A 225733-nucleotide genomic window follows, 5' to 3' on the forward strand; every position below is an offset into this window, starting at 1 on the left:
GAATCGCGGTTGCGCGGGTCGCCCGGGTCGCGCTCGGCGATGTGGTCGATCCACGCGTTCGTCGATTCGCCCGCGAGGACTGCGAAGTCGCGGCCCGAGTCGGTGAGACGACGAGCGTCGTCGCGGGTGAGTCGGACCTGCAAGGTGACGTCGAGACCGACCCACCGCTGCGGTGCACCGGAGCGCAGCACGGTCGCGGCGGCCTCCGGGTCCACCCAGACGTTGAACTCGCCCGGCATGCTCCGGTGGGCCATGGTCCCGAGGAACACGCCGCCCATCATCACGATCTCCTTGACCGACGACGCCAGTCGTGGCTCCATCGTGAGGGCGAGCGCGATGTTCGTCAGCGGCCCGATCGCGCAGATCGTGATCTCGCCCGGGTTCGCCATCACGTGTTCGATGATCCGGTGCGCCGCGTGGCCTGGGTCGGGCTCCAGGCCGACCCCGTACGTGCTGACGACCTCGGGGGACGGCTCACGCCGGCGCTCCGGGTGCACGAGCGGTGTCGGGGCGCCCTTGACGACCGGGACGTCGATGCCCAGCCGACGGCGGAGTTCGAGCGTCAGGAGCGTGGCACTCTCGACGTCGGTGTTCCCGTTGACGGTGGTGACCAGTTCGAGGTCGATCTCGGGTTCGGCCACCGCGAGGGCGAGCGCGAACCCGTCATCGATGTCGCTGCCCGGGGCACCCATGGCGAGGTCGGTGTCGAGGATGAGACGAGTCATCGCGAACTCCCTTGTTCAACTCGTGTTGCGTCGCTTCCTGACTGCGAGTTAACACGAGTTGCGCGGCGCGGACAAGGGGTGATCCGGAAATGGTCGGGCGAGAGACCTCGATGGGCGTCAGCGTCCGCGCTCTGGTCGATCACCGCAGTGGCGCAGGCTCGGCCGTCCCGTCTCCTCCGGGGACCGCTTCCACACCAGCTCCGACCGAGCCCCCTCGGCACGAACTCCGAGGAGGAGCCACCCTGCCTCAGCCCGCTGGAAAGCGGACCCGTTGATCGCTCGGGTCGCCCATCAGGCCACGCCGGTCGGATCGCCCGACCGCGATCCGTCAGTGCAGACCTGATCCCCACCGGGAGCGGGCTGAGGCTCCGCGCTTCCCGGGCATCGGTGACCTCGGGTCCGGACTCGGCCACCACATGAACGGCGTCGCGACGCGCGAGAGCTGTGGTACGCGCGACAGGAGGCGGACGACCGCGATCCCCACGAGTGCCCCGACGGTGTTGCCGATCACGTCGTCGATGTCGGCGACGCGCCCCGTGCTCACGGTCATGTCGCCGACGAGCTGGACCACTTCGATCGTGACGCTCAGCAGGAACGCGATGGTCCCGAGTCGGATGACGGATCCCCGGACGAGGAACGGTAGGAGCACCCCGATCGGAACGAACAGGACGATGTTGAGGACCATGCCCGACGGGTCGCGCGGCACGGTCGCCACCGGGATGAGTTGCACGAACACCGGCCATGGCGGGAGCGTGGCTCGTTCCGCGCCGAGGACGATCGGGGCGGGGAACAGCACCGACCGGAGCAGCACGATCCCGAACAGGCAGGCGGCGCCAGCGGTGATCGTGCGCGAGAGGGTCAGGCGGTCGCGCTGCCGCAGCCGCCACAACAGCAGCACCCAGACGACGATCGCGGCAGGGATGAGGACGGGCAGCGCGGGAACCACGGACGGCAGGTTATCGGCGACGCTCGCGCTGTGCCTGCGCGGGCGGAGGTCATGACAGCTGCCGTCAGTGGTTCCTGCGGCGCTGCGCAGACAGGGCGCGAACCCCTCGGAGCCAGCCTTCGAGCTCGGCTCGTGCTGCTTCCACGCTGTGGTGACTTCCCTCGACGGTCCCGTCGATCGAACGCGCCACGAAGCCCTGCTCGTGGGTCACCGAGCCGACGAGGTGTCCTCCGAGGAACGCGTCGAGACCATCATCGGCTTCCACCCACGCCAGATCGTGGAACGCGTCGGTCCCGGCCGGCAGATCGCTCATGGCTCGTCCTCGCGATCCTCGGGGGGCGAGCGGTTCGTGCTGAGGCTGCCGCGGTGCTGCTCGGCTCGAGAAGATCCACGCGCGGATCGCGGGGTCTCGGTCGATCGCCTACCGGTGGACGTCGGCCGTGGAGCGCGATTGGGGCCGCTGCACGATGACGACCGGGCAACCGGGCTCACCCTGGTAGACGAGCGTGCCGCCCCCGTCGAGGTCGACGTGCTTCACACCAGGGTCGTTGACCAACGAGTCGAGCTGCCGGCCATCGGCCACGACGTCGAGGCGGTACTCGCGGCCGCCCACGACCGCGTACACGTCGTTCACGCTCGACCCCGGGGCGTGAAGGAGATCCGTTCCGCGGCGCGGGTCACTTCCTTCGCCCGCGCATCACGGTCCTCGGCCTCGCCCTGTGCCACATCGATCCGTCGCTGCTTCTCCACGGCCACGTTCCGGCTGATCTCATCGACCACCGTTGCGATCTCCTCCGCGAGACCCTGCTCGAGCTCGTCCAACGAGGTGTGACCGATCAGGAGGCGACGATCGGCGATCTCGAGCGTGACCTCGGGGTACCCCGCCGTCGCCATGGCGTTCCGGACACTGCTCGTGACGATCGCCTGGGCCTCCATGGGTTCGGGACGGCGGTTGAACACCGCCGGGACGGTGTACCGCGCCGACGAGGCGGGGAGCGGGTTGGGAAGGCCAGAGGCCACGACGCCGGCGAGAGCCAGGGATTGGGAATGGGTGTCGGTCATGATGTCGCCGCTTCCGTCGACGGCTCCCGCACGCTCGCGCTCGAGAGGATCCCGAGCGGATCTGTGGTGGCCGCTCCTCGAGCCTCCTCTCGCCGCCTGGAAGCGCGCCTGCGACCCATGGGCAGCGCGCGGATCAGTCGGAGAAACCGGCGGACGAGGTGTGCTGGGGTCGCTGGGGGCAGGAGGAGGGACCCACCGAGGGCGCGGCTACCGAGCTGGCTGGACCTTCGACCCCGGCACGGCGACGACGACAGTGGTGCCCCTGGGGTGTCCCGAACTTACGCACCCACCCCTGTACGCAGAACCGTCATCAGTGCCACGCTCGCATTCCGAAGCGTCGACTGAGTGGTTCAGAGCTGCTCGCGGTCGGTGAACGCCGCCGCATCCGCAGCGAACCGCTCCTGCTCGGACGGTTCTGCTCCTTCAGCCAACGCCGCTTCCTCGCCGCGCCGCACTCGGGCAGCTTGTTCGATGCTGCGAGGCTCCTGCCCCGACAGGCGGACCATCAGCGCCCCAACGACCGTGAGCATCAACCACACGTCGGCTCGGTCAGGCTCCGTCTCGTTCGTATGCGCTTCACCCCGTTGGGAGCGGTCAGCGTTCACCCAAGACAGGAGGGGTTTCAGGAGGTTCATGTCGTACCCCTCAAGCAGCCCTTGCCGTTGCAGGTAAGCCACCTGCTTCTCAGCGCTCTGAGTGTCCTTCGTCGCCCCGAGTGTGCGGAGGAAATCTTGCAGCGCACTGCTCGCAATTGTGAGCGCACGGGAGGTACGCCCGTGCGAGAGTTCAGTGATTGCGTCCGAGTACCCCTTCGAAGCACTCTGCCACCGAGGGTCGCTGTCAAGGAGCAGTGTGACCGGCTTGATAACTTCCGAGTGCAGGACAGAGTTACCCCGCTGCACGAAGTCCCGGCCATCGAACTGCCACTCGACACGCTCCTCAAGCAGCATCCGGTTCACCGTCGTTTTGAACGCCCGGTTGTCGTACCAATCAGAAGGAGGGTCGAACGGTAACGCATTCCATCCACTCGTCTCCTCCGCAACAGCGAAAGCGAGTTCATCGAAGGCATAACCTAGAGCGCCAACCACATCGAGCCTCATCATCTCCGACCCGGCTTCGCCGTGCATGACACTGAACACGTCACGCTGCTCACCGTCCTCGTTCGGTGACCCAACCTCCATCAAGTCAGTCACTGCCCGCCACAGCGCCGACTCGTTGCTTGTCAAACGGGTGGCGAGTGCGTAGATGCGGCGAGCAAGAGGGACACTGACCGTGTTCCTCCACTGAACCCCTCGGACTCGTTCCTCCTCCTCAAGCGCCTTGGCTCGGAGAATCTGCGACGGGAGAGGCTTGAAACGGTCGGCCATGAGCAGAGCCTAGGCGACACTCAGAGCCTCACTCCTGCTGCCCATCCCCCAACCGCCCGGTGCTGAGCCTGACGATGACGGCACCAACCACATGAGCCATGAGGAACACGTCCTCCTTCTCCGGCTTCCCACTAAGCGTGTGAGCTTCACCGGACTGCGAACGGTCAGCAGTCACCCAATCCGTGAACGGCTTCAAGAGTTTCCTGTCCCACTGTGTGAGCCGCCCCGCCTTCACAAGCTCATCCACTTGAGCAGATGCACTCGCAGTGTTGGTTGTGGCTCCGCTTGACCGTAGGCCCGGTTCGCATGCTCGAACGCCGGGTCGCTCTCCAACAGCTCAACGGTCGGTTCTACCACTTCAGAATGGAGCGCCCTGTTCCCACGAGGTCAGAGCTGATGGTCGAACCACTCCCACTCGACCCGGTTTTCCAACAGTAAGCCGTGCGTCGCATCGATTAACAGTGACGGCCGCAGCATCGTCGATTGGATGTAGAACGTGCCGTCCCCGCCTGAAGTGCCGTACTCCTCAGCAGTGTCGAACACAAAACCGAGAGCAGCGACAGCATCAACACGGTCCATGTCCGTCCCGGCACCGTTGAGGATGCGCAGGCTCGCCGGATCGGGCATGTCGTTGAACGCGATCGGACGGGAGATCAGGCGGGATCCGAAGACGGTGAAGGCGGCGATCGAACGACACCGGGCCTAAGGCTCGATTAGGAGCCACTTGCCGGTTTCTTGGTCGATCCGATACTGGGTACCGGAACGCTGGGACTGGTTATGAATGACTAGCTGACGATCGGTGATCGCCCAAACGAGCCATATGGATTTGGGATGCTTTCCATGACCCCTCAGCGCGACCCTCCTCGCCAGCCGCAAGTCACGCCCGTGATGCAGCAGCATCGCCAGACGGTAGGCGGCCCCCCGTCGAGCTCAAAGTTGCGGCCCTTTGCTAGCGTGCTCGCGATAGCGAAGCCGACCGCGCCGTCACGGTCGAGGCAGACGGACCCGTCGAAGCGCTGGCGCTGATCGAGCTGCAAAAGTCTCCTGACGAGACGCCGCGCCTCGGTGAGGTTCGCTTAGTCATGTATCAATTCTACGTCGCGCCGCAAGATTATCGCCATTCTCCGCGTCCTCCCCGTTTGCCTCTTTCTCACGACGGATCTCCTTCGCCAGCTCGCGGAGCGCGTAGGACAGCTTCTTGGGGTGAGGCTCGTGGCGGACGACCGCGCTGACGGAGATCCGGTGACGCTTCATGCCCTTGCCCTCTATGACCGTCCAGTCCAGGGTGGCGGCGAGGTCACGCTCGAAGAAAAAACGTATGGCCGGCCAGTTGCCCTCACCAACCGAGGCGACGTAGGAGTCGTAGAGCTTAGACATGTGGGCGACGCTCTTGCCGGTGCGCTTCGGCAGGGAGGGCCGTTCGGCGCTGACCTTCCCGATCCGTGCGAAAAGGTCCGGTCCGGTCAAGTACGGGGCGTAGAACGCATGGATGTCCCACTGGCATCAAACGGCAGGAGGCTGAAGAAGTGCGGGGCGTCGAGCCAGAGAGCGGCAAGCAGGTCGCGGCGTTGCACGTGGGTTGTCCGCGCGATTCTTGGCACGGCGTGGTCCTCCGTTCTGTGGCCAGGATAATGCCGGACGTCCGGCTTTGCAAGCATAAGCGTTCTTGCCGACTCAAGATGGCCCGCTAATGAAATGACGCGAGGGTTTCGACGGCAGTTCGCAATGTCGCAGGAAGATCATTCAAGTCCGCGTCGAGCACGGCATTGCGATAGGCAAACAGATCCTTCTTGGTTCGCGATTGCACAGACCCTCCAGCTCCCGTGAGCGACGTTACGAATGACGGCCAGCCGCTGAGCTCCTCCTCGAGGTCGTCATGCCAAATAGTGTAATCCTCAGCGACAAGGCTGGGTGCGCCGAAAACAAAAGGTGCGGTGCCGGCTACGGCCATCGACGCGGGCAGCCACGCGATAATGTCGTCGGTCGACTTCTTGTGACTGGCATGTGCGTTTGCCTCGGCGATTGAGTCAGCAGGGTACTTTCGCTTAGCCCCAAGGAAATCCCCGTCAGCAAATACAAAGACGGGAATACCTAGGTCCTTGAGGATTTCGAAGGGGATGCGGATACTTTCCTTGCTGGACATCTCAAGAACAGAGATACCGAGCGCATCAAGATCGTGACCGAGCCTGCTGGCAATAGCCTCGATAACGGCACGGTCTGTGTCACCTTCAACTAGAGCAACGGCATCCGCGAAGAATCCCTCCGCGAACTGGGTCGGAACCCGCTTGTCGACAATTTTGTCGATCTTCGCCACGTCGATGCCAGTTCGGCCGTTCAACTTGGAGGAATTCGTGTGAGCGACATTGCTTTCACCGGCAGCAAGGGTGAACCGTCGCAAGGACGAAAACTGTTCGGGTCGCACGAAGTAAGGACTATGGGTCGCGACGATGACTTGTGCGCGTGGTTGCGCACTGAGCTCTGTCAAAGTTCGAGCAAAAGAGCGTGCGCGAATCGGGTGCTGATAGATCTCAGGCTCCTCGATGCAGACGATGAGGCTCGGAAGCTCGTCGAGCTCTAGTTGCAGGCGCGCCGCGGCCGCGTCGGCATCCTCCCCCTCTTCAGCAGCGTGACCGGCGCGGGTGGACTCCGCGTCGGGCACCAATGCCTGCAGCATGGAAATCATGACGGCGCGTTGAACACCGTGCCCCTGCCTGCTGAGGTCGTTCTTGACCCCGTCGATCTCCACGTCAGTGGTCACGGATGCATCTGTCTTGGGCGCCCATTCGGGGATGGTGGGAGTCAAGGAAACGGAAGCGTTTGGAATCAGTGTCGCCAGCTTCGCGTTCACGCGAACCGCCTGCGTGCGGGTCGACTCTTCGACGTTTTCCTTCACCTTCCGACGGAGCTCCGAAAGGATGGTCTCGTTGTCAGTCAGCCACTCGGCCTGCGCCCGCGCTCCCGCTTCCGTCATGAAGGCACCGATCAACTCGTTCAACGCGGAACCCTTGCCTGCTTCACCAACCTGGCTCGACATGTCCGTAGACGCGGGGACCAGGATCAGACGCACGCAATCGCGGATGACGTTGGAACCGTTGATTCCAAACATGTGAGTGGCATCGTCGTCCGATACGGACTCTAGCAGAGCTGAATTTTTCGGGTCGTCTTCCCACGTGGCAAGGGCGGCATGAACTTCGTCGCGAGACGGAGATTTTCCGAGGTCCGGCAGGTCAGTATGCGCACCGCGAAGGGTGACATAGGCGGGCCGGAAGTCGCCTACCTTGGTGAATGCGCGCACTTCTGCGAAGTTCGGCCCTTGCATCGCGTTTCCGACGACCTTGTCCTTTTCGTCCTTTTTCCAGGTCCGCCTGAAAGTAGCCGTGGTTGCCCGCCCATACTGCTTCAAGCGGCGGCGGTCCGCAGCCGTGAGCCCCGAAAACGTCACGGCGACCTCGATCACGCAATCATCGTCGACCGTAACGCCTTCCTCGTATCCGCAGACGTCCGACACGGTAAGCGCACGCCCGTGGAAGAACCAGTCGAGTGCGTACAAAATTGACGACTTGCCTGATCCGTTAGCGCCTACGAGTGCAGCGTAATCGTCGACATCGACAGTCACGTCTCTAAGGCTTCGATAGTTCTTAATTTCGATACGGCTGATCTTCATGATTCCCCCAGCTTTCTGACCGGATTATGAACGGCGGCATCAGCCACTGACTATAGTGGAAATCACAACCTCATCGGTACTCCCCGCAGAGGGGCTCAAAACGAGAAAACGACGTACCTACGCACGCGCCCTGACGGGACAAGAACCTTTTGACAGGGGTGGCCGGAACGTCCGTTGGTTTCCGCGCAGTGAAAAAGTCCGATACGGCATAGCCGATCGGACTGCTCGGACCCCTGTCATAGAGGATACGTATTCATAGTATTGGTGCCCCTGGAGGGACTCGAACCCCCAACCCTTTCCTTAGGACGGAACTGCTCTTCCATTGAGCTACAGAGGCAGGCGTCAGCCACTCTACCGGCCCCACCACGGACGGACGGGAGGCGCGACACCAGCCGTGCCGCGCCTCCCGTCCTATCGATGTGGGGGGGGTGGGGCGGCTCCTACGCGGACGCCACCGGCTGCTCGGCCCCGGCCTCGGCCCGCGCAGCTGCGGTCGCGGGCGCAGCGCCGAGCGCCGGCTCCGCGTCCTCAGCGGCCCCGGCGGTAGACGCCACCCCGCCCCGCGCCGCCCGCCGGTGCCCCGGCAGGAACAGCACGGCGACCAGGAGCACGACGGCGATCGCGGCGATCGCGACGAACACCAGGTGCATCGCGGTCATGAGCCCGGCGCCCTCGGGGACGCCGGCGGCGTTGAGCTGCACGTGCGCGTTGACGACCGCGCCGAACACCGCGACGCCGATGGCCGAACCCATCGAGCGGGCGAACATGTTCGTGCCGGTCACGGCACCGCGCTCGCTCCAGGTGGCAGATGACTGGGCGGCGATCAGGGTCGGCACGGCGGTCAGGCCCATGCCCGCGCCGATGACGAAGCAGAACAGGGCGACGAGCCAGATCGACGAGTGCACGGCGAGCGTGATGGTGAGCACCGCACCGATGAGCACGAGCGTCGACCCGATGACCGAGGTGACGCGGAACCCGAACCGCAGGTAGAAGCGCCCGGCCTGCGACGCCGAGATCGGCCATCCGAGGGTGAGCGCCGCGAGCGCGAACCCGGCGATCAGGGCCGAGGCCCCGAGGACGTCCTGCGCGTAGATCGGCACGTAGGTGGACAGGCCCATCACGATGACGCCGATGATGAGTGACGCGATCGTGGACGCGGCGACCACGCGCCGCTTCAGCAGGCCGAGCGAGAAGATCGGCTGCGCGACGCGGAGCTCGACGACGACGAACGCGACCAGGAGGACCGCGGCGGCGATGAAGATCGCGAACGACGCGGGGGCGTCCCAGGCCCACGACGTCCCGCCCTCGAGCAGACCGAGCAGGAGCGCGGTCGTCCCGCCGCCGAGCAGGGCCGCGCCGAGGGAGTCGATGCGCTGCCGGTCCTGCGACGCGTCACGCTGCTCGTGGTAGGCGCGGATGAGCATGACGCCGGCGACGATGGCGAGCGGGATGTTGATCCAGAAGATCCACCGCCACGCGCCGATCTGGCTGAACAGGCCACCGAGGGTCGGCCCGACGACCGAGGCGATGCCCCAGACCGAAGCGAGGTAGCCCTGCGTCTTCGCGCGCTCCTCGAGCGTGTAGATGTCGCTCGTGATCGTCATCGAGATCGGCAGCACGGCGCCCGCGCCGAGGCCCTGCACGACCCGCGCCAGGATGAGGACGGGCATCGACCACGCGGCGCCACACAGCACCGAGCCGAGCAGGAACAGGCCGATCCCGACGAGCAGCAGACGCTTGCGGCCGAGCACGTCGGCGAGGCGCCCGTAGATCGGCACCGAGACCGCCTGCGCGAGCAGGTACACCGAGAACAGCCAGGGCAGCTGCTGGAAGTGCCCGAGGTCCTTGGCGATGGACGACGACGCCGTCGCGATGATCGTGGAGTCGAGGGCGACCAGTGCGGTCGCGAGCATCAGGGCCAGGAGGATCGGGCCGCGCTCGGAGCGCAGGCCCACGCCGGAGCGGGCAGGAGGTGCAGAGGGTGCAGACACCCCCGGGGCAACTCCGAGCGCTGGCTCAGCATTCCGTCGACACGCGTGACGCCGTCGAACACCCGTCGTCCTGCTGAACACCGCGATCCCGGGGCTCGACGGGACGATCGGTGTGCAACGTCGGCACGGCGATGTCGGAACGGATTGCAACGATGCAAAAACTGCCCTATGGTTGCGGCGTCGCCCCGGCTGGCACGCCCGGCGGCTCTCTGATCAACGACGATAGGAAGACCCCATGATCCTTCGAGGACAGGCAGCGCGGCGCCCGACCGCGCGTACCCGAGGTCGCGGCGCGGCGGCGATCGCGCTGGCCGCCGTCGCCGCGATCGGCCTCGCGGCCTGCTCGAGCAGCGGTAGCTCGACGGCGAGCGGAGCCGGGCACTCGTCCCCGAGCCCGTCGTCCACGACGACGGCCTCCTGCTCCTCGTCCGCCACCAAGCTGACGTTCTGGGGATGGCCGGCCGGCTACGACCTCGCCGTCGAGGAGTTCAACAAGACCCACCCCGACGTCTGCGTCGCGCTCGAGAACGCCGGTGCGTCGACGCAGGAGTACACGAAGCTCACTGACGCGATCAAGGCGGGCAACGGCGCTCCGGACGTGGCGACGATCGAGTACTTCGAGCTGCCGTCGTTCGAGGCGACCAACAGCCTCGTCGACCTGGCGGACCAGGGCATCGCCTCCGCGAAGAAGAACGAGGCGCCCGCCGCATGGTCGCAGGTGTCACAGGGGTCGCACGTCTACGCGATGCCCGTGGATCTCGGCCCGATGGCGCTGTTCTACAACCAGAAGCAGTTCGCCTCGGCGGGCCTGAGCGTCCCCACGACGTGGGAGCAGTTCGCGTCCGAGGCGGCGACGCTGCACCGCAAGGACCCGAAGGCCGCGATCACGAACTTCGACCCGGAGAGCGCGCAGGACGTCCTCGCCTTGATGCAGCAGTACGGCGCGTTCCCCTTCACCTACACGGGCGGATCGAAGCTCGGCATCCACTTCACCGGGACGAAGGAGATGCAGTTCGCCAAGTACTGGCAGGACCTCATCTCCGCGAAGGAGGCCACCACGACCGCGGACTTCTCCCCCGCTCAGTGGTCCGCCTTCGACAACGGTGCGGCCGCATCGCGCCTCAGCCCGGCGTGGGGACCGGTGGGCATGCAGCTCAGCATCAAGAACACCATCGGTGATTGGCAGACCGCACCGCTGCCGCAGGTGACGGCGGGCGGGACCGCTGCCGGCAACTGGGGCGGCTCGACCCTCGCGGTCGTCAAGGGCACCAAGCACGCCAAGGCGGCGACCGAGTTCGTCAAGTGGTTCGGCGGCTCCGACGCGTCGTGGAAGATCCTCAGCGGCGACGTCGGGGGTGCGTTCCCGGGCTACCTGCCGCTCCTCGACGACACGGCCTTCCAGCAGAAGACGCTGAAGATCACGGGCACGACGACGCCGAACACGGTGTTCGCAGCCGCGGCGAAGGACATCGACCCCGCACAGTTCCCGCCGATCATGACGGCAGCGCTGACCCAGTGGACCTCGACGTTCGCCGGCGTGACGAAGGGGACCGAGACGCTGCAGCAGGCGTTCACGAAGTTCCAGTCCCAGATGACGTCGTACGCGAAGTCGCAGGGCTTCACCGTGAACGGGTCGTGACGCTGCCGTGACCGGACTGACCGACCTGTCGGAGCGGAGCGTGCGGCAGCGCACGCCCGCTCCGGCGGGAGCCACGCCGAGCGCTCGTCGCCGCCCCCGTCGCGCCGTGCGGGAGTCGGCAGGCCTCGTGTTCATCACGCCCGGGATGCTCATGCTCGGGCTCTTCATGCTCGTACCGACCATCTACGCGCTCTGGTCGAGCCTGTACTCGACCAGGATCATCGGCGGACACCAGTTCGTCGGAGCCGCGAACTACGTCACGATCCTGCACTCGGCGGACTTCTGGTCCGGCGTCGTGCGCGTGCTCGTGTTCGGCGTCGTCCAGGTGCCGGTCACCCTCGCGCTCGCGTTCCTCTTCGCCGCCCTGTTCGACGCCGGGGTGATCCGCGCCAGCAAGTTCTTCCGCACCGTGTTCTTCATGCCCTTCGCCGTCCCCGGTGTCGTCGCGGCCGTGATGTGGTCGTTCCTGCTGTTGCCGGGCTTCGGGCCCTACGCGCAGATCCTCCGCGGTCTCGGGCTCGGCAACGTCGACTTCTTCTCGAGCGGTCTGATCCTGCCGACGATCATGCTCATCGTCGTGTGGGAGTGGACCGGCTACAACATGACGATCATCTACACGTCGCTGAAGTCGATCCCGCGCGAGGTCACCGAGGCCGCGATCATGGAGGGCGCCTCGCTCTGGCGCATCATCACGCGGATCAAACTGCCGATGGTGATGCCGTCGGTCGTGATGCTCGTGTTCCTCAACGCGGTGGGGGCATTGCAGTTGTTCACCGAACCGTCCATCCTCGCGGCGTTCCAGCCGCAGGCGGTCTCGTTCGGGTTCACCCCTTCTCTCTACGTCTACAACACGGCGGTCGGCAGCGGCCAGTACGAACTCGGCGCCGCAGCCGCGATCGTGCTCGCGGTGATCATCGGTGCCATCTCGGTGGCCGGGTTCGCGTTCCGACGTCAGAACGGAGAATTCCGATGACCACCACCCGCACGACCGGTCACGTGACCGCATCCGGCCGGGAGGCGGGGCGCACGTCGCACCCGCACCGTGCCTCCCGGCTGCCCGCCGACCAGATCGACCCGCGCCTCTACGGACTGCCGCGCGGGACGAGCGTCGTCCTGACGGCACTCGCCGGGGTCTTCGCGGTGTTCGTGCTCGCACCGCTCGTGTGGCTCCTCGTCAACGCGACGAAATCGCAGGCGGACATCTACTCGAGCTTCGGGTTCTGGTTCGCCGGCCCCTTCCGGCTCTGGGACAACCTCGCCGCACTCGGCCAGGACATCAGCGGCGCGGGCGTGTTCGTGCGATGGCTCGGCAACACCCTCGTCTACGCGATCGGCGGCGCCATCGGGGCGACGATCCTGTCCGCGCTCGCCGGGTACGGGTTCTCGCGCTACCGGTTCCGGGGTGCCAACGCCCTGTTCTTCCTGGTGATGGCGACCCTGCTGGTGCCCATCACCTCCATCGCGCTGCCGCTGTTCCTCGTGTACTCGAAGGTCGGGCTCGTCAACTCGATCTGGGGCATGATCCTGCCGAGCATGGTGTCGCCCGTCGGCATCTACCTCATGCGCACCTACATCGACTCCTCGGTGCCGAAGGACCTCATCGAGGCCGCGCGGCTCGACGGTGCGGGCGAACTGCGGATCTTCGTCCGGCTCGCGCTGCCGCTGTCGCTCCCGGGCCTGATGACGGTGCTGCTCATCTCGGTCGTGGCGATCTGGAACAACTACTTCCTGCCGCTCGTGATCTTCAGCAAGAACGGGCTCTACCCGCTGACGGTCGGGCTCTCGGCGCTGTCGCAGGCGGCCGAGACCGGGTCGAAGTCCGAGCTGGTGCCGGTGCTCATCACGGGCGGGCTCGTCACGGTCCTGCCACTGATCGTGCTGTTCCTGCTCCTCGAGCGCTACTTCCGGGGCGGCCTGCTCCAGGGCAGCACCACGGGGTGACCCTGGCGATCAGGGGACTGCGCGATACTGATCGGAGCAGCGCGCACTGGACCGAGCTGCCCAACGCGTGCCCCCGGGGCGTGATGCCGGGCGTGGGAGCACGACGACGATCGCGGAGGGAACGTGCCTGAGGGACCTCCGCGGCTGCGCGACGTGGCCGAGCGTGCCGGCGTCTCCATCCGCACGGTGTCGAACGTCGTCAACGGCTACGCGCGGGTGTCCGAGGCCAAGCGCGTCCGGGTCGAGGAGGCCGTGGCGGAGCTCGGGTACCGGCCGAACGTGCTCGCCCGGAACCTCCGGAACGGGCGGAGCGGGCTCATCGCGCTCATCGTCCCGGAGATCGACGTCCCGTACTTCGCCGAACTCGCCCGTGCGGTCGTGTCACACGCTCAGACGCTCGGCCTCACGGTGGTGGTCGACCAGACCGACGGGCAGCCGGACCGCGAGCGGGAGCTCATCCAGGGGGACGGCAACGCGGTGCTGTTCGACGGCGTGATCTTCAGCCCTCTGGCGCTGTCACGCGGCGACCTGCCGGCTCCGGATCGGGGCCGGGCACTCGTGCTGCTCGGTGAGCGGATCGCCGACAGCGGGTACGACCACGTCGCCATCGACAACGTCGCCGCGGCGCGGGCAGCGACGGAGCACCTGTTCGCGATCGGTCGCCGGCGGATCGCGGCCATCGGTGACCAGCCCTACGACACGGGAGAGACCGCGCAGCTCCGCACCCGCGGGTACGAATCGGCACACGAGGCGCGGGGCGTGCCGGTCGACCGGTCCCTCGTCGTCCCGACGGCGAACTTCCACTTCTCGGACGGGGCTCGCGCGATGACCGAGTTGCTCGAGCACCCCGACGGGCCACCGGACGCCGTGTTCTGTTACAACGACCTCGTCGCGATGGGGGCGATGCGCGTGCTCCTCTCGCAGGGTCGGCGCGTGCCCGAGGACGTCGCGCTCGTGGGCTTCGACGACATCGAGGCGGCCGCGTACCAGACGCCGTCGCTCACGACGGTCCGGCCGGACCGCGAGACCATCGCTCGGTTGGCCGTCGAGCGGCTCGTCGCGATCCTCGACGGCACCGCGGAGGGGGAACCCGGGGACCACTACGCGGGACACGAGCTCGTGGTCCGCGAGAGCACGGTCGGCCGGACCTCGTAGGTCCGGCCGACCGTCGGGCCTCCCGCTGCCGGATCGGTCCACCTGAGCGAGCCGTCCCGGCCGGGCGATCCGTGCCTCCAGACCGGTCAGGCGCGGACGACGTCCAGCGCACCGCGTCCGACGACCCGGCCGTCCTGCTCGAGCAGGACGTGCAGGCGAGCCTGCACGTGTCCCTCGGGCAGCTCGGCGTGGACCCGGACGTGCTCGGACAGGGTGAACGGCGACGCGGTGGCGGTACCGACGGCTTCCATCGACGCGGTGGGCTCCAGCCCGAAGACCGGTCCCCAGCCGACGCTGACCTGGACGTCGATGTCGTCGACCCCGTGATGCGAGACCGCGACGCCGAGGTCGACTGTGCCGTCCGTCGTGACGACGTCCCGGCCGGGTGCGATCGGCAGGATGTCGAACACCGGGACGGTCTCGCCGTTGGCGTGGGCGGGTGGCCGGCCGCCGTGGTCCTTCACGACGCGGTTCGTGTCGACGATGCCGGCGGACTCGTGCTCGATGTCGTTGAGTTCGGTCCACACCCAGCCCGAGATGCGGTCGTGCTTGCGCAACTGCTGGGTCTGCCAGTGCAGGTTCCACCCGCGGTCGATCGAGGTCCAGCCGCCGCCGAACTCGCTGTTGAGGAACGGGACGTCCCGGGGGACCGGACCGTCCACCATGAGCAGCTTCTGGACGATGGTGTCGACGGCGATCGCCACCGGGAACGACGGCGCGTCGGCGTCGACGAGGTCCTGGACCTTCCGTGCCCAGCCCGCCGGGTGCTCGTCGTACACGTGCCAGTCGACGAGGTCGGTGTCGAGGTGCGTCCAGCCGGAGTTGTCGACGACGGGACGTGATGAGTCGAGGTCCGTGAGCTCGCGGACGGCGTCGCGGACGACCTCCTGCTTGGCCGGGTCCTCGGGGAGCGCCCAGTCGAGGCCCCACTCCTCGTTGTACAACCCCCACACGACGATGCTCGGGTGGTTCCCGTCGCGCCGCACCATCGGGGCGATCTGGTCCGCGAACGCGGCCGCGCCCTCGGCGGAGAACCGACCGGTGGACGCGGGCTCGGCCCAGACGAGCATCCCCAGGCGGTCGGCGTGGTGGTGGAACCGGGGGTCCTCGAGCTTGAGGTGCTTGCGGACGAGGTTGAAGCCGGCGTCGCGCGCGATCTCGAGATCGCGGACGAAGTCCTCGTCGGTGAGCGCGGTGATGCCGCTGTCCGGCCAGTACCCCTGGTCGAGCACGCCGCGGAGCGAGATGCGGGTGCCGTTGAGGAAGATCGCGTCCCCGCGTGTCGTGATGCTGCGGAGCCCCGTGCTGCCGCCGACGACGTCGACGCCGTCCGCCGAGGTGACCTCGACCTCGACGCGGTAGCGGTTCGGCTCCGCGGGCGACCAGAGCTTCGGGGCGCTGATGTCGACCAGCACACCCTCGCTGAGTTCGCCGGCGTCGACGAGCAGGGTGCCCACCTCGACGTCGGAGCCGATCTCGGTCGTGGTGACCCGTGCGGTGGCGCCGGCGGCGTCCGGGCCCGTGATCGTTCCCGAGACGACGATCCCGTCGAGGCGGGGGTTCGGCCGGAGCACGAGCGTGCCGAGGTGGGTCGCCGGACGGGACTCGAGCCACACCGGCTGCCAGATCCCGCTCGAGGGGGTGAACGCGCAGCTGTCGTAGTCGTCGCGGGGAACGCTCCGCTGCTTGCCGTGCGCGATGCCGCGCTTGTCGATCGGCGCGGCGACCTCGACGACGAGCTCGTGCACGTCGTCGCCCACGAGCGCGTCCGTGATGTCGAACTCGAACGGGACGTACCCACCCACGTGGGTCCCGACGCGCACGCCGTCCACCGAGACGGTCGCTTCGTGGTGCACGGCGCCGAAGTGCAGCACGGTCCGCTGGCCCGCCCAGTCCGCCGGGACCGTGAAGGACCGACGGTAGCGGGCGCGGTCGAGCCAGTGCGCCTCGATGCCCGAGCGCGGGGTCTCCCAGGCGAACGGCACGAGGATCTGTTCGGTCGCCTGGGTGCTGACGCCAGCGGCGTCGTCCCCAGCGGCTCCCTCGCTGCCAGCGCGGTCGGCGGCGGCGCCGCGTCGGAACTCCCACACACCGTTCAGGGTCTGCCAGTGGTGCGACCGGTCGAAGTGGGGCCGTGGGTACTCCGCGCGCGGCACGGACTCCTCCGGGTGGGACCCGGTCGTGCTGTCGGACGGCTGGCCCGGACCGGCGGTCGTGTCGGTCGGCCGAGCCGGGCCGGTGGTCGTGGTCGTCATCGTCGATGCCCTTCGGAGTGCGGTGGTCTCCGCGCAAGCTAGCAGCGTTCTTGCATCGTTGCAATTTTCTCTCGGACTGCTCTTGCGTGGACGCACAGCGTCGTCCTAGCATCCGGTACGTCCGGTGCTGCAACGATGCAAAATCTGCATGGTCGCAGCACCCCCGCGGCCCGACGCGCGCCCACCACACCATCGCAACGAAGCGAACCCCGGAGGTCGCACCATGCACCGACACCCACGTCTGTTCGCACGGATCGGGCTGCTCGCAGCCGCCGTCGCGATCGCTGCACTCGGCGGCACCGTCCTCCCCGGCACGGCCGAGGCCGCCACCACCTCGAGCGGCACTCTCCACCACCCGAGCACGGCGAGCGGTTCCACCGAGGACGCCAGCTACCCCCGTGTCATCCGACTCCAACACAGCGGCAGCGCGAACGGCACGCTCCTGGCCACGTTCTCGCACTCCGGCACCGGCGTGACGAAGGCGAACTTCCCCATCTACCGGTCGACGAACAACGGCGTCACCTGGACCTCGTCACCGATCAGCACCGTCACCGACACCCAACACGGGTGGGACCTCGACGGGCCGACGCTGTACGAACTCCCGCAGGCCGAGGGGAACCTGCCCGCCGGCACGATCCTGGCGGCGGGGACGGCCTGGAACCACGGCGACTACACCCAGCAGGCGGTCGAGGTGTTCGCGTCGACGAACCAGGGCGCGAGCTGGAGCTACCGCAGCTCCTGCGCGAGCGAGTCCGGCACCGCGAACACCATCGGGCACGGCATCTGGGAGCCGGAGTTCGACGTCGCCGCGAACGGTGACCTCGTGTGTTACTTCTCGGACGAGCGCCCCTCGTCGAACAACTACAACCAGGTGCTCGCGCACGTCGTCTCGACGAACGGCGGCTCGACGTGGGGTGCCGAGACCTACGACGTCGCCGTGCAGAACGGTGTTGAACGCCCCGGGATGGCGACGGTGGTGAACCTCCCGAACGGCACCTACGCGATGACCTACGAGGACTGCAAGAACGGGTACGACCCGGACCAGGCGTGCGACGTGTACATCAAGACGACCTCGAACGCCGAGTCGTGGAACCCGTCCAGCCTGGGCACGCGGATACAGACGGCGGACAGCCGCTTCCTCCTCCACACGCCCTACCTGACCTGGTCACCGGCCGGTGGCAGCAACGGCACGCTCATCGCCTCGGGCCAACGCGTGGTCGCGGGCAACGACGGCGCACTCGCCGTGCAGCCCGAGAGCGGGCACGTGCTCTTCGTCAACAAGAACCTCGGCGTCGGGGCGTGGCAGGAGATCACGACCGCGGTCACGACGGACCCGACCGGGGGCTACGACAGCGGTGAGACCTCGTGTGCCGGATACAGCTCGCCGCTCCTGGCCGACCCGTCCAGCTCGAGCTTCCTGATGCTCGCCGGCGTCCACGTCAGCACCGGCAAGTGCGAGACCGACTTCGCCACCGCGACCCTGCCGACCCACCAGGGGCAGATCACCGGTCCGGGCACCACGGGCAAGTGCCTCGACGTCAACACGAACACGAACACGAACGGCAACGCGGTGCAGCTGTACACCTGCGGTACCGCGACCGGCCAGCAGTGGGCGCTCGAGACGGACGGCACGATCCGGGCCTACGACAAGTGCCTCGACATCGTCGGCAACGGCACCGCGAACTCGACCAAGGTCGAGCTGTGGGGATGTGACGCCGCCGGCGGGCAGCAATGGGTCGCACGGAGCGACGGTTCGCTCTACAACCCGCAGTCCGGACGCTGCCTCGACGACCCGCAGGCGCAGACCGCCGACGGGACACAGCTGCAGATCTACGACTGCAACGGGCTCTCGACGCAGCAGTGGCACGTGCCCACGACCTGAGTGTCGGACGGGAGGGACTGTGCGGGTCTGCATCGTCCCTCCCGTCCGACGCCCGCCGGGTCAGGCGGCAGCGAGGTACTCGTCCCAGTCCGGCTGCGGCCGCTCGATGCCGCGCACGATCCACGCCGTGCCGTGCGGAGCACGTGGGCGGAAGCGCAGCGTCCAGCCCATCTCGTGCGGCGTGCGGTCACCCTTGACGTTGTTGCAGGCCAGGCAGCACGCGACGAGGTTCTCCCACGAGTCCGCACCGCCGCGGGACTTCGGGTGCACGTGGTCGATCGTCGTGGCGTGCCGGTTGCAGTAGGCGCAGCGGTTGCCGTCGCGGCGCAGCACCCCGCGGCGGGACACGGGGACGAGTCGGCTCTGCGGGATGCGCACGTACCGGGTGAGGACGATGACCGACGGCCGGTCGTAGCTCGTGGTGGAGCCGAAGACCGGGTGGTCGGCGTCGGCGGTGATGACGGTGGCCTTCTGGTTCATGACCAGGACGAGGGCCCGTCGGAACGAGATCACCGCGAGGGGTTCGTAACCGGCGTTGAGGACGAGAGTGCGCATGGGGTCCCTTCCGACGTGCCTGGACGGCTTCCAGGCGGACGACGCTGCTCACGGTTCCCTCGGTCCTCGAGCGGGTGACCCGACCCCGGAAGCAGAAGAGCACCGCCCTGGTGGGCGGTGCTCAGTTCGCGGGCGCGTGCTGGGGCACGCGGCAGGTCGTGGTCGACCATATGTCGACGTGCGCGCGCCGACCCATGGTGCGGGTCGTGCGGCAGGCTGGCATGTGATCTCCCGTTCGAGGTCGAGTGGACCGTGTCGCCAGGTTAACCCAGAAACCGGCCCGACACGAGAGCGTGTGGACCGGTTTCCGGTGCGTTCAGCGGGCCTGGGCCCGTCCGTTCACTTGATGCCGAAGCGGACGATGTGGTAGTCGGTCGTCCAGATCGGGCGGATGCTGACCGAGCCGCCGGGCTTCGGGGCGTCCATGATCATGCCGTTGCCCATGTAGAAGCCCTCGTGCGCCTCGGTGTTGAAGATCACGACGTCACCGGGCTGGGCCTCGGAGGTCGGGATCGTCGTGCCGGCGGCGTCCTGCAGCGGCACGGAGTGCGCCAGCGAGATGCCGAACTGGGCGTAGACGTACATGACGTAGCCGGAGCAGTCGAAACCGGCCGGGGTCGCACCGCCGTAGACGTACGGCGTGCCGATGTACTGCTCTGCGACCGAGACGACCTGCGACAGGCTGAAGCTCGGGTACTTCGGGCTCGCGACGTAGTCCGCGGCGCTCGGACCGGTGTACGAGGCGTACGAGGCGGCGGTCTGCGCGCGGGCCGTGGCGAGGGCGGTGTCGCTCGTCGTGGTCGTCGTCGTCGCGGTGGACGCGGTGACCTTCGGGGCGACGACCTTCGGGGCCGTCGCGGTGTAGCCGTCGCGGACGGTGTCGGCGAGCGCCGCGGTGTTCGCGACGGTGAGCGACTGGCTGTCCGCCGAGCGGAGGTTGCCCTGGGCGACGGCCTGCTGCGAGCCGGCGGTCGGCTGCGGGGCGGTCGCGGCGATGGCGGGGAGCGCCACCGTGCCGAAGAGCCCCGCCGTGATCGTCATGACGGCGACCGGCAGGACCTTGCGCTTCCCGCGCGCGGCTGGCCGGGAGGCGCTGCTCGCGACCGCCGCGCGGCTGGCGGCGGCACGGCGGGCGGCGGTGGCGACCGGGGACTTGGCGAACGACGATGTGACCGGCGCGATGGGGGTCTCGAGCTCCGGGTCGACGGAGCGGACCACGGCGGCGCCGGCCGCGACGGCGGGCTTCGGGGCCGGCTCGGTCGCCGCCACCAGGGTGGCCTCGGCGGCGGGTGCGGCCTCGGCGATGGCCTGCTCGGACGCCGCGGCAGGCTCGGCGGCAGTCGTCGCGGCGACCGTGACCGGTGCGACGGGCGCGGTTGACCCCGTGCGGGCGGCGGCGGCCTCGGCGGCGCGGCGCTCGCGGCGACTCGCGAACTGGATGTCGGTCGAACGGGCGGCGGCACCCGTGGTGGTGTCGGCTCGCTGGGCGTCCGTGGTGGAACCGGTCTGCGTCAAGAGTGTTGTCTCCGGCGCCTCGACTGCACACGCGACCGAGGCCGTCGGGTGCAACCCCATCCGTTCGTCATCGTTTCCGATCAGGCAGGAGACGGGTTCGAGACGTCCTGCCACGGTTCCCGCCAGCTCGCTTCCAGGCTCTGCGGGACTCGTCGAGTGTACGCAACGCCTCCGACGGTGTCGAGGCCTGCGAGCAAGTTGGTAACGATTCGATCAAGAAAGCCTGGTCAGAGGCCGTTTTGACATGTTCCGACGCCGCGCGGGCGGGACCGCCGGAAGTCGTGTAGGCGCCCCGATCCGGGTACCCCGCAGCCCACCGCTCGGGGTACGCCGAGGGGGACGGCATCACCGGCCGTCAGCTGCCGATGTACACGTGCTGTGCGACCTCGACCGGCAGCTCGAGGCCCTGGTCCTCGCCCTCGACCCGCACGGCGACGTACGCTCCGGCGCGCTGCACGCTCGCGGTCCGTCCCGGCATGACCCCGGCGGCACGGAGTTGCGCGAGGAGTTCGGGCTCGAACTGCACGGGTTCGCCCAGGCGGCGGATGGTCCCCGTGCTCACCGTCGACGAGCCGTCGGTCGCGGCGACGATGCTCCGGACGCCGTCGAGGAACCGTCCGGCCGGGGCGTCGCCGAGCTCGTCGAGGCCGGGGATCGGGTTGCCGTAGGGGGACTCGGTCGGGTGGCCGAGCATCTCGATGATCCGACGCTCGACCTGCTCGCTCATGACGTGCTCCCAGCGGCAGGCCTCGTCGTGGACGAAGGCCCAGTCGAGACCGATGACGTCGGACAACAGGCGCTCGGCCAGCCGGTGCTTGCGCATGACGTGGGTGGCCCGCTGGCGACCCTCCGACGTGAGCTCGAGGTGGCGGTCCCCGGAGACGACGACCAGGCCGTCGCGCTCCATGCGGGCGATGGTCTGCGAGACCGTGGGACCCGAGTGTCCGAGTCGCTCCGAGATCCGTGCGCGCAGGGGGACGATCGCCTCCTCCTCGAGGTCGAGGATCGTGCGCAGGTACATCTCCGTGGTGTCGACGAGATCGGTCACCGGAACGCCTCCCCTGTCACGTGCACAACTCCTCCAGCCTACTTGTTCACATGCCGCGGCCCGGACAGTGCTCCACAGGGGGTCGCGCGCTCGTCGGGCGTGGGATACCAGCTCACTAGGATCGACCCATGGCAGACATCGTCATCCCCGCTGACCTCCTCCCCACCGACGGACGCTTCGGCTGCGGCCCGTCCAAGATCCGCGGTGCGCAGCTCGAGTCCCTGGTGACGGCAGGGGCGACGATCCTCGGCACGAGCCACCGTCAGGCGCCCGTCAAGAACCTCGTCGGCAGCGTTCGCGAAGGCCTCGCGACGCTGTTCGACATCCCCGACGGGTACGAGGTCGTGCTCGGCAACGGTGGCTCGACGGCGTTCTGGGACGCTGCCGCGTTCGGCCTCGTCGAGCGCCGTGCCGAGAACCTCTCGTTCGGCGAGTTCGGCTCGAAGTTCGCCAAGGCGGTCGCCGCTCCCTGGCTCGAAGCCCCGCACGTCGTCACCGCGCCCGGTGGATCCCGCTCGGAGCTCGAGATCGTCGAGGGCGTCGACGTCTACGCCTACCCGCACAACGAGACCTCCACGGGCGTGATGGCCCCCGTCGTCCGCGCGGCCGGCGATCCCGGCGCGCTGACCGTCGTCGACGCCACGAGCGCCGCCGGTGGCGTGCAGTTCGACACCGGTGCCGCCGACGTCTACTACTTCGCACCGCAGAAGAACTTCGCATCCGACGGCGGTCTGTGGCTCGCCCTGTTCTCGCCGGCCGCGATCGAGCGCGTCGAGCGCATCGCCGCGAGCGACCGCTACATCCCCGAGTTCCTCAGCCTGAAGAACGCCGTGGACAACTCGCGCCTCGACCAGACGCTGAACACCCCCGCGATCACGACCCTCCTGCTGCTCGACGACCAGATCCGGTGGATCAACGGGTCCGGCGGCCTGGCTTGGGCGGACATCCGCACCAAGGAGTCGTCGAACGCGCTCTACGAGTGGGCCGAGTCCGTCGACTACGCCACGCCGTTCGTCGCCGACCCGGCACACCGGTCGCAGGTCGTCGCCACCATCGACCTCGACGACGCGATCGACGCCAAGGCCGTCAGCGCCGCGCTCCGGCAGAACGGCATCGTCGACACGGAGCCGTACCGCAAGCTCGGCCGCAACCAGCTCCGCATCGCGACGTTCACCGCGATCGACCCCGACGACGTCCGACAGCTCATCAAGGCCATCGACTACACGGTGGCCGCGCTGCGCGGCTGACGGCCGCACGACGGACGACGACGGCCCCCGGGATCCGATCCCGGGGGCCGTCGTGCGCCTCCCGACCAGAGGTCGCCGCAGCGTCCGATCCGGCCGGGAGGCCCGGCGTCACTCCGCCTCGTCCGCCGCCTCGCCATGCCCAGCGCTGGTGCGACCTGCGTCGTCGTCGGAGTCGTCCGCGTCAGAGTCGTCGTCGTCCTCGTCGTCCCCGTCCGCGTCGTCCTCGTCCTCGTCGTCCTCGTCCGAGTCGTCCTCATCCGAGTCGTCCTCGTCCGAGTCGTCCTCGTCCGAGTCCTCGTCCTCCTCGTCACCTTCGACGACGGCGATGGCCTCCTCGACGTCCACGCCGTCGAACGCGTCGTCGCCCAGGTCGTCGTCCTCGTCGGAGTCGTCCTCGTCGTCGTCGTCGAGCAGGTCCTCGTCGTCCTCGTCCGCGTCGTCGTCGTCCTCGTCCGACTCGTCCTCGTCGTCGTCCTCGTCAGGGTCGTCGTCGGAGTCGTCCTCGTCCGAGCCCAGGTCCTCCGCGTCGCCGGCCTCGGCGTCCGCATCCCCCTCTTGCGTCGCCCGGTACTCGGCGAGCCGCTCCGACCACGGCACCCAGTCGGGCGCGAGCAGCGAGCCGTCGCCGGGCATCAGCTCGACCTCGAGCACGGTGGGGTCCTCGCCGTCGACCTGCGCCAAGCTGACGGTCCAGCGCCATCCGGGGTAGCCGGGCATCGTGTTGGCGAACAGCACGGACACCACGCCGTTGCCCTCGTCCACGGTGCCGACGACCGCTCCGACGGTGTCCTCGGGCGTGACCTCGAGCAGCGCGGTACGCGCGAGCCCAGTCGGGTCCTCGATCACGGTCAGGCGTCCAGCTGGTCGGCGACGTGACGGAGGATGGCCGCCGTCCGCGACCCGTTCTTCGGGTAGTGGCCGTGGCGCAGGTCGCCGCTGATGCGGTCGAGCTCCTTCACCAGGTCCTCCACGATGACGGCCATGTCGTCGGCCGAGCGCCGGTTGATCTTCGCGAGGCTCGGACCCTCCTCGAGCACGCGGACCGACAGCGCCTGCGAGCCACGCTTGCCCGCGACGACGCCGTACTCCAGACGCGCTCCGGCCTTGATGGTGGTGACCCCGGACGGGAGCGCCGACGCGTGCAGGAAGACCTGGTCGCCGTCATCGCCCGTGATGAAGCCGAACCCCTTCTGCTCGTCGTAGAACTTGACCTTGCCGGTCGGCATGACTGCACTCCTCGATCTGACGTCCGCGGTGTCCGCGGACGGCGTTCCTTGTCGATCATCCTGTGTCGACTATCCTGAGCCGGTGGCCAAGACCCGATCAACCGCGCGACAGCGTCCCGTTCGGACGCAGGCCACCGGCCCTGCGCAGTCGACCAGGACCCCGGAGCGCCCGCAGACGCCCGAGCCCCCGGTGGCCAATCGTATCGAACGCATTCTGATGTACATGATCGCGGGGATCATCGCGGTCGCACTCGTGTGCTTCCTCGTGCTCATCGTGGCGTGGCTCACGGTCGGGTCCATCCCCGGCACGGGCATCTGGCCGACGGTCGAGGCCTTCCCGCTCATCGGCTTCCCGATCGGGCTGCTGCTCATCATCGCGCTGCTCGCGGTCAACTGGACCAAGCGGGCACGCGAGAACCGGGACGACGCGCGCTGACCCCGCTCCGGGGCGGACGGACACGACGATGACGACGGCAGCCGCCCTCGCCGCCCGACTGCGGGCCATGCCCGACGACGACCTCGTCGCGCTCGTCGCCGCGCGGCGCCTGCCGGGCGCGGCCCTCGCCGCACACGGCCCGTCGGCCGTGGCCGACTTCTTCGACCTCGCGGACGCCCTCCGGACGCCCGACGTCATCGACCGCGCGCTGGCACGACTCCCGCGCGCGACGCTCGCCGCCCTCCAGCACCCCGCCGACGCGGACCCCGCGGCACTCGCGCCCGCCGTGGCACTCGGCCTCACCGACGGAGCAGAGCTCGACGACGCGGTCGCCGCGCGACTCGCCGAGCATCCGGAGTTGCGACCGGACGACGCTCCCCGGCCGGGAGGCCCGACCCCCGTCCCGCAGGACGTCGACCGGGTGCGCGCGGTGGCCGCCGAGACGGCGTTCGCGACGCTGACGTCACTCGCCGAACTGGTCCGCGCGGTCGCCGCGGACGAGGTGCACGAGCTCGCGAAGGGCGGGATCGGGGCGCCGCTCGCGCGGCACCTCGGCGAGCGCGCCGCGGCCGACCCGGTGCGGGTCCCGGACCTGCTGGCCCTGCTCGCCGAGACCGCGCTCGTCGATCCCACGAGCCCGACGTGGACCGTCACCGACGACGGTCGCGGCTGGCTCGTGGCGCCCTGGCCCCTCCGGTGGGTCGAGCTCGTGGTCCGGTGGCGGGCGACGCTGAGTGATCCGGTGGTCGAGGTCCTCGCCCTCGCCGCGGACGACTGGCGCGGGCTCGAGGCCCTCGGGCGCTGGGCCTACCCCGGCGGCGCGGAGTGGCTCCCCGCGGAACTCGTGCGGAGCGCCGAGACCGCGGAGGCCCTCGGCATCACGGTCGACGGCGTGGTCACCGCGACGGGGCGCGTCCTGTTCGCGGCGCGGACCACCGACGACACCGCGGCGATCGACCACGCCGGCGCCGACCTGCCGTCGACCGTGCCGGGCGTGTACCTGCAGAACGACCTCACCGTCATCGCCCCCGGCCCGCTCGAACCGGCCGACGACGCGGCACTCCGCACCGTGGCCGACGTCGAGGCACCGGGACTCGCGAGCCGCTACCGGATCTCCGAGGACAGCGTCCGCCGCGCACTGCTCGAGGGGTACGACGGAACCGCGGTCCTGGACACGCTCGGCCGACTCTCGGCGGCCGACGTGCCCCAGCCGGTCCGCTACCTGGTGGAGCAGGTCAGCGCCCGTGCCGGCAGCATCGTCGTCGACCACGCCGCTGAGCGGGGCAGCGTGGTGCGGGGTCCCGCCGAGCAGCTCGACCTGGTGTCCGTCGACGCCGAACTGCGCTCACTCGCCTGGGCCCGGCGGTCCCCGACGGTGCTCGTCAGCCCGTACCCGCCCTCGTCCGTGGTCTCCGCGCTCGAGGACCAGCGGTACCCGGCCGTGCTCGCTCCCGCCGCCCGCGTGGCGGACGCGGCTGGGCCTCCCGTTCGTCGCCGGACCGCGCGCACACCCGAGGAGCAGGCGCGCGAGCTCGTGGAGCGCCTCCGCGCCGCGACCCGACGAGGCGACCAGGAGCCCGCGCAGGAGTGGATGGGACGGCAGATCGACCTGGCCGTGCGCGGCAAGGTGGCCGTGCGCGTCGTCGTGCGGATGCCCGACGGCACCGAGGCCCCGTTCACGATCGTGCCGACGTCGGTGAGCGGTGGCCGGATCCGGGGCCGCGACACGCACGCCGACGTCGAGCGGACCCTGCCCCTGTCCCTCGTGGTCGCGGTCGAGCACGTCGCCTGACCGACCGACCCGGACGTCTCGTCCGCGGCGCGGCTAGGCTCGACGGTCATGAACGGGCCACTCATCGTCCAGAGCGACCGGACCGTGCTGCTCGAGGTGGCGCATCCCGAGGCCGAGGACGCGCGACACGAACTCGCGGTGTTCGCCGAACTCGAGCGCGCCCCCGAACACGTCCACACCTACCGCATCACCCGCCTCGGGCTGTGGAACGCCCGCGCCGCGGGCCACGACGCCGACGCGATGATCGACACGCTCGAGCGGTTCGCCAAGTTCCCGGTGCCGCAGAGCGTCGTCGTCGACATCCGTGACACCGTCAGCCGCTACGGCCGCCTCGTCATCCGCCGCGAGGACCCGGCGGACGCGCCGGCGATCGCGAACGACGCGACGGAGGAGCTGGAGCAGCAGCCGAGGCTGGTCCTCACCGCATCGGACCCGTCGATCCTCGCCGAGGTCACCCGCTCGAAGCGGATCGCCCCGCTGCTCGGCGCCCGCCGGTCGGACACCGCCGTCGAGCTCGAGCAGTGGGCGCGCGGCCAGGTCAAGCAGGAGCTCGTCAAGATCGGCTGGCCTGCCGACGACCTCGCCGGGTACACGCCCGGACAACCGCACCGGATCGACCTCGACGAGACCGAGTGGCACCTCCGCGCGTACCAGGAGGACGCGGTCAAGAGCTTCTTCGCCCAGGGGTCCGGTGTCGTCGTGCTGCCCTGTGGTGCGGGCAAGACCCTGGTCGGCGCGGGCGCGATGGCCACCGCCAAGGCGACGACGCTCATCCTCGTCACCAACACGGTCTCGGCGCGGCAGTGGCGCGACGAACTCCTCCGCCGCACGTCGCTCACCCCGGACGAGATCGGCGAGTACTCCGGGAGCGTCAAGGAGGTCCGGCCGGTCACGATCGCGACGTACCAGATCCTCACCGCACGGCGGAAGGGCGTGTACACGCACCTGTCCCTGCTCGACGCCCTCGACTGGGGCCTCATCGTCTACGACGAGGTCCACCTGCTGCCCGCGCCGGTGTTCAAGCTGACCGCGGACCTCCAGGCGCGACGGCGCCTGGGACTCACGGCGACGCTCGTGCGCGAGGACGGCCGCGAAGGCGACGTGTTCTCGCTCATCGGGCCGAAGCGGTACGACGCGCCGTGGAAGGAGATCGAGGCGCAGGGGTACATCTCCCCCGCCGAGTGCTACGAGGTGCGGATCGACCTGCCCCACGAGGACCGCCTCGAGTACGCGGCCTCCACGGACGACGACCGGTACCGGCTCGCCGCGACCTCGCCGGCCAAGACCCCGGTCGTGCGCGACCTCATCGAGAAGCACCGCGGCGAGCAGATCCTGGTGATCGGGCAGTACATCGACCAGCTCGACGAACTCGCGGCGCAGCTCGACGCGGCCGAGATCACCGGGGCGACCCCGATCGACGAGCGCGAACGGCTGTACCAGGCGTTCCGCGAGGGCACGATCGACGTGCTCGTGGTGTCCAAGGTCGCGAACTTCTCGGTCGATCTGCCGGACGCGACGGTGGCGATCCAGGTGTCGGGCTCCTTCGGCTCACGGCAGGAGGAGGCCCAGCGGCTCGGCCGGCTACTCCGCCCGAACAAGGACGGCCTCCCGGCGTCCTTCTACACACTCGTCACGCGGGACACCGTCGACCAGGACTTCGCGCAGAACCGGCAGCGGTTCCTGGCCGAGCAGGGGTACGCGTACACGATCCTCGATGCCGATTCCCTAGCAGCCGCGTGAGCAGATCCGGACGCTCGTCGCCCCCTCGACGTCTGCACCAGGAAATCCCGCCGTCCTGTCAGACAGCGTCCCATCCGTTCCCAGGCAACCCAGAGGCCACGACCAGATACTGGGTCACATGACCGACGGACCGAAGATCCTCATCGTCGACGACGAGCCGAACATCCGCGACCTCCTCACCACCTCGCTCCGGTTCGCGGGCTTCGCCGTCCGCGCGGTGGGCAACGGTGCGCAGGCGATCTCCGCCGTGCTCGAGGAAGAGCCGGACCTCATCATCCTCGACGTCATGCTCCCCGACATGAACGGGTTCGGCGTGACCAAGCGCCTCCGGTCGTCGGGCTACACGTCGCCGATCCTGTTCCTCACCGCCAAGGACGACACCGAGGACAAAATCACCGGACTCACCGTCGGCGGTGACGACTACGTGACCAAGCCGTTCTCGCTCGACGAGATCGTCGCCCGCATCAAGGCGATCCTCCGGCGCACCATGAACGACGAAGAAGACGCGATCATCCGCGCCGGTGAGCTGACGATGGACCAGGACACGCACGAGGTCAGCATCGGCGAGGCGCAGATCGAGCTCTCACCCACCGAGTTCAAGCTGCTCCGCTACCTCATGCTCAACCCGAACCGGGTGCTGTCGAAGGCCCAGATCCTCGACCACGTGTGGGAGTACGACTTCAACGGCGACGCCGGCATCGTCGAGTCCTACATCTCGTACCTGCGCCGCAAGCTCGACCAGTACTCGGCCGAGCCGGTCATCCAGACCAAGCGCGGCTTCGGGTACATGCTCAAGGCCGCCAAGGCGTCCTGATCCAGCAGGTCATCGGCGCGATCCCAGCAGCGGCTGGGTCGCGCCGATTACTGTGATCGCAGCATGCACACACGCCTCGCCCGCTGGTGGAACGAGATCTCGCTCCGGACCAAGATCACCGGGATCACCGTCCTCCTGGTGACCCTCGGGCTGCTCGTCGCGGGGCTCGGCACCATGACGGTGCTCAGCACCTACCTGATGAAGCAGCTCGACAACGACGTCCAAGCGACGAAGACCTCGCTGAACGGCCAGAAGCTGACGAGCGTCGAAGGCTACTGCCAGATCAACGTCACCCTGCAGAGCGCGGCCTACATCGCCGTGCTCAAGCCCGACGGCGGCATCGCCTGTCACACGAAGAGCGACTACACGCCGGACCTCGGCGGGGTCGTGGGCAGCTCGCACGTCGACGACGACCACCCCTTCAGCGTGGTCGACGACAAGGGCCAGCACGAGTGGCGGGCCCTCGCGATGACGTCGCCGACCACCGACGCCGCCGGCAACCACTACACGATCGTCGCGGCCGTCTCGAGCCAGGGCACCGACTCGACCATCGCGCGGTTCACGGTGATCTTCCTCGGGTTCGGCATCTCGGTCGTCCTGCTCGGCGGCATGCTCACCCAGCTGCTCGTCACCGCCACCTTCGACCCGCTGCGGGACGTCGAGGCCACGGCCGCACGCTTCGCCGCGGGGGACTTCTCGCAACGCCTCGGTGCGGACACCCCGAACACCGAGGTCGGTCGCCTCAACCACTCCCTCAACGTCATGCTCGAGCGCATCGACTCGGCGTTCGAGGACCGCCAACGCACGATCGAGCAGATGCGCCGCTTCGTCGGTGACGCATCGCACGAGCTGCGGACCCCGCTCGTGTCCCTGCGGGGGTACGCCGAGCTGTACCGGATGGGGGCCCTCCGGAAAGAAGAGGACGTCGCCCAGGCGATGGAGCGCATCGAGAAGGAGGCCCAGCGCATGGGCCTCCTCGTGCAGGACCTCCTGCAGCTCGCCCGCATCGACGAGTCGAAGCCCCTCGAGCTCGGGCCGGTCGACCTCGTCGCCATCGCGCGGGACTCGGCGCTCGACACGATGGCGTCGAACCCCGACCGCGAGATCCAGGTCCTGCTCGCCGACTCCGTCACCGGCGAGAACGTCCCGCAAGTCGTGCCGCAATGGGTCGGTCCTGCGGCACCCGGAGCGCGGGCCGGACAGTCCCCGACCTCGCCGCCGTCGAACGTCACCGGGCCGATCGCCTTCGCGGGGCAGACGCTCGCCCGGCTGCGCGCACGTCGTGGTCGTCCTGTCGGAATCGAGTCCGGCCCGGCCGCGCCGACCACGGCCCCGCTGCCGACCGTCGTCCTGCCCGTGCGACCGCCGGTCGTCCTCGCCGAGGAGAACAAGATCCGTCAGGTGGTGACGAACCTCATGGGCAACGCGATGCGGTTCACGCCGCAGGACGACCCCATCGAGATCGGGATCGGCGTGGACGAGGCCCGCGGCATGGCGCACCTCGACGTGATCGACCACGGTGAGGGCATCCCGCCGCAGATCCGCGAGAAGATCTTCCAGCGGTTCTGGCGCGCCGACACCTCGCGCGCTCGGGACACCGGCGGCTCGGGCCTCGGGCTCGCGATCGTGTCCGGCATCGTCGCGGCGCACCACGGCGAGGTCGAGGTGTTCGACACCCCGGGCGGTGGTGCGACCTTCCGCGTGTGGCTCCCCCTCCTCCCGCGCGACTACGTCGCCCCCACCCCCTGACCCCTCTGGCGAGATCGCAGTCGTTGCCGTTCTGAGGTCCATCAGAGCGGCAACGACTGCGATCTCACGGCAGCGGTGATGACGCCCGGGTGCGGAACACGTCCGACAGTCGCAGGAGGAACGCCGTCGGGTCGGCAACGTCACGTGCGGTGACGTGCAGGATCAGCCATCCGGCGGACACGAAGCCGTTCGACCGGGTCGCATCGTGCTGCCACGTGGCACGATCCGTCCGGTGGTGCTCGCCGTCGTACTCGACTCCGATCCGGAGGTCCGGGTAGGCGAGGTCGACGCGTCCGAGGAATCGACCGGCGGGGCTGTGCACGTCGATGTTGAGCTGGGGCTCCGGGAATCCCGCGTCGACGATGACGAGTCGGATGAGCGTCTCCATCGGGGACTCCGACCCGAGCCGCACGCGATGGGCCGCGGCCCGGAGCCGCCGTGCCCACCGGGACCGCCGCTCACGACTCCGGCGCTCGAGTTGCTCCGGATCGGCGAGCGCCCGCGCGACCAGGTGGTCCCCGATCACCACCAGGTCACGTTCGGCCAACAGGCCCGCACTCTCGCACCACGCCGCCACCGGGCTGCTGGCCGGGAGGCCCGCACACGTCACCACATCGGCGAACGGTGGCGAGACGCGATGGCCCACCACCCCGGTGCGGCGCATGACCGGTCCGTCCCCCACCGTGCTCACGTGCACGGTCGCGTCGGAAACGACCCAGGGCGGCAGTGGGAGCTCCCAGAGGGCGAGGGCAGTGGTGTGGCTGAAGTGATGCCGTTCACCGAGGACGAGGCCGAACGCGGCGACCCGTGCCGAGAGGTCCGCCAGGTCCAGCTCGGCAGGGACCCGCACGCCTCGGGTCGGCGCGGCGAGGTCCTCCCGACGGAGCCGACCCGGAGTGACCCCGTTCCGGACCGCATCAGCCGTGTGGAAGGCCTGACCGAGGAAAGGATCCGGGAGGCGGGCCGGCGTGCGCGTCATGCGCCGAGCCTCCCGGCCGTACCGCAACGCGGAGCACGTGCGCGCCCGACCTGTGGACGGCCGCTGCCCGGCTCCCCCGGTGGAGGACCGGACACCTGGCCCGACTCCCCCTCCGCCGAGATCGCAGTCGTTGCCGGTGTGCGGTGGGTCAAACCGGCAACAAGTGCGATCTCGGCGGAGGGAGAGGAGGGAGGAACGGCGAACGGGCCGCCCTCCCGGAGGAGAGCGGCCCGTTCGGAACCGTCAGGCGTGGATCAGAAGTCCATGCCACCCGTCGGGTCGGCCGGAACCGGCGCCGACTTCTCGGGCTTGTCGGCGACGACGGCCTCGGTCGTGAGGAAGAGGCCGGCGATCGACGCGGCGTTCTGCAGCGCCGAGCGCGTGACCTTCGCCGGGTCGATGATGCCCGCGGCGACGAGGTCGACGTACTCACCCGTCGCGGCGTTGAGGCCCCAGCCCGACTCGAGCTCGCGCACCTTCGCGGCGACGACGCCCGGCTCGAGACCGGCGTTCAGCGCGATCTGCTTGAGCGGCGCGTCGATCGCGACGCGGACGATGTTCGCGCCGGTCGCCTCGTCACCCGTGAGCTCGAGGCCCTCGAGCGCGGTCTTGCCGGCCTGGATGAGGGCGACACCACCACCGGCGACGATGCCCTCCTCGACGGCGGCCTTCGCGTTGCGGACGGCGTCCTCGATGCGGTGCTTGCGCTCCTTGAGCTCGACCTCGGTCGCGGCACCGGCCTTGATGACGGCGACGCCACCGGCGAGCTTGGCGAGGCGCTCCTGGAGCTTCTCGCGGTCGTAGTCCGAGTCGGTCGACTCGATCTCGCCGCGGATCTGGCGGACGCGGCCGGCGATCTGCTCGGAGTCCCCAGCGCCCTCGACGATCGTGGTCTCGTCCTTGGTGATGACGACCTTGCGGGCACGGCCGAGGAGGTCGAGCGTCGCGTTCTCGAGGCTGAGGCCGACCTCTTCGGAGATGACCTGGCCACCGGTGAGGATCGCGATGTCCTGCAGCATGGCCTTGCGGCGGTCACCGAAGCCCGGGGCCTTGACGGCGACGGACTTGAAGATGCCGCGGATCTTGTTCACGACGAGCGTGGCCAGGGCCTCGCCGTCGACGTCCTCGGCGATGATGAGGAGCTGCTTGCCCGACTGGATGACCTTGTCGACCACCGGGAGCAGGTCCTTGATGTTCGAGATCTTCGAGTTGACGATGAGGATGTACGGGTCCTCGAAGACGGCCTCCTGGCGCTCCGGGTCCGTGACGAAGTACTGCGACAGGTAGCCCTTGTCGAAGCGCATGCCCTCGGTCAGCTCGAGCTCGGTGCCGAAGGTGTTCGACTCCTCGACGGTGACGACGCCCTCCTTGCCGACCTTGTCGATCGCCTCGGCGATGAGCTCACCGATCGTGCTGTCGGCGGCCGAGATCGACGCCGTGGCGGCGATCTGGTCCTTGGTCTCGATCTCCTTGGCGTTCTCGAGGAGCGCGGCGGAGACGGCCGCGACGGCCTTCTCGATGCCCTTCTTGAGGCTGATCGGGTCGGCGCCGGCGGCGACGTTGCGGAGGCCCTCACGGACCAGCGCCTGCGCGAGGACCGTGGCGGTGGTGGTGCCGTCACCCGCGACGTCGTCGGTCTTCTTGGCGACCTCCTTGACCAGCTCGGCGCCGATCTTCTCGTAGGGGTCGTCGAGCTCGATCTCCTTGGCGATGGAGACACCGTCGTTGGTGATCGTGGGGGCGCCCCACTTCTTCTCGAGGACGACGTTGCGGCCGCGCGGGCCGAGCGTCACCTTCACGGCGTCGGCCAGCGTGTTGAGGCCGCGCTCGAGGCCGCGACGGGCCTCCTCGTCGAAAGCAATGATCTTAGCCATGTGTGTTCCTCGTCCCTCCCGGACGTCGCAATGGTCTTGGCACTCGGTACAACTGAGTGCCAACTGATTCTGGCACTCGCACCTGTCGAGTGCAACACAGCGACCTCACGCGGCATGCCGCGTTCCGGGGACGCGGACCGGGAGGCCCGCCATCGGACCCCACCACCGGAGTCCCGGTCGGGGCCCCACCACCGGGCCCCCTCCACACGACGACGAGCGCGCCGCCCCGTCGGGGGCGACGCGCTCGGACGCGTGGTGGTCGACGACCGTCGCCGGCGGACCGGCGACCGAGGTCAGGCCGGTCGGACGGACTCGGCCTGCGGACCCTTCGAGCCGGTGCCGACGTCGAAGGTGACCGCCTGCCCTTCTTCGAGGACCTTGTAGCCGTTCATGTCGATCGCGGAGTAGTGGACGAAGACGTCCTGCCCCCCGCCGTCGACGGTGATGAATCCGTAGCCCTTCTCGGCGTTGAACCACTTGACGGTGCCGTTGGCCATTCTCTTGCTCCCTGCGGTGTTGCATTGCCACTGACGACGGCGCGACCGGTCCGCGACCGCCGGGTCCGAGCGCATACCTGCCTCACCCGGGTCTTCGCGGTGGAGGCACCGGCACGGTGTCGCCCTCGGATCACTGGGGTGACCAATTCCAGATCGTATCGGCGGACGCGCCGCCGACAAGAGGTGCGGACCAACTTCTTCATCCCGGCCGACGGAACTCAACATGCCCGAAACAAACGTGCAACAAACGGCACGACGAGTGGGGCGGAACGCCCGTCGCGGGTCAGCCGGCGTAATCGGCGCCGAGCACCACGGTGACGGCCGCGTTCGGGAACGCCGACGACTTGGCGACGGTTCCGACGCCGAGCGTCTTGACGATCCCGCGCGCGATCGCCGCCTCGGCATCCGTCTGGTAGTAGACGATCGTCTGCGAGGCGTCCTGGGACCCGGCGTTGCCGTCGCTCGCGACCACCCAACCCGCGTTCTCGAGCGTCGCGGTGCCGGTGGCGGCGAGTCCGGCGGTGGAGGTCCCGTTGAGCACCGTGAGCGTCATGGTCTTCGGCTGGTCGCTCGGCGCGGCGGTCGCGGCCGTCGTCGACGAGGACGACGCTCCGCTCGTGGCCGACGCGGACGCGGACGACCCGGTCGTTCCGGGGTCGGTGAACTGCGTGCTGTTGTTGGCGACCTCGAGCACGACGATGCCGATCACGACGAGCACCGCGCAGGCGAGTGCGGACCAGGCCACCAGGATCCAGCCACGGCCGCGCCTCGGGAGACCGCGGTGTGCCCCGACCCTCGGGCCGTCGGCGACGTCGTCGAATCGGTCTCGGGGGTATCTCGTCATGGCTGTCCTGCGGGCCCTTCACGGTCGGCGCGAGGCGGTGCGAAGGACCGTGCGGCGCGGGCACTGGTCCGTGCCCGGCGCAGTCGCTGCAGTCGCGTCACGAGCTGCGGATCGTAGGCGAGCGCGGCCGGGGAGTCGATCACGCGGTTGAGCACCTGATAGTAGCGGGCCGGCGACATGTCGAAGCGGACGCGGATGTCGGCTTCCTTCGTCCGGTCGTGCCGCGCCCGATCGTGCTCGAACGTGAGGATGCTCCGTGCGAGCTCCGAGAGATCGGAGTCGGTCCGGGATCCGGTCACGTCGGTCCTCCTGGTCGGATGGCTCGCCGGTCGGCTGGCCTCCGGTCATGCTAGGGCGGCATCCACGCCGGACCCTGGCATGGCCCTGGCAGGTCGGAAAGACACCGATCAGGCCGTCGGTGCGCCGAGCATCCAGGACGGGTCCGCGCCGAGGGGCGTGACGGTCGTGCCGTGGGCGTCGGCGAGCGCCAGGGCGACCCCGTCGAGCGAGACCGTGGCGAAGGCCGACGGAGCAGCGAGGTCGATGCCCCGCTCGGCGAGTTCCCCCACGGGCGGCAGGGTCGCGGCGACGTCGTGGAGCGACCCCGTCCGCTCCATCGCCACCCAGCGGACCCCGCGGTCCCGGAGCCGCTCGACGACGCGCTGCCGGTCCGAGCCCGGCAGGTAGACGAGCGTGCCGAGCGTGAGCACGACGGGCGTCGCCCCGCGCGGCAGCAGGTCGATCGCGCGGTCGAGGTCGTCCGGGGCGGTCCCGCGGACGGCGGTGTACGGGTCGGCCCGCACGGCGTCGGCGGCCCGCCGCATGAGCGCGACACGGTCGGTCGCCTCGACGGGGACGGACTCGACGAGCCGGTCGAACGCCCCGGGGGACCGCAGGTCGATCGGCGCCGGATCGAGCCCGACCCGCGCCACCACGTCGAGCCGGGAAGGCCGGCGCGACCCCGTCCCGTCGGCCCGGCTCCCGGGGTCACCCGTCGACGGCCGGGAGGCACGGGACCGGCCCGCACCGCGCCTCCCGTCGGACGGAGCAGCGGGTCCCGGACGCATCTGGAACCGGAGCGGGATCTCCGGCTCGCGCGCGGCCTCGGCGACGCGGACGGTGTCGTCGAGGCGGTCGACGTCGACGGTGGCGTGGTCCGGGACGATGCAGAGGCCGGCGCTCACCCCCACCTCGAGGAGCGCGAGCGGCCCCGGGATGCCCGCGAGCACGGGGACGACCGGCGCCATGCGTCGGGGGTCGTTCGTCTGGGTCGTGGACACGGCCAGCTCGGCGAGCAGCCGGTCGGGGGCGTCGCGGACGAGCCGGAGGAGGGCCTCCCGGTCGGTCGGGTCGGCGCCCAGGCGGCGCGCGACGGCGAAGAGCAGCTCGGGCTGCCGCTTGGTCGGGGCGACACGGATCAGCAGGTCGACGGCGGCGTCGTCCTCGGCGATCGACGCCGCCCAGCGGGCGGAGGTCGGCGAGGCGGTCACCATGCGCTCGGCGTGGTGGCGGTAGCGGCGGCGGGTGGCCTCGGGGCCGTCCGGCTCCGGCTGGTGCGGAGGCTCCGCGCGGCCCGGTGCGTCAGCGGACAGCATCGTCCCCGACCGCCGCCGCGCGGTACATCCCCACGTGGCGGATGCCCGCCTCGACGTAGGGTTCGCCGAACGGCACGAACCCGGCGGCGGCGTACAGGCCGGCGACGTACTCCTGCGCGTGGAGGAGGAAGGCCTCGTCCGGGTGGGCGGCGAGCACGGCGTCGACGAGCCGACGCGCGAGCCCCTGTCCGCGGTGCTCGACGGCCGTGGCCACGCGGCCGATGACCCGGGTCGCGGGCAGGTCGACGGCCGGCTGGACCTCGTCCGCGGCGGGCCGGATGCAGCGCAGGTAGGCGCGGGCGACCCCGTCCTCGCCGGGGATCCACCAGTGTTCCGTCTCCGGTTCGCGGTCCCGGCCGTCGAAGTCCTCGGCCGTCACGCGCTGCTCGAGCGCGAACACCCGGTTGCGCAGGCGGACGACGGCGTAGAGGTCGTCCGTCGTCAGGGCGTCCCACCGGCCACGGTGGACGGAATGCTCGGTCATCGGTGCGAGTTTAATGACATGACCGCGTCACGAGTGCGGTCACGACCAGGAGGAACCCATGGCATACAACGTGGAGAAGACCGACGCCGAGTGGCGTGAGGAACTCGACCCGCAGCAGTACGCCGTGCTGCGGCAGGCCGCGACCGAGCGCCCGTGGACGGGTGAGCTGCTCGACGAGGAGCGCGCCGGCGTCTACACCTGTGCGGCGTGCGGTGCGGAGCTGTTCAAGAGCGGCACCAAGTTCGACTCGGGCTGCGGGTGGCCGTCGTTCTACGAGTCGGTGCGCCCCGAGGCCGTGCAGCTCATCGAGGACCGCACGCTCGGCATGGTGCGCACCGAGGTCCGCTGCGCGAGCTGCGGTTCGCACCTCGGGCACGTGTTCCCGGACGGTTTCGGCACCCCGACCGGCGACCGGTACTGCATGAACTCGATCTCGCTCGGGTTCTCCCCCGCGGCGGACTGACCTCCACCGCGACACCTCGGCTCGTCGGTACACTTGGCGGGCCAGCCGGCATGGCGCAATTGGTAGCGCACCGTACTTGTAATACGGGGGTTGCGGGTTCGAGTCCCGCTGCCGGCCCCGATCAGCCGCGTCCGCGGTGTCCGTCTGCCGCGGTGTCAGCGGCACGACCAGTCGAAGTCGAGTCCGCTCGCCACACCCCCGACGACGTACTGCACCATGGCCACCCCGCCGTCGACGAGGCCCGGCCCGGCGCACGCCTCCTTCGCCCGGGCGAGCGGGGTCTCACCGGTGGCGATCCAGCTCGGCGCCGAGGCCAGGGCGCTGTTCGGTGTGGTCCCGCCACTGATGATCCCCCACTGGTACCCGGTCGAGTAGAGCCCGACGGCGATCCCCCGGGCGGCGAACGCGTCGGTCATGCCGTCGAGCACCGCGACGTTCGTGGCGGGGTCCCGCCACGTGGCACCGGTCTCGACGTCGAGCCACCAGCGGTACGCCGCCGGATGGGACACGCCCCGGTCGACGACGTCGCGGACCGCGATGTCCCAGCCGTCCATGTACGAACAGGCGACGCCGTCGGAACCGGGCGTGCACACGCCGTACACGCTCGTGACCCTGGCCCCCTCGGGATCGACGTTCGACGTCGGCCAGCCACCGCCCGGCACGTGGCGGCCCGGGTTCGCCGTGTTGACGTACAGCGCGGCACGGGGCTGCCCGGCACCGCCCGCGGAGTCCCGAGCCCAGGCGAGCTGCGCGGCGAGGCACGGGTTCGTCGTGGTGCCGGACCCGTCGTTCACACCGATCACCGCGAACGCCTGTCCTGCCGGCAGGGCCCGGTGGCACTGCGGCCACGAGACGTCGTTCCCGAGGCCGGAAGGCGCCGAGCCGTCCGTGAAGTAGCCGGCGACGTCCAGGTGGAGGGTCGCCGCGCCTCCCGACGCGACGGCCTGCACCGACGCCTGTCGGAGCGCGACGGGCACGAGTCCCGCCACGGCTCGGCCCGCGGTGAACACCAGCGCGACCCCGCCGTCGTCCCGGCCGTAGGGGGCGACCCGGAGCGCACCGGCGGGGCCGGATCGTTCGAGCGATGCGGTGACGAGCACGGCGGTCGCGTCGCCCGGGACGCCCGCGCCCCCGGCGAGTTGGATCTGCGTCGCGGCGCCCGTCGTCGTGCCGGTGTACGCCCGGACGGCCGTCATCGGGGTGAACACGGCCCCGGAGTCCGAGCGCGCGTACGCGCCGAGCACGTCGAGGGTCACCGTGGCCGAGCCGGCCGACACCGCGACGGACAGGGCGCCGTCGTCGAGCTGGGCCACGACCGCGTTCGCCGCGACGGCCCCGCGCGTGAACTGCTGGACGCCGATCCGGTTCGTGCGTCCTGCCGGGCCGACCCGCAACGACCCCGGCGCGGTCGGGTGCACCACGGTGGCCTCGAGGACGACGGCGGTGGCGCCCCTGGGCACCGTGACGCCGTCCGCCACGGGGACGCGGACCGGATGCGTGCCGACCGTGCCACGGAACGCCCTGGTGGTGTCGACCGGCTGGTACGTCGATCCCTGCGCGGCGCTCGTGTAGGCCCCCGACACGATCACCGACACCGAGGCGGAGCCGTCCGACAGCGCGACCTGGAGGCGACCGTGGACGAGACGGACCGTCGCGAGCCCGGTGACGGTCGTGCCCGCCGTGACGCGCTGTGTGGCCACCGGTGCGTCCTGCCCCGCCGGCGTGACCCGAACCCAGCCGTCGTCCGTCGGAGCCGTGACGCGGACGTCGACGACGACGGCATCGGCCGCGGGGGCGACCCCCGCGCGACCAGCGACCGGCACCGCCACGGGTCGTGTGCCGACGTCGCCGCGGAACACGAGGGCGCGGGTCAGCGGCGTGAACCGGTCACCGGACGACCCGTCCGCCGCGAGGTGGGACGACCGTGCGGACCCGACGGCCACACCCGCCGCGACGGCGAGCGCGAGCACGCCGATGGCCGCCACGAGCAACGCGGTGAGCCGGGCCGGACGCCTGCGTCCGCTCCGCATGGTCCCCCTCGGTCGACGTGGACGCTGCACGGCACGAGGCCACGCACCGCCCCCGGGGAGCGCGCGTGGCCTCGTGGTGCGTCCGGTCACGGATCAGGAGAGCGACCGGCGCGACAGCGGGTAACCAGCCCACCGATGCCGAGAGCATGACAGGCGGATCGACGTCGGACAACGTCTCCGAGCCACGCCGCGCCGCTTCCTGTGAGGATTCTTGGTATCGAGGGGGACGCTCAGCGGCCCCCGGTCAGCTTCCGGTCGCGCTGCGCCACACCGGCGGTGCCGTACGGGTAGTCGTCGATGCGGGGCGTGCTCGCCTCGGAGAGCGCCGTCAGCTCCTCCGGGGTCAGCACGAGGTCCGCCGACGCCAGGTTGTCCTGCAGCTGCTCCACCGTGCGGGCACCGAGGATGACCGAGGTGACGGCCGGCTGCGCGAGCAGCCAGGCCAACGCGACCTGCGAGTACGACGTGCCGTGGGCCTCCGCGGCCGCGCCGACCGCCCCGAGGACGGCCCACGTGCGCTCGTCGGCGTTCCGCGCCTCCCACGCCTCCATGCCGCGCTTCGGGTTCTCACCCAGCCGGGTCGCACCCGTCGGGGCCTGGTCCCGCTGGTACTTGCCGGACAGCCACCCGCCGGCGAGTGGCGACCACGGCAGGAGACCGATGTTCGCGTCGAGGCACGCGGGCACGATCTCGTGCTCGATGTCGCGCACGAGCAGGTTGTACTGCGGCTGCAGGGTCACGGGCGGAGCCCAGTGGTTCGCCTTCGCCTCGTAGACCGCCTTCGTGATCTGGTAGCCGAGGTAGTTCGAGAACCCGTACGCGCCGATCTTGCCGGCGGACACGGCGTCGTCGAGGAACCGGAGGGTCTCCTCGATCGGCGTCAGGGCGTCCCACGCGTGCATCTGGTACAGGTCGATGTAGTCGACACCGAGCCGCTCGAGGGACGCGTCGAGCGCCCGCGTCAGGTGGCGGCGCGAGAGGCCGACGTCGTTCGGGCCGTCGCCCTGGGGGAACCGGCCCTTCGTGGCGATGACGACCTGCTGCGCCTCGGTCGGGTGGTCTGCGAGCCAGCGACCGATGATCCGCTCGGACTCGTTGCCCGAGTAGACGTCCGCCGTGTCGATGAAGGTACCGCCGGCCTCGACGAAGGCGTCGAGGATCGTGCGTGAGGTGGGTTCGTCGGCTTCACTGCCGAACGTCATGGTGCCGAGCGTCAACGACGACACGGCGGCACCGCTGTTACCGAGGAGTCTGTAGTCCATGTCGTGGACGCTAGCCCTGGGTGGCCTCCGCGTCCGCGCGGGTGCGCTGCAGGAACGCGATCGCGGCCTCCCGGAACGCTCGGGAGGTCGGCGCGTTGAAGTGGTTCCGGCCCGGGATCTCGACGAACTCGGCACGCGGCGCCGCGGCCGCGAGGCGCTGCGACGCCGCGAGGATGCCGTCCTCGCTCCCCGCCGCCAGGAGCAACGGCTGCGTCGGCGCGTTGTCCGGTCTGGGCTCGACGCTGTCCCGCATCCCCTCGACCATCGCGACGAGCGCACGGAGGTCGTTGCCCGGGACCCCGGAGGCCATGGTCAGGTAGGCGTTCGTCACGCGGTCCTCGACGGGCTCGCCATGCTCGATGAACGCCCGCGCCTGGTCGACCCGGACCCGTCGCATCGGGTCCGCGTCCGGGATGCCCCCGAGGACCGCTCGGCTGATCCGGTCGGGGATCCGGTCCGCGGTGTGCCATCCGACGCGTGCCCCGAGCGAGTACCCGAGGTACGCGACGTCGTCGAGCAGGTAGGCGTCGACGACCGCGGTGACGTCGGCGACGAGGAGGTCCATCGAGTACTCCTGCGGCCGGTGCGGCTTGCTGCTGCGGCCGTGCCCGCGCAGGTCGACGACGACGACGCGGTGGCCGGCGCGCGTGAGGTCACGGGTCCACCCCGACGCGTGCCAGTTGAGGAGCCCTGAGGACGCGAACCCGTGCACGGCGACCACCGCGGGGGCGTCCGGGTCGCCGTGGTCGTACGTGGCGATGTCGAGACCGTCCGGCGAGACGACGACGCGTGGACGGGGGGCTTCGGGGACGAGCGACATGGCGCGGACCAGGCTACCGACGACGTGGCATCGTGGCGGCATGGACGGCTACGGCGCAGACCAGATCCGGGCGGCCGAGGCGCCGCACCTCGCCGCGGGCGAGCTGCTCATGCAGCGGGCCGCCGCCGGACTCGCCGACGTGGTCGACGAGCTGCTCGGCGACCCCGCGGTCGTCCCCGGCGACGGCGAGCGCACCGTGCTCCTGCTCGTCGGCAGCGGCGACAACGGCGGCGACGCGTTGTTCGCCGGTGCGGCGCTCGCCGCACGCGGTCACCGCGTCGAGGTGCTGTGCCTCGGGTCGCGCGTGCACGAGGCGGGGGCGGCGGCCGCGCAGCAGGCCGGCGCGGTCCTCCTCGAGCACCCGGACGACGACGAGACGGTGCGGGCGGCGGCGCTGCGGGCCGACCTCGTGCTCGACGCCGTGCTCGGGATCGGACGGACGAGCTCGACGGCACTCCGCTCGCCCGCACGGGAGGCCGTGGGCGTCATCCGGGACCTCGCGCGGGACCAGCGCGCTCCGTCCGTCGTCGCCGTGGACGTCCCGAGCGGCATCGACCCCGACACGGGCGCGGTCGCCGACGACCACGTGCTCGAGGCCGACGTGACCGTCACGTTCGGCGGCGTCAAGGCGGGGCTGCTGCGCGGTCCGGGGCGGGCCCTCGCGGGACGCGTCGTGCTCGTCGACGTCGGCATCGTCGCGGACCTCGCCGCCGTGGAGCCGCTCGTCCGGACCTGACCCGACCGGGAGCGCACCCGCCCCGCGGGACTCAGCCCCGCGCCTCCCGGTACGCCTCGACGAACCGCAGGTACGTCACGGCGATGAGGTCCTGGGCGTCCTCCTCGGCGAGGCCGCGGTCCAGGACGTCGCCGAGCGGCTGCTCCCAGATGCTCCGGCCGATCGCGAAGCCGACGAACCCGTCGAGTGGTGCGGCCACCGAGAGCCAGTGGTCGAGCGCGTCCTCCGAGGCGTCTCGACCGAGGATGACGCACTGCACGCTGTCCCGGCCGCCCTGCTTCGTGGCGGCGACGACCCGCTCGGCGTCCTCGCGGCGGTCGAGGCCCTCGATCTTCCAGATGTCCGGCTCCACGCCGTGCTCCTGCAGGAACCCGATGAGGTCGACGGTGAGCGACGGGCGCAGGTCCCGGTCGTAGTCCTCGACCGACGCCTTCTGCTCGTCCGTGCCGGGGACGAGCAGTTCGAGCAGGAACGACCGGCCCGCGTCGCGCAGGGTGCGCGTCACGCCGGCGAGCCGTTCGGCCTGCCCGCGTCGTTCGTCGGCGTCGAGGTCCGGGTTGTCGCGGACGAGGACCTTGACGTGGTCGGGGTCGAACTCCTCGACGTGCTGCATCCACAGGCCGTCGTCCCCGTCGCCGTACTCGAACGTGAAGAAGTCGTGGCCCGACGCCTCGATCGGCATCGCGAGCTGGAGTCCCGCGGCCTTGGCCGCCCGTGCGACCTCGGCGCCGTAGCGTTCGTCGACGAGCACGCCGGTGCGCTCTCGGTCGGCTCCGCGGGTCAGGGCGTCGAGCAGCCCCCGGTAGACGAGCATCTTGCCGTCCCGGATCCGCTGGATGTCGTCCTCGTCGTCGGGCTGTCCCGACGCGATCCGGTAGGTGTGCTTGGCGAGCGAGTCCCGGTGGTCCATCGCCAGGATGAACACGGGATGCTCCGCGTCGAGCTGCGGTCGGTCGTCGAACGTGGACATGTGGCGCTCCCTCCGGGCGCGGCCCGGGAGGCCCGCCTCCACCGATCGAACGCCGTCGCCCTGGCAGCCGCCCGAGGGTCGGCGCGACCAGCCGCGAGTCGGCCCGCCCGCCCGCGGGTCGGGTCAGCCCGCCGAGGACGTCGCGGTCGGAGTCGGGGTCGGCACCGGCGTCTCGTCGCCGGACGCGTACGTGCTGCCCGCGGCGGTCACGACGAAGGTCCGGAACTCGGCGTTCGTGAACGGCAGGCTGTAGTCGTACCGCTTGCCGTTCACGAAGATCGTCGGCGTGCCGGTGAGCTGCCGGAGCCCGGTGCCGGGCACCCCGTGGGTGAGGACGTCGTTCGTCCGCGCGTCCACCCACGCGGCGTAGCGCTGGGTGTCGATGCACCGCTCGATGGCGTCGAGGTGCCGGATCCCGTGCACGCCTGCCACGAGGTGTCGGAGCTGTGCGTCGTCGAGGCCCTTCGTGTTCTCCTCGGGCTGCTCGGCGTACAACGCCTGGTTCACGGCGAAGAACTGGTCGGGCGACGAGTTCGCCACACAGGCCGCCGCGTTCGCCGCACGGAGCGAGTACTTCGTGCCCTGCGATCGGTTCGTCAGGATCGCGATGGGGTGGATCTCGACGGTCGCGGCACCGGACGTCACGAGGCCCCGGATGTACGCGTTGTTCTCGTGCTCGAACTGGCCACAGATCGGGCAGAGGTAGTCGATGTACATCGTGATGTGGACGGTGCCCGCGACGTCGACCGCACCCGAGGCGTCCCCGGTCGCCGAAGCACTCGGCGTCGCCGATGCGGTGCCGCTCGAACCGGCGGACGCCGACGCACTCGACGTGGCACGCCCCGCGCCGCCGGCGTCACCGCGCCCCGCTCCGACCGCGCGCAGCCCCTGCCCGATGGTGATGCCGCCGCCCGCCATGTGCGCGGGCCCCGGACCGGCCGGCTGCACCGAGCGGACGAGCACGATCGACACGACCGCGACGATCGCGATGAGGACGACGACGAGGCCCGCCTGCAGCCCGATGCGCACACCGCGCTGGCGTCGCTTCTGGCGGGCCCTGGCCTGTTGTGCTCGGATCCTCGCAGCCGCGCGGCGCTCGTTCCGCGTGGCGCGCTCGTCGCCCTCGGGACGATTCGTCATACCGGTCCTCCGTGATCGGGCCGGCCCCTCCGGCCCTCCTGTCGTCCGCGGTACCTCCCGCACCGCCCGGACGGACCTGGGAAGTGTACTTGCGTGGGCTGGGAGACCGTGGTCGGGAGGCCCATCGACGGCCGCGCCACTGGCGCCGACGTGCGAAACCGTGTTGTATGTCCCTCGATGGTCGATGTCGCCCATCCGGGGGCCTCAGGGTCACCGTTCCTCACTACGGATCGTCCGGCACGTACCTGCCGGTGAAGGAGCAAGAACGCATCATGGCGTCCGTCACCTACGACAAGGCAACCCGTCTCTACCCCGGAGGCAACCGCCCCGCCGTCGACGGCCTCGACCTCGACATCGCGGACGGCGAGTTCCTCGTCCTCGTCGGCCCGTCGGGCTGTGGCAAGTCGACCTCCCTCCGCATGCTCGCGGGCCTGGAAGAAGTGAACGACGGCCGGATCCTCATCGGTGACCGCGACGTCACCGACATCCCGCCGAAGGACCGCGACATCGCGATGGTCTTCCAGAACTACGCGCTGTACCCGCACATGACCGTCGCCGAGAACATGGGCTTCGCGCTCAAGATCGCCGGCGTCGGCAAGGAGGAGCGCGCGACCCGCGTCCTCGAGGCGGCCAAGCTCCTCGACCTCGAGCAGTACCTCTCGCGCAAGCCGAAGGCGCTCTCGGGTGGTCAGCGTCAGCGCGTCGCGATGGGCCGCGCGATCGTCCGTCAGCCCCAGGTGTTCCTCATGGACGAGCCGCTGTCGAACCTCGACGCCAAGCTCCGCGTCCAGACCCGCACGCAGATCGCGTCGCTCCAGCGTCGGCTCGGGGTCACGACCGTCTACGTCACGCACGACCAGACCGAGGCCCTGACCATGGGCGACCGCATCGCGGTCCTCAAGGACGGCATCCTCCAGCAGGTCGGCACCCCGCGCGACCTGTACGAGAAGCCGAACAACGTGTTCGTCGCCGGGTTCATCGGCTCGCCGGCCATGAACCTCCTGCCGGCGGACATCGCCGACGGTGGCGTGCGCTTCGGCACGTCGGTCGCCGCGGTCGACCGCGACGTCCTCAGCAACGCCAAGTCGTCGAACGTCACCATCGGGGTTCGCCCCGAGGACGTCGTCGTCTCGCAGTCGGGCGAGGGCCTGCCGGTCCAGGTCGACGTCGTCGAGGAGCTCGGCGCCGACGGCTACCTGTACGGCCACAGCGAGGCCGCCGGGAGCCGCGTCGACGTCGTCGCACGCGTCGACGGCCGTCACCACCCCTTCGCGGGCGACACCGTGTACATCACGGCCCAGCCGGGCCGCGTGCACGTGTTCGACACCGAGTCGGGCGAGCGCCTCGGCGACAAGGCCGTCGTCAGCGCCTGATCGGACCGACACCACCGGGAGCCTGCCGGACCGCCCCACGAAGGCGGGCCGGCAGGCTCCCGGCGTTCGGCCAGACCGTACCGTCCGCACCCTGCACCACCGAAAGCGACCCCCTCGTGCCCGACTCGATGTCCATCACCGCCGCCACCGTCGACCCTGGCCTGCTCGACCTGCCGTGGGACCTCCCGCTCGACGCCTGGCCCGACGACACGATCGCCGCGCTGCCGAAGGGCATCTCGCGACACCTCGTGCGGTTCGTGCACCTCAGCGGCTACGTCGTGGCGGTCAAGGAGACGAGCGAGGAGCTCGCCCGCAGTGAGTACGACATGCTCCGGACGCTCCAGCGCATGGACGTCCCGTGCGTGGACCCGGTCGCCGTCATCACGAACCGCGTGGGACGCGACGGGGAGGCCCTGCAGCCGGTCCTCGTGACCCGGCACCTCCGGTTCTCGCTCCCGTACCGCGCGCTCTACTCGCAGACGCTGCGGCCGGACACCGCGACGCGCCTCGTCGACGCCCTGGCGGTCCTCCTGGTGCGGCTGCACATCATCGGTTTCTTCTGGGGCGACGTGTCGCTCTCGAACACCCTCTTCCGCCGCGACGCCGGTGCGTTCGCCGCGTACCTCGTCGACGCCGAGACGGGCAAGCTCTACCCCGGCGGCCTGTCGAACGGGCAGCGTGAGAACGACCTCGAGATCGCGCGCGTCAACATCGCCGGCGAGCTCCTCGACCTGGAGGCCGGCGGTCGCCTCGACGAGAACGCGGACCCGGTCACGGTGTCCGACGGCATCGTGGCCCAGTACCGCACGCTGTGGAAGGAACTGACCGGGTCCGAGGAGTTCGACGCCTCGGAGCGCTGGCGCATCAACAGCCGGGTCGAGCGCCTCAACGACCTCGGGTTCGACATCGAGGAACTCGCGATCCGCACGACCGAGGGCGGCCAGCAGGTCCGTATCCAGCCGAAGGTCGTGGACGCGGGCCACCACCAGCGGCGGCTGCTCCGGCTCACCGGCATCGACGCCGGCGAGAACCAGGCACGGCGGCTCCTCAACGACCTCGACGCCTACCGTGCCCGCAACGGCCGCGACGAACTCGACGAGGAGATGGTCGCGCACGAGTGGGTGTCCCGCGTCTTCGAACCCGTGGTCCGGGCGATCCCCCGGGAGCTCCGCGGGCGGCTCGAACCCGCCGAGGTGTTCCACGAGCTCCTCGAGCACCGCTGGTACATGGCGCAGCAGGAGCAGCGGTCGGTGTCCCTGCCCGAGGCCACCACGGCCTACATGAACGACGTGCTGCGGCACCGCCGCGACGAGCGCATGCTCATCGACCCGCCGACGAACTCGATCGCGCTGCCCCTCGAGGACGAGGACGAGGACGAGGACTGGCGGGCGAACGTCTGACGGCTGCGGTGCACCGGTGACGACACCGGCTCGTGGGCGACGACACCGACGATACGGTCGGACCGTGACGTCCGAGGAACAGCGCGTGTGGGACCAGGCCCGCTGGCAGCGCATGAGCCAGTGGCCGCTCACGGTCGCCGCCGTGGCGTTCCTCGTGGCGTTCGCCGTCCAGGTGCTCGCGGACCTGCACGGCGCAGCCGCCCTGCCGTCGGATCTCGTCATCAACGCCACCTGGGTGATGTTCGCGGTCGACTACGTCGTCATGCTCGTCCTCGCGGAGCACCGCGGCCGGTGGTTCCGCCGCCACCTGCTCGACCTCGCGGCGATCGCCCTCCCGACGCTCCGCCCGCTGCGGCTCCTCCGCCTCGTGCAGCTGTTCCGGGTCCTGCAACGCACCACCGGCACGGCGGTCCGGGGCCGCGTCATCATCTACGTGACGGTGACGACCGCGCTGCTCGTGTTCGTCGCGGCACTGGCGATGCTCGACGTCGAGCGCCACGCCCCGCACGCGACGATCACGGACTTCGGCGCCGCGATCTGGTGGGCGCTCGTCACGATCACCACGGTGGGCTACGGCGACGTCGTGCCGGTGACGCCCGAGGGCCGGTTGATCGCGGCCGCCGTGATGATCGGCGGCATCGCGCTCATCGGTGTCGTCACGGCGACCCTGGCGAGCTGGATCATCGACCAGGTCGGACGGCGCGACGAGGAGAGCCAGGCGGTGACCCAGCGGCAGGTCCGCGAGCTCGCCGCCGAGATCCGCGCGCTGCGCGCCGAACTCGCGGACGCTCGGACCGCACCGACCGCGGGAGTGGCCTCCGCAGCCACACCAGCAGCAACGGCACCCGCCGCAGCCGCACCGACACCAGCAGCAACGGCACCAGCAGCAACGGCACCCGCCGCAGCCGCACCCGCACCGACCCCGCGGACGACGCCTCCAGCGCAGTCCCGGTGACGACGGATCCGAGCGTCAGGCCCGTCGACGGCGGCGGGCGACCTCCCACAGGGTGACGCTCGCGGCGATCCCGGCGTTGAGCGACTCCGTGGCGCTCGAGATCGGGATCGACACGACGGCGTCGCACGTGTCCGTGACGAGCCGCGACAGGCCCTTGCCCTCGCTCCCGACGACGATGACGATCGGCCGGTCGGCGAGTTCGAGTTCGTCGAGCTGCACGTCGCCGTCACCGTCGAGTCCGAGCACGAACAGCCCGCGCTGCTGCAGGGCCTTGAGCGTCTGCGTGAGGTTCGGCGCCATCGCCACGGGGATGCGCGCCGCGGCACCGGCCGAGGTCTTCCACGCCGAGGCCGTGACGCCGACCGAACGGCGCTGCGGCACGATGACACCGTGGCCGCCGAACGCAGCCGTGGAGCGGATGATCGCGCCGAGGTTCCGGGGGTCCGTCACGCCGTCGAGTGCCACGAGCAACGGCACCTGGTCACGACGCTCGGCCGCGTCGACGAGGTCGTCCGCGTGGGCGTACTCGTACGGCGGCACCTTGAGCGCGACACCCTGGTGCACCGCGTCGTGGCCCGAGATGCGGTCGAGCTCGGGCCGCATGACCTCGAGCACCGGCACACCGCGGTGCGTCGCGAGCGCCAGGATCTCCTTGACGCGGTCGTCGACCTCGATCCGGGCGGCGACGTAGAGGGTGCTCGCCGGGATCCGCGCGCGGAGCGCCTCGAGCACGGAGTTGCGCCCCGTCACGAGCTCCGACTCGTCACCTGACCGCCGCGGTGCCGGCCGGGAGGCGCGGGGCTGCGGCGCGCTCGACGCACCGTGCCGCTGACGGGCGGTCTCGAGCCGTTCCTGCGCGGCCTTGCGCTTGCCCGCGGGGTGGTACGGCCGGTCCTCGGCCTTCGGGGTGGGGCCACGCCCCTCGAGCGCCTGGCGCCCCTGCCCGCCCGAACCGACCTGCTTGTTGCCGGTGCGGCCGGAGCGGACGGCGCCCGGACGGCCCTTGCGCTTGCCGGAGGTGTTCTTCACGCGATGCTCCAATGGGTTCCGGAGGGGGTGTCCTCGATCGTGATGCCGGCGGCGGCGAGGTCGTCGCGCACGCGGTCCGCCGTGGCGAAGTCGCGGGCGGCACGGGCAGTGGTGCGCTCGGCGACGAGCCGCTCGACGAGTTGGGCGAGCGGACCGGCGGCGCGGTCCGAGGCCTCGGGGCCGGCGGACCAGGTGTCGGCGAGCGGGTCGATCCCGAGCACCTCGACCATGGCCGTGACCTGCTGGTGGGCGGCGCCGAGCGCGGCGATGTCGTCGGCGTCGAGCGCGGCGTTGCCGGCCCGGACCGTCTCGTGGAGCACCGCGAGGGCCTGCGGAACGGCGAGGTCGTCGTCCATCGCGGCGGCGAACGCGTCGGGGACGACGGCGGCCACGCGCACGGGCTCGTCCACGAGGCGCCGGCGGGCACGCGACAGGAACCCGGCGATGCGCTCGAACGCCGCCTCGGCCTCGGCGAGGGAGCCCTCGTGGTGGTCGATCGTCGAGCGGTAGTGCGCCGACGCCAGGAAGTACCGCACCACGACGGGGCGCGCGGCCGCGAGGAAGTCCGCCGCGAAGATCGAGTTGCCGAGCGACTTCGACATCTTCTGGCCGTCGACCGTGACGAGGCCGTTGTGCAGCCAGTGGGTCGCGAAGGCGTCACCGGCCGCCGTCGACTGCGCGAGCTCGTTCTCGTGGTGCGGGAAGCGCAGGTCGAGGCCGCCCCCGTGGATGTCGAACGCCGCACCCAGGTACCGCCGGGACATCGCGGAGCACTCGATGTGCCAACCCGGTCGCCCCGCACCCCACGGGGACGGCCAGGACGCGGATCTGGGCTCCCCCGCCTTCGTGCCCTTCCAGAGGGCGAAGTCACGCGGGTCGCGCTTGCCCCGCGGATCGGCATCGGTGGCGTCCACCATGTCGTCGCGACGCTGGTGCGTCAGCGCTCCGTAGTCCGGCCAGCTCGCCGTGTCGAAGTAGACGTCGCCCGAGTCGTCCGCCGCGGGGTAGGCGTGGCCCCGCTCGACCAGGCGGGCGATGATCGCCTGCATCTCGGACACGCTCGCGGTGGCCCGCGGTTCGTAGGTCGGGGGGAGGATCCCGAGCGCCCGGTAGCCGGCCGCGAACTCGAGCTCGAACCGGTAGGCGCGGGCCCACCACTCCTCGCCGGACCCGGCCGCGAGGTCGAGGATCTTGTCGTCGATGTCCGTGACGTTCCGGACGAGCGTGACCTCGTACCCACGGTGCACGAGCCACCGCCGCCAGAGGTCGTAGACCAGCGCCGAACGGAGGTGCCCGATGTGCGGGGAGGACTGCACCGTCGGACCGCAGACGTACATGCCCACGTGGCCGTCGGTCAGCGGCGTGAAGGGGACGACCTCCCCCACGCGGGAGTCGTACAGGCGAACGGTCACGGCCTCAAGACTATGGGGTCGTCCGTCCGCGTGACTCAGTCGGCGGCCGCCGTGTGGACGGTGTCGGCACCCGTCGCCCTGTGCACGAGCGCCGTGGCGATGGCGGCGAGCCCCTCGCCCCGGCCCGTGAACCCGAGGCCGTCGGTGGTCGTCCCGGACACCGCGACCGGCACACCGACGACCGCCGCGAGTGCGTCCTGCATCTCCTCGCGCCGGGCACCGATCCGCGGCCGGTTCCCGATGACCTGCACGCTGACGCTCGTCGGCACCCAACCGGCCTCGGCCAGGAGCGCCACCGCCCCCTGCAGGAACACGGTCCCCGACGCACCGGCGTAGCGGGGATCGTCGGTCCCGAACCGGCCGCCGATGTCCCCGAGCCCGGCGGCGGACAACAGGGCGTCGCACACCGCGTGCGCCACGGCGTCGCCGTCACTGTGACCCGCGAGCCCGGGCTCATCCGGGAACGCGAGCAGCCCGACCCGGCACGGCACCGCGGCGTCGAACGCGTGGACGTCGACACCCAGCCCGACGCGCGCTGCCACCGGCACCTCGGCCGGGAGGCCCGGACCAGGCGAACCCGACGGCCGCCGGTCCGCCCCGCGGTCGGCGACCACGGCCTCCGCGCGACGGAGGTCCCAGGCGGTCGTGATCTTGAAGGCGTCCGCGTCACCCGCCACCACGTGCACCACGCCGCCCGCGGCCTGGAACACCCCGGCGTCGTCGGTCTCGGAGCGGGCGGCGGACGCGTACGCGGCCCGGAGTGCGTCGAGCGGGAACCCCTGGGGCGTCTGCACACCGACGAGTGCGGCTCGGTCCACGGTCTCGACGACGACGGCGCTGTCATCGGGACCGAGGACGTCGACGCGCTTCACGGTGTCCGTCACCGGGAGCGCCGGGACGACCCCCGCGCCCGTGGTCCGCACGGCCTGGAACACCCGCTCGACCTGGTCGGCCGGGGTGAGGCACCGGGCGGCGTCGTGGACGAGCACCGAGGCGACGGAGTCCGGCAGGGCTGCCAGGCCGGCCTCGACGGACGCGTGGCGATCCGGGCCTCCCGGCACGACCGCCGTGTGGCCGACCGCCGGTCCGGCGACGTCGGCGACGAGGGCACGGCACTCGTCGAGCCGCTCGACGGGAGCGACGACCACGACGAACGTGGGCTCGGCGAGCGTGAACAGCGGTTCGAGCGCCCGCTCGAGCATCCGGCGGCCGGCGACCGGCACGAACGCCTTCGGGACGCCGAACCCGAGCCGGGTCCCCGAACCCGCCGCGACCACGACGACCGCGCGCACGGCGACGGCGCCGACGTCATGGGACGTCGGCGCCGTCGTGGGTGACCGGTGGGTCACGGATGCATCAGGAGGCGAGGACCTCGTCGAGGACGGTCGAGGCCTGGTCCTCGTCGGTCTTCTCGGCGAGGGCGAGCTCGGAGATCAGGATCTGACGGGCCTTGGCGAGCATGCGCTTCTCGCCGGCGGAGAGACCGCGGTCCTGGTCGCGGCGCCAGAGGTCGCGGACGACCTCGGAGACCTTGATGACGTCACCCGAGGCGAGCTTCTCGAGGTTCGCCTTGTACCGGCGCGACCAGTTCGTCGGCTCCTCGGTGAACGGGGCGCGCAGGACCTCGAACACGCGGTCCAGGCCCTCCTTGCCGATGACGTCACGGACACCGACGAGGTCGACGTTGTCCGCCGGCACCTCGATCGTCAGGTCGCCCTGGGTGACACGCAGCTTGAGGTAGACCTTCTCCTCGCCCTTGATGATCCGCGTCTTGACTTCAGAGATGGTTGCCGCCCCGTGGTGGGGGTAGACGACGGTTTCGCCGACCTCGAATTGCATGTGTTGAGCTCCGTTCCGAGACCTTCAGTTTACCACAAGCATTTGTCGAGTAATGGGCGGCCGGTGGGGCTGCGCGGGCAGTGCCTCCGCCCATCGCTAGGATGGGGCGGGTCGCCGTGGGCCCGCTGCGATCCGGTGTCGCGCGGGTCGCTGACAGCGGCCCCAGCCGCACCGCGCCAAGCTCGGATGCGTCCATGACGGCTGTCCCACCGGTCAAGCATCGTGACTCCTGGAGGAAAGTGTGAGAGCTCGGGTTCTCGTGTCCATCGCCGTGGCGGCGTCCATCGCCGTCGGGACCGCCGGCTGCGAGTTCCTCACCGAGGCCGGCACCACCAAGGGGTACAACGCGAGTGACGGCGTGAGCACCTCCGTCGGTGCCGTCGACGTGCGCAACGCCCTCCTCCTCACCAAGAACGGCAAGCGGGCACGGCTCGTCGCGTCGCTCGTGAACAACGCGGACAGCAAGCGCACCGTGACGATCGAGCCGAAGGACCACGCGGGGCAGTCCGTGACCGTCGTCATCCCGGGCAACTCCTCGGTGGACCTCGGCAGCACGAGCCCCACCGCGCAGGAGGTCGTGTTCCCGAAGCTCGACTCGAAGGCCGGCTCGCTGGCCCGCGTCTACTTCACCTACTCCGGCGCCTCGGGCAAGTCGATCTCGGTCCCCGTGCTGAACGGCGCGATGGAGGAGTACCGCACGCTCCTGCCCACCCCGCAGCAGTCGCAGACCCCCACCCTCACGCCGACGCCGACCTCGACGGCCACGCCGGTCGGCTGACGGTCCGACGTCCCGCAGCACCGACGGCGCCTCCGACCTCCGGGTCGGGGGCGCCGCGTCGTCCGCCCCGCCGAACGGGGACCGGATCGGATCGGACCGCCCGCCGCGGGCGCAGCGTCGCGCAGGCGGGGCCGCGCAGGCGGGGCCGCGCGCGGCCGGGAGGCGCGGGTCGGGCCCGCACCGTCCCTCCCGGCCGGCGACCGGCGGATCAGGCCTCGATGCGGTAGCCGAGCCCGCGCACGGTGACGAGCACCTCGGGCACGGACGGCGTCCGCTCGATCTTCGAGCGGATCCGCTTGATGTGCACGTCGAGGGTCTTCGTGTCCCCGAAGTAGTCGGACCCCCACACGCGGTCGATGAGCTGACCGCGGGTCAGGACGCGCCCGGCGTTCCGGAGGAGCAGCTCGAGGAGCTCGAACTCCTTGAGCGGCATCGGCGTCTCGGCGCCGTCCACGGTGACCGTGTGCCGCTCGACGTCCATCCGGATGGCGCCCACCTGCAGCACGCCGCTGTCCGCCTGGTCGTCGTCGACGCGGCGCCGGAGCACGGCGCGGATCCGGGCCAGGAGCTCGCGGGTCGAGTACGGCTTCGTGACGTAGTCGTCCGCACCGAGCTCGAGGCCCACGACGACGTCCACCTCGGAGTCCTTCGCCGTGAGCATGATGATCGGCACGTTCGACCGCGTCCGGATCTGTCGGCAGACCTCGGTGCCGGGCAGCCCCGGGAGCATGAGGTCGAGGAGCACGAGGTCCGGCGTCACGGCGTCGAACTGCGCGAGTGCGGCGAGGCCGTCGGCGGCCACGGTGGTCTCGTAGCCCTCGCGCTGCAGCAGGAAGCTCAGGGGGTCGCTCAGGGCGGGTTCGTCGTCGACGATGAGGATGTGGGTCACGATTGCTGCTCTTCCAGGTGCTCTTCGAGGGCTGATGTGAGTTCGGGGTCGGCTTCCGGGATCCGGATGGTGAACGTCGATCCGCGGCCGGGCTGGGACCAGACGCGGACGTCGCCGCCGTGGTTCGCGACGATGTGCTTGACGATCGCGAGCCCGAGGCCCGTGCCGCCGGTCGCCCGGGACCGCGCAGGATCGACCCGGTAGAACCGCTCGAACACGCGGTCCAGGTCGACCTCCGGGATCCCGACCCCCTGGTCGGTGACGGTGATCTCGACGAAGCCGTCCGCCCGCCGCACGCCGAGTCCGACGCGGGTGTGGTCCGGTGAGTACTTGACCGCGTTCGCGACGAGGTTCGAGACCGCGACCTGGAGCAGCGCCGCGTCGCCCATGACCCGGAGCTTCGACTTCTTGGCGCGGACGATCTGGATGTCGCGGCTCGCGGCGACGACCGAGTTCGCGTCGATCGCCGCCTGCACGATGCCGTCCACGGCGACCTCCTCGCTCGTCTCGACGACGTCGAGCGACTGCAGCCGGGACAGCTCGATGATGTCCTTCGTCAGTGCGCCGAGCCGCTCGGACTCGGTCACGAGCTGGGCGGCGAACCGGCGGACGTGCTCCGGGTCGTCCGCCGCCGCGACGAGGGTCTCGGCGAGCAGGCCGATCGCACCGATCGGGGTCTTGAGCTCGTGGGAGATGTTCGCGACGAAGTCACGACGGACCTCGTCGATCCGTCGACTCTCGGTGAGGTCGTCGGCGGTGAGCAGCACGTACCGGTTCCCGAGCAACGCCGCCCGGAACCCGAGGTACCCGACCGCGTCGCGGCTCCCCCGGGTCAGCTCGAGGTCCTCGGTCGCGTTCTCGCCACTGCGGCGCACCCGGTCCACGAGGTCGACGAGCTCGTCGTGCACGAGCCGCCGCCGCACGACGAGGCCCACGACGAGCGCCTGCGGCGAGGCCGCGACCACCGTGTTCGACGGGTCGACGACCACCGCGGGGTTGTGCATCGTCGCGATCACCGCCGCGACGCCGTCCGGCAGGTGCCGTTCGGCGACGTCGGCCGCCCGGGCGGTGCGCTCCGCCGCGATCACCAACACCACGACGCCCGCACCGAACACACCGCCGAGGAGCATCGACAGTGGCACGAGCCACGCGTTGTCCATGGACGCCAGTGTAAGGACGGACGCGCACCCCTCCAGCCCCGGTCCACGGAGGACCGGGGGTGCCGCGACGACCGTTCAGTCGGCCGTCACCGTCCGTTCACCTGGACGGCCGACACTGTTCGGGCATCCGCCGACGATGCACCAGGTGAGATGTGCCGACGGAAGGGCTCATGATGCGCGAAGTGTTCCAGCAGGAGCTCCAGGACGTCCAGGAGCGGCTCGCCGAGATCGCCGCGCTCGTGGCGACCGCGATCGACCGCGCGACCACGGCGTTCAACGACTCGGACGTCGCGCTCGCCGAGCAGGTGATCGCCGACGACGCGAAGATCGACCACGCCGCCCAGTCGCTCGACGAGCTCGCGATCGACATCCTGGCCCGCCAGGCCCCCGTCGCCCGCGACCTCCGGACCGTCGTCAGTGCGCTCCGCATCAGCGCCTCGCTCGAGCGCATGGGCGACATGGCCGAGCACATCGCGCAGCTCGCCCGCTACCGCTTCCCGGAGAAGGTCGTCCCGAAGAGCCTCCGCTCCACGTTCCGCGACATGGGCGCCCTCGACGTCGCGATGGCCGACAAGCTCGCGCGGCTGCTCCTGACCGAGGACGTCACCCTCGCCGAGGAGATCCGTGACGAGGACGACCGGGTCGACGAGCTGCACGCCAGCGTGTTCGACGCCGTGCTCGGGGAGACCTGGAAGGGCGCGACGATCGACACCGTCGACGCGACCCTCGCCAGCCGGTACCACGAGCGCTTCGCCGACCACGCCGTGTCCATCGCCAAGAAGGTGCAGTACCTGGCGACCGGCGACTGGGTGGGCGCGGCGGCCGAGTAGCCGGACCCGCCGGGTCGATGGCCGACCCGGCTCTGCGAGGATGGTCGTATGGCTGCCGTCGCGATCCTCGTCAACGGACTCCCGGGATCGGGCAAGACCACGCTCGCGGCCGGCCTGGCCGAGGTGCTCGGATGCCCGCTCCTGTCGAAGGACGCCGTCAAGGAACCGCTCGCCGACATCGCGGGCCCGATGATCACGTCGCGTGCACTGGGCGGCGTCGCGATGGACACCGTCTGGGGCATGGCCGCGGCGGTCGAAGCCGGCGTCGTGCTCGACGCGGTGTGGCTCCCGACGCGCGATCGGGAGCACCTCGTGACGGGGCTGGCGCGCGCCGGGTCCCCGCGGTTCGTCGAGGTCTGGTGCGACGTCGACCGGACGGTCGCCGAGGAACGCCTGCGCGACCGGTACGACCCCGGCTCGCCCCTGCGGCACCCCACGCACGGCGATCTGGAGGACGTGCTCGCCTTCTGGGACGAGCACGCGGCCGCCGCGGGGCCGGTCGGGCTCGGGCCCGTCGTGCGGGTCGACACCGGCGCGGCCCTCGACGTCGCGCAACTGGTGCTGGAGATCAGCCGGCACTTCGGCGCCTGAAGAGGGCGCCGAGATCGCAGAACGCGCCGCTCACCTCTGGAGGTGAGCGGCGCGTTGTGCGATCTCGGCGGGGAGGGGGAAGGCCGGGAGCTGCCCCTACTTCTTGCCCTGAGCGGCGACCGCGGCGGCACCCGCGGCGGCGGCGTCCGGGTCGAGGTACCGGCCGGGACCGGTCGGACGCTGCTCGTCGTCGAGCTCGTACACCAGGGGGATGCCCGTCGGGATGTTGAGGCCGGCGATGTCGGTGTCCGAGATGCCGTCGAGGTGCTTGACGAGCGCCCGGAGCGAGTTGCCGTGGGCGGTGATGAGCACCGTGCGGCCCGCCGAGAGGTCGGGCACGATGTCCGACTGCCAGTACGGCAGCAGGCGGTCGATCACGAGCGCGAGCGACTCCGTCCGCGGCAGGTCGTCGCCGAGGCCCGCGTACCGCCGGTCGTGGGCCTGGGACCACTCGGCGTCGTCGGCGATGGGGGGCGGCGGGACGTCGAACGACCGACGCCACTCCATGAACTGCTCCTCGCCGTACTGCTCGAGCGTCTGCGCCTTGTCCTTGCCCTGCAGGTCGCCGTAGTGCCGCTCGTTGAGACGCCAGTTCCGCTTGACCGGCAGCCACGCGAGGTCGGCTTCGAGCAGGGCGATGTCCGCCGTCTGGATCGCCCGCGTGAGCACCGAGGTGTAGAGGACGTCGGGCACGATCCCCGACTCGGCGATGAGCTGCCCCGCACGCTTCGCCTCTTGCTCGCCGAGCTCACTGAGCCGCACGTCGACCCAACCGGTGAAGAGGTTCTTCTGGTTCCAGTCGCTGTTGCCGTGCCGCAGGAGGACGAGTGTCGAGGTCATGCCCGGAGTCTACCGAGCGGCCCGGAGGCCCGATCGGACGAGCCCGCCCTGGCCCTACCCTGGGTGGATGCCGATCGGGAACGTCACGCGCGGCACCACCGGCACGAACCGGTTGCGGCGCGTGGACCGGTGGATCGCCGCACTCCCGGTGCTGCGCCGCACGGAGGATCCGCTCGTGGCCGACCTCGGCTACGGGGCGAGCCCGACGACGACGCTCGAACTCCGGGACCGCCTGGCGCGGGTCCGGCCCGACGTCGAGGTCACCGGGATCGAGATCGAGCCCGAGCGGGTCCGGATCGCACGGCTCGCCGAACGTGACGCGGTGACGTTCCGGCTCGGCGGATTCGAGACACCCACGCCCCGGGGTCGTCGCCCCGCCGTCATCCGCGCGTTCAACGTGCTCCGCCAGTACGCCGAGGACGAGGTCCCGGCCGCCTGGGCGCTCATGGCCGACTGACTCCAGCCCGACGGGGTCCTGGTCGAGGGCACGTGCAACGAGGTCGGCCGCGTCGCGAGCTGGATCGACGTCACGCGGGGCGGCCCGCAGACCCTCACGGTGTCGCTCCGCCTGGCCGGACTCGAGGCCCCCTCGATCGTGGCCGAACGGCTGCCGAAGGCACTCATCCACCGGAACGTGCCCGGGGAGCGCGTGCACGACTACCTGCGGGACCTCGACCACGCGTGGGCGGTCGCCGCGCCGCTCGGGACCTACGGGCCCCGCCAGCGGTGGATCGCCACCGTCCGGGCGATGCGCGACCGGGGGTGGCCGGTCCTCCACGGCGTCACCCGATGGCGCCTCGGCGAGGTGACCGTGCCGTGGTCAGCGGTCGCGCCGGCGTGAGCGCGGCCGGATCAGCGCGCCGCCGCCGGACCGACGTCGGCGGCACAGGGGTCAGGAGGTCGGGCGACGGACCGCGCCGAGGCGCGGCATCCGGGGCACGTCCGCGGTCGCCCCCGCGCTCGGCGGGACGATCACCTGCTGCGCTGCCGTGACCACGGTGTCCTCGGCGTCCGTGACGAGGACCGCGGTCGGGTCGACCGTGCGCTTGACCACCGCGAGCGCGATCGGACCGAGCTCGTGGTGCGTCGCCACCGCGGTGACCCGGCCGACCTCGGCGTCGTCGGACTGCGCCCGCACCACGGCGCCCGGCGCGGGCAGGACCCCCTGGGAGCCGTCGAGGTGCAGGAGCACGAGGCGGCGCGGCGGATGCCCGAGGTTGTGCACCTTCGCGACGGTCTCCTGCCCGCGGTAGCACCCCTTGTCGAGGTGGACGGCGGAACGCATCCAGTCGAGCTCGTGCGGGATCGTTCGCTCGTCGGCGTCCGCGAGACGCGGGCGCCACGCGGCGATGCGCAGGGCCTCCAGGGCGAGCGTGCCCGCGACGGGCACGTCGGACGCGGCGAGCGCGGCGGCGTCCGCGGGCGTGAGCACGGCGAGACGGAGCGACCAGTCCCGACCCGGGTGGTCGGACGGGTCGGCGTAGCTCCAGCCACCGACGGCGATCGCGGCCCAGGGGTCCGTCCAGGTGACGACGGGGGCGACCGCGGCCAGGGGCGCGTCAGCGAAGGCGCCGACGACCCGGTGCTCGGCCGACCGGTCGGCCACGTCGACGCGGAGCATGAACCGCATCGACGTCAGCCACGCCGCGAGTGGTGCGGCGTCGCCGGGGTCGGTCACGAGCCAGGTGGTGGTGCCGTCGTCGACGACGCGCGCCGCGTGCTCGAGCCGTCCGGAGGCATCGAGCACGAGGGTCTCGGTCGAGACGCCCGGAGCGAGGCCGAGCAACAGCTGCGTCGTCATCGAGTTGAGCCACGACAGCCGGTCCGGGCCCGTCACCGTGACGACGCCGTACGTGCCGAGGTCGACCACGGCGCGGCCCCGCTCGAGCAGACGCTGTTCGCCGAGCGGGTTGCCGTAGTGCGCCGCGACACCCGCGCCGTCGTCGACGTACCCGTCCCGCGTCGCGAAGGGGGTGCCCTCCTGGTCCGGCGAGGTGGTGCCGTCGGCGTTCGACATGGTCACTCGACCCGGGCGAGCTGCCCGGAGGCGTGCGAGGTGAGTTCCTGCCCGAGCGCCGCGATGTCCCACGCCCAGAACAACTTGCCCTCGACGAGGCCGTACATGCGCGTCGCCGCGGAGTACTCCTTGGCGTTCGAGGAGCGCATCACGGCGTCGGTCGACAGATCGATCCGGGGCCCGTGGATGCGCCCGACGTAGAGCTCGTTGACGCCGGTCGGGTGGATGATCGAGGCCTCGATGTCGAAGCCGTCGTCGTTGTTGCGGAGCGCCTCGACGCTCCGCGCCGTGGTGAACGGCATCGCGCCCTCGCCGAGGAGCATGGCGGGACCGCGGTCCCCCGGCTCGGACGGACGGTCGAGCCGCCAGTAGCCCATCTCGGCGGTGAGTGGCGTCTGCCGTTCGTCGAGGAGCCAGGCGGACGACGAGTAGTTGAGGTAGGGCAGGCCGTCGTGGCTGAAGCTGACCCGCTGGCCGAACTCGTGCTCACGGACGTCGTCGCCCACGGGGTAGTGCACGACGCCCGTGCCTTCCCACACGCCGATGAGCCAGGACAGCGGGACGAGCTCGGCCGGGAGGTTCGATGGGATGTCGATCATCGGGTCAGCGCTGACCCTTGAAGAGCTTGACGAGCACGACGACCGATGTGAACGCGATGGCGAGCGACGCGAGCCCGAGGAGACCCACGTAGAAGAGCTCGAGCGGGAGCAGCGAATCCATGCCCGGAGTCTACGCGGCGGCCCTGACGCTCCCGCGTCCGGCGCGGACGGCGAGCCGCAGGCCGGGCGATCCGTCAGGCCGTCGGCCCCGTCCGGCCGGAGGCGCCCGTCGCGCCCGTCGCGCCCGTCACGCTCGGACGAGCAGCAGGACGGTCCCGACGAGCACCACGACGAACGCCCCGGACGACGCCGCGCTGATGCGGAGCACGAGTCCGTCCTTGGTCTGGGTCGCGAGCTGGAGCACGAAGCCGACGAGCACGCTGCCCACGAGCACGAGGAGCATCCAGGCGAAGGGGTCCTCGTGCGCGAGCAGCAGGACGAGGACGGCCCCGACCACGGCGAGCACCCACACCGGGACGACCGACAGGGTGGTCATGCGGCTCGTCCGTGTCGTGTCGCTCATCGTCACATCATCGCACCGGTGCGGGGCGTGCGGCCGGTGCCGGGACCGGGACCGGGAGCGGGAGCGGGCGCAGGCGCAGGCGCAGGCGCAGGGTCCGTCCGGGGGCGTCACTAGGATGTGGGGGACCGCCCCGACCCGTCCTGGAGGTTCCGTGGCCCAGCTGCTGGTGCTCACCTCGACCGCGCCCGGTGAGGTGCTGCCCGCGCTCGGTCTCCTGAGCCACCGCATCCGACATGTCCCGGCCGAGGCCTCGCAGCTGGTCAACGCGCCGTCGAGCGACCTCATGTTCGTCGACGCCCGGACGGACCTCGTGAGCGCGAAGTCCCTCTGCAAGATCCTCTCGACCACCGGATCGACCACGCCGGTCGTGCTCGTCGTGACCGAGGGTGGACTCACCGCGGTGAACAGCGAGTGGAGCATCGACGACGTCGTGCTCGAGACCGCCGGCCCGGCCGAGGTCGACGCCCGCATCCGCCTCGTCGTGGGCCGGGCCTCCCAGGCGCAGTCCGGGTCGAAGATCCAGGCGTCGGGCGTCGTCATCGACGAGGCGAGCTACTCGGCCAAGGTGCGCGGCCGGCCGCTCGACCTCACCTTCAAGGAGTTCGAGCTCCTCCGCTTCTTCGCGACCCACCCCTCACGGGTGTTCACGCGCGAGCAGCTGCTCAGCGAGGTCTGGGGCTACGACTACTTCGGCGGCACGCGCACGGTCGACGTCCACGTCCGGCGCCTGCGCGCGAAGCTCGGGGACCTCGAGTCGCTCATCGGCACGGTCCGCAACGTCGGCTACCGCTTCAACGTGTACGACGACGACGCCGACCGGTTGGCCGGCGACGGTGTCTGACACCGCAGGGGGTGACCTCGTCCGGGCGCTCGCGGCCGAGGCCGCCGCCCACGGCGAGGCACCGCCGTTCTCCGACCAGACCCTCGTCGACGTCCGCGCCGGACGCGCCCGCGTCCTCAGCGACGACGACGGCCGAGGGGCCGCGGTGCTGCGCGACGGCGAACTCGAACTCGCGGTCGGCCGGGAGGCCCGGGGCCGCGGCATCGGGACCGCGCTCGTCGACCGTGCGCTCGCGGTCCGACCGGCTCCGTCGCTCGCATGGGCCCACGGCGACGCACCGGCGGCGCAGGCCCTCGCGGCCCGGGCCGGGTGGCACCCCGTCCGCCGGCTGCTCCAGCTGCGCGCCCCACTCACGGAGGGGAGCGCAGGGGCCGGGACCGCAGCGGCGGGCGGAGGCGAGGTCCGCGTCGCGGCCGACCCGGGCCTCCCGGCCGACCAGCACGTCGACGCGTTCCGCCCGGGCATCGACGAGGACGCCTGGCTCGACCTCAACGCCGCCGCGTTCGCGCACCACCCGGAGCAGGGCCGGATGACGCTCGACGACCTCCGCGACCGCGAGCGCGAGCCGTGGTTCGACGGTGCCGACCTGCTCCTCCTCCGACGCGGTGACGATCCCCGGCTGGCCGGCTCCTGCTGGCTCAAGGTCGAGGACGGCATCGGTGAGTTCTACGCCGTGGCCGTGCGCCCGGACCTGCAGGGGCAGGGGATCGGCGGCGTGCTCATGCGCGCGGGGATGGCGCGTCTGCGCGGGCGGGGACTCACCGCGGCGGCGCTCTACGTCGAGGGCGACAACGTCCCGGCGCTCGCGCTCTACCGTCGCACCGGGTTCACCGAGCACGCGGTGGACGTGCAGTACGCGGCGCCCTGACCGACGCCTCCACGTCGTCCGTTCGCCCTGGGTTCTCCACGAGGTCGTCCCACCACCACCGCGTGGGGGACCCGGATGGCAGGATGAGTCCATGGAAACCGAGCCGCAGCTGGACGGCGAATCCGTCACCCCGGATCTCGACGACTTCGACGAGATCGTCCGCGTCGAGCACGAGTCGTTGCCGACGGATCGGTACTTCGACCGCGAGCTCAGCTGGCTCCGGTTCAACCAGCGCGTGCTCGAACTCGGCGAGGACCGCGCGGTTCCCCTGCTCGAGCGTGCGAACTTCCTCGCGATCTTCGCCTCGAACCTCGACGAGTTCTTCATGGTGCGCATCGCGGGGCTCAAGCGCCGCATCGACACCGGCATCGCCGTGCCGACGAACGTGGGCCGCGCCCCGCTCGACGTGCTCGCCGACATCGCCCGCGACGCCCACGAGCTCCAGGACCGCCACGCGCACGCCTTCCGCGACTCGCTCAAGCCCGACCTCGACGCCGCGGGGATCCACGTCGAGAACTGGTCGGACCTGGCCGAGGCCGACCGCGTCCGGATGGACGAGTACTTCACCGACCAGATCTTCCCGGTGCTCATGCCCCTGGCGGTCGACCCGGCCCACCCGTTCCCCTACATCTCGGGACTCTCCCTCAACCTCGCGGTGCGGGTGCGGAACCCCAAGACGGAGCGACAGGAGTTCGCCCGGCTCAAGGTGCCGCAGAACTTCCCGCGCTTCGTGCAGCTCCCGGACGACGGGTCGGGGCGGCTGCGCTTCATCCCGCTCGAGGACCTCATCGCGAACCACCTGGACGACCTGTTCCCCGGCATGCAGGTGGTCGAGCACCACGTGTTCCGCGTCACCCGCAACGAGGACGTCGAGATCGAGGAGGACGAGGCCGAGAACCTCCTGCAGGCGCTCGAGCGCGAGCTGCTCAGACGCCGGTTCGGGCCGCCGATCCGCCTCGAGATCACCGAGGACATGGACCCGGTGACCCTCGACCTGCTCATCCGCGAGCTCGACGTCACCGAGCAAGAGGTCTTCCGTCTGCCGTCGCCGCTCGACCTCGGCGGGCTGTTCGAGATCGCCAAGATCAACCGCCCGGAGTTGCACTACCCGCGGCACGTGCCCACCACCGCGGTGCAGCTGCAGCCCGACGAGCCGAACATGAAGCCCGACCTGTTCCGTGCGATCGGACGCGAGGACGTCCTCGTCCACCACCCGTACGAGTCCTTCTCCACGAGCGTGCAGGCGTTCCTGCAGCAGGCCGCCGCCGATCCGAACGTCCTGGCCATCAAGCAGACGCTCTACCGGACGTCGGGTGACAGCCCCATCGTCGAGGCCCTGATCGACGCCGCGGAGGCCGGCAAGCAGGTGCTCGCACTCGTCGAGATCAAGGCCCGGTTCGACGAGCAGAACAACATCGGCTGGGCGCGCAAGCTCGAGCGTGCCGGGGTGCACGTCGTCTACGGACTCGTCGGGCTCAAGACACACTGCAAGATCGCCCTGGTGATCCGCCAGGAGAAGAACGGGCTGCGGCACTACACGCACATCGGCACGGGCAACTACAACCCGAAGACGAGCCGTATCTACGAGGACATGGGGCTGTTCACCACCGACGATCAGGTCGGCAAGGACGTCACCCGCCTGTTCAACGAGCTGTCCGGCTACGCGATCGAGAAGAAGTTCAAGCGGCTGCTCGTCGCCCCGCTCCACCTCCGCAAGGGCCTGCTCAAGCGGATCCACACCGAGACGGTGAACGCGCTCGCGGGCAAGCCCTCGGGCATCCGGATCAAGGTGAACTCGATGGTCGACGAGGAGATCATCGACGCCCTGTACCTCGCCAGCCAGGCGGGTGTCCCGATCGACATCTGGGTCCGTGGCATCTGCTCGCTCAAGCCCGCGATGGAGGGCTACAGCGAGACCATCCGCGTGCGCTCCATCGTCGGCCGGTACCTCGAGCACTCGCGGGTCTTCTCGTTCCACAACGACGGCGACCCGGCGGTCTACATCGGCAGTGCCGACATGATGCACCGCAACCTCGACCGCCGCGTCGAGGCCCTCGTCCGACTCACCGCGCCGCGGCACATCGACGAGATGGAGCGGCTGTTCGACCTCGCGATGGCCGACACCACGAGCTCGTGGCACCTCGAGTCCGACGGCGAGTGGACCCGGCACGCGGTGGACGACGACGGCGAACCCCTACTCGACCTGCAGGACAGCCTGATGCGCCAGATCTCAGCGCGGAAGCGTTCCTCCCGATGAGTCAGACGACACCCGACGGCCTCGTGGTCGCCGCCGGTGCCGTGTGCTGGCGACGGCACGAGGGCGGCCCCCAGGTGCTCCTGATCCACCGCGAGCACCACAAGGACGTCTCGTTCCCCAAGGGCAAGGTGGACCCGGGCGAGTCGGTGCCGCATGCAGCGGTCCGCGAGATCCGTGAGGAGACGGGCTACCGCGTGCACCTCGGTGCTCCGATCGGTACGGCCGAGTACGTGCTCCCGAACGGCCGCGACAAGGTCGTCCACTACTGGGTGGCTCAGGTCAAGGACACCGAGATCGAGCGGGCCGGGGCCTTCCACCCGAACGACGAGGTCGCCGCGCTCGAGTGGGTGGACATCGACGCCGCACGGTCGATGCTCACGTACGAGCGCGACATCGCCATCCTCGACCGCTTCGCCGAACGGGCCGCCGTGGGCCAGCACCGGACGTTCGCGATGATCGCCCTCCGGCACGGCAAGACCACGCCGCGGCACCAGTGGAGCGGACCCGACGCCACCCGGCCACTCCTGCCGGTCGGGCGGACGCAGGCCAAGCAGGTCGCGCCGGCGATCGCCGCCTTCGGCCCGCGGAAGATCGTGAGCAGCACGGCCGCGCGATGCCTGGCGACGGTCGAGCCGCTCTCGGCGCGGACGAAGATCGGCGTCACGAGCACCGCCGACATCAGCCAGGACGCCCACGAGCACGGCAAGAGCGACGTGCCGGGGGTCGTGCGCAAGCGGCTCCGGAAGGGACGCACCACCGTGCTCTGCTCGCACGGCCCGGTGCTCCCCGACATCATCGCGCACATCGCCGCTGCGACCTCGGGCGAGGACTCGCGCTTCGACCTGCACCGGGCCGCGATGCTCTCGACCGGGGACTTCGCGGTGCTGCACATCGCCGACGACGAGCTCATCGCCGTCGAGACCCACTCGTCCCGCGTCCACGACTGACGCGCCTGCGGTGCCGGAGCGGGCACACACGGATCCACGTATAGCGCGCTCGGCACTGCGCCGCACGATCCCGCGATCCCGTTCCCCGCTCGTTCACCCGTCGTTCACCGAGCGGCGTCGTCCCCGTCACCTCCCTTCCTTACTGTCACTCGCAGGTCGGCCACCCACCGGCCGCCCCTGCACCTGACATCCCCGAAGGGACCCCTGTGAACATCAAGCGAATCGGTTCGGTCGCGGCCATCGCGATCGCCGGCGCGATCGTGCTCTCCTCCTGCGCGGCGAACGAGGGCAGCGGCAGCGGCAGCTCCGCCAGCGCCTCGTCCTCCGCCTCGACGGGCGCGGACCTCTCCAGCCTCTCCGGCACCCTGAACGGCATCGGCTCGAGCGCGCAGGGGACCGCCGAGACGACCTGGATCTCGGGCTTCCAGTCGAAGGCGTCCGGCGTGACGGTCAACTACAACCCGCAGGGCTCCGGCGCGGGCCGCTCGAGCTTCATCTCGGGTGCCGCCGACTTCGCCGGCTCCGACGCAGCACTCGCCGACACCGAGCTGTCGGGCGACTTCAAGGAGTGCAAGACCGGCACCAAGGGCATCGACCTGCCGATCTACATCTCGCCGATCGCCATCGCCTACAAGGTCGACGGCGTGAAGAACCTCACGCTCGACGCCGAGACCGTCGCCGGCATCTTCAAGGGCACGATCACCAAGTGGAACGACCCGGCGATCGCCAAGCTCAACAAGAGCGCGTCGCTGCCGTCCGCCTCGATCAACGTGATCCACCGCTCGGACGACTCGGGCACGACGCAGAACTTCACCGAGTACCTCTCGGCGAACGCGTCGGACGTCTGGAACGCCGCCCCGAGCCAGACCTACCCGTACAAGGTCGGTGACGGCGCGCAGGGCACCTCGGGTGTCGCGAGCGCCATGGGTGGTGCGTCGAACTCGATCACCTACATCGACGACTCCGGCGCCGGCAGCCTCTCGAAGGCCAAGCTCATGGTCGGCGGCACCGCCACCAAGATCAGCGCCGACGGCGCCGCCAAGGTCGTCGCGGACTCCGACGTCGTGTCGGGCCGCGCGAAGAACGACCTCGCGATCGACATCAACCGCAAGGACACCGCGAAGGGCGCCTGGCCGCTCGTGCTCGTCTCGTACGCCATCGCGTGCCAGCAGTACAGCGACAGCAGCAAGGCCGACCTCGTCAAGGCGTACCTGAACTACGTCGCCTCGTCGGACGCCCAGCAGGCCGCCGCGCAGCAGGCGGGCTCTGCCCCGCTGTCCTCGGACCTCGCGAGCAAGGTCCAGAAGGCCGTCGCCACCATCAAGTGACAACGTGTCAGCCCAGACGCCCGGTCACCACCCATCCGACCGGACGTCTGGGCCGGACCCGTTCACGGGCCTGACCGCGAGCGGCTCCGACCGCGAGCGGCTCCGACCGGCGCGCGGTCCACCCGAACCGCACCGTTCCTCCCGGCCCCGCAGCCACCGCAGCCATCGCAGCCACCGAGCACACCCCACCCGACGCCTCCCCCGGCGCCCTCCCCGACAGGAGCCCCATGTCCGCAGCCCCGGCACCGCAGCCGCAGGCCGTGCAGCCCCCGAAGCCGCGTGCGACCGTCCGCATCGGCGACCGCATGTTCTCCACCGCGACCGTCCTGGCCGGCGGGCTCATCCTCCTCGTCCTCGCCCTCGTCGCCCTGTTCCTCGTCTGGCAGAGCATCCCGGCGTTCTCCGCCAAGCCCGGGGACCTGCCGAACGACGCGACGGGCTTCTGGGACTACGTCGGTCCCCTCGTCTTCGGGACCGTCTGGGCGGCGCTCCTCGCGCTCGTCATGGCGACGCCGATCTCCATCGGCATCGCCCTCTTCATCTCGCACTACGCCCCGCGACGGATGGCCGCCCTGCTCGGGTACGTGATCGACCTGCTCGCCGCCGTACCGAGCGTCGTGTTCGGGCTGTGGGGCGTCCTGGTCCTGGCTCGCTTCGTGCAGCCCTTCTACGTCTTCCTCAACCACTCCCTCGGCTGGTTCCCGCTGTTCTCCGGACAGGTGTCCGGCACGGGTCGCACGATCCTGACGGCGGCGATCGTGCTCGCGGTCATGACGATCCCGATCATGACCGCGGTCATGCGCGAGATCTTCCTGCAGGCGCCGCGCCTCAACGAGGAGGCCGCCCTGGCCCTCGGTGCCACGCGCTGGGAGATGATCCGGCTGTCGGTGTTCCCGTTCGCCCGGTCCGGCATGGTCTCGGCGATCATGCTCGGCCTCGGGCGCGCGCTGGGCGAGACACTCGCGGTCGCCATCGTGCTGTCCGTGTCGAACAGCGTCACGCCGAAGGTGCTCACCTCGCTCAACCCGAGCACCATCGCCGCGAACATCGCGCTGCAGTTCAGCGAGGCGTCCGGCGTCCGGCTCAACGCGCTCGTCGCATCGGGCCTGATCCTGTTCGCCATCACCCTCGTGATCAACATCGCCGCGCGGTTCATCGTCCGCAAGCGCGTCGCCTGACGGGAAGGCCAGAACCATGACCATCGCGCTCCGCCCCGCCCGCGGCAACGTCTACGCGTCGGGCAAGCTCCCGAAGCCGTTCCCCTGGATCCTGCTCGCCGGCAGCTGGATCGCCTTCGGCCTCGTCTTCGCCCTGCTCAACGCGGGCGGTACCGTCGCGGACTTCAACGTCGTCGGCGCACTGTTCCTCGGGACCGTCCTGTTCGACGTCCTCATCGTCGTGATCTCGCGGATCGTCGAGGGTGGCCGCAAGGCGATCGACCGGCTCGTCACCTCGCTCGTCGCGACCGCGTTCATCGTCGCGGTGCTGCCGCTCGTGTCGCTGCTCTGGACCGTCATCGCCCAGGGGCTGCACCGCTTCGACGCCGAGTTCTTCACGTACTCGATGCGCAACGTCATCACCGTGGGCGGCGGCGCACTGCACGCCATCGTCGGCACCGTCGAGATCACCCTGCTCGCGACGCTCATCAGCGTGCCGATCGGGCTCCTCACCTCGATCTACCTCGTCGAGTACGGCCGCGGCTGGCTCGCCCGCGGCATCACGTTCTTCGTCGACGTCATGACCGGGATCCCCTCGATCGTCGCCGGCCTGTTCGCCTACTCGCTGTTCGCGCTCATCGTCGGGCCGGGCACCCGCACGGGCGCGATCGGGTCGGTCGCGCTGTCGGTCCTCATGATCCCCGTCGTCGTCCGGTCGACCGAGGAGGTCCTGAAGATCGTCCCGATGGACCTCCGCGAGGCCTCGTACGCCCTCGGTGTGCCGAAGTGGCTCACCATCGTCAAGGTCGTGCTGCCCACGAGCCTCGCGGGCATCACCACCGGCGTCATGCTGGCGATCGCCCGCGTCATCGGTGAGACCGCCCCCCTGCTCGTCACCGCCGGCTTCACGACGAGCATGAACTACGACCTGTTCGGCAACCCGATGATGACGCTGCCCGTGTTCGCGTACACGCAGTACTCGCAGCAGGGCGCGAACCCCGTGCCGTTCGTCGACCGCGCCTGGACCGCAGCGCTCGTGCTCATCCTCATCGTCATGCTGCTCAACCTCATCGCCCGCTTGATCGCCCGCGTCTTCGCACCCAAGATCGGTCGGTAGCCACCTCCCCGGCCACCGGCACCCGACCACCCACCCCAGAAGGAACCAGCGTGTCCAAGCGCATCGAGGTCTCCGGCCTCAACGTCTACTACAACAAGTTCAAGGCCGTCGAGGACGTCTCGATGACGATCGAGCCGCGGACGGTCACCGCCTTCATCGGCCCGTCCGGCTGTGGCAAGTCGACGTTCCTCCGCACCCTGAACCGCATGCACGAGGTCATCCCCGGCGCGACGGTGCAGGGCGAGGTCCGCATCGACGGCGACGACCTCTATGCGCCCGGCGTCGACCCGGTGCTCGTACGTCGACAGGTCGGCATGGTCTTCCAGCGCGCCAACCCGTTCCCGACGATGTCGATCAAGGACAACGTCCTCGCCGGCGTCAAGCTCAACAACAAGCGCATCAGCCGCTCGGAGTCCGACGACATCGTCGAGAAGTCCCTGCAGGGCGCGAACCTGTGGAACGAGGTCAAGGACCGCCTCGACAAGCCCGGCATGGGCCTGTCCGGTGGGCAGCAGCAGCGCCTGTGCATCGCTCGGGCGATCGCGGTACAGCCCGACGTCCTGCTCATGGACGAACCCTGCTCGGCGCTCGACCCGATCTCGACCCTGGCGATCGAGGATCTCATCGAGGAGCTGAAGCAGGACTACACGATCGTCATCGTGACGCACAACATGCAGCAGGCGTCACGAGTCAGCGACAAGACCGCGTTCTTCAACATCGCGGGCACCGGCCAGCCCGGTCACCTCATCGAGTACGGCGAGACGGCGAACATCTTCTCGAACCCGACCGTGCAGGCCACCGAGGACTACGTCTCGGGCCGCTTCGGGTGATCCCACCGGCCACGCGCGCCGCGGGGCAGAGCGGATGACGGGAGGCGGTGCACCAGCAGGTGCACCGCCTCCCGTCCGTCCTGGACCTGGTCGTCAGGCGCTCGTGGGTACCGCCACGATCGGCTTCGTGGTCGGCTGCTTCGAGCCCCCGGCGGGTTCGACCGTGATGCCGATGGTGTCGCCCGCCGCCTTGGCGCCGGAGAGCACCGCGCTCGTCGTGCCACCGTCGACCGAGCCGACGAGTCCCGCCGGCGTGATCGAGGACCCGATGTACCAGAGTTCGTACGTCTTGCCGGCGGGCGCGGCCTTGACGCCCTTGAAGATCACGGCGGACTTGCGGAGCTGGTCGGACCACACGACCGTGGCCGTGCCTCCACCCTTGACCGTCGTCGACGCCCGCTGGAAGTCCGCGGCGGCGTAGATCTGGTCGAGCTTCGTCGAGGCCTGGACCTGCCCCTGTCCGGGTCCGGTCTCGTGCTCGGCGAGCGACTGGATCCCGAGGGTGCCGCCGGCGATCACGGCCACCGCGGCGGCGGCGGCCAGGACCACGCGAGCCGGACGCTGGAACCAGCGGACCCGCGCGGTCCCCGACGCCGTGCCGGCGGGGGCGGCGGTGACGTCCGTGACGGCCGCGTGCCGGGCCTCCCGGGCGACCGGCTGCGGCGCGACGGACTGTGCGGAGCCGGGCGCGGCGGCGGCGAGGTCACCCACGGACGAGCCGCCCTGTGCGTCCTCGACCGGCAGCGCCGGGAGCTGGGGCGTCGTGGCGATCTTCGCCATGAGCGCGGCCCGGAGGTCGCGCGGCGGCTCGACCGGCTCGACCGCGTAGGCCAGCAGCAGTGCGGTCTCATGGAGCGAGTCCACCTCGGCACGCACCGGGTCGGATGCGGCCATCGCCGCGTCGACCGCAGCGCGCTCGACGGCGTCGACCGCATCGGTCGCGTAGGAACCCGTCATGAGCGCCACGTCGTCGGGTCGGATGGTCATGACCTCACCCCCATCTCGTCGCGGAGTCGGATCATCCCGTCACGGAGACGGGTCTTCACGGTGCCGATCGGGACACCGAGGATCGCGGCCATCTCGCTGTGCGAGTAGCCGCCGTAGTAGGCCATGGTGACGGCCTGGCGTTGGAACTCGGTGAGGCGGGCGAGCGCCCGGCTCACCCGCTCGTGCTCGATGCGGATCTCGACCGACTCGGTCACCGAGTCGAAGTCCGTCTCGAAGTCGCGGATGCCCACCTTCGTGTCCCGGTCACGCGAGGCCTGTGCGGCCCGCACGCGGTCGACCGCGCGTCGGTGCGCCATCGTCAGGATCCAGCTCGGGGCCGAACCGCGCGCGGCGTCGAACCGGCTGGCGTTCTGCCAGACCTCGAGGAAGACCTCTTGCGTCACCTCTTCGGACTGGGCATGATCTCGGAGCAGCCGCGTGATGAGACCCATGACGCGGCCCGAGAGCTGGTCGTACAGGGCTCCGAACGCCTCTTGATCGCCAGCGGCGACGCGCGTGAGGAGTTCGTCAGGCGACGCAACGAGTGGGGACGAGGGGGCCTCGTAGCCGTTCGTGTCGCGTTCCACGAGAGTCAGCATCGCAGGTTTTCCTCCTCACAGGGCGTCGGAGCGCAGCCGTTGTCCACGACGCGCTGGTGGTTCCGGGTACGTCGATGACGGCTGGACGGCGACGGCACCGGACCCCGTGCGACCCGCAGGGAATGGGCCGTCGGCCCGGGTCGCACGGGGTGGTTCCGATGGTGAGCGGCCGTCCCGCCGTCACAGCAGGGATTCGGCGTCCCCCGCGGATCGGATTGGGCGGGCTTCCGGCGGGGTGCCGCGGAAGGTCCGGGGCGGCAGAAGGTCCGGGGCGGCGGACACGACAGTGCGGAGGTCGAACGACAGCGGCCCCGTCGACACCTGCGCCCGCTCCCGCATCAGGCTCCAGCGGGACCGTCGTCGGCACCGGACGCCCGATGATCCGGGTCGCGGGAACGACGACGGGCCCGGCGGAGGGAACCGCCGGGCCCGTCGTGACGTGGACGCCGGACCGCAGAAACGCCTCTCGGCGCGAGGCCGCTCGGAGCGGCGAATTTTGGAGCCCGGGGTTACTGCGGCCCGACGTGGACGAGTGTAGCGAAGGCGCCCTGGCCACCGTCGGGTGTTCACGCAGAGAGGACGTGCGCGCGCCCCGGGCGCGTCGGTGCGGTCAGTCGAGGCTGTCGCGGCGCCACAACCCGGCGGCCGCAGCGAGGTCCTCGGCGAGTTCGGACAGGCGCAACGCACGACGGGTGAGCTCGCTGGCTCGGTCCTCCGCCGTGAGGTCGGCGTCGTCCGCGACGCTCGTCGCTCCGGCGGCCGTCAGGCGGCAGAACGCCGCTCCGCGCTCGAGCGCGACCGCGAAGTCGCCGGTGTACAGGCCGCGGAGGATCTCGTCCGCCAGGGTGACGATCTCGGCCGGTCCGGTCGGTTGCTCCGCGCCCGCGACGGCCTGGTCGATCGTCGAGACCGCCTCGGTGCCGCGCTCGAAGAGGTACGCGACCTCGTCCGGGTTCTGCCGGATCAGGGTGCGGACGAGGTAGATCCGCCAGAGCGCACCGGGCAGGGTGTGTGCGCCGACCCGTGCCCAGAGCTCTGCGAGGGCGTCGATCCCGTGCACGTCCGTGTAGGTCACGAGGCGCTCGACGACGGCGGGGTCCGGATCGGTGCGGACGCGGTGCACCAGCGCCGTCGCGGTCTCGTGCGCGACACGGTTGATGAGCGCCGGGTCGTTGCCGCCCTGGATGGCCTCGAACTCGGCGGCGGTGAACTGCACGGGTCGGTGGTAGTCGCGTGGCATCGGCGTCAGTGTAGGCGGGACCGGTGACACGGTGGTCAGGTGGGACGGCGCTCCGTCGGCCGATACGCTGGAGGGCGAGGGCCTCTAGCTCAGTCGGTAGAGCACCGGACTTTTAATCCGAGGGTCGTGGGTTCGAGCCCCACGGGGCCCACCGTCGCGAACGCGATCCGGGGCGCTCCTCCGAGTGGTGGCGGCAGCGATGCGGGTCTCCGTCCGGGTGACGGGACCGTGACCCGCAGATGAAATACGCACATCCATCGGATCCACCGTCGCGTTGTCAGGCCGGATGCCGTAGGTTGGGCGGACAGTCGATGCGCAGAACAGACGCGTACCGCACCAGCAGAACAAGGAAACAACGCAGTCATGGCTACAGGCATCGTCAAGTGGTTCAACGCCGAGAAGGGTTTCGGCTTCATCGCTGCCGACGACGGCAGCGGCGACCTCTTCGCTCACTACTCCGCCATCCAGACGGGCGGCTACCGCTCGCTGGAGGAGAACCAGCGCGTCGAGTTCGACGTCGCGACCAGCCCGAAGGGGCTCCAGGCGGAGAACATCCGCGTCATCTGACCTCCCGGTCTCTGTTCGGAGCGCGGGTCCCTCATCGGGGCCCGCGCTTCGTCGTTCCCGGGGTGTCCGCTCGGGGCACGGTCGGCGTCCCCGCGCCTCGGGCGACGCGCCCGAGGTGGGCGCAGCGGGGTACACGCGCTCCTCAGCGCTGTCACGGCTGATCTTGTCCACTGTTCAGCTGCCGCTCAGTGGTTCGAGGGGGAGGCGCCGATAGCGTCGTTCGCGGATCCACCAGGTGGGTCCCGACACTGGCACCACCAGCAACGACGAACGGGGTACACCGTGACCGAACCCATCCACGACACGCACACCAGCACCACCGGCGGAGCGCGACGGGCGATGGCCCCGGCCACGGGGCGCCTCGCGCTCTCCGATGACCGCCTGCTCGACGAGCTCCGCCGCAACGCGCGGGTCTCGACGCGGCGGATCCGCGCGGACTTCGTCGAGGTGCACACGCCCACGCGCGTGCTCGGGTACGTCAAGGGGCAGCGCAAGTCCTTCGTGGCGCTCCGCGGGGACGACCCCGCCTGGGCCGAGGAGATCGGCCGCTACCCGTCCGAGTCCCTCGCGGTCGAGGCCCTCCGCATGCGCCGCGCCTGAGCCGCTCGGGCTCCCGCTCCCGCTACCGCTACCGCGACCAGACCCGGCGGATGCCCCAGCTGCCGGTCCACGCTTCATCCGGTTCGAGCCAGCGCAGCCCCTCGCCGCTGTTGAGGGCGTTCGCGGGCGCGGTCATCGGCTCGACCGCGAGCGCGAGCCCGACACCGTCGCCGCGGGGGAACTCGCGCGAGGTGAACACCTGCACGTAGGGGAACGAGGCGTCCTGCCAGAGTTCGACGCCGTCGCCGTCGGCCGCCCGGACGGTGGTCCGTCGCACGCCCTCGGCGTCGGCGGCGACGTCCGTGTACGCGGTGTCGAGGTCACTGTCGCCCACGACGCGGCCACCCCGGAGGTCGAACGGGGTCCCGTCGACCGGCTCGGAGCCGTCCGGCACCTTGTGCTCGTCGGTCGTGAACCGGGTCGCGGCGTCCAGGGTGACGGTGAGCTCCTCGACGGGGGCGTCCCCTGCCCGCAGGTACGGGTGGTTGCCGACGGCGAACGGCGCACGGCGATCGGACCGGTTGACGATCTCGTGCGTGACGCGCAGGCCGTCGTCGACGAGTTCGTGGTGCACGCGGGTCTCGAGCAGGAACGGCCACCCGTGCTGCGGGTACACCGTCGCCTCCTGCACCAGCGTCGACTCGGTCTGCTCGACGACGCGGTAGGGCGCGTAGCGCAGGAGCCCGTGGCTGGCGTTGCCGTACTTCGGCTCGGTGACGTCGAGCTGCTGGGTCGTGCCGTCGAGCTGCCACGTCGCCCCGGCGACGCGGTTCGGCCACGGGACGAGGACGATCCCGCACGCTCCCGCGGGCATCTCGTGCGGACCGAACGACTCGGTGAGCGCGAACCCGTTCACGCTGAGCTGCCGGATGCCGGCCGCGACCTGGGTGATGTCGGCCTCGACGACGCCGTCGGGCCCGGCGTGCCGCAGGTGGTACTGGCCGCCGGTGGGTGCTCCGCTCATGCGTGGTCCTCCTCGGGATCGTCCGCCACGAGCACCTGGACGCCCGCGGCACGGATGGGGGCGAGGTCGAACCCGCGCACGCCGGCGGTCACGAGGACGTCGACGCTGTCGAGGGCACCGACCACACCGATGTGGGACCGACCGAGCTTCGCCCCGTCGGCAACGACGACAGTACGCCGAGCCGCTCCGGCGAGCAGGCGCTTGACCTCGGTCTCCGGCAGGTTGACGTTCGTGACCCCGTGTTCGACGGACACGCCCGTGCAGCCGATGATCGCCAGGTCGGCGGCGATCATCGGGAGGACCGTGCCGACGAACGGGGAGACGAGCGAGTGCTGCAGGGGACGCAGCGTGCCGCCGGTCACGACGACCGTGAACCGGGGCACGGCCCGCTCGAGCACGAGCGCGTTCGTCAGGGAGTTCGTGACGACGGTGACGTCGGCGAGGTCGCGGCGGGCGACGAGTTCCTCGGCGACGGCGGCGGGCGTGGTGCCGACGTCGAGCACGACGCACTCCCCCGACCGGACGAGGGCAGCGGCGGCCCGGCCGATCGCCCGCTTCGCGGCGGCGTGCTCGACCGCGGTCTCCTCGTAGGGGCGTTCGTCGCGCCCGGGCTGCGCCGGGCGCAGGGCACCACCGTGCACACGTCGGATCCGGCCGGCGGCGTCGAGGGTCGCGAGGTCGGCGCGGACGGTCACCGCACTGGTCCCCACGGCGGCGGCGAGGTCGGCGGTCCGGACGAGGCCCGGTGCCTCCTCGATGAGTTCGACGATGCGGTCGTGGCGCAGGACGGCCGGCAGCGCGCTCGGCTCCGCCGCGTCGGGGTCCCGCTGCGACAGGTCGGTCATCGCACCAGTTTCGTCTGCTTCCGTTCCGTTTCGCAATCCTTCGTCCGGGAGTAGGGTTGCCCGGTGTCCACCGATGGGAAGGAACACCAGTGAGCGGGATCACCAAGCGGGCGACGACCCTCGCGGACGGTCGTGACCTCATCTACTTCGACGACGCGGACACGCAGCTGCCCGCCGAGCGTCGCATCGACGAGCGCGTGCTCGACCCCCGTCCCGCCACGGCGCACATGCGGCAGGACGTCCTGACGGGCGAGTGGGTGTCGATCGCCTCGGCTCGACAGAACCGCGCCTTCCTGCCGCCGGCCAACCTCGACCCGCTCGCGCCCCAGACGGACGAGAACCCGTCGGAGATCCCGAGCCGGTACGACGTCGCCGTCTTCGAGAACAAGTCACCCTCGTTCGGTCCCGACCTCGAGGCCGACGACGCACCACCGTCGGTGGCCGCGCTGTCCGAGGTCGGCCTCAACCGCACCTACCGGTCCGTCGGGCGCTGCGAGGTCGTCTGCTTCAGCCCGGAGACGAGCGGCTCGTTCGCGTCGATCACCGAGTCCCGCGCCCGGACCGTCGTCGAGGCGTGGGCCGACCGCACGGCCGCACTGTCCGCCATGCCGGGCATCGAGCAGGTGTTCCCGTTCGAGAACCGCGGCGAGGCGATCGGGGTCACGCTGCACCACCCGCACGGGCAGATCTACGCCTACCCCTACGTGACACCGCGCACGCAGCGCCTCCTGGCGTCGATCGAGCGCTTCGGACCGGACCTGTTCGAGCAGCACCTGGCGAACGAGCGGGCGTCGGACCGGGTGGTCCTCGCGGGCGAGCACTTCACGGCGTTCGTGCCCTTCGCCGCTCGATGGCCGCTCGAGATCCACATGCTGCCGCACCGGCACGTCCCCGACTTCGCCGGCCTCACCGACGCCGAGAAGGACGAGCTCGCGCACATGCACCTGCGCCTGACACGGGCCCTCGACGCCCTCTACGACTCCCCCACGCCCTACATCGCGGCGTGGCACCAGGCGCCGGTGTCGATCGGCCGCGACGCCGTCCGGTTGATGCTGCAGATCACGTCGCCCCGGCGTGCCGAGACGAAGCTCAAGTACCTGGCCGGCAGCGAGGCCGCGATGGGCGCCTGGATCGGCGACGTCGTGCCCGAGGCCCAGGCCGAGTTCATCCGAGGAGGGATCGAACGCGTATGACCACCGACTTCCAGAGCGTCTTCGGCGCGGAGCCGACCACGCGGTACTCGGCACCGGGCCGGGTGAACCTGATCGGCGAGCACACCGACTACAACGACGGGTACGTCCTGCCGTTCGCGATCGACCGCCGTACCGTCGCCGACATCCGCGTGCGCGACGACCGGCTGCTCCGCGTCGCGTCGTCGTTCGACCCGGAGGGCGGCGTGCAGGAGCGCTCACTCGACGCACTCGATCCCGCCGACATGGACGGCTGGTCGGCGTACGTGTTCGGGATCGCCTGGGCCCTGCAGGACCGGGGGGCGGACCTGTCCGGCGCGACAGGGCTCGACGTCTTCATCCACTCCGAGGTCCCGGTCGGAGCGGGGTTGTCGTCGAGCGCCGCGATCGAGTGCGGCGTCGCGCTGGCGTTCGACGAGCTGTGGGGCCTCGGCCTCGACCGGCAGGAGCTCGCGCGCGTCGGGCAGTGGGCCGAGAACAAGGCGGTCGGGGCACCCACGGGCATCATGGACCAATCGGCGTCGCTGCTCGGCCGGCAGGACGCGGCCGTGTTCCTCGACTGTCGATCGCTCGAGGCAGAGGTCGTCGACCTCGGCTTCGACGCCGCGGGGCTCGAGCTGCTCGTCATCGACACGCACGTCCAGCACGCCCACGCCACCGGGGGCTACGCCGCACGTCGGGCGTCCTGCGAGCAGGGGGCCTCGGTGATGGGCGTGTCCGCGCTCCGCGACCTGTCCGTCGACGACCTCCCCCGCGCGCAGGAGCTCCTCGACGACGAGACCTTCCGCCGCGTCCGGCACGTCGTCACCGAGGACCAGCGTGTCCTCGACACCGTCCGCACGCTGCGCGAGCAGGGTCCACGCGCGATCGGCGACCTGCTCGTCGCGTCGCACGCGTCGATGCGCGACGACTTCGAGATCTCGGTCGCCGAACTCGACCTCGCGGTGGAGACCGCGCTCGAGCACGGCGCCCTCGGCGCCCGCATGACGGGAGGCGGGTTCGGTGGCGCCGCCATCGCGCTCGTCGACCGGGAGGCCCGGGACACGATCGCGGACGCGGTCACCGCCGCCTTCGCCGCGGCCGGGCACTCCGCGCCCACCGTGTTCACCGTGCACGCCGACGAGGGTGCCCGGCACGACGCGTAGCGCCGGCGGTCGGGACGACGCTCCCACGGCGCCGACCAGCAGCGAGATCGAACCGCGCGATGCCGTTCGAACACGGGGATCCCGGTGTTCGAACGGCATCGGCGTGTTCGACGCCAACAGGGCTCAGTGTCGGTGGCGCTCGGCGGCCTCGACGACGTTCTTCATGAGCATCGCCCGGGTCATCGGCCCGACGCCGCCCGGCACCGGCGACAGGAACCCGGCCACGGACGCCACGGCGGGGTCGACGTCGCCACGGAGCTTCGCCCGACCCGTCTCGGGGTCGACGACGCGGGTGATCCCGACGTCGATGACCGCCGCACCGGGGCGCACCCAGTCGGGCTGCACCAGACCCGCAACACCAGCGGCCGCGACGACGATGTCCGCCCGTCGGGTCTCCGCCGCGACGTCGGACGTGAGCGAGTGCGTCAGTGTGGCCGTCGCCTCGAGCCGGGTGAGGAGGAGCCCGAGGGGTCGTCCGACGGTCAGCCCCTGCCCGATGATCGTGACGTGCTGTCCTCGGATCGGGACGTCGTACGCGCGGAGCATCTCGACGATGCCGCGCGGCGTGCACGGGAGCGGCGCGTCGATCGTCCCCGCGCCTCCCGGCACCGCGAGCACGAGCTCACCGAGGTTCGTCGGGTGGAGGCCGTCGGCGTCCTTGTGCGGGTCCATGAGTTCGAGCATCGGCGTCGGGTCGATGCCCTCGGGCAGCGGGAGCTGCACGATGAACGCGGTGACCGCGGGGTCGTCGTTCATCTGCAGGATCGCCGCGCGGATGTCGGCCGCCGACGCCGTCGCGGGCAGGTCGATCCGCACCGACTCGATGCCGATCTCGGCCGAGTCACGGTGCTTGCCGGCCACGTAGGACAGCGAACCGGGGTTCTCGCCCACCAGGATCGTCCCGAGTCCGGGGCGCACGCCGTGCTCGTGCAGTCGTGCCACGCGGGTCCGGAGTTCGCCCCGAACGCGAGCGGCCAACGCGGCGCCGTCGACCCGGATCGCCGTGCCGTCGGCGTCGAAGCGGTCGCGCGGGAGCGGCGGCAGCTCGTGCTCCGCCGCCGTGCCGGTGTCGCTCACGCGTACAGCGGGAACGCGGCGGTCAGGGCCTTCACCCGGGCCGAGAGCGCGGCGATGTCCGGCTCCGGCATGAGCGTGGCCGCGATGACGTCCGCGACCTCGGTGAACTCCGCGTCGCCGAACCCGCGGGTGGCGAGGGCGGGCGTGCCGATCCGGACGCCCGAGGTCACCATCGGCGGCCGCGGGTCGAACGGCACGCTGTTGCGGTTCACGGTGATGCCGACCTCGTGGAGGAGGTCCTCGGCCTGCTTGCCGTCGACCTCGGACGCGCGCAGGTCGACGAGCACGAGGTGCACGTCGGTCCCGCCGGTCAGGACGTCGATGCCCGCGGCCTTGGCGTCGGGCTGCGTCAGGCGCTCGGCGAGGATCTTGGCGCCGCGGACGGTGCGCTCCTGGCGGTCCTTGAACTCGGGCTCGGCCGCGAGCTTGAACGCCGTGGCCTTCGCCGCGATGACGTGCATGAGCGGCCCGCCCTGCTGCCCGGGGAACACGGCCGAGTTGAGCTTCTTGAAGAGCGATTCGTCGTTCGACAGGATCACGCCCGACCGCGGCCCGGCGAGGGTCTTGTGGACGGTCGAGGACACGACGTGCGCGTGCGGCAGCGGCGACGGGTGGAGGCCCGCGGCGACGAGCCCGGCGAAGTGCGCCATGTCGACCCAGAGCTTGGCATCGACCTCGTCGGCGATCGCCCGGAACGTCGCGAAGTCGAGCTGCCGCGGGTACGCCGACCACCCGGCGATGATGACCTTCGGCCGGTGCTCGAGCGCCTTCGCGCGGATGTCGTCGTAGTCGACCTCGAAGGTCTCCGGGTCGACGCCGTAGGCCACGGCGTTGTAGAGCCGCCCCGAGAAGTTGAGCTTCATGCCGTGGGTGAGGTGCCCGCCGTGCGCGAGCTCGAGCCCGAGGATGGTGTCCCCGGCGGAGGCGAGCGCGTGCAGCACGGCCGCGTTCGCCTGGGCGCCGGAGTGCGGCTGGACGTTCGCGTACGCGGCGCCGAACAGTGCCTTCGCCCGGTCGATCGCCAGCTGCTCGGCGATGTCGACGAACTCGCATCCGCCGTAGTAGCGCTTGCCCGGGTAGCCCTCGGCGTACTTGTTCGTCAGGACGGAGCCCTGCGACTCGAGCACCGCGCGGGGCACGAAGTTCTCGGACGCGATCATCTCGAGGTAATCGCGCTGGCGCCCGAGCTCGAGCTCGAGGACCCGGGCGATCTCCGGGTCGACCTCGGCGAGCGGGGCGTTGAAGGTGGACGGCAGGCGGTCGGACGTGGCGGCGCTGGGCTCGGAGATGGACACGGTGGCTCCTCGTGGTCGTTCACGGAACGGTCGGGTCTCGTGGCCCAGGCGTACGGCCGCGATCCGTGTCTGTTGCCGCTCCCCGATGGTGACCCATCCAACGCCAGTCGCGACAGCAGGGATCGTACCAAGGCAGGCCTCCCGGGCGCGAGGGCCGAGCCTGCACGAGCAGTGGGCGAAGCGACCGGGCGCGTGCGACCCTGGAGGGGTGACGATGCTCGAGCCCGACCTGGACGTCCGGGAGCGCACGCGCTCGGACGCGCCCTGGGTCGCGGTCGTGTGGGACGACCCGGTCAACCTCATGTCGTACGTGACGTTCGTGTTCCAGACCTACTTCGGCTTCCCGCGACAGAAGGCCGAACGGCTCATGCGACAGGTGAACGACGAGGGCAGGGCGGTCGTCGCGCGCGGTCTGCGCGAGGAGATGGAGCGCCACGTCGAGGCCATGCACGGGTTCGGTCTGCAGGCGACGGTCGGCAGGGACGCCACGTGATCCCGTTCGTCCGACGTCGCGACGGCGTGCACCTGACGCTGTCGCGGGGCGAGCGCAGCGTGCTCGAGAGCCTGACGGCGCAGCTCATGCAGATCCTGCAGGGGGACCTGGCCGGTGATCCGGTCGCGCTGCGGCTGTTCCCCGTCGCGTACCCGGACGACCCCGAGGCGTCCGCGGAGTTCCGCCGCTACACGATCGTCGACCTGCAGACGCAGAAGGCCGAGAACGCCCGCATCGTGCACGACTGGTTGACCGGCCGCGCGTCGGGACCCTTCGACCGGGAGGCCGAACAGGCGTGGCTCCGCTGCCTCACCGACCTGCGGCTCACCGTCGCGGAGCGGCTCGGGATCACCGACCACGACCCGGACGACCCCGACGCCGATCCGGACGGTGTCGGGAGCGAGATCGGACTCCGCGACGTCTACGACTGGCTCGGCTACGTGCAGGAACACCTCGTCGTCACCCTGCAGGGGCACGGGGACTGAGCCCCACAATGGAAGCCTGCCTTGCAAGGCTGGCTTCCCAGGCGTAGCGTCGTCGCGTGACCGAGCGCAGCGCATCCGACATCGACCTCGCCGAGGCGCTCATCGCCGTGCACGGCCGGTTCCGTCGCACGCTCCTCGTCGCCAAGACCGACGAGATCTCGCCGACCCAGTCCGCCGTGATCGGCCGCCTGCTCCGTGATGGCCCGCAGACCACCGCGGACCTCGCCCGCGCCGAGGGCGTGCGCCCGCAGTCGATGGGTGCCACGATCGCGGGTCTCGTCGAACTCGGTCTCGCCGTCCGTGAGCCGCATCCCACGGACGGCCGGCGGGCGCTCGTCCAGCTCACCACCGCCGGCCGGGAGGCCCGTGCCGGTTCCCACGCGAGCCGCACGCGTCTCGTCGCGGACCGGCTCGCGGGCCTCCCGGCCGAGGACCGCGCCGCCGTCGAGCGCGCGATCGACGTGCTCGGGTCGCTCGTCGACCCCTGACGCGGGCGCCGCACCGCGCTCCCGCCGTGGCTCCACCGCCACCCCGCCCGCTCGCTCGCCGCACCTCCAGCTCGCCGTACCTCCCACTCGCCGCACCGACCGAAAGCCGCCGTCACGTCCGCGTCCACCGCATCCGTCCCCACCACCGGCCCCGCACGGCAGCGCCACCCCGGTTTCGGCCCGAAGCTCCTCGTCCCGGTGCTCGTCGGGCCGCTCCTCAACCCGATCAACACCACGATGGTGTCCGTCGCGCTCGCGCCGATCTCCCGCGACCTGGGCATCGGGTCCGCGCAGGCGATCTGGCTCGTCGCGGCGCTGTACCTCGCGAGCGCCGTCGCCCAGCCGTCGATGGGGAAGCTCGCTGACCGGTTCGGGCCGAAGAAGGTGTTCCTCACGGGGCTCGTCATCGTCGGCGTCGCCGGGTTCGTGCCCGAGTTCCTCACCGGGTTCGGGGGCGCCGTCGCCGCTCGCGTGCTCATCGGCATCGGGACCTCGTCCGCCTACCCGGCCGCCCTGACCACACTCCGCCAGCAGTCCGAGCGCATCGGCAAGCCGACCCCGCCGCTCGTGCTCGGCGCGCTCTCGATCACGTCCCTGGTCTCCGCGGCCGCCGGGCCACCGCTCGGGGGCGCACTCATCGCCGCCTTCGGGTGGCACGCGATCTTCCTCGTCAACGTGCCCCTCGCCGCCTTCGGGTTCGTCGTCGCGGGGCTGTGGCTGCCGTCCGACGCGTCGCGGCCCCGCCACGACGACGGGGTGCCGGTGCTCACCGCGCTCGACCCCGCCGGCATGCTCCTCATGACCGGGACCGTGTCCGCGCTGCTCGTGTTCCTGCTCGACCTGTCCGACGGCCTCTGGTGGCTGCTCGGGGTCGCCGTCGCGCTGCTCGTGGCGCTCGTGCTCCGCGAGCTCCGAGCGGTCAAGCCGTTCATCGACGTACGGCTCCTCGCCACGAACCGCGCGCTGAGCCGCACCTACGTCCGGTTGTTCCTCGTGTACATGGTCGCGTACACGATGACGTACGGGTTCTCGCAGTGGGTGCAGGACGTCGCCGGCTACTCGAGCGACCAGGCCGGGTACATCCAGCTGCCCTCCGCCGTGATCGCCGGCTTCGTGTCGTTCCTCGTGGCGCGACGGACCCGCGTCCGGACGCCGCTCGTGATCGCAGCCACGGTCCCGGTCGTCGGCGGGCTGCTGCTCCTCGGCCTCCACGCCGGCAGCCCGGTCTGGCTCATCGCCCTCGTGCCGACCATGTTCGGAGTGCCGCAGGGGCTGGCGTCGGTCTCGAACCAGGCGGCGCTGTACCGGCAGGTGCCCTCGTCGTACATCGGCACCGCGGCGGGTCTGTCCCGGACGAGCGTGTACATCGGGGCGATCGCGGCGTCGTCCCTCATCGGCGGTGTCTTCGGCGAGCGCCCCACCACGCCGGACCTGCACCTGCTCGGATGGGTGATCGTCGGCGTCGCACTGCTGCTGTCCGCACTGACGATCCTCGACCGGGCACTGCGGCGAGCGGATCGCAGCGCCGCGGGCTGACGCGGGGCGGACGTGCGCCGCGCCTCCCGGGCCGTCCGCTCGCCCCGATACGCTGAGCGGGTGACCGACCCGACCCACTGGACACTCACCCTCGTCTGCCAGGACCGCCCCGGGATCGTCCACGCGGTGAGCGGCGCCGTCGTCGCGGCCGAGGGGAACATCACCGAGTCGCAGCAGTTCTCGAGCGAGGACACGAACACGTTCTTCATGCGGCTGCAGGTGCTCGCACCCGTCTCGCGCGCGGCGTTCGAGGCCGCGCTCGCCCCCGTGGTCGAGCGGTACGACATGACCGTGCAGCTCGACGTCGTCGGGCGCCCCCTGCGCACGCTCGTGCTCGTGTCGAAGGCCGGGCACTGCATGAACGACCTGCTGTACCGGCAGCGGAACGGGCAGCTCCCGATCGAGGTGCCCCTGGTGCTGTCGAACCACCCGGACCTCGGGGAGCTCGCCGCGTTCTACTCCGTGCCGTTCGAGCACCGTGCGGTCGTCGACGACGCCAGCAAGCGTGCCATGGAAGCGCGAGTCCTCCAGGCCGTCGAGGAGCACGACATCGAGCTCGTCGTGCTCGCCCGCTACATGCAGATCCTCTCGCCCGAGCTGTGCGCCGCGCTCGCCGGCCGTGCGGTCAACATCCACCACTCGTTCCTGCCCGGGTTCAAGGGCGCCAACCCGTACCGGCAGGCCCACGCGCGGGGCGTCAAGCTCATCGGGGCGACGGCGCACTTCGTGACGAGCGACCTCGACGAGGGGCCGATCATCGAGCAGAACGTCGTCCGGGTCGACCACTCCCGCACGCCGCAGCAGCTCGTGTCCATCGGACAGGACGAGGAGTCGCGCACGCTGACCCAGGCCGTCCGCTGGATCGCCGAGGACCGCGTGCTCCTCGACGGCGGCTCCCGCACGATCATCTTCCGGTGAGCGACATGTCGAACCCGCCGCAGTCCCCCGTCGACTGGGAGGACGTCCCACCGCCCGCAGCCGGCGCGGGCCACGCCGCCCCCGCTCCAGGCCGCGCCGCACCCGCCGCGGGCCGCACGTCGGCGGCCGGGGCTCCCCGAGCCTCCCGGCCGCGCCGCCGCGTCGACGTCTGGACCGTCGTCCGGGTGGTCGTCATGGTGTTCGGCCTGTTCTCGCTCGCGTACTGGGGCTACATCTCGTGGGCCTTCCCGAGCCCCGCCGTCGTGTTCATGGTCGGCGCACCGGTGTTCGCCGCACTCGTGTGGTTCTTCTTCCGCTCGCCGCGGTCCCCGATCCCGACGGACGCGGTCGGCAAGACGATCGTCGAGGTCGCGCTCATCGTCGCCGCGGGCGGCGCCTGGCTCTCCATCGGCCGGCCGTGGGTCGGACTCGTGTTCATCGTCGTCGCCGCGGTCTCGGGCATCGTCGTCGGTCGCCGGGAGACCGCACCGTGACCGGCGGGGAGGCCCGGACCACGCTCCTCCGCGCCGCTCGCGCGGTCGACGTGTCCGGGATCGTCGAGGACCCGTGGCTGCTGCTCGACGGCGACACGATCCGAGCGACGGGCAGCGGGCCGGACGCCCCCGCAGCGGAGGAGGTCGTCGACCTCGGCACGGCCACGATCACGCCCGGGTTCGTCGACCTCCACGGGCACGGTGGGGGCGGCGGCGCCTACGACCACCCGGACCAGATCCCGACGGGACTCGCCGTCCACCGTGCACACGGCACGACGCGGTCGGTGATCAGCCTCGTGGCGAACCCCGTGCCGGTGCTCGTCGACCACCTCACCGCGATCCGCGCGCTCGCCGCCCGGGACCCACTCGTGCTCGGCGCGCACCTCGAGGGACCGTTCCTGTCGCCCGACAACCGCGGCGCACACCACCCCGCGTACCTGGTCCCCCCGGAGCCGGACGCCGTCGCCGCGCTGCTCACCGCGGGCGAGGGGGTCCTGCGCCAGATCACGATCGCGCCGGAACTGCCCGGTGCCGAGCGGGCGATCCCCGCCGTCGTGGAGGCCGGGGTCGTCGCCGCGGTCGGGCACACCACGGCGGACCACGGGACCGCGCAGCGGGCCTTCGACCTCGGTGCCTCGATGCTCACCCACGCCTTCAACGCCATGCCGGGGATCCACCACCGTGCCCCCGGGCCGATCTCGGCCGCGATCGCCGACGACCGCGTGACGCTCGAGCTCATCCTCGACGGCGTCCACGTCGCGCCGGCGGTCGCGCGGATCCTGCTCCGCGCCGCCCCCGGCCGTGTCGCCCTGATCACCGACGCGATGGCGGCCGCCGGCTCCCCCGACGGCGACTACATGCTCGGCGACCTGGGGGTGCGGGTGACCGACGGCGTCGCGCACGTGGCCGGCTCGGACACCATCGCCGGCTCGACGTTGACGCAGGACGCCGCCCTCCGCATCGCCCTGACGCAGACCGACGTGTCGCTCGTCGACGCCGTCGCGGCGCTCACGGCCGTCCCCGCGGGTGCCATCGGCGAGGGGGAGCGCCTGGGCCGACTGGCACCCGGGTACGCGGCCGACGTCGTCGCGTTCCGCGGGGACTGGACCGTCGCGGGGGTGTGGGCTGCGGGGGTGCCGGTGGCCGGGGCCTCCGCCGACTGACGGTCAGCCGGCCAGGAGTGCCCGGGCGCGCGACGCCGCACCGAGCGCCACCGCGTCGCTGCCCAGCCGGGCCCGCTCGACCCGGACGACGGCGCCGCTGACGGGGGGTTCGGCCTCGAGCGCCCGGCGCATCGGCGGCTCGAGCAACGCCCACGCGGCGGACACCCCGCCGCCGATGACGACGGTCCGGACGTCGAGGATCCCCGCGGTCAGGAGGATCGCCCGCGCGAGCCCCCACCCGGCGGCGTCGAACACGGCACGGGCGTCGGCGTCGCCGGCCTCGGCAGCGGCGGCGACCTCGTGCGCGTGGCGGGTCCGGCCCGTGCGCTCGGCGTAGCGCGCGCTGATGCTCCGCGCGGACGCCAGGGTCTCGAGGTGCCCGCGCTGCCCGCAGGTGCACCGGGCGTCGCCGAACCCCGGGACGTGACCGATCTCGCCGGCGGCACCACCGGGCCCGTCGTACAGCTCGCCCGCCAGGATGAGTGCGCCGCCGACCCCGGTGCCGAGCGTCATGCCGAGCACGTCCCGCTCCCCCGCCACGGCGCCGGCCGAGACCTCGCCGCGGAGGAACGCGTTCACGTCGTTGTCGAGGGTCGCCGGGACCCCGAGCGCGGCCTCGATCGCCGCGGTCACCCCGAAACCGGCCCAGCCGGTGAACGAGTCGCCGGTCACGAGCACGGTGCCGCTCGCCGCGTCGACGACACCGGCCGCGCCCACCCCGACGCCGATGAGCGTGCCGTGCTGCCGCGAGAGCAAGGCGCCCACCGCCGCGACCGCCGCGCGGACGATCGCAGCGCCGCCGTCGTGCGCCGGTGTCGGGACGTCGGTCCGGTCGAGCACCACGAGGTCCTCGGTGCACAGCAGCACCTTCGTGTTCGTGCCGCCGACGTCGATCCCGGCGAGCAGGCGACGTGGTGCATCGGTCGGGAGGGCCGGGGCCGCGGTGTCCGTGCGGCTCACGCGCGTTCCCCCGGGACCGGTCCTCCGGAGCCGGCGGCGAGCGCCGCCTGTCGCTCCGACCGTCGGCGGCGCTGGAGCACGGGGTCCGGGACCGGCACGGCCGCGAGGAGCCGGCGCGTGTAGTCGGTCTCGGGGTGCAGCAGCGTCCGGCCGGTGGGGCCCTGCTCCTCGATCCGCCCGGCGCGCATGACGACGACCCGTGCGGCGAAGTGCTGCACGACGGCGAGGTCGTGCGACACGAACAGGCACGCGAACCCGAGGTCGTGCTGCAGGTCGGTGATGACCTCGAGCACGGCCTCCTGCACGCTGACGTCGAGGGCACTCGTCGGTTCGTCGGCCACGAGGAGCTTCGGCCCGAGCACGAGGGCCCGGGCGAGACTGACGCGTTGCCGTTGCCCTCCCGAGAGCTCGCGCGGCGCGCGTCCGGCCAGGGCACGGGGCAGCCGGACGGCGTCCAGGGCCTCGGCGACGAGGCGGTCCCGTTCGGCACCACCCATGCCCCGGCGGTGGACGCGGAGCGGCTCGGCGATGCACTCGCCGACCGCCATCCGGGCGTCGAGCGACGCGACCGGGTCCTGGAGGACCACCCCGATCCCGCCCTGGAGGGCCCGTCGTGCACGCCCTCGCGTCCGGCGGAGGTCCTGGCCGAAGAGCGCGACGGTCCCGGAGGTGGGCAGCACGAGGCCGAGCGCCACGCGCGCCGCGGTCGACTTGCCCGACCCGGACTCGCCGACGAGGCCCACGGTCTCCCCGGCGTGCACGCGGATGTCGACCCCGGCGAGGGCCTGCACGGCGCGGCGGCCACGACCGAAGGCGACCCCGACGTCCCGCAGGTCGACCACCGGAGGCGTGCCGTCCCTCCCGACCGTCGACGGGTCGTCGGGGACGGGCGCGGGTCGGTCCGGATCCGCCACGAGGAGCCGCGGCACGGCGGCGAGGAGCCGCTTCGTGTACTCGTGCTCCGGTCGGAGGAGGACGTCCTCGACGCTGCCGGTCTCGACGATCTCGCCGTGGAGCATGACGGCGACGCGGTCGGCGAAGTCGGCGACGACACCCATGTTGTGTGTGACGAGCAGCACCCCGGTGCCGGTGTCGACGGCGAGGCGGCGGAGCAGTTCCAGGATCTCGGCCTGGACGGTCACGTCGAGTGCGGTGGTCGGTTCGTCGGCGATGAGGAGCCGCGGTTCGTTCGCGATGGCCATCGCGATGACGACGCGCTGCCGCTGGCCGCCCGACAGCTGGAACGGGAACGCGGAGGCGCGCTGCTCGGGGTCGGGGATGCCGACGCGGCGGAGCAGGTCGACGGCCTCGCGAGCGGCGTCGGCCGCCGTGACCTGCCGGTGGTTGCGGATCACCTCGGCGATCTGGGCGCCGATCCGGGTGAGCGGGTCGAGTGCGGTCGCGGGTTCCTGGAAGACCATCGACACCGTCCGGCCACGGAGTGCCGCGAGCGACGGCTCGGACGCGCCGACGACGTCGGTCCCGCCGACCGCGGCTCGGCCGCTCGGCGTGGCGTTCGGGGCGAGCAGGCCCATCGCGGCGAGCGCGATCGTGGACTTGCCCGATCCGGACTCGCCGACGAGAGCGAGCGTCTCGCCCGGCCGGACCTGGAGGGACACCCCGCGCACCGCGGGCACGGCGCCGGTCTCGGTGGCGAAGGTGACGTTGAGGTCCTCGACGTCGAGGATCGGCACGGTCGTCTGGGTGGTCGTCGGCATCAGCCGCGTCCTCTCGCGTCGAAGGCGTCCCGGAGCCCGTCGCCGATCGCGTTGAACGCGCAGACGACGAGGATCACGGCGAGGCCGGGCGGCAGGATGAGCCACCACCGCCCCGAGTACGCGGCGGTGAGGCCCGCCGAGAGCATGCCACCCCAGTCGGTCGCGGGTGGCTGCACGCCGAGGCCGAGGTAGGACACGTAGGCGACGAGGAGGATCGCGTCGGCCACCTGGAACGTCGCGGCGACGACGATCGTCGACACGGAGTTCGGGAGCACGTGACGCATGACGGCGCGGGCGTGCGTGCCGCCGATCGCCCGGAGTGTCAGGACGTAGTCGCGGTTCTTGAGCGTCAGGGTCTCGGCTCGGATGAGGCGCGACGGCACGAGCCACGACACGAGGCCGAGGATCACGATGAGCCCGAGGACGTCCGGCGTCGAGATCGCCGAGATGACGAGCAGGATGAACAGTGCGGGGATGGCGATGCCGGCGTCGACGACGCGCATCATGACCGCGTCGACCCATCCGCCCGCGTACCCGGCGATCGCACCCCAGAGCGTGCCGATGACCGTGGCGAGCAGCCCCGCGGCGAGACCGACGAGGAGCGACACGGTCCCGCCGTACATCAGGCGACCGAGCTCGTCGTGGCCGACGGCGTCGGTGCCGAGCAGGTGTGCGCCGCCAGGCCGGAGGTTCGCCTGCGACAGCGTGGTGTGCGTCTGGTCGGTCGGGTACACGAGTGGGCCCACGAAGCAGAACAGCACGAACAGGACGACCACGACGAGGCCGACGACCGCGAGCCGGTTGCGGAGGAACCGGCGCAGCGCGATCCGGAAGCCGGTGGCACCGACGACCTCGACGGCGGGCCCGGCGGCGGAGTCCGGGCTCAGTGGCGTCTGCCCGGGTTGGAGGACGGCGCTCATGCGGGACCTGCCTTGCTTCGGGGGTTCGGGGACCGGTCGCCGGTCATGCCGTCGCCGCCCTGACGCGGGGGTCGACGATCGACTGGATGACGTCGGCCAGGAGCGTGCCGACGACGGTGGCCACGGAGATGACGAGGACGCAGCCGAGGAGCACCGGGTAGTCGGACGACTGCGCGGCACTCCAGAACAGCAGGCCCATGCCCGGGTAGTTGAAGAGCTGCTCGACGACGAGCGATCCGCCGAAGAGCACCGGGACGTAGTACCCGAGCATCGCGATCACCGGCGTGAGCGAGTTGCGGAGGACGTGCCGTCGGAGGATCGCACCCTGTCGTGCGCCGCCGGCCCGCGCGGTGCGCACGTAGTCCTCCTGGAGGTTCTCGAGCGTCGACGACCGCATGTACCGACTGAACACGGCGACCATGGCGGCGGCACCGGTCACCACCGGGAGGACGAGACCGGCCGGGTCGGCGAAGACCTCGGCGAGCGTGTTGCCGTTCGGGGCCTGCGAGGGGAACCACGGCAGGACCTGGCTGAACACCACGATGACGACGAGCCCGAGGAAGAACACGGGGGTGGAGTACGCCACGAACGCGAGGGTCGTGACGACGTAGTCGACCGGCTTGTTCCGCCGGACGGCCTGCCACATGCCGAGCGGGATCGCCACGGCGAGCGCCACGACGGCCGACAGGATCGTCAGCACCAGGGTCTTCGGCAGTCGCTCGACGATGAGCTGCGTGACCGGCTCGTTCAGCGTGTACGAGGAGCCGAGGTCGCCGCGGAGCAAGGTACCGAGGTAGTAGACGTACTGCACGACGAGGGGCTTGTCGAGGCCCTGCTCGCGGTTGAACTGCGCGATCTGCAGGCTCGTGGCCTTCGCCCCGAGGATCCCGCGAGCGGGACCCCCGGGGAGCGTGTGCAGCAGGCAGAACACGATCACGGTGACGATGAACACCACGATCACGGCCTGCAGCACACGCCGGGCGATGTAGAGCGCAGTGGTCACTTGCTCCACTTCCACTGCGCGGGGTGGAAGTTCGCCAGGGAGTCCTGGTCGAACCCGGTCAGGCCCTTCTTGACGACCGAGATCTGGTAGTCGGGGCTCGGCAGCCAGATCACCGGCAGGTCCTTCGCGACCGTCGCGCTGTAGTCCTGCACCGCGCTCGAGTCGGTCGACGTGGTGCTGGCCGAGATGAGCTGGTCGACCTGCTTGTTCGAGTAGTTCCCGAAGTTCGCGCTGCCGGCGGTCTGGAACAGCGAGTCACCGGTCGGGTACGCGTTGAAGTACCAGCTCCCGGCGGTCCCGAAGAACGACAGCTGCCACTTGCAGATGTCCTGGTCGGCGGTGCACTGCGGCGTCTGCGACAGGACCGTGTTGACCGGAGCGGTCTTGATCGAGAACCCGATGCCGGTCTTGGCGAGCGAGGACTGGATCGCGCTCATCATGTTGTCCGTCACGGTCGAGCCGGACTGCGACAGCACCTGCATCTGGAACTTCGTGCCCTTGGCGACGCCGGCACCGCACTGCGAGCTCCCGGACCCGGCGTCGGTGCAGACCATCGTGCCGTTCTGCTCGGTCCAGCCGTGGCTCGTGAGCAGGGCCTTCGCCTTGCTGCTGGAGTACGGATACGGGTTGTCCGTCTGGGTCGACGAGACGAAGTCGGACTTCTGCGCCTGCGGGACCGGCCCGTAGCCCGGCGTCGCCGTGCCGTTGAACACGACCTTGGACAGCTGCGGCTGGTTGATCGACATCTGCACGGCCTGACGGGCGTACAGCTGCTGGAACACCGGACCCATGGTCGGGTTGTGGAAGTTGTACGGCATGTACGTGATCGCCCATCCGTTCCACGGCTCGACCGAGTAGCCCTTGGACGTGAACGAGGCCTTCTGGTCGATGTCCGAGGGACTGATGTAGCCGTAGTCGACGGAGCCCGAGCGGAGCGCGTTCGTCTCGGCGTCGCTCGTGGTGAACGGCAGCAGGTCGACCGTCGTGATCGAGGGCTTCTCGCCGCCGTCGTACTTCTTGTTCGCGGTCAGGACGACCTTGCCCGAGGTCGAGAACGAGTCGATCGCGTACGGGCCGGAGATCGTGGTCCAGAGCTTGTTCGAGTCGTACCCGGAGATGTCCTTCGCCGCGGCGTTGAGGAACTTCCACACCTGCTTCGCACCCGCGGTCGTGCGGTCGGCGTCACCCACCGAGCCGTTCGCGCTCGTCTTGTCCCAGGCGTGCTGCGGGAGCGGGGTGATGAGGCTCAGCTCGTTCGCGAGCATCCACTGCTCGTTGTAGGCCTTGTCGAACGTGATGGTGAAGTGTCGGTCGTCGATCGTCTTCAGGGACGTCCAGTTGTCGGGCGCCTTGCCCTCGTTGTAGCTCGCCCAGTCGGCCTTGTTCGCCTTGATCACGTTGAACCAGAACTCGACGTCGCGCGACGTGATCGCCTTGCCGTCGCTCCAGTGGCGGTCGCCGAGGGTGATCGTGACGCTCTTGCCGTCCGAGGCGAAGTCCGCGGCCGTGGCGATCGAGCCGGCCTTGTTCCAGGCGATCTTGCCCGTCGAGCCGTCGTACGCGATGAGGGGCTCCCAGAGCGACGACGCGATCGACCCGTTGTTCGTGTTGAGGTGCGCCGCGGTCCCGATCGGCAGGATCCAGTTCGGCGTGAAGTTCGCGGGCAGGGCGTAGTCGATGGTGTCGGAACCCGACGACGCGCTCGATCCGCCGGAACCGGCGCAGCCGGCGAGCAGTGCGGACGCGGCGACTGCCACTCCCGCGACGAGCGCCCAGGGGCGGCGGGACCGCCCTGTGCGTGCTGTGGACATGGTGTTCTCCTTCGAACGGGGCCGGTCGGCACCAGGGGTGGAAGGCGGAGCGGAGGGGTGGCGTCGTGCTGGTGGACAGTCAATGGGCAAACCTCGTGGAGAAAGAAGTACCTCTGTGTAAAAACTGCGTTTCTGCGGAACTGGGGAAAGCCGAGAGCCTCGACGTGCGCCATACACTCGCAGCACTCGCCCTCGATGGAGATAGTTCAGCCATGTCTGTAGAAAGTCCCCGGGACCGGTCCCGTGGCTGAGCTCAGTGCCCGCGTGCTCGAGCTCATCGCCTCGGGACAGGCGACCAGCCGCACCGAGATCGCCACGCACCTCGGCGCCGCGCCGTCGACCGTGTCGCTCACGGTCGGGCAGCTCATCGCGAACGGCCTCGTGGCCGAGGAGGGCACCCGCTCGTCGACCGGCGGACGCCCGCGGAAGGTGCTCCGCCTCGGGGGCGTCGACGAGTACGCGCTCGCGGCGGACCTCGGCGGCACGCACGCCCGGGTCGGCGTCGTCCTGCCGGGCGGTGGCCTCAGCGACGTCCGCACGATCCCCTTCGCCATGGTCGACGGGCCGCGCCCCGGGCTCGAACGCCTGGCGGAGGTGCTCGAGGAACTGGCCACACGCCGGGGCCGGAGCGCGCTCCGCGGCGTCGGGCTGAGCCTCCCGGGCCCCGTCGACGTCGAGGCGGGCGTCGTCGACCTGCCGAGCCGCATGCCGGGCTGGAACGGGTTCCCCGTCGCCGCCTGGCTGGCCGAGCGGTTCGGGGTCACGGCGGCCGTCGACAACGACGCGAACTGCATGGCCGTCGGCGAGCACGCGGTGCAGCCGCCGGAGCGTCGCCAGGCGATCATGGTGAAGGCGGGCTCGGCCATCGGTGCGGGGATCATCGCCGACGGCCGGCTCTACCGGGGCGCGACCGGCGCGGCCGGGGACATCACGCACGTGCGCATCGACGCGGCCGGCGACACCCCGTGCTCGTGCGGCAACACCGGGTGTCTCGAGACGGTGGCGTCGGGCGCGGCCCTCGTGCGCATCCTGCAGGAGTCCGACGTCGACGTGGCCACCACGCAGGACGTCGTCGCGCTCGCGACCGACGCCCACCCGGCCGCGACCCGAGCCGTCCGCCGTGCGGGCAAGTACCTCGGCGAGGTGCTCTCCGCCAACGTCAACTTCTTCAACCCCGACGCGGTGTACCTCGGTGGCATCCTCTCGACCGTCGAACCCTTCGTCGCGGCCGTGCGCAGCCAGCTGTACGAGGGGTGTCACCCGCTCGTCACCCAGCACCTCACCATCGAGCGGGCATCGCTCGGGGCCGACGCCGGCCTCGTCGGCGCCGGGCAGTTCGCCCTGCAACGCGCCCTCACCGCCACCCTCGACGCCGTCGCCGGCGCATCCACCACCAACCACCACCGGAGGATCCGTGTCCCCTGAACCCAGCCCGTCCCTCCCGGTCATCGCCGTCGCCGGACTCGGCATCGAGTCGTCGACGTTCTCACCGGCCCGGACGCTGGCCCCGGCGTTCCACCCGCTCCGCGGCGACGAGGTCATGGACCGGTACCCGTTCCTCCGCGCCGGGCAGCCGCTCCGCGAGGCCGCCCGGTGGCGCGGTGCGCTCGTCGGCAAGGCACTGCCCGGCGGGATCGTCACGCGGGACGCGTTCGAGGAGCTCGCCGGCGAGATCACCACCCGGCTCGACGCCATCGTCGGCAGCGGGGCGATCGACGGCCTCTGGTACGACATCCACGGCGCGATGACCGTCGAGGGCCTCGACGACGCCGAGGCGGTGCTGCTCGCACGGATCCGCGAGGTCGTGGGCCCGGACGTGATCGTGTCGACGTCGATGGACCTGCACGGCAACGTGTCGCGGGAGCTGGCCCACGCCTCCGACCTCACCACGTGCTACCGGATGGCACCGCACGAGGACGCCCTCGACACGAAGGAGCGGGCGGTCCGCAACCTGGTCGACCTGCTGGCCGCGCAGCCGACCCTGCCGTCCGCCACCGACGCCGCCGACGGCGGGGCCGCCCCGCGCGTCCGTCCCGTGAAGGCGTGGGTGCCGGTGCCGGTGCTGCTCCCCGGCGAGCAGACCTCGACGAGGATCGAGCCCGCCGCGCACATCTACGCCGGAGTGCCGGAGGTCGAGGCCACCGACGGCGTCGTCGACGCCGCGATCTGGGTCGGGTACGCGTGGGCCGACGAGCCACGGAACCGCGCCGTCGTCGTGGTCACCGGATCGGACGAGGACGCCGTCACCGCCGGCGCCGAACGCCTGGCCCGGAGCTTCTGGGAGGCCCGCGAGGACTTCGCGTTCGTCGCGCCCACCGGCTCCTTCGCCGAGTGCCTCGACGCCGCGCTGGCCTCCGACGCCCGCCCGTACTTCATCTCCGACTCGGGCGACAACCCGACCGCCGGTGGCGCGGGCGACATGACGTGGGGCCTCACCGAGCTGCTCGCCCGGCCCGAGTTCGCCGAACCGAGCGGTCCGACCGTCATCTACGCCAGCGTCCCCGGACCGGAGGCGATCCGTACCGCCGTGGGAGCCGGCGTCGGCGCCACCGTGACCGTCACGGCCGGAGCCGAGGTCGACGACCGGCACGCCGGACCCCTGACCATGACCGGGCGGGTGCACGCCGTCCGACACGGCGATCCGGACGCCGTCACCGAGGTCGTCCTGCAGGTGGGCAGCGTGTTCGCGATCCTCACGGAGCTCCGGAAGCCGTACCACCACGAGCACGACTTCACCGACCTCGACCTCGACCCGCGGTCGGCTGACGTCGTCATCGTCAAGATCGGGTACCTCGAGCCCGAGCTGTACGACATGGCGGCCGACTGGATGCTCGGCCTCACCCCCGGCGGCGTTGACCAGGACCTCGAGCGACTCGGCCACCGGCGCATCCGCCGCCCGATGTTTCCGTTCGACCGGGCCTTCCCCGCCGAGCCGGACCTGTCGGCGCGCATCCTGCCGGCCTCGGACGTGCCGCTCACCGGGCCGGACGAGTGAACGACCGGCAGCCGACGTCGGCAGCCGTGGTCGGGCCTCCCGGCCGGGAGGCCCGACCAGCGCTGGAGATCGCGGTCACGTCCGCCGCGGGTGCGGTCGTCGCGCGCGACGGCGGCGCGGACCGCGTCGAGCTCTGCACGGCGCTCGAGCTCGGCGGCGTCACCCCGGCGCAGGGACTCGTGGAGGCCGTGGTCACCGTCGGGATCCCCGCGCACGTGCTCGTGCGGTGTCGGCCGGGTGACTTCGTGTACGACGAGGACGAGATCGCCACGATGATCCGGGAGGTCCGGGCGGTCGTGGCCTCCGGCGCGCAGGGCGTCGTCGTCGGGGCGCTCGGGCCGGACGGGATGCTCGACATCGCGACGATCGCGCGGCTCCGGAGCGCGGCTCGGGACGTCCGGGCCGATGTCGAGGTCACGGTGCACCGCGCGATCGACCACGCCGCGGACCCGATCGCCGCCGCCGGGACCCTGCCGACGCTCGGCGTCACGCGGGTGTTGACGTCGGGTGGTGCCGCGACCGCGCCGCAGGGCCTCGCGACCATCACGCGGATGGTCGCCGCGGCCGGTCCGGTGCAGGTGATGGCGGGGAGCGGCGTGGCACCGCAGGACGTCCCCGCGTTCGCGAACGCGGGTGTGGCGGCCGTGCACCTCTCCGCGAAGCGGCTCGTGGCCGGGCGTGGGACGCGAGGGAGTCGCGTGCCCATGGGCGTCGCGGGCGAGGACACCCACCTGGCCACGGACCCGGCCGTCGTGGCGGCGGCGCGGGCCGCGGTCGACGCGGTGCGCTGACGCCGGGGTTCCTGCCAGGCTGTGGGCATGAGCCTGATGATCTCGCCCTTCGACGCGCGAGCGACCCGCACCAGTGGCAAGTACACCGACTTCCCGCCGGACGTGATCCCGATGTTCGTCGCCGAGATGGACTGCACGCTCGCCGAGCCCGTCCGCGACGCCATGATCGCGGCCGTGCAGGGTGGCGACACCGGGTACCTGGGGTCCTCTCGGGAACTGCCGGACGCGTTCGCGGACTTCGCCGAGCGGCGGTGGGGGTGGCGCGTCGAGCCGGACCTCGTGCACACGACCACCGACGTGTCCGTCGCAGCGGTCGAGGTGCTCCGGCAGGTGACGGAGCCCGGTGACGGCGTCGTCGTCATGCCGCCCGTGTACCCGCCGTTCTGGGAGTTCGTGGACGAGGCCGGATGCATCGCGGTCGAGGTCCCGCTCCTGCCGCCGTCGGACGCCGACGACGACGCGACGCCGTTCCCGACGACCGCCGGCTGGCGGATCGACCTGGACGGGGTGCGCCGCGCGTTCGCCGACGGGGCGCGCACGGTGCTGCTCTGCAATCCGCACAACCCGCTCGGTCTCGTGCACAGCCGGGAGGCCCTCGCCGCGTTGGCCGCGCTCGCCGCGGAGTGGGACGCGGTCGTGGTGAGCGACGAGATCCACGCGCCGCTCGTGCACAGCGACGCGGTCTTCACGCCGTTCCTCGCAGCCTCGGACGACGCGGCCCGGGTCGGGGTCACGGTGACCGCGGCGAGCAAGGGATGGAACATCGCGGGGACCAAGTGCGCCATGATGATCGGCGCCTCGGACCGGGCCGCTGCGTGGCTCGACGCCCTGCCGCGCGAGGTCGAGTGGCGGACGAGCATCCTCGGGTACCTCGCCAGCACGGCGGCCTACCGTGACGGCGAGCCGTGGCTCGAGACCCTGCTCGGCGAACTCGTCGCGAACCGTCGTCTGCTCGCCGAGCTCCTGCCCGAGGTGGTGCCGGGGGCGCGCTACCGGCAACCGCAGGCGTCGTACCTGGCGTGGCTGGACCTCCGCGGCACGCCGTGGGGTGACGACCCCGCGACGCCGCTCGTCGACGCAGCACGGGTCGCACTGGGCCACGGACCCGAGTTCGGCACGCCCGGCATCGGTCATGCCCGGCTCAACTTCGGGTGCTCCGAGGAGACGCTGCGCGAGGCCCTCCGCCGGATCGGCGACGCGACGACCCGCGCCGCGCGCTGACCCTCGGACACGACGACGGGCCCGGTGCGTGTGCACCGGGCCCGTCGTCGTCCATGCCCCGGAGGACCGGGAGTGTTACTTGATCTGCGCCGTGATGGTCGCGACACCCACGAGGAGGTTGCTCTTGACGGCGGTCGTGCCGAACGTCTTGTCGAGCAGCGCGGCGGCGTCCGACGACACGTGCACGGTGGTGCCGGTCAGGATCGCGTCGTCGCCCTGGAGCTTCAGCGGCTTGAGCGTCCCACCGTGCAGGGCGAACAGGTAGGCCTGCGTCGCGGCGGGCTTGCCGTTGACGAGCACGTCACCGTAGAGCTTCGAGCTGCCGGGGTTGACGGTGAAGTTCTCGAGCGTCACGGTGGTCGAGCCGCCCTTGAGGGTCAGGCCCGAGCCGTCGTGCTCGATGAGGCCCTGCACGTAGGGGCGGTAGTCGCTCTTCGGCGACCAGTAGACGACGCTGCCGCCGGTGATCGGGAAGGAGACGGTCGACCCGGACAGCTTCGCCGAGCCGCTGACGCCCGGGGTGAGCTTCAGCGAGGTCAGCGCGCTCATGAAGCCGCTGTCGAGCGCGACCGCGGTGTCGCCGCCCTTGATCTCGGGGACGGCTGCGGCCGGGGCGGGGATCTTCGACGACGACGACGCGGCGAGGTGCACGGCGGGGGCCGCGGCGTTCGCGGCGCTGACGCCGAAGCCGCCGAGCCCGGCGACGAGCGCTCCAGCGGTGGCGATGGTGACGGTGGTCTTGGTGAATCCACGCATGATGACTTCTCCCTTGCTGTGGGCACGCCGAACACACCCTGATTGAGGGTGGAGAACCAGCCGCAGGTGGCCGGTGAGCGCTTCGAGCATTTGCTCGGTCTGTGCAGGTAGTTCGGCGCCCCGACGGAGGTGGATTGGTCGGCTTCGGAGCAATCCTCCGATCGCTCGGATGGGGTTCGGCTGCTCGCAACTGTATTGCGTGCAATACTTGCTGCATGGACACGCCTGCCCCCGTCGACGAGATGGTCTGCTTCGCGATCTACGACGCCGCCCGGGCGACGACCCAGGCGTACCGCGCACTCCTCGCCCCCTGGGGCCTCACGTACCCGCAGTACCTCGTGCTCGTCCTCCTCTGGGACCGCGGCCCCCTGACGGTCGGCGCGCTCGGCGACCACCTCGACCTCGACTCGGGCACGCTCTCACCGTTGCTGCGGCGCATGGCGGACGCGGACCTCGTCACGCGTGAACGCAGCCGCGCCGACGAACGGGTCGTCGAGATCGCGCTGACCGACCACGGCCGGGCCCTGCAGTCCGACCTCGCCCACGTGCCCGGGTGCATCGCAGGCGGGATGGCGATCGACCTCGACACGGCACGTGGACTCATCGACACCCTGCACCGCGTCACGGCGGGGATGCAGGCGACCACGGTCGGCGCACGCTAGCCGCGCCTCCCGTCCGGCCCGGCCGGGAGGCCCCACCCACCCCCGTCACGCGCCGCGTGACGACCACGAACAGGAGACACCATGGACGCCCTCTACACCGCAGAAGCGCTCTCGACCGGCGAAGGCCGCAACGGCCACGTCCGGACCACCGACGGCACGCTCGACCTCGACATGGCGATCCCGAAGGAGATGGGCGGCTCGGGCGCCGGCGCGAACCCCGAGCAGCTGTTCGCCGCCGGGTACGCTGCGTGCTTCCACTCCGCGCTCCAGGGCGTCGCCCGGGCACAGAAGGTCTCCATCACCGACACCACCGTCGGCGGCCGGGTGCAGATCGGCGCGAACGGGCAGGGCGGGTTCCAGCTGGCGGTCCACCTCGAGGTCGTCATCCCCGGGATGGAGCACGACGCAGCACAGGCCCTCGCGGACGCGGCGCACCAGGTCTGCCCCTACTCGAACGCGACGCGTGGCAACATCGAGGTCACGATCAGCGTCTCGGACGACTGACCCCACCTCGACGCCGCACGGTCCACTCCCCACCGCCACGAACCGCGGTGGGGAGTGGACCGCAGCGGATCAGCGTGCTGGCGTCTCGTCGAAGCGCTGCCACGCCGGCTTGTTCGCGAACACGTGGCGGTAGTAGTCGGCGAGCTGCAGCTGTGCGGCGGCGGCCTCGTCGACGATGACCGTCGCGTGTTCGTGCAACTGCAGGGCGCTCCCCGGCACGAACGAACTGACCGGACCCTCGACCGCGCCGGCGACGGCGGCGGCCTTGCCCTCGCCCTGCGCCACGAGCACCAGCTCCCGCGCCTCGAGGATCGTGCCCAACCCCTGCGTCATGCAGTGCATCGGCACCTCCTCCACCGAGTCGAAGAACCGCGCGTTGGCCGCGCGCGTCGCCGGCGCGAGCGTCTTGATGCGCGTGCGGGACGCGAACGAGGACGTCGGCTCGTTGAACCCGATGTGCCCGTTCGCGCCGATCCCCAGGATCTGCACGTCGATGCCCCCGGCCGCGCGGATCGCGGCGTCGTACTCCTTCGCCGCGAACTCCAGGTCCGCCGCACGACCGTCGGGGACCCGGACCCGCGCGGGGTCGAACCCGAGCGGACCGACGACGTCGCGGGCGATGACACTGGCGTAGCTCTCCGGATGCTCCAGCGGGATCCCGACGTACTCGTCGAGCGCGAACCCGCGGGCCTGCGCGAACGAGATCTCCCCGCCCTGCACCCGCCGGGCGAGGTCGGCGTAGATGTCCTGCGGACTCGACCCGGTGGCCAACCCGATCACGGCGGACGGCTTGCGGGACACGACGGACGCGATCTTCGCAGCGGCCATCCGGCCGACCTCGACCGCTGTGGGCAGGATGATGATCTCCATGACGGGCCCAGCCTATGCGGCCTGATCCTCCCGTGACGCGGTCCATCGGGGAGCGTCGCCCGCGACCGAGCAGCGCTGCCCGCGGCGGGTCCTGACCCCAGAACGGGTGCATCGCTGGACGGATGTTCCGCCAGCGGCCCTATACCGCTACGCTCCGAGCACGCCCGACATTCTCGGTCGATTCACATGTCCGCATCAGCGGACCGAAAACTGGGGGAACACCCGTGCACCGCAGCACCTCCGGCACCCGACGCGCCTGCGCCGTCGGCACCACCATCGCCCTCGTGGGGCTCACCACCGGCCTCGGCGTCTTCGGCGTCCAGGCGGCCTCGGCCGACACGCTCACCGACACGACGACCGCGACCGCTGCCGCGACCGCTCCGGCCACGCCGAGCACGGACCAGCCGTCGCCGAGCAGCTCGGCGTCGCCGACGGCATCGGCCACGCCGACCGACGCCCCGACCGCGACGGCGGGGACGGCCGCTCCGGCTCCCTCGAGCACCCCGAGCCACCACCCCGCGGCCACGCCGAGCGCACCGCGCGCGACGGACCCGAGCAGCACCGCGAGCCCGGCCGTGCCGACCCCGGTCGCCGCCCCGACGGTGACGCTGAGCACCACGGCCCCCACGGTGGGGAAGCCCCTGACCGCGACCGTGACGGGCTTCACCGGCACCCCCACGTTCACGTGGACGAACAGTGCGGGTACGACGCTCCAGACCGGGACCTCGGCCTCCTTCGTGCCGTCGGCGGCCGAGAACGGCACGACGATCACCGTCACGGCAGAGGACACCGACGGGGACAGCGCGACCGTGACCTCAGCGGCGGTCACCGCCCCCGCCGAGTTCTCCGAGCACACCTCGCAGAGCGACCCGCTCGAGCTGTCCGTCGTCGCGGGCCAGAGCCTGTCCCACGTCTTCAGCGCCGCTGGCGACCCCACCCCGACCTACAGCGTCGGCTGGTTCTACCAGGACGACGCCGACGCCGCCGCTGACGACCCGACCTACACCCCGGACACGCAGCTTCCCGACCACACCACCCTGTCAGCGGACGGCACGCTCAGCGGCACGCCGGAGTTCGCCACCACCTACGACTTCACCGTCGTGGCGGACAACGGCAGCGGTACGTCGACCGAGTACGTCGAGGTCAACGTCGAGGCCGCCGCAGCGTACGGCGTCGAGGTCTACACGACCGACAAGGGGAAGATCGACGACGACACCACGACCTCGTGGATCATCGACCCGGACGGCCACATCTCGACCGAGGTCGACACGGTCGTGGAGCAGGACCCGGACGGCAGCACCTGGGCGGTCGGCACGATCACCGACGGCGGTACGCCGACGATCCACCAGGGCGGCACCCTCGTCGTCGCGGGTGGCCTCGTCGACCAGTACGGCAACGAGGTCGACGAGGCAGACGGCACCTTCGTCGAGCCGACCGTCACGTCGGACTACGCCTCCGACGTGGTCAAGGCGGACGACGGCCTCGGTGGCACTGACGTCACGTTCCCGCACGCCTCGACCCACCACCTCACCGTCTCGGCCGACGCGTTCAGCACGGCGTTCCCCGTCGAGGTCGTCCCGAACGCGGCGACCGTCGCGGCGATCACCCCCACGGCCACGACCGCCACGGGTGAGCTCGCGTTCACGGGCTCCGAGACGACCCGGGCCCTGCCGTGGGCCCTCGGTCTGCTCATGGCCGGCCTCGGCGTGACCGGTCTCCGGATCGCTCGCCGGCGCACGGAGCGCTAGTCGGTCCTCCCGTCCCGCGGTCCGCCGCAGGACGGGAGGCACGACGCGGGGCCCGTCGTCCACATCGGACGGCGGGCCCTTCGTCGTCCACAGACCGTCCGGGACGCCCGCCCGCTGCCACCCTGGTCGTTACGGTGGGGGCATGCCCACTCCCGAGTTCGTCCTGGCGCTCCGCGAGAAGGTCGGGACCGACCTGCTCTGGCTCACGGGCGTGACGGCCGTCGTGCTGCGGGGCGACGGCGACGAGCAGCAGGTCCTCGTCGTCCGCCGTGCCGACACCGGAGCCTGGACACCGGTGACCGGGATCATCGACCCTGGTGAGGAACCCGCGGTCGCCGCCGCGCGCGAGGTCCTGGAGGAAGCCGACGTCGTCGCCGTGCCGGAGCGACTGGCGATGGTGCAGACCCTCGCGCCGATGACCTACCCGAACGGCGATCGCGCGCAGTACATCGACATCGTGTTCCGGTTCCGGTGGGTGTCGGGCGTGCCGTTCCCGGCGGACGGCGAGAACACGGAAGCTGCCTGGGCGCCGGTGTCGGACCTCCCCGCCATGTCGGACGACATGCGGAGTCGGGTGGCAGCCGCGCTGCGCGACGATCCCGCCGCGGTGTTCCGGACCTGAGTCTCAGCGTCCGAGCGGCACGGCAGCGGTCACCCGGAGCTTGACGGCGGACAGGATCGTCGCAGCGGCCGCCGCCACCACGGCGACCCACAGCACGGCGCTGGCGGCGGACGACTGCGCTGCCAGCGACCCGGCTGCGGCGCCACTGACCACGAGTGCGATGCTGACGACGGCCGACCCGGCGGACTGTCCGACGGTTCGGTTCGTGTTCAGGACGGCCGATGCACTCGCGGCGTAGCGGAGGGGCGCGGCGGCCATCATGTCCCGGTTGTTCGGGCTCTGGAACGTCCCGTACCCGAGGCCGCACACGGCGGTGGACAGGAGCACGAGCCAGATCGGCGGCGCGGACCCGAGCAGCGCGAGCATGACGAGGCCGATCGTCAGGACGACGAGGCCCGTGAGGGCCAACACCGCCGGACGGACCCGGTCGGCGATCCGCCCGGACAGCGGTGCCACGACGACGATCACGAGCGGCCACGGCGTGAACAGGAGCGCCGACTCGAGCGGGCTCGCCCCGTACGCGGTCTGGAACAGGAACGGCAGGGCGACGAACGCGATGCCCTGCCCCAGGAACGACGCCCACGCGGTGCCGACCGTGAGACTGAACGGGCCGGTGAACAAGCCGAGCGGGATGAGCGGCCGGGCGGCCATCCGCTCACGACGCACGAACAGCACCGCGCACACGGCACACACGACGAGGAGCACCAGCGCGTGCCAGAGGGTCGTGACCGCGGCGAGCTGTCGGACGCCGACGAGCAGCGCGGCGATCGCTCCCGCGGCCCAGACGGCACCGGGCCAGTCGTAGTCGCCCCGCTCGGGCACGCCCTTCGGCAGGACGACGAGCGCGAGCACGAACGACGCGACACCGATCGGCACGTTGATGAGGAAGAGCCACGGCCACGGGAGTGCGGCGAGGATCAACCCTCCGAGCGTCGGTCCGGCCGACGTCCCGATGGCGACCGTCATCGCGTTGAGCCCGAGCGTCTGCCCGAGGCGCTCCGGCGGGAACAGGCGCCGGATCAGCGGGATCGCCACGGCGAGGACCACCGCGGACCCGATGCCCTGGACGACGCGGAACGCGACGAGGACCGCGAGCGTCGGCGCGAGCGCGCAGCCCAGGGACGCCAACGTGAACACGGGGACGCCGATCAGGTACAACCGGCGGCGACCGATCTGGTCGCCGAGCGCACTCGTGGCCGGGACCGAGCAGGCGACGGCCAGGAGGAACGCGGTCGCGACCCACACGGTCTCGGACGGTGCCACGTGGAGATCGCTCGCGAGCTTCGGCAGGGCGACGTTGACGATCGAGGTGTCGATGGTGCCGGTGAGCGTCGACAGGAGGATCGAGACGAGGGCCAGGGTCCGCCGCCGGGCGCTGAGGGTGGGCGCGGCAGCGGAGGAGGTCACCGTCGCTAGTTTAGCTTTGCGAACTATCTGGATCGTCAGCTACGGAAGGTCCTCACCCACCGCGGATCGCCCGGTCCTCCAGCTCGGCATGATCTCCACGCGCGGTACGACCTCCGACGTCACGCCGGGATGAGCCGTTCGACCCGGGCGAGTTCGTCGTCGTGCTCGTCGTGCTCGACTTCGATGTCGTAGTCGTTCTGGATGTTGAGCCAGAATCGCTCGGACAGCCCGAACGCCTGCGACAGCCGGAGCGCAGTGTCGGTGGTGATACGGCGCTTCCCCCGGATGACCTCGCTCAGCCGCGTCTGCGGTAGCCCGGTCGCCTGCGCGAGTCGGTACGCCGTGATGCCGAGTGGCTCGAGGAACTCGGTCCGCAGGATCTCCCCGGGTGTGATCGGGTCATGTGCTTTCGACATCAGTGTTCCTTCGCTCGTGGTAGTCGGCGATGTGGACATCGGAGGGTCCTGCGGCCGTCCGGACGAAACAGATCCGGTACTGATCGTTGACGCGGATCGAACACTGCCCCTCGCGGTCGATGACGTCCAACAGGAGCACGTGATCGCGGACTCTCTCGCCGACACAGGGCGCTCCGGCGGTACGGCGTCGATGGCCCGCAGCACAGCGGACGGGAGGCGCCGCACGCGATGACACCGCGCCTCCCGGGCGCAGGCGCAGTTCAACCGAGCGGCGCCACCGCGACCGGCGTCCCGAGCAGGCGGACGTGGACCTCGTCACCGGGAACCGGCCGCTGCGCGACGTCGTGCTGGACGACGAGCGCCGTGCCGTCGTCGAGTCGGAGGGTCGTGCGGCGGACCGAGCCGAGGAAGCTCGACGTGAGGACGGCGCCGGACAGGCCGCCGTCCGGGGCGAGCACGACGTCCTCGGGGCGGACGTAGGCGGTCACGGGCCCGTCGTCGAGGGTGCGGTCGATGCTCGGCAACGAGAACCCGTACGTGAACACGTCGCCTCCGCGGAGGTCCCCGCGGAGCCGGTTCGACTGACCCACGAAGTCCGCAGTGAACGCCGTCGCGGGCCGCATGTACAGCTGCTCCGGCGTCCCGATCTGCTCGATCCCGCCCCCGTGCATCACGGCGATCCGGTCCGAGACGGCGAGCGCCTCCTCTTGGTCGTGGGTGACGAACAGCGTCGTGATGCCGAGTTCGGTCTGGATGCGACGGATCTCGTCGCGGAGCGTCACCCGCACCTTGGCGTCGAGCGCTGACAACGGCTCGTCGAGCAGGAGCACCCGGGGCCGCGTGACGAGCGCCCGGGCGAGCGCGACGCGCTGTTGCTGCCCGCCGCTGAGCTGGTGCGGATAGCGGTCGGTGAGGTCCGCGAGGTGCACCATGTCGAGGGCCTCGACCACACGGCGGCGCCGGTCGTCCGCGGGGACCTTCCGCATCTCGAGCCCGAAGGCGACGTTCTGCCGGACGGTCATGTGCGGGAACAGCGAGTACTGCTGGAACACCATCCCGATGTCCCGTCGCTCCACCGGCACGGCCGCGACGTCCTGGCCGTCGATGCGGATGGCGCCGGCGTCGATCACCTCGAGACCCGCGAGTGCCCGGAGTGCGGTGGTCTTGCCGCACCCCGACGGTCCGAGCAGCGAGACGAACTCCCCCGGCTCGAGTCGGAGCGAGAACCCGGTGAGCGCGGTGTGGGCGCCGTAGGACTTCACGACGCCGTCGAGCTCGACGGTGGCCCCACTGCGGTTCGCCGTCGTGGGGGTGGGCTGGGCGGTGCGGGTCATGCGGGCTCCTGGGAGGTGGGGGCGGCGACGGCGACACCGTCGAGGACGTGCGAGCGCAGGGCGGCGTCGGCCGGGCCACTGGACCCGGTGCCCGTGCTCCCGGCACCGGGCGCGCCGCCTGCTCCACGACGGATGCGGCGCGCGCCAGGTCGGGCCGACCCGACGCGGCCGATCACGACGAGCAGGACGAACCCGAACACGAGCGCGGCGAGCGAGAAGATCGCCGCGACGAACGGGTCCGTCTGCTGGATGAGCACGAGCGCCGTCTGGAAGGTCGTCCGCGACAGGAACGACGCGAGCGTGTACTCGCCGAGCACGACCGTGACGGTGAGGAAGCACGCGGCGAGGATGCCGCGGCGCAGGTTCGGCAGGAGCACCCGCATGACGACCGTCGCCCAGCCTGCCCCGAGTGATCGAGCGGCCTCGGTGAGCACGACGACGTCGACCGTGGTGAGTGCGGTGGCGATGGGCCGGAACGCGAACGGCAGGCTGATCACCCCGATCGCGAAGGCGAGCGTCCACGCACCCGACCCGAGGACCTGCACGATCACCTGGTACACGGGGACGAACCCGACGACGAGCACGACGGTCGGCACGGTGATCGGCAGGATGCACACGAACTCGAGCGCGCGCCGAAGCCGGGGGTACCGGAGTGTCGTGACGATCTGGGCGGGCAGGAGCACGAACAGGACGATGCCGACGGTGATCGCCGCGATGACGAGCGAGTTCACGAGGCCGTCGAACAGGGGCTGGTACGTGGCCCGGTTGACCGGATCCGCGAGCGCCGTGTAATGCGACAGTGTCAGCCCGGCCCCCGCACCCTGCCGGAGGGTGAACTGCGCCAGCGCGACGATCGGCACCGCGAACACGAGCCCGACGACGACCAGGACGACGGTACCGACCGTCTTCGAGGGTGCGGGGCCGTACCCGCGTGCCGAGCTCATCGCTGCCACCGCGAGGCGCGACGCTCGAGCGCGGAGTACCCCGCCATCACGGCGACCATGACCACGACCATGCCGAGCGCCAGCACCCCGGCGACGTTCTGCACGCCGACGATGGTCTCGCTCGTGAGTTCCTGGCGGATCGTCAGCGGCACGATGCCGCCCTGGGCGATGAGCGCCGCGGCCGTGGCGTACGACGAGAACGCGTTGGCGAACAGGAGCAGCAGGCTGCCCCAGAACGCGGGTGCGAGCACGGGGATCGCGATCCGGCGCCAGTACACGGACCGGGAGGCCCCGAGCGTCGCCGCCGCCTCGCCCCACTGCACGCCGAGGCCCTCGAGCGCCGGCATGAACGTCAAGACCATGAGCGGCACCTGGAAGTAGAGGTACGGGACGACGAGTCCAGCCACCGTGTAGAGGAACGGGCCGTTCGCGTTGATGTCGATCCCGATGCCGCGGAGCCAGACGGTCACGATGCCCTGGACGCCGATCGTGGCGATGAACGCGAAGGCCAGCATGACCCCGCCGAACTGGGCCAGGACGCTCGACGCGGCGTCGACCATGGACCGGACGAGCCCGTCGGGGCGGAGCGTCGTCAGCGCCCAGCACACAACGGCGCCGATGGCCGTGCCGAGTACCGCCGACGCTGCGGACAGCCCGGCCGAACCGGCGAAGGCCTGCAGGACCGACGGATCGGTGAACGCCCGGAGGTTCGCGAGCGTGGGGACGCCCGCGGCGGTGGAGAACCCGCTGGCGACCGCGATGACCGCGGGAACGGCGAGGAAGAGGAGCACGTAGAGCGCGAACGGGGTGAGACCGAGCCACGCGACGCCGCGGCGCCGGGGTCCTCCCCCGGCGCCGCGGCCTGCGGTGGTCAGCCCCCGCGCGGCCCCGTGCGCCTGCACCGCACGGGGCGGCGTGGCGGTCGTGGTCGCGTCAGCGGTGGCCATGGGTCAGCGGACCGTCGAGGACCACGTGCTGGTCAGCAGGGTGGCCGCGGTCGCCGCCTCCGTGCTCGACAGCTGGACGAGGCTCTTCGGTGCGTCGCCGACCTTCGCCAGGACGGCCTTGTCGACCGTGCCGTTCTTCTCCATCGCGGCGAGCGTGGCGGGGTACGCGCCGGACGCGAGGTACAGGTTCTGCACCTTCGGGCTGTAGATGTACTCCTCCCAGAGGCGCGCGGCTGCCGGGTGCGGCGCGTCGACGTTGATCGCCTGGTTGTAGTAGCTGCCGAGCGCGGTGCCCTTCGGGATCACCGTCTTCCAGTTCGGGTTGCCGGCGGATCCGCCTGCGGCGCCCCATGCGAGGTTGTTGTACGACCACTGCACGACCACCGGGGTCTCACCCGAGTTGACGGTGGCCTGCGTCGGCAGGACGTTGAGCATGTTGCCCGCGGCCTTGAGCTTGCCGAAGTAGTCGATGCCCGGCTGGATGTCCTTCGCCGAGCCGCCGTTCTCGAGCGCGGCGAGGTAGACGGCGCTGGCGGCCTCGTTCGCCTGCGTCGGGTCGCCCTTGATCGCGACCTTGCCCTTGTAGGCGGAGCCGAGCAGCGACTTCATGCTCTTCGGGGCGGTCTTGATGACGGACGAGTCGTACCCGATCGACATGAGGCCGGTGTAGTCGTAGTACCACCCGCCGTCGGCGGCCTTGTCCGCGGTGGGGATGTCCGCCCAGTTCGCGACCTTGTACGGCGCGACGAGGTCGAGGTTCTGGCTGAGCACCGCGGTGCCGATGTCGAAGACGTCGGGGGCGGTGGACTGGCCCTTCTGCGACTTGGCGGCGGCGACCTCGTCGGCGCTCGAGCCGTTCGGGTTCGCGGAGTTGATCGTGATGCCCGGGTACTTCTTCTCGAACCCGGCGATGATCTTGCCGTAGTTGGCCCACGAGGGCGGCAGCGTGATGACGTTGAGCTGTCCCTCCTTGTCGGCCGCCGTGACGAGGGCGTCCATGCCACCGTTCGACGACGCGGACGTCGCCGTCGACCAGTCACCGGAGGCCGAGGCGGATCCGGACGAGTCGGTGGTCGCGGCGCTGCTCGTGGTGGAGCAACCGGTCAGGGCGGCGAGTGCCGCGGCGGCCAGCGCGATGCCGGCGGATGAGCGCTTGGAGAGCACGGGTGTTCCCTTCCTGGGGGCGACCGGCCGTTCACTGCGGGACGGGTGTGGGAGTCGGAACGTGGGGTACCGGCCGCTGGACGAACGTCATCGTGACCCGGGGCGGTGACGCACTCGTGCCCCGTCCGTGAACGGATGGGGAACAGCGCGTGCGTGTCGGGGACCGCGGCCGTCAGACGGGCGCGGGAAGCGCCTCCAGGCCGGCCCACGTGCGGGCCGCGAGCCCGTGCGAGATCGTCATGCCCACGCCACTCGTCACGCTGACGACCGTGAGCCCGGGCGCGGGGTGGGCGACGAGGTACGGCTCGGGCGCGTGCGCGTAGACGCCCATCCAGCGCTGCCGCACCCGGAACCCTCCGACCCCGAGCAGCGTCGCGACGTCCTGGAGCAGGGTCGCGCTGACGCCCTCGTCGAGGAACGGGTCGAGCGTGACGTCGTACCGGTGACTGTCCCCGACGACCAGGCTGCCGTCCGGCCGCTGCGTCAGCATGACGTTCGCGTCCATGGCGACGAGGTCCGGTCGTTCGCGCGTGATCTCCTGCCGGAGCACGGTCGCCGCGGCGGTCTCGGCGAACGCGGGGTAGCGGAGCATGCTCGTGCCGGTGAGCACGGCCGGGGTGATCGACAGCCCGGTGGGCGGTTCCACGAGTGCCATCTGCAGGCCGCAGCGACGGATCCCGTGCTGCTCGGCGAGGTCCGGGTACAGCTGGTCGACGTCGTGCCCCACGCAGACGATCGTGCGGTCCGCCCGGACCGTGCCGCGCGAGGTGCGGACGAGGCCGTCCTCCCATCCGAGGTAGGCGGTGCCCCACCGGAACGTGACACCGCGCGACGCGAGCAGTGCGGCGAGCCCCGCGACGGCAGCGCGCGGGTCGACGCGGACGTCGTCACGGAGGAACGCCCCGCCGACGATCGTCGGGTCGCCGACCCCACCGATCCGGTCGACGGTCTCCGGAGCGGCGAGGAGCCGGACCTGACCCGACTCGCGCGACGCGGCCAGCTCCTCCAGGACCGCGAGTTCGGCCCGGCTCCGCGCGACGGCCACCGCGCCGGATGCGACCGCGGGGAAGCGGCCGTCGTGGGCGTGCCGGAGCCACCGCTCACGGGCGGCGAGCGCCAGCTCGAGCATGTCGCCGGACTGCGCCGTCACGCACGCGTGGCCGAAGTTGCGCACCGAGGCGCCGGTGGCGCGGTGGTCGCGCTCGACGACGAGCACCCGGAGCCCCCGGTCGACGGCCTCGGCGGCGTGCGCGAGGCCGATGACCCCGGCCCCGACGACCACCACGTCGTACCGGTCGGGCCGGCCGCCCGAGGCGGTGGAGGCGGTGTCGTGCAGGTCGGGCGTCGTCGTGTCCACGGCCCGATCCTGTCCGCGAGCGCCCGCATCGCAGGACCGTCCGCGGCGGCGTTCACCGACGGTTCATCCCGGCCCCGTCGCGTTCGACTGCCGTTCACGGTCGCGACGACGCCGCGTCGCACCGCTCCCGTACGCTCTGCCCGTGATCAGCGCAGTGGTGTTCGACATGGCCGGGACGACGATCGACGACCGGGGCGCGGTGTACCGAGCCCTGCGATCCGCCGTGGAGGATGCCGGCGCGCCCGTCGCGGACGCCGACCTGCAACGGTGGATGGGCACCGACAAGGAGGAGGCGATCACGGCCCTCCTCGAGCTCGGGGGCGTGCAGCCGACGCCGTCGATCGTGTCCGCGACCTTCCGCGCCTTCCGCGCGACCCTCGACGACCTGTACCGCGCCGACCCGCCCGTACCGATGGCCGGCGTCGAGGCCGCGCTGGCGGACCTCCGGGCGCGGGGCGTCCGGGTCGCGCTCACCACGGGGTTCGACGAACCCGTCGTGGGGTCGCTCCTCGCCTCGCTCGGCTGGACCGTCGGCCGGGGCCCGGCACACACCGTCGACGCGGTCGTGACGACGTCCGACGTCCGGGCCGGCCGCCCCGCGCCGTACATGATCCACCACGCCATGGAGCTGCTCGGCGTGGAGGACGTGCGCCAGGTCCTGGCCGCCGGCGACACCGTCGTCGACGTCCGCGCTGCGCGGAACGCGGGCGTGGTCGCCGTCGGCGTGTGCACCGGCGCCCTGTCCCGCGCGGAGCTCGAGGCCGAACCCCACGACCACGTGCTCGACGGCGTCGCGGACGTGCCCGCGCTGCTCGCCGGCCGGGAGGCCCGGGTCGGCGTCGCCTGAACACCCCGGTCCCGCGGACGGAGGAATTGCGTAATACGATGACGCCATGTCGAACGAGACGGTGGACGGCGTTCCGGTCACGGATGCGATGGTCGAGGCATGGGCGACCGAGGCGGAAGCCGGGTACCCGCTGGAACAGCTCCGCCGCCGCGGGCGTCGACCGGTGGGCGACGGGCCGGGCACGGTCGTGCCAGTGCGGATGGACGCGGCACTCCTCCAGGCGTTGACCCAGCGAGCCGAGCACGATCACCTGAGCCGTTCGGAGGTCATCCGCGCCGCCGTCCACGCCTGGATCGACGCCGCCTAGTGGATGTCCACCGCTCCGCGGGGAAGCACGGCATCGATGCGACGGACGCCGTCCATGCGGCGGAGCGGTACGTCTATGCGGCACCGCTCGATGACGAGAGCCCTGCCCGCGAGTTCCGCCTGGGTTTCGACGCCGCCGCGCGACTCCTGGAGATCGTGGTGTTGCGATTCGACAGCGGCAACGAGCTGATCATCCACGCCATGCCAGCGCGGTCCCAATACCTGGACCTGGTGGACTGAAGCCGGACGGTCGGCGGGATCGAGCGACGTCCCCCGATCCGTGAGCGATCTCCCAGCCCTCCGGACGTGACGATCGGCCCGGTCGGCACGACTCCCCTGCAGCACCACGGAGTGCGGGTCCGCCCGGACCCACGACAGGGAGGAACACCATGGCCACCACTGCGAGCGCCACCACACCCGCCACGGCCGCGACGGCGACCACATTGAGCTCGACGGGCACCGGCGCGGTCGGCGGCAAGACCGACATCGACAACGCCGTCGTCGCGAAGATCGCCGGCATCGCGGCACGTGAGGTCCCGGGCGTCTTCGCGCTCGGCGGCGGCGCGGCCCGTGCCATCGGCGCGATCCGCGGCCTGGCGAACAACACCGACCTCAGCCAGGGCATCAGCGTCCAGGTCGGCGAGACCCAGGTCGCGGCCGACGTCGTCATCGTCGCGGAGTACCCGACCGACCTGCAGGCCGTCGCCGACGGTGTCCGCACCGCCGTGGCCGGGGCCATCGAGGACTACGTCGGGCTCCAGGTCACCGAGGTGAACGTCAAGGTCACCGACGTGCACATCCCGACGGCCGACGACGAGCAGCAGGCGTGACGATGACCGCAACGCGTTTCGGGATCCTCGTCGCGGCGACACTCGCGATCGTGTGGATCTGGGCCGGGTTCTGGCCCTTCATCGGTGTCGCGGCCGCGATGGCCATCGGTGCCGTCGTCGGGCGGATCACCGAGGGCAAGCTCGACGTCCGTGCCCTGAGCGACGCCGTCCGCGGGAAGCGGTCGTCCTCGTGACGACCGCCACCGCCACGGCCGCGGCGGGTCGGACCTCGACCGGGGTCCGACCCGACCGCACCGACACACCGGGACGGACCCGGGTCACCGCGCGTGCCCTGTCCCGGGTCGTCGCCGCGCTGACGGCGGAGGAGCTCGACGTGGACGCCGACCACGTCCACGTGGACCTCGAGGACCGAGAGGGCGCCCTCGCCGCGATCCTGCGGACGCCGATCGGCGTCCGCGGGCTCGACGCCGACGACGACGCCCCGAGCCTCGTCGAGCGCTGCTCCGCCGCGCAGCGCACGCTGCGCGACCGTGTCCCCGCGCTGACCGGCCGGCACCTCGCGCAGGTCACGCTCCATCTGACCGGCGCGGTCATCCGCACAGAACGGCGGGTCCGATGAGCACCGACCACCTGCTCCGACGGGTCGCCCGCCGCGAGACGCACTCGTCCAAAGCCGTCCCCGCCGTCGTCACCGCCGTGCTGGTCATCCTGGCCTGCGCGTACGCCGGCACGGAGGTCGTCCTGGCGGTGCTCGGGATGCGGCCGCTGCTCGCCGCCCCGGGTGACATGGGCGCCGCCCTCGTCGCCGCGAGCACGGTGGCCGCCGCCTGGCTCATCGTCGGCGGCGTGGTGGTGGCCCTCATCGGGGTCCTTCTCGTCGTCGTCGCGCTCCGGGCCTCCCGGCGTCCGCGACGCACGCTCCACTCCGACCGCACCGTCGTGGTCGTCGACGACCGCGTGATCGCCTCGGCGCTCGCGCGTCGCGCCGCCGACGCCGCGGGCGTCGACCCCGACGCGACCCTCGTCACCGTCGGGCGCCGGACCGCCGAGGTCCGACTCACGCCCACCAGCGGTCTGCCGGTCGACCGGGAGGCCGTGGTCACCGCCGTCGACGACGAGATCGCCCGCTCCGACGCGCGTCCGCCCCTCCGGTCGCGCACCACCATCGAACGCACCGGGAAGGTGGGCGCATGAACGCCACGAACCGCGCGGCCAACCGGCTGTTCCTCCTCGTCGTCGGCATCGTGCTCGTCGCGCTCGGGCTCGTCGGGGTCCTGCTCGGCGCGGTCCCGGCCGTCACGCACGCCTGGAGCGGTGACGCACCCGGGGTCCGGCGGGGCCTGGACCAGGCGTTCGCCGCGACGACGATCCCCGGGACCCGCGCCGACTGGATCGGGATCGCGGTGCTCGTCGCCCTCGCAGTGGTCGTCGCGCTGCTCGTCGTGTTCATCGTCCGTCAGGGCGGCGGCCACACGTCGGTGCTGCTCGAGACCCGCGGCGAGGCGGTGGCATCCGGGCAGGAGGGCGACCGGATCGTCATCGACACCGCGGTCGCTCGCGACCTGCTCGGCGACGCGCTGTCCGGACGCCCGGAACTCGTCACGAGTAGCGTCACCACGTACCGGGTCCGACGCACTCCGGTGCTGCGGATCGCGGCGACGTGCCGGCGCGGGGTCGCCCCGACCGACGCGCAGGCCGTCATCGAGTCGGCACTCCGTCGGCTCGACCGCGCGGTCGGCCACGAGGTCCCCGCGCTCATCGAACTCACCGGCGGCTTCCGCGCACGCATGGCCGCCGCGACCACACGGGTCGACTGACCCGAGGAACGAGGCCCCCGTGTTCGCATTGCTCCGGTACCTGCCGGTCATCGTCGGGATCGTCCGCCACGCGCGGCGCGACCCCCAGGTCCAGCGCGCGCTGGCGAAGGCGAAGCAGCGCCGCGCTGCGGCGTCCCGACGCCGCCGCTGACCCGCCCTGCGGGTCGTCCGTTCACCCGATCCGGCCGACCCGCACGACGATCACGGGGACCGCGAGTCCGACCTGCGTCAGATGCTCCATGACCGCGTCGTGGACCGCGTGGACGACCTCGACGGTCGGCCGGATCCCGTCGACGGCGATCGTCATGGTCACTCCGTCGCGGCTGACCTCGACCGGTGCGTCCGCGGCCGCCGCGCCCACCAGTCGGCGTGCACCGGCCGCCGCCGCACGGACGACGCCGCGACGGTAGACCTGCTCGACGCCGGGCACCGCACCCACCAGGGTCGCGAGTTCGGCTTCGAGGTCCGGTCGTCCGCTGCCGGTCATCGGTCCGCCTCCTGGCCGTCCCGAGGGACGTGGACGTCGCGCACGACGACGTCGATCCCGGCCACCCGCAGTTCGGTGTGCGCGGCGAGTTCCCGGGCGACCGCCCGGCGCAGGTCCGTCACGGCCGTGGGGACCGACCGCCCCCAGACGAGCGACGCGGTGATGCTGATCGACACCGGGGCGTCGAGTTCGGTGACGTCGCCCACGAGGGAGCACCGCCCGACGACCAGTCCGTCCACGCCGTCGCCCGCGCGACGGACGAGCGCACGGATCGCACCCTCGGTGAGCGCAGCGTGTTCGGTGGGTGCCGTGGGCGCGAGCGGCACGTCACGGCCGGCCTGGGCCTCCGTCGTGATGGCCGCGATCACGTTCCCGACCCACGAGTCGTCCCGGTCGGACGCGACCCGACCCTCCTCCTCGAGGAGCGCGGTCGACACCGCGCGGAGCCGCGCGATCGCCGCGAGCGCGTTCTGGCACGCAGGCGAGTCGTCGATGGCCGGATCCGGCGGCTCCATGCCGCGATCGAGGTAGTCGACGAGCTCGTCGACGCTGTGGCCGTCGAGCTGGTCCGGCTCGAGCGCCAGGACGGCGGGGTCGTCGGGCGACGCTGCATCGGTCATCGCCACGCCTCCATCCGGCTCATCATGGTCCTCCGTGCCCGCGAGAGTAGCCCTCGGACGGTCGACACCGGGACGCCCAGCTCCTCCGCGATCTCCTCGTACGACTCACCCACGACCTCCTTGAGGAGCCAGCACCGCTGCTGCCGTTCCGGCAGGTCGGCGAGCACCGCGGCCATCGCCTCGGTCGCCGACCGCGCCTCGACGATCCGGTGGGGGGTCGCGTGCTCCTCGACCGCGACGGCGTCGTCGAGCTCGCCGTGCGGTCGGGAGGCCCGGTGCCGGTCCGCCGCGCGGCGCGCCACGACCCGGAGCAACCACGCGCGGATCGCGGACGGGTCCGTCATCGTGGGCAGCTGCCGCCAGGCGGCCACGAAGGCGTCCTGCACGACGTCGTCCACCTCGTCCGTCCGGCCGAGCGCGCGGAACGCGACCGCCCGGAGGAGCGGACCGTGCCGACGGACCAGGACCTCGAACGCGCGGACGTCCCCGTCACCCGCACGTTCGGCGAGGAGTCCGTCGTCGACGTCCTCGAGGACCACCGGGCGGGTCACGGGTGCGACGGGATCGAGGGCGTCGGCCATGCACACCCGCTTCCGGTGGTGAGGGGGACGACGGACCGGTGCCGCGCCTCCCGGCCGATGCTGCCACCCGTCCGGCGGGTTGTCCGGGCGCCGGGAACCCCGGCGGACGTCGCGGCCTACGGTGGGACGCATGGACGTCACGGAGCTCTGGTTGGTACGGCACGGCGAGTCGACGGCGAACGTCGCGGCGGCGGAGGCCGAGCGGGCCGGGCAGGACCGCATCGTCGTGGACCACCGGGACGCCGACGTGCCGCTCAGCCCGCTCGGCGAGCGGCAGGCACGGGCGCTCGGGGCGGGGCTGACCGACCGGCAGGTCGACAGCGTTCCGTTCGCCGTCTGGGTGTCGTCGTACCACCGCGCGCAGGAGACGATCCGGATCGCCCTCGACACCGCCGAGGTGCCCGCGGTCCTGCAGGTGGACGAACGACTCCGCGACCGCGAGCTCGGCGTGCTCGACCTGCTCACGAGCACCGGCGTGCGCCATCTGTTCCCGGACGAGGCGGAGCGCCGTCGCTGGCTCGGCAAGTACTACCACCGGCCCGCGGGCGGCGAGTCCTGGGTGGACGTGATGCTCCGACTCCGCTCCGTCCTGCACGACGTCGATGCGCAGCACGACGTGCAGCGACTCGTCCTGGCCGCCCACGACGCGGTCGTCATGCTCACGGTCGCGATCTGCACGGGGATGGACGAGGCCGCCCTCCTCGACTTCGCCCGGACCCACACCGTCGCGAACGCGTCGCTCACGCGCCTGACCCGGGACCGCGTCGGCGCCCCCTGGCGGCTCGAGGAGTTCTCGGCGGTCGGTCACCTCGACGACCTGGACACGCCCGTCACCGAGCACGAGGGCTCGATCCCCAACCGCGGAAGCGAGGACGCCCATGCCGGCCGCTGACCGTTCATCGAAGGTCGTCACCCCGAACGTCCTGCGGGAGTGGCCGCTGCCCGAGCCGGGCGGGTCGAAGTACGGCCGCGGCCAGGTGGTCGTCGTCGGCGGGGCCGCGCGCACGCCCGGCGCCGCCATGCTCTCCGCGCTCGCCGCGCTCCGCGTCGGGGCCGGGAGGCTCACCCTCGCCATCGCGGAGTCGGTCGCGCCCCACGTCGCCGTCGCCATCCCGGAGTCCGGGGTGGTCCCGCTCGTCGAGGACGACGACGGCCACGTCCGCGGCGACGCGCTCGACGGCGCGGGCGAGGACCTGTCCGCCGCGGACGCCGTGCTGCTCGGGCCGGGACTCGACGAGCCGGACGGGACCCGGGAACTCGTGCGGCGCCTCCCGGGCCTGGTCGGTGACGACACGGTGGTCGTGCTCGACGCGTTCGCGCTCGGCGTCGCCCCGTCGGTCGCCGAGGACCTCGCGCCGCTCCGGGGGCGGCTCGTCATGACCCCGAACACATCGGAGGCCGGGCGCCTCCTCGGCCGCGACGTCGACAAGGACGACCTGGCCTCCGACCTCGCCGAGATCGCCGATCGGTTCGGCGCCGTCGTCTCCTGCCAGAGCGTCATCGCCGAACCGGGAGGCACGACCTGGGCCATGGGGACCGGCACCGGAGGTCTCGGCACGAGCGGGAGCGGCGACGTGCTGTCCGGCGCGATCGCGGGCCTCGCGGCACGGGGGGCGACCCCCGTCCAGGCGGCCGTGTGGGCGACCCACGTGCACGCGGCGGCCGGGGACCGGCTCGCGGTGCAGGTCGGTCCGATGGGCTACCTGGCGAGCGAACTCGTCACCGAGCTGCCGCGGGTGCTCGTGGAGCACGGGGCGTAGCAGGACCGGTCTCCACGAGCCCGGACGCCCGGAGTTCCTCGACGACCCGGGCGACGAGGAGCGACGGGTCCGCGCCCTCGGGGGTGCCGAACCGTTCGACCGCGTGCCGCACCAGGGCGTCCAGGGACCGGGGCCGGGCGAGCGCGGTCCACACCGCGGCACCGACGGCCTGCAGGACGTGGAGCCGGTCCGCGTGCAGGACGAGCACGTCGTCCCCGTCGCCGACCCAGTCCGTGACGGCGGCGCGGCGGACGGACGCCCCGGGATCGGCGAGTCCGGACGATGACGCCTCGGTGACCGCACGGACCGCCCCGAGCGTGGCCGCCGGACGCCCCGACACGCCGGCGAGGACGCCACCGACGACCGGCGCGAGGTCCCGGGCCTCCGCGTACCGGAGCACCCGCAGGCCGCCGGTCGCGTCGACGAGGCGCCGGAGCCGCGCCAGCGGACGTCCGCGGCGGGACAGGTAGCTGATCTGCCCGAACAGCGGCTCGACGACCTCGGTGACGCGCACGGGTTCGAGCAGCGCCGACGGCAGGGACGGATCGCGATCGAGCAGCAGCACGGCGGCGAGCCAGGGCGCCGGTCCCGCCGACCGGACGAGACCAGCGACGTCCGGCCCGACCTGCGCCTTCGGCGATCCGGCCCGCACCACCGACAACGGCTTGGGGTACGGCACCACCCTCCCGTCGTCCTGCACGCCGAGCGTCTCGTCCGTGACGTACGCGAAGGTGCGCCCGAGTACCTGCGCGGCCGTCGTCTTGCCGCTGCCGGAACGTCCGACGAGCGCCACCGTCGCGCCGGTCACGGGATCACACACCGCGGCGGCGTGCAGCAGCAGGAGGTCCGCGGCACGGGCGTCGATCGCGTGCAGGGTGAGGGCCCGCGCGAGGCGGTCACGGAGCGTGTCCACGTCCGCGGCCCGGACGACGATCGAGCCGGGCCCGTCCGGGGCCCCGGAGGTGCCGTCCGGGACCGCGGCGGCACCGGGGGCGGGCGCCGGTGCCGCGAGCACGGCGTGCACCGTCGTCGACGTCGCCGACGCGCGGTGCGGGGTCCGGCACCAGGACCAGTCCGCGAGGACGCGGTCGCGGCCGTCCTCGTCGAGTCCGTGCAGGCGGAGCGCCACCCGGGCGCCGAGGACGTCGAGGACGATCGGCTCGTCGACGGTCGCGACGCTGAGCGCCCCGAGGGTGGGCCCGGTCACCGCCGGTCTCCCGCCCCGGCGAGCGCGCGGTACGCGGACAGCACGGGGCCGAACACCTGCTCGGGTCGGGCGGCGGTGTCGAGATGTCGGGCCGCCGCCGCGAGGGTGCGGTGGATCTCGGCTGGGTCGTCGATCGCGGCGAGCACCCGGTGGGCGACGGTCTCGTCGTCGGCGTCATCGGGCACCACGACCGCGCGGCCGTCGTCGAGGACCCCGGGGGACCCGACCGCGGCGGTCGCGACCACGGGCCGACGGCGGGCGAAGGCCTCGAGCACGACGAGCGGCAGGCCCTCCCAAGCCGAGGTCATGAGGAGCACGTCGGATGCGTCCAGGGCCGCCGTGACGTCGTCGACCGCACCGGGGAACGCGACCGGTGCGCCGAGCACCTGCGCCAGCCACACCACGTCGTCGCGGAGCGGACCGGTGCCGAGCCACGTCGCCCGGACCGGACGGTGCCGGGCCAGGGCCGCGACCACCCGGACGAAGCGGCGGGGGCCCTTCTGCTCGGTGAGGCGACCGACGCCGAGGACCCGGAGCGGGGCGTGGACGTCCCAGGGACGCACCGGCGCGTCCACCAGCGCGGAGGGCACGTTGCCGACGATCGTGACGCGGTCCGCCGGCGTGCCGAGGTCGAGCACCATCCGGCGGACCTGCTCGCTGACGGCGAAGACCCGTTCGCTCCGGAACGAGAGGTGCCGCATCCGTGCGCGGGGCAGGCAGGTGTGCGCGTGCTCGACCACGTGCGCGCCGGTGCCGGCCACCGCGATCCGCGCGAGCAGCGCGCCCCGGCGTTGGTGCGCGTGCACGACGTCCGGTCGGACGGACGCCACCGCGCGGCGGATGTCGAGCAGTTCGGCGAGCGGGCCGGCGCCCGTCACGACGTGGACGTCGGCGCTCGGCGGAACGCGGTCGACCAGGGGCCCCGGACGGCCGACGAAGGCGCTCTCGACGCCGCGCCGTCCCGTCCAGGCGGCCAGGTCGAGCGCGACGCGCTGCGCGCCGCCCGCGGTGAAGGCGTCGAGGACGTGGAGCACGCGGAGCCGCCGGTCCGCGTCCGGGCCGTGGTGTGCGCCGGGGTCGGCGCCGAGGTCGGCGCCGGGGTCGGCGCCGCGCGGGAGCAGCCGGTGGGGAGCCGTGCCGGTGGTGGTCATGGCGGGACGGTACGACCGACGGAGTGCGCCACCGCGGCCGGACCGGACGTCGGTCGCCCGCGGGTCCCTGGCGTTCACCCCGGGCGTCGCGTTCCCGGGCTCCGCATCCCGCGTGTCGTCACCCGGGGCAGGCGTGGACGCTCCGGCGGTCGTGGCCGACGGTGAGGGCGACGACGACGCGGGGGTCTCGAGGACGCCCGCGTGCTCGAGCGCAGCGCGGATGACGGGTGTGAGGTGTTCGACGTACGCCGCGGTGGGGTGCGCCTGGTCCTTCTTGACGAGCAGGTTCCCGACGAACGCCGGGCATGCGCCGTCGTCGTCGCAGAACCACGGGCGCGTGTCGACGAACGACCCGTGCAGCGCCTTCATCAGGACGATCTGGTCCGAGGCCATGGACAACCATGAGGATGCCGACACCGAGCTCACGCAGGCGCTCGGGCCGGCGAAGTTGCTGTAGCAGTCCTCGATGTCCTTGTCGGGCGGCGGCGGGGCGAGCACGACGACGTGGTCCGCAGCGGGGAGGATCTGCTCCAACTCCGCGCGGAACGCCTCGTTCCAGGCGGCCGCGCTCGTCATCGAGCCCGTGCTGCGGTCGGCTCCGCGGACGACCGTGTTCGCGACGACGACCAGGTCCGGCTCGGTGTCCCGGACGACCTGGACCTCCTTCGCCCGTCGGTCGGCGCAGATGGCGGTCTGCTTCGCGACGTTGCCGACCTCGCGGTCGATGAACGGGCAGGCGTACATCGACGTGATCCGGAGCGACCAGTCCCCCGTCCCGAGGATCGCGGCGAGCGCCGGGACGTAGGCCTGGGCGATGGAGTCCCCCACGAGCACGGCGTGGTGCGGCGCAGCGGGGTCGCCGAACGTGCAGTCGGCGGCCGGGAGCCAAGCGGCCGAGCCGCAGCGCGCCGTGTTGCCGGGCATGGTCTCGTCGGCGGCACGGGACACCGAGGGCGTCAGGTCGGCCGGCCAGGACCGGGCCCGCAGCGCGGCGGTGATCGCGCGGCTGAGCGCGGCCTGCGCACCGGACGACCCGCCGGACGCGGTGCCGGACGATCCGCCGTCGGCCGCAGCCGCGCCCGCACCGTCCGTGCGGACGTCGACCGCACCCTGGGCGCCGTTCAGGGTCACGGCGCTGAGCACCACGGCACCGGTGATCGCGATCGCCGTCGCCGACCAGACGAGCCGGGAGGGCCGCCGCCGGCGCCGGGACGCCGCCCGGTCGGCGAGCCACGCGCTCCGGAGCACCGGCCGCTCGACCAGGTGGTACCCGAGCACCGACGTCACCGCGGTGAGCGCGAGCACACCCGCGACCCACCGGACGTCCGGCCGGTCCTCGCCGAGCACGAACAGCAGGTACGGCCCGAACACGACGACGACGGGGAAGTGCCAGAGGTAGATCGAGTACGACAGGTCGCCGAGGGACCCGGACACCCGATCGGTGAGCGGTGCCCACCGCCGACGGTCCCGCCCGATCCCGGCGGCGAGGACCGCGACGGCACCGAGCACGGGCAGGACGGCGCCGGGCATCGGGAATCCCCGGTCCGCGTCGGTGAGGGCGAGCGCGGTCGCGATCGCGGCGAGTCCGGCCCACGCCAGGACGTGCCGGACGGCCGTCGGCAGGTGCTCGAGTGCGGGCGCGACGACCGCGAGACCCGCCCCGAGGAGCAGCTCCCACGCCCGGGAGGGCGTCGAGAAGTAGGCGACCGTGGGGGACGCTGCCGTCTCGTACGCCGACCAGGCGACCGACGCGGCGCCGAGCACCGCGACCGCCACGGCCGCCGGCACCGCGGTCCGGCCGGTGCCGACGCCCCGTCGCCGACGCGCGGCGAGGGTCAGCACACCGAGGAGCACCCACGGCCACACGAGGTAGAACTGCTCCTCGACCGACAGGGACCAGAAGTGCTGCAGCGGCGAGGTCGGCCCGTCTGCCTGGAAGTAGTCGGTCCCCGTGGCGGCGAAGTGCCAGTTCGCGACGAGGACGGCCGCCGCGAGTGCGTCCCACCGCACCGCGTCCCACCGTGCCGGACCGAGGACCAGGGCCGTCGCGGCGGCGGTCACGGCGAGCACGAGGACCGCCGCCGGCAGGATGCGCCGGATGCGGTGTCGGGTGAAGCCGACGATCGAGATCGTCCCGGTCCGCCCGTGCTCACGCAGGAGCAACCCGGTGATGAGGAACCCGCTGATCACGAAGAAGACGTCGACCCCGACGAAGCCGCCGCGCGGTGCGTGGAGCGTGTGGTCCGCCACGACGGCGAGCACCGCGACCGCCCGGAGTCCCTGGACGTCGCGTCGCTTCCCTGGTCGATCCGTCACCGCGTCCCCGCCCCTCGTCCCGGGCGACCCCGCTGCCGGTCGCACCCCGCCGATGATCGGTCCCCGCGTCCGGTCCCGAGGGGCACGGCCACGGCCGCCCGGGACTCCACCGGTCCCGGTTCGCCTCCGCGGTCACCCGTCCCCGGGGCGGACTCACCTGGCGGCGCGCCGCATCACCCGGTGCGCCGCCTCGATGCCACCCGCGGCGTGCCGGTGAGGGCCCGGACCATGTCGGGGGCAGGAGGGTGGCCGGGGCGGTGATCCGGGCCTCCCGGACGGCCGCTGGCCCTCGGGAGGGCGCGAGTGCGGCGCTCCCGAGGCGATAGGAAACGGTGTGCCACCCGTCACCGTCCTCGCCCTGGCCGCGTCCGCCGGGCTCCTGGTCGTCGTCGCGTTCCTCGTGCTCGTGCCGGCGGCCACCGTGCGCGCCTGGGCACTCGTGCTCACGCTCGCGGTCACGGCCGTGGTGGGCAACAACAGTGCGCCGCGCACCGTGTGGGTGCCGGCCTTCGCGCTCTGCGCGGTCGTCCTGCTCGTCGCCGTCGCCCGGGTCGGTGCGGTGTCGGACCTGACCGCGCCGCGCTTCCTCGTCCCGACCGCCCTCTGGGTGTGGATCGGCGTCGGCGCCCTCCTCGCGGGGTCGTACTCGACCTCGCGTCTCACGGTGTACTTCGGCACCGCCGTGGTGGTCGCCCTCGTCACGGCGCACCTCGACGCCCGCGGCCTCCGCATCGTCCTCATCGCCGTGCTCGTCATCGCCGCCGTCGAGGTCGCGTGGACCGCCGTCGACCTGGTCACGGGTGCCACGCCCATCTGGGGTCAGCGTGGTGGGGTCTCCCGCCCGAACCCCCTGACGGGCGACGTATGGGAACGCGGCCAGGGGTCGATGGGGCAGCCGATCGTGTTCGGGACGTTCGAGGCGATCGCGGTCGTGGTGGCGTGGAGCAACCGCATCGGCATGTCCGGCGCCGTCCGGAGCGTCGCGCTCCTCGTCGCCGCGGTCGGCGTGTTCCTCTCCGGTACCCGCAGCGCGGTCCTCTGCGCCGTCCTCGGGGTCCTCCTGCACGCGGTCCACCGGCGCGGGATCGGCCGGTGGGCCAGGAACGTGGTCCTCACGGCGATCGTCGGGGGCATCGTGGCCGTGCTCGACTTCGGGATCTCCACGGTCACGACCGAGCTCCTGTCCTCCGGCTCCTGGATCCACCGCTCGACCTCGATCGCCGCGGTCCCCCGGTTGCTCGCCCGTCCCCTGGCCGAGTCGCTCTGGGGCACCGGGTTCGGCAGCGAGACCTGGCTGTTCGCCGACCACCTCATCGAGACGACGTACGGGCTGCAGGTGGTGGACGACCTCCCGGTGTACCTGCTCGGCACCACCGGCGTCGCCGGCCTGGCCGTGTTCCTCGCCGTGGTCGTCGTCGTGGCCGTCCGGGCGGACGCGCAGGGCCGGGCCCTCGTCCTGCTCTGGTTCGGGATGGGGTTCTCGTTCGACCTCCTCGTGTGGTTGCAGGCCGGGATCCTCCTGACGTTCACGTTCGCGTTGCCCCGCCTCGGCCGTGCCGACGGGCCGGGCGGAGGCGGCCTGGAGACGGTGCCCGAGCAGGCCGGCGCCGGACCGTCAGCCGCGGTCCCGCGCGCGTCGGGCCTCCCGGGCCGCGGACGGCAGGAACCGCATGCCACGCCACAGTCGGCGGGCGTAGGCCGCGAGGAGGCCGAGGCGGTCGAGCCCTCCGAGTCCCCGTTTCTCCAGCGTCTCCCGTGGTGGGAGCAGGGCGACCCGGACCACGCGGAGTCGCTCGCGCCACGGCGCCTCGACGACCGCGAGCAGCCGCCGCGCGTGGGGTGACGACGCGGCCGTCAACAGGCGCCACCGCAGGTCGGGCACACCCCAGTCGTCGAGCTCGATGCCGAACGCGTCGGCGAGGAACGGCCGCGCCGCGGGCACCGCGCCGAGCGCGCGGGCCGCGTCGAGGACGGTCGGCGCGGGCAGGACCGGGTTCCCGTCGCCGGCCGTCCGCTCGACGAGGTGCACGTACTCCTCCGCGTGACGGGGGACGGTGATGCTCCGGAGGCAGTGCAGCGCCTGCACGAGGACCGCCTCGGGAAGGTCCGGGACCGGGACGGACGCCCCGGCGACGACGAGCGTGCACCGGGTCCTCCAGAGCCGGGCGAACACCGCGTCGGTGTCCGTCCCGAAGCCCGGGAACCGGTCGTGCACGTCCAGGTCGCAGCTCCACCCGCTGCGGAACAGCGTGACGGAGTGGCGGCTGAACGTCACGTCGTCGGCGTCCGCGGGCCGTCGGCACCACCCACGGCGCTCGAGCTCGGCGGTCATCACCGGAACGCCGCGCGGTGGCACGAGGACGTCGACGTCCGCCGGGACCCGGTGTCGGTCCTGGAGGCCGTGGAGCTGAGCGCCGAGGCCCTTGAGGACCAGGAACGGGACACCGGCGACGGCCGCGGCGTCCGCCACGACGGCGTGCGCCAGCTCGACGGTGGCACGCGCGTCCAGCCGTGCTGCGGCCGTCACGGCCGGGTGTCGTCGGTCCCGCCGACCGCGGCCGCCCGCCGCCGGCTCCGCCGCGAGGGGAGCTCGAGGGACGGGTCGTACGGGGACACCACGGGCGAGCGTGGGACCGAGGCGTCCCGGTCGGGCAGGGAGGGCGTGAGCCGGGACCCGCCGGACGGACGGACCCCGCGGGCTGCGCGCGCTTCCGCGTCGCCGTCCGTGCCGTGTTCCGCGCCGCCGTCCGTGCCGGGAGCGGACTCCGACCCGTCGTCGTCCCCCGCGTAGTACGCGCCGCCGTAGTAGCCGTAGTCGCGCGCGTCCTGCCCGCGCGTCGGGACCCGGTTGAGCACCGCACCCAGCACGGTCCCCCCACCCCGGGCCACGAGCTGCAGCGCCCGTCCGAGCTGGTCGATCGTGGTGCCCTGCGCCGAGACCGTCACCACGAGGCCGTCCGCACCGGCCGCGAGCACGACGGCGTCGGTGACGGCGAGGATCGGCGGCGCGTCGAGGACCACCGTCGCGTGTTCCCCGAGCGAGGCGAGGATGTCCCGGAACATCCGCGACCCGAGCAGCTCGCTCGGGTTCGGTGGAACGCGGCCGGACCCGACGATCCACAGGTTGCCGACGTCGTCGGTCTGCTGCATGACGTCGGCGAGGTCCGCGCGTCCGGACAGCACGTCGGTGAGGCCCGCGCCCCGGGCCACGCCGAAGACCGCCGACAGCACGGGTCGCCGGAGATCGCAGTCGATGAGCACGACCCGCCCGGTGGACGTCACGGCGAGGGACCGGGCGAGGTTCGCCGCGATCGTCGACTTGCCGTCGCCCGGGAGCGGACTCGTGACGACGAGGACCTTCGGGCGCTCGTCGACGTGGACGTAGGACAGGTTCGTGCGCAGCTCGCGGAGGGCCTCGGACGTCGCGAAGTTGACCCGTCGCTCCTCGGGCGTGCGGTTCGGCAGGGCGTCGACGAGTTGCCGGTGGTCGGTCAGGGCGGGGTTGAGCGGGATGGTCCCGAGCACGGGGACACCGAACGCGGCCTCGATCGCGGCGGCCGAGCGGATGCGCCGGTCGAGGGCCTGCCGCACGAGGACGTACACCGACGCCAGGAGCAGGCCGACGAGCACCCCGAGCGTCACCGCCGCGCGCACGTCCGGCGACGTCGGCGACGTCGGGACGGTGGCGGAGGCCAACGGGACGAGCTTCGTCGTGGCCGAGGCGAGCGCCTCCCCCGACGACTGGATCGCGGCGATCTGCCGCCCCATGCCCGCGATCCACGCGTCCGCGAGGTCGGCGGACTCGCGCGGGGTCGCGCCGCTCGCGGTGACGTCGATGATCGCCGTGCCCTCCGGCAGGCGGGTCTGCACGCGGCCGAGCAGCTCCTGCGGTGATGCGCTGGTGCCGGTCGCCCGGACCACCCGTTTCGCGACCGCCAGCGAACCACCGAGCTCGACGTACGTCTCGGCCTGGGACTTCGACAACTGGTCGGCGGCGTAGTCGAGGTTGGCGTCGCCGTTGCCCGCGACCCGCACGAAACCGGAGGCCTCGGACGTGTACACCCGCGGTTGCGTGAGCGTCCACGCACCGGCCGCGGCGACGCAGGCCAGGACGATGAGCACCGCGCCGAACCAGTACGTCCGGAACATGCGCACGTAGTCGGCCAGGGTCCGGGAGGTCCGCTCGTCGGGACGTGCGTCGGGAGCCATGCGTGGTCCTCCGGGTCGTGGTCGGGGCGGGATCAGGGCAGTCTCCGTCCCGGCGTGGGTGGCCCGCCCGGGCGCACGCACGTTCCCGGCGATCGCCGGGCGGTGGGATCCCCCACGGCCTCACCCGCCTTGGACGCGGCCTCACCCGCGGGACCGTCCGGCCACCCGGGCGTCGTGCACCGCGAAGAGCAGGGGCAGCACGCCGACCACCAGGAGCGGTGCGACGCGGACCGCCCACATGAGGAGCCACACCGAGGTCGACCGCAGATGGACGCCACCGAGCCGACGACCGTGCAGGGCTCGTCGGGCGCGACGCACCCCGGCGCGCCGGACCGACCAGGGCGCGTGCTGGCGCCCCGGCGTGACGACGAGCGCGCGGCACCGGAACCAGCACGTGAACCAGGTCAGGAGCTCCTCGCGGCGTGCCGGGTCGGCGAGCGCCGGTGCGTCGACCGGCGCCATGGAGTCCGCGGCCGCGACGACGGCGGCGTGGGCGGCCTCCAGGGCGTCGAGCGCGGGCGTCCTGGACCGCGAGACCGAGCCGGGACGGTGGACCCAGTGGTAGAGCACGTCCGGGACGAACCGGACCCGTCGCGCGGCGGCGAGCACCGGGGCGAGACCCGCGACGTCGCTCTGCGACGGCAGGTGCGGGAAGGGGGCGTCCCCGAGGACCGAGCGGCGGACGAGCTTCGACCACAGGAAGCCGTCGATGGTGCCCTCGAGCAGCATGACGAGCGCCTCGGGACCGGTCGCGACGCGCGGCACGGGGACACCGTCGACGATCCGGCCGGGGCGGAGCGGGTCGGTGCGGAAGTCGGCCCGACACACGACGAGGTCGACGTCGTCGGTCGCCGCGTCGAGGAGCCGCGTCGGTGCTCCGGGCTCCCACCGGTCGTCGTGGTCGACGAACCACACCCACGTACCGCGGGCGAGCCGGACGGCGCGGTTGCGGCTCGCGGCCACCCCGGAGTTCGTCGCGTTCTCGAGCACCTGCACGTCGGGGCGGTCGACCGCCCACCGACGGAGGCGCTCGGCGGTGCCGTCACCGGACCCGTCGTCGACCAGGACGAGCTCGACGCCCGCGGTGAGGAGGGCCGCGGCTCGGCCCAGGAACCCGTCGAGCAACCGACCGGGCCGGAACAGCGCGGCGACGACGGTCACGTCGGGCACGGAATCCGTGGGCTGAGCGCTCATGCCCGGTCCGGTCGACGCTCGCGTGCGGCCAGGAGCGACCGCGCGACCACGAGCAGGAACGCCGGGCCCCGGACCAGGTAGCGGTGAGCGAGGCGGCGCGGTTCCTGCAGCAGCCGCCACGACCACTCCAGACCGAGGCGCTGGACGAGCACGGGTGCACGGCGCCGGGCGCCGGCGGCGAAGTCGACCGCCGCGCCGGCGCCGACGTAGACCGCGTCGGGCAGTGCGTCCTCCCACCGGAGGAACCACGCCTCCTGCTTCGGCGACCCGAGGCAGAGGAAGACGACGTCGGGGCGGATCGCCCGGAGCCGCTCGACGACCGTGCCGCCGTCCTCGCCGCCCACGAGGTCCGGGAACGGCACGTCCCGGACGTCCGCGCCGGGGTGCTGCGTCCGGAGTCGCTCCGCCGCGCGGACCGCCGTGCCCGGTGCTCCACCGGTGACGACGATCCGCCACCCCCGCTCGGCGGAGGCCGCGCTGCACGCGACGAGGAGGTCCGCCCCGGTGACCCGACGCACGGTGTGGTCGCCGAGCAGTCGCGCCAACGCGACGATCGGGAGGCCGTCGACCGTCCGGAGGTCCGCCCGCGCGTGCGCACGGCGCGCCGCCTCGTCGTTCCGCAGCACGAGCACCTGGTCGACGTTCGGTGTCGTCACGAGCGTCCGACCGGTGCCCCGCCGCCGGTCGACCTCGTCGAGGAGGTCGCGCACGTCCCCCCGGAACAGCGGCTCGTCGGCGAGCAGGACGGCGTCGGGCGCGACCCGGAGGAGCGGTGTGCGTCCCGACGCCATCAGTAGGCTCCCCGTGCGCGGAGGACGGCACCGACCGTCCGGGCCAGGACGACCAGGTCGCCCATGAGGGACCAGTTCTCGACGTACAGGAGGTCGAGGTGGAGGCCGTCCTCCCACGGGAGGTCCGAGCGACCCCCGACCTGCCACGGGCCCGTCAGCCCCGGCTTCGTCAGGAGGCGCCGTCGTGCCCGGTCCCCGTACGTCGCCACCTCGGACGGCAGGGGTGGCCGCGGCCCCACGAGGCTCATGTGACCGAGCAGGACGTTGACGAGCTGTGGGACCTCGTCCACCGACCAGCGCCGGAGGAAGCGGCCCAGCCGGGTCACGCGCGGGTCGTCCCGCATCTTGAACAGCGGTCCGGAGCCGTGTTCGTTCTCGGCGCGGAGGTCGCCCTGCAGTCGGTCCGCGCCCGGCACCATCGTCCGGAACTTGACGATCGTGAACGGCCGTCCGCCCTGGCCGACGCGCTGCTGGGTGAAGAACGCGGGCCCCGGACTGTCGAGTCGTACCGCGAGGGCGACGAGCACGATGAAGGGCGCAGCGAGGACCAGCCCCAGGGCACTCGCCACGACGTCGAACGCCCGCTTCGCCACGTGCGGGAGGCCGGACCGCGGGGGCGGTTCGACGGCGATCAGGGCGTGCCCGGCGAGCGTGACCGTCTGGAGGCGCTGCGTCGCGACCGGTCCGACCTGCGGCGCAACGAGCAGCTGGACACCGTCGGCCTCGAGGGCCCAGGAGAGCTCGCGCGCGAACTCGTCACCGTGACCGCCGACGACGAGCACCGCGTCCGGGCCGAGCTCGTCGACGAGCTGCTCGACGCGCGCGTGCAGCGCCTCGGGTCCGGCGCGGCGCGCACTCGCCCCGACGGGGCCGTCGGTGACCAACGTCCGGACGACGCGGAGCCCGGCACCCGGGTCGCGGTCGACCAGGTCACGGACGGCCGCCACCGAGTCGGACGGACCGATGACGAGCGTCGAGCGGCACATCCGGCCGCGCTCGCGCACACGACGGACCCACGCGCGCCAGGCCACCCGGTCGGCGACGAGCGCGACGAGGCCGAGCGGGACGGCCACGAGCAGGTACCCCCGCGAGATCTCCGTCTGCGTGATCGCGGAGGACACGGCGAGCACGAGCACGACGACGACCGTGGTGTGGGTGAGGTCGCGGAACGCGCCGGGTGACGACACGAAGCGGTCCTCGGGGGACCGCCCGGCCCGGACGACGAGGAGGAGGACGAACCACAGCCCCGACAGGAGCACCGAGAACTCGGTGTAGTCGAGCCCGACGAACCCGATCTGCACGCCGTTCCCGTCGAACCCGAAGCGGAGGAACTGCGATCCGAGGGTCGCGGCGAGCAGACTCACGGCCTCGGTGGCGGCCATCGTCCGGGTCGGGAGCGGTGTCGCGGTGCCGGGCCGCGCCTCCCGGTGCCCGCCGACCGCGGCCGTCGCGATCGTGTGCGCCACGTCACCGCTCCTCGGTGTGGTGGTGGTCGACCCAGTCGCCGAGGGTGTCGTGCCGCAGGGCGCTGCCGATCTCGGCGACCGCGGTCCGGTCCTGCAGCACGATCGACTGACCGTCCGCGCTCGTCCCGCTGCCGAGCGTCGGCAGCGTGAAGAAGGCCACGTCGTCCGGTCGGACCGATCGGAGTCGCCAGCCGATGCGCACCGCGCGGGTGAACGTGAGGCCGGGGTCCACCGTCACGGACCGTCCCGTCGCACCCAGGAACGCCCGCACCCGGCCGAGGTCGTGCAGGCCGTCCCGGTCGGCCAGGCGGTCGAGGACACCGCGGAGGAACGACTGTTGGTTGCGCACGCGCTGGTGGTCCGCGTCGGGGAACGCGTACCGTTCGCGCACGAAGGCGAGCGCGCGCTGCCCGGCCACGTGGTTGACGCCGGCCGTGAACCGGTAGCCCGGCATGTTCCGGCTCGTGAAGGCCTTGGGCGACACGACGTCGACACCACCGAGCGTCGACGACATGGCCGCGAACCCGGCGAAGTCGACGACCGCGACGTGGTCGATGCGGACGTCGAGGAGCGCCTCCACGGTGCGGATCGTCAGCGGGACCCCGCCGAGGGAGAACGCGGCGTTCACCTTGCCCTCGCCGTGCCCGGGGATCGGCACCCAGAGGTCGCGCATGATCGACATGACCTGGACGTCGTCGCCGTCGGCCGGGAGGTGGACGAGCATGAGCGTGTCCGAGCGCTGCCCGGTCGGACCGCCGCCCGCGATGTCGCCGAGGCGTCCGCGGGTGTCCGAGCCGATGAGCAGCACGTTCTCGGAGGCCCGGGACGCCGCCGGACGCTCCCCTCTCGGGAACGGGTCGGTGTCGAGGGTCCGGACGTCGGACCGGTACCCGGTCTGCACCAGCAGCACGACCGCGGCCGCCGCGACGAGCGGCAGCACGACGAGGATCACGACCGCGAACGACACCCGTCGCAGGACCCGCCGCCGCTCAGCCACGGGTCGCCGCCAGCGCGTCTGCGATCACCGTGACGGCGTCACCGAGTTGTGCCTCGAGCGCCCCGAGACGCGCCGGGTCCGGACCGACCGGGTCGATGAGATGCCGATCGCCGCCCTCCGCCGTCACCGCGGCCCGCAGGGAGCCCGCTCGCTGGAGGAGCCCCGCCGGGTCGAGCCCGCGCGCGCGGTGGTGACGCGCGATCGCCGCGAACTCGAGCACGGTGAACGTCCGGTTGAGCAGCGCCGGCACGCGCTCGAGCACGGCGACGGAGTGGGCCTCCTCGGCCGTGAGCACGAGTGTCGCACCCCGGAGCCGGGTCGCCTGGAGCGGTGACGCCCGATGGCCGGACGCGTCCAGCCCCCGGTCGCGCAACATGCGACGGACACCCGGCACCATCGCGCCGCGCTCGAGCACCCGCACCCCGCAGCTCGAGACCGCGAAGCGCCCGGGGGCCCGGGCGTCGAGCTCGGCCTGCAGCAGACGCTCGACGAGTGGGGAGCGCGCGAGGTTCGCCGCGCACACCACGACGACACGCGTCCGCCCGTCGCTCGGCTCGGGCGGCGCGGCACGCTCCCACGGCGACGGCCGTGTGCGTGTGGACGGCGGTGTGGTCATCGCGACGATCCCCTCCTCGATCGGGTCGGTCGCGGTGACCGTACGGTCACGACGCGGCTCGATCAGGGGCGTGCGCGATGGGCGTCCGGCAGGCCCGGCACCGGGTCACCCGTCAGTTCACGTCCCGTGGCGCGGGTGCCGTCGTCCGCTCACCGGAGCGGCCGTGATGAGGGCCCGGCGCGCGGACTCACCCCCCGGAGCGCGCCCACGGCTGACCGGGAGGTCGGCGCTAGCATGCGCAGCCGAGGAGGGAGGTCCGCATGGACGACGACGAACGGACGGCAGGGCCGCCCCGTCGCTGGGTCCGCCGACGGGCGCGGGTCGCGGCGGTCGGCGACGCCGAGCGGGTGGTGGTCACCGATCCCGCACGGTGCGACCTGCACGTGCTCGCCGGCAGCGCTGCGGTCGTCTGGTCCGAGCTGGACGAGGGCACGACCGTCGAGGACGTGGCCACCCGGGTGGCGCGGTGGTACCCGGACGTCGACCCGGAGACGGTGGCGGGGCAGGTGGCGGCGTTCCTCGGGGAACTCGCCGCCGCGGGGCTCGTCGAGGTCGAGCCCGTCCCGGACACACGAACGGACCGGCCCGGGGCCGTGGTCGAGACCATCCGGTCTGACCACGGCACCCGGGCCGGTCCGTGGGGGTGGAGCGTCGGGACGACTACGCGTTCTGCACGTCGTCCTTGGCGCTCTGGGCGCTGTCCTTGACGTCCGAGGCCGAGGACTGCGCCTCGTCCTTGACCGTCGACGCGGCGTCCTGCGCCGTGCCCTTGAGGTCCTGCACGTGCTCCTGCGCGGTGTCCTTGAGGTCGGAGGCGATGTCCTGCCCCACGCCCTTGGCCTTGTCCACGAGCGGTGCGGCCTGGTCCTTCAGCTGGCCGGCGAGGTCCTCTTCCTTCGAGGAGGCCGGGATGAGGGACGAGGCGAGCCAGCCCGCACCGAAGGCGATGAGGCCGACGGCGAGCGGGTTGCCCTTGGCCTTGCCGACGGCCGAACGGGCAGCGCCCTTGGCGGAGTCGGAGGCGCCCGAGACGGAGCCCGAGGCGCTGCTCGTGCCGGACTGGACCTTGCTCTTGGCGGCGTCGACCGTGCCCATCACGCTGTCGCGGACGGAGCCGATGCGCTCGCGCACCTTCTCGGTCTGGCGGTGGGCGATCGACGACGGGCTCACCTTGTCGGCGAGTGCATCGACGTCCGACCCGAGGTTGCCACGGGTGCGCTCGATCTCGGCGCGGATCTCGTCTGGGGTGCTCATGCGTTCCTCCCGTTGGTGTGCGGCTTGAGGGTGTCGGGGATCTCCTTGGCGGTCTCGACCGTCTGCGGGGCGCCCTGGATCTCCTTCATCGACTTGCGGCCCTGCATCGCGAGGATCGCGGCGATGATGCCGTAGATCACCGCGATGATGAGCGCCGACCAGGCGTTGTTCACGAGGAACCCGAGGGCCCACCACGCGGCGATGGAGATGAAGAGGAGGGCGAAGAGCGCGGTCAGACCGGCTCCACCGAACATCCCAGCGCCCTTGCCGGCCTTCTTCGCCGACTCGGTCAGCTCGGCCTTGGCGAGCGCGACCTCCTGGCGGAACAGGTTCGACAGGTCCTTCGAGACGTCCGTCAGCAGCTCACCGAGCGGCGTCGTGGCGGCGCGCTCCTCGGCGGCTTCGTTCGGTCGCGATGCAGCGGTGGCGCCGGCGGTGTAGCCCGCGCCGGGCACGCCGCCCGGGACGCCACCCGGGGTGGTCTGGCTCATGCCACGCCTCCGGTGCCGTACCCGGCACCCGTGCCGCGGTCGTACTCGGTCTCGACCGGGTCCGTCGTGCCGTACGCAGCGCCGGTCGTGCCGTAGTCCGTGTCGGTGACGGTCGAGTAGGTGCTCGTCGACGTGGCGTCGTACGAGGACGAGTCGCCGCCGGTGGCGCCACCGAAGGCCTCGGCTTCCTTCTCGTGCTTGATCTCCGTCGTCAGCGCCTTGGTGAGGCGACCGGCGAGGATGCCCGCTCCGGCGGCGATGGCGATGAACGTGCCCGGACGACGGGCCGCGAAGGAACGGACCTCGTCGATCAGCGAGCCCGGGTCACGGCCTTCGAGGTAGCCCGCGACGCTGCCGGCGCGGTTCGAGAGGTCGCGGACGACCTTGCCCGCGATGCCGTCGTCGGCGTTCTCGGCCATCGACGACAGCTGGTCGCTGATCGTGCGGAGTCCGCCCGCGGCGCGCTGCTGCTGCTGGCCCGCCTGGTCCTTGAGGCTCGACGTCGCCTGGCCGAGGAGTTCCTTGGCGTGGTCCGTGGCCTCCGAGGCGACTCGGGACGCCTGCTCCTTGGCGACGCCCGCGACCTGCGCGGCCGACTGCTTGGCGTCGCCCGCGACGTTCTGGGCTGCGCCCTTGGCGGCGTCGGCCTTGCCGGAGCCGCCGGAGTCGCTCGCGCTGTCCGTTCCGTAGGACGGGACGTGGACGCCGGAGTAGGTGGTGTCCGTCGTGTCGTCGACGACGAGCTCGTCGTCGATGAGGTCGTCGTCGGCGAGCGACCCGGTCGGCACGGCCCGGTCGTAGATCGGGGTGTCGTTCGGGATGTCGTTCTCCGGTGGGTATGTGCTCATGACGTTCCTTCCCTGTTCGCGGGTCCGGGAGGACAGGCGTCATCCCGGTCTGGCGTGTCACCCACCGTGCGCGTTCTCGCCTGGGAGCGTTCGGACTCCCAGGGGCGGACCAGGGAGATTGTCCCCCGTTCTGGGTGCTCCGGACGACCCGGGGGCGGCCGGAGCACGCACCGTTCGTCCCCCGGACGCCCGGGTGGGCCTCGCTGACTCCCGGAAATCCGGACGGGAGGGCCGGGGCGGGGCCGCACCGCACCTCCCGTCCGAGGGGGACAACCTGCATGGGTGGCGAGGGAACGGGGCCTACGGTCCAGACCACGCGTCGTGAGCGCCGGGACCCGCCCGGCACCGACGCGAGCTGAAGGAGAGACACAGGATGTACTTCCACAAGCAGGAATTGCAGTTCAAGTCCACGCCGAGCAAGCCCGACGCCGTCTACGCACGGAAGCTGCAGGAGGTCCTCGGTGGCCAGTACGGCGAGATCTCGGTCGCGCTGCAGTACCAGTTCCAGGCCTGGAACATGCACATCCCCGGCAAGTACCGGGACCTCGTCTTCGGGATCGGCGCCGAGGAGCTCGGTCACGTCGAGATGCTCGCGACGATGATCGCCCAGCTGCTCGAGAAGGCCCCGCTCGGCATCACCAAGGAGGCCGTGCAGGACGACCCGACCGTCGCCGCCGTCATCGGAGGCATGGACGTCCAGCACGCGATCGTCGCCGGCGCCGGCGCGCGCCCCGTCGACAGCAACGGGAACCCGTGGCAGGGCTCGTACATCACGGCGAGTGGCAACCTCCTCGCCGACTTCACGGCGAACGAGAACGCGGAGATGCAGGGGCGCATCCAGGCCGCCCGGCTCTACCACATGACGGACGACCACGGGATCCGCGACCTGCTGTCGTTCCTCATCGCCCGCGACACCATGCACCAGAACATGTGGGCGACCGCCGCCGCCGAGCTCCGCGAAGAGGGCTACGAGGACTTCCCGGTCCCGAGCAACTTCGCGCAGAAGAAGGAGGACCAGGAGGTCAACTACCAGTACCTCAACTTCTCCGACGGCGCCGCCGCGGCCGAGGGACGCTGGGCGAGCGGCCCCTCGTTCGACGGCAAGGGCGAGTACACCTACCACGACGGGCCCACCACCTCGGTGCCGATGCCCCCGCCCACGCTGGTCGACGCCCGCTACTACGGCACCACCCCGACCCCGAACAAGGTCGAGCAGAAGGCCGCCCTGTCGCAGGACCGGCGAAACAAGGAGTGACGCGCTCCGGCGGCCGACGCCGCCGCCGTGACGGGGACCACCGTCGACCTCACGTGTCGATGGTGGTCCCCGTCCTCGATGACGCCTCCGTGCTCCGACGGTGCCTCGCGTCCGTCGCGGTGCAGACCGTGCCCGTCGACGAGGTCATCGTCGTCGACAACGGCAGCACCGACGACAGCGTCGCCGTCGCCCTCGCGGCCGGTGCCACCGTGCTCCACGAGCCGGTCCGGGGGATCGCGGCTGCCGCGTCACGCGGGTACGACGCGGCCTCCGGCGACCTGATCGCCCGCGTCGACGCGGACTCGGTGCTGCCGTCCGACTGGGTCGACCGTGCGCTCCGGGCCTTCGAGGACCCGCGCGTGGTCGCGGTGACCGGACCAGGGCGGTTCCGGGACCTCGGCCCGATCCCGCGCGCGTTCTGGCAGCTCGCGTACATGCGGGCGTACTTCGTGCTCATGTGGCTCGCGCTCGCACGACCGCCGGTCTTCGGCTCGAACACCGCGTTCACGCGCGCGGCCTGGACCCGCGTGTCCGCCCGCGTGGACCGTCGTGACCCGGCGCTCCACGACGACGTCGACCTGAGCCTCCACCTCGACCCGGCATGGCGCGTCGTCGTCGATCCGGGACTGCGCGCCGAGATCTCGAGCGACCCGCTGCGGGACCGCCGCGGACTGGTGGTCCGCACGCGCAAGGCGCTCCACACGCTCGGGTCCCACGGCCGCGCCGGACTCCCCTGGTACCGGTGGTTCCGGCGCGGGTTCACGATGCTCCGCGCACCCGCGGTCCCGAGCCGCGCGGTCGGGTGGCCGGGCTCGCCAGTCGCCGCTGGTGAGACCCCCTCGGCTCCTGGCCTCCCTGAGCACGAGCCGAGACTGCGGGGCACCGGCACCGCTCCAGGCCATGATCGGGGTGGTGACGCGGCCCCCACGGCCGCGTCGCAGTGACCCTCGACGGGCACACGTCCCGTCACACGGAAGGAGGCCGACATGGCCCGCACGACATCAGAAGCCGGCGGCGAGGACGAGGCGGACGCCACCACGCACGGTGGCATGGACGCGCCCTCGCAGGCCGAGGGTGAGGACCTGGACGAGGACTCGCCCACGATCTGACCGAGCAGCACGAGTCCCCGGGTCCGGACGGACCCGGGGCCTCGTCCTGTGCGTCGTCCACGGGCACCGCGACGCTGAGGCCGATGCAAGCTCCGCCCGGCATCACATCGCGCCAGTCCGCGGCGCGTGATCGCCGCGCACCCTCCTGATGACTCGCACCGCTTCACGAGCTCCGCGAGGATGCCCCGGCTTCGCTGGTGTGGGACTCGTCCGCGACGAGCAGCGCGAGGCGATGGATCGCGCCGCGGCTCGGACTGCGTGGAGAGCCGCCGCATCGTCTTCGTCGATCACGACGGCGGCGACGCAGTACCGGTCCGGGTCGTGCAACTCGTCCGGACGCGCCGTCGGTGCACCCGGATCCTGGTGAACGCTGGAAGCACGGGCGGCGTTGCTCGCATCACAGTCGCTTGAGGCTGCGGGACAGTACCCGCCCAATGCGTCCTTCAGGTACAACCTCACTCGCAGATCCGGACTGACCGCATCTACCACCGGCCCGTGGTCGGCTGTGTCAAAAGCGCCGGCGCAGCTCAGCGTGTAAAGCGATGAGCTTCTTCATTGACCTGATGAAAAGGCACGGACCACCCAGACCTGCAACCGCTACGAAACACCAAGAAACCCAAAAGGCCTGATTTATTGCCTTTGCACCGCTGCCATAATGGTGAATCGTCTCCAGCGCCGTTCCTGCCGCCAATATCACTGCCAGTAACGAGACGAAGTTGTACGCGCGCTGCCGCAGGATACGCTTGCTGATCTCGGAGCGGGTCAAGATACGTCAGCCCCACAGGTCATCATAGTAGGCAGAATAATAGCGCGACGACAGCTCAGTGGCAGTAGCACACCCAGGCGTCGCGAGGAATGATGCCCACCAGACTCTGGCGCTGCTACTCCTAGCGCGGTCTCGCAGGGACCGCCGACGAACGTTCCGTACCGACATCCGCACGTCGTCGGCGGCGAGCTCGACCACGATGCGACGTGCGGAGTGTTTGCATGTCCGCCGGAGCTGCTCGATCCAGTCACCACCGACGCTGGCGTCGCTGTCGGGGACCGATGCGGGGCTGAAGGCCGGGTCCTCGAGACCGGCCTCGCCGTACACTCGCGAACGGTTCACCCACTTCGATGCGCTTGCACGAGAACTCCACATTTCCGCCGCGACGTGGGCGATGGGCCAGGTCGGGACTGCTGCAGGTTTCGTTGACTCGTTGGTTTAGGCCGCGAGTGCGACCGATGGGTTGATGATTGCTTCGTACTCGATCGGGGTCAACTTCCCGAGGCCCCGCTGCCGGCGTTTCCGGTGGTACGTGCCCTCGATCCAATGCACGATCGCCAGCCGGAGCTGCTCCCGACTGCTCCATCGTTGGCGGTTCAGGACGTTCTTCTGCAGGAGCGCGAAGAAGGATTCCATTGCGGCGTTGTCCGCGCACGCGCCGACCCTGCCCATCGATCCCAGGAGCCCGGCATCCGAGAGCGCGCGGACGAACTTCTTCGAACGAAATTGGCCGTATTCAACCGGTCGTCGCAACAGTTGCTTGTGAGGCTGAGCGTAGTTGGTCGGCGAAGGCTTGGGCGGGGGTTCGCCAGCCGAGGATGCCGCGTGGTCGATTGTTGATCGCTTCGGCGATGGCGGCGATCTCCGCGGCGCTCCAGCGAGACAGGTCGGTCCCTTTCGGGAAGTACTGCCGCAGCAGCCCGTTGAGGTGCTCGTTGCTGCCGCGCTGCCAGGGGCTCTTCGCGTCGGCGAAGTAGACCGGCATCCCGATTTCCGCAGTCAAGAGCGCGTGCGCGGACATCTCTTTCCCGCGGTCCCAGGTCAGCGAGCGACGCAATGGTGCGGGCAGCGCCCCGAAGGTGGCGACGAGCGCATTCTTCATGGTCACTGCTCCGTAGCCAGCCAAGGGTCGGCCCGTTCTTCCGTGGCGGGGTGAGCCCATACCCGGCCTGCCTCGGCAGGTGACGGCATGCCCATGACCCGCTTCATGACCACACCCCACCCCTCCCTCACCCCTGACACCGACGGCAACCCGGTATCGCCGGTCGACTGGCCACGGGAAGGCCGACCACTACGGACCGTCGTCGCCACGCTCCGCGGCCGCAGCTGGTGACCGCCACCGAGGTTCACGCGCACTTGCAGACCATCCTGGACAGCGGCCACATCGCGAGCGCATCCCGGAGGAGGACACGAGAGCCGTGACGGCCGATCAGGACGCCGAGCGCATCCGGGAGCTGTCGGATTCGGACACCGGAGCGTGGGCCGTCACCACGATCGGGAGTCTGCACATTCTCGACCTCACCCACCGCCGCATCCGCCGCTGCCTCGAGGTGAGGCACGCCGGTTGCGCTGCACCTCGGACGCTGTCGCCTCTAGCGAGGCGGCAGTCGGCTCGTCCATTGGTTACGTCCATCTCTACGAGCTCACAGCACTTCGCTCCATCACGCCACGGCGCCCGCTGGGGACGCGGTCCCAGCCCAGCGTCCACGACCAAGTTCTAGCTGCGCGCCCCCACCTTCCCTTTGGTGGTGTCACCTCCAGCGCGGCTAGTCTTCTGGTCGGGTCGTGTTCCAGGAGTAGCGTCTGCATCATGCCGGATCGATGGATGGATAGATTGCCTGACGCACCGGGCGGCCTGGTAGGCGCTTGGGTCAATGTCATCATGTGCGCGGGACTCGTGGTTGTCATGCCGATCGCCGTCTTTAATCAGTCTCGACCCCCGATGAACGTGGTCTTCGCTGTCATTGCATTCGCCATATCCGGGTTGCTCGAAGCGACCTTCATTTACAAGCTTCGCGATCAGCTCGCTGGCAGACGCACCCGCAGACACCAAGCCGGCAAGGACGACCACCGCCGCTAAGACGCGCCAACGCCTGTGATGTCCAGAGCCTAGGCATTCGGAGCAGTTCCACCGCTGCGTCTACCAATCGGCTACCGACCAACTTCACGGACAGGCGGACCGTTTCCGGACAGCCGGACCGCCGCTCACCGGAGAGCAAGGGCACCCCCGGAGTCAGCCCTTGATGGTCTGCGGCACAAGCGCCAGGCCGCTCCGGGTCCGCTCATCACCACGAAAATCAGGGCGGCGATACCTAGGGGCGTTAACGGGTGCTTCACCCCCCCTGCGACTTGAAGAATCCAGCTATAAAGAATACGGTCCCGATGCCGATGGCCGCGATCGCTGGCACGACCAGCTTTCCAGGGGTAAACCGCCCGAACTGTGAGTCGGCCTGCATAGTTGCGGAATTGAAGAAGTCAGCGGCACCTCGCCCGAAAACGAGAAGTAGTATTCCTATGATGATTGCGAGGGGCCCGATGATCAGGCCAGTAATCCACATACGTTCAGTACCCGATAAGCCGAACTTGATCCTCGCTTGTACCGGCGCATCCGCCGCCCGCGCCGATCTCGAAACCACCATATCCTGTAGCGGCCCAAGAGTTCGAAAAGCTTGCACCCCCATCTAGCCCTCCACCATCGGCAATTCCGCAGCTGAATGAATGGCTAAACCCGGTCGTATCCCCTCCAGGTCCACCATTGATGTCCAAGGTAGCCGATGCCCGAGGGCCAATCCCGTAACCATAAGTGGCGTCCACGCCTTTATCGTTGAAGCTCAAGCCCACGTTCAAGCACCCGATGGCGCAAACCTGAAAGGTTGGCCCCACCCAGACTTTGCCGGACGGGTCCGAGCCGTCGATTGGGTCGTCGCCGGCGAAGGCGTATCGGTTGGCGTTGTTGGGGTCGAGCGGCGCGTCGAGGGTATCCTCCTGCGTCCAGGCTCCGATGGATGGCAGATACCAGCGCAGTCCGAACTTCACCAGTCCGTCGCCGGTGATACGGGTACCCGACTTGTAGCCGAACGGAAGGTACTCGTACCAGGGTGACGACGCCCCGCTCGTGACGGTCCGACCACCATAGGGGTCGAAGGACACCGAGTAGGCCCGCTGTCCGTCGTCGGTGAGGATCCCGACGGGGTTCCCGATTCCGTCGACTAGGTACAGACCCACCTGCAGGTCGGGGTTGATCGCGTCGAGGACCTGCCCCGTGGTCGGGTCGTCGAAGAAGAACGACGTCAGCCCGCTGCTGGTCTGGGACTGCAGCTGCCCGCTCTTGCCGTACACGTACGTGTACGAGTCCCCACCCGGCGTCGACTGACTGAGCAGCTCGTTCTGGTCCGCACCGGCGTAGGTGTACGTGGTGGTCTTCCCACCCATGGTGGAGCTGGTCATCTGCTCCGCCCCGTTGTACGTGTACGTCACCCCCGGTGATGCGGTCAAGTTCCCCGCTGCGTCATACGTGTACCCGCTCGAGGTGATCTGGTTCGCCGCGTTGTACGTCAGGTTCTGCGACGACGTCGCACTTCCCGTCTCCGCGGCACCGGTGCGGTCCCCGTTGCTGTTGTACGAGTACGTCCACGTCACGTTGCTGCTACCACCAGCCTGAGTGGCGCTGGTCAGCCGCCCCGCCGCGTACCCGTACCGCGTGCTCTGCCCGGTGATGTTGTCGGTCGCCAGCTGCAGCCGGCTGCTGTCGTTGGCCTTGCTCGCATCGGTCGGCTTCGCTTGCTGGATCGTGTCGCAGCTCGCCGAGGACGTGGCGACCTGGAAGCAGTACGACGTATCGAACACGAGCGTGTTGCTGTCGTCGCCGGTACCGGTCCAGGACCGCACCCGGATCACCCGGCCGGAGGTGTCGTAGTCCGTGTGGGTGCGCGCCGTCCACGTCGTGTGCGCCGCGTTCGAATCCACCCACGTGTCCGTCCGACGGCCGTGGTCGTCGATCTTGTACACCTGCGTCTCGGTGCCGGACGCGTTCGGCAGCGTCGTGGTCAGCAGGTAGTTGGCCGGGTCGTAGGTGTTCGTCGCCGTGCCACCGCCGGCGGACACGGTGAGCTCGTTCGAGGCCTTGTCGTACGTGTACGAGATCGTGCCGCCGCCGGCGGTGTTCACCGTCGACGTCAGCCGGTTCTGCTGGTCGTACGTGTTCGTGATCGTCCCCGACGCCGAGGTCGACGACGTCAGGTTCCCGTTCCCGTCGTACTGGTTCGACACCGCGTGGGTGCCGTCGGAAAACGACTCGGTCAGCTGCCGGTCGTCGTTGTCGTACGTGAACGACGTCGTGTGGCTGTTGCCGTCCGTCTCGGACGCGAGCCGCCCGAACGCGTCGTACGTGTACGTCTTCACCCCCAGCGCTGCGCTGCCGTTCGTCGCCGTCACCGACGGCGCAGTGACCGTGGACAGCTGGTGGTTGCCGTCGTAGACGTAGGTGGTCGGGTTGCCGCTGTTCCCCGGCGCCGTCGCCGTCTGCACCGTGCCGTCAGTGTTCCGCGTGACCTTCGCCTGCACGTTCTTGTCGCTGCCGGTGGAGGACGTCATCTGGTTGCCCTGCCCGCTGTAGGTCACCGTCGTCTTGTTGTCCGACCCGTCCGCTGTGTTCTTCGACCCGTCGGTCATGCTGGTCGGCAGATACGGATTCGTGCTGTCCCCGTAGGTGGCCGAGCCGGACGCGCCGGACGAGGACGCGACCTTGTCCAACGACTGGCCGCTGTTCGACGTGTAGGTACCGGTGGTCGTGGAGGTGCTGTCACCCGAGCCGACCTGGCTCTGCGACACCGCATTGTTCGCCGCGTTGTACGACGCGCTGCGGGTGTTCCCATCCGGGTCGACCGCGTTCTTGACGTCGTGCGTGGACGCGTCGATCGTGTAGGTGGTGTTCTTCACCGCCGACACCGCCTGCGAGGTACTCGTGTCCGGACCCGCGACCTGCGTCTGGGTGCTCGACGCGTACGACAGCCGCGTGACAGCGGTGCCCGGCGACCCCGCCGTGGTGTTGCGCTGATCGACCTCGGTGACCCGATCCGAGCTGTCGTACGTGAACGTCGTCACCCCACCGTTCGGCGCCGTGACCGAGGTCAGGTCCTGCCCGGAGTACCCGAACGTCGTGGTTGCGCCGGTGGCGTCCGTGTAGCTGACGATGTTGCCGTTGCCGTCCTTGCTGTACTTGATCGACCGCGTCGCCGAGCCGTTCGTCTGCGTGAACGTCGTCACCTCGTTGCTGTACGCGACGTTCGCGACCCGTGCGCCGCTGATCGGCTTCCCGCTGCTGTCCGTGGTGACCGCGCCCGCCGTCGACACGATGCTCGCCAGGGTCGCACCGGAGTAGCTGAACGCGACGGCGTTGCTGTTCCCGTCGACCACCTTCGTCGGCTGGCCGTTGAGGTTGAAGTGGTCGACCTGCTTCGACGTCCACGACGTCAACGTGTACTCCGTCGACGATTTCGCGAGCGTCTGCTGCAGGCCAGCTGGCGTCGTGTACGAACCGTCAGCGTTGACCGTGAACAGCCACGTCGACCCATCCGGACCCGTGTAGATCACGCCCGTGCTGCCCGCCGACAGCGATCCGACGCCGTCGAGGGCGTACTGCCACCGGTTCGCCGCCATCCCGATGCTGCTCGCCGTCTGCCAACCCCGCGAGTTGTACGCCGCACCGATCGTCGTCGACGCGTTCACCCCCGGCAGCGACAACCCGCTGTTCCCGACCAACAGGTTCCCCGTCGCGACGTCCACCTGCGCACTCGTCTGGTCATCGATCCCGAAACTCAGGTTCGTCGCCGACGGCCGCGACCCCGTCACGTTCGTGGTCGTGGGACCGGTCGGCAAGGCGTTGTACCAGCCCTGTAGTTCGAGCACGTAATCCGTGCTGTCCGAACTGTAGTTGCCGAGATCGATCTTGCCGTTCGACCCGACCGCCACGATCACGGTGTTCGTCCGGATGGAGTCACCGGCGAAGTTGATCGACGTGGTGGCCGGCTTCGCAGCGCCATCCGCGTACACAGTCGCGTTCCCACCGCTGTTCGCGGCATGCAACGCCGTCAACGTCAACGCGACCGCGGTGACGCCCGAACCGACCGCGGGAACACCCGCCTGCCCCGACACCGGGATGGCGCGCGTCTCCTGCCCAGCCAGTGCGGTGTTCGGGCTGACCCGCGTGTCATAGACCGTCCCCGCGGCAGGCGTGAACACGCTCCCACCGCCGTTCGTCGCCGTGAAGTACCCCTGCACATCCACCGCGAGATCGATCGCGTTCACGTCATCCGCGACGGTCAACTTGCCATCACTACTCAACGCCACCTGCGCCGTCAGCGACGTCGGCACCCCCGCCGCGTACTGCAACGACCGCTGCGGCTTGCTCGTCCCCGCCGGATACGGCGTGATGTAGCCGCCGTTCGCCGCCGGGATCACGATGAAGTTCGCAACGACCGCCGACGCACCCGCCGGCACACCACCATTGCCCGTCACCTGGAACGTCACCGAACTGCCCGCCGCGATCTGCGCCTTCGACACCCCCGTGCCGTTCCGGGAATCCACGATCCGCGTGCCCGGCACCGACACGAACCCGCCCGCCGCCGTCCCATCGTCGTTCGCGGTGTAGTAGCCCTGCACGTCGATCACGAGATCCGTCACCACGTCCGATGCAACCTGGATCGTCCCATCGTCACCGACCGCGATCGTCGCCGTGTTCGACGTCGTCCCCAACCCACCACCGTCGAACACGAGCATCAACGCCGACGCCGTCGAACCATCCGGCCGGCCACGCACCTCACCCTGCTGCGTCATGTTCACCGCGGTGACGTTCACCACGACCGCACCCACCCCAGACGTCGGTACACCGGCCTTGCCACCCACCTGGATCGACCGGTACCCGCCCGCCGGCATCGCCGTCGAGTACCCACCCGTCCCGCTCCGCGTGTCCAAGATCCGGCCGGACGCCGCCACGAACCGACCACCAGTGCCCGTGTCCGTCGCATCGGCATGCGCCGGAGCCGGCGGCGTCACCGCCACCAACAGCGCCGCGATCAACGCGATGAGCACCGCCAGCGCTGCGCCGATCCGACCCCGAACAGACAACGACTCGAACGCACGCATGGATGCCCCCAAAGGCAGAACCCTGATCGCCGGACGCGTCCTTGAAGCCCCGCGCGTCCCAGCGAGAACATTCCGAACAGTACGGGTACATGAACGATCGTCATGACCCCCCATTCCGGGGGTCAGGGTCTACCAGCGTCGAACCAGGCGGGGCCCCGCGGTCAGCGCCGCGAACGACCGCCCGCGAGCGCGACGACCCCGACGGCAGCGGCGCCGAGCACGACGGGCACCCACTTCCGCCGGGCACTCGCGCGCCACCCGCCGTCGGTCGCGTTCGACGCGTCGTCGGGACCGTAGAGGTTGCCGTCGCTCGGTGCCGCGTGCCCGCGGAGCGCGAAGATCTCGACGGCGGGGCGGGTGATCGCGTGGAACAGCGGCGGCAGCGCGAACTCGAGCGGCACGAGGGCGGCCTGCGCGAGCCCGACGTACGTGTTCCGCTTCGGGTGCACGACGGCACGCATGATCGCCTTGGCCACGCGCTGCGGACTGATGACCGGCGGCATGGGGTGCGAGTTCTGGTTCGTGTAGTTCGCGCCGTGCTGGTAGATCGGGGTGTCGATCGTCGAGGGCAGGACGGCCGGGAAGTGGATGTCCGTCCCGCGGAACTCGTCGCCGAGGACGTCCGCCAGGCCGAGCGCCGCGTGCTTGCTCGTCACGTACGCCGACTGGTAGGGCGCGGACAGGAGCGACTGGATCGACCCGACGAGCACGTAGGTCCCCCGTCCGCGCTCCCGGAAGTGCGGGAGCACCGCCCGGATCCCGTTGACGTGCCCGAACAGGTTCGTCTCGACCACCCGGCGGAACGCGTCGTCCGGCACCTGCTCGAACAGGCCGTACGCGAACAGCGCGGCGTTCCCGACGAACACGTCGATGTGTCCGAACCGGGCGATGGTCGCCGCGACGAGCGCCCGGACCTGCTCGGCGTCGGACACGTCGGTGGGCACGGCGAGCGCCTCGGCTCCGCGGGCCCGGCACTCCTCGGCCGCGGCCTCCAGGCTCTCGCGTCCCCGGGCGGCGAGCACGACGTGTGCGCCGGCCTCGGCGAAGGCGTGGGCGGTCGCGCGGCCGATGCCGCTCGACGCCCCGGTGATCACGACGACCTGTCCTCGGAACCTGGATGTCATGCCGCTCGTCTACGCGAACCGGCTGGGGCCGCCTGAGCGCCCGGGGGACAACGCGACCTCAGGCGTGATCGGCCAGGAACGCGTCGAACTCCTCGATCGTCGGGTAGGACGACTGCGCGCCGAGCCGGGTGGCGGCGAACGCGCCGACCACGACCGCGAACCGAGCAGCGGTCACGAGGTCGTCTCCGGCCGCCAGCCGCATCGCCAGTGCGCCGGTGAACGCGTCGCCACAGCCCGTCGTGTCGACGGGGTCGACGCGGACGGACGGAACGCGGACGGGCTCCGCGCCGCGGTCGAGCACGACGCACCCGGCACTCCCGGTGGTCACGACTGCGCGGTCGACCCCGCGGTCGGCCAGGAGGCCCGCGAGCCGCCCGACGTCGGCCGCGCCGCCGTCCGCCGCACCGCCGTCTGCCCCCGCGTCCGCGTCCGCCGCGGCGCCTCCCGCTGGCGCCACGAGCTGCGCGGCCTCGTGCTCGTTGACGAGCAGCACGTCGGTCAGCGCGAGGAGTTCCTCGGGCACGGGCCCGAACGGCGACAGGTTCGTCACGACCGTGGTCCCGGCGGCGTCGGCACGGCGGGCGGCCGCGAGTACGACCTCCATGTCGACCTCGAGGCAGAGTCCGAGCACGGCCGCGCCCGCGAACGCCCCGTGGGCGGCGTCGACGTCGGCGGCGGACAGCCGCCCGTTCGCCCCGGGCGAGACGACGATGGTGTTCTCGCCGGCGGCGTCCACGGTGATGACCGCGGTGCCGGTCGCGCTGCCCTCGAACACGCGCACGCCGGCGACGTCCACGCCGGCGTCCGCAACGGCATCGCGCAGGAGCGCGCCGTTCGCGTCGTCGCCCACCGCGCCGACGAGGGCGACGTCGCCCCCGAGCCGACCGGCCGCGACGGCCTGGTTGGCGCTCTTGCCGCCGGGCAGGATCCGCAGGTCCTCGCCGTGGAGGGTCTCGCCCGCGCGGGGGAACCGCGCGGTCCGGACGACCAGGTCCGCGTTGAGCGAGCCGACCACGACGACGCGGCCGCGGGCCTCCAGGACGTCCCGATCCGGAGCAGCGGTGCCGACCGTGTCCGCCCCGTCGGCCGGGAGGCCCGTCACGCGTCGATCCCGTCGGCGACGGCGACCGGGTCCGCGTCCCCCACGCCGCCCTCGCCGATCCGCTCGAGTGCGTCGACGACGAGGTCCCAGAACCGGTCGCGGTCGAGCTCGAGCGCGGCGGAGGTCCGGCAGTCCTCGGGCGCGGGCGCCCGGAGGTCGGCGACGGTCATGCCGGTGGTCAGGGTGCCGGTGGTCTCGACGGCGATGGGCATGCGCACGGCTCGGACGATCGTCGGGTCGATGACGTGGGCGACCGCGCAGGGGTCGTGCACGGGCGGGGCGTCGAACCCCTGCACGTCGCGGTACGCGTCGGCGAAGAAGCCCATGAGCTCGTCGACGAACCGTGCCGGCCCGGTGCCGAGTGCCGCGATGCGCGCGACGACGTCGGGGGTCGCGAGCGCCTGGTGGGTGAGGTCCAGCCCGACCATGACGACGTCCCAGCCCGCCGTGAACACGATCTGCGCGGCCTCGGGGTCGATCGCGATGTTGAACTCGGCGACGGGGGTCATGTTGCCGACGTGGACGCCGCCGCCCATGAGGACGACCCGCTGGACCCGCTCGACGATCCGCGGCTCCTTGCGGACGGCGAGCGCGAGGTTCGTCAGGCCTCCGACCGGCACGAGCGTGATCGTGCCCGGCTCGTGCGCCATGACGGTGTCGATGATGAGGTCGACGGCGTGCCGGGGGTCGAGCTCGATCGACGGTTCGGGGAGGACGGGCCCGTCGAGCCCGGACTCCCCGTGGATGTCCGCGGCGTGCTCGATGGTCCGGACGAGCGGCCGGTCCGCGCCCGCCGCGAACGGCACGTCGGTGATCCCGGCGATCCGCGCGACGGCGAGCGCGTTCCGCGTCACCTTGGCGAGCGTCTGGTTGCCGACGACGGTGGTCACGGCGAGCAGCTCGATCTCCGGGCTGCCGTGGGCGAGCAGGATCGCCACGGCGTCGTCATGGCCCGGGTCGCAGTCGAGGATGATCTTCTGGGGCATGGCCGTCCTCAGTCCAGCTGCTTGTCGAAGCAGATCGAGAACGGCATCGTGCGCGCGTACGGACCCCAGTAGATCGGGATCCGACGCCAGCCGGTCTTGTCGTACAGGGCGACGGCCTCGGGCTGCTTGTCACCGGTCTGCAGGACGAGCCGGTGTGCGCCGACCTCGCGCCCCACGGCCTCCGACTCGGCCAGGAGGGCCGTGGCGGCACCCTGCCCGCGCGCCGCCGCGAGCACGATCAAGCGCTTGAGCTCGAGCTCGTCCCCGAGCCACCGGACGGCGATGTGCCCGACGGCCTCGCCGCGCTCGTCGACCGCGAGGATCGCCGCGACGACCGTCTCTGGGTCGACGTGGAGGGCACGCTCCCGCTCGGCGGCGCGCGCCGGGTCCTCGGTGCCGTCACCGACCCCGTACCGGGCGTGCATGTCGTCGTCCATGGCGGCGCGGAGCGCGACGGCCCGCGGGTCCTCCCACGCGACGCGTTCGATGGTGATCACGACGGACCATCCTCGCAGGTGCGGGCGGCCCTCCCGACCCGCACGCCGCTCAGTGCCGGTCGGTCAGGTCCTCGTCGACGACGTCGACCTCCTCGTGCCCGACGGTCTCGGTGAGTGACCGCTGCTCGGTCACCACGTCCGTGACCACGCGCACGCGCTCCACGGGGACGACGCGGGTGACGACCTCCACCTGCTCCTCGTGCAACACCAGCTCGATCGCGTCGGCGGAGCCGATCGGGAGGACCGTGCCCGGGTCGACGACGTCGGTCCCGTCGAGCGACTCCTCCTCAACGCGGAGTTCTTCACGCCGCACGGTGACGGTGACGGTCCGCTCCTCGGACACGATCACCTTGCGGATCCGCACACGGCGCACCGGCACGGCATCGGTGCGCACGACGAGTCGCTCCTCCGACCGGGTCACGGCGACGTCGTCAGCGCCCGGGTCGAGGATGCGGTCCGCACGTCCCGCGAGGGAGGTCCCGTCGGTGGGGTCCTGGTCGTCCGGGTACGGCGTTGCGTCGACATCGGTCACGTCGTCACGCCCCCAGCTGTCCGATGGGGCTGTCGTCGATCCCGGCGAGGATCGCGGCCGGGTCGTCGAACACCGCCACGGCCCCGGCCTCACGGAGCTCCGCCTCGGAGATGCCGCCGGACAGCACGCCGATCGCGGCGACGCCGGCCCGGCCCGCGGCGATGACGTCCCACTTGGAGTCCCCGACCATGATCGCGTGGTCGGGATCGGCCCCGGAGCGCTCGAGCGCGAGCTGGATGATCCCGGGGTCCGGCTTCGCCTGCTCGACGTCACCGCCGCTCGTCACGACCTCGATCGTGTCCTCGATCTGCAGGAGCTCGCGGAGGATGGCGAGCTCGGCCTCGGGCGCGCTCGTCGCGAGGACGACCTTGTGCCCGCGGCGGGCGACCTCCTCGAGCAGGTCGTGCACGCCGGGCAGGATGTGGAGCTCCTGGAAGTGTTCCCGGTAGTACGCCGTGTGGAACTCCTTCGCCTGCTTCGCGACGTCCGAGTCCGCGGAGCCCACGAGCTCTTCGAGGAGGCTCGACGAGTCCATGCCGATGCAGCGGTGGATGCGCCAGGCGTCGACGGGCTGCCCCGCGGCGTGGAAGGCACGCCACCAGGCGTCCACGTGGGGGTAGTTCGAGTCGGCGAGCGTGCCGTCGATGTCGAAGAGGACGGCGGTCGTGGGGTCGTCGGTCATGCTCCGAGCCAACTCCTCGACCGTCGTCCCCGTCGTCAGTGTCCTCAGGCTCGTCGTCCCCCGGTCAGAGTTCGACCGACTCGCCGACCGGGAGGATCGACATCGGCACGCCGCCGAGGCCGTCCGCACCGAGGAACTGCACGGTCGACTGCTGCCCGGGCTCGCTGAGGAGCAGCTCGTGGATCTGGATGGCGCGCTCGGGACGGACCTCGCGGACGTAGTCGACGGCCTCCCGCATGTGCGACCACGGGCCGCTCGTCGGCATGAGCAGCGTCGGCACGGCGACCCCGGGCACGAGGTAGGCGTCGCCCGGGTGGAAGACGATGCCGTCGACGAGGTACCCGACGTTCGGGATCGTCGGGATGTCCGGGTGGATGACGGCGTGGGTCTCGCCGAACACCCGCACCTCGACGGTGCCCACGGTGAACGTGTCGCCCGCGCCGACCGTCACGACCCGGCCGTCGTGGTCGCCGCCGATCTGGTCCGCGACACCCTCGGGCACGTAGGCGCGGAGCTCCGGGGCGGCGTCGAGTCCGGCGCGGAGGGCGTCGGTGTCGAGGTGGTCGAAGTGCTCGTGCGTGACGAGCACCGCCGTCGCGCCGCGCACGAGCTCGGCGGACTCGGGCGTGAACGTCCCGGGATCGATGACGATCGTCACGTCGTCCTGCTCGAGCACGACGGTCGCGTGGTTGTACTTCGTGAGCCGCATGGGTCCTCCTGGTCGTAGGCGTCGGTCAAGTGTACAACGATGTTGTACACCTTCCTCGCGGGAGATCGCAGTCGTCGCCGTTCTGGCAACCGTCCAAGCGGCGAGGACTGCGATCTCGCAGAGGGGAGGCGGACGGGGCCGCCGGGTCAGCCGTCGGTGTGCTGCGCGATGCGGGCGAGGAGTTCGGGCATCCGCTCGAGCGCAGCCCGCTCGTCCGGGTCGAGCTCGGCGTCGATCGCCCGCGCCATCCACGACGTCCTTGCCCGACGGTCCGCGGTGAGCGCGAGCCGTCCGGCTTCCGTGATGCCGATGACCGACGCACGCGCATCGGTCGCGCTGGCGGTGCGCGCGACGTGACCCAGGGCCTCCAGTTCGATGACGGTACGGCTCTGGCCCTGGTGGCGGACGCCGCGGCGCCGCGCCAGGTCGGCCGTCGTCATCGGACCCTCACGGTCGAGGTGACCGAGGGTGGCCGCGTGGGCCGGCGAGAGCGTGTCGGCGCGACCCCGACCGATGCGGACGAGGGTCCCGATCGCCGCCCGGAGGCGCTCCGCGAGCTCCTCGGTGCGGTCGTCGGTCCGGTCCATGGGTCCGACGGTACTGCGCCCGACGACCACGGCGCGACGAGGGTGCACGACCTGCCGCCACCGCAACGACGAGGGTGCACGACCCGCCGCACGCCATGAGCGGCAGCGGCGCGTCGTGCACCCTCGCGGAGCGGACCGGCCTCAGTCGACGTCCGACACCGCGCTCGACACGGCGGTCGGCGCGTCGTACTCCTGGTCCGGGATCTGCTTGAGCGCGTTGAGCACGTCGTCGTCGGCGCCCTCCTTCTCGGCCGTCGAGACGATGGTGTCCTTCGAGGCGGGGTAGTCGATCCCGCTCAGGAACTTCTGGATCTGGATCGGGTTCGGCGTTGCCATGGGGTTCTCCTCGTCGTTCGTTCCACCGGATGGTCGGACGACCACCCGTTCGTCACCCGGGAGGGACCGGGTGCGGCTCAGGGCTCCCGTCGTCCGACACCGAGCGCCTGCTCGGCGTCGATCGGGGGAAGGAGGACGTCCGGCGCGTCGACCGACCGGTCCGTCACGGTCGTCGGGGACTCGAGGTGCACGGCGCCCGACGGCACGATGCCGACGCCGCCCGCGCGCTCCATCACGCGCCACTGCGCGACGACGTCCTCGCCCGCGTGGCCCGTCGGGAGTTCCCGCCAGAAGTCGAAGCCGCCCGCGTCGAGGAGCACCGCGCGGTCGTACAGCACGCACGCGCCGACCCACGCGACCCGGTAGGGCACCCATCCGCCGTGCGGGACGTCGAGGTCCGCGGCGATGTGGGCGAGGTTCGCGGCGTTGTGGAGCTGCCAGCGGTCGTGGCCGGGCGTGCCGCGCCGGATGACCTCGGGCACGACCGGCCCGTCCCACCGCTCGAACGTCGTCTGCTGGTGCGGGCGCCGGTCGTCGAGGTACGACAGCCCCTGCACCGCGGACCCGACGAACCCGCAGCCGAGCTGCCGGATCGCGTCGAGCATGCGGGCGATCGAGTCGCGCTCGAGCCACACGTCGTCGTCGAGGAACAGCACGTACGGCGCGGTCGCGTGCTCGAGCAGGAACTGCCGGTGCTCGGCGAGCCCGTGCCGCTCGGGGTGCCGCAGGACGAGCGGCTGGCGGCCCTGCGCCTCCAGGACGCGGAGCATCGCCTGCACGCTCGGGTCGGCGAGCGGCGCACCGTCGACCGACTGGTCGCTGAGGACGAGCCGGAACGTCGGCTCGTCCTGCCCGGCGAGCCCGGCGAGCGTCGTGGCGAGCTCGGTGACCCGTCCGGCGGTCGGCACGAGCACGTCGACCACGGGCTCCGGTGCCGGCCGGGAGGCCCGTCCCCACTCGCCCGACCAGCGTGCGGCCGTCACGGGGTCGCCTCCGTCGCCGCGGGGGCGTCGTCCGCGTCGGTGACCGTCTCGGCCGCGGCGCGCTCGGCGGCCGCTCGCGCGGACTCGCGGATGCGGCGGACGACGTCGGTCGTCGAGTGCTCGGCGACGTAGTCGACCATGACGACCTCGCCACCGTAGGCACGGACGACCTCGGTCTCGGTGAGCATCTCGGGCGAGTAGTCGCCGCCCTTGACGTAGACGTCGGGCTGCAAGCGCTCGATGAGCGGCACGGGGGTGTCGGTCGGGAACACGGTGACCAGGTCGACCGACGCGAGGGCCGCGAGGACGCCCGCACGGTCCTCCGCCGTGTTGATGGGCCGCTCCGGCCCCTTGAGCCGGCGGACCGAGTCGTCGTCGTTCACCGCGACGACGAGCAGGTCGCCGAGCTCGCGGGCCTGTCGCAGGTACGAGGTGTGACCGCGGTGCACGACGTCGAAGCAGCCGTTCGTGAACACGACGCGGCGGCCCGCGGCCCGGGCGGCGGCGACGGCGTCGGCCAGGTCGTCGTGGTCGACGATCGTGTCGGCCGGGGCGGAGACCGAGGCGACCAGGGCCTCGGCGGTGCAGATCGAGGTGCCGGCCTCGCGGACGACGACGTCGGCGGCGGCCTGGGCGAACCGGGCGGCGTCGGCGAGGGGCGTCCCCGTGGCGAGCGCGACGGACACGGCGGCACAGAACGTGTCGCCGGCGCCGGACGCCTGCTGCTCGGACGCCGGCGTCGCGCGGGTGCGGACCGGGGTGGTGTCAGCGGCGGTGTCGCCGGGCAGCAGCACGGTGCCGTCCTTGTCGAGCGTGACGATGGCGTTCCGGGCACCGCTCGCGGCGAGGACGGCGTCGCGGAGACTCTCGACGACCGCGGGACGAGCCGACCCCTGCCCGAGGGAACGGCCGAGGAGCTGCTCGGCCTCGCCACAGTTCGGCGTCACGAGGTCGGGATGCAGGTCGTGCCAGCGGCCGAGGTCGTGCGCGTCGACGACCACGGCGGCCGGACGGTCGCGCAGCACCGCGGGGACCACGGCCTCCGGGGTCGTCCCGAGCCCGTAGTCACACACCACGACCGCGTCGGCACCGCGGATGCCGGCGGTCACGGCCCGGGCGAGGGCGATCGTGTCCTGCTCGGTCGGGGGATCGGCGATCTCGTCGACGCGGACGAGGATCCGGTCGCCGCCGACGACCCGGGCCTTCGAGGTCGTGACGCCGTGCGAGACGGGCACCAGACCGGACACGTCGACGCCGTCGGCCGCCAGCCGGGCGCGGAGGATCCTCCCGGCCTCGTCGTCGCCGATCAGGCCGACCATGCGGACCTCCGCGCCGAGCGCCCGCGCGTTCACGGCGGTGTTCGCGGCACCACCGGGCACGTCGATGACCTCGGTGACGCGCACGACGGGCGCCGGGGCCTCCCGGCTCACCCGCTCGGCCTCACCGACGCTCCAGCGGTCGAGGATGACGTCCCCGACCACGACGACGAGCGGTCGCCGGTCCCGGGTGCGGTCCACGACCTCCCGGACGACGCGGAGGTCCCCACTCACCGGTCGCTCCGGCGCGGCGCCGATTCGAGGTGCACGACCGTGGTCGTCGTCATCTCGTCGAGCAGGTGCGGGCCGTACCCGAAGCCGGCACCCGACGCACCGCGCGGCTGGGCGCTGCCGCCCGGAGCGCCTCCGAACACGGCGTTCACCTTGACGGTGCCGACCGGGAGCTCGTCGCCGGCGCGGAGCGCGTGCTCCATGTCGTTCGTCAGGACCGTCGCGGCGAGGCCGTAGCGGTCGTCGGCGGCGAGGCGCAGTGCCTCGTCGAAGTCGTCGACGACCTGCACGGGCGCGATCGGGCCGAAGGTCTCCTCGTGCATGACGAGCATGTCGGGCGTGCAGTCGACGAGCACCGTCGCGGGGTAGAACGTGCCGGCGCCGTCGGGGATGCTGCCGCCCGTGAGGACCCGGGCGCCCTTGGCGACCGCGTCGTCGACGTGCGACTGGACCACGTTGCGCATCCGCTCGTCGACCAGGGGGCCGTAGCCGTCGGCGTCGGCGGCGGTCTTCGCCTCGGCCTCGGCGACGAGCGCGGTGACGAACGCGTCCGCGACCTCGCGGAGGACGTACACGCGCTCGACGCTCGTGCAGATCTGGCCGGTGTTGGCGAACGCGCCGAGCGCGGCCTGACCGGCGGCCCACGCCGGGTCGACGTCGTCGTCGACCACGAGCGCGTCGTTCCCGCCGTTCTCGCGGATGACGTGGGCACGGGTGCGCAGGGCCATCTCGGCGAGGACGTCACCCGTCGCGGTCGAGCCGACGTGCGCGTAGACGTCGATGCCGGGCTCGGCGAGCAGCGCCTCGCCCGTCGCGGCGTCACCCGTGATGCCGACGAGGACGCCCTCGGGCAGCGCCTCGGCCAGGATCTCGTTGAGGAGGGCCGCCGTGGCCGGGCAGCGCTCGCTCCCCTTGTGCACGACGGTGTCGCCGGAGACGATCGCGGCACCGAGGATCCCGCACGCGACGGCGACCGGGTCGTTCCAGGGCGTCAGCGCGAGGACCACGCCGCGGGGGTGCGGCTTGGCGGTGTCCGTCGCGCCGAACGAGCCCCGCAGGACCTCGCCACGGTGCAGCGGGCCGAGCTCCGCGTACTGGATCAGCGTGTCGATGCCGGCCTGCACACCGCCGAGGGCGTCGCCGGGGACCTTGCCGGTCTCGCGGGTGTTGAGCGCCGCGAGTTCCTCGGCACGCTCCTGCAGGTGCAGCGCTGCGGCCTTGAGGACCGCCCCACGCTGCCCCGGCGCCGTGCGGGACCAGGTCGCGAACGCCGTCCGCGCCCGCACGACCGCCTGCTCGATCTCCGCCGGGCTCGCGACCTCGACCCGGGAGGCGGTGCTGCCGTCGCGCGGGTTGGTCACCTCGATCACGCGGGGCGCGAGGCTGTCCTCGACGGTGGGCTCGGAGGGGGCGATCGCGGTGTCCAGGGCCAAGGGTGCTCCTCTGTCAGGGGGACGACCGGCCGAGGGCACGGTCATGGGCGTTCCGTCATCGTCGACGCGCGCGGGCGTCGGTCCGCACGTACCCACACTGCTCCTCCGTCCCGGGACTGTCCGCGATCGCGGCCCCCCTTCGGCTCGCCTGTCCCCCGACCACGGCCCGCCCTGGAGTCCGCATCCGGCGGGTGCGCGGGCGAGGAGTACGGTGAACGAGCGTTCGCGTGAGGTGTGCCGGGAAGACTGGTCGGCGATCCGTCGACCGACCCTCCCGAGGAGATCCCATGTCACTCGCCCCACGAGCCGAGCGCTGCCCGTGAGCGCGGACGACGCGTTCACCCTGGCGGTCGGGCTCGCCGGACTCGCCGCGGTCGCGGCCGTCGTCTCGAGTCGCCTCAGCACCCTCATCCGCGTCCCGTCGCCCGCGCTGTTCCTCATCGCCGCGGTCGCGGCGTCGTCCTTCTTCCCCGTGCTCGAGACCGTTCCGCGCGTGCTCGACGAACACGTCGTCAGCGTCGCGCTGGTCTTCATCCTCTTCGACGGCGGCATGCACATCGGCTGGTCCCGGTTCCGGAACTCGCTCGGCCCCATCACCTGGCTCGGGGTCGCGGGGACCGCCGTGACCGCGGCGGGGGTCGCGCTCGCTGGACACCTCCTGCTCGAGCTCCCGTGGCAGCAGTCGTTGCTGCTCGGGGCCGCACTCGCCCCCACCGATCCCGCGGTCGTGTTCTCCGTGCTCGGCAAGCGCGAGATCTCGGGCCGGTCCGGCACGATCCTCGAGGGTGAGTCCGGCGCGAACGACCCGGTCGGCATCGCGCTGATGGTCAGCCTGCTCGCCGCGACCGGTGCCGGCCTCGACGCGGTGACCCAGGGCCTCCTGACGTTCGTGCTGCAACTCCTGATCGGCACGGCCGTGGGCGTCCTCGGCGGCCTGACGCTCCGGTGGGCCCTGCAGCGCCTCGCGTTGCCGAACGAGGCGCTGCACTCGATCTGGACACTCGCATTCGCGGTCGTGCTCTACGCGGTGGGCACGCTCCTGCACGGGTCCGGGTTCCTCGCCGTGTTCCTCGCCGGCATCCTGATCGGCGACGTCCGCGCGCCGTTCAAGCGCGAGATAGACCGGTTCAGCTCGGGGTTCTCGAACCTGGCGGAGATCGTCGTGTTCACCCTGCTCGGCCTGAGCACCGACGTGGCCGCGGTCGTCCGACCCGATGTCCTCCTGCCGGGGCTCCTCATCGCGGCCCTGTTGATCCTCGTCGTCCGGCCGCTGTTCGTCGGTGCGCTGACCATCCCCCTGCGCCTGCGGTGGGGTGAGCGCGCATTCGTGCTGTGGGCGGGACTCAAGGGGGCCGTGCCGATCCTGCTCGGACTCTCGATCCTCGCCTCGGGCGTGGCACACGCGGACCGGCTGTTCGGCATCATCTTCGTCGTGGTGGTGTGCTCGGTGGTGCTGCAGGGCGGTCTCGTCCCGTTCTTCGCCCGGCGGTTCCACATCCCGATGCGGGTGCGCGAGCCGGAGCCCTTCGCGGTCGGCATGCGTCTGACGGCGGAACCGGAGGGACTGCACCGCCATGTCGTCCAGCACGGGTCCGAGGCGGACGGTCGCCGCGTCGACGAGCTCCTCGACGGCGAGGACGGCTGGATCAGCGTCGTGCGTCGGCAGGGTCGGCTCATCCGGCTGCGGCGGGACACCGTCCTGCACGAGGGTGACGAGGTCCTCGCCCTCGCGGACGACGAGGGCGGTCTGGATCGGCTGTTCGACGCGCCCTGAGCGCGGGAGTCCACCCGCGCACGGTGCGGCCGCGCGCCCGTGAGTCCGGTCAGCGCTGCGCGCCGGCCGCTGGCGCCAGCGCATCGAGGGCAGCGGTCTGCTCGGCCGTGAGCTCCACCGCGCCCGCCGCCAGGTTCTCCGCGAGGTGGTCGGCGTTCGCCGTTCCGGGGATCAGCAGCGTGTTCGGCGCGTGCCCGAGCAGCCAGGCCAGGCCGACCTGCGCCGGGGAGGCCCCCAGCTCGGCCGCGATCCGCTGCACCGCGGGTTCGTCCGTCACCTTCGGCAGACCGGGGAACCCGCTGCCGAGCGGGAAGAACGGCACCCAGGCGATGTCCTCGGCGACGCAGAGTGTGAGCATCGCCTCGAACTCGCGGGCGACGAGGGAGTACGCGTTCTGCACGCAGACCACGCCGACCGGGAGCGCCCGCCGGAGGCTCTCGATCCGCACCGCGCTGAGCCCGATCCCGCCGATCAGCCCCTCGTCGCGCATCGCGGTCATCTCGGCCAGCTGGTCGTCGAGGTCGACGAGGTCCTCGTCCGGCACGGTGAGACCGGGGCCGATCTCGGGGCGGCGGAGGTTGACGACGTCGAGTCGATCGCGTCCGAGCGTGCGGAGGTTCGCCTCGACCTGCGCACGGAGTTCCTCCGGTCGCTGCGCCAGCACGAGCGGGATCGGCGCGTCGACGCGGACCGCCCCCACCTTGCTGACGACCGCCACGGCGTCCGAGGACCCGATCGCCCGACGGATGACGTCGTTCGCGACCCCGTCGCCGTAGAACTCGGCAGTGTCGATGTGGTCCACCCCGAGCTCGACGGCGTGACGGAGGAACGCTGCCCCGGCCTCCCGGTCGTCGTCGAACCGTTCGAGCGCCATCGCGCCGTACCCGACGCGAGCGATCGCGCGCCCGGCGAGCGTCGCCGTCCCTCCGGGGATCGTCGTGTGGTCTGCCATCATGGCTCCTGTCGTCGTCGGAAACGGAGGATCCTCCGCTCTCCGCGACGCTACCACCGATCCGGAGGTACCTCCGCTTTGTCGTCCGCTCCCCCGCCCGCTCCCCCGCCCGCGCGTCGTCCACGCGCCGATGCCGCGCGCAACCGCGCCAGGATCGTCGAGGTCGCACGCGCGTCCTTCACCGACACCGGCCAGGACGCGTCGCTCGAGGGGATCGCGCGCGCCGCCGGCGTCGGGATCGGCACGCTCTACCGCCACTTCCCGACCCGCGAGGACCTGGTCGCCGCGGTCTACGACACCGAGCTCACATCGGTCCTCGCCACCGTCGAACCACTCCTCGCCACCCACACGCCCGACGTCGCCCTGCGGACCTTCATGGACCGGTACGCCGCGTTCGTCGTCACGAAGCGCGGCATGACCGAGACCCTCCGTGCCGGGGCCTTCCGCGATGCCGTCGGGAGCGCCCGGACTCGCGAGCGCGTCAACGCCGCGATCGCCACGATCCTCGCCGCCGGGGCGGCCCTCGGCGTCCTGCGCCCGGCGGTCCCCGCCGACGACGTCACCGCCGCGCTGGTCGGGGTGTTCCTCGCGACCGCGGGCGTGGAGGACCAGGAGCAGGTCGGGCGGTTGCTCGACCTGCTCGTGTCGGGCCTCCGGCCCTGACCGCGCGGCGCCACTCCGAACCGGCCCCGTCCGTTCGAACCGCGGAACACGGGTGTTCGACCGGCATCGGGCGGTCCGATCAGGGAGCGGCGCCCGCCGGCGACGTGACCGCGACGCGCGGAACGCCACCCAGCGCCTCCCGGTAGACAGGAGGACGCACCCGCGCGCCGTCCGGCGTGCCGCACCACGAGGAGGCCCGGTGTTCCCGATCGGTCAAGCACAGCCCGCGTTCGAGGACGTGCGCGAGATCGCGGTCCTGCGCGGCGGTGGACTCGGGGACCTGCTGTTCGCCATGCCGGCGATCGACGCGCTCGCCGCCGCGTACCCGGAGGCCCGCATCACCCTCCTCGGCACGCCCATGGCCGCCGCGCTGCTCGCCGACCGGCCCTCGTCGATCGACGCCGTCGAGGTGCTCCCCGTGGCGCCGGGTGTCCGCGAGGTCGCCGGGCAGGAGTCCGACCCCGCCGAGGTCGACGCGTTCACCGCCCGACTGCACGGGCGCTTCGACCTCGCCGTCCAGGTGCACGGCGGCGGCCGGAACTCCAATCCGTTCCTGCTGCGCCTCGGCGCACGACACACCGTCGGCACCGCGACCGAGGACGCCGAGGTCCTCGAGCGCTGGGTCCGCTACGTCTACTACCAGCACGAGGTGCTCCGGGCGCTCGAGGTCGCCGGGCTCGCCGGTGCCGCACCCGTCGTGCTCGATCCCGTCGTCCACGTGTCCGACGACGAGCGCGCGGCCGCCGTCGCCCGGATCGAGGACGCGATCGGCGCACCGCTCGCCGGGCGCCGGGTCGTCGCGGTCCACCCCGGCGCGACGGACCCTCGGCGCCGTTGGCCCGAGGAACGCTTCGCCGCGGTGGCGGCCGCCCGCATGGCCCAGGGCGACGTCGTCATCGTCGTCGGCGACGAGTCGGACCGGGAGGCGGCGATCACCATCGCGCGCTCGGCCACCGACATCGCGGGTCCGGACAGCCCCGGGCAGATCGTCGACCTCGCGGGGGTGCTCGGCCTCGGGGAGCTCCCGGGGACACTCGCGATCGCGGACGTCATGGTCGCCGACGACTCGGGGCCGCGGCACCTCGCGGTCGCGGTCGGCACCCGCACGGTCGGGATCTTCTGGTTCGGCAACGTCGTCAACGCGGCGCCGTTCGACCGGGGGCGCCACCGGGTCGAGATGAGCTTCACGACGCACTGCCCCGTGTGCGGCGTCGACGTCACCCAGGTCGGCTGGACCGCGGAGCGCTGCGAGCACGACCCGTCGTTCGTGGCCGAGGTCGGGGTCGAGGTGGTGCTCGCCGACGTCGCGGACCTGCTGGCGACCGCACCCGATCACGGGGCGGCCGTCAGCGCCGCGGCGCGAGCAACCAGGGGCGGATGAGCCGGGTCACGAACGGCAGCACCCAGAACGTCATGATCGGCGTGAGGACGAGCGTCGTCAGCAGGACCTTCGGCACGGTCGGGAACGTCGGCCAGAACGGCACGAACGCGGTCACGAGCAGCGTGAACACGAGGTTCACCGGGAAGAACCCGAGCCAGATCGACACCGCCTGCTTCCACCGGGGCGGTGCGCTGTCCGACGGCGCATCGCGCGGCACGTCGAACCACCCCTCGATCCCCGTGCGCTTCTCCACCCGGGACTCCACGACGAGGTCGCGCCCCTCGTCGAGCCACCGGAGCCGGTCGTCCGAGTTCTCCCACGTCGCCAGGGTCGTGTGGTCGGCGAACCGGTAGAGCATGTGCCACTCGCGCGAGGTCGCGTGCGAGCGGACCCATCCGGACCCCAGGAACCCCGGGTAGCGGTTCGCGAGGTTCACGCCCGACTGGACCCAGCGGGTGACCTCCGGGATGCGGTCGGGCTCGACGAGGCGGGTGATGGACACGGTGACGGGGAGGCCGATGGTCGCTTGTGGCGTGACGGCGTCCCCAGGCTCGGCTGGAGTCATGACGACGATCATCCCGCGCCCGTGTTTCCCGCACGTGACGTCGACCCGGCACCGCGCCGTCAGTGCACGCGCTCGACCTCCGCGCGGAAGAACGCCTCGGCACGCGCGCGACGATCGGCGACGTCCGCAGCCGCGTCGAGCTGGTCGAACGACGCCGAACGCTCGAGTTCCTCGTCGACGTACCGCTGGAGCACTGTGGGAGGCGCTCCGGTCCCCAGTTCGCGCGTCACTGCCTTCGCGGCGATCAGCGCGGCGCTCGCGTCGCGGACCTCGGCCGACACGGTGGTCTCGTCGAGCAACGTCGGCAGGTCCATCGGCGGCAGGACACCGTCCGGGTGGTCGTCGAGCCAGCGGAGCGTCGTGGCGCACCGCAGGACGTAGCAGAACCGCTTGAGCGTGCGCGAACCGGTCTGCTGCTGCCGGGCGACGTGGAGGTAGTGCCGGCCGATCGCGCCGCGCTGCATGACCTCGCCCGCGAACCCGAGCATCCGGTCACGGAACCCCTCGTCGCCCCGGTAGACGATCGGCGACCGGAGCCACTCGATCGCGACGGCGTTGCCCCGGACGAGGAGCCGCACCGTCTTGGCGAGGTCCCACCCGTTGACGTCGAACACGGCGTCGAGCGGGGTCTCGATCACATCCCGGTCGGGCCACAGAGCCAGGTAGCGATGCCGGGGACGGACGAACAGGAAGCGGCAGTCGTAGTCGCTGTCGGGCGACGGGAACCCCCACGCGCGGCTCCCGCTCTCGATCGCCCACGCCACGGCGACCCCGTGCTCGGTCTCGACCCTGGCGAGCCGCGCGTCGATCTCGGCGACCACCGAGGAGTCGAGGCTCGAGGGGACCGCCCGCAGGTCAGGCACGGGCCACCTGCGAGAAGTCGGGCGATCCGTCCGGCAACGCGGGCAGCGGCGTTCCGTCGACGTACCGCGGCCACGCGAGGACCCGCTCGACGGGTGGGGCCGCGGCGTACCGCAGGCCGTCTCGACCGCGCACGACCGCGGGAACGCGCGTCCCCGCTCCGACGGACGACGACGCGGCTGTGTTCGTGGACGAGTCGGGCGCGATCTGCTCGGGCACGACCGGCGCCGGCACCGAGTCCCAGCCGGTCGGGAGGTTCGGCACGGGTGCCTGCGCCGACCGCGCCGCCCGGTCGGCATCGCTCGTGCCGACGGGGCTGACCGGCGTGACGGCCCCGCCTGGGACGCCCCACGCCGATCGGTCGGCCGACTGCATCGGAGCGGCGCCGCCGCCGTCCGTCGTGAGGCTGTACGGATCGTCGGCACGCGGACGGAACAGCGCGTTGCTCAGGGGCACGAGGACGGTGCCGAGCAGATCGAGGATCGCGAGCACCCACACCAGGCGCCAGTAGCCCGAGGCGAAGTGCGTGCGCGAGAACAGCACCGGGATCGACAGCAGCACGGCGATCACCGCGATGACGACGACCGTCGCCTTGGCGACCACCTGCAGGAGCGGCGTGGGGTAGCGGCGGTGGATGACGAGCAGCAGGTGCACGTGCAGCAGTGCGGCGCGGGCGATGAGCACCGCGCCGATCCACTGCCAGAACTGCTCCCCGACGGTGGACACGTCCGCACCGTACGGGCCGTCGTGGAGCACCCAGACCTCCAGGAGGCCCGCCACGAGCAGGTACATCGAGGTCGCCACGCTCGCCATCGCGAACGCGCCGGAGCGCTTGGCGGAGACGTCGGCGTCGTACCAGGACAGCAGGGCGAACACGATGACGACCGTGATGGTGAGGAGGAGCTGGATCGCGACGAGCCCGAAGTCACCGATGAGGACCGCGACGACACCGACCAACCCGGCGGCCACGACGGCGCCGATGATCGTGCGGAACACCAGGGGGCGGACACGCGCCCACACCGGATCTCCGAGGCGCTCCCCGATCGCGTTCTCGTACTGGTGGTCCGGGTCCGATCGGTCGACGGTGTCGGACCGGTGGTCGGCGTTGGTCACGGCGGCGTCCCCTCTGCGGCCGGTCGGCCGCGTCGTCGTGTCAGCGCACGCTACCGCAGGGGCCGCCGCATGCGCGGCCCGGCAGACGCCCCCCGATCGGGAGGCCCTCCCCACCCCCGCGCGCATGCCAGGATGCCGTCATGTCCGAGTCGCCCTCATGGCCTGACCCGACGTCCCCACGTCCATCGCCGCCGCGCTGGCTCGCGAACCGGCCGGTGTTCGCCCTCTGGGTCCTCACGCTGGGGCTCGTCGTCACCGCGGTGGTGTTCTGGGTGCGCTCGTACGACGAGGTGCACGGGTTCGGCGGCTTCGACGCGTTCAGCCTCACGACCAGTGCGGTGCACCTCGGCGTCGGTACGGTGTTCTTCGGTCTCGCCGTGGCGACCGCGACGGTGACACTCGTCCTCCACACCCTCGGACACCGGCTGGTCGTCCCGAACCCGGACGCGCCCGACTCGGTGTCCTGAGCGGGGTTCCGCATGGGAGGGCGAGCGCCAGTCCCCTCCCGAGGTCGCACGACGCGCCGCGAGCACCCCCTCGAGATCGCAGAACACGCCGCTCACCTCGGAAGGTGAACGGCGTGTTCTGCGATCTCGGCGGAACCGGAGGCCGAGGCCGGAGGCCGAAGGCCGGAGGCCGGGCCGGGGGCCGGGCCGGGGGCCTACGGCCAGCTGGGCTCCTCGGCCGGCATGATCGCGAGCTCGCGGATCTCACACCCGGCCGGCTGGCTCAGGGCGAAGATGATCGCGTTCGCGACGTACTCCGGCTCGATGAGCTTGGCGTCCGGCCCCGGCTTGTACTGCTCGGTGCGGCCCTCGAAGAACGCGGTGCGCATGCCCGCGGGGATGATGTTCGTCACGCCGACGACGCCACGGGTCTCGGCGGCGAGCGCCTGGGAGAACCCGCGGACGCCGAACTTCGACGCGGAGTACGCGGTGCCGTCGCCGACGCCCTTGAGCGCCAGCGAGGACGAGATGATGACGACGCGGCCGTTCGAGGCCTCGAGCGCGGGCAGGGCAGCTCGCACGGTCGCGGCGGTGCCGAGCAGGTTGACGCCGACGATGCGCTCCCAGTCGCCCGACGAGATGCCGCCGATCGGGGCCGGCTTGTCGATGCCCGCGGCGGTGACGACGGCGTCGAGGCCACCGTGACGCTCGGCGGCGTCGCGCACGGCCTGCTCGGTGGCGGCGGTGTCGGTGACGTCGACGGCCACGCTGTCCCACTCGCTCGGGACCGCGTCGGTCTTCAGGTCGAGCACGATCGGGGTGCCGCCCGCCTCGGCGACGGCGGCGGCGACGGCGGCACCGAGGCCGCTCGCACCGCCGGTGACGAGCACGCGGCCGATGGGCGTGGTGGGGATGGGCATGGGTGTTCCTTTCGGTTCTGCGGTCGGACGGGAGGCGCGGCTGCGGACGGCTGCCGCGCCTCCCGGCCGGACGTGGTCGGGATGGTGCGCGCTCGCGCTACCCGACGCGTTCGAGGGCGGCGGCGAGCCGCGTGGTGGAGCGTCCCGGGTGGAACGGCACGGTGACGACGCGGCCACCCCACTCGGCGAGGGTCCGGGACTCCGGGAGCTCGTCGGCGGAGTAGTCGCCGCCCTTCGCCCAGACGTCGGGCTGGAAGCGGCGGAGGGCCTCGTCGGGCGTCGACTCGTCGAACACGATGACGGCGTCGACGCAGTCGAGCGCGAGGAGGAGCTCGACGCGGTCCTCCTGCGTCATGATCGGCCGGTCGGGGCCCTTGAGCCCGCGGACGGAGCTGTCCGAGTTGAGGCAGACCACGAGGCAGTCGCCCAGCGCTCGGGCGGCCGACAGGGTGCGGGCGTGGCCGGCGTGGAGCAGGTCGAAGCAGCCACCGGTCGCGACCACGGTGCCGCCCGCGGCGCGGACGTCGTGGGCGACCCGGATGGCGTCCCGGTCACTGCCCGGCACGGTGACCGGTGCGGGAGGCGCGAGGAGCGACGCGACGCCGCCCGCGGCCAGGTAGGCGGAGGCGTCGGCGACACCCGCCGCGACGGCGTCCTCGGTCGAGGCGCCCTGCGCGAGCGCGACGGCGACGCCGGCCGCGAGCCGATCACCGGCGCCACAGGGGTCGCCCGCGGTGACGGAGGGCGCGGGGACGAAGCGGGAGTCGCCGGCGTCGGTGCGGAGCAACGCGCCCTTCTCGCCCATCGTGACGGCGACCGCGTGGGCGGACCAGTCGGCGACGAGCTGCTCGCCGGCGGCCGTGGCGAAGGGCACGCCGGAGCCGGTCGCGCCGGAGAAGCCCCGGGCCTCCGCGGCGTTCGGGGTGGCGACCGCGATGCCGGGGACCGGCTGCGCACCCTTCGGGTGCGGGTCCCACACGACGGGGGTGGTCTCGGCGACGCGGGTCAGGGCCTCCCGGAGCGCGGGAGCGGCGGCGAGGCCACGGCCGTAGTCGGCGACGACGATCGCGTCGGCGCCCTCGAGCGCGGCGGTCATGTCCGCGGTCACATCCGGCACGGGCGGCGTCGCGCAGGCCTCGTCGATGCGGACGAGCGCGTGGTCGCCGACACGCACGCGGGTCTTGACGGGGGTCGCGACGCCGGAGTCCCCGGCGACGACGCGGACGCCGGGCATGCCGTCCCGGAGCTCGGCGCCCCGGTCGTCCTGGCCGAGGACGGTGACGAGCGTGACGTCGTGGCCGTCGCGCGCGAGCATGGTCGCGACGAGCCCGGCACCACCGGCGCGGCGGACCTCGTCCTGCACGTCGAGCACGGGCACGGGCGCGTCGGGGCTGAGGCGCTCCGAGGTCCCGGTGACGTCGACGTCGAGCAGGGTGTCGCCGACGACGACGATCCGCGTGCGGGTGGTGTCCGTGCGGGCGTTCATCGGCGGCCTCCCCGGAGTCCCTTGAGCGCGGGCTCCATGGCCCGGCAGAGTGCGTGCACGAGGACGAGCTGGGCCTCCTGCACGTTGGCGGAGGGCCCGTCGATGCAGATCGCGTCGTCGACGACCTCGGCGAGGGGGTTCGGGCGTGATCCGGTCATCGCCCAGGTGCGGACGCCGATCGAGCGGGCGGCACGGGCTGCGTTGAGCAGGTTCTCGCTCTTGCCGCTCGTCGAGAGCAGCACGAGGACGTCGCCGGCGCGGGCGTGCGCGTGCACCTGGCGGGCGAAGACGTGCTCGTAGCCGTAGTCGTTCCCGATCGCGGTGACCGCGGAGGACTCGGCGTGCAACGAGATCGCACTGAAGGCGGGACGGTCCCCGTCGAACCGGCCGACGAGCTCGCTCGTCAGGTGCTGCGCCTCCGCCGCGGAGCCGCCGTTGCCGGCCGCGAGGAGCCGCTGGCCCCGGCCGAGCCGCGACGCGAGGTCGTCGGCCCACGCCGCGATGTGGTCGCCGTGCTCGGCGAGGGACGCGATGACCGGGACGGACGCGGCGATGTGGTCGAGGACGAGCGACGCGCTCGAGGCCGGCTCGTCCGACGTCGGCCGAGCGGTGGTGGCGGGCAGGTCGATGGTCATCGGAGGGTCCTTCCGGCGGTGCCCAGGGGGGCGGGGTCGAGCGTGGGGACGGCACCGGCACGGCGACGTCCGGGACGGGTGGAACGGCGACCGGTGATGCGGTCGTACACCCGCTCGGAGTCGGTGGCGATGCGCGCCCACGAGTAGCGGGACTCGACCCGCTCGCGGCCGGCGCGGCCGAACGCCACGCGACGGTCGGGGTCGTCGAGGATCGCGGCGACGGCCTCGGCGACCGCGGCGGCGTCCCGCGGCGGCACGTGCAGGCCGGTGGCGTCCTCGACGACGGTGTCGATGAGGCCGCCGACGCTCGACGCGACGACCGGGACGCCGCAGGCCATGGCCTCGAGCGGCACGATCCCGAACGGCTCGTACCACGGGGCGCACACGACGACGTCGGCGCTCCGGAGGACGGTCGGGATCTCGCGCTGGGACAGCTGGCCGCGGAAGGTCACGTGGTCCCGCACGCCGAGCCGGGTGGCCAGGGCGTCGAGGCGCTGGTACTCCGGGTCGTCCACGAGGTCGGCCCCGGCGGTCCCCGCCCCACCCACGATGACGAGTTCGACGTCGCGGCCCGCGTGCACGAGGCGGGCGAGCGCGTCGATCGTCGTGCCGACGCCCTTGCGCTGCACGAGCCGGGAGGCCGTGACGACCCGGTGCCGCCGGCTGCGGACCTCGGTCAGGCCGTCCGGCGTGAACGCGTCGACGTCGACCCCGCAGGGCACCACCGAGATGCTGCGGTTCGGGATGCCGAGGGCCTTGAGCTCGAACGCCTCGTCGGAGCACGTCGCGATGACCTGGTCGGCGCGGCGCCCGACCTCCGGTTCGAGCCACTCGCGCTCGTTCGGGCTGGTGTCGGCCGAGCCCTGGTGGCGGCGCTTCACGACGCCGAGCGCGTGGTAGGTGTGCACGACGGGGATGCGCGGTCCGTCGCTGTGGGCACCGAGCTGCTGTGCTGCGTCGAGGGCCGCGAGCCCGGACATCCAGAAGTGGCTGTGCACGATGTCGGGGCGGTCGACGGTCCACGCGGCGACGAGGAACGAGGCGAACTGCCCCATGTACTGGAGCAGGTCGTCCTTCGGCAGGCGTTCGGCCGGCCCGGCGTCGACGTGCACGACGTCCACACCAGGGCGGAGCGACACCCGGCGCGGCAGGGTCGCGTCGTCGCGCCGCGTGTAGACCGTCACCTGGTGCCCGCGGTCGGCGAGCGCCCCGGACAGGGCTGCGACGTGGACGTTCTGGCCGCCGGCGTCGACGCCCCCGAGCGTGGCCAGCGGGCTGGCGTGCTCCGAGACCATGGCGATCTTCATGCGCGGTTCCTTCCGTCGGTGCGTTCGGCGACCGGGGCTGCGCCGACCAGGTCGGTGAGCGGTGCCGGTGCCGGTGCGGATCGGTGGTGTGCTGCGAGGTGACGCTCCTGCACGCCGTCGAGGAGGTCGTCCCAGTCGCCGAGGAACCGCTCCAGGGAGTGGCGCGCGAGCACGGCCTCCCGGGCGACGAGGCCGCGGCGACGCGCCTCGTCGGGGTCGGCGACGAGGTGTCGGGCGGTGGCGACGAGGTCTTCCACGTCGGTCGAGATCGCGCCGGCCTCGGCGGGGACCGCACGGGCCGCCTCGGTCGTGCCGAGGACGAGCACCGGCATCGCCATGTGCATCGCCTCGAGCAGGGACAGCCCGAGCGAGGTCCAGCGGTTGAGGTGCAGGTAGGCGCGGCGCTCGGCGAGCTGCGTGTGCATCGGGTCGGGCTTGACGTCCCCCATCACGCCGAGCCGGTCCGGACCGAGTCCGAGGGCGTCCGGGAGCTGGTCGGTGCCCATCCCGAACGCGTCGACGGGGGCGACCGCCGCGAACCGCGGCACGAGGTCGGTCCCGGCGACGCGCGTCCGGCGGACGGGCTCGTTGACCACGACCCCGAACCGCTCGAGCGTGCCGGTGTACCGCGGACCGGGGTCGACGACGCCGTGTTCGATCACCGTCGTGGCGGTCGTGCCGCAGTCCCACATGAGGGCGTTGAAGTGCGTGACGTGCGCGATGAGGACGTCGTCCCGGTCGCGCAGCGGATGCAGGGACGCGGGGACGTCGACCCGCGGGGCGTTGTGCTCGACGAAGACCACCGGGACGTCGCGGCCGAGACGGGCACCGAGCAGGCGTTCGGCCTCGGCGAACTCTTCGGTGCGCTGCAGGACGACGACGTCGACGTCGGCGTCGCGCACGGCCTCCGGCGCGATCTCGACGACGTTCTCGGGCCAGAGCCGGTCGGCGCGACCGAGGCCCCAGGCGTCACGGGCGGGGGTGGTGGGGACGAGGTAGTCGTGCTGACCCCGGACGAACGCGTCCATCCAGCCGCCGTGCACGTGCCACACCAGGATCCGCACGCCATACCTCCTGCTCGTCCGTCCCCGGCTGAGGGAACGCCGGGAATTCGGACGATACGCACTCCTCCTGCTGCTCGCCTCCCGGTGGGACTGCTTCTCAGGAGTGTTGTACCCCGGACGTGCCCCGTTCCCAGCCAGCGAGGCGCGCGCACGCGGCGACCACGGCCTCCGGGTCGACGGAGCGGAGGCACGGGTGTCCCGGCACCGGACACTCGCGGGCGCGGCTCAGTCGGCAGGGCGCCTGCTGGTCGCCGAGCAGTTCCACGGGCACGCCGTAGGGCGCCCACCGGACCGCGGGCACCACCGGCGAGAACAGACTGACGATCGGGACCCCGACGGCCGCGGCGAGGTGGGCCGGACCCGTGTTCCCGACGACGACGACCTCGGCGCCCGCGAGCACCGACGCCAGTGCCGCCGGGCTCGTCCGGCCGCCGAGGTCGATGCCCGAGGCCCCTGCGGCGGCGGCCGTGAGGCCACGCTCGCCCGGGCTGCCGGTCACGACCACGGTGTGTCCGAGGGCGGCGAGCCGCTCCACGAGCGCGGCGTGCAGGTCGACCGGCCACGACCGCGCCGGAACGCTCGCGCCGGGGTGGACCACGACGTACGGTCCGAGCCCGTCGAGCTCCGGGGGCAGGTCCGCCGGGTCGTGGACGACCGCGAGCCGGCCGTCGTCCCCGTCCGGCAGCGCGTACCCCGCCGCTCGGGCGATCTCCAGCGCACGCTCGGGTTCGGGCTGGTCCTCGGGGAAGTCCTCGCCGGGCCGGAGTCGCACGTCGAGCAGTGCCCCCGCGTGGTCGACCGACGCCCCGGTGATCCTCGCGACCCCCGCCAGGCGGAGGAGGAGCGCGACCGGGAGGGGCGACTGGTGGAACGAGGTGAGGACGATGGCCTCGTCGGGCCGGGCCTCCTGGACGATCGCGTCGAACTCGGCGAGCATCGCGGCGTCGACCGGCCGGTCGGTCTCGGTGATCCAGGGACAGGCCCAGACCCGGAGTTCGTCCACGCCCGGCAGCAGCCGCCCCGCGGGAGCCCCCTGCGGGCCGCAGAGCATCCACACCTCGTTGTCCGGAGCCGCCGCGACGGCCCGGACCGCGGGTCCGCCGACGAGGACGTCCCCGAAGCTGTCGAGCCGGACGACGAGGACCCGGCGCGTCACCGCCCGGTCCCGGCGCGTTCCGCCGCCGCGCGTTCCGCCCCGGCGCGTTCCGCCCGTGCGGCGAGGTCACCCTGGCGGCCGTGGCGCAGCGAGTGGAGCACGAGCGCGACCGCGTCGACGAGCGACTCCGTGGCGACGTCCGCCTCGTCGATCTCCTCGGCCCGGGTGACCTCGGTGGGAACGAGGATGCCGGCCGCTCCCGCGTTGCGCGCCGCGCCCATGTCCGCGCCGATGTCCCCGATGACGACGCACTCCTCGGGCGCGACGCCGAGGCGTTCCGCGGCGTTGACGACCATCCCCGGACGGGGCTTCCGGCAGTCGCAGTCGTCGTCCGGACCGTGCGGGCAGACCTCCCACACGTCGAACGGACCGATGAGCTCGTCCACCCGGGCGTTCACCGCGTCGACCTGGTCGCGGGTGGCGGTTCCCCGGGCGATCGCCGACTGGTTCGTCACGACAGCGACCGCGACACCCGCGGCACGGAGCGCCTGGACGGCGCGGCGGGCGCCCGGTACCGGTTCCACGAGGTCCGGGTCCGTGTTGTACGGGACGTCGACCACGAGGGTGCCGTCGCGGTCGAAGAGGACCGCGCGAGGGGGGCGGTGCGTGCGCAGACTCATGCACCGATTCGTACCCGGTCCGACCGGTCCCCGTCACGCGCCCGGCGCGTCGAGCGAGGCGGGGCGCGGGCGGGTGCCCGTCACGCCCGGTAGCGTCGACCCGTGCCCGCACTCCCCGCCCTGCCGCCGTCGGACGGCCGCCCCGAGCTCGTCGTGCTCCGCGCGATCAAGCTCGGCGACATCCTCATCGCCGTGCCCGCGCTGCACGCCCTGCGCCGCGCCTACCCGGAGCACCGCATGACGCTCGCGACCACCGCGTGGCTCGCCCCGATCGTCGAGCTGCTGCCGGGGGTCGACGTGCACCTGGCACAGCAGGGCCTCGACCACGACATGCCGATCGAACCCGGCACCGTCGACGTCGCGGTCAACCTGCACGGTTCCGGCGGGGAGTCCCGCGCGATCATCGCGCACCTGGAGGCCCGGCACACCATCAAGCACGCCGCGCCCGGCGAGGACGGGTTGCCCTGGCTCGACGGCATGCACGAGCGGGAGCGGTGGATCCGCCTGCTCCGCGCGTTCGACATCGACGGCGACCCGGACGAGGTCGACATCCGCGTGCCGGACCTCGAGCCCGCGGTCCGGGACGCCGCCGTCGTGCACGTCGGCGCGTTCTACGGCGCGCGGCACTGGCCGGTCGAGCGGTTCGCCGCGGTCGCCCGTGCGCTCGCGGCCCAGGGACTCGACGTCGTCGTGACGGGAGGCGCGGACGACGTCGACCGCGCCACCGCCGTCGCCGAGGGGGCCGGCCTGGCACCGGCCGCCGTGCTGGCGGGCCGGCTCGACCTGCAGGTGTTCGCCGCGGTCATCGCCGCCGCGCACGTCGTCGTGACCGTCGACACGGGCGCCGCGCACCTCGCGTCGGCGTACCACGTGCCGAGCGTCGTGCTGTTCGGCCCGGCGCCGCCGGAGGAGTGGGGCCCGCCGGCCTCCGGTCCGCACGTCGTGCTGACGGACGCGAGCGTCCGCCGGGGTGACGTGTTCGCGACGGAGCCCGACCCGGCCCTCCTGGCGGTCACGGTCGACGACGTCCTGGAGGCGGTGGCGGAGGTCACGGCGCGCGTCGCGTCCTGACCGCGGGTCGGCACCGGTCCACAGCTGCGTCCGGTGCGGGCTCCCCCTCGGCTACCCTGGTCGGCCATGAGCACGACCGACGATGGAGCCGCGGATCGGGCACGCAACGAGACCCGGTCGGAGCGGTACGACCGGAACTGGCGCGACATGCAGCAGGAGCTGCGGATCGTGCAGACGGGCACGCAGATCCTCGCCGGGTTCCTGCTCACGCTGCCGTTCCAACAGCGCTTCAGCATCCTCGACGACGGCGAGGTCGCGATCTACCTCGTGCTCGTCATCCTCGCGGCCGGCATCACGATCCTGGCGCTGGGCGCGGTCTCGACCCACCGCCTCCTGTTCGGGCAGCGGCAGAAGCACGACCTCGTGCGCTTCGGCAACCGGATCCTCATCGCCTGTCTCGTCATGAGCGCGCTGCTGTTCGCCGGCACGGTCCTGTTCGTGTTCGACGTCGTCCTGGGACACACGATGGGTGTGATCGGCGGCGTCGTCGTGTTCGTCGCGACCGCGGTGCTCTGGATCGGTGTGCCCCTGGCGGCCCGGCGGACTCGCCAGGACGACCAGGAGGACGGCGAGGTGCCCCGGAGCTGATCGCGGCGGACCCGCGGTCAGAGCCCCGCGGTCAGAGCCCCGCGGTCAGAGCCCCGCGGTCGGAGCCCCGCGGTCAGAGCCCGACGCTGCCCTGCGAGATCCCGCCGTCGACGGTGACGGTGGTGCTCGTCATGTACCCGGCCTTGCCGGACGCGAGGAAGACGACGACCTCGGCGATCTCCCTCGGCTCGGCGAGGCGACCGAGCGGGATCGCGGCGTCGAGTTGCGCGAGCTTCTCGGCGTCCGAGGTGGTCGCGGTGTTGATCGGCGTGTCCACGGCACCCGGCGCGATGTTCACCATGCGGATGCCGTGGGGCCCGAGCTCGACGCCACCGCTCCGGGCGAGCATCCGCATGCCGCCCTTGGCGACGCAGTAGGCGAGGTTGCCCGGCATCGGCCAGTCCTCGTGCACGCTCGAGATGTTGAGGATGAGCCCGCCGCCGCCCTGCGCCACGAACTGCTTCGCCGCCGCCTGCGAGCCGAAGAACGCGCTCTTCATGTTGATCGCCATGACGCGGTCGTAGCCCTCCTCGGTCTCCTCGAGCAGGGACTTGCGGTCCTCGACACCCGCGTTGTTCACGAGCACGTCGAGCCGCCCGTAGGTGTCGACCGCGGTCTGCACCATGCGGTGCAGGTCGTCGGCCTTCGTGATGTCCGCCTCGACGCCGACGGCCTTGCCACCGGCCTGCTCGATCTTCGCGATGAGGGCGTCCGTCGCCTCGGGGTGCACGACGTAGTCGATGACGATGTTGGCCCCCTCGGCGGCCGCGGCGAGGCAGATCTGCTCGCCGATCCCGCTGTTGCCACCCGTGACCACGATCGTCGTTCCGTCCAGCAACATCTCGGTCTCCTCGTTCCGTCGAGCTGTCGAGCAGACGCTCGGACCAGCGCCGCCGAACCTACGCGCGGAGCGCTGCCGCCCGACCTCGGGCGAGGGACGGTCGGGTGAAGGACCGCTCAGCTGGCCTTCTTCGAGCGGGACCGAGCGGCAGGGGCCTTCTTCTCGCCCTTCGCACCCGCGGTCGACGACGCCTTCGCGGCGGACGTCTTCGGCGACGCCTTCGCGGCGGACGTCTTCGACGACGCCTTCGAGGCCGCCTTCCCGGCCGGTGCCTTGCGCCGCGGCTCGGGGTCGTCCTCGGCCGCGTCGTCGTCCGCCGCGTCGTCATCGGCCGATCGACCACCCCGGCTCGACCGGGAGGCGCGGTTCCGGTCGACCGACGCGCGCAACGCCGCCATGAGGTCGATGACGTCACCGCCGTCGCCCTCGTCCTCGTCCGGCTGCTCACCGAAGGTCGCGGCGGTGTCGACGTCGTCGCCCGCTTCGAGCTTCGCGTCGATGAGCTGCTGCAGTTGCTCCTGGTACTCGTCGGTGTACTTGCTCGGGTCGTAGTCGGTGGACATGCTGTCGACGAGTGACGACGACATCTTCAGCTCGTTCGCCGAGACCTTGACGTCCGTGTCGAGGGCCTTGAAGTCGGCTGCGCGGACCTCGTCCCCCCAGAGCAGCCCCTGCAGGACGAGGACGTCGTCGTGCACCCGAAGGGCACCGAGCCGGGTCTTCTGCCGGAGCGTGAACTGCACGATGGCGGTCCGGTCGGTGCGGTCGAGGGTCTCGCGGAGCAGGACGTACGCCTTGGGCGACCGCGAGTCCGGCTCGAGGTAGTAGGACTTCTCGTACGAGATCGGGTCCACCTGGTCGCTCGGCACGAACTCGAGCACCTCGATCTCGTGGGACTGCTCCTCGGGCAGCGTCTTCAGGTCGTCCGCGGTGAGCACGACCGTCTTGTCGCCGTCGTCGTAGGCGCGCTGGATGTGCTCGTAGTCGACGTCGTGACCGAGCTCGCACACGCGCTTGTACCGGATGCGGCCGTTGTCCTCGTCGTGGACCTGGTGCAGCGCGATGTCGTGGGTCTCCGTCGCCGCGTACACCTTGATCGGCACGTTGACCAGCCCGAACGCGATGGAGCCCTTCCAGATCGACCTCATGGGGCCATGATGCCCGTGCTCGGGTCAGGGCGCACCGGTTCTCCGCGGACCACCAGCGGGAGGGGATCTGAAAGGCCCTTGCAGATCAGCGGGATGGACCGTACGATCCGAAAGACTCTTTCAGACCAGGACGGAGCACACGTGGACGAGCACGAGCAGGCCGACCGGAGCCCGAGGGCGGAACACCGCCCGGACATCAGCGACCCCGCCGTCCTCGACGCACTCGCTCACCCCGTGCGCCTCGACGTCCTCGCCTACCTCATGTCCGCCGGACCCGCGACCGCCTCGGAGTGCGCTCGTGCGGTCGGGGACTCGCCCTCGAACTGCAGCTACCACCTCCGCGTCCTCGCCGCGCACGGACTCGTCGAACCTGCGCACGCCACCGACGGCCGGACACGCCCCTGGCGCGCGACGATCACCGGGTTCACGAACGACGACACCGACCCCGCCGACCGTGTCGGCCTCGACGCGATGCTCGCCGCGGCGCTCCAGCTCGACCACCAGCTGGCGCGCGAGCACCTCCGCACCCGGGACACGCTCCCCGAGGTCTGGCGGTCGGCGGACGTGCACGCCCAGTACGGACTCCGGATCACCCCCGACGAACTCGCCGACGTCGTCGCCAGGATCGACGCGATCGTGCGCCCGTACATCGCGCCGATCCGCGACGTCGCGCCCGACGACGCCGCGCACGTCCACCTGACGCTCACCGCCTTCCCGCGGCCCGGCTTCGACCCAGCCGCCGCACGGTCCGGCCCCGCCGCATGACCACCCGCACCGCACCCCGGCCGGGAGGCCCGGCACCAGGCAGCCTCGCGGGTTCCGCGCTCGCGGTCCCCGCGTTCCGACGTCTGTGGACCGCGGGCGTCGTGTCCGACGGCGGAGACTGGCTCCTGTTCGTCGCGCTGCCGCTCGTCGTCCTCCGGCTGAGCGGCTCGGCGCTGACGACGTCCGTCGCGTTCCTCCTCGAACTGCTCCCACCGATCCTCCTGGCACCGGTGGTGCCACGGATCCTCGCCCGGACCGACTCCCGGCGGCTGATGGTGACCGTGAACGTCGTCCAGGCCTGCGGGCTGGTGCCGCTGCTCCTGGTGGGTGGGAAGGGCCTGCCGGCCGGCACCGCGCTGACCGTCGTGTGCGCGGTGATCGTGCTGCAGGCGGTGTGCAGTGCGGTGTTCGAGCCCGCGAAGAACACACTGCTCCCGACGCTCGTCGGTCCCGACCGCGTGGTGTCCGCCAACGCGCTCGTCGGGCTGAACCAGGACGTCGGCCGGCTGGTCGGCGGGCCGCTCGGCGGCGTGCTCCTCGTCGTCGGGGACCTGCCGCTCGTGGCGGGCGTGGACCTCGCCACGTACGTCGTGTCGGCCGTCGTGCTGGCGGGGCTCCCGCGACCCGGGCCGGCAGTGGCGACGACGGACCACGCCGTCCGCGCGGCAGGTGCGGCCGGCGCGGCGGAGGCGGCCGGTGCGGCGGAGACGGCGGTCCGCGTCCCGACGTCGTCCGCGTCCCGGCGTCGTCCGCAGGGCCTCCTCCGCGCATTCCGCGACCCCGCCACGCGCGGCGCACTCGCCGTCGTCACGACCGCATCCATCGCCCAGGGGATGTTCGTCGTCCTCTTCGTGTTCTTCGTGCGCGACCGGCTCGGCGGCTCGGACGCCGACGTCGGCCTGCTCCGGGGTGTCCAGGCGGTCGGTGCGATCGGCGCGGGCCTCGTGCTCGCCGCGATCGCCGGTCGGGTCCGCGTCCGTCGGATCGCACTGCTCGGGCTCGTCGGGTTCGCCGGACTCACCGTCGTCGCCTGGAACGCGTCGTTCGCGACGCACGCGCTCTGGCTGTACGTCGTGCTCTTCGCCCTGGTCGGTGCTCCGGGGGTCGTCATGGGGTCCGGGCTCACGAGCCTGCTGCAGCTGGGCGCGTCGGCCGCGGCACGGCCTGCCGTGTTCGCCGCGCTCGGTCTCGGCGTCGCGGTCGGGCAGGGCGTCGGCCTGCTCGCGGCTGGAGCGCTCCAGGCCGTCGTCGGCACGATGCCGTTGCTCGAGGTCCAGGCCGGCGTGTACGTGCTCGCGATGGCGCTCGGGTTCGTGACGCTCCCCCCGGGTGCCGACGTCACCCGCAGGGAGCGTTGACCGGACCAGCGCGATGATCGGCTCGCCTCCCAGCGGGCTCGGCGACGTCAACTCCGGGAGTTCCACGGTCCACCACGCCCCGTCGGGCCGAGCCGCGGTAGGAGGATCACAGAGCCTGCGGGGTTCCGCCAGACCTCGTGACTGCCCTCGCCCTGACGGGCGATGACCCACCCGTGCTCCCGGAGGAACCGGGCCACGTCGCGGTCCTTCTGGGGTTTCGGCACCAGGCTATCTGCGGCCGTTGCCGATGCCGACACATCACATTCCACCGCGGTGTGGACGGCTGCTGCAGAGACCTCTCTGGTGAGGAACCGGATCGCTCCGCCCGCGTCAGGCTGCCGCGCGGATCTCCTCGAGCGCCGCCAGCAGCGCGGCGAAGGCCGGGTGCGCGGGGTCGATGACGTCCATGTGGTCACCGGGGACCACGCGGACCGAGGCGTCCTGTCCGGCCGCTCGCGCCGCGGCGACGTACGCGTCGGACTGGTTCATGGGGACGACGTCATCGCGGTCGCCGTGGACGATGCGGACCGGCAGGTCCGGGACGACCCGCGTCGCCGGGTCTGCCGCCGCGTACCGGTCGGGGTGGGCCGCGGACGTTCCGCCGAGGAAGTCCACCACCGCGCCGCCGCCGATGCGGTCCGCTTCGCCGAGCCGCAGGTCGAGCGCGCCGGCCAGGCTGACGGCGCCCTCGAGCGGCAGCACGGCGTCCGGGCGGGACAGCGCCCACACCGCGAGGTGACCGCCCGCGCTGTGGCCGACCGTCAGGACCGGTCCCGGGTCGACGGCCAGTGACGCGGCGACGACGACGAGGTGCTCGATCGCGGCCGCGGTGTCGTCGAGCGTGCCCGGCCAGCCGCCACCGTTCGGCAGCTGCCGGTACTCGATCCGCCACACGTTCCAGCCCCGGCCCACGAGGGCCTCGGCGAGCGGGGCGGGTCCGTCGAAGTACTCCGGGGTGCCCCGCCAGAAGCCGCCGTGGATCAGGATGACCGTCCCGCGCGCCGGGGCCTCGGCGACGTGGAACACGCCGTACTGCATGGGATCGTCGCCGTACTCGGAACGCTCTGGCATGCACACGACGGTACTCGGGGCGTGCCCTCTCCCCACCGGTCCTGCACACGCCGGAGCGCCACCCGCTCCCCGTCGTGCGACCGATCGCGCCGGAGGCTCCGAGCAGCGACCACATCCGGCGTGTTCGATGGCCGCATGAGCCAGCTCGACAAGCAGGACCCCCGGACACAGTTCCCCCAGCCCCCGTACCCGCCGCAGTCGCAGGAGCTCCCGGGCGGCACGAACGCGATGGACCCGAAGCCGGACCACGGCGAGACCAGCTACGTCGGCACCGGCCGGATGCCGGGGTACCGGGTGCTCGTCACCGGTGCCGACTCGGGCATCGGCCGGGCCGCGGCGATCGCGATGGCGAAGGAGGGCGCGGACGTCGCCCTGAACGCGCTGCCCGAGGAGCAGGAGGACCTCGAGGAGGTCCGCGACGTCATCGGCGACCTCGGACGCAAGGCGGTGATCCTGCCCGGGGACCTCACCGACGAGACCACCTGCGAGCGGATCGTGGCCGAGGCGGTCAGCACCCTCGGAGGCCTCGACTCGCTCGTGCTCGTGGCCGGCCACCAGAAGGTCAACGAGGACATCACGACGACGAGCACCGAGGACTTCGACCTGACGGTCAAGGTGAACCTCTACGCCATGTTCTGGCTCTGCCGGGCCGCGGTCCCACACATGGCCCCCGGCTCGACCATCGTCACCACCGCCTCCGTCGCGGCGTACCAGCCGCAGACCCGGCTCCTCGACTACGGCATGACCAAGGCCGGCATCATCACCTTCACGAACGGCCTCGCCGGTCAGCTCGCGAGCAAGGGCATCCGCGCGAACTGCATCGTCCCCGGGCCGATCTGGACCCCGTTGCAGCCCGCCTCGTACGACAGCGCCGAGATCGAGCACTACGGCGAGGGCACACCGTTCGGGCGGCCGGGCCAACCGGTCGAGCTCGGAGCGGCGTACGTGCACCTGGCCGGCCCCGAGTCGAGCTACACGTCCGGGTCGACGCTGACGATCGCGGGGGCGACGGGCATGGCGCTGTAGCGATGGCCGGGACGACGACGCGCGGCCGGACGATCACGGTCGGCGACCGCCGCATCACGCTGACGAACCTGGACAAGGTGCTCTACCCGGAGACGGGGACGACGAAGGGCGACGTCATCGCCTACTACGTCGAGGTGGCGCCGTGGATGATCCCGCACGCGAAGGACCGCCCGCTGACCCGGAAGCGCTGGGCGAACGGCGTCGAGGGCCCCGTGTTCTTCGAGAAGAACCTGCCTGACAGCGCCCCGGACTGGATCCGCCACCGGGTCGTCCACCACAAGGACCACGACATCGAGTACCCGCTGCTCGACGACGTCGCGACCCTGACCTGGGTCGCCCAGCAGGCCGCCCTCGAACTCCACGTGCCGCAGTGGCGATTCGACGCCGACGGCACGCCCATGCGCCCGGACCGGCTGGTCCTCGACCTCGACCCGGGCGAGGGTGTGGGCCTCCGCGAATGCGTCGAGGTGGCGCACGCGGCCCGGGAGCTCCTGCACGGTGCCGGCCTCGAACCGATGCCCGTCACGAGCGGCAGCAAGGGGATCCACCTGTACGCAGCGCTCGACGGCTCGTCGACGTCCGCGCAGGTCAGTGAGGTGGCGCACGAACTCGCCCGCGCACTCGAACAGGACATGCCGGACCTCGTGCTGTCGCAGATGTCCCGCGCCGCCCGCAACGGCAAGGTGTTCGTCGACTGGTCGCAGAACAACGGCAACAAGACCACCATCGCCCCGTACTCGCTCCGTGGCCGCGCCCAGCCGACGGTGGCCGCGCCCCGCACCTGGGACGAGCTCGACGACCGCGACCTCCGGCACCTGACGATGGCCGAGGTCGTCGAGCGCCTCCACACCATCGGCGACCCCCTGCACCCGGTCGCCGCCGCCGCGCTCGCGGTCGGGAGGCCCGACCACGGTCACTGGGAGAGCAACCGGAACCCGGACGGCTCGTTCAAGGAGGACGAGCCGAACCGCGCACACCGGACCGAGCAGCCGGGAAGCGCGGCACCGGACCGCCTCGCCACCTACCGCTCGATGCGCGACGCCTCCCGGACGCCGGAGCCCGTGCCGCAGGGCGCCCCGACCGTCCGCACCGACGGTCGGCCGACGTTCGTCATCCAGGAACACCACGCGAGCCGGCTCCACTACGACTTCCGACTCGAGCACGACGGCGTGCTCGTCAGCTGGTCCCTGCCGAAGGGCGAGCCCGAGGACCCGGGCCAGAACCACCTGGCCGTGCAGACCGAGGACCACCCGCTCGAGTACGGGGGCTTCGAGGGCACGATCCCGAAGGGCGAGTACGGCGGCGGCAGCGTCACCATCTGGGACCACGGCACGTACGAGCTCGAGAAGTGGCGCGAGGGCCAGGAGGTCATCGTCACCCTGCACGGCGTCGGCCGCGGGACCCGCCGACTCGCGCTCCTGCACACCCGCGGGCGCGGCGGGGACGAACGGAACTGGCTGATCCACCGGACGAAGCAGCAGCCCGAGGGGCTCGACCACGGCGACGCCGAGGTGGGGGCGACGTCCGCGCCGGAGTCCCCCCGGTCCTCCCGACCGCCCGCGGCGACGGCGCCGCCAGCGGACACCGACGCGACCGAGCGGTTCCGTCCGATGCTCGCGAGCCCGGCGAAGACCCCGGGCGCGCTCACGCCGGACCGGTGGGCCTTCGAGATGAAGTGGGACGGCATCCGTGCGATCGCCGAGGTCCGCGACGGACACGTCCGCCTGACCAGCCGGAACGGGAACGACCTGACGAGCCAGTACCCCGAACTCCGCGCCCTCGCCGACCAGGTCGGGGTCGACGCGGTCCTCGACGGCGAGATCGTCGCACTGGACGACCGTGGCCGTCCGGACTTCAGCGACCTCCAGAACCGCATGGGGCTGTCGCGTGCCCGGGACGTCGAGCACGGGATGCGCACCACCCCGGTGCGGTTCGAGGTGTTCGACGTGCTCGAGGCGGACGGGCACGACCTGACGCGCGTTCCGTACGACCACCGCCGGGAGGCACTGGCCACCGTCGTCGAACCCGGGGGCCCGATCGACGTCCCCCCGGCCGTCGACGGAAGGCTCGACGACGCCATGGACGAGAGCCGTCGCCGCGGCCTGGAGGGCGTGGTCGCCAAGCGACGCGACTCCCGCTACTCGACCGGCCGCCGCTCCGATGCCTGGGTGAAGATCAAGCACCACGCCACGCAGGAGGTCGTGGTCGGCGGTTGGAAGCCCGGCACCGGACGCCGCGCGGGCGGGGTGGGTTCGCTCCTCCTCGGGATCCCCGACGGGGACCGCCTGCGCTACGTCGGCAAGGTGGGCACCGGGTTCCGGGACCGCGACCTCGACGAGATCGAGGCGGTCCTCGGCCCCCTGGCCCGCGCCGACCCGCCCTTCGCCGACGTGCCCCGGGCGGACGCCCGGGATGCGCGATGGGTCGATCCCGTCCGGGTCGGCGAGGTCGAGTTCGCGGAGTGGACGAACGGCGACCGGCTGCGGCAGCCCTCGTGGCGGGGATGGCGGACGGACAAGGACCCCGGGGACGTGGTCCGCGAGTCCTGACGGGTCAGGCGCCGGGCGCGGGTTCCTCCGCAGCGGCACCGCCACCGGTCACCGGCAGTCCCGAGTCGTCGCCGGTCTGGTCGTCCTCGGTGGGCTCCAGCCGTTCGGCGACGAAGTGCTTCGCGTCGTCGATGGCGTCCTGGCTCCGCTGCAGCGGGCGCTCGTCGGCCTGCTCGGCGGGGTGCTGGTCGTCGCTCATGTGGGCCTCCTGATCGTCGGTCTGGATCCCCGTCGACGCTACGCGGGCCGACACGGCCGTGCCCGTGTCGGCGCGCTCGGGCGCGTCGGACGAGCGCGCCCGCCTCAGATCGGTGTGTACGGCAGGTCGGCGTCCACCGCCGAGGCGGGCGCGGACGACGAGGGCATCGGTGGCGCGGCGGGCGCCCCGATCGCGTCGGCCGCGTCGAGGACCGCCCGGCTCGCCGCGGCCGCCGTCCGCAGGGCGTCCGCGGCGGACATGCCGTCGGTCACCGCGGTCCGGACCTCGACGCCCCAGGGCTCACCGTGGCCGAGCTCGCGGGCGACGTGCACGAACGCGGGGAGGTCCCCCAGCCCGCCACCGGGGAGCGCGCGTCGGTCTCCGGCCCGTGTCGACACCGAATCGGGGCCGGCGGCGTCCGAGAGCTCGACGGCGAACAGGAACGCGGGGTCGATGGCGGCGCGGAGGGACGCGACGGTGGAGCCGCCGGCGACGGCGTGGGCGATGTCGAGCACGAGGCCACCGTTCGGGTGCCCCGCCTGCTGGACGAACCGCGCCGCACGTTCCGTGGTGCCGAGGTTCGACGTCGGGGCTGCCGACAGCACGACCTGCGCCCCGACCTGCTCCGCCTGTGCGGCGAGGGCGAGCCAGTCGTCGGCCATCGTGGTGGGGGAGGTCATGGGCGTCGTCGTGTCCGCGGCGACGACGATCTGCGCCGCCCCGAGCGCGGCCGCCGCCTCGAGCACGACCATCCGGTCCAGGTCGCTCACGGCGCGTCGGTCCCCCGTCGTCCACCAGTCCTCGAGCGTCCCGAGCTGGACCCAGACCAGGCCGACGTCGTCGAGGACCCGGCGCAGTGCCTCCAGGCCGATCGTGACGCGCGTCTCGTGGAGGTCCTCGAGTCCCAACCCGATCCCGGAGAACCCGGCCCGGGCGACCGCCCGGATGCGCTCGGCGACGGGGAGCGCGCCGAGCGCGTCCGTCCCCGAGCGCGCGTCCGCGACCGCGGGTGCCCAGCACCGCGCGAGCAGGTCGTGTTCATCCATGTCGACCCTCCGTCCGTGCGCCTCCGGCGTCGTGGCCTTGCTACTCCCCACGCCTCGGGAGCACCCCCAGGAGCCGGAGCCGCTGGGGCGGCCGGAGACGACGGGGAAGGCGCCTCACGGCAGCACGATGCGGAGCACGCCGGGTCGACCCGCCGGCACGACCGTCAGTCGCACGCCGCCCGCGTCCGCGAGGAACACCTCGTCGGCGCCGGGAGCACCGATCGACGCGGTCCCGTCGGCCCCGACGTGCCAGGTCTGGTCCGCGCTGCCGTCCGGGTCCCGCAGGTCGACGACCGGGTTCGCCCACGGGCTCGACGGGCGCATGCGCGTGAGGCAGCGTCCGGCGTCGTCGTGGATCGACCCGATCGCGTCGGCGACCGGCCCCGGGTCGAACGGGAACCGGAAGCACGCCGCTGCCGCCAGGGCGTCCGCGAGGGGCCCCCGTGCGGCGACGACGCCGTCGGGCCCGATCGCGACGTGGACGCCGTTCGCGTCGTCGCGGAGCACGAACGGGCGCGGGCGCGGCGGTTCGACCACCGTGAACACGCCCCGACCGGTCGAGCCGGACGCCGTGTGCCGTCCGACGACCGCGAAGACGCCGGGCACGGTCCCCGCGCCGAGACCGGCGCAGCGTGCCATGCCGGCCGCGTCGGTCCGGAGCGTCCGGATGGTGGCGCCGTCCTCGAACGTGGGCCCGGCGCCCTCGACCACGGCGAGCACCTCGGCTTCGACCGGGACGCCCTCGCGGGTGAGTCGCAGCGCCACGTCGCTCAGGTCGGCTCCGGTCGGGCGGGTGGTCGGCTCGGGGACCATGACGTCGAGCGTGTGCGCCGGGCTCGACGCGTGGGCCGGCGTCGCGACGACGACGCCGATGGCGGGGAGGCCCCAGGCGGCCCCGAGGAGGAGCCGACGTCGTCCGGGCTCAGGTCGTCTGCGGGTCGCGGTGACGGCGTCCGCGTCCGTGTCCGTGTCCGTGTCCGTGTCCACCATGTCGTCCCCCTCCGTCCCCGGCTCCCCCGCCGGGCATCGACGCTGCAGCGCCCTCCGCGCCGGCGGGACGTGTCTAGCGGACGGCGCGCCACGCGGCGTCCGGGCGCACGCCACGGCGGCTCGGCACGCCCCGCCGCTCATCCACCGGTTCACCCGACGGGTGACGCAGTGATCCGGGCCAGGACGACGGACGGGAGGGACGGGGCGAGCCGCCACCGTCCCTCCCGTCCGTCGTCCTGGAGCGGAGCGCGCTTACGCGCCGGCCTTCGAGAGGGCCTCGAACTCGTCGTCCGTCAGGTCGATGAGCGCGCCCGCGAGGTTGTCCTCGAGGTGGGCGACGCTCGACGTGCCCGGGATCGGCAGCATCACCGGCGAGCGCTTGAGCAGCCACGCGAGCGCGAGCTGCGACGGGGTGGCGTCGTGCTGCTTCGCGAGCTCGGACAGCGGGCTGCCCTCGCCCGAGAGCTGCCCGGTCGCCAACGGGAACCACGGGATGAACCCGATGCCCTGCTCCTCCGACCAGTCGAGCAGTTCCTCGGAGGACCGGTTCGACAGGTTGTACAGGTTCTGCACGGTGACGATCGTGGCGATCTCCTGCGCCGCCTTCACCTCGTCGACACTGACCTCGCTGAGGCCGATGTGACGGATCTTGCCCTCGTCCTGGAGCTTCGCCAGCTCGCCGATCTGGTCCTCGAGCGGGACCTTCGGGTCGATGCGGTGCAGCTGGAAGAGGTCGATGCGCTCGAGGCCGAGGCGGCGGAGGCTCATCTCGGCCTCCTGGCGCAGGTACTCCGGGCGACCGACCGGCGGCCACTCGTTCGGGCCGGTCCGGGTGAGGCCGGCCTTCGTGGCGATGACGATGTCGTCCCCGTAGGGGTGCAGGGCCTCGCGGAGGAGCTCCTCGGCGACGTACGGACCGTAGCTGTCCGCCGTGTCGAAGAAGTCGACCCCGAGTTCCACGGAGCGCTTGAGGACGCGGATCGCCTCGTCGTGGTCCTTCGGCGGTCCCCAGACGCCGGGGCCGGTCAGCTGCATCGTGCCGTAGCCGAGGCGGTGCACCTCGAGGTCACCGCCGATGCGGAAGGTGCCGCTCGCTGCGGCGGGGCGGTTCGAGTCGGTTGCGGTGGTCATGCTCGGGGGTTCTCCCTCTCGTCGACGGTCCGGGTGCTCCGTCGTCGACGGACGCCCCGGGGGTACCGCGGTCCGGTGTACTCCTGGTGCACCGTCCGTGCCTGGGGCAACGTGTCGCCCGTCGGTGCATTCCCCGGGCGCGAGCCGCGCGTGGCGGGTGAGACGGCCGAGCGGGCGGCTGCCGACGGTGGTGACCGGGCAGGTGATCTCCTGCTGCTGACGCCCGGACCCCCGGCAGAACGCCAGGCGCGGCCCCAGGGCGGACCTACCGTCGTGCAGGACCCGGCGCGACCGCCGCGTCCGCTGACCGGAAGGGAACGCCTGTGTTCATGGGCCTCACGGGACTCCACCTGCTCATCATCGTCGGCGTGGTGGTCCTGCTGTTCGGCGCCACCCGGCTGCCTGCGCTCGCGAAGGGCCTCGGCGCGTCGCTGCGGATCCTCAAGCAGGAGAGCCGGGCGGACGACCATGCCGAGGTCACGCCGCGGGACGAGGACGGGGCCTGACCGCTCCCTGCCGCCGCCCGTTCGTCACCGGCTCGCCCACCGGATGCCGCGCTCGACGATGGTCCGGACGCTCGGGTGCGCGAGGACCTCGGGGTCGTGGCCCGGTGTCGCGACGAACACCCGTCCGGCACCCCACTCGCGGGTCCACACCGCGGGACACGTCACCGGTCGGTGCCACGGGTCGCCCGGCCGCGCCGCCAGGGTCGTCGTGGCCAGCACGTCCGAGGCGCCGTCGGTCAGCACCCAGTACTGCTCGGTGGTCAGCGTGAAGTCGTCGAGCCCGGCGACGATCGGGTGGTCCCGGCGATCCGGCGCGATGACGATCTGGTGCTCGATGAAGAAGTCGGCGCCGTCGTCCCGCCGATCAGCGACCGGTTTGCCCGGGTGCGTGGCGAACTGCCCGCCGACGAGGTGCAGGTAGTCGGCGCTCGCCCGGAAGGAGTCCACGACGCCGCCGTGCCAGCCCGCCAACCCCGTGCCCCGCTCGACGGCGGCGGCGAGGCCCCGGACGGCCGCATCACTCGCGGTGCCCATCGACACGCACTGCAGGACGAGGTCGACCGCAGCCATCACGGACTCGTCGGCGTAGACCTCCGGGTCGTCCTCGATCCGCACCTCGTACCCCGTGTCGCGGAGGAACGGGAGGAACGCGTCCGTCGCCGCGACGGGATGGTGGCCGGGCCAGCCGCCGCGGACGACGAGCGCGTGCTTGGTGACGTCGATGTCGGACATGGTCCCGATCATGGCCTGCCCGGACGGATGGCGTCCGTCCCGGGCTCTCCCGTCCTCGCGCACCGACCGGTGACGACCTCCCGGAGCACGTCCTGCGCGGACCTCGGCGCGCGGCCCAGGAGCTCCCCGAGCATCGGGTCCGTCCCCGCGAACCACCCCTGTTCCGCCGCCAGGTACATGCCGAGCAGGAACCGCACCATCGGCTCCTGCTGTCCACCGGCCACGGCACGCTCGACCCAGACGTCGTCATCGACGACCTCGAACCGGACCTCGTTCCCGACGAGGTCCGAGGCGGACCGGGTGAGGTCGGCGAACGTCGGCGCCTCCGGAGCGGTGATGGTCACGGGGCCCTCGACGGGTTCGTCGAGCAGCAGGATCGCTGCGGCCGCCTCGGCCGCGTCCTCGCGCGCGGTCCACGACACCGGACCGTCGGCCGGGATCGACACCACGCCGGTCCGCTGCCACGGTCCCAGGAGCCACTGCAGGCTGTGGGCGTAGAAGCCGTTCCGGAGCGACGTCCAGGGCAGCCCGGACGACGCGAGCATGTCCTCGGTCGCAGCGTGGTGTCGCGCCGGCACGAACGGCGACGCTGCTCCGGCACCCTGATGGCTGGTGTAGAGCACGTGCCCGACCCCGGCGGTGATCGCTGCCTCCACGGCGTTCCGGTGTTGGCTGATCGTGTCGCCCGCCGGGTCGTTCGACGAGACCAGGAGCAAGTGGTCCGCGCCGGCGAAGGCCGCCGGCAGCCCCGCCGGATCGTCGTAGTCGCCCTGGCGGACCGTCACGCCGCGCTCGGCGAAGCGTGCGGCCCTCGCCGGGTCGCGCGTGACGACGGTCAGTTCCGACGCGGGGAGGTGCTGGAGCAGGTGGTCGACGGTCGCGCCGTTCAGGGCGCCGGTCGCCCCGGTGATGGTGATCATGGTGGATCCCTCTCATATCGATGGAAACGCTTTGTTAGTATCAGTGGAAACACCACCACCGTAGCAACAGGATCACGTCGGAAGCAACGGCGCGTTATCGTCGATACGTGGACGACGCCCCCGAGCCCCGCCTCGACGTGCGGATGCGCATCATGACCGCAGCCGCCGAGCTCCTGCACGACGAAGGCGCCGTCGCTGTCACCACGAGAGCGGTGGCCGAGCGAGCTGGCGTCCAGGCTCCGACGATCTACCGGCTCTTCGGCGACAAGGACGGGTTGCTCGACGCGGTCGCCGAGCACGCGATGACCACGTTCAGCGCGACGAAGGCGGCAGCCGTCGACGCGGTCACCGGTGTCGACCCCGTCGCGGACCTCCGCGCGGGGTGGGCGATGACCATCGCCTTCGGACTCGCCAACCCGGACCTGTTCGTGATCATGAGCGACCCGCGTCGAGGGCGGGACTCCCCCGCGGTCGCCGCCGGGATCCGGCTGCTCGAGGAGCGCCTCCGTCGGGTCGCCGCGGCCGGGAGGCTCGCGGTGCGCGAGCGGGACGCGGTCCGGCTCATGCACGCGGCCGGCTTGGGCGCCGTGCTCGCCATCCTGGACGAGCCGGCGGACGAGCGCGACCCGCGGTTGGCCGACGTCGTCTTCGACGCCGTCATGACGCAGGTCCTGGCTCCGGAGCCGGCTGACGAGGGTCCCCGAGGCACGTCCGGTGTCCGGACCGCCGCCATCACCCTCCGCGCCTCCATCGACGAGCTCGGCGCACTCTCGTCGGCCGAACGGGGCGTGCTCGCCGAGTGGCTCGACCGGATCGTCGACCACGACCCGCCCACGTCGCGGTAGCACCGGGCCGGCCGGAGTCCGGCCCGCCCGCGGTTCTGCCGAGCCGGGATGGCCCGCCTGCCTATCCTGACCCGGTGACGAGTTCCCCCGTCCGCGTCCCCCGGTCGCGGTCCCGGTCCCGGGCCGGCTCGGGCCCCGTGCTCGTGCTCGTGCTCGTCGGTGCGCTCCTCGCCGCGCGGGTGGTCACCACCGGCGACAGCACGGCCGGGCTGCCCGACGAGCTGCAGGACTTCCTGACGCTCGCGATCAGCGTCGTGGTCGAGTCGCTGCCGTTCGTGGTGCTGGGGATCCTCCTGTCCATCGTCGTCGAGGTGTGGGTGCCGCACGGCGTGCTGGAACGGGTCCTGCCGGCACGCCCGGTCCCGCGTCGGGCGGTGATCTCCCTGATCGGCATGCTCTTCCCGGTGTGCGAGTGCGGGAACGTCCCGTTGGCGCGAGGGTTGATGCTGCGCGGGTTCTCGCCAGCGGAGGCGACGACGTTCCTCGTCGCGGCGCCGATCCTCAACCCGCTCGTCATCGTCAGCACGGCGCAGGCGTTCGGGTGGTCGGGATGGATCCTGCCCGTCCGGATCATCGGCGGCTTCGTCGTGGCGAACGTCGTCGGATGGGTCGTCGCAGCGCACCGCCGACCCTCCGAGCTCCTGGTGCCCGCGTTCGAGGCCCGGTGCCGTGTGGAGGCCGGCGGGCAGGCGCGTGGGAGCCGGTGGGCGGAGAGCGCATCGCACTTCGGCGGCGAGACGGCGACGATGATGCCCGCGCTGTTCGTCGGGGCAGCGGTCGCCGCCGCGATCCAGGTCGCGGTGCCCCGGAGCACGCTCATCGCGATCGGCAGCGACCCGGTGCTGTCGGTCCTGGCGATGATGCTGTTGGCGATGACGGTGTCGCTCTGCTCGAACGTCGACGCCTTCTTCGCGCTCTCGTTCGCCTCGACGTTCCTGCCCGGGTCGATCACGGCGTTCCTGCTCATCGGGCCGATCATCGACGTCAAGATGATCGCGCTGCTCCGCACCACCTTCCGCACCCGGTTCATCGGCACACTCGCCGTCATCTGCGTCCTGTTCGCCGCATCGGTGGGGTTGGTGATGGATGTCCTCGTCTGAACGTCGACGGGTGCTGTTCGGGCTCGGCTCGGTGCTCGCGCTCGCCGTCGCCACACTCTGGCTCGGAGCGGCCGGTCATCTCGACCTCTACATCAATCCGCGGTACGGGGTGTTCACGATGGTGCTCGCCGCCATCGCGGTCGTCGCCGCCGCGGCCGGTCTGTCGGCGGTCGCACGGCAGAGCGCGCACCCACACCTCGAACGGGGTCATGGGCACGGGGACGACGTGACGGTCGTGCCCGACGGCAGCAGCGGGCGGGGTGCTGCACGGTCCCTGCGCGTCGTGGCGGTCGCCGTCGCAGTGGTCGTCACGGTCGGCATCAGCACGGCGATGTTCGTGCTCCCGCCGACGACGCTGTCGGCGCGGACGGCCCAGCAGCGCAGCGTCGACTCGGGCAGCCTCTCGACCGCCACGGGCTCCGGCGGCGCCGTCGCGTTGCTCGGCAGCGGCTCCGTCGACACGTCGGAGTACGGCGTGAAGGACTGGGCCGCGCTCATCCGTCAGACGACGGACACGAGCGCCCTCGTCGGGAAGCGCCTCCGCCTCACGGGGTTCGTCGTGCCCGACACGGACGGCGGCTTCACGCTGACCCGGTTCGTGATCAGCTGTTGTGCCGTCGACGCCCAGCCCGTCGGCGTGGGCGTGGTCACGGACGGATCCGTGCCGGCGGCGAACCAGTGGGTGACGGTGTCCGGCGCGCTCGCGGCGAACCCGGACGCCGGGTCCGACGTACCGCTGGTGATCCGCGCCGCCACGGTCGAGCAGGTGCAGCGACCATCGGATCCGTATGAGTACTGACGTCCGCGGTACTCCTGCCCCCGGCCGCCCCCTCCGACGCCGTTTCGTCGCGGTCGTCGCGGTGCTCGCGCTGATCGGAGCCCTGGCGGCGATCGTCGGGTCGCATCAGGGCCCGCGCCTCCGCTCCGTGTCGTACTCGGCGACCGACCTCGTCTCCCGTCCCGCGCAGCGCCTGATCCTCACCGCGAACCAGGCACTGCAGCGGGTCGCACCGTCCGACGTCGTCGTGTCCCCCGCCGCAGCGCACACGGTGACCTCGAGCGGGAACACGGTCGCGGTGCAGTTCGACGGCCCGTTGGCGTACGACCGCACCTACGCGGTCGTCGTGCGGCACGTCCGGGCGCCGGGGCAAGCCGCGACGTCCGACCTGCGCACGACCATCCACACGGGCACCACCGACGTCCTCGCGCTCGTCCCGGGCACGAACGGTGCACACGATCGCATCGTCAGCCGTGGCCTCGCCACCGGGGGCACGGACACCGTGTTCCAGGGCACCGGCATCACCGGGTTCGCACGCCTCGCCCGGTCCCTCGTCGTGCTCAGCGACACGGCCGACGGCACCTCGAGCATCGACATCGTGCCGCTCGCCGACGGGCGGCAGGACCCGGCCGTCCCGGTCGAGCACATCACCATGCCCAGCGCACGGGGGCACGCGTCGGCGCTCCACGCCGCCGACGACGGCGCGTCGTTCGGCTTCGTGTACGCCGACACGACGACGGGTCGCTCGCAGGACGTCGGGCTCTACGACGTCGACCTCACCGGCACGCACATGCCGACCGCGATCGCGGCGGACGGGAGGCCCACCACGGGTGCCACCCCGATGACGGTGCGCCAGTGGGCGTACGTCCCGCGGACCGAGAGCGCGCTCGTCAGGACGACCGATGACAGCCTCGTGCTCGTGGACATGAGCGGACGGACCGACGCTGCGCGGCTCGGGTCCGCGACGTACGTCCACGGCTTCGTGGGAGCCGGCACGACCGCCGTCGTGGAGGCCGGGGACGCCATCGTCCGGCTCGACCTGACCGACGGCGACCGGGCCGCGCTCACGGCACCGGCCGCGAGCACCAGGGCGCGGTACCTGGGGCGGATCGCCGCGCTCACGGACTCCTCCTACGTCCGCCTCGTCGGCGACGTCCGCGCGGACGGGACCATCGCCGCCCGACTCGTCCGCGTCGACGGGGAGCACGTCTCGGACCTGGAGGTCCACATCCCGTCCGACGCCAGCGTCACCGCGGTCTGTCCCTCACCGAACGGTCAGTTCCTCGCGATCACCACGCGGGCGGCCGACTCGTCGTTGGTGAGCGTCGTCGACGCCACGTCCGGCGCCCTCGAGGCGAGCCTCGACGGCGTGACCCTCGACTGGTGTGCCGCGCTCCCCTCCGGCGCCGACGCCGGGTGATCGGGTCAGCACGGGCTCGTCCCTCCGCCCGCCAGGGCTGCGGTCCTGGCGGTGATGTCCGCCACGAACGCTCTCGTGTCTGCCGCGAAGGGGCCGTCGAGGTCGTCGCCGAGTTCGTCGTCGTCCGCGTCGAGGACGAGCAGCGGACGGCCAGACGCCACGTGCACGCTCGTGGTCGTCCCACAGCCGCATCGGTCGAACGTGGGGACGTCGACGCGATCGGTGCGGGCGTTCCGAGCGAGTGCATCGGCGTAGTCACACACGGTGCGAGCAACGGCGTCGGCCACGAGGATGAACACCGGCCCGCGGACGAGGTGCTTCATCGCGCTCGCCCGTCCGTCGCCGCGCCGCTCCGGGTCTCGGACCGATCGAGGACGTGCGAGGGATTCGTGCTGAACGGCAGACGTGCCATGCCGACCTCCGGCCGTGGGTGAGAACGTCACCCTTCGGCAGCGCTGGACGTGATGGGCTTTCATGCCGCTCCACGTGACGGTATCCCTGCTCCCTGACCGCCCCGCCGGTCCGGGCGTCATCGGCTCTGCTGCATCAGCGCAGCACGGAGCACGCGCGCCAGGGCGACGGAGTAGGCCACGGTCAGGTGCCCGCCGTCCGCGCGCACGACGATCCCGCCGACGGCCGCCGGGCAGCGCATCGCACGATCGCAGAACCACGAGGCGGTGTCCACGAAGGAGGCCCGCGGCACGTCCGCCAGCGCGCGCCGCTCGGCCGCTCGCTTCGGCGCCCACGTCGCCGGTGGCGTCGACAGGCAGGTCGCCGGGCCGGCGACCCGGACCGCGCAGGCGCTGACGGGCGTCCCCTCCGGTGGCGACCCGAGCAGGACGACCCGGGCGCCGTCACCCGTCAGGCGCCGGGCGAGGAGGCGCGTGCCGTCGCTCCACACACGACCCCGGGCGGCGGCGGGCTGCCGGTCGTACCCGCCGGCGGCGGAGGACGCGACCACCAGGTCGGGCCGGAGCCGATGGACCTCGGCGAGCGCGGCCTCCCGGGCGGCGTCGCACGAGGTCGCGAAGGCGGGGCGGCGGCCCGCGTCGGTGGTCGTCACGATCGATGCCGGGCAGCTCTCCAGGCCGATCCCGACGACGCGCCAGCCCCGACCGCGGACGGCGTCGACGATGCCCGGCAGCCAGCTGATGGCGATCGAGTCGCCGACCACCACCAGGGTCCGCGCAGCGTGACCGTCGGAGAACGTGCAGCGGGTCGCCGCAGCGGTCAGCGTGCTCGGCGTCGTCCCCACGGGGTCGTTGAGACATCCGTCGGCCTGCAGCCGTCGAGCCGCCGCGGCCGCCGCACTCACCCGGTCCAGGTCGGGGACGGTCGCGCCCCACGCGCCGTCGTCGACCGCCGCGCGCACCGCCCGCTGCAGCGCGGTCGCGGATCGGAAGGACGCCACGTGCTGCGGGCCCGGGTCCGGCAGGTCGTCCACGCCCGTCAGGCGCCCCGGCGCGACGAACTGCGCGGCCGACAGCGCGAGCACGAGCGCGGAGACGAGTGCGACGACGAGCGTGCCACGGGTGGTCCGCAGCCGACCCGGCTGGGCGCGCACGGGCCTCCCGGGCGTGGCGGGACGGGGGCCGGGGCGTGTGCGCCCGTACCGGAAGGGACGCTCGACGAACCGGACGGTGAGGACGGCGAGCACCAGGGTGATCCCGAGGGCGACCGTGGGCACGACGGCTCGGCTGCGTGGTGCGACGGCGTGCAGGAACGACCACACCGGCAGGTGCCAGAGGTAGAGCGCGTAGGACCAACGGCCGACCGCTCGGCTGACCGGGTTGGTGAGCACCGCGAGCACCCGCGACGCTGCGGTCGCGCCGCAGAGGACCACCCCCGCGGCGCCGAGGACCGGGAGCGCGGCGGCCGGTCCGGGGAACGGCATGCTGGGGGTGTCGACGGCCCCGGCCAGGAGCACGGCGGCCAGCCCCGCCGCGGTCACCGCGCTCGCCGCGCCGACACCGAGCCGAGCGGCGACGCGTGGCTCGACCACCGCCGCGGCGGCTCCCACACCGAGTTCCCAGGCGCGTGACTCGAACGAGAAGTACGACCAGTCGGGCTTCGCCCGGGTCTCCCAGCAGGCGATCGCGAACGACACCGCGCAGCCCACCCCGAGTGCGATCGACAGCACTCGGTCGACGATCCGCTCGCTGGTGCCGCGATCGGCGAGGACACCGGGACGCCGGGACCGGCGGCGTCCGAGGGCGACCGCGCCGACGACGACCCACGGCCAGAACACGTAGAACTGCTCCTCGACCGCGAGTGACCAGAAGTGCTGTAGCGGCGAGGCCGCCCCGCTGTCCCCGAAGTAGTCCGTGGCGGCACGGATGAGGTGCCAGTTCTGGACCATGAGCATCGAGGCGACGCCGTCCCACGTGACCGCGCTCGCCCGCGCCAGGTGGTCGACGGCCCAGGCCAGGGCGACCGTGACGAGCACGGTGAGCGCCGCGGCCGGCAGCACGCGCCGTGCCCGCCGGAGCGCGAACGCGGCGAGGTCGACCGTGCCGGTCGCACGGGCCTCCCGGAGCAACCCCGCCGTGATGACGAACCCGGAGACGACGAAGAACACGTCGACCCCGACGAACCCGCCGACCGGTCGACCCAGCACGTGGGCCGCGACGACGAGTGCGACCGCGATGCCCCGGAACCCCTCGATGTCCGGACGGAACGGCGCGGTGCCGACGTGCCCGGAGGGATCCACAGCACGACGCACGGCAGCGATGCTCCGTCACGACCGGGAGGCCCGGCGCGGCTCCGCCACGGATCGCGCGTCCCGAGGACGGGGGCGTCACCCCACGGTTCACCCGGCGCGCTCGACACCCGTCCCCGCGCGTACCGAACACTCGGACGGCGCGCGCGGGGCGGGGCACCACGACCGCCGTGGACGTCCCCCCACTGGTACGTCCACGCGGTCCCGCAGCTCTCGGGTCGAGCCGCTGCGTGTCCTGGAAGGATTCCACAGGACGGTCGTCCAGGGCAATCCTCCGTGGGGATGATCCCGTCCGAGCGCCCACCCAGTTCGGGGGACCCTGCCGCGGCGGCCGTCGCCGCGCTACCGTTCTGCCCATGGGCATCCGCGAGGACCAGCGACGTCGCACCCGGTGGACGATCCTGCTCGCGGCGGCCGCCGAGTTCGAGGAACGGGGGTACGAGGCCACCTCGTACGCATCCGTCGCCGCCCGCGCCGACGTCGCGAAGAGCCTCGTGAGCTACCACTTCGCGTCGAAGACCGACCTGGTCGACGACCTGTTCGCGATCGCGTACGAGAACGGTGTGTTCGCCGCGGCCCCGGTCGACCTCGACGCACCCCTCGACGAACTCGCGCGGTCGACGGTCCACGTCGCGATCCAGGAGGAGTCGAACGTGATCGCGCGGGCGGCCATGCGCCTGCAACGTGAGGCGCCGCTCATCCCGACACGGATGCCCCCGCCCTACCTCGGCTGGGTCGGGCGCTGCCGGAACGCCCTGACCCGCGCGATCGCCCTCGGGCAGCTCCCGGCGTGCATCGACGTGCCGTTCGAGGCCCGCATGCTCGTCGCGCAGTTCGCGGGCGTGCGCGAGGTCACGACCGCGCTCGGCGACCACGAGGGGTTCGCCGCGAGCGCGGCCGTCGGGACCCTGGACCGCTTCGCGACGATGGGCGCGTCGGCCGACGCGCTCCTGCGGGCAGCGGGTCGTTCCGCCAGCGCGATCCGGGAGGCCGGGCTCACCGGCGCGGACCGCGTCGCCAGCCGGTACGAGCACGTGGGCAGCGGGCAGGGGCGCTCGGCTCAGTCCACGACGACCCCGAGGGCGCGAGCGAACGAGGTCGCCAGCAACGCGGACTGAACCTCGGACACGGTCGCACCGCGGAGCGCCGCCGCGTCCGCCACGACCGCGACGTCGGCACCTCGGAGGTCGACGTCCCGGAGCCGGGACCCCGCTGCGGAGAGCTCGTGGATCCGACAGCCCGGGAACGCGACGCGGTCGGCCACGACGCCGCCGAGGTCGAGTTCCTCGATCGTGCAGTCCTCGAACGTGACGTCACGGAGGGTCGCGGCACGCAGGTTGACGAACCCGAGCTTGGCGCCGATGACGCGGACGTCGTCGAACGTCGAGTCGTACCACTCTGCCGACCCGATCCGGCCGGACCGGATCACGACGGACCGCCAGGTGGACCGTGGCGTGCGGAACACGGGCGCGTCGAGCACGTCCACCACGGTGTCCCGGACACGCAGCATGCCGAGGTCCGCGTCGCCGGCTCGCAGCGTGCCGATGCGACACTCCTCGACGACGAGTCCGGTCAGGGCACGGTCCACGACGTCGAGGTCACGGATGTCCCGCCCCTCGAGGAGATCGCCGGGGAGCAGGACGTCGCCCCCGCCGGGCTCGAGCTCGACGGGGGCGACGTCCTCGTGTCGGGGCGGCCGGGTGCGGTGCTCGGGCATGCCCCGATCATCGCAGCCGGTCACCGGTCAGTCGACGGGGCGCTCCAGCCCGACGCGATCGACCTTGCGGTGGTAGTGCATCCCGGCGAGACCGCCGACGATCGCGCCGACCAGGCTGAGGACGAGGGCGACCACGACGGTGATGATCCCGGTGACGGTGAGGCTGCCCTCGTCCACGGGGATCCGCGGGAACGCGTTCACCTGCTGGAGGAAGTTCGCCTGCGTCCCGGCGATCGCGACCACGATCGCGGCGACGATCGCGATGGCGACGGCCCAGAACCAGACGGCGAGGCCCTGCTTGACGCCGTCGAACCGTGCCATGCGCCCTGCGACGTACCCGCCGCAGTAGTAGGCGACGAACAGGATCACGGCGAGCGCGATGGCGCCGATGAGTCCGACGGTGCCGGCGTTCGACGTGGCGGCCTTGCCGACCTGGTTCGCGTTCCCGCCGGTGATACCGAGGCCGAGTCCGGCACCGATCGCACCGAGGATCGCCGTGAGGATGACGGCCGTGCCCATCGCGGTGAGCCACCCGAAGAAGGCCGATCCGAACTTGAAGCCGCCGAACTCCTCCTTCTGGCGTCCGACGACCTCTTGCCGGGTCAAGGGCGCACGGTCCCGGTCCTCGTGCGCCACGGCACGGTCCCGGTCCTCGTGCGCCACGGCACGGTCGCGGTCCTCGTGCGCCACGGCACGGTCGTGCAGGTCGGCCCCGTCGTCGGCGGGACCCCGGTCGTCCACCGGCGCCCGGTGCTCGGGGACGTGCTCGCCGTCGTTCGGGTTGGTGAGTGGGACCGCCGGTGTCGTCTGGCGGCCGTCATCGGCGTTGCTCATGGGTTCCTCCTCGGGGCCCGTCCGGGCCGTCCCGGGTCGGACGCGGTGTGCGTCGTCCGGCCCACAGTGTGCTCGCACCACACCCGGTCCGTCATGGCTCCTGGGAACGGGGGACAAGCCCCTCCCAGGCGCCACCGGTCGCGGCACCCGCGCTGTCCCTCAGCCGCGGAGCGGCCCCGACGCGGGCACGGACGAGCCCTGCCGGAATCCCTCGACGAGGTCGGCGAAGGCCTCGACCGCGGTGTGCTGCGGCTCCCACCCCAGCTCCTCGCGCGCCTTGTCGGTCCGCATGATCGGCACGTTCGCCGCGATGTCGATCCAACCGGCGTCGGTCGGCTGGATCCGCAGGTGCCATGTCAGGGTGACGACGGCACGGAGCAGTCGGAGCGGGATCCGGACGGCGCGACGCATGCCGAGCACCGCGGCGAGCCGCGGTGGCGTGAGCACCGGCCCGGCGGCGATGTTGAACGCGCCGGCCGCCCGCTGGTCGATCGTCCGCCAGTACGCGTCGGCGAGGTCGTCGGCATGCACCGCCTGGAACACGAACGGTCCCGGGAGCGGGAGCACCGCCCACCGGGCCGCGCGGACGACGCGCATGGGGACGAGGTGCCCGAGGAACAGCCCCCGGATCTCCGCTGCCGCCGGCTGCTGGAAGACCAACCCCGGGCGCAGGCGGGTGACCACGATGTCGGGGTGGGTGTCGGCGAACTCGTCGAGGGCCGCCTCGTTGAGCGCCTTGTGGATGCTGTACGTCGCCGTGGCCATGCCGTCGACCGGCCAGGACTCGTCCACGCGCAGCCGCTTGTCCGCAGCCCGGTAGGTGCCGACCGACGACGCCACGACGACCTGCCCCACGCCCGCGGCGGCGGCCGCTTCGAGCACGGCGGCCGTCCCCTCGACGTTGACGCGGTACTGCGTCGGGATGTCGTGCGTCGGCTGCAGCGCCCAAGCCAGGTGGACGACGGCGTCGACGTGCTCGAGGAGCGGCGTCAGGGCCGCCACGGCACCGTCGGCGCCGACGTCGACGCTGTGCCACTCGACCCCGGCGTACGGGTCGGCCGACCGGTCCGGGATCCGTCGGGCGATGCCGACGATGCCGGTCACGGCCTCCTCGGCCTGCAGGCGGCGCAGCAGCGCCGTGCCGACGTTGCCGGTGGCGCCGACGACGGCGACGCGGGTCATGCCGGAGCGCCGGGGGTCAGGACGACCTTGACGCAGCCGTCCTCCTTCTTCTGGAACACCTCGTACATGTGCGGGGCGTCCTCGAGGGACACGCGGTGCGTCGTCAGGTCGAGCGTGCCGAGCGGGTCGGACGGGTCCTCGACGAGCGGCATGAGGTCGTCGAGCCAGCGGCGGACGTTGCACTGTCCCTCACGGACCGTGATCTGCTTGTCGAACAGCGTCATCATCGGCATCGGGTCGGCCGTTCCGCCGTAGACACCGCTGAGCGAGACCGTGCCGCCGCGCCGGACCAGGTCGATCGCCGCGTGCACCGCGACGAGCCGGTCGACGCCCGCGGTCTCGATGGCCTTCTGCGCGAGCTTGTCGGGCAGCAGCCCGGCCGCCCGCTGGGCGAACCCGGCGACGGCGTCACCGTGGGCCTCCATACCGACGGCGTCGACGACGCCGTCCGGCCCGCGTCCGTCGGTGAGATCCACGAGGTGCTCCACCACGTCGTCCGACATGTCGAACGTCTCGACACCGTACTTCGCCGCCATCTCGCGGCGGACGAGCTCCGGCTCGACGGCGAGCACGCGGTACCCGAGGTGCTTGCCGATCCGGGCCGCGAACTGCCCGACGGGGCCGAGTCCGAGCACCGCGAGCGTCCCGCCCTCGGGCACGTCGGCGTACGCCACGCCCTGCCACGCGGTCGGGAGGATGTCGCTGAGGAACAGGTACTGGTCGTCGGGGCCGGTCGCGGGGACCTTGATCGGCCCGTAGTCGGCGTGCGGCACCCGGAGGTACTCCGCCTGCCCACCCGGCACCTGGCCGTACATCTTCGTGTAGCCGAACAGCGCGGCACCGCTGCCGTACTGCTTCACCTGCGTCGTCTCGCACTGCGACTGCAGCCCGTGCGTGCACATCCAGCAGTGCCCGCACGAGATGTTGAACGGGATCACGACGCGGTCACCCGGAGCGAGGTTCGTCACGCCCGAACCGACCTCCTCGACGATCCCCATGGGCTCGTGGCCGAGCACGTCGCCCTTGTCGATGTACGGCCCGAGCACGCGGTACAGGTGGAGGTCGGACCCGCAGATCGCCGTCGACGTGATCCGGATGATCGCGTCGGTGGGCTCCTGGATCGTGGGATCGGGGACGGTCTCGACCGAGACCTTCTCGGTCCCCTGCCAGGTGAGTGCGCGCATGGTTCCTCCAGCTCGTCGGGCTGCGGCGGTGCCGCAGCGGTCGGCCGGGAGGCCCCTCCCGCGCCGACTTCATCGGTACGCGTCCAGCACGGGTGCCGCCCGGTGCGTGCAGGGCACATCCAGCACTCGCGTCCCCCTTCCCGGTCGTCTGCTCAGGCACGGCCCCGTGCTCCTGACACCCGGCCGAGCAACCGGGGTACGAGCAGGATGACGCATCCTCAGTGCAGAGCAGGATCGGGTCGATCCGACCCGAAGGAGACACCGATGCTGCCGTTGTTCCGACGATGGCCACTCTGGGCCTACGCACCGATGGCGTTCGTGGTCCTGTTCGTGCTGTGGTACGGGCTCAGCTCGCTCCAGCACCCGCATCGGAACCCCGACGACCAGCTCGTGTCCGCGTTGTTCTACGCCGTCCCCATGTCCGTGTTCGTGACCGTGAGCGTGGCGGTTCGACGACGGCGAGCGGGCGGGACGGAACAGCTCCTCGAGATGCAGCGGTCGCTGAAGACCGGGAGCGTGCCTGACGACGCGGACCCACGTCACTGGACCCCGCAGTTCGAGCGGTGGGACCGACAGTTCCGCCGCGACCGCTGGTTGAACCCCGTGGTGTTCGGCGCCTTCGCCGTCCTCGCCGTGACGATGGTCGTGACCGGGCAGGTCGCGCTCGGCATCCTGTTCGCGGCGGTCTTCGTCGGGATCGGTGCGTGGAGCACCTGGCAGGTGCACGACCGCCTGCCGAAGATCCGCCGGGTGCTCGGAACCCTCCAGCAGCGCGGTAGTTCGTGGACCTACCCCGCGGACGCTCCTACCGGCGGAACCGCGCCTGCGCAGCCGCAGGCAGGTGCTCCGTCGCCGCACTGAGCAGCGCACGGTCCATCCCGCTCGCGTTCGACTCGAGGAACGCGACGAGCTCGTCGTGCGAGGCCCACTTGCCGACCCCGCGCAGGACGAGCGCCACGGCACGCCGCACGTGCTCGTTCCGCTCCCGCACGAGCCTGCCGACGATGTCGAGCGCGGTGGCGGCCTCACCGCGCTTCACGAACGCCAGGGTCGCGCTGACCGCGATGCACCGCTCCCAGACGACGTCGCTCTTGGCGAGCGCGAACAGCGGGCCACGCGGACGGTCCGCGAGCCACGCGCCCACGATGTGTTCCGCACTGACCTCGACGAGGAGGTCGCTGTCGACGCGCTCGCTGTGGGCCGCTGCCATGTAGTCCTCCACCACGACCGACCTGGTCGCGTCGTCACCGTCCCGGAACCGCTGGACGAGCAGCAGCACCGCCACGAGCCGTGCGTCCTCGACCTCGCTCCAGAGCAGCGCCCCCACCTCGCCGTCACCGAGGGCCGCGAACCGGCGGGCGACGCGTCGAGCGGCGGCGAGGTCGCCCGGGGTGCGGGCGAGTGCGCCGAGGACGTCCTCGGCGGTGTCGACGGCCACGTCAGTCCGCCGAACCGATCGCGACGGCGCACGTGACGGACGGGCGGGACCGGGAGGAGGACGGCACCGATCCAGGCTACGTGTCGACGTCGTCGAGGGCGGCGCCGCGAAGCTGGACAGCCCGGACGGCCGCGAACGCCTCATACCGGCCGAGATCTTCGATGTCGTGGAACAGGTCGCGAACAGCCTGGCCGCGGGCAACGGGGTGGCCGTGATCCCGTCGCGGATGCAGCTGACGACACACGAAGCCGCCGACCTGCTCGGCGTTTCCCGGCCCACCCTGGTCACGCTCCTCGAAGCGGGTGCGACCCCGTTCCAAGAGCCAGGTCGACACCGTCGGGGAGCCCTGAGCGACCTCGTCGCGGACCAGGAGCACGAGCAGGACGAGCGTCGCTCGGCGCTCCGAGAACTCGCCGCGCTCACGCAGGGCGTCGGGACCGAGCCAGGTCCGGTCCCACCGCTGCGCCGGCACAGTGAGTTCGAGGACGATGCATGACCTCCCTCTGCCCGGTCCGGTCCTCGACGCGCTCCGGTCCTGGTCCGCCGACATGCGGAATCCCCCGCTGACCGAGGTCGGGCTCCTGCGGGCCCTGGCGCGCAGCGGCGTACCACGCTTCGCGGTGGACGCGCTCCAGCGGTTCGCGGAGCATTGAGCGCCTCCCGTTCGCGTCGGGTAGAAGGACCGTTCGGCAGTTCCCGACACGCTTCCGTCAGGCGTTCGGCGTGACCACCGCGCGCCCGGACAGCTCGCCGGCCTCGAGCCGCCGGTAGGCCTCCAGGGCGTCGTCCATCGCGAAGCGCTCCACGTCGGGCACGATCTGACCGGCTCGGTACATGTCGACGACCTCGTGGAGGTCCTCGATCGTGCCCCAGTAGGTGTTCGTCAAGGTGGACTCGTACGGCGTCGAGAAGAACGACCAGGACGTGACGCCACCGGCGATCCCGACGACGGTGAGCCGGCCTCCCTGCGCCATGGACGCCTGGGCGAGCTCGATGGTCGGCGTCGCGCCGACGAAGTCGAAGGCGGCGTCGACGCCCTTGCCTCCCGTGATCTCGCGGATCCTGGCGGCCTGATCCGGGCCTCCCGGGACGGTCACCGCACCGCGCTCGGCGGCACGCGTCATGGCGTCCGCCTTGGTGTCCGTCGCGATGACGGTCGCGCCGGTGAGGGCGGTGAGGATCTGCACGGCGATCTGGCCGAGGCCGCCGAGCCCGACGACGAGTGCGGTGCGGCCCCCGCCCGCGAGGTTCGGCAGGCTGTTCTTGATCGCGTGGTACGGCGTCAGGGCGGCGTCGCTGAGCGGCGCGGCGAGCACGGGGTCGGCGTCCCCGAGCGGTACGAGGTTCCGCGCGGGGACCGTGACGTACTCGGCCATGCCGCCGTCGCGGCCGAGTCCGATGCCGAGGTACGGCATGGTCGCGGCGTTCTCGCAGTACGTGTCCTGCCCGCGCGAGCAGGCCCTGCAGTGCCCGCACCCGATCGGGCCGTACACCAGGTAGGCGTCTCCCTCGGCGAAGCCCTCGACTCCTGGGCCAACTGCTTCGACCCAACCGGAGTTCTCGTGACCGAGCGTGAACGCCGGCGCCTGCGCCCCGGGCTGGCCTTCGGAGAAGTGTCGGTAGACGGCGACGTCCGAGTGGCAGGCGCCCGCGCCCGCGACCTTGATGAGCACCTCTCCCGGTCCCGGGACCGGCTTCGGCACGTCGGTGAGCGAGGGGAAGGTCTGCCACTGTTCGAAGACGACGGCGCGCATGGATGGCTGCTCTCTGTGCTGGTGGTGGCCCATCGGCACCCCGTCATCGAGTCGGCGCGGCGTCGCGGTCGGATGGAAGATCCGGCAGTCACACTACACCTGTCGCTGTGCACGACAGGTGTCGTTGACCGGTCCGGAGGCCCGCCCCACCGTCCTCCATGCGAGGCTGGACCCCTGATCCCCACCCCGCTCGGAGGCACATCCCCATGACCTACGTCGCCCGTGACGACCGCTACGACTCGATGCCGTTCCGCCGGACCGGCCGGTCCGGCCTCGACCTGCCGCTGCTCTCACTCGGGTACTGGCACAACTTCGGTGACGACCGACCGTTCGAGACCCAGCGCGCGATCAGCCGGCGGGCGTTCGACCTCGGGATCACGCACCACGACCTCGCGAACAACTACGGGCCGCCCTACGGCGCCGCGGAGATCAACTTCGGCCGCATCATGCGGGAGGACCTCCACCCGTACCGGGACGAGCTCGTCATCTCGACCAAGGCCGGTTGGGACATGTGGCCGGGTCCGTACGGGCAGGGCGGCGGGAGTCGGAAGTACGTGCTCGCATCGCTCGACCAGTCGCTGCAGCGCATGGGCCTCGACTACGTGGACGTCTTCTACTCGCACCGCCTCGACGCCTCCACGCCGCTCGAGGAGACCATGACCGCGCTCGACACGGCTGTCCGTCAGGGCAAGGCGCTCTACGTCGGGATCTCCTCGTACGACACGGAGCGGACCCGCCAGGCGGCGGCGATCCTCCGCGACCTCGGCACCCCGCTGCTCATCCACCAGCCGTCGTACTCGATGCTCAACCGCTGGATCGAGACCGAGGGCCTCCTCGACGCCGCGGACGAGCTCGGGTTCGGGGTCATCGGGTTCACGGCGCTCGCGCAGGGCCTGCTCACGGGCAAGTACCTCGACGGCGTGCCCGAGGGGACCCGCGCCGCCGCCGGCACCTCGTTCGACCCCTCGGTCATCACGCCCGAGGTCGTCGGTCACCTCCGGGCGCTGCACGACATCGCGGCCGCTCGGGGGCAGTCCCTCGCCCAGCTCGCACTCGCCTGGGCCCTCCGCGACGAGCGGGTGACCTCGCTAGTGATCGGCGCCTCGCGGGTCGAGCAGGTCGAACAGAACGTCGCGGCGCTCGACCACCTGTCCTTCACGGAGGACGAGCTGCGCGCCATCGACGAGCACGCGGTGGACTCGGCCGGCATCGACCTGTGGGCGGGCGCTCGGGCCGGCGAGGTCTGAGCGCCGTCGGTCAGTGCGCTCAGCTGCGGAGGCGGTTCAGGTCCCGGGGGTGCCGCCCGCCGCCGCGCCGGGGTCGGGGTCGGGGCCTGGTCCGGCCCCGTCCCTCGGGCGGCTGCCGTGGAGGCCACCCGGCGTGAAGTCCCCTTGGCGCAGGCCGTCACGGACCGCGCGGAGGGCCGCAACGAACCCGGCGTCGAACCGTTCGTCGTCCGGGTCGGGGTCCGCCAGCGTCTGCGCGATCCACGTGTCGAGTTGCCGCGCCACCGACAGGTGCGCCAGGTACTCGACGGGCCGGTCCTGCAGGAGCCGGTCGATGCGCGACGCCGAGTAGCTGCGGAGGCGGTCCGGCTCGAAGTCGAACACGCTGGGGATCAACATGACATGAAGCTAGACGGTCTAGCGATCTCCGTCCGGGGGTTTGCGCAAAGCGGACCGGATGGAGGCCACTCCGGGCCTCCATCCGGTCAGCGCGTCAGCGCGTCAGCGCGTCAGCGCGTCGAGATGATGTACGTCACGGACGAGCCGGGCGTGCTGATGCTCACGGTGTAGCGGTCGCTGGTGTAGGTCGCCTGCGTGGCGGTGCCGCCGCCCTGCTTGGTGAAGCCGGCAGACGCGAGTGCCTGGCCCGCCTGGGCGAAGCCCTTCCCGCCCTTCGGCGAGACGGTGGCGCTCCAGCCGTCGCTGGCGTTGCCGCGGGCGACGATCACGTCACCCTTGACGACGGGCACGGCCTTCGGGAAGTTCGCCGGCAGCTTCGACGAGGACGACGACCCCGATGCGGAGGAGGCCGACGCGGAGCCGGAGGAACCGGCGGAGGTGCTCGAGCTGCAGCCGGCGAGCAGTGCGGCCGCTGCGAGTGCGGTCGCGGCGCCGACCACGAATCGGGTGGAACGGGTGGTGCTGTGGAGCTGGTGCATTGATCCTTCTGGGACTCGGTGCGTTTCCTGTGGACACACCAGGATCGCACTGACTCCCTGCGTCTCCGGTCGACGTCAGCGCGGCAGGAGCCGGAGCGGCACCCCGGCATCGCGGAGCGCGAGTGTGGCGAGGACCCGGACCGCGTCGGGCTCCCCGGCCCGCCACCGCTCGACCACGGTGGGTTCCACGGCACGCAGCGTGCGGGGGTGCGCGTGCGCCAACGCCTGTGCCGCGAGGGCTTCCAGTCCGAGCGGTGTGCGCAGCAACGCCCGGACCGCGGCCGCCCGCCGCACGAAGCCGCCCCGCCGGCGCAGCCACAGGACGACGACGAGGAGGACGGGCAGGCCCGCCACGACGACGCCGACGAGGACCGCGACGTGGTGGGCTGCCTCCTGCTGGTCGCGCCCCGCGGCGACGAGGGTCCGGGCGGCGTCACTCGCGTTCCGGAACGGCGTGCTCACGGCACGGCCCGCGAACGGCAGGTCGGCGATGCGGTCCGCCGCCCGCGACATGGTGCTGCGGAAACCCTCACCCGCGTCCTGCACGCGCCGGCCAACGTCACCGAGTGCGGCGATCGACGCCCCGACCGCGCGCCCGAGCAGGACCGCCAGGACGATCGCGACGAGGGCGACCACGTCGGCGACCAGCTGCCGCACACGACGGACGGGATCGGCGGCGTACAGCTGCATGGGGCCTCCTCGCGTGGGCCCCGAGGCCCGGAACGGACCCGTTCATCATCGTCGTCCCGCGGACGGCGCGCCGAGGATCGGCCGACATCCGCCTCCTGCGCCGGGGCTCAGGCCGCGGTCGGGTCCTCGTCGCCGAGCTGCGCGACGAGGTCCTGCACCCGCGCCGCGGTCTCCGACGTCCGACCGGCCGCGGGCGCGCTGAAGAAGTCGTCGAAGCCGGGCAGGTCGTCGGTGCCGGTGTCGACGACCGCGCGGTACCCCATGGTCCACGCCGGGAACCGTCGCTCGGCGATCGACTCCTGCGCGACGAGCTGGACCGCACCGTGGCGCGGGTCCGACGCGATGATCGCGTAGCGCTCGCGCACGGCGTCGTCGGGGCCCTCGAGCACCTGCATGAACTGCCCGTCCTGGTGCAGCAGGACGCCTGTCAGACCGGCACGGGCGTTGTTCGCGCGGCTGTTCAGGAGCAGGACCGCCAGGTCGTCATCCGTGAACGGGTAGGTCGCGGAACTGGTGTAGACGGTGGACAGCACGACGGTTCTCCTCAGGTGGGGATCAGGGGTAGGACCCAGATTCCACCCCCGACCGCCGCGAGCGGGACACCCAGTTCGGGGCGCATCGGGGAAGCACGGCCCGAACGGTGCCTCCGAGCCGGTCCAGGAGGCACGAGTAGACGGGATGCAGTCGTCGTACCCCGTCGGCGGAGTCAGCGTCGACAGGACCACCCGAGATCACGACACCCGAGACGGACCCGAGATGCTGCACCGTCGACCGACCACCGACCCCGTCACGACGAGCGATGACGCGCTGCTCATCGCCGTCTGCGGCGGCGACCGCGAGGCCTTCCGCCAGCTCTACGTCCGGCTGACGCCGCGCCTCGTGTCGTTCGCCCGCCGGACGCTCGTCGACCACGCCCAGGCCGAGGAGGTCGTGCACGACGTCCTCCTCGACGTCTGGTCCGACGACACGACACCGTACGACCCCGCGCGCGCTTCGGCGACGAGCTGGCTCCAGACCCTCACCCACCGTCGCGCCGTCGACCGGGTCCGGTCCATCGAACGCACCCGACAGCGGGAGATCCGCGTCGGGATGCGGGACTTCGAGCCGGTCGACCACGACGCCGCCGAGCGGTTGGACGTGCTGGCCGAGTGGGTCGCGGTGCGGAACGCGCTCGCCGGCCTCACGCCGAACCAGCGATCCGCCGTGCTGTTGCGGTACCGCGACGGGCTCACGGACCTGGAGGTCGCCGACCGATTGAGCGTCCCGGTCGGCACCGCGAAGACGCGGATCCGGAGCGGTCTCCGCAGCCTCCGCCGCTGCCTCAGCGGGACGGTCTGACGGCGCGCGTCAGCGCGACGACCCAGGACGGTCCGGGCGGCGGTCGCCGCGACTCAGAGCGACCAGGCGTCGTCGACCCACGTCGACGGCGTGAGCGGAGCGCGCACCTGGTACCGCTCCTCCCAACCGCGCTCGAGGCGGGAGGCCGCCCGGTCGAACGCCGACATCAGGTCGAGGTCCTGCCGGAGCAGGGCCTGCAGCTGCAGGCCCTCGTAGAGGGCGATGAGCTGCTCCGCGCCACGACGGGGGTCCATGGTGTGCGGTGCACGACCGACGGCGACGTCGTGCTCGAGACCGCGGCGGATCTGCGTGACGAACAGCTGGTACCGCGACTGCAGGTAGGGGGCCATGGGGTGCGTGCAGTCGCTCGCGACGCTCGCGAGGGCGACGAGCAGGCGCATGAGCGCGGGCTGCCGGACGTTCGACGCCACCATCGCGCGGAGGAACTCGACGGTGCTGACGTCGCCGAGGGTGTGCTCGATGGCTTCGGTGCGCTGGCCGTTCCACCGGTCGACGGCGGCGAGCACGAGGCCGTCCCACGACGGGAAGTGCTGGTGGAGCTCTTCGAGCGAGATGCCGATGCGGGCGGCGACGGCTTCCGGACGGGCCTCGTGGAAGGGCACCTCGTGGAGCAGGTCGACGGCCCCGTCGACGATGATGACGCGGAGGTGGAGCGTCTGGGCAGCGGCGGCAGCGGCCGCGGTGTCCGCGTTGGTGTGGTCGAGCATCATGCCCCTTCGTGGAGACGGGAGGGCGGACGACGTTGGCACCCTGGTCCGGTCTGGCGGACGTCGTGTCCGTCCCCACGATCAAACCGCCCAGAAGGTTTCTTCCGCACCCCCCGGTCCGGGGGTCCTCTCTTCAGGGGACAACCGGGGGGCGGCGCCCTCGGGGCATCGGGAGCGACGCCGTAGCATGACCACACCCGACGCGGGCCCCGAACCCGCGACCCCGTATCCCAGGAGCACCATGTACCCGAAGCATGCCCTCGTCCGCCGTGTCCGGATCCCGATCGTGGGCGGTGTCACCCTCGCCGTCGCGGGCGCCCTCGTCCTGGCCGCCGGCCCCGCAGCCCACGCCACCGAGGTCTCCGGCGCGATCACGAACGTCACCGTCAGCCCGACCACGCCGGTGCTCGGCAGTCAGCTCCGCACGTCCATCGACTGGTGCGCGCCCGCCGACGCCCACGCCGGCGACACGTTCGGCCTCACGTTGAGCGACCACCTCGGTCACCTGCCGACGGGCTTCGACCTGGACGACCCCGCGACCGGTGTGCCCGTCGCGACGGCCACGATCGCCCAGAGCACCCCGTGGATCGTCTCGTTCACGTTCACGGACTACGTGGACACGCACCGCGACACCTGCGGCACGGCGTACGTCCAGTCGGACTTCAACGGCACGACGACCCCGGGCGGTGTCACCACCCCGATCACCTCGACGACGAGTGACGGGCGGCAGTTCACGACGCCGATCACGCCGACCGGCCCGGCCTGGGGTGACCCGGCGGCCGCGTCGAAGTACGGCACGTGGGCGCGGCCCGACCAGGGCCGGACGAACCCGACGGACGCGGTCGTCTGGCACATCGACACCCCGAACGGCCCGTTCGCCTCCGCCACGACCACCGACGCCGTTCCCGCCGGACAGACCTGGCAGTTCGACTGCGGCACGGTGCGGCTCTCCGAGGGCTCCTACGTCGACGGCGTCTACACGCACATCGCGGACCTCGCCAGATCGGACTTCCCGGTCACCTGCTCCACGTCCAGTGTGACCGTGTCCTGGCCGACACTCGCCGTCGCGGACCAGTACCGCGTCGAGGTCGCGACCTCCGAGCAGACGGCGAACGGTGACGGTCCGGCTCGTACCGAGCAGAACGTGGCGACCGTCACCACCCGCGCCACCGACGGCACGACCGCCACGACGGATGCCGGTGCACAGATGATCCAGGCGAGCGCGGGCGGCATGGGGCAGGGCGTCGCCGTTGCCGTCGCGCCGATCGCGACGCCGACGCCGTCCCCCTCGGGCGGCACCGCGAGCGTGTCCCCGGCCGGAGCGAGCGCCGTACCGGCTGCTGCCGCTGCGACCGACACATCGGGCTCCCTCGCGTTCACCGGGCAGGACGACCGCCCGGCGATCGCGCTCGGTTCGGCCCTGCTCCTGGCGGGGATCGCCGTGCTCGCCCTGGCGCGTCGCCGTCGGCTCACCGTCGACGCGCCCGAGTCGTCCGGATCCGCGACGCCGCGTCACGGCCTCCGTCGGCAGCGCTGACCCCCGGTCCCGGCGGCGCTGACCCACGTCCCGGCGGCGCACCGCGCCGTCGGGACCGGGCCGGCACGGACCGGGCCGGCGGGACACCGCTGGCGCGGCGCCGGGATCGCGGTGCGAGGATGGACGCCATGTCCCCCGACGATCTGGCACAGGGCCTCGCGCAGATGGCGAGCACCGGGTTCGAGCTCGGTGGCGGCGCGGACGAGGTCGCACGGGACGTCCGGCTCATGTGGGAGCACCTCGGCGCTCCGGCCGGTGCCTTCGAGGCCGCGGCCGAGGCCGTCGCGAAGCTGCCGCAGCGTCCGGAGGTGCCCGTCGCCGACCTGGCGCGCCGCGCCCAGATGGAGCGGGCCTTCGGCATCCAGCCGGTCGAGGTCGAACTCGCCGCGGCGCTGTCCGCACGTGAACTGCTGCAGCGCATGGCGCGGATGCGCCCCGCCCCGGACACCCGCTGACGCCCCCGAACGGCCCGGACTTGGAACGCCCAGATCGCAGAACACGCCGCTTCCCGATGGTGGGAAGCGGCGTGTTCTGCGATCTCGTCGCGGTGCTCGGGCGGCGGGCCGAACGGCCGGGCCCGGGCCCGGGCCCGGCCCGCGCCGGGCGTCACGGCGTGGGCATGCCACCGTTCACGTGGAGCGTCTCGCCGATGACGAACGAGGACTCACCACTCGCCAGGAACACGAAGGCCGGCGCGAGCTCGGCCGGCTGACCCCAGCGTCCGAGCGGGGTCTCGGCGCCGACCTCGGGCAGCTTCTCGGGAGCCTGGCCACCCGCCGGCTGCAACGGCGTCCAGATCGGGCCGGGAGCGACCGCGTTGACGCGGATGCCCTTCGACGCGAGCTGGCCCGCGAGCCCCTTGGAGAACGTGTTGATCGCACCCTTGGTCGAGGCGTAGTGCACGAGCGCCGGCGACGGCTGGTACGCCTGGATCGAGGTCGTGTTGATGATCGTCGAGCCCGGCTGCAGGTGCGGCAGCGCGGCCTTCGTGATCCAGAACATCGCGTAGACGTTCGTCTTGAAGGTGGCGTCGAACTCCTCGTCCGACAGGTCGGTGAGGTCCTCGACGTGCTGCTGCTTGCCCGCGTTGTTGACGAGGATGTCGAGCCCACCGAGCTCGTCGACGGCCTTCGCCACGAGCTCGCGGCAGAACGCGGCGTCCGTGATGTCGCCGGGCAGCGCGACGGCCTTGCGGCCCGCGTCCTGGATGAGGCCGACGATGCGCTTGGCGTCCTCTTCCTCCTCGGGCAGGTACCCGATCGCGACGTCGGCGCCCTCGCGCGCGTAGGCGATCGCGACGGCTGCGCCGATGCCCGAGTCACCGCCCGTGATCAGGGCCTTGCGCCCCTCGAGTCGACCGGAGCCGCGGTAGGTCTCCTCACCGTGGTCGGCGGGGACGTTCTCCGCCATCTCGGCATCGGTGCCGGATCCGCCGAGGTACTGCTCGTCGGGCACCTTGTCGGCGTAGAGCTTGCTCGGGTCCTGGAACGTGTACTGGTCCGTCATGTCTGGGTCTCCTCCTCCTGGCTGAGGACCCCGACGGTACGCGGGAGACCGGGACGCGCTCACGGCCAGCCGGCGGCGGTTGTCCCCCGGGCGGAGGGGCTCCGGTCCCCGCCCGCCCCGTCGTCAGTCGGCGGGCCGGAACACCGCGATCGGCAGCGCTCCCGGCTCCTCGTCGACGTCGTCGGTGGCGATCCAGGTCCGTCCCTCGTGCTCGATGGTCGTCGGGAGCTCGCCCCGCACGATCAGGCGGATCGGCGGCTGGTCGCCGTCCACGAGGTCCACGCCCCGCGCGCGGTCGTCACCGGTGTTGTCGACCACGTACTCCGTCATGGGTGCAGTCTGTCACCGTCCGGCGGCCCAGGTGTCGAGCCGCTCGAGCGCGCGCAGCGCCGCGGCCCGGTCGCCGCCCCGGTCGGGAGGCACGGGGCCGCCCGCCCCGTCGCGCGCGTCGGGCGAGCCGACCCAGACCCGACCGGAGGCACCGTCGACGGTCACGAGGTCACCAGCGCGGACGACCGCCCCGGAGGGGCCCGTCGCGGTGGCGTCGTCCCCGGCTCCCGTGAGCACGAGGTCACCGGCGCCGACCACGGCCGGGACGCCCCACCCCCGCGCGACCACGGCCGCGTGACTGGCCAGGCCGCCCCGGCAGGTGACGATCGCGACCGCGGCGGACATCCCGACGACGTCCTTCGGGCTGGTCTCACGACGCACGAGCACGACGTCGCCGTCCGCGGCGAGCGCGGCCTCGGACGAGAACACGACCGCCCCGGTGACGATCCCGGGCGACGCGCCGAGCCCGGTCACGAGCAGCGTCCCGCCAGCGGGAGCACCGTGCGCGTCGTCACCGTGCTCCGTGGCGGAACCAGCACCACCCGTCTCGAGGTCGCGCCGCGCCCGCTCCCGGACCTCCTCCGGGACGCGCGCCACGGCCTCCTCGGGCGTCAGCGCGACCTCCGGGTCGTCCACCAGGTCGACGGCGGTGCGCACGGCGGCGACCGCGCTGAGCTTGCCGGCGCGGGTCTGGAGGAACCAGAGCCGTCCCTCCTCGATGGTGAACTCGACGTCGCAGACGTGGCGGTAGTGGGCCTCCAGGCGGCGCAGCGCGGCCATGAGGTCGACGTACACCTGGGGGTCGAGGTCGGCGAGGTCGCGGACCGGCACCGGGTGCGCACTGCCGTCGACGACGTCCTCGCCCTGGCCGCGGACGAGGTAGTCGCCGTACGGGCCCGGCGCGCCGGTGGCCGGGTCGCGCGTGAACACGACGCCGGTCCCGGAGCGTGGTCCGCGGTTGCCGAACACCATGGCCTGCACGGTGACGGCGGTGCCGGCGTCGTCGTCGATGCCGTCGCGGGCGCGGTAGGCGCGGGCACGCTCGCTGTCCCACGACGCGAAGACCGCGGCGATCGCCTCGCGGAGCTGCTGCTCGGGGTCGTGCGGCACGGGCCGCCCGGCGAGCTCGGTGATCCGTCGTCGCAGCGTGCGGGCGTCCTCGGCGTCGGCGAGCGCCTCGACGGACACGCCCATGACGATCGTGGCGTACATCCGGAGGAAGCGCCGGTGGCTGTCCTCGGCGAACGCCTCGTCCCCGGTGACCCGGGCGAGCCCCCGCACGGTGTCGTCGTTGAGCCCGAGGTCGAGGACCGTGTCGAGCATCCCGGGCATCGAGACGGCGGCGCCGCTCCGAACGGACAGCAGCAGCGGATCGTCCGGGTCGCCGAGCCGGCGGCCCATCCGCTCGCCGAGCGCCGCGACGTGTGCCGCGACGACGGCGTCGAGCGAGGAGGGCCACCCACCGTGACGCCACCGACGGAAGACCGGCAGCGCGATCGTGAACCCCGGGGGCACGGCGAGTCCCAGCGCGGTCATCTCGGCGAGGCCCGCGCCCTTGCCGCCGAGCAGCTCCGTGAGCTCGCGGGCGGGGACGCCGTGGTGGTGGTCGAGCGCGAACACGGCGTCGTCGAGCGCGCGGTCCCGCGGTTCGACGCACGGCTCGGACGGGGAGGACATCACGGCGCTCCTGGGGTCGGAAAGGTGTTCCACAGTAGCCAGTTCGTCGCCGGACGCGACTACGGTTGGCGACCATGACGATCGGGAGCCCGACGGCGGGCGTCGACCTGATGGACCTCACCGCGTTCGCGGACGACCGCGAGATGGCGGTGTTCGCCGCGCTCCGGGAGCAGGACCCCGTGCACTGGAACGCCCCGTCGCACCGCGGGCCGGGCTTCTGGGCGCTCACTCGGTACGCCGACGTCGAGGCCGCGGCGAGCGAGATGCCGCAGCTGACGAGCGCCGAGGGCACCCAGATCCTGGACCGCAAGGTGGAGGGCGCGCTGCAGAGCCTCCACAACATGGACGGGCAGGAGCACGTCGCACTGCGCCGGGTCACGATCCCGCACCTGCGGGCCGTGAAGATCCAGCAGTGGCAGGCCATGATCGACGAGGCCGTGACGCTCCTGCTCGACGAGGCGGAGGCCCGCGGCACCTTCGACCTGGTCGAACGCATCAGCGCCCGCCTGCCGATGCTCGTGCTGTCCCGCGTCCTCGGCATCCCCGCGTCGGACGCGCCCCGCATGGTCGACTGGACGAACCGGTTGACGAGCTCCGACCCGGACCACCTGGTCGACGCCGACGCCCTCGCCGAAGCGCGGGACGAGGTCATGGGGTACTTCCAGCGCCTCACCGAGGAGCGTCGCGCCGACCCCCGGGACGACCTCATCAGCGTCATGGCGAACGGCAGCGTGGCCGGGCAGCCGCTCACCTGGAACCAGCTGGCGGCGTACTACATCGTGCTCGTGGCGGCCGGGAACGAGACCACGCGGCACCTCGTCTCGGGCGGCACGGTGGCGCTCCACGAGCACGACGCGTGGGCGCGGCTGGAACGTGACCGCGGCCTCCTGCCGACGACCGTCGAGGAGATGTTCCGCCACGTCAGTCCGGTCGCCGCGATGCGCCGGACCGCACTCGAGGACCTGACCATCGACGGACGCGACGTCGCCGCGGGCGACAAGGTCGTCCTGTGGTTCTCGGCCGCGAACCGTGACCCCGCCGTGTTCGAGGACCCGGACGACTTCCGCCTCGACCGCACGCCGAACGACCACCTGAGCTTCGGGTGGGGCGCGCACTTCTGCCTCGGGTCGCACCTGGCGCGGGCGGAGGTCCGGTCGTTCTTCGGCGCCGTGCTCGACCGCGGGATCCGGTTCGAGCTCGACGGGGAGCCGGAACGCCTGCGGGTGAACCTGTTCCGCGGGTGGGACCGCGTGCCGGTGCGTGTGGTCAGGACGGGAGGCGCGGCATGAGTCCCGAGACCGGTGTCAGCACCACCGCCGCTCCCGTCGACGCGGTCGTCGTCCCCGACCGCTCCGTGTTCATCGGCGGCGGCTGGGTCTCGCCCGACGACGAGGCCCCACTCGACGTCGTGGACCCGGCGACGGAACGGATCATCGGCACCGTCCTCGACGCCTCCGCCGACCTCGCGCACCGCGCACTGCTCGACGCCCGGGAGGCCTGGCCCGCCTGGGCCGCGCTGCCACCGTCCCGACGTGCCGGGCTCCTCGACGCGCTCGCCGCGGAACTCGAACGGCACGGTGACGCCCTCGCCGAGCTCGCGACGCACGAGATCGGCATGCCCATCCGGGAGTCCCGCGCGGTCCAGGTCGACCTGCCCGTCAAGGTACTCCGCTCGACGGCGGCGATCGCCCGGCAGCTCGCCTGGGACAGCCGCGACGCCTCGGGCAGCTCCGTCGTGCGCGAGCCGGTCGGCGTGGTGCTCGCGATCACGCCGTGGAACTTCCCCGTCCACCAGATCGTGGCGAAGCTCGCGCCCGCACTCGCCGCGGGCTGCACGGTGGTGCTCAAGCCGGCCGAGCTCACGCCGCTCAACGCGCTGTTCCTCGCCGAGCTCGGGCGCCGAGCGGGGCTGCCCGCCGGGGTGTTCGACGTCGTCACCGGGACCGGCGCGACGACGGGCGAGGCGCTCCTCCAGGACGAGACGTGGGACATGGTGTCGTTCACCGGCTCGCTCGCCGTCGGTCGGCACATCGGTGCCGTCGCCGGGTCGCGGATCAAGCGGGCGACGCTCGAACTCGGCGGCAAGTCCCCCGCGGTCGTGCTCGACGACGCCGACCTCGACCTGGCGGTGCGGACCACCGTGCGGAACTGCTTCACGAACGCCGGCCAGAAGTGCAACGCGCCGACACGGCTGCTCGTGCCGGCGGACCGGCTGCACGACGCGGTCCGGATCGCGGCGGAGTCCGCCGACGCGTACGTGCTCGGGGACCCGTTCGATCCCGGGACGACGATGGGTCCGGTCGTGTCGGCGGAGCAGCGTGCGAAGGTCCTCCGGTTCGTGGACACCGCACGAGCCGCGGGGGCGACGGTCGCCACGGGCGGCACCGCCGTCGACGGCACGGGGTTCTTCCTGCGCCCGACGATCGTCACCGACCTCGCCGAGGACGCCGAGATCGTCCGCGAGGAGGTGTTCGGTCCGGTCCTCGTCGTGCAGGGTCACGCGGGCGAGGACGACGCGGTCCGGATGGCGAACGACACCCCCTACGGCCTGTCGAGCGAGGTCTGGTCGGCGGACGAGGCCCGCGCGGCGGCGATCGCCCGACGCATCCGTGCCGGTCAGGTGCGGGTGAACGGCGTCCGCACCCCGGCCCTCCCGGTCTCGCCGTTCGGCGGGTACGGACAGTCGGGGCTGGGGCGCGAGATGGGGCCGTTCGCGATCGAGGAGTACCTCGAGGTGAAGGCCGTGCTCGGCGACCCCGTGCTCGATCCGACCGCGACCACCGCCGCACCAGCGGCGGCGGGGCAGGACCCGCTCGCGTGAGGGCCGCCGTCGTCACCGAGGCCGGTGGTCCGTTCGTCGTCCGCGACGACGTCGAGCACCGCGCGCCCGGCCCCGGCGAGGTCGTCGTGCGGATCCGCGCCGCGGGCCTGTGCCACACCGACCTGTCCCTGGCCGCGGGCGCGTTCGGACAGCGGCTCCCGGCCGTCCTCGGACACGAGGGCGCGGGCGAGGTCGTCGCGCTCGGTCCGGCGGTGGACACCGTGGCGGTGGGCGACCGCGTCGTCGTGTCGTGGGTCCCCCGGTGCGGACACTGCTCGGCGTGCCGCCGCGGCGAACCGTACATCTGCCGGAACCGCCCCCGATCGTCGGCGCAGGGCGCGGCGATGACGGCCGGCGGTGCGGACGTGGTCGCCGGGATGGGCACCGCGACCCTCGCCGAGGAGACCGTGCTGCCCGTGACCGCGCTCGTGCCGCTGCCCGAGGACGTGCCGTTCACCGTCGGTGCGCTGCTCGGCTGCGCCGTCCCGACCGGGTTCGGTGCCGCCGTCGACACCGCGCACGTCGCCCCGGGCGAGACCGTCCTGGTGATCGGGGCCGGCGCGGTCGGGCTCAACGCCGTGCAGGGCGCCCGGATCGCGGGTGCGACCACGATCGCGGCGGTCGACCCGAGCGCGGACCGCCGTCGCCTGGCCGCGGAGCTCGGCGCGACGACGACCGCCGCGCCCGGGGACCTCGACGGTGCCGCGCTGACGGACGGCGAGGGCTTCGACGTCGCGATCGACGCGGTGGGGTCCTCCGGGACGATCCGCGCCGCCTGGGACGCGACCCGGCGCGGTGGTCGGGTCGTGGTCGTCGGGGCGGGACGCACCGACGACCCGGTCACGTTCAGCGCGCAGGAGCTGTTCCGCGAGCAGAAGTCCGTCACGGGCTCCTTCTACGGCTCGAGCGACATGTGGCGGCAGGTGCCGCGCATGGTCGAGGCCTGGCGGGCCGGCGACCTCCGGCTCGACGCGTTCCTGACCGACGTCGTGTCGCTCGACGACCTCGGACCCGCGGCCGCCCTCCAGCGCGCCGGCGAGGTCCTCCGCGTCGTGGTGACCCCGTGACGCCCCCGCCGGTCACCCCGGAGCACCTCACCGCCGCCCTCCGCGCCGGCGGCAGCATCGGCCCGGACGCGGTGATCGACGCGGTCCACGCGCGGCCCATCGGGATCGGCGCGTTGGCCGACACGTTCCTCCTGACGCCGACCTGGAGGCGCGGGACCGGCCCGACGACGCTGGTCGCCAAGCTGCCGTCACGTGATCCGCAGGCCGCCGCGACCGCAGCCTCCATCGGCGCCTACGCGCGGGAGGTCCGGTTCTACGAGGAACTCGCTCCGCGCGCCACCGTGGACACGCCGGCGCACCTCGGCACGATCACCGCGGACGGGGAGCGCGTGGGCCTCCTGCTCGAGGACTGCTCGACCCTGGCGCCCGGCGACCAGCTCGACGACGCGCCCCTGGCGGTGCTCCAGCGTGCTCGGCAGCAACTCGCGGCGCTGCAGGCGCCGTTCTGGGACGACCCCGCGACGGCCTCCCTCGACTGGCTCCACCGCCGGCAGGGCGTCCCCATCCCCGGCATCCACGAGCGCATGCGGCGTTCGTGGTCGACCGCCGCCGATCGGATCGCCGGCGGCTTCGCCCCCGAGGAACTCGCCGCGATCGACCGGTTCGTGGGCACTGCCGACGCCTGGGCCGCTTCCCTGGACGGCCCGTTCACGGTGAGCCACCACGACTTCCGGATGGACAACCTCCTCGTCGGCACCGACCCCGAGCGGGTCGTCGTGCTCGACTGGCAGACCGTGGGCTGGGGCGCCCCGATGTTCGACGTGGCGTACCTGCTCGGCACGTCCCTCGGCCCGGAGCGGCGTCGGCGTGTCGAACGCGACGAGGTGGCCCGGCACGTCGACGAACTCGGCGCGGCCGGCGTCTCCTGGTCGTTCCCCGCGGCGTGGGAGGCCTACCGCCGTGCTGCCCCCGCCGTGCTGCTCATGCTCGTGCCGCCCACGGGGAGCGTGAAGACCTCACCCCGGACCGACGCGATGTACCGCCGGCTCCTCCGTCAGGGCGCCCGCATGGTGCTCGACCTCGACGCGCTCGAGCTCCTGCCCACGGGGGCGGTGTGAATGGGCGTCGTGGCGCGCCCGCCCACCAGGGCCTGGAGCGCTGGGACGACCTGCCCGTCCACCAGACGCCCGCACCGCTCGCCGTCCCCGCCACGGACGAGCCGCGCACCTACGAGCGGTACTGGTTCGCCGCCGCGAGCACCGACGGCGCCGCCATGATCGGCCTCGTCGTGACGGTGCACCCCGTCGTCGGGACGATCGACGCCGCGTTCAGCGTCTCCGACGGTGATCGCGCCGAGACCCTGTTCGTGACCGACGCGCTCCGCCATGGCCGGGAGGACCTGGTCGCCGGCCCCGTCCGGCTCACCCTGGTCGACCCCATGCGCGTGCTCCGGATCCGGGTCGACGGCCGGGACGGGTTCGCGGCCGACGTCGTGGTCACGGCGACCACACCGGCGATCACCGAGGACCGCGTCACCCGCGTCCGCGACGGTGCGGTCGTGCAGGACCGCACGCGGTACGTGCAGCTCGGTTCCGTCGCCGGGAGCGTCCGGTCACCGCTCGGCGCGTGGACGCTGGACCCGGTCGCCTGGCGTGCCGGTCGTGACCACTCCTGGGGCGTCCAGGAAGCCGCGCGCCCCGCAGCCGGTCCGGCAGGGGAGACCGGCGCACGCCCCTCGTTCTTCTGGCTGATCGGGGCGTTCGATGACGTCGCCGTGCAGGCCGTCACCCACGCCGAGGCCGACGGCACGCGGTACGGCGAGTACGCTGCCGTCGCCCCGACGCTCGCCACCGGGGCGGACGTCGTCGGACCGGGTGCCCGCCAGCAGGCGCGTCCGGTCCGCGGCGTCACCGTCGCGCGCTCCCCGGGCACCCGGCGCGTCGCCACCGCCCGCCTCGCCCTCGGCGGCGGGCACCCTGAGGCGCCGGACGACGTGCTGTCCGTGACGTCGCACCACGTCGTCCTCCCGCGTTCCGTCGGCTACGGACACCCGACCCGTGTCCCCGGCAGCGTGCCTCCCGACCGGCCGGTGATCGCCACCGAGTCGTGGACGATCGCCGACCTCGACCCGACGGCACCCGAGAACCACCGCTCCCTGCAGTTCGCCCGACTCGACCGCGCCGACGGCGGCGTGGGGTGGGCGTTCATCGACCAGTCCGGCTGACGCTCTGACGAGCGCACCCCTCGGACCGGCCGTCCGGTCCGAACACCCCTCGATCACCAACCGCGCAGCGCAGCGCACCGACACGGAGGACCGACATGGCCCAGCAGCTCACCGACGACGAGACCACCTTCGAGCAGGTCGGCACCGGCCTGACGGTCTACGAGACCGACGACCTCGTCGAGGGCGTGGCGAAGTGGCTCGAGACACCCGAGGACGTCATCGCCTTCGCCGACCTCGACGACGTGTCCGACGTCGTCGTGATCGCCCGCGGCGGCACCACGACCTTCCTGACGATGGCGCTCAACGCCGGCATCCGCGGCGTCGTCACGCTGCAGGGCGCACCGGAGAGCCACCTCGGCATCCTCTGCCGCGAGTACGGCATCCCGGCGGTGATGTCGGTCACGTTCGACAAGGGCGTCCGCACGCCGCGCGGCGAGGTGGTCCCCGCCGACGGCGTGCGGATCCGGCTCGACGTGTCGTCGCGGCCGGGAGGCACGGTGAGCGTCGAGCGCGGTGCTCCCGTCGACGACTCCCCGGCGCCCGAGAGCGCCGCCCCGGCGATGAGCCAGGAGGAGTTGGCGCAGATCATGCTCCTGCTCGAGAAGTTCGGTGGCGTCGTGCCGAAGGGTTCCGAGGGCGATGCCGTCATGCAGGCCGAGATGACCACCCGGGTGCTGTACACCGACGCGGAGTCGATCCACCGCGACCTCACGCGCGAGGAGGTCAACGAGGCGATCCGCTACTACACCTGGAACGAGTGGGACGCCCTCGCTTCGCGTGCCACCGAGGGTGAGTCCGGACTCATCCCCCGCCAGGAGTACGAGGCCATGGGGATCATGAACTGCTGGTTCCAGCACCCGCGGTGGCTCCGTGCGATCGAGGACCGGATCGGGATCGACGGCGTCGTCGACATCGCGTCGATCGCCAAGCGCGAGATCGGCACCAAGGTCAACATGCTGCACATCTGGGCGCTCGCCACCGCGCCGTCGTTCGGGCGGGGCATCGCGCTCGAGCTCGGCCTGCACGACGCCGACTACGAGGCCGACCGGATCCGCGACGCGTTCGGCGTCGTCCGTCGGCTCTACAACGGGTTCTGGGGCGACGGCCCGATCCTCACGTCGATGCAGGGGTACCGTGCCGAGGTCCTCGACCGCGACTGGATCGACCGCTTCGGCCAGGACCGGATCGCCCTGGGCGTGGACGCCGACCGCTCGACGTTCCAGCGGTTCCAGGGAGCCGCGGAGCTCATGGGGTTCCTGCTCCACTTCGACAACCGGCTCGGTGTGTCGGATCACGGGCCCTACCCGACCGACGACGGCGGGTTCGTCCTCGTCCGCGACATCTTCCTCAACGAGCCCGCCTGGCACTGGAACGACCCGGCCTCGCCGCTGCCCTGGTCCGTCACGACCGCGATGTTCTTCGGCCCGGACTCCGGCCTCGACGTCCAGGTCATCGACATCTCGACCGCGTTCACGAACCCGGCGAACTACGTGCCGTACATCCAGGGCGTGGCGGCGTACACCCGACCGACCTGGGACGCGCCGATGTCCGACATCGACGTCCTGTCGCTCGAGGACATGGCCGCCCTGCGCACGCAGATCGAGGCGCAGTCCGCCGCCCTGTACGGACGGATCGCGAGCATGGACCGCCGCGAGAAGATCGAGGCGGGCGCCCTCACGTACACCGCGGGCTTCGCGCTCCCGTTCGCCCGCGCCGCCGGCCTGCTCGACGAGCTCATCGCCGATCACGACTTCCTCGGGATCCACCCCGCGGTCGCCGCCTGCTACGACACGATCGTCAGCGGGGTCGCGACCGAGATGATCCCACGACTGTTCCTCACGGGGTCGTGGGGCAACCCCGTCCCCGAGACCGCCTCGACCGGTCTCGTCGCCGACGAGACCGAGTTCGCCGTCCTCCAGGCGCTGCGCGTCCGCGGGTTCGCCACGACCGAGCAGATCGCCGAGAGCACCGGGCTCGACGCCGCGGCGATCGACGCGACACTCGCCGCCACCGACGAGCGCGGACACACCCAGCCGACCGGGGGACGTCGGGCCATGCACACGCTCACGCCGGCCGGACGCGCCCGCGCCGTGCTCCTCGCGGGCGACCGACTCAGCGCCACGCAGCGCAGCACCGTGGCGGACGTGTACGAGTCGTTCCTGTTCCCGAACCGCGACGTCAAGCAGCTCACCGCGGACGCGCAGTCGGGAGCGGACGTCACGGAGCGACTCGAGGTCGTGCACGGGCAGATCGGAGCCGTGCTCGCTCAGCTCGGAGATGTCGACCCGCGCTTCGGTCGGTACGGCGAGCGGCTCGAGCGGGCGATCACGGCCTACCGCGGAGGCGACCGGGACGCCCTCGCCCGGCCCCTGTCCGGCTCGTACCACGACGTGTGGATGGAGCTGCACGAGGACCTCATCGCGACGCTCGGGCGGGAGCGCACGGAGGACGACGAGTGACCCACACCCACCGCGCCTCCAGTCCGACGTCAGTGGGCCGGCGAGACGTCACCGAGTGGCGGAGCCCCGCGGGCCGACGCCTGGCCGACCGCCACCAGCGGCTCGTCGACCGGGTCGGCGCGCACCGGGCGCTCATCGGCCTGCTCGCCGTCGGGGGCGGGGTCGCGGCCGGCGCGACCTGGCTCGCGGCGACGATCTACGACGACGTGGCCGACCGCAACGGCATCGCGAGCCTCGATCAGCCCGCGCTCGCCTTGGCCAAGCGGCTCCGCTCACCCGCGCTCGACGGCACGGCGGCGGCGATCGCGCACGGGTTCGGCCCGGTCGGCATGCCCCTGCTCGCGGCGGCAGCGGGTGGTGCGTTCGCGCTCGAGCAACGGAAGGCCGCGCCGTTCACGCTGCTCGCCGCTGCCGGGCTCGGCTCGCTCGGCATGACCGTCGCCGGCAAGCGGATCATCCACCGCCACCGGCCGGGCCGTCGTGACGCGATCCCGCCGTACGAGCGGTCGCCGTCGTTCCCGTCCGGGCACACGCTCAATGCGACGACGATCGCCGGGATCGTCGCGTACCTCCTGATGCTGCGGCAGCGTCGGCAGGCACCGCAGGTGGTCGTCGCCGGGTCGGCCCTCGCCACGATCGCTGGGGTCGGGCTGTCCCGGGTCCTGCTCGGCGCGCACTGGTTCACGGACGTCGCGGTGGGATGGACGACGGGTGCCGGGTGGCTCGCGACGGTCATCACCGTCCACCGACTGCACCTGACGACGGAGCACGGCAGGACGCCGGCCGCCACTGACATCGACGGCCGGCGCTGAGCCTCCCGGTCCGCGCATCCCGGAGGGCCGACACCGGTCCGCAGGTCACGATGCGGACACGGGGGCGTTGCGATTCGATGAATGCCGGTCACGGGAGCCTCCACGGCCCCTACGGTCGAGTGGTGACCGCTCGACCGCTGCTGCTGCCCACGCTCGTCGTGGGCGCGCTGCTGCTCGGCGGATGCAGCACCCCGGGGACCGCGGCGATCGCCGGAGCCACCACCGACGGGGCAGGCGCTGCCGTCGCCACGCCGCGCGTGGTCGAGACCGCCAGCCTCCTGAGGACCGATGGCGAGCCCAGCACCGACACGACGATCAGCGCCGCCAGCCTGCGGACCGTCGACGTCATCGAACTCGACGCCGAGCAGCTCCGCCTGTCCGACGGCGACGACCTCGTCGCGGTCGCGCCGATGACCGACGGCGACGCCACCGTGGGCCTCCTCCGTCGGCTGCTCGGCAAACCGCGGATCACCCGCACGGCGGTGGGCGACGGCGGCACCTGTGTCCCGGCGAGCACGTCGTACACGTGGGGCCGAGGCCTCCGGGTCGTCGACCTCGCGCAGACGTCCACCCGCGGGAACGCCGTCGACATCCGCATGCTCAAGGCGTCGATCACCGGACGGTCGGGGGCCACCGTGCACCTCCAGGGGCCCAACGGTGTCACGGTCGGCGACGACATCCGCGAGCGCGTCGCCACGGCCTCGGGCCGCGACAAGGAGTCCTACGCCTCGGGCGACCGCGCGAACTGGCAGATCGTGCTGCAGGAGGGCTGGGTCCTCGATCCGGACGCCTCCGACGCCGAGGTCGACGGCGTCTCCGCGATCACGAAGGGCACCGAGGTCGCCGTCATCGGATCGCCCATGCCGGTGCACTCGTCCGACGACTGCTAGTCCGCGCCGGTCTCAGTCGAGCGGGGTCCCGACCCGGTAGAAGGCGACCGCGTTGTCGACGAGCACGGCCCGGGCGTCGTCGGGATCGAGCCCCTCGACGGCCACGGCGACGTCCTCGTCCCGGAACGGTCGCCGCGCTCGCGTGCTCGGCAGGTCCGTCCCGAACAGGAGCGCGCGCGGGTCGACCCGGTGGACGGCGGCGAGGGTCTCGCGCACGTCGAGGTCCACGCGGCCGAACCCGGTCGCCTTGACACGGAGCCCGCGCTCGACGAGACGCAGCAGGACGTCCCGGTGCGCGTGCATCATCCCGAGGTGGTCGACGGAGGCACGGGGCAGCGCCCGGAGCACCGGCTCGAGTTCGGCGAGATCCGCCGCGTCGAGGTACAGCTCGACGTGCATGCCGGCGACGTCCCACGCTCGACGCCCGAGCGCCACGAGATCGGTCACCGCCGTGGATCCGCCGCGGTACAGGTTGCAGCGGATCCCCCGGACCCCGGCCGCGGCGAGCACCCGGAGTCCGTCGTCGGCGATGTCCGTCGGCACGTTCACGACGCCGACGAACGACGGTCCGAGCCGGTCCAGCGCGTCGAGGAGGTACGTCGTGTCGACGCCCTGGAACGAGCCGGACACCACGACGCCGCCGATCACGTCGAACGCCGCCGTGCGGGTCCGGTAGTCGTCGACCGTGAACCGCGGTGGGAGGTACCCGTCGTTCGGCACGAGCGGGAACCGCGGATCGATGACGTGGAGGTGGCTGTCGAAGACCTGGATCGGCACGCCGCCATGATGCCCACCCGTCCCCGCGAGATCGCACCTGCTGCCGCTCTGAAGCTCCCGAAAGGGGCAACGAGTGCGATCTCGCGGGCGGGCGTCAGACGCCCAGGACGAGCCGCGCCACCACCGGGAAGTGATCGCTCGCCGCCCAGGTGCTCGGGTCGTCGTGGTCGATGCGGATGCCCTCGACCTCCACGGGTCCGCGCGTCAGGATCCAGTCGATCCGGACACCCCCGTCCACGGGCGGCTCCCAGCCGTTGAAGCTCGACACGGGGTCGTCGGCACCGGCGCGCGTCCAGGCGTCCGCGAACCCCGCGACCGCCAAGCGTTCCGACGCCGCGGCGAGCCCCGCGCCCTCGTTGAAGTCCCCCGTGACGACGACCGGCCCGGAGGCATCGGCGAGGCGCGCGGCGATGAGGTCCGCGCTCATCCGGCGCACCTCGGCGCCCCGGGACGTCTGGACGTAGTCGGTGTGGGTCGTCAGGAGCGTGAAGCGCTCGTCGGTGACGAGGTCGTGGAAACGCCCCCAGGTCGCCATCCGGACGTGTGAGGTGTTCCAGGTGTTCGACCCGACGGCGTCCGGGGTGTCCGACAGCCAGAACGCGCCGTCCTCCTCGACCGCCACGCGGTCCCGTCGGTGGAACACCGCCGCGTACTCGCCACGCTCGCCGCCCTCGCGTCCCTGGCCGATGTCGCCGTACTCGGGCAGCGCTGCTCGGAGGTCCTCCATCTGCGCGTGGAACGCCTCCTGCACGCAGAGCACGTCGGGGTCGTTCCGCCGGATGATCGCCACGAGCAGCGGCAGGCGATCCGCCCAGTCGTGTGCCGGGTCGTGGTGGTGGTTCTTGACGTTGTAGGTCATCACCGTCAGGGGCACGGCGGTGCGGAGCGTCGCGGCTCCGCCGGTCGTGGAGGGACTGCTCACGCCGTCGACGCTATCGTGCGCCCGTCGTCACGTCCGGTTCCGGACGCGACGACGCCCTCCGTCCGTGCGCGGTCGGAGGGCGTCGGGTCGTGCGATCAGGCGCTGAGCGCCGGGTAGTCCGTGTACCCCTCGGCCGTCGTGCCGTAGAAGGTCGCCGGGTTCGGGGTGTTCTCCTCGGCGTCGCGCTCCCAACGGGTGGCGAGGTCGGGGTTCGCGATGGCGGCGCGGCCGACCCCGACGGCGTCGGCGAGACCAGCCTCGACGAGGCCGATCGCCTCGGTCCGGGTGGTCGGCGCGCTGAACCCGCTGTTCGCGATGAACGGCGCGCCGATGGTGCGTCGGATCCCCTGCACGAAGTCACCGGCGGGCTCGGCGTGGAGCACGTCGACGAACGCGAGCCCGAGCGGGGCGAGTCCCTCGGCCACGGCCGTGTACGTCGCGACGAGGTCGTCGCGGTCGGTCTCGAGCGCACCCTGGATGTTGTGCTCCGGGGAGAGGCGGATGCCCGTCCGGCCGGCACCGACGGCAGCGGCCACCGCGGCGGTCACCTCGACCGCGAGGCGCGCCCGGTTCTCCGGCGTCCCGCCGTACTCGTCCGTGCGCTCGTTCGACGCGGGCGAGAGGAACTGGTGCACCAGGTACCCGTTCGCGCCGTGGACCTCGACGCCGTCGAACCCGGCGCGGATCGCGTTGCGGGCCGCGGCGACGAACTGCTCGACGACCTCGTGCACCTCGTCGGTGGTGAGGGCGTGCGGCACCGGGTACTCGGCCTTGCCGAGCGGCGTGTGTGCCTCACCCGGAGCCGCGAGGGCGCTCGGGCCGACGATGCGCGGCGTCAGCGAGATGTCGGTGTGGGAAACGCGGCCGCCGTGCATGAGCTGCATCACGATCGTGCCCCCGGCGGCGTGCACCGCGTCGGCGACCCGGGCCCACCCGGCGACCTGCTCGTCCGTCTCGATGCCCGGCTGGCCGGGGTACGAGCGGGACTCCTGCACCGGCCAGGTCCCCTCGGTGACGATCATGCCGAGCCCGGCGCGCTGCGCGTAGTGCTCGACGAGCAGGTCGTTCGGGACGCCGTCGACCCCGGCGCGGGTGCGCGTGAGCGGGGCCATGACGATGCGGTTGCGGAGCTGGAGGTCGCCGAACTGGGCGGGGTCGAAGAGGTTCACACGAGGCCCGAACCGCGATCCGGGTTGTTCCATTCCGCAACTTGACCCCCAGAACGGGCGCTTTCCACAGGCTCCCGCCACCGCTTGCATGGAAGGACCGCGCACCACCCATGACGCGACGCCCACCGCAGGAGGACCACCCTGATGGAAACGACGACCGACACCACCGAGTCGGCCACCCAGACGCTCGCGGCCGTGGACGTCCGCATCGGCATCGTCGAGGCGGCCCTGCGGGTGCTGTCCCGCCAGTCCTACCGCCGCACGACGTTGCGGGACGTCGCGGACGAGGCCGGGATGACCCTGGAGCAGGTCGGCGAGCACTTCCCCACGTGGCCGGGGCTCGTCATGGCCACCCTGCACCACTGGCAGACCCTGCGGACCGCGCACCTCCTGGACGTCGGACGGGACCACGGCGTGCTCGAGTTCATGCGTCGCCTGGTCGAGGAGAACCTCGACGACCCCGTGATGGCACGGTTGCTCGTCATGGTGCTCGCGGAGGCGATGGACCCGACGCACCCGAGCGCGCCCTACCTGCAGACGCGCTACGAGGCGTTCCACCAGACCATCCTGACCGCGGTCGAACACGACATCGCGATGGGGCGCTTGCCCCACGACCTGCAGGCGGACCACGCCGCCGAGCTCATCCTCGGGCTCTGGGAAGGGCTGTGGATGCAGTTCCTGCTCCGCCCGCAGATGGACATGCAGGCGGCGTTCGACCGCGCGCTCGGTGTGCTGGTCCGCGACTGGCGCGTGGTCTAACCCAGGTCGCCTGCGTCCGGGGCGAGTGCGCTGAGGTACGCGAAGTGCGCATCGAGCGCACGGCGACCGTCGCGCGTCAGGCCGGCCCAGGTGCGGGCGTGGCCTCGGTCGCGCTGGACCCGGCGGAGCACCACGTAACCGGCGTCGGTGAGCACCCGGAGGTGCTTGCTCAGCGTCGCGTCCGAGACGTCGAGTGCGTCCCGCAAGGTCGCGAACTCGACCTCGCCACCGCGTGCCAGCAGCGCGCAGATCTGGAGGCGCTGTGGCGCGTGGATCGTCGCGTCGAACGTCGGTTCCATCGGTGCCGTCACGCGTCGCGGCGCCCGAGGTACCGCCGTGCGGCCGCGTCCGCGAGCGGACCGGTCAGGGCGGACACGAGCCCGACGACCGTCGCCACCACGATGCCCTCGGGCACGGTCCAGGAGCGCAGGACGACCGAGGCCGTGAGCGCTGCGACGGCGACGACCAGGGCGATGACGGACCAGGGAGCGCCCGCGCGGAGGAACTGCCACCGGTCCGGGTTCGCCCGCGAGAACCCGACCACGCCCGTGCGGCGCCGTGCCAGGCCGATGGACAGGACGAGCCCGATGCCGAGCGGGAGGAGGTCCCACGCGGATCGGCTCCGCACGCCGTAGACGGTGAGGGCGATGCCGAGGCCGTGCAGCGCGTGGAACCACCACGGTGAGCGCAGCCGGTCGGTCATCCGGGCGCGTGCGGCACGGACGGCTTCGCGGGCTGCGAGCGGGTCGATCGGCCCGAAGGCCCGGTTCTCGTCGATGTTTTCCATGTCGGCAACAATACTGTTTCCAACACGGAAAGCAAGAGGCACGGGTGCGGCGGCCTGCGGACGCCACCGTCGCGGCGGACTAGCGTCGGGCCTCCAGACGGAAGGGACGGGCATGACGGACCTGGGACCACGCGAGACGGGGGCCGGCGACGAACGCGGCCCGCTGCAGAAGGCGGCCGACGCGTCGACCGGACGGCAGGAGCACGGCATCGGCGACCACGCCCACCGCGTGAAGGACACGGCGTACAGCCCCTCGAGCGACGCCGAGACGGAGGCCGCGCAGGACCTCCAGCGCGACGACGCCGACCTGGCGGAGGACGGCATCGACCCGTCGAAGGTCGTGACGGCGCCGGGGACCGGCGGCGCGGACGACGTCGGCGACGTCGAGCCCGAGGCGGGTGACATCCACCTGCCGTTCCAGGCGTCGGACAACGGCGCCGGCGACAACACGACCGGCCCGCGGTAGTCAGACCGTGGCACGC

General features: G+C 72.0%; 223 protein-coding genes, 3 tRNA genes, 4 pseudogenes and 1 riboswitch (1 of these 231 running past the window's edge). Of the genes and pseudogenes, 97 read left to right on the plus strand and 133 right to left on the minus strand.

Annotation, left to right across the window (positions count from 1 at the left end; all coding sequences use genetic code 11):
• The 11 genes from DEI86_RS06425 to DEI86_RS06480 form a co-directional block, all read right to left on the minus strand.
• Positions 1 to 725 carry the 5' portion of a nucleoside hydrolase gene (locus tag DEI86_RS06425; protein WP_111049082.1) on the minus strand. The gene continues 229 nt to the left of window position 1, outside the view, so 725 of the gene's 954 nt are visible here — the first part of the coding sequence; the start codon lies at positions 723 to 725; the stop codon falls past the left edge of the window.
• Between the two features lie 328 nt (positions 726 to 1053).
• Positions 1054 to 1671, minus strand: coding sequence for a VanZ family protein (locus DEI86_RS06430; RefSeq protein WP_181439716.1), 618 nt, complete (start codon positions 1669 to 1671; stop codon positions 1054 to 1056).
• A gap of 64 nt (positions 1672 to 1735) precedes the next feature.
• Positions 1736 to 1984, minus strand: a complete 249-nt coding sequence (locus DEI86_RS06435) for a hypothetical protein (protein WP_111013112.1) — start codon at positions 1982 to 1984, stop codon at positions 1736 to 1738.
• A 108-nt stretch (positions 1985 to 2092) separates the two neighbouring features.
• On the minus strand, positions 2093 to 2305 hold the full coding sequence (locus DEI86_RS06440; RefSeq protein ID WP_111049084.1) for a hypothetical protein: 213 nt from the start codon (positions 2303 to 2305) through the stop codon (positions 2093 to 2095).
• Complete coding sequence (locus DEI86_RS06445) at positions 2302 to 2733, minus strand: hypothetical protein (RefSeq protein WP_146244871.1); 432 nt, start codon at positions 2731 to 2733, stop codon at positions 2302 to 2304. Before DEI86_RS06445 ends, DEI86_RS06440 begins: the two co-directional genes overlap by 4 nt.
• Positions 2734 to 3083: 350 nt before the next feature.
• A complete protein-coding gene (locus DEI86_RS06450) occupies positions 3084 to 4100 on the minus strand; it encodes a hypothetical protein (protein ID WP_111049086.1) in 1017 nt (338 codons plus the stop codon).
• 387 nt (positions 4101 to 4487) lie between these two features.
• Complete coding sequence (locus DEI86_RS06460) at positions 4488 to 4727, minus strand: hypothetical protein (protein ID WP_111049088.1); 240 nt, start codon at positions 4725 to 4727, stop codon at positions 4488 to 4490.
• Between the two features lie 453 nt (positions 4728 to 5180).
• The gene (locus DEI86_RS06465; RefSeq protein WP_146244872.1) at positions 5181 to 5567 is read right to left on the minus strand and encodes a hypothetical protein; all 387 of its coding nucleotides are present in this window, start codon (positions 5565 to 5567) and stop codon (positions 5181 to 5183) included.
• A 220-nt stretch (positions 5568 to 5787) separates the two neighbouring features.
• Entirely contained in the window at positions 5788 to 7764 is a 1977-nt protein-coding gene (locus tag DEI86_RS06470) for an ATP-dependent endonuclease (RefSeq protein WP_111049090.1), read from the minus strand.
• Between the two features lie 262 nt (positions 7765 to 8026).
• Positions 8027 to 8101: transfer RNA gene (locus tag DEI86_RS06475), tRNA-Arg, on the minus strand.
• A gap of 103 nt (positions 8102 to 8204) precedes the next feature.
• A complete protein-coding gene (locus DEI86_RS06480) occupies positions 8205 to 9677 on the minus strand; it encodes an MDR family MFS transporter (RefSeq protein ID WP_111049215.1) in 1473 nt (490 codons plus the stop codon).
• A gap of 313 nt (positions 9678 to 9990) precedes the next feature.
• On the opposite strand from DEI86_RS06480, the gene DEI86_RS06485 reads away from it, so the two are divergent.
• The 4 genes from DEI86_RS06485 (at position 9991) to DEI86_RS06500 (ending at position 14490) form a co-directional block, all read left to right on the plus strand.
• Positions 9991 to 11394 (plus strand): ABC transporter substrate-binding protein, encoded by a 1404-nt coding sequence (locus DEI86_RS06485; protein WP_111036670.1) that lies wholly within the window; start codon positions 9991 to 9993, stop codon positions 11392 to 11394.
• 7 nt (positions 11395 to 11401) lie between these two features.
• On the plus strand, positions 11402 to 12367 hold the full coding sequence (locus tag DEI86_RS06490) for a carbohydrate ABC transporter permease (RefSeq protein WP_220038493.1): 966 nt from the start codon (positions 11402 to 11404) through the stop codon (positions 12365 to 12367).
• Positions 12364 to 13335 carry a carbohydrate ABC transporter permease gene (locus DEI86_RS06495; protein ID WP_111013109.1) on the plus strand — a complete coding sequence of 324 codons (972 nt, stop codon included), beginning with the start codon at positions 12364 to 12366 and terminating at the stop codon, positions 13333 to 13335. The genes DEI86_RS06490 and DEI86_RS06495 overlap by 4 nt, the downstream gene beginning before the upstream one ends.
• A 123-nt stretch (positions 13336 to 13458) precedes the next feature.
• Positions 13459 to 14490, plus strand: a complete 1032-nt coding sequence (locus DEI86_RS06500; RefSeq protein ID WP_258372028.1) for a LacI family DNA-binding transcriptional regulator — start codon at positions 13459 to 13461, stop codon at positions 14488 to 14490.
• Between the two features lie 86 nt (positions 14491 to 14576).
• Here DEI86_RS06500 and DEI86_RS06505 read toward each other — a convergent pair whose 3' ends face one another.
• Positions 14577 to 16745, minus strand: coding sequence for a glycoside hydrolase family 2 protein (locus DEI86_RS06505; RefSeq protein ID WP_111049091.1), 2169 nt, complete (start codon positions 16743 to 16745; stop codon positions 14577 to 14579).
• Between the two features lie 223 nt (positions 16746 to 16968).
• Between DEI86_RS06505 and DEI86_RS06510 the strand changes: the two genes are divergently transcribed.
• Entirely contained in the window at positions 16969 to 18627 is a 1659-nt protein-coding gene (locus tag DEI86_RS06510; RefSeq protein WP_111049092.1) for a sialidase family protein, read from the plus strand.
• Positions 18628 to 18687: 60 nt separating this feature from the next.
• Here the strand turns inward: DEI86_RS06510 and DEI86_RS06515 are convergent, their stop codons facing one another.
• The 3 genes from DEI86_RS06515 to DEI86_RS06525 all read right to left on the minus strand — a co-directional run bounded on the left by DEI86_RS06515 (position 18688) and on the right by DEI86_RS06525 (position 21745).
• The gene (locus tag DEI86_RS06515) at positions 18688 to 19182 is read right to left on the minus strand and encodes an HNH endonuclease (protein WP_111010489.1); all 495 of its coding nucleotides are present in this window, start codon (positions 19180 to 19182) and stop codon (positions 18688 to 18690) included.
• 339 nt (positions 19183 to 19521) lie between these two features.
• A complete protein-coding gene (locus DEI86_RS16970) occupies positions 19522 to 20697 on the minus strand; it encodes a C40 family peptidase (protein WP_181439717.1) in 1176 nt (391 codons plus the stop codon).
• Positions 20698 to 21052: 355 nt separating this feature from the next.
• Complete coding sequence (locus tag DEI86_RS06525) at positions 21053 to 21745, minus strand: metal-dependent transcriptional regulator (RefSeq protein WP_111010491.1); 693 nt, start codon at positions 21743 to 21745, stop codon at positions 21053 to 21055.
• A gap of 128 nt (positions 21746 to 21873) precedes the next feature.
• Here DEI86_RS06525 and serC point away from each other — a divergent pair, with 128 nt between their 5' ends.
• The gene (serC, locus tag DEI86_RS06530; protein WP_111026287.1) at positions 21874 to 22992 is read left to right on the plus strand and encodes a phosphoserine transaminase; all 1119 of its coding nucleotides are present in this window, start codon (positions 21874 to 21876) and stop codon (positions 22990 to 22992) included.
• 108 nt (positions 22993 to 23100) lie between these two features.
• Here the strand turns inward: serC and DEI86_RS06535 are convergent, their stop codons facing one another.
• Together DEI86_RS06535 and DEI86_RS06540 are read right to left on the minus strand one after the other, a co-directional pair.
• A complete protein-coding gene (locus DEI86_RS06535) occupies positions 23101 to 23838 on the minus strand; it encodes a DUF3027 domain-containing protein (protein WP_146244873.1) in 738 nt (245 codons plus the stop codon).
• Positions 23839 to 23840: 2 nt separating this feature from the next.
• A complete protein-coding gene (locus DEI86_RS06540; protein ID WP_111010494.1) occupies positions 23841 to 24218 on the minus strand; it encodes a cold-shock protein in 378 nt (125 codons plus the stop codon).
• 217 nt (positions 24219 to 24435) lie between these two features.
• Between DEI86_RS06540 and DEI86_RS06545 the strand changes: the two genes are divergently transcribed.
• The 5 genes from DEI86_RS06545 to DEI86_RS06565 all read left to right on the plus strand — a co-directional run bounded on the left by DEI86_RS06545 (position 24436) and on the right by DEI86_RS06565 (position 30749).
• Positions 24436 to 24654: a hypothetical protein gene (locus tag DEI86_RS06545; protein WP_111010495.1), complete on the plus strand. Its 219-nt coding sequence runs from the start codon at positions 24436 to 24438 to the stop codon at positions 24652 to 24654.
• Between the two features lie 28 nt (positions 24655 to 24682).
• Positions 24683 to 26446, plus strand: coding sequence for a helicase-associated domain-containing protein (locus DEI86_RS06550; protein WP_111049095.1), 1764 nt, complete (start codon positions 24683 to 24685; stop codon positions 26444 to 26446).
• A 48-nt stretch (positions 26447 to 26494) separates the two neighbouring features.
• Positions 26495 to 28186, plus strand: a complete 1692-nt coding sequence (locus DEI86_RS06555; RefSeq protein WP_111013100.1) for a DNA repair helicase XPB — start codon at positions 26495 to 26497, stop codon at positions 28184 to 28186.
• Positions 28187 to 28304: 118 nt separating this feature from the next.
• The gene (locus tag DEI86_RS06560; protein WP_111010498.1) at positions 28305 to 29000 is read left to right on the plus strand and encodes a response regulator transcription factor; all 696 of its coding nucleotides are present in this window, start codon (positions 28305 to 28307) and stop codon (positions 28998 to 29000) included.
• 63 nt (positions 29001 to 29063) lie between these two features.
• Positions 29064 to 30749, plus strand: coding sequence for a HAMP domain-containing sensor histidine kinase (locus DEI86_RS06565; RefSeq protein ID WP_111049096.1), 1686 nt, complete (start codon positions 29064 to 29066; stop codon positions 30747 to 30749).
• Positions 30750 to 30813: 64 nt separating this feature from the next.
• Here DEI86_RS06565 and DEI86_RS06570 read toward each other — a convergent pair whose 3' ends face one another.
• The 7 genes from DEI86_RS06570 to DEI86_RS06600 all read right to left on the minus strand — a co-directional run bounded on the left by DEI86_RS06570 (position 30814) and on the right by DEI86_RS06600 (position 37022).
• Positions 30814 to 31728, minus strand: coding sequence for an endonuclease domain-containing protein (locus DEI86_RS06570; RefSeq protein ID WP_111013098.1), 915 nt, complete (start codon positions 31726 to 31728; stop codon positions 30814 to 30816).
• A 254-nt stretch (positions 31729 to 31982) separates the two neighbouring features.
• Positions 31983 to 33602 (minus strand): chaperonin GroEL, encoded by a 1620-nt coding sequence (gene groL, locus DEI86_RS06575; RefSeq protein ID WP_111010501.1) that lies wholly within the window; start codon positions 33600 to 33602, stop codon positions 31983 to 31985.
• 293 nt (positions 33603 to 33895) lie between these two features.
• On the minus strand, positions 33896 to 34099 hold the full coding sequence (locus DEI86_RS06580) for a cold-shock protein (protein WP_111010502.1): 204 nt from the start codon (positions 34097 to 34099) through the stop codon (positions 33896 to 33898).
• A 283-nt stretch (positions 34100 to 34382) separates the two neighbouring features.
• Positions 34383 to 34943, minus strand: a complete 561-nt coding sequence (locus DEI86_RS06585; RefSeq protein ID WP_111026291.1) for a LytR C-terminal domain-containing protein — start codon at positions 34941 to 34943, stop codon at positions 34383 to 34385.
• A complete protein-coding gene (locus DEI86_RS06590) occupies positions 34940 to 35242 on the minus strand; it encodes a DUF3263 domain-containing protein (RefSeq protein WP_111010504.1) in 303 nt (100 codons plus the stop codon). Before DEI86_RS06590 ends, DEI86_RS06585 begins: the two co-directional genes overlap by 4 nt.
• Positions 35243 to 35350: 108 nt before the next feature.
• A complete protein-coding gene (locus DEI86_RS06595) occupies positions 35351 to 36538 on the minus strand; it encodes a DUF2332 family protein (protein WP_111049097.1) in 1188 nt (395 codons plus the stop codon).
• Positions 36525 to 37022 carry a GNAT family N-acetyltransferase gene (locus DEI86_RS06600; protein WP_111026293.1) on the minus strand — a complete coding sequence of 166 codons (498 nt, stop codon included), beginning with the start codon at positions 37020 to 37022 and terminating at the stop codon, positions 36525 to 36527. Before DEI86_RS06600 ends, DEI86_RS06595 begins: the two co-directional genes overlap by 14 nt.
• Before the next feature lie 58 nt (positions 37023 to 37080).
• On the opposite strand from DEI86_RS06600, the gene msrB reads away from it, so the two are divergent.
• On the plus strand, positions 37081 to 37485 hold the full coding sequence (gene msrB / locus DEI86_RS06605; protein WP_111010507.1) for a peptide-methionine (R)-S-oxide reductase MsrB: 405 nt from the start codon (positions 37081 to 37083) through the stop codon (positions 37483 to 37485).
• Positions 37486 to 37529: 44 nt separating this feature from the next.
• Positions 37530 to 37602, plus strand: a tRNA-Thr gene (locus DEI86_RS06610).
• Between the two features lie 38 nt (positions 37603 to 37640).
• Here the strand turns inward: DEI86_RS06610 and DEI86_RS06615 are convergent.
• The 3 genes from DEI86_RS06615 to DEI86_RS06625 all read right to left on the minus strand — a co-directional run bounded on the left by DEI86_RS06615 (position 37641) and on the right by DEI86_RS06625 (position 41597).
• The gene (locus DEI86_RS06615) at positions 37641 to 39515 is read right to left on the minus strand and encodes a hypothetical protein (protein ID WP_111049098.1); all 1875 of its coding nucleotides are present in this window, start codon (positions 39513 to 39515) and stop codon (positions 37641 to 37643) included.
• 230 nt (positions 39516 to 39745) lie between these two features.
• The gene (locus DEI86_RS06620; RefSeq protein ID WP_111013094.1) at positions 39746 to 40777 is read right to left on the minus strand and encodes an aldo/keto reductase; all 1032 of its coding nucleotides are present in this window, start codon (positions 40775 to 40777) and stop codon (positions 39746 to 39748) included.
• Positions 40778 to 40787: 10 nt separating this feature from the next.
• Positions 40788 to 41597 carry an alpha/beta fold hydrolase gene (locus DEI86_RS06625; protein WP_111010510.1) on the minus strand — a complete coding sequence of 270 codons (810 nt, stop codon included), beginning with the start codon at positions 41595 to 41597 and terminating at the stop codon, positions 40788 to 40790.
• Between the two features lie 40 nt (positions 41598 to 41637).
• Here DEI86_RS06625 and DEI86_RS06630 point away from each other — a divergent pair, with 40 nt between their 5' ends.
• A complete protein-coding gene (locus tag DEI86_RS06630) occupies positions 41638 to 42333 on the plus strand; it encodes an NAD(P)H-hydrate epimerase (RefSeq protein WP_111049099.1) in 696 nt (231 codons plus the stop codon).
• Between the two features lie 31 nt (positions 42334 to 42364).
• On the opposite strand, the gene DEI86_RS06635 is transcribed toward DEI86_RS06630, so the two are convergent.
• Together DEI86_RS06635 and DEI86_RS06640 are read right to left on the minus strand one after the other, a co-directional pair.
• Positions 42365 to 43303, minus strand: a complete 939-nt coding sequence (locus DEI86_RS06635) for a 2-deoxy-5-keto-D-gluconate 6-phosphate aldolase domain-containing protein (RefSeq protein ID WP_111049100.1) — start codon at positions 43301 to 43303, stop codon at positions 42365 to 42367.
• A 123-nt stretch (positions 43304 to 43426) separates the two neighbouring features.
• Positions 43427 to 44443: a thioredoxin domain-containing protein gene (locus DEI86_RS06640; protein WP_181439719.1), complete on the minus strand. Its 1017-nt coding sequence runs from the start codon at positions 44441 to 44443 to the stop codon at positions 43427 to 43429.
• A 272-nt stretch (positions 44444 to 44715) separates the two neighbouring features.
• Here DEI86_RS06640 and DEI86_RS06645 point away from each other — a divergent pair, with 272 nt between their 5' ends.
• The 3 genes from DEI86_RS06645 (at position 44716) to DEI86_RS06655 (ending at position 48171) form a co-directional block, all read left to right on the plus strand.
• On the plus strand, positions 44716 to 45816 hold the full coding sequence (locus DEI86_RS06645) for an ABC transporter ATP-binding protein (protein WP_111013089.1): 1101 nt from the start codon (positions 44716 to 44718) through the stop codon (positions 45814 to 45816).
• Between the two features lie 116 nt (positions 45817 to 45932).
• Positions 45933 to 47216 carry a DUF4032 domain-containing protein gene (locus DEI86_RS06650; RefSeq protein WP_111010515.1) on the plus strand — a complete coding sequence of 428 codons (1284 nt, stop codon included), beginning with the start codon at positions 45933 to 45935 and terminating at the stop codon, positions 47214 to 47216.
• 64 nt (positions 47217 to 47280) lie between these two features.
• Complete coding sequence (locus DEI86_RS06655; protein WP_258376477.1) at positions 47281 to 48171, plus strand: potassium channel family protein; 891 nt, start codon at positions 47281 to 47283, stop codon at positions 48169 to 48171.
• A 15-nt stretch (positions 48172 to 48186) separates the two neighbouring features.
• Here DEI86_RS06655 and rlmB read toward each other — a convergent pair whose 3' ends face one another.
• The 4 genes from rlmB to DEI86_RS06680 form a co-directional block, all read right to left on the minus strand.
• On the minus strand, positions 48187 to 49200 hold the full coding sequence (gene rlmB / locus DEI86_RS06665) for a 23S rRNA (guanosine(2251)-2'-O)-methyltransferase RlmB (protein WP_111013088.1): 1014 nt from the start codon (positions 49198 to 49200) through the stop codon (positions 48187 to 48189).
• Positions 49197 to 50612 carry a cysteine--tRNA ligase gene (gene cysS / locus DEI86_RS06670; protein WP_111049102.1) on the minus strand — a complete coding sequence of 472 codons (1416 nt, stop codon included), beginning with the start codon at positions 50610 to 50612 and terminating at the stop codon, positions 49197 to 49199. Before cysS ends, rlmB begins: the two co-directional genes overlap by 4 nt.
• A 35-nt stretch (positions 50613 to 50647) precedes the next feature.
• Positions 50648 to 51904, minus strand: coding sequence for a 2-C-methyl-D-erythritol 4-phosphate cytidylyltransferase (gene ispD / locus DEI86_RS06675; protein WP_258376485.1), 1257 nt, complete (start codon positions 51902 to 51904; stop codon positions 50648 to 50650).
• A 64-nt stretch (positions 51905 to 51968) separates the two neighbouring features.
• Entirely contained in the window at positions 51969 to 52451 is a 483-nt protein-coding gene (locus DEI86_RS06680) for a CarD family transcriptional regulator (RefSeq protein ID WP_111010518.1), read from the minus strand.
• A gap of 259 nt (positions 52452 to 52710) precedes the next feature.
• Between DEI86_RS06680 and DEI86_RS06685 the strand changes: the two genes are divergently transcribed.
• A complete protein-coding gene (locus tag DEI86_RS06685) occupies positions 52711 to 53229 on the plus strand; it encodes a hypothetical protein (RefSeq protein WP_111010519.1) in 519 nt (172 codons plus the stop codon).
• Positions 53230 to 53437: 208 nt separating this feature from the next.
• Here the strand turns inward: DEI86_RS06685 and DEI86_RS06690 are convergent, their stop codons facing one another.
• A complete protein-coding gene (locus DEI86_RS06690; protein ID WP_111049103.1) occupies positions 53438 to 54118 on the minus strand; it encodes a response regulator transcription factor in 681 nt (226 codons plus the stop codon).
• The gene (locus tag DEI86_RS06695) at positions 54115 to 55278 is read right to left on the minus strand and encodes a cell wall metabolism sensor histidine kinase WalK (RefSeq protein WP_111013085.1); all 1164 of its coding nucleotides are present in this window, start codon (positions 55276 to 55278) and stop codon (positions 54115 to 54117) included. The genes DEI86_RS06690 and DEI86_RS06695 overlap by 4 nt, the downstream gene beginning before the upstream one ends.
• 173 nt (positions 55279 to 55451) lie before the next feature.
• Here DEI86_RS06695 and phoU point away from each other — a divergent pair, with 173 nt between their 5' ends.
• The gene (gene phoU, locus DEI86_RS06700; protein ID WP_111010556.1) at positions 55452 to 56108 is read left to right on the plus strand and encodes a phosphate signaling complex protein PhoU; all 657 of its coding nucleotides are present in this window, start codon (positions 55452 to 55454) and stop codon (positions 56106 to 56108) included.
• A gap of 48 nt (positions 56109 to 56156) precedes the next feature.
• On the plus strand, positions 56157 to 56699 hold the full coding sequence (locus DEI86_RS06705) for an ATP-binding protein (protein WP_220037259.1): 543 nt from the start codon (positions 56157 to 56159) through the stop codon (positions 56697 to 56699).
• A gap of 96 nt (positions 56700 to 56795) precedes the next feature.
• Here DEI86_RS06705 and DEI86_RS06710 read toward each other — a convergent pair whose 3' ends face one another.
• On the minus strand, positions 56796 to 57539 hold the full coding sequence (locus tag DEI86_RS06710; protein WP_111049104.1) for a phosphoglyceromutase: 744 nt from the start codon (positions 57537 to 57539) through the stop codon (positions 56796 to 56798).
• Between the two features lie 67 nt (positions 57540 to 57606).
• On the opposite strand from DEI86_RS06710, the pseudogene DEI86_RS06715 reads away from it, so the two are divergent.
• Positions 57607 to 58380, plus strand: a pseudogene (locus tag DEI86_RS06715) (class I SAM-dependent methyltransferase).
• Between the two features lie 51 nt (positions 58381 to 58431).
• Here the strand turns inward: DEI86_RS06715 and DEI86_RS06720 are convergent.
• The 3 genes from DEI86_RS06720 to DEI86_RS06730 form a co-directional block, all read right to left on the minus strand.
• Positions 58432 to 59556: a folate-binding protein YgfZ gene (locus DEI86_RS06720; protein ID WP_111049105.1), complete on the minus strand. Its 1125-nt coding sequence runs from the start codon at positions 59554 to 59556 to the stop codon at positions 58432 to 58434.
• A 2-nt stretch (positions 59557 to 59558) separates the two neighbouring features.
• Positions 59559 to 60155, minus strand: coding sequence for an FABP family protein (locus tag DEI86_RS06725; protein WP_111010525.1), 597 nt, complete (start codon positions 60153 to 60155; stop codon positions 59559 to 59561).
• Between the two features lie 247 nt (positions 60156 to 60402).
• The gene (locus DEI86_RS06730; protein ID WP_111010526.1) at positions 60403 to 60678 is read right to left on the minus strand and encodes a hypothetical protein; all 276 of its coding nucleotides are present in this window, start codon (positions 60676 to 60678) and stop codon (positions 60403 to 60405) included.
• Positions 60679 to 60829: 151 nt separating this feature from the next.
• Here DEI86_RS06730 and DEI86_RS06740 point away from each other — a divergent pair, with 151 nt between their 5' ends.
• The 8 genes from DEI86_RS06740 to pstB all read left to right on the plus strand — a co-directional run bounded on the left by DEI86_RS06740 (position 60830) and on the right by pstB (position 70023).
• A complete protein-coding gene (locus DEI86_RS06740; protein WP_181434755.1) occupies positions 60830 to 61519 on the plus strand; it encodes a winged helix-turn-helix domain-containing protein in 690 nt (229 codons plus the stop codon).
• Positions 61512 to 62387 (plus strand): mycothiol synthase, encoded by an 876-nt coding sequence (gene mshD / locus DEI86_RS06745; protein ID WP_111049106.1) that lies wholly within the window; start codon positions 61512 to 61514, stop codon positions 62385 to 62387. Before DEI86_RS06740 ends, mshD begins: the two co-directional genes overlap by 8 nt.
• A gap of 91 nt (positions 62388 to 62478) precedes the next feature.
• Positions 62479 to 64644 (plus strand): RNA degradosome polyphosphate kinase, encoded by a 2166-nt coding sequence (locus DEI86_RS06750; protein WP_111010529.1) that lies wholly within the window; start codon positions 62479 to 62481, stop codon positions 64642 to 64644.
• Complete coding sequence (locus DEI86_RS06755) at positions 64641 to 65591, plus strand: NUDIX domain-containing protein (RefSeq protein ID WP_111049107.1); 951 nt, start codon at positions 64641 to 64643, stop codon at positions 65589 to 65591. Before DEI86_RS06750 ends, DEI86_RS06755 begins: the two co-directional genes overlap by 4 nt.
• A 206-nt stretch (positions 65592 to 65797) precedes the next feature.
• Complete coding sequence (locus DEI86_RS06760) at positions 65798 to 66919, plus strand: phosphate ABC transporter substrate-binding protein PstS (protein WP_111010531.1); 1122 nt, start codon at positions 65798 to 65800, stop codon at positions 66917 to 66919.
• Between the two features lie 227 nt (positions 66920 to 67146).
• The gene (gene pstC / locus DEI86_RS06765) at positions 67147 to 68097 is read left to right on the plus strand and encodes a phosphate ABC transporter permease subunit PstC (RefSeq protein WP_111011687.1); all 951 of its coding nucleotides are present in this window, start codon (positions 67147 to 67149) and stop codon (positions 68095 to 68097) included.
• A 16-nt stretch (positions 68098 to 68113) separates the two neighbouring features.
• Positions 68114 to 69193: a phosphate ABC transporter permease PstA gene (gene pstA / locus DEI86_RS06770; RefSeq protein WP_111011686.1), complete on the plus strand. Its 1080-nt coding sequence runs from the start codon at positions 68114 to 68116 to the stop codon at positions 69191 to 69193.
• A gap of 50 nt (positions 69194 to 69243) precedes the next feature.
• Entirely contained in the window at positions 69244 to 70023 is a 780-nt protein-coding gene (pstB, locus tag DEI86_RS06775) for a phosphate ABC transporter ATP-binding protein PstB (protein ID WP_111013078.1), read from the plus strand.
• Between the two features lie 93 nt (positions 70024 to 70116).
• Here pstB and DEI86_RS06780 read toward each other — a convergent pair whose 3' ends face one another.
• The 3 genes from DEI86_RS06780 to DEI86_RS06790 all read right to left on the minus strand — a co-directional run bounded on the left by DEI86_RS06780 (position 70117) and on the right by DEI86_RS06790 (position 72849).
• On the minus strand, positions 70117 to 71010 hold the full coding sequence (locus tag DEI86_RS06780; protein WP_111049108.1) for an anti-sigma factor: 894 nt from the start codon (positions 71008 to 71010) through the stop codon (positions 70117 to 70119).
• A complete protein-coding gene (gene sigK, locus DEI86_RS06785) occupies positions 71007 to 71609 on the minus strand; it encodes an ECF RNA polymerase sigma factor SigK (RefSeq protein WP_111049109.1) in 603 nt (200 codons plus the stop codon). Before sigK ends, DEI86_RS06780 begins: the two co-directional genes overlap by 4 nt.
• A gap of 610 nt (positions 71610 to 72219) precedes the next feature.
• Complete coding sequence (locus DEI86_RS06790; protein WP_111011682.1) at positions 72220 to 72849, minus strand: DNA-directed RNA polymerase subunit beta; 630 nt, start codon at positions 72847 to 72849, stop codon at positions 72220 to 72222.
• Between the two features lie 78 nt (positions 72850 to 72927).
• Here DEI86_RS06790 and DEI86_RS06795 point away from each other — a divergent pair.
• The 3 genes from DEI86_RS06795 (at position 72928) to DEI86_RS16495 (ending at position 74016) form a co-directional block, all read left to right on the plus strand.
• Positions 72928 to 73000 (plus strand) — tRNA-Lys (locus DEI86_RS06795).
• A gap of 212 nt (positions 73001 to 73212) precedes the next feature.
• The gene (locus DEI86_RS06800; protein WP_111011681.1) at positions 73213 to 73416 is read left to right on the plus strand and encodes a cold-shock protein; all 204 of its coding nucleotides are present in this window, start codon (positions 73213 to 73215) and stop codon (positions 73414 to 73416) included.
• Positions 73417 to 73698: 282 nt separating this feature from the next.
• A complete protein-coding gene (locus DEI86_RS16495; RefSeq protein ID WP_111011680.1) occupies positions 73699 to 74016 on the plus strand; it encodes a hypothetical protein in 318 nt (105 codons plus the stop codon).
• 28 nt (positions 74017 to 74044) lie between these two features.
• Here DEI86_RS16495 and DEI86_RS06810 read toward each other — a convergent pair whose 3' ends face one another.
• Both DEI86_RS06810 and DEI86_RS06815 read right to left on the minus strand, forming a co-directional pair.
• On the minus strand, positions 74045 to 74980 hold the full coding sequence (locus DEI86_RS06810; RefSeq protein ID WP_111049111.1) for an aldose 1-epimerase family protein: 936 nt from the start codon (positions 74978 to 74980) through the stop codon (positions 74045 to 74047).
• The gene (locus DEI86_RS06815) at positions 74977 to 75825 is read right to left on the minus strand and encodes a DeoR/GlpR family DNA-binding transcription regulator (protein ID WP_111049112.1); all 849 of its coding nucleotides are present in this window, start codon (positions 75823 to 75825) and stop codon (positions 74977 to 74979) included. Before DEI86_RS06815 ends, DEI86_RS06810 begins: the two co-directional genes overlap by 4 nt.
• Before the next feature lie 89 nt (positions 75826 to 75914).
• On the opposite strand from DEI86_RS06815, the gene galT reads away from it, so the two are divergent.
• Both galT and galK read left to right on the plus strand, forming a co-directional pair.
• Entirely contained in the window at positions 75915 to 77018 is a 1104-nt protein-coding gene (galT, locus tag DEI86_RS06820; RefSeq protein ID WP_111011513.1) for a galactose-1-phosphate uridylyltransferase, read from the plus strand.
• Positions 77015 to 78160, plus strand: a complete 1146-nt coding sequence (gene galK / locus DEI86_RS06825; protein ID WP_111049113.1) for a galactokinase — start codon at positions 77015 to 77017, stop codon at positions 78158 to 78160. Before galT ends, galK begins: the two co-directional genes overlap by 4 nt.
• A gap of 123 nt (positions 78161 to 78283) precedes the next feature.
• On the opposite strand, the gene DEI86_RS06830 is transcribed toward galK, so the two are convergent.
• Both DEI86_RS06830 and glyA read right to left on the minus strand, forming a co-directional pair.
• Entirely contained in the window at positions 78284 to 79204 is a 921-nt protein-coding gene (locus tag DEI86_RS06830; protein ID WP_111011536.1) for a bifunctional methylenetetrahydrofolate dehydrogenase/methenyltetrahydrofolate cyclohydrolase, read from the minus strand.
• Positions 79205 to 79233: 29 nt separating this feature from the next.
• Positions 79234 to 80532 (minus strand): serine hydroxymethyltransferase, encoded by a 1299-nt coding sequence (gene glyA / locus DEI86_RS06835; protein ID WP_284183573.1) that lies wholly within the window; start codon positions 80530 to 80532, stop codon positions 79234 to 79236.
• Positions 80533 to 80567: 35 nt separating this feature from the next.
• Positions 80568 to 80653: riboswitch (ZMP/ZTP riboswitch) on the minus strand.
• Positions 80654 to 80746: 93 nt separating this feature from the next.
• On the opposite strand from glyA, the gene clpS reads away from it, so the two are divergent.
• The 7 genes from clpS (at position 80747) to DEI86_RS06875 (ending at position 86109) form a co-directional block, all read left to right on the plus strand.
• Positions 80747 to 81025: an ATP-dependent Clp protease adapter ClpS gene (clpS, locus tag DEI86_RS06840; RefSeq protein ID WP_111049217.1), complete on the plus strand. Its 279-nt coding sequence runs from the start codon at positions 80747 to 80749 to the stop codon at positions 81023 to 81025.
• The gene (locus DEI86_RS06845; protein WP_111013072.1) at positions 81022 to 81510 is read left to right on the plus strand and encodes a DUF2017 family protein; all 489 of its coding nucleotides are present in this window, start codon (positions 81022 to 81024) and stop codon (positions 81508 to 81510) included. The genes clpS and DEI86_RS06845 overlap by 4 nt, the downstream gene beginning before the upstream one ends.
• A 56-nt stretch (positions 81511 to 81566) precedes the next feature.
• Positions 81567 to 81998 (plus strand): MarR family winged helix-turn-helix transcriptional regulator, encoded by a 432-nt coding sequence (locus DEI86_RS06850; protein ID WP_111049114.1) that lies wholly within the window; start codon positions 81567 to 81569, stop codon positions 81996 to 81998.
• Between the two features lie 198 nt (positions 81999 to 82196).
• On the plus strand, positions 82197 to 83534 hold the full coding sequence (locus tag DEI86_RS06855; RefSeq protein WP_111049115.1) for an MFS transporter: 1338 nt from the start codon (positions 82197 to 82199) through the stop codon (positions 83532 to 83534).
• Positions 83535 to 83594: 60 nt separating this feature from the next.
• Positions 83595 to 84452, plus strand: coding sequence for a formyltetrahydrofolate deformylase (gene purU / locus DEI86_RS06860; protein ID WP_111013069.1), 858 nt, complete (start codon positions 83595 to 83597; stop codon positions 84450 to 84452).
• A gap of 5 nt (positions 84453 to 84457) precedes the next feature.
• Positions 84458 to 84946: a YrdB family protein gene (locus DEI86_RS16500; RefSeq protein ID WP_258372269.1), complete on the plus strand. Its 489-nt coding sequence runs from the start codon at positions 84458 to 84460 to the stop codon at positions 84944 to 84946.
• Complete coding sequence (locus tag DEI86_RS06875) at positions 84943 to 86109, plus strand: N-acetylglucosamine-6-phosphate deacetylase (protein ID WP_111049117.1); 1167 nt, start codon at positions 84943 to 84945, stop codon at positions 86107 to 86109. The genes DEI86_RS16500 and DEI86_RS06875 overlap by 4 nt, the downstream gene beginning before the upstream one ends.
• A 3-nt stretch (positions 86110 to 86112) precedes the next feature.
• On the opposite strand, the gene DEI86_RS06880 is transcribed toward DEI86_RS06875, so the two are convergent.
• Genes DEI86_RS06880 through DEI86_RS06900 form a run of 5 tightly spaced genes read right to left on the minus strand, consistent with a single transcriptional unit; the run spans position 86113 to position 92521 of the window.
• On the minus strand, positions 86113 to 87069 hold the full coding sequence (locus DEI86_RS06880; RefSeq protein WP_220038494.1) for an ROK family protein: 957 nt from the start codon (positions 87067 to 87069) through the stop codon (positions 86113 to 86115).
• A complete protein-coding gene (locus DEI86_RS06885) occupies positions 87066 to 88787 on the minus strand; it encodes an ABC transporter ATP-binding protein (RefSeq protein ID WP_111049118.1) in 1722 nt (573 codons plus the stop codon). Before DEI86_RS06885 ends, DEI86_RS06880 begins: the two co-directional genes overlap by 4 nt.
• Positions 88787 to 89707 (minus strand): ABC transporter permease, encoded by a 921-nt coding sequence (locus DEI86_RS06890; protein WP_111011522.1) that lies wholly within the window; start codon positions 89705 to 89707, stop codon positions 88787 to 88789. Before DEI86_RS06890 ends, DEI86_RS06885 begins: the two co-directional genes overlap by 1 nt.
• Positions 89708 to 89750: 43 nt before the next feature.
• A complete protein-coding gene (locus tag DEI86_RS06895; protein WP_111011523.1) occupies positions 89751 to 90710 on the minus strand; it encodes an ABC transporter permease in 960 nt (319 codons plus the stop codon).
• Entirely contained in the window at positions 90707 to 92521 is a 1815-nt protein-coding gene (locus tag DEI86_RS06900; RefSeq protein WP_111049119.1) for a peptide ABC transporter substrate-binding protein, read from the minus strand. Before DEI86_RS06900 ends, DEI86_RS06895 begins: the two co-directional genes overlap by 4 nt.
• Positions 92522 to 92764: 243 nt before the next feature.
• Here DEI86_RS06900 and DEI86_RS06905 point away from each other — a divergent pair, with 243 nt between their 5' ends.
• The 4 genes from DEI86_RS06905 to DEI86_RS06920 are packed head-to-tail and all read left to right on the plus strand — an operon-like array spanning position 92765 to position 97528.
• Entirely contained in the window at positions 92765 to 93946 is a 1182-nt protein-coding gene (locus DEI86_RS06905; RefSeq protein ID WP_111013063.1) for an ROK family transcriptional regulator, read from the plus strand.
• A complete protein-coding gene (locus tag DEI86_RS06910; RefSeq protein ID WP_111049120.1) occupies positions 93936 to 95516 on the plus strand; it encodes a M81 family metallopeptidase in 1581 nt (526 codons plus the stop codon). The genes DEI86_RS06905 and DEI86_RS06910 overlap by 11 nt, the downstream gene beginning before the upstream one ends.
• A complete protein-coding gene (locus tag DEI86_RS06915) occupies positions 95513 to 96307 on the plus strand; it encodes a copper homeostasis protein CutC (RefSeq protein WP_258370125.1) in 795 nt (264 codons plus the stop codon). Before DEI86_RS06910 ends, DEI86_RS06915 begins: the two co-directional genes overlap by 4 nt.
• A gap of 27 nt (positions 96308 to 96334) precedes the next feature.
• Positions 96335 to 97528, plus strand: coding sequence for a MalY/PatB family protein (locus tag DEI86_RS06920; RefSeq protein WP_111049219.1), 1194 nt, complete (start codon positions 96335 to 96337; stop codon positions 97526 to 97528).
• Positions 97529 to 97603: 75 nt separating this feature from the next.
• Here DEI86_RS06920 and DEI86_RS06925 read toward each other — a convergent pair whose 3' ends face one another.
• The gene (locus DEI86_RS06925) at positions 97604 to 98284 is read right to left on the minus strand and encodes a hypothetical protein (RefSeq protein ID WP_111049121.1); all 681 of its coding nucleotides are present in this window, start codon (positions 98282 to 98284) and stop codon (positions 97604 to 97606) included.
• 215 nt (positions 98285 to 98499) lie between these two features.
• On the opposite strand from DEI86_RS06925, the gene DEI86_RS06930 reads away from it, so the two are divergent.
• Together DEI86_RS06930 and DEI86_RS06935 are read left to right on the plus strand one after the other, a co-directional pair.
• Positions 98500 to 98946, plus strand: coding sequence for a MarR family winged helix-turn-helix transcriptional regulator (locus tag DEI86_RS06930; RefSeq protein ID WP_258376478.1), 447 nt, complete (start codon positions 98500 to 98502; stop codon positions 98944 to 98946).
• An 81-nt stretch (positions 98947 to 99027) separates the two neighbouring features.
• Positions 99028 to 99450 carry an organic hydroperoxide resistance protein gene (locus tag DEI86_RS06935; RefSeq protein WP_111011529.1) on the plus strand — a complete coding sequence of 141 codons (423 nt, stop codon included), beginning with the start codon at positions 99028 to 99030 and terminating at the stop codon, positions 99448 to 99450.
• A gap of 69 nt (positions 99451 to 99519) precedes the next feature.
• Here DEI86_RS06935 and nagB read toward each other — a convergent pair whose 3' ends face one another.
• Positions 99520 to 100320, minus strand: a complete 801-nt coding sequence (nagB, locus tag DEI86_RS06940) for a glucosamine-6-phosphate deaminase (protein ID WP_111049123.1) — start codon at positions 100318 to 100320, stop codon at positions 99520 to 99522.
• 224 nt (positions 100321 to 100544) lie between these two features.
• Between nagB and DEI86_RS06945 the strand changes: the two genes are divergently transcribed.
• Together DEI86_RS06945 and DEI86_RS06950 are read left to right on the plus strand one after the other, a co-directional pair.
• Positions 100545 to 102068 (plus strand): hypothetical protein, encoded by a 1524-nt coding sequence (locus DEI86_RS06945; protein WP_111049124.1) that lies wholly within the window; start codon positions 100545 to 100547, stop codon positions 102066 to 102068.
• A 142-nt stretch (positions 102069 to 102210) separates the two neighbouring features.
• Entirely contained in the window at positions 102211 to 102690 is a 480-nt protein-coding gene (locus DEI86_RS06950; protein ID WP_111036147.1) for an NUDIX domain-containing protein, read from the plus strand.
• Between the two features lie 3 nt (positions 102691 to 102693).
• On the opposite strand, the gene DEI86_RS06955 is transcribed toward DEI86_RS06950, so the two are convergent.
• From DEI86_RS06955 to DEI86_RS06985, 7 genes are all read right to left on the minus strand, one after another.
• Positions 102694 to 104097 carry an MFS transporter gene (locus DEI86_RS06955; RefSeq protein ID WP_181439720.1) on the minus strand — a complete coding sequence of 468 codons (1404 nt, stop codon included), beginning with the start codon at positions 104095 to 104097 and terminating at the stop codon, positions 102694 to 102696.
• A 119-nt stretch (positions 104098 to 104216) separates the two neighbouring features.
• The gene (locus DEI86_RS06960) at positions 104217 to 104513 is read right to left on the minus strand and encodes a HigA family addiction module antitoxin (RefSeq protein ID WP_111011534.1); all 297 of its coding nucleotides are present in this window, start codon (positions 104511 to 104513) and stop codon (positions 104217 to 104219) included.
• Positions 104514 to 104773: 260 nt separating this feature from the next.
• Positions 104774 to 105847 (minus strand): ABC transporter ATP-binding protein, encoded by a 1074-nt coding sequence (locus tag DEI86_RS06965; RefSeq protein ID WP_111013056.1) that lies wholly within the window; start codon positions 105845 to 105847, stop codon positions 104774 to 104776.
• On the minus strand, positions 105844 to 106791 hold the full coding sequence (locus tag DEI86_RS06970; protein ID WP_111049220.1) for an ABC transporter permease: 948 nt from the start codon (positions 106789 to 106791) through the stop codon (positions 105844 to 105846). Before DEI86_RS06970 ends, DEI86_RS06965 begins: the two co-directional genes overlap by 4 nt.
• Positions 106788 to 107738 carry an ABC transporter permease subunit gene (locus DEI86_RS06975; protein WP_111013055.1) on the minus strand — a complete coding sequence of 317 codons (951 nt, stop codon included), beginning with the start codon at positions 107736 to 107738 and terminating at the stop codon, positions 106788 to 106790. The genes DEI86_RS06970 and DEI86_RS06975 overlap by 4 nt, the downstream gene beginning before the upstream one ends.
• Before the next feature lie 3 nt (positions 107739 to 107741).
• Positions 107742 to 108902 carry an ABC transporter substrate-binding protein gene (locus DEI86_RS06980; protein WP_111036152.1) on the minus strand — a complete coding sequence of 387 codons (1161 nt, stop codon included), beginning with the start codon at positions 108900 to 108902 and terminating at the stop codon, positions 107742 to 107744.
• Between the two features lie 172 nt (positions 108903 to 109074).
• Complete coding sequence (locus tag DEI86_RS06985) at positions 109075 to 110259, minus strand: TIGR03364 family FAD-dependent oxidoreductase (RefSeq protein WP_258376479.1); 1185 nt, start codon at positions 110257 to 110259, stop codon at positions 109075 to 109077.
• A 142-nt stretch (positions 110260 to 110401) separates the two neighbouring features.
• Here DEI86_RS06985 and DEI86_RS06990 point away from each other — a divergent pair, with 142 nt between their 5' ends.
• From DEI86_RS06990 to DEI86_RS16820, 9 genes are all read left to right on the plus strand, one after another.
• Complete coding sequence (locus DEI86_RS06990; RefSeq protein ID WP_258368639.1) at positions 110402 to 111106, plus strand: phosphonatase-like hydrolase; 705 nt, start codon at positions 110402 to 110404, stop codon at positions 111104 to 111106.
• Between the two features lie 46 nt (positions 111107 to 111152).
• A complete protein-coding gene (locus DEI86_RS06995; RefSeq protein ID WP_111013053.1) occupies positions 111153 to 111413 on the plus strand; it encodes a ribbon-helix-helix protein, CopG family in 261 nt (86 codons plus the stop codon).
• Entirely contained in the window at positions 111413 to 111652 is a 240-nt protein-coding gene (locus tag DEI86_RS07000; RefSeq protein WP_111013052.1) for a toxin, read from the plus strand. The genes DEI86_RS06995 and DEI86_RS07000 overlap by 1 nt, the downstream gene beginning before the upstream one ends.
• Before the next feature lie 149 nt (positions 111653 to 111801).
• Positions 111802 to 112242 (plus strand): Asp23/Gls24 family envelope stress response protein, encoded by a 441-nt coding sequence (locus tag DEI86_RS07005; protein WP_111036155.1) that lies wholly within the window; start codon positions 111802 to 111804, stop codon positions 112240 to 112242.
• Positions 112243 to 112244: 2 nt separating this feature from the next.
• Complete coding sequence (locus DEI86_RS07010; RefSeq protein WP_111010714.1) at positions 112245 to 112436, plus strand: hypothetical protein; 192 nt, start codon at positions 112245 to 112247, stop codon at positions 112434 to 112436.
• On the plus strand, positions 112433 to 112822 hold the full coding sequence (locus DEI86_RS07015) for a hypothetical protein (protein WP_111036156.1): 390 nt from the start codon (positions 112433 to 112435) through the stop codon (positions 112820 to 112822). Before DEI86_RS07010 ends, DEI86_RS07015 begins: the two co-directional genes overlap by 4 nt.
• Positions 112819 to 113397, plus strand: a complete 579-nt coding sequence (locus DEI86_RS07020; RefSeq protein ID WP_111049128.1) for a DUF6286 domain-containing protein — start codon at positions 112819 to 112821, stop codon at positions 113395 to 113397. The genes DEI86_RS07015 and DEI86_RS07020 overlap by 4 nt, the downstream gene beginning before the upstream one ends.
• Positions 113394 to 114020: a hypothetical protein gene (locus tag DEI86_RS07025; protein WP_111036157.1), complete on the plus strand. Its 627-nt coding sequence runs from the start codon at positions 113394 to 113396 to the stop codon at positions 114018 to 114020. The genes DEI86_RS07020 and DEI86_RS07025 overlap by 4 nt, the downstream gene beginning before the upstream one ends.
• A 19-nt stretch (positions 114021 to 114039) precedes the next feature.
• Positions 114040 to 114171, plus strand: a complete 132-nt coding sequence (locus DEI86_RS16820; protein WP_258370121.1) for a hypothetical protein — start codon at positions 114040 to 114042, stop codon at positions 114169 to 114171.
• Positions 114172 to 114192: 21 nt separating this feature from the next.
• On the opposite strand, the gene DEI86_RS07030 is transcribed toward DEI86_RS16820, so the two are convergent.
• From DEI86_RS07030 to DEI86_RS07040, 3 genes are read right to left on the minus strand one after another with little or no spacing between them, the layout of a single operon-like run.
• Entirely contained in the window at positions 114193 to 114507 is a 315-nt protein-coding gene (locus DEI86_RS07030; RefSeq protein WP_111049129.1) for a hypothetical protein, read from the minus strand.
• Positions 114504 to 115127 (minus strand): hypothetical protein, encoded by a 624-nt coding sequence (locus DEI86_RS07035; RefSeq protein ID WP_146244874.1) that lies wholly within the window; start codon positions 115125 to 115127, stop codon positions 114504 to 114506. Before DEI86_RS07035 ends, DEI86_RS07030 begins: the two co-directional genes overlap by 4 nt.
• Positions 115124 to 115708 (minus strand): RNA polymerase sigma factor, encoded by a 585-nt coding sequence (locus tag DEI86_RS07040; protein WP_111049131.1) that lies wholly within the window; start codon positions 115706 to 115708, stop codon positions 115124 to 115126. The genes DEI86_RS07035 and DEI86_RS07040 overlap by 4 nt, the downstream gene beginning before the upstream one ends.
• Positions 115709 to 115838: 130 nt before the next feature.
• Between DEI86_RS07040 and DEI86_RS07045 the strand changes: the two genes are divergently transcribed.
• Both DEI86_RS07045 and DEI86_RS07050 read left to right on the plus strand, forming a co-directional pair.
• Positions 115839 to 116600 (plus strand): histidine phosphatase family protein, encoded by a 762-nt coding sequence (locus tag DEI86_RS07045; protein ID WP_111013045.1) that lies wholly within the window; start codon positions 115839 to 115841, stop codon positions 116598 to 116600.
• Entirely contained in the window at positions 116587 to 117468 is an 882-nt protein-coding gene (locus tag DEI86_RS07050; RefSeq protein WP_111049132.1) for an NAD(P)H-hydrate dehydratase, read from the plus strand. Before DEI86_RS07045 ends, DEI86_RS07050 begins: the two co-directional genes overlap by 14 nt.
• Here the strand turns inward: DEI86_RS07050 and DEI86_RS07055 are convergent.
• From DEI86_RS07055 to DEI86_RS07095, 9 genes are all read right to left on the minus strand, one after another.
• Entirely contained in the window at positions 117428 to 118675 is a 1248-nt protein-coding gene (locus tag DEI86_RS07055) for a PqqD family protein (RefSeq protein WP_111049133.1), read from the minus strand. The genes DEI86_RS07050 and DEI86_RS07055 overlap by 41 nt on opposite strands.
• On the minus strand, positions 118672 to 122142 hold the full coding sequence (locus tag DEI86_RS07060; RefSeq protein ID WP_146244875.1) for an acyltransferase family protein: 3471 nt from the start codon (positions 122140 to 122142) through the stop codon (positions 118672 to 118674). The genes DEI86_RS07055 and DEI86_RS07060 overlap by 4 nt, the downstream gene beginning before the upstream one ends.
• Before the next feature lie 1615 nt (positions 122143 to 123757).
• Complete coding sequence (locus tag DEI86_RS07065) at positions 123758 to 124669, minus strand: nucleotidyltransferase family protein (protein ID WP_111049135.1); 912 nt, start codon at positions 124667 to 124669, stop codon at positions 123758 to 123760.
• On the minus strand, positions 124666 to 126351 hold the full coding sequence (locus DEI86_RS07070) for a polysaccharide biosynthesis tyrosine autokinase (RefSeq protein WP_111049136.1): 1686 nt from the start codon (positions 126349 to 126351) through the stop codon (positions 124666 to 124668). The genes DEI86_RS07065 and DEI86_RS07070 overlap by 4 nt, the downstream gene beginning before the upstream one ends.
• Before the next feature lie 141 nt (positions 126352 to 126492).
• Entirely contained in the window at positions 126493 to 127521 is a 1029-nt protein-coding gene (locus DEI86_RS07075) for a glycosyltransferase (protein ID WP_181439721.1), read from the minus strand.
• A gap of 20 nt (positions 127522 to 127541) precedes the next feature.
• Positions 127542 to 128336 (minus strand): WecB/TagA/CpsF family glycosyltransferase, encoded by a 795-nt coding sequence (locus DEI86_RS07080; protein ID WP_111049138.1) that lies wholly within the window; start codon positions 128334 to 128336, stop codon positions 127542 to 127544.
• The gene (locus DEI86_RS07085) at positions 128336 to 129802 is read right to left on the minus strand and encodes a sugar transferase (RefSeq protein ID WP_111049139.1); all 1467 of its coding nucleotides are present in this window, start codon (positions 129800 to 129802) and stop codon (positions 128336 to 128338) included. Before DEI86_RS07085 ends, DEI86_RS07080 begins: the two co-directional genes overlap by 1 nt.
• A gap of 1 nt (position 129803) precedes the next feature.
• The gene (locus DEI86_RS07090) at positions 129804 to 130799 is read right to left on the minus strand and encodes an LCP family protein (RefSeq protein WP_111036168.1); all 996 of its coding nucleotides are present in this window, start codon (positions 130797 to 130799) and stop codon (positions 129804 to 129806) included.
• Complete coding sequence (locus DEI86_RS07095) at positions 130792 to 131415, minus strand: hypothetical protein (protein WP_111049140.1); 624 nt, start codon at positions 131413 to 131415, stop codon at positions 130792 to 130794. The genes DEI86_RS07090 and DEI86_RS07095 overlap by 8 nt, the downstream gene beginning before the upstream one ends.
• 260 nt (positions 131416 to 131675) lie before the next feature.
• On the opposite strand from DEI86_RS07095, the gene DEI86_RS07100 reads away from it, so the two are divergent.
• On the plus strand, positions 131676 to 132122 hold the full coding sequence (locus tag DEI86_RS07100) for a PqqD family protein (protein WP_111013034.1): 447 nt from the start codon (positions 131676 to 131678) through the stop codon (positions 132120 to 132122).
• On the opposite strand, the gene DEI86_RS07105 is transcribed toward DEI86_RS07100, so the two are convergent.
• Genes DEI86_RS07105 through DEI86_RS07115 form a run of 3 tightly spaced genes read right to left on the minus strand, consistent with a single transcriptional unit; the run spans position 132076 to position 134008 of the window.
• Entirely contained in the window at positions 132076 to 132669 is a 594-nt protein-coding gene (locus tag DEI86_RS07105) for a DUF3618 domain-containing protein (RefSeq protein ID WP_111010681.1), read from the minus strand. The genes DEI86_RS07100 and DEI86_RS07105 overlap by 47 nt on opposite strands.
• On the minus strand, positions 132666 to 133160 hold the full coding sequence (locus DEI86_RS07110; RefSeq protein ID WP_111010680.1) for a phage holin family protein: 495 nt from the start codon (positions 133158 to 133160) through the stop codon (positions 132666 to 132668). Before DEI86_RS07110 ends, DEI86_RS07105 begins: the two co-directional genes overlap by 4 nt.
• Positions 133157 to 134008: a hypothetical protein gene (locus tag DEI86_RS07115; protein WP_111010679.1), complete on the minus strand. Its 852-nt coding sequence runs from the start codon at positions 134006 to 134008 to the stop codon at positions 133157 to 133159. Before DEI86_RS07115 ends, DEI86_RS07110 begins: the two co-directional genes overlap by 4 nt.
• A gap of 373 nt (positions 134009 to 134381) precedes the next feature.
• On the opposite strand from DEI86_RS07115, the gene DEI86_RS07120 reads away from it, so the two are divergent.
• Genes DEI86_RS07120 through DEI86_RS16825 form a run of 3 tightly spaced genes read left to right on the plus strand, consistent with a single transcriptional unit; the run spans position 134382 to position 136372 of the window.
• Entirely contained in the window at positions 134382 to 135263 is an 882-nt protein-coding gene (locus tag DEI86_RS07120) for a manganese catalase family protein (RefSeq protein ID WP_111010678.1), read from the plus strand.
• 59 nt (positions 135264 to 135322) lie between these two features.
• A complete protein-coding gene (locus tag DEI86_RS07125) occupies positions 135323 to 136207 on the plus strand; it encodes a glycosyltransferase (RefSeq protein ID WP_111049221.1) in 885 nt (294 codons plus the stop codon).
• Positions 136208 to 136249: 42 nt separating this feature from the next.
• Positions 136250 to 136372 (plus strand): hypothetical protein, encoded by a 123-nt coding sequence (locus DEI86_RS16825; protein ID WP_258370120.1) that lies wholly within the window; start codon positions 136250 to 136252, stop codon positions 136370 to 136372.
• A gap of 910 nt (positions 136373 to 137282) precedes the next feature.
• Here the strand turns inward: DEI86_RS16825 and DEI86_RS17020 are convergent.
• The 16 genes and pseudogenes from DEI86_RS17020 to DEI86_RS07210 all read right to left on the minus strand — a co-directional run.
• Positions 137283 to 137537: pseudogene (locus DEI86_RS17020) on the minus strand (helix-turn-helix domain-containing protein); the annotation flags it as partial.
• 39 nt (positions 137538 to 137576) lie between these two features.
• A pseudogene (locus DEI86_RS07135) lies at positions 137577 to 137867 on the minus strand (integrase core domain-containing protein); the annotation flags it as partial.
• A 7-nt stretch (positions 137868 to 137874) separates the two neighbouring features.
• Positions 137875 to 138322 (minus strand): annotated as a pseudogene (locus tag DEI86_RS07140) (IS30 family transposase); the annotation flags it as partial.
• A 1378-nt stretch (positions 138323 to 139700) separates the two neighbouring features.
• Entirely contained in the window at positions 139701 to 144281 is a 4581-nt protein-coding gene (locus tag DEI86_RS07150; RefSeq protein WP_146244876.1) for an RHS repeat-associated core domain-containing protein, read from the minus strand.
• Between the two features lie 161 nt (positions 144282 to 144442).
• Positions 144443 to 145405: an SDR family NAD(P)-dependent oxidoreductase gene (locus DEI86_RS07155; RefSeq protein WP_111049145.1), complete on the minus strand. Its 963-nt coding sequence runs from the start codon at positions 145403 to 145405 to the stop codon at positions 144443 to 144445.
• 58 nt (positions 145406 to 145463) lie between these two features.
• Positions 145464 to 146444 carry a ribokinase gene (locus DEI86_RS07160; RefSeq protein WP_111049222.1) on the minus strand — a complete coding sequence of 327 codons (981 nt, stop codon included), beginning with the start codon at positions 146442 to 146444 and terminating at the stop codon, positions 145464 to 145466.
• Positions 146445 to 146503: 59 nt separating this feature from the next.
• The gene (locus DEI86_RS07165) at positions 146504 to 147493 is read right to left on the minus strand and encodes a nucleoside hydrolase (protein ID WP_111049146.1); all 990 of its coding nucleotides are present in this window, start codon (positions 147491 to 147493) and stop codon (positions 146504 to 146506) included.
• 8 nt (positions 147494 to 147501) lie between these two features.
• Positions 147502 to 147990, minus strand: coding sequence for a GNAT family N-acetyltransferase (locus DEI86_RS07170; protein ID WP_258371988.1), 489 nt, complete (start codon positions 147988 to 147990; stop codon positions 147502 to 147504).
• Between the two features lie 49 nt (positions 147991 to 148039).
• On the minus strand, positions 148040 to 148522 hold the full coding sequence (locus DEI86_RS07175; RefSeq protein WP_181439723.1) for a DUF2382 domain-containing protein: 483 nt from the start codon (positions 148520 to 148522) through the stop codon (positions 148040 to 148042).
• Between the two features lie 4 nt (positions 148523 to 148526).
• Positions 148527 to 149204, minus strand: coding sequence for an HAD family hydrolase (locus tag DEI86_RS07180; protein WP_111010670.1), 678 nt, complete (start codon positions 149202 to 149204; stop codon positions 148527 to 148529).
• Positions 149205 to 149268: 64 nt separating this feature from the next.
• A complete protein-coding gene (locus DEI86_RS07185; protein ID WP_111025771.1) occupies positions 149269 to 149913 on the minus strand; it encodes an MBL fold metallo-hydrolase in 645 nt (214 codons plus the stop codon).
• A 146-nt stretch (positions 149914 to 150059) separates the two neighbouring features.
• Complete coding sequence (locus DEI86_RS07190) at positions 150060 to 150500, minus strand: MarR family winged helix-turn-helix transcriptional regulator (protein ID WP_111010668.1); 441 nt, start codon at positions 150498 to 150500, stop codon at positions 150060 to 150062.
• A gap of 141 nt (positions 150501 to 150641) precedes the next feature.
• Positions 150642 to 150836 (minus strand): DUF2795 domain-containing protein, encoded by a 195-nt coding sequence (locus DEI86_RS07195; RefSeq protein WP_111010710.1) that lies wholly within the window; start codon positions 150834 to 150836, stop codon positions 150642 to 150644.
• A gap of 77 nt (positions 150837 to 150913) precedes the next feature.
• A complete protein-coding gene (locus DEI86_RS07200) occupies positions 150914 to 151819 on the minus strand; it encodes a glycosyltransferase family 2 protein (protein ID WP_111010664.1) in 906 nt (301 codons plus the stop codon).
• Entirely contained in the window at positions 151816 to 153369 is a 1554-nt protein-coding gene (gene rfaE2, locus DEI86_RS07205) for a D-glycero-beta-D-manno-heptose 1-phosphate adenylyltransferase (RefSeq protein ID WP_111049148.1), read from the minus strand. Before rfaE2 ends, DEI86_RS07200 begins: the two co-directional genes overlap by 4 nt.
• Positions 153366 to 154793 carry an aldehyde dehydrogenase family protein gene (locus DEI86_RS07210; protein WP_375342165.1) on the minus strand — a complete coding sequence of 476 codons (1428 nt, stop codon included), beginning with the start codon at positions 154791 to 154793 and terminating at the stop codon, positions 153366 to 153368. The genes rfaE2 and DEI86_RS07210 overlap by 4 nt, the downstream gene beginning before the upstream one ends.
• Positions 154794 to 155118: 325 nt before the next feature.
• Between DEI86_RS07210 and DEI86_RS07215 the strand changes: the two genes are divergently transcribed.
• Positions 155119 to 156573: a cation:proton antiporter gene (locus tag DEI86_RS07215; RefSeq protein WP_220038495.1), complete on the plus strand. Its 1455-nt coding sequence runs from the start codon at positions 155119 to 155121 to the stop codon at positions 156571 to 156573.
• Between the two features lie 49 nt (positions 156574 to 156622).
• Here the strand turns inward: DEI86_RS07215 and DEI86_RS07220 are convergent, their stop codons facing one another.
• The gene (locus DEI86_RS07220; RefSeq protein WP_111049223.1) at positions 156623 to 157525 is read right to left on the minus strand and encodes an aldo/keto reductase; all 903 of its coding nucleotides are present in this window, start codon (positions 157523 to 157525) and stop codon (positions 156623 to 156625) included.
• A 78-nt stretch (positions 157526 to 157603) separates the two neighbouring features.
• Here DEI86_RS07220 and DEI86_RS07225 point away from each other — a divergent pair, with 78 nt between their 5' ends.
• Positions 157604 to 158188 (plus strand): TetR/AcrR family transcriptional regulator, encoded by a 585-nt coding sequence (locus DEI86_RS07225; RefSeq protein ID WP_111049151.1) that lies wholly within the window; start codon positions 157604 to 157606, stop codon positions 158186 to 158188.
• A 199-nt stretch (positions 158189 to 158387) separates the two neighbouring features.
• Positions 158388 to 159569, plus strand: coding sequence for a glycosyltransferase family 9 protein (locus tag DEI86_RS07230; protein WP_258376481.1), 1182 nt, complete (start codon positions 158388 to 158390; stop codon positions 159567 to 159569).
• On the opposite strand, the gene DEI86_RS07235 is transcribed toward DEI86_RS07230, so the two are convergent.
• The 3 genes from DEI86_RS07235 to DEI86_RS16830 are packed head-to-tail and all read right to left on the minus strand — an operon-like array spanning position 159535 to position 162108.
• Complete coding sequence (locus DEI86_RS07235; RefSeq protein ID WP_111049225.1) at positions 159535 to 160134, minus strand: antibiotic biosynthesis monooxygenase; 600 nt, start codon at positions 160132 to 160134, stop codon at positions 159535 to 159537. The two genes, DEI86_RS07230 and DEI86_RS07235, sit on opposite strands and share 35 nt — an antisense overlap.
• Positions 160135 to 160193: 59 nt before the next feature.
• Positions 160194 to 160997 carry a nucleotidyltransferase domain-containing protein gene (locus tag DEI86_RS07240; protein ID WP_258376482.1) on the minus strand — a complete coding sequence of 268 codons (804 nt, stop codon included), beginning with the start codon at positions 160995 to 160997 and terminating at the stop codon, positions 160194 to 160196.
• Positions 160990 to 162108 carry a hypothetical protein gene (locus DEI86_RS16830; RefSeq protein WP_258376483.1) on the minus strand — a complete coding sequence of 373 codons (1119 nt, stop codon included), beginning with the start codon at positions 162106 to 162108 and terminating at the stop codon, positions 160990 to 160992. The genes DEI86_RS07240 and DEI86_RS16830 overlap by 8 nt, the downstream gene beginning before the upstream one ends.
• Positions 162109 to 162248: 140 nt before the next feature.
• Here DEI86_RS16830 and DEI86_RS07245 point away from each other — a divergent pair, with 140 nt between their 5' ends.
• The gene (locus DEI86_RS07245) at positions 162249 to 162575 is read left to right on the plus strand and encodes a hypothetical protein (protein WP_146244877.1); all 327 of its coding nucleotides are present in this window, start codon (positions 162249 to 162251) and stop codon (positions 162573 to 162575) included.
• A gap of 194 nt (positions 162576 to 162769) precedes the next feature.
• Here DEI86_RS07245 and DEI86_RS07250 read toward each other — a convergent pair whose 3' ends face one another.
• From DEI86_RS07250 to DEI86_RS07280, 7 genes are all read right to left on the minus strand, one after another.
• Positions 162770 to 163474, minus strand: a complete 705-nt coding sequence (locus tag DEI86_RS07250; RefSeq protein ID WP_111010658.1) for an SDR family oxidoreductase — start codon at positions 163472 to 163474, stop codon at positions 162770 to 162772.
• A 97-nt stretch (positions 163475 to 163571) separates the two neighbouring features.
• Positions 163572 to 164960, minus strand: coding sequence for a PfkB family carbohydrate kinase (locus tag DEI86_RS07255; RefSeq protein ID WP_111025782.1), 1389 nt, complete (start codon positions 164958 to 164960; stop codon positions 163572 to 163574).
• Positions 164957 to 165595, minus strand: coding sequence for an SIS domain-containing protein (locus DEI86_RS07260; protein ID WP_111013017.1), 639 nt, complete (start codon positions 165593 to 165595; stop codon positions 164957 to 164959). The genes DEI86_RS07255 and DEI86_RS07260 overlap by 4 nt, the downstream gene beginning before the upstream one ends.
• Positions 165592 to 166902 (minus strand): glycosyltransferase, encoded by a 1311-nt coding sequence (locus DEI86_RS07265; RefSeq protein ID WP_111010655.1) that lies wholly within the window; start codon positions 166900 to 166902, stop codon positions 165592 to 165594. The genes DEI86_RS07260 and DEI86_RS07265 overlap by 4 nt, the downstream gene beginning before the upstream one ends.
• On the minus strand, positions 166899 to 167966 hold the full coding sequence (locus tag DEI86_RS07270) for a glycosyltransferase (RefSeq protein WP_111049154.1): 1068 nt from the start codon (positions 167964 to 167966) through the stop codon (positions 166899 to 166901). Before DEI86_RS07270 ends, DEI86_RS07265 begins: the two co-directional genes overlap by 4 nt.
• A gap of 97 nt (positions 167967 to 168063) precedes the next feature.
• On the minus strand, positions 168064 to 169122 hold the full coding sequence (locus tag DEI86_RS07275; RefSeq protein ID WP_111049155.1) for a glycosyltransferase family 9 protein: 1059 nt from the start codon (positions 169120 to 169122) through the stop codon (positions 168064 to 168066).
• Positions 169119 to 169742 (minus strand): HAD-IIIA family hydrolase, encoded by a 624-nt coding sequence (locus DEI86_RS07280; RefSeq protein ID WP_111049156.1) that lies wholly within the window; start codon positions 169740 to 169742, stop codon positions 169119 to 169121. Before DEI86_RS07280 ends, DEI86_RS07275 begins: the two co-directional genes overlap by 4 nt.
• 102 nt (positions 169743 to 169844) lie before the next feature.
• Between DEI86_RS07280 and DEI86_RS07285 the strand changes: the two genes are divergently transcribed.
• The gene (locus DEI86_RS07285) at positions 169845 to 170813 is read left to right on the plus strand and encodes a glycosyltransferase family 9 protein (RefSeq protein WP_111049157.1); all 969 of its coding nucleotides are present in this window, start codon (positions 169845 to 169847) and stop codon (positions 170811 to 170813) included.
• Positions 170814 to 170879: 66 nt separating this feature from the next.
• Positions 170880 to 171401 carry a DUF6328 family protein gene (locus DEI86_RS07290; protein WP_111013012.1) on the plus strand — a complete coding sequence of 174 codons (522 nt, stop codon included), beginning with the start codon at positions 170880 to 170882 and terminating at the stop codon, positions 171399 to 171401.
• Between the two features lie 73 nt (positions 171402 to 171474).
• Here DEI86_RS07290 and DEI86_RS07295 read toward each other — a convergent pair whose 3' ends face one another.
• The gene (locus DEI86_RS07295; protein WP_111013011.1) at positions 171475 to 172242 is read right to left on the minus strand and encodes an SDR family NAD(P)-dependent oxidoreductase; all 768 of its coding nucleotides are present in this window, start codon (positions 172240 to 172242) and stop codon (positions 171475 to 171477) included.
• A gap of 116 nt (positions 172243 to 172358) precedes the next feature.
• Complete coding sequence (locus tag DEI86_RS07300; RefSeq protein WP_111049158.1) at positions 172359 to 173390, minus strand: Ku protein; 1032 nt, start codon at positions 173388 to 173390, stop codon at positions 172359 to 172361.
• Positions 173391 to 173531: 141 nt separating this feature from the next.
• Between DEI86_RS07300 and DEI86_RS07305 the strand changes: the two genes are divergently transcribed.
• Together DEI86_RS07305 and DEI86_RS07310 are read left to right on the plus strand one after the other, a co-directional pair.
• Positions 173532 to 174155, plus strand: a complete 624-nt coding sequence (locus DEI86_RS07305) for a helix-turn-helix domain-containing protein (protein ID WP_181439724.1) — start codon at positions 173532 to 173534, stop codon at positions 174153 to 174155.
• Positions 174152 to 175513, plus strand: coding sequence for an MFS transporter (locus DEI86_RS07310; protein ID WP_111049160.1), 1362 nt, complete (start codon positions 174152 to 174154; stop codon positions 175511 to 175513). The genes DEI86_RS07305 and DEI86_RS07310 overlap by 4 nt, the downstream gene beginning before the upstream one ends.
• Before the next feature lie 47 nt (positions 175514 to 175560).
• On the opposite strand, the gene DEI86_RS17025 is transcribed toward DEI86_RS07310, so the two are convergent.
• Both DEI86_RS17025 and DEI86_RS07320 read right to left on the minus strand, forming a co-directional pair.
• Positions 175561 to 175929 (minus strand): type II toxin-antitoxin system HicA family toxin, encoded by a 369-nt coding sequence (locus tag DEI86_RS17025; RefSeq protein ID WP_375342164.1) that lies wholly within the window; start codon positions 175927 to 175929, stop codon positions 175561 to 175563.
• On the minus strand, positions 175844 to 176584 hold the full coding sequence (locus DEI86_RS07320) for a S9 family peptidase (RefSeq protein ID WP_111049161.1): 741 nt from the start codon (positions 176582 to 176584) through the stop codon (positions 175844 to 175846). Before DEI86_RS07320 ends, DEI86_RS17025 begins: the two co-directional genes overlap by 86 nt.
• A 135-nt stretch (positions 176585 to 176719) precedes the next feature.
• On the opposite strand from DEI86_RS07320, the gene DEI86_RS07325 reads away from it, so the two are divergent.
• A complete protein-coding gene (locus DEI86_RS07325; protein ID WP_111049162.1) occupies positions 176720 to 177610 on the plus strand; it encodes an SDR family oxidoreductase in 891 nt (296 codons plus the stop codon).
• A gap of 2 nt (positions 177611 to 177612) precedes the next feature.
• Positions 177613 to 180159: an ATP-dependent DNA ligase gene (locus DEI86_RS07330; protein ID WP_111049163.1), complete on the plus strand. Its 2547-nt coding sequence runs from the start codon at positions 177613 to 177615 to the stop codon at positions 180157 to 180159.
• A gap of 4 nt (positions 180160 to 180163) precedes the next feature.
• Here DEI86_RS07330 and DEI86_RS07335 read toward each other — a convergent pair whose 3' ends face one another.
• The 4 genes from DEI86_RS07335 to DEI86_RS07350 form a co-directional block, all read right to left on the minus strand.
• A complete protein-coding gene (locus DEI86_RS07335) occupies positions 180164 to 180358 on the minus strand; it encodes a hypothetical protein (protein WP_111010638.1) in 195 nt (64 codons plus the stop codon).
• Positions 180359 to 180462: 104 nt separating this feature from the next.
• Positions 180463 to 181404, minus strand: coding sequence for a sugar phosphate isomerase/epimerase (locus tag DEI86_RS07340; RefSeq protein ID WP_111049164.1), 942 nt, complete (start codon positions 181402 to 181404; stop codon positions 180463 to 180465).
• 114 nt (positions 181405 to 181518) lie between these two features.
• The gene (locus tag DEI86_RS07345) at positions 181519 to 182394 is read right to left on the minus strand and encodes a hypothetical protein (protein WP_111025794.1); all 876 of its coding nucleotides are present in this window, start codon (positions 182392 to 182394) and stop codon (positions 181519 to 181521) included.
• Positions 182395 to 182646: 252 nt separating this feature from the next.
• The gene (locus tag DEI86_RS07350) at positions 182647 to 183525 is read right to left on the minus strand and encodes an aldo/keto reductase (RefSeq protein ID WP_111013001.1); all 879 of its coding nucleotides are present in this window, start codon (positions 183523 to 183525) and stop codon (positions 182647 to 182649) included.
• 329 nt (positions 183526 to 183854) lie between these two features.
• Between DEI86_RS07350 and DEI86_RS07355 the strand changes: the two genes are divergently transcribed.
• Positions 183855 to 184031, plus strand: a complete 177-nt coding sequence (locus DEI86_RS07355; RefSeq protein WP_258368642.1) for a twin-arginine translocase TatA/TatE family subunit — start codon at positions 183855 to 183857, stop codon at positions 184029 to 184031.
• Between the two features lie 24 nt (positions 184032 to 184055).
• On the opposite strand, the gene DEI86_RS07360 is transcribed toward DEI86_RS07355, so the two are convergent.
• Complete coding sequence (locus DEI86_RS07360; protein WP_111049226.1) at positions 184056 to 184763, minus strand: ThuA domain-containing protein; 708 nt, start codon at positions 184761 to 184763, stop codon at positions 184056 to 184058.
• A gap of 8 nt (positions 184764 to 184771) precedes the next feature.
• Complete coding sequence (locus DEI86_RS07365; RefSeq protein ID WP_111049165.1) at positions 184772 to 185683, minus strand: NAD(P)H-binding protein; 912 nt, start codon at positions 185681 to 185683, stop codon at positions 184772 to 184774.
• A 107-nt stretch (positions 185684 to 185790) separates the two neighbouring features.
• Here DEI86_RS07365 and DEI86_RS07370 point away from each other — a divergent pair, with 107 nt between their 5' ends.
• The 4 genes from DEI86_RS07370 (at position 185791) to DEI86_RS07385 (ending at position 189826) form a co-directional block, all read left to right on the plus strand.
• Positions 185791 to 186528, plus strand: a complete 738-nt coding sequence (locus tag DEI86_RS07370; RefSeq protein ID WP_258372267.1) for a TetR/AcrR family transcriptional regulator — start codon at positions 185791 to 185793, stop codon at positions 186526 to 186528.
• A gap of 74 nt (positions 186529 to 186602) precedes the next feature.
• On the plus strand, positions 186603 to 187628 hold the full coding sequence (locus DEI86_RS07375; RefSeq protein ID WP_181436067.1) for a permease: 1026 nt from the start codon (positions 186603 to 186605) through the stop codon (positions 187626 to 187628).
• On the plus strand, positions 187615 to 188427 hold the full coding sequence (locus tag DEI86_RS07380) for a TIGR03943 family putative permease subunit (protein WP_111049166.1): 813 nt from the start codon (positions 187615 to 187617) through the stop codon (positions 188425 to 188427). Before DEI86_RS07375 ends, DEI86_RS07380 begins: the two co-directional genes overlap by 14 nt.
• Positions 188417 to 189826: a hypothetical protein gene (locus DEI86_RS07385; protein ID WP_146244878.1), complete on the plus strand. Its 1410-nt coding sequence runs from the start codon at positions 188417 to 188419 to the stop codon at positions 189824 to 189826. Before DEI86_RS07380 ends, DEI86_RS07385 begins: the two co-directional genes overlap by 11 nt.
• Before the next feature lie 5 nt (positions 189827 to 189831).
• Here the strand turns inward: DEI86_RS07385 and DEI86_RS07390 are convergent, their stop codons facing one another.
• Positions 189832 to 190149 carry a hypothetical protein gene (locus DEI86_RS07390; RefSeq protein ID WP_111049168.1) on the minus strand — a complete coding sequence of 106 codons (318 nt, stop codon included), beginning with the start codon at positions 190147 to 190149 and terminating at the stop codon, positions 189832 to 189834.
• Positions 190150 to 190355: 206 nt separating this feature from the next.
• Positions 190356 to 192548 (minus strand): acyltransferase family protein, encoded by a 2193-nt coding sequence (locus tag DEI86_RS07395; RefSeq protein ID WP_111049169.1) that lies wholly within the window; start codon positions 192546 to 192548, stop codon positions 190356 to 190358.
• A 353-nt stretch (positions 192549 to 192901) separates the two neighbouring features.
• On the opposite strand from DEI86_RS07395, the gene DEI86_RS07400 reads away from it, so the two are divergent.
• A complete protein-coding gene (locus DEI86_RS07400; protein ID WP_111049170.1) occupies positions 192902 to 193663 on the plus strand; it encodes a TetR/AcrR family transcriptional regulator in 762 nt (253 codons plus the stop codon).
• On the opposite strand, the gene DEI86_RS07405 is transcribed toward DEI86_RS07400, so the two are convergent.
• The 4 genes from DEI86_RS07405 to DEI86_RS07420 all read right to left on the minus strand — a co-directional run bounded on the left by DEI86_RS07405 (position 193606) and on the right by DEI86_RS07420 (position 197462).
• Complete coding sequence (locus DEI86_RS07405; protein ID WP_111025824.1) at positions 193606 to 194262, minus strand: pentapeptide repeat-containing protein; 657 nt, start codon at positions 194260 to 194262, stop codon at positions 193606 to 193608. The two genes, DEI86_RS07400 and DEI86_RS07405, sit on opposite strands and share 58 nt — an antisense overlap.
• Positions 194263 to 194289: 27 nt before the next feature.
• Positions 194290 to 195096, minus strand: coding sequence for a hypothetical protein (locus DEI86_RS07410; protein ID WP_111049171.1), 807 nt, complete (start codon positions 195094 to 195096; stop codon positions 194290 to 194292).
• A 159-nt stretch (positions 195097 to 195255) separates the two neighbouring features.
• Positions 195256 to 196278 (minus strand): NAD-dependent epimerase/dehydratase family protein, encoded by a 1023-nt coding sequence (locus DEI86_RS07415; RefSeq protein WP_111010614.1) that lies wholly within the window; start codon positions 196276 to 196278, stop codon positions 195256 to 195258.
• Positions 196275 to 197462, minus strand: a complete 1188-nt coding sequence (locus DEI86_RS07420; protein ID WP_111010613.1) for a zinc-dependent alcohol dehydrogenase — start codon at positions 197460 to 197462, stop codon at positions 196275 to 196277. Before DEI86_RS07420 ends, DEI86_RS07415 begins: the two co-directional genes overlap by 4 nt.
• Before the next feature lie 264 nt (positions 197463 to 197726).
• On the opposite strand from DEI86_RS07420, the gene DEI86_RS07425 reads away from it, so the two are divergent.
• On the plus strand, positions 197727 to 198323 hold the full coding sequence (locus DEI86_RS07425) for a hypothetical protein (RefSeq protein WP_111049172.1): 597 nt from the start codon (positions 197727 to 197729) through the stop codon (positions 198321 to 198323).
• On the opposite strand, the gene DEI86_RS07430 is transcribed toward DEI86_RS07425, so the two are convergent.
• Positions 198268 to 198900: a DNA alkylation repair protein gene (locus DEI86_RS07430; protein WP_181439725.1), complete on the minus strand. Its 633-nt coding sequence runs from the start codon at positions 198898 to 198900 to the stop codon at positions 198268 to 198270. The genes DEI86_RS07425 and DEI86_RS07430 overlap by 56 nt on opposite strands.
• Before the next feature lie 166 nt (positions 198901 to 199066).
• Between DEI86_RS07430 and DEI86_RS07435 the strand changes: the two genes are divergently transcribed.
• Both DEI86_RS07435 and DEI86_RS16505 read left to right on the plus strand, forming a co-directional pair.
• Positions 199067 to 199396, plus strand: a complete 330-nt coding sequence (locus DEI86_RS07435) for an excisionase family DNA-binding protein (RefSeq protein WP_220038496.1) — start codon at positions 199067 to 199069, stop codon at positions 199394 to 199396.
• Positions 199389 to 199553: a hypothetical protein gene (locus DEI86_RS16505; protein ID WP_181435131.1), complete on the plus strand. Its 165-nt coding sequence runs from the start codon at positions 199389 to 199391 to the stop codon at positions 199551 to 199553. Before DEI86_RS07435 ends, DEI86_RS16505 begins: the two co-directional genes overlap by 8 nt.
• Positions 199554 to 199610: 57 nt before the next feature.
• Here the strand turns inward: DEI86_RS16505 and DEI86_RS07440 are convergent, their stop codons facing one another.
• On the minus strand, positions 199611 to 200654 hold the full coding sequence (locus DEI86_RS07440) for an NAD(P)-dependent alcohol dehydrogenase (RefSeq protein ID WP_111036246.1): 1044 nt from the start codon (positions 200652 to 200654) through the stop codon (positions 199611 to 199613).
• Between the two features lie 206 nt (positions 200655 to 200860).
• On the opposite strand from DEI86_RS07440, the gene mgrA reads away from it, so the two are divergent.
• Positions 200861 to 201901, plus strand: coding sequence for an L-glyceraldehyde 3-phosphate reductase (gene mgrA / locus DEI86_RS07445; protein ID WP_111010609.1), 1041 nt, complete (start codon positions 200861 to 200863; stop codon positions 201899 to 201901).
• A 36-nt stretch (positions 201902 to 201937) separates the two neighbouring features.
• Here mgrA and DEI86_RS07450 read toward each other — a convergent pair whose 3' ends face one another.
• The 4 genes from DEI86_RS07450 to DEI86_RS07465 form a co-directional block, all read right to left on the minus strand.
• Positions 201938 to 202279: a hypothetical protein gene (locus tag DEI86_RS07450; protein WP_111049174.1), complete on the minus strand. Its 342-nt coding sequence runs from the start codon at positions 202277 to 202279 to the stop codon at positions 201938 to 201940.
• Positions 202280 to 202389: 110 nt separating this feature from the next.
• Positions 202390 to 202818 (minus strand): hypothetical protein, encoded by a 429-nt coding sequence (locus DEI86_RS07455; protein ID WP_111036248.1) that lies wholly within the window; start codon positions 202816 to 202818, stop codon positions 202390 to 202392.
• A 75-nt stretch (positions 202819 to 202893) separates the two neighbouring features.
• Entirely contained in the window at positions 202894 to 203508 is a 615-nt protein-coding gene (locus DEI86_RS07460) for a hypothetical protein (protein ID WP_111036249.1), read from the minus strand.
• Positions 203509 to 203615: 107 nt separating this feature from the next.
• The gene (locus tag DEI86_RS07465; protein WP_181435132.1) at positions 203616 to 204041 is read right to left on the minus strand and encodes a BLUF domain-containing protein; all 426 of its coding nucleotides are present in this window, start codon (positions 204039 to 204041) and stop codon (positions 203616 to 203618) included.
• A gap of 223 nt (positions 204042 to 204264) precedes the next feature.
• On the opposite strand from DEI86_RS07465, the gene DEI86_RS07470 reads away from it, so the two are divergent.
• Positions 204265 to 204846 carry a sigma-70 family RNA polymerase sigma factor gene (locus DEI86_RS07470; RefSeq protein WP_181439726.1) on the plus strand — a complete coding sequence of 194 codons (582 nt, stop codon included), beginning with the start codon at positions 204265 to 204267 and terminating at the stop codon, positions 204844 to 204846.
• A gap of 53 nt (positions 204847 to 204899) precedes the next feature.
• Here the strand turns inward: DEI86_RS07470 and DEI86_RS07475 are convergent, their stop codons facing one another.
• Positions 204900 to 205577: a TetR/AcrR family transcriptional regulator gene (locus tag DEI86_RS07475; protein WP_111036253.1), complete on the minus strand. Its 678-nt coding sequence runs from the start codon at positions 205575 to 205577 to the stop codon at positions 204900 to 204902.
• A gap of 238 nt (positions 205578 to 205815) precedes the next feature.
• Between DEI86_RS07475 and DEI86_RS07480 the strand changes: the two genes are divergently transcribed.
• Together DEI86_RS07480 and DEI86_RS07485 are read left to right on the plus strand one after the other, a co-directional pair.
• A complete protein-coding gene (locus DEI86_RS07480) occupies positions 205816 to 207111 on the plus strand; it encodes an Ig-like domain-containing protein (RefSeq protein ID WP_111049176.1) in 1296 nt (431 codons plus the stop codon).
• Between the two features lie 128 nt (positions 207112 to 207239).
• On the plus strand, positions 207240 to 207566 hold the full coding sequence (locus tag DEI86_RS07485; protein WP_111036256.1) for a hypothetical protein: 327 nt from the start codon (positions 207240 to 207242) through the stop codon (positions 207564 to 207566).
• 151 nt (positions 207567 to 207717) lie between these two features.
• Here DEI86_RS07485 and DEI86_RS07490 read toward each other — a convergent pair whose 3' ends face one another.
• The 3 genes from DEI86_RS07490 to DEI86_RS07500 form a co-directional block, all read right to left on the minus strand.
• The gene (locus tag DEI86_RS07490) at positions 207718 to 208617 is read right to left on the minus strand and encodes a glucose 1-dehydrogenase (RefSeq protein WP_111049177.1); all 900 of its coding nucleotides are present in this window, start codon (positions 208615 to 208617) and stop codon (positions 207718 to 207720) included.
• Positions 208618 to 208740: 123 nt separating this feature from the next.
• Complete coding sequence (locus DEI86_RS07495; protein ID WP_111010600.1) at positions 208741 to 208947, minus strand: hypothetical protein; 207 nt, start codon at positions 208945 to 208947, stop codon at positions 208741 to 208743.
• Positions 208948 to 208959: 12 nt separating this feature from the next.
• Entirely contained in the window at positions 208960 to 210624 is a 1665-nt protein-coding gene (locus DEI86_RS07500) for a PEP/pyruvate-binding domain-containing protein (RefSeq protein ID WP_111049178.1), read from the minus strand.
• A gap of 74 nt (positions 210625 to 210698) precedes the next feature.
• On the opposite strand from DEI86_RS07500, the gene DEI86_RS07505 reads away from it, so the two are divergent.
• From DEI86_RS07505 to DEI86_RS07540, 8 genes are all read left to right on the plus strand, one after another.
• The gene (locus DEI86_RS07505; RefSeq protein ID WP_220038497.1) at positions 210699 to 211913 is read left to right on the plus strand and encodes a cytochrome P450; all 1215 of its coding nucleotides are present in this window, start codon (positions 210699 to 210701) and stop codon (positions 211911 to 211913) included.
• Positions 211910 to 213445 carry an aldehyde dehydrogenase family protein gene (locus tag DEI86_RS07510; protein WP_111025849.1) on the plus strand — a complete coding sequence of 512 codons (1536 nt, stop codon included), beginning with the start codon at positions 211910 to 211912 and terminating at the stop codon, positions 213443 to 213445. The genes DEI86_RS07505 and DEI86_RS07510 overlap by 4 nt, the downstream gene beginning before the upstream one ends.
• Positions 213442 to 214512 (plus strand): zinc-binding dehydrogenase, encoded by a 1071-nt coding sequence (locus DEI86_RS07515; protein ID WP_111049179.1) that lies wholly within the window; start codon positions 213442 to 213444, stop codon positions 214510 to 214512. The genes DEI86_RS07510 and DEI86_RS07515 overlap by 4 nt, the downstream gene beginning before the upstream one ends.
• Positions 214509 to 215570 (plus strand): phosphotransferase family protein, encoded by a 1062-nt coding sequence (locus DEI86_RS07520; RefSeq protein ID WP_220038498.1) that lies wholly within the window; start codon positions 214509 to 214511, stop codon positions 215568 to 215570. Before DEI86_RS07515 ends, DEI86_RS07520 begins: the two co-directional genes overlap by 4 nt.
• Complete coding sequence (locus DEI86_RS07525) at positions 215567 to 216676, plus strand: hypothetical protein (RefSeq protein ID WP_111049180.1); 1110 nt, start codon at positions 215567 to 215569, stop codon at positions 216674 to 216676. Before DEI86_RS07520 ends, DEI86_RS07525 begins: the two co-directional genes overlap by 4 nt.
• A gap of 95 nt (positions 216677 to 216771) precedes the next feature.
• Positions 216772 to 219135, plus strand: a complete 2364-nt coding sequence (locus DEI86_RS07530; RefSeq protein ID WP_111049181.1) for a PEP-utilizing enzyme — start codon at positions 216772 to 216774, stop codon at positions 219133 to 219135.
• Complete coding sequence (locus tag DEI86_RS07535; protein ID WP_111049182.1) at positions 219132 to 219947, plus strand: phosphatase PAP2 family protein; 816 nt, start codon at positions 219132 to 219134, stop codon at positions 219945 to 219947. Before DEI86_RS07530 ends, DEI86_RS07535 begins: the two co-directional genes overlap by 4 nt.
• A gap of 122 nt (positions 219948 to 220069) precedes the next feature.
• Positions 220070 to 220837 carry a hypothetical protein gene (locus tag DEI86_RS07540; RefSeq protein WP_111025856.1) on the plus strand — a complete coding sequence of 256 codons (768 nt, stop codon included), beginning with the start codon at positions 220070 to 220072 and terminating at the stop codon, positions 220835 to 220837.
• Between the two features lie 12 nt (positions 220838 to 220849).
• Here the strand turns inward: DEI86_RS07540 and DEI86_RS07545 are convergent, their stop codons facing one another.
• The 3 genes from DEI86_RS07545 to DEI86_RS07555 all read right to left on the minus strand — a co-directional run bounded on the left by DEI86_RS07545 (position 220850) and on the right by DEI86_RS07555 (position 223705).
• Complete coding sequence (locus tag DEI86_RS07545; protein ID WP_111049183.1) at positions 220850 to 221614, minus strand: amidohydrolase; 765 nt, start codon at positions 221612 to 221614, stop codon at positions 220850 to 220852.
• Between the two features lie 94 nt (positions 221615 to 221708).
• Positions 221709 to 222536 carry an endonuclease/exonuclease/phosphatase family protein gene (locus DEI86_RS07550; protein WP_111036274.1) on the minus strand — a complete coding sequence of 276 codons (828 nt, stop codon included), beginning with the start codon at positions 222534 to 222536 and terminating at the stop codon, positions 221709 to 221711.
• Positions 222537 to 222631: 95 nt separating this feature from the next.
• Positions 222632 to 223705: an alkene reductase gene (locus tag DEI86_RS07555; RefSeq protein ID WP_181434776.1), complete on the minus strand. Its 1074-nt coding sequence runs from the start codon at positions 223703 to 223705 to the stop codon at positions 222632 to 222634.
• A 144-nt stretch (positions 223706 to 223849) separates the two neighbouring features.
• On the opposite strand from DEI86_RS07555, the gene DEI86_RS07560 reads away from it, so the two are divergent.
• Positions 223850 to 224464: a TetR/AcrR family transcriptional regulator gene (locus tag DEI86_RS07560; protein WP_111010591.1), complete on the plus strand. Its 615-nt coding sequence runs from the start codon at positions 223850 to 223852 to the stop codon at positions 224462 to 224464.
• On the opposite strand, the gene DEI86_RS07565 is transcribed toward DEI86_RS07560, so the two are convergent.
• A complete protein-coding gene (locus DEI86_RS07565; RefSeq protein WP_111071948.1) occupies positions 224461 to 224763 on the minus strand; it encodes a transcriptional regulator in 303 nt (100 codons plus the stop codon). The genes DEI86_RS07560 and DEI86_RS07565 overlap by 4 nt on opposite strands.
• Positions 224764 to 224771: 8 nt before the next feature.
• Positions 224772 to 225251 (minus strand): hypothetical protein, encoded by a 480-nt coding sequence (locus DEI86_RS07570; protein ID WP_111012964.1) that lies wholly within the window; start codon positions 225249 to 225251, stop codon positions 224772 to 224774.
• Positions 225252 to 225363: 112 nt separating this feature from the next.
• Between DEI86_RS07570 and DEI86_RS07575 the strand changes: the two genes are divergently transcribed.
• Positions 225364 to 225717, plus strand: a complete 354-nt coding sequence (locus tag DEI86_RS07575; RefSeq protein ID WP_111012963.1) for a hypothetical protein — start codon at positions 225364 to 225366, stop codon at positions 225715 to 225717.
• Positions 225718 to 225733: the final 16 nt, after the last annotated feature.

The organism is Curtobacterium sp. MCBD17_028 (genome assembly GCF_003234875.1).
In the GTDB taxonomy this organism is placed as follows: Bacteria; Actinomycetota; Actinomycetes; order Actinomycetales; family Microbacteriaceae; genus Curtobacterium.

Excerpts from the sequence above, each read along its gene's own strand:
- DEI86_RS06435 (WP_111013112.1), bottom strand. The coding sequence starts at position 1,984 with ATGAGCGATCTGCCGGCCGGGACCGACGCGTTCCACGATCTGGCGTGG.
- DEI86_RS06445 (WP_146244871.1), bottom strand. The coding sequence starts at position 2,733 with ATGACCGACACCCATTCCCAATCCCTGGCTCTCGCCGGCGTCGTGGCC.
- DEI86_RS06450 (WP_111049086.1), bottom strand. The coding sequence starts at position 4,100 with ATGGCCGACCGTTTCAAGCCTCTCCCGTCGCAGATTCTCCGAGCCAAG.
- DEI86_RS06460 (WP_111049088.1), bottom strand. The coding sequence starts at position 4,727 with ATGCCCGATCCGGCGAGCCTGCGCATCCTCAACGGTGCCGGGACGGAC.
- DEI86_RS06470 (WP_111049090.1), bottom strand. The coding sequence starts at position 7,764 with ATGAAGATCAGCCGTATCGAAATTAAGAACTATCGAAGCCTTAGAGAC.
- DEI86_RS06480 (WP_111049215.1), bottom strand. The coding sequence starts at position 9,677 with ATGCTCGCGACCGCACTGGTCGCCCTCGACTCCACGATCATCGCGACG.
- DEI86_RS06485 (WP_111036670.1), top strand. The coding sequence starts at position 9,991 with ATGATCCTTCGAGGACAGGCAGCGCGGCGCCCGACCGCGCGTACCCGA.
- DEI86_RS06495 (WP_111013109.1), top strand. The coding sequence starts at position 12,364 with ATGACCACCACCCGCACGACCGGTCACGTGACCGCATCCGGCCGGGAG.
- DEI86_RS06505 (WP_111049091.1), bottom strand. The coding sequence starts at position 16,745 with ATGACGACCACGACCACCGGCCCGGCTCGGCCGACCGACACGACCGCC.
- DEI86_RS06510 (WP_111049092.1), top strand. The coding sequence starts at position 16,969 with ATGCACCGACACCCACGTCTGTTCGCACGGATCGGGCTGCTCGCAGCC.
- DEI86_RS06515 (WP_111010489.1), bottom strand. The coding sequence starts at position 19,182 with ATGCGCACTCTCGTCCTCAACGCCGGTTACGAACCCCTCGCGGTGATC.
- serC (WP_111026287.1), top strand. The coding sequence starts at position 21,874 with ATGGCAGACATCGTCATCCCCGCTGACCTCCTCCCCACCGACGGACGC.
- DEI86_RS06540 (WP_111010494.1), bottom strand. The coding sequence starts at position 24,218 with ATGCCGACCGGCAAGGTCAAGTTCTACGACGAGCAGAAGGGGTTCGGC.
- DEI86_RS06545 (WP_111010495.1), top strand. The coding sequence starts at position 24,436 with ATGTACATGATCGCGGGGATCATCGCGGTCGCACTCGTGTGCTTCCTC.
- DEI86_RS06550 (WP_111049095.1), top strand. The coding sequence starts at position 24,683 with ATGACGACGGCAGCCGCCCTCGCCGCCCGACTGCGGGCCATGCCCGAC.
- DEI86_RS06555 (WP_111013100.1), top strand. The coding sequence starts at position 26,495 with ATGAACGGGCCACTCATCGTCCAGAGCGACCGGACCGTGCTGCTCGAG.
- DEI86_RS06560 (WP_111010498.1), top strand. The coding sequence starts at position 28,305 with ATGACCGACGGACCGAAGATCCTCATCGTCGACGACGAGCCGAACATC.
- DEI86_RS06565 (WP_111049096.1), top strand. The coding sequence starts at position 29,064 with ATGCACACACGCCTCGCCCGCTGGTGGAACGAGATCTCGCTCCGGACC.
- DEI86_RS06570 (WP_111013098.1), bottom strand. The coding sequence starts at position 31,728 with ATGACGCGCACGCCGGCCCGCCTCCCGGATCCTTTCCTCGGTCAGGCC.
- groL (WP_111010501.1), bottom strand. The coding sequence starts at position 33,602 with ATGGCTAAGATCATTGCTTTCGACGAGGAGGCCCGTCGCGGCCTCGAG.
- DEI86_RS06580 (WP_111010502.1), bottom strand. The coding sequence starts at position 34,099 with ATGGCCAACGGCACCGTCAAGTGGTTCAACGCCGAGAAGGGCTACGGA.
- DEI86_RS06585 (WP_111026291.1), bottom strand. The coding sequence starts at position 34,943 with ATGACGAGATACCCCCGAGACCGATTCGACGACGTCGCCGACGGCCCG.
- DEI86_RS06595 (WP_111049097.1), bottom strand. The coding sequence starts at position 36,538 with ATGCTGTCCGCTGACGCACCGGGCCGCGCGGAGCCTCCGCACCAGCCG.
- DEI86_RS06600 (WP_111026293.1), bottom strand. The coding sequence starts at position 37,022 with ATGACCGAGCATTCCGTCCACCGTGGCCGGTGGGACGCCCTGACGACG.
- msrB (WP_111010507.1), top strand. The coding sequence starts at position 37,081 with ATGGCATACAACGTGGAGAAGACCGACGCCGAGTGGCGTGAGGAACTC.
- DEI86_RS06615 (WP_111049098.1), bottom strand. The coding sequence starts at position 39,515 with ATGCGGAGCGGACGCAGGCGTCCGGCCCGGCTCACCGCGTTGCTCGTG.
- DEI86_RS06620 (WP_111013094.1), bottom strand. The coding sequence starts at position 40,777 with ATGGACTACAGACTCCTCGGTAACAGCGGTGCCGCCGTGTCGTCGTTG.
- DEI86_RS06625 (WP_111010510.1), bottom strand. The coding sequence starts at position 41,597 with ATGTCGCTCGTCCCCGAAGCCCCCCGTCCACGCGTCGTCGTCTCGCCG.
- DEI86_RS06630 (WP_111049099.1), top strand. The coding sequence starts at position 41,638 with ATGGACGGCTACGGCGCAGACCAGATCCGGGCGGCCGAGGCGCCGCAC.
- DEI86_RS06635 (WP_111049100.1), bottom strand. The coding sequence starts at position 43,303 with ATGTCCACGTTCGACGACCGACCGCAGCTCGACGCGGAGCATCCCGTG.
- DEI86_RS06640 (WP_181439719.1), bottom strand. The coding sequence starts at position 44,443 with ATGACGAATCGTCCCGAGGGCGACGAGCGCGCCACGCGGAACGAGCGC.
- DEI86_RS06645 (WP_111013089.1), top strand. The coding sequence starts at position 44,716 with ATGGCGTCCGTCACCTACGACAAGGCAACCCGTCTCTACCCCGGAGGC.
- DEI86_RS06680 (WP_111010518.1), bottom strand. The coding sequence starts at position 52,451 with ATGCAATTCGAGGTCGGCGAAACCGTCGTCTACCCCCACCACGGGGCG.
- DEI86_RS06695 (WP_111013085.1), bottom strand. The coding sequence starts at position 55,278 with ATGGACAACGCGTGGCTCGTGCCACTGTCGATGCTCCTCGGCGGTGTG.
- phoU (WP_111010556.1), top strand. The coding sequence starts at position 55,452 with ATGCGCGAAGTGTTCCAGCAGGAGCTCCAGGACGTCCAGGAGCGGCTC.
- DEI86_RS06705 (WP_220037259.1), top strand. The coding sequence starts at position 56,157 with ATGGCTGCCGTCGCGATCCTCGTCAACGGACTCCCGGGATCGGGCAAG.
- DEI86_RS06710 (WP_111049104.1), bottom strand. The coding sequence starts at position 57,539 with ATGACCTCGACACTCGTCCTCCTGCGGCACGGCAACAGCGACTGGAAC.
- DEI86_RS06720 (WP_111049105.1), bottom strand. The coding sequence starts at position 59,556 with ATGTCGAACGCCGACGGCACCACCTCGCCGGACCAGGAGGGCACCCCC.
- DEI86_RS06725 (WP_111010525.1), bottom strand. The coding sequence starts at position 60,155 with ATGATCGACATCCCATCGAACCTCCCGGCCGAGCTCGTCCCGCTGTCC.
- DEI86_RS06730 (WP_111010526.1), bottom strand. The coding sequence starts at position 60,678 with ATGAGCGACACGACACGGACGAGCCGCATGACCACCCTGTCGGTCGTC.
- DEI86_RS06750 (WP_111010529.1), top strand. The coding sequence starts at position 62,479 with ATGGAAACCGAGCCGCAGCTGGACGGCGAATCCGTCACCCCGGATCTC.
- DEI86_RS06755 (WP_111049107.1), top strand. The coding sequence starts at position 64,641 with ATGAGTCAGACGACACCCGACGGCCTCGTGGTCGCCGCCGGTGCCGTG.
- pstC (WP_111011687.1), top strand. The coding sequence starts at position 67,147 with ATGTCCGCAGCCCCGGCACCGCAGCCGCAGGCCGTGCAGCCCCCGAAG.
- pstA (WP_111011686.1), top strand. The coding sequence starts at position 68,114 with ATGACCATCGCGCTCCGCCCCGCCCGCGGCAACGTCTACGCGTCGGGC.
- DEI86_RS06780 (WP_111049108.1), bottom strand. The coding sequence starts at position 71,010 with ATGACCATCCGACCCGACGACGTGGCGCTCATGACGGGTTCCTACGCG.
- sigK (WP_111049109.1), bottom strand. The coding sequence starts at position 71,609 with ATGCTGACTCTCGTGGAACGCGACACGAACGGCTACGAGGCCCCCTCG.
- DEI86_RS06790 (WP_111011682.1), bottom strand. The coding sequence starts at position 72,849 with ATGCCACGCGACTACCACCGACCCGTGCAGTTCACCGCCGCCGAGTTC.
- DEI86_RS06800 (WP_111011681.1), top strand. The coding sequence starts at position 73,213 with ATGGCTACAGGCATCGTCAAGTGGTTCAACGCCGAGAAGGGTTTCGGC.
- DEI86_RS06810 (WP_111049111.1), bottom strand. The coding sequence starts at position 74,980 with ATGAGCGGAGCACCCACCGGCGGCCAGTACCACCTGCGGCACGCCGGG.
- DEI86_RS06815 (WP_111049112.1), bottom strand. The coding sequence starts at position 75,825 with ATGACCGACCTGTCGCAGCGGGACCCCGACGCGGCGGAGCCGAGCGCG.
- galK (WP_111049113.1), top strand. The coding sequence starts at position 77,015 with ATGACCACCGACTTCCAGAGCGTCTTCGGCGCGGAGCCGACCACGCGG.
- clpS (WP_111049217.1), top strand. The coding sequence starts at position 80,747 with ATGCTCGAGCCCGACCTGGACGTCCGGGAGCGCACGCGCTCGGACGCG.
- DEI86_RS16500 (WP_258372269.1), top strand. The coding sequence starts at position 84,458 with ATGTCGAACCCGCCGCAGTCCCCCGTCGACTGGGAGGACGTCCCACCG.
- DEI86_RS06885 (WP_111049118.1), bottom strand. The coding sequence starts at position 88,787 with ATGCCGACGACCACCCAGACGACCGTGCCGATCCTCGACGTCGAGGAC.
- DEI86_RS06890 (WP_111011522.1), bottom strand. The coding sequence starts at position 89,707 with ATGAGCGCCGTCCTCCAACCCGGGCAGACGCCACTGAGCCCGGACTCC.
- DEI86_RS06900 (WP_111049119.1), bottom strand. The coding sequence starts at position 92,521 with ATGTCCACAGCACGCACAGGGCGGTCCCGCCGCCCCTGGGCGCTCGTC.
- DEI86_RS06920 (WP_111049219.1), top strand. The coding sequence starts at position 96,335 with ATGAGCCTGATGATCTCGCCCTTCGACGCGCGAGCGACCCGCACCAGT.
- DEI86_RS06925 (WP_111049121.1), bottom strand. The coding sequence starts at position 98,284 with ATGCGTGGATTCACCAAGACCACCGTCACCATCGCCACCGCTGGAGCG.
- DEI86_RS06930 (WP_258376478.1), top strand. The coding sequence starts at position 98,500 with ATGGACACGCCTGCCCCCGTCGACGAGATGGTCTGCTTCGCGATCTAC.
- DEI86_RS06935 (WP_111011529.1), top strand. The coding sequence starts at position 99,028 with ATGGACGCCCTCTACACCGCAGAAGCGCTCTCGACCGGCGAAGGCCGC.
- nagB (WP_111049123.1), bottom strand. The coding sequence starts at position 100,320 with ATGGAGATCATCATCCTGCCCACAGCGGTCGAGGTCGGCCGGATGGCC.
- DEI86_RS06950 (WP_111036147.1), top strand. The coding sequence starts at position 102,211 with ATGCCCACTCCCGAGTTCGTCCTGGCGCTCCGCGAGAAGGTCGGGACC.
- DEI86_RS06960 (WP_111011534.1), bottom strand. The coding sequence starts at position 104,513 with ATGTCGAAAGCACATGACCCGATCACACCCGGGGAGATCCTGCGGACC.
- DEI86_RS06965 (WP_111013056.1), bottom strand. The coding sequence starts at position 105,847 with ATGACCCGCACCGCCCAGCCCACCCCCACGACGGCGAACCGCAGTGGG.
- DEI86_RS06970 (WP_111049220.1), bottom strand. The coding sequence starts at position 106,791 with ATGAGCTCGGCACGCGGGTACGGCCCCGCACCCTCGAAGACGGTCGGT.
- DEI86_RS06975 (WP_111013055.1), bottom strand. The coding sequence starts at position 107,738 with ATGGCCACCGCTGACGCGACCACGACCGCCACGCCGCCCCGTGCGGTG.
- DEI86_RS06995 (WP_111013053.1), top strand. The coding sequence starts at position 111,153 with ATGTCGAACGAGACGGTGGACGGCGTTCCGGTCACGGATGCGATGGTC.
- DEI86_RS07005 (WP_111036155.1), top strand. The coding sequence starts at position 111,802 with ATGGCCACCACTGCGAGCGCCACCACACCCGCCACGGCCGCGACGGCG.
- DEI86_RS07010 (WP_111010714.1), top strand. The coding sequence starts at position 112,245 with ATGACCGCAACGCGTTTCGGGATCCTCGTCGCGGCGACACTCGCGATC.
- DEI86_RS07020 (WP_111049128.1), top strand. The coding sequence starts at position 112,819 with ATGAGCACCGACCACCTGCTCCGACGGGTCGCCCGCCGCGAGACGCAC.
- DEI86_RS07025 (WP_111036157.1), top strand. The coding sequence starts at position 113,394 with ATGAACGCCACGAACCGCGCGGCCAACCGGCTGTTCCTCCTCGTCGTC.
- DEI86_RS07030 (WP_111049129.1), bottom strand. The coding sequence starts at position 114,507 with ATGACCGGCAGCGGACGACCGGACCTCGAAGCCGAACTCGCGACCCTG.
- DEI86_RS07035 (WP_146244874.1), bottom strand. The coding sequence starts at position 115,127 with ATGACCGATGCAGCGTCGCCCGACGACCCCGCCGTCCTGGCGCTCGAG.
- DEI86_RS07040 (WP_111049131.1), bottom strand. The coding sequence starts at position 115,708 with ATGGCCGACGCCCTCGATCCCGTCGCACCCGTGACCCGCCCGGTGGTC.
- DEI86_RS07045 (WP_111013045.1), top strand. The coding sequence starts at position 115,839 with ATGGACGTCACGGAGCTCTGGTTGGTACGGCACGGCGAGTCGACGGCG.
- DEI86_RS07050 (WP_111049132.1), top strand. The coding sequence starts at position 116,587 with ATGCCGGCCGCTGACCGTTCATCGAAGGTCGTCACCCCGAACGTCCTG.
- DEI86_RS07070 (WP_111049136.1), bottom strand. The coding sequence starts at position 126,351 with ATGGCTCCCGACGCACGTCCCGACGAGCGGACCTCCCGGACCCTGGCC.
- DEI86_RS07080 (WP_111049138.1), bottom strand. The coding sequence starts at position 128,336 with ATGGCGTCGGGACGCACACCGCTCCTCCGGGTCGCGCCCGACGCCGTC.
- DEI86_RS07095 (WP_111049140.1), bottom strand. The coding sequence starts at position 131,415 with ATGACCACACCGCCGTCCACACGCACACGGCCGTCGCCGTGGGAGCGT.
- DEI86_RS07100 (WP_111013034.1), top strand. The coding sequence starts at position 131,676 with ATGGACGACGACGAACGGACGGCAGGGCCGCCCCGTCGCTGGGTCCGC.
- DEI86_RS07105 (WP_111010681.1), bottom strand. The coding sequence starts at position 132,669 with ATGAGCACCCCAGACGAGATCCGCGCCGAGATCGAGCGCACCCGTGGC.
- DEI86_RS07110 (WP_111010680.1), bottom strand. The coding sequence starts at position 133,160 with ATGAGCCAGACCACCCCGGGTGGCGTCCCGGGCGGCGTGCCCGGCGCG.
- DEI86_RS07115 (WP_111010679.1), bottom strand. The coding sequence starts at position 134,008 with ATGAGCACATACCCACCGGAGAACGACATCCCGAACGACACCCCGATC.
- DEI86_RS07120 (WP_111010678.1), top strand. The coding sequence starts at position 134,382 with ATGTACTTCCACAAGCAGGAATTGCAGTTCAAGTCCACGCCGAGCAAG.
- DEI86_RS07125 (WP_111049221.1), top strand. The coding sequence starts at position 135,323 with ATGGTGGTCCCCGTCCTCGATGACGCCTCCGTGCTCCGACGGTGCCTC.
- DEI86_RS16825 (WP_258370120.1), top strand. The coding sequence starts at position 136,250 with ATGGCCCGCACGACATCAGAAGCCGGCGGCGAGGACGAGGCGGACGCC.
- DEI86_RS07150 (WP_146244876.1), bottom strand. The coding sequence starts at position 144,281 with ATGCGTGCGTTCGAGTCGTTGTCTGTTCGGGGTCGGATCGGCGCAGCG.
- DEI86_RS07155 (WP_111049145.1), bottom strand. The coding sequence starts at position 145,405 with ATGACATCCAGGTTCCGAGGACAGGTCGTCGTGATCACCGGGGCGTCG.
- DEI86_RS07165 (WP_111049146.1), bottom strand. The coding sequence starts at position 147,493 with ATGCCCCAGAAGATCATCCTCGACTGCGACCCGGGCCATGACGACGCC.
- DEI86_RS07180 (WP_111010670.1), bottom strand. The coding sequence starts at position 149,204 with ATGACCGACGACCCCACGACCGCCGTCCTCTTCGACATCGACGGCACG.
- DEI86_RS07185 (WP_111025771.1), bottom strand. The coding sequence starts at position 149,913 with ATGCGGCTCACGAAGTACAACCACGCGACCGTCGTGCTCGAGCAGGAC.
- DEI86_RS07190 (WP_111010668.1), bottom strand. The coding sequence starts at position 150,500 with ATGGACCGGACCGACGACCGCACCGAGGAGCTCGCGGAGCGCCTCCGG.
- DEI86_RS07195 (WP_111010710.1), bottom strand. The coding sequence starts at position 150,836 with ATGGCAACGCCGAACCCGATCCAGATCCAGAAGTTCCTGAGCGGGATC.
- DEI86_RS07220 (WP_111049223.1), bottom strand. The coding sequence starts at position 157,525 with ATGGCAGACCACACGACGATCCCCGGAGGGACGGCGACGCTCGCCGGG.
- DEI86_RS07235 (WP_111049225.1), bottom strand. The coding sequence starts at position 160,134 with ATGACTCCAGCCGAGCCTGGGGACGCCGTCACGCCACAAGCGACCATC.
- DEI86_RS07245 (WP_146244877.1), top strand. The coding sequence starts at position 162,249 with ATGTCCGAGTCGCCCTCATGGCCTGACCCGACGTCCCCACGTCCATCG.
- DEI86_RS07250 (WP_111010658.1), bottom strand. The coding sequence starts at position 163,474 with ATGCCCATCCCCACCACGCCCATCGGCCGCGTGCTCGTCACCGGCGGT.
- DEI86_RS07255 (WP_111025782.1), bottom strand. The coding sequence starts at position 164,960 with ATGAACGCCCGCACGGACACCACCCGCACGCGGATCGTCGTCGTCGGC.
- DEI86_RS07260 (WP_111013017.1), bottom strand. The coding sequence starts at position 165,595 with ATGACCATCGACCTGCCCGCCACCACCGCTCGGCCGACGTCGGACGAG.
- DEI86_RS07265 (WP_111010655.1), bottom strand. The coding sequence starts at position 166,902 with ATGAAGATCGCCATGGTCTCGGAGCACGCCAGCCCGCTGGCCACGCTC.
- DEI86_RS07280 (WP_111049156.1), bottom strand. The coding sequence starts at position 169,742 with ATGAGTCTGCGCACGCACCGCCCCCCTCGCGCGGTCCTCTTCGACCGC.
- DEI86_RS07290 (WP_111013012.1), top strand. The coding sequence starts at position 170,880 with ATGAGCACGACCGACGATGGAGCCGCGGATCGGGCACGCAACGAGACC.
- DEI86_RS07295 (WP_111013011.1), bottom strand. The coding sequence starts at position 172,242 with ATGTTGCTGGACGGAACGACGATCGTGGTCACGGGTGGCAACAGCGGG.
- DEI86_RS07300 (WP_111049158.1), bottom strand. The coding sequence starts at position 173,390 with ATGAGGTCGATCTGGAAGGGCTCCATCGCGTTCGGGCTGGTCAACGTG.
- DEI86_RS07310 (WP_111049160.1), top strand. The coding sequence starts at position 174,152 with ATGACCACCCGCACCGCACCCCGGCCGGGAGGCCCGGCACCAGGCAGC.
- DEI86_RS07320 (WP_111049161.1), bottom strand. The coding sequence starts at position 176,584 with ATGCCAGAGCGTTCCGAGTACGGCGACGATCCCATGCAGTACGGCGTG.
- DEI86_RS07325 (WP_111049162.1), top strand. The coding sequence starts at position 176,720 with ATGAGCCAGCTCGACAAGCAGGACCCCCGGACACAGTTCCCCCAGCCC.
- DEI86_RS07330 (WP_111049163.1), top strand. The coding sequence starts at position 177,613 with ATGGCCGGGACGACGACGCGCGGCCGGACGATCACGGTCGGCGACCGC.
- DEI86_RS07335 (WP_111010638.1), bottom strand. The coding sequence starts at position 180,358 with ATGAGCGACGACCAGCACCCCGCCGAGCAGGCCGACGAGCGCCCGCTG.
- DEI86_RS07340 (WP_111049164.1), bottom strand. The coding sequence starts at position 181,404 with ATGGATGAACACGACCTGCTCGCGCGGTGCTGGGCACCCGCGGTCGCG.
- DEI86_RS07345 (WP_111025794.1), bottom strand. The coding sequence starts at position 182,394 with ATGGTGGACACGGACACGGACACGGACACGGACGCGGACGCCGTCACC.
- DEI86_RS07350 (WP_111013001.1), bottom strand. The coding sequence starts at position 183,525 with ATGACCACCGCAACCGACTCGAACCGCCCCGCCGCAGCGAGCGGCACC.
- DEI86_RS07355 (WP_258368642.1), top strand. The coding sequence starts at position 183,855 with ATGGGCCTCACGGGACTCCACCTGCTCATCATCGTCGGCGTGGTGGTC.
- DEI86_RS07360 (WP_111049226.1), bottom strand. The coding sequence starts at position 184,763 with ATGTCCGACATCGACGTCACCAAGCACGCGCTCGTCGTCCGCGGCGGC.
- DEI86_RS07365 (WP_111049165.1), bottom strand. The coding sequence starts at position 185,683 with ATGATCACCATCACCGGGGCGACCGGCGCCCTGAACGGCGCGACCGTC.
- DEI86_RS07380 (WP_111049166.1), top strand. The coding sequence starts at position 187,615 with ATGTCCTCGTCTGAACGTCGACGGGTGCTGTTCGGGCTCGGCTCGGTG.
- DEI86_RS07385 (WP_146244878.1), top strand. The coding sequence starts at position 188,417 with ATGAGTACTGACGTCCGCGGTACTCCTGCCCCCGGCCGCCCCCTCCGA.
- DEI86_RS07390 (WP_111049168.1), bottom strand. The coding sequence starts at position 190,149 with ATGAAGCACCTCGTCCGCGGGCCGGTGTTCATCCTCGTGGCCGACGCC.
- DEI86_RS07400 (WP_111049170.1), top strand. The coding sequence starts at position 192,902 with ATGGGCATCCGCGAGGACCAGCGACGTCGCACCCGGTGGACGATCCTG.
- DEI86_RS07405 (WP_111025824.1), bottom strand. The coding sequence starts at position 194,262 with ATGCCCGAGCACCGCACCCGGCCGCCCCGACACGAGGACGTCGCCCCC.
- DEI86_RS07410 (WP_111049171.1), bottom strand. The coding sequence starts at position 195,096 with ATGAGCAACGCCGATGACGGCCGCCAGACGACACCGGCGGTCCCACTC.
- DEI86_RS07415 (WP_111010614.1), bottom strand. The coding sequence starts at position 196,278 with ATGACCCGCGTCGCCGTCGTCGGCGCCACCGGCAACGTCGGCACGGCG.
- DEI86_RS07420 (WP_111010613.1), bottom strand. The coding sequence starts at position 197,462 with ATGCGCGCACTCACCTGGCAGGGGACCGAGAAGGTCTCGGTCGAGACC.
- DEI86_RS07425 (WP_111049172.1), top strand. The coding sequence starts at position 197,727 with ATGCTGCCGTTGTTCCGACGATGGCCACTCTGGGCCTACGCACCGATG.
- DEI86_RS16505 (WP_181435131.1), top strand. The coding sequence starts at position 199,389 with ATGCATGACCTCCCTCTGCCCGGTCCGGTCCTCGACGCGCTCCGGTCC.
- DEI86_RS07440 (WP_111036246.1), bottom strand. The coding sequence starts at position 200,654 with ATGCGCGCCGTCGTCTTCGAACAGTGGCAGACCTTCCCCTCGCTCACC.
- mgrA (WP_111010609.1), top strand. The coding sequence starts at position 200,861 with ATGACCTACGTCGCCCGTGACGACCGCTACGACTCGATGCCGTTCCGC.
- DEI86_RS07450 (WP_111049174.1), bottom strand. The coding sequence starts at position 202,279 with ATGTTGATCCCCAGCGTGTTCGACTTCGAGCCGGACCGCCTCCGCAGC.
- DEI86_RS07455 (WP_111036248.1), bottom strand. The coding sequence starts at position 202,818 with ATGCACCAGCTCCACAGCACCACCCGTTCCACCCGATTCGTGGTCGGC.
- DEI86_RS07460 (WP_111036249.1), bottom strand. The coding sequence starts at position 203,508 with ATGCAGCTGTACGCCGCCGATCCCGTCCGTCGTGTGCGGCAGCTGGTC.
- DEI86_RS07470 (WP_181439726.1), top strand. The coding sequence starts at position 204,265 with ATGCTGCACCGTCGACCGACCACCGACCCCGTCACGACGAGCGATGAC.
- DEI86_RS07475 (WP_111036253.1), bottom strand. The coding sequence starts at position 205,577 with ATGATGCTCGACCACACCAACGCGGACACCGCGGCCGCTGCCGCCGCT.
- DEI86_RS07480 (WP_111049176.1), top strand. The coding sequence starts at position 205,816 with ATGTACCCGAAGCATGCCCTCGTCCGCCGTGTCCGGATCCCGATCGTG.
- DEI86_RS07485 (WP_111036256.1), top strand. The coding sequence starts at position 207,240 with ATGTCCCCCGACGATCTGGCACAGGGCCTCGCGCAGATGGCGAGCACC.
- DEI86_RS07490 (WP_111049177.1), bottom strand. The coding sequence starts at position 208,617 with ATGACGGACCAGTACACGTTCCAGGACCCGAGCAAGCTCTACGCCGAC.
- DEI86_RS07495 (WP_111010600.1), bottom strand. The coding sequence starts at position 208,947 with ATGACGGAGTACGTGGTCGACAACACCGGTGACGACCGCGCGCGGGGC.
- DEI86_RS07500 (WP_111049178.1), bottom strand. The coding sequence starts at position 210,624 with ATGTCCTCCCCGTCCGAGCCGTGCGTCGAACCGCGGGACCGCGCGCTC.
- DEI86_RS07505 (WP_220038497.1), top strand. The coding sequence starts at position 210,699 with ATGACGATCGGGAGCCCGACGGCGGGCGTCGACCTGATGGACCTCACC.
- DEI86_RS07510 (WP_111025849.1), top strand. The coding sequence starts at position 211,910 with ATGAGTCCCGAGACCGGTGTCAGCACCACCGCCGCTCCCGTCGACGCG.
- DEI86_RS07530 (WP_111049181.1), top strand. The coding sequence starts at position 216,772 with ATGGCCCAGCAGCTCACCGACGACGAGACCACCTTCGAGCAGGTCGGC.
- DEI86_RS07560 (WP_111010591.1), top strand. The coding sequence starts at position 223,850 with ATGGAAACGACGACCGACACCACCGAGTCGGCCACCCAGACGCTCGCG.
- DEI86_RS07565 (WP_111071948.1), bottom strand. The coding sequence starts at position 224,763 with ATGGAACCGACGTTCGACGCGACGATCCACGCGCCACAGCGCCTCCAG.
- DEI86_RS07570 (WP_111012964.1), bottom strand. The coding sequence starts at position 225,251 with ATGGAAAACATCGACGAGAACCGGGCCTTCGGGCCGATCGACCCGCTC.
- DEI86_RS07575 (WP_111012963.1), top strand. The coding sequence starts at position 225,364 with ATGACGGACCTGGGACCACGCGAGACGGGGGCCGGCGACGAACGCGGC.